Genomic DNA, 230,686 nt, shown 5'->3' with positions numbered 1-230,686 from the left:
AAGCGTGTGTACTGCGCGTTCCAGCCGGATATGTTTCTTGAACAGTTTGGCCGCTGCGCTGCCATTTAATCCAATCACTTGAATAGACGGATAAGCTGCCAGTAAGCCATTAATATCATTGGCAACCACGGTATGTGGCGTAATGGCACTATCCAGGCTCCCCGGGCGATGGGCAGAATGACAGACATCCCAGATCGCCAGCCCAGCCGCTTTTACCTGCTCGCAGCGATCGAAGTAAGGTGCCAGGGCTTCAATCCCAAATAACGCTTGCATCATCCGCCAGAAGCTATTTTGCGGATGCGCGTAATATTGCTGTTGCCGGATGGAGGCGATACCGGGTAATGAACCCAGGATCAGGATATCCGGTTCCCCTCCGGCAATGGGTGGGAAACCGAAGGCATGAGGCAGGGAGGGAAGGAGAAGGTCAGGCAAGGACTGAAAAGGGCCAGCATCTTTCATCATGCGGGCCCGCGGCTTTACCAATGATTAATTACAAGGCTGCTTTTTACAGACACCATAAATGGTCAGCGAGTGATCCTGCATGGTGAAACCGTATTTTTCCGCAGCACTCTTTTGCCTTTTTTCGATTTCTTCGTCATAAAACTCTTCAACGCGGCCACATTTGATACAGACAATATGGTCATGGTGGCTGCCCTGATTCAATTCAAATACGGCTTTGCCACTTTCAAAATGGTGACGTACCAGCAGGCCGGCCTGTTCAAATTGCGTCAGTACACGATAGACGGTGGCCAGACCTACATCTTCACCGTTATTGATCATGATTTTATATATCTCTTCAGCGGACAGGTGGCGTTGTTCACTGTTCTCGAACAATTCAAGAATTTTCAAACGTGGCAACGTTGCTTTCAAACCGGCATTTTTGAGGTCTTTAGGATCATGCATAGTGTTTTATCCATTGGCTAAGTAGTCCGGCGTATTTGATTGCAGAACTACGTGGTATATTAATGATTGTTCTCAATAATACCGATTATAAAGTGAATCCAATGCGTAATTCTATCTTTTTTGTGTTGGTTGTCGCATCTTTGGAGACGGGGTGTGGTGCCAAACTGCCATCTATGAAGCCTTTCAAGATGGAAGTGCAGCAAGGTAATGTGGTGACATCCAAAATGCTGTTGCAACTGCGTCCCGGCATGACGCGTTCCCAAGTGCGTTATATTATGGGGACTCCGCTGATCGTAGATAGTTTCCGGGATAATCGCTGGGATTATTTCTATGAGCTGCGCAAGCAAGGGATGCTGGTTGAAAAACGCAGGGTCATTCTGGACTTTGATAAGGATAGCCTGGTGTCTGTACGGGGGGATGTGATTCCGTCGGCAGAGAATCCGGACGTCAAAACGATTGCTGAAACTCCCCAGCAAAAAGCGGAAGCGTCGAAAGACGATAGCTGGACGGATAAGCTGAAATTCTGGAAGGACAACGAAGCGGCAGCTGCTAATAAGGCGGCTGATACTACTGCACAAGTTGCTGGCGCAACCGCAGCAGCGGCAGAGACGAAAAATGCTGGCGCAGAAAGTGCGCCGCCAGCTGCCGAACCTGCCAAAGCCACTGAAACAACTACAGTCGCTGAAACAACTAAAGCCGAACCAGCTGCCAATGTAGCAGATGATGATGAGGTGGTCCCTTATATCCCTGAAGGCGAGTATCAGGCTGCACCTACGCCAGAAGAAATGGCCAAGGGCAACCTGGATGCGGCTGCAAACCAGGCAACAGAGGCCACTGCGAACGCCGTGAATGAAAATACCCTGGCAGCCAGGGCCAGCGAAGCAGTGGAGCCTCCGCCAGTATTTGAGCAAGAAGCTGTGCCAGCGCCGGCTATTGTGGCCGAGCCTGAACCTGTATTGCCACCACCAGTCAAGGCGACGGCCTCATCAGCAGCGGCACCCAAGAGCGTGCTGGTGCCGGTCAAGCCAGCCGTAGCGGCAGCACCTGTTGTGGCTGCCGCCGCTGCGAAGACTACACAATCAGCATCTGCTGAGACTAAAGCGGCAGAAGCAAAAGCATCTGCAACAAAAGCGGACAGTGACAAACCGGCGACAAGTGCCTCTGCGGTTGAAGATGATGAGGTGATTCCTTATATCCCAGAAGGCGAATATGTGGCGCCTGTGATTCCGACTGAAGGAGAGATGGTTAAAGGTAATATGGCCGAGGCTAATACACCTGCCGTGGATGCGGAAGCGCATCAGGTCACCGAAAAAGGCGTTGCACCAAAAGTGGCGAACGAAGCAGCGGAACCAGCGCCCACATTTATTGCCGAGCAAATGCCGGAACCTGAACCCGAGCCTGAGTTACCACCACCTCCTTCTTCTGTAGTGAAGCCGGTAGTGAAAGAAGGTGCGGCACCTGTTGCACCTGCAACTGCGTTAACTGCTGAGGAAACAAAACCGACGCCAGTACAGCCCGCCCGCGCGGATCATTCCGCCTCTGCTACAGCAATTGCGACTGAAGCAAAAGCTTTGCAGCCGGCCCCTGCAGTGGAAGCCGAGATTAACAAGTCGGTTGCTGCATGGGCACAGGCCTGGAGAAGCAAGGATATCAATGCCTATTTTGCTGCGTATGCCCCGGACTTCGTACCAGACGGCTTGCCGAGTAAAGGCGTTTGGGAGGCGCAGCGTAAACAGCGCCTTTCTACCAAGCAGGGAGCCATTACCCTGGTATTGAATAATGTCCAGGTGCAACATGATGGCGGTGAGGCGGTGGTGCAGTTCGCGCAGAAATATGCTGCCAGAAACTATAAAGACGAATTGTTGAAAACGCTGGACATGCGTTATGAACCTGCGCAAAAACGCTGGCTGATTACGCGGGAGCGTACTGCGCCTTTGGGCTCTGCCGCTGTACCTGCAGTTGTGGCGTTACCCAAGAAAACCGCGGTAGCCGAAGCACAGGCCTCAGTAGAGCCTGCGGTAGATATTCCGGTCGCCACTGAACCCAGTGTTGAAGCGGCCCTTGAGTCATGGGCGCAAGCTTGGCGCAGTAAAAACGTCAAGGCTTATCTGGCCGCTTATTCGCCTGAGTTTGTGCCGGACGGTTTGCCAAGCAAGAGCGCCTGGGAGGCGCAGCGTAAAAAACGGCTATCCCCCCAGCAAGGCGATATCAAGCTGGAAATCAATGCAGTGAATGTTGAGCGTGATGGTGACCGTGCCGTGGCGACTTTTACGCAAAAATACACTGCCAGGGCGTACCGTGATGAGATGGTCAAGAAACTACAGCTTAAGCTGGATCCGAACCGTAAAGTCTGGTTGATTGTGCGCGAAACTGCGGCATCCGGTGCTGATTTACCTGTGCCCAAGCAGCAGGTGACAGCGCCTGAAGATAGCCAGGAGCACCTGGATGGGACACTGGAGCAAATCGGGTTCTAATCTCCTGTATCAATTGAAAAGAATGTATTGAGCGAGTTATGTTAAAAGTAGTGATTGCTGGTGTGTCTGGTCGCATGGGACACGCTTTGCTGGATGGTGTGTTTTCAGATAACGGTTTGCAACTGCATGCTGCCCTGGATAGGGCAGGTAGCCCGATGCTGGGTAGGGATGCCGGTGAACAGTTCGGTAAAGTGACAGGCGTGAAAATCACGTCAGATGTTGCCCCTGCATTGCAGGGGGCCGATGTGCTGGTGGATTTTACCCGGCCTGAAGCCAGTATGCAGTATCTGCAAGCCTGTCAGCAGGCTAATGTGAAGTTGGTGATTGGGACGACCGGTTTTAGTGAAGCGGAAAAGTCTGCCATTACTGCTGCTGCCCGGCATGTCGGAATCGTATTTGCGCCCAATATGAGTGTGGGCGTGACCTTGCTGATCAACCTGGTGGAGCAAGCGGCGCGCGTGCTGAATGAAGGCTACGATATCGAAGTGGTTGAAATGCATCACCGCCATAAAGTGGATGCGCCATCAGGTACTGCCTTGCGGCTGGGTGAAGCCGCAGCCAAAGGCATTGACAAGGCATTGAAGGATTGCGCCGTGTATGCGCGTGAAGGCGTCACTGGCGAACGCGAGGCCGGGACGATTGGCTTCGCAACCATGCGTGGTGGCGATGTGGTCGGCGATCATACCGTGGTACTGGCGGGTGTGGGTGAACGCGTAGAGTTGACGCATAAAGCCTCCAGTCGTGCCACCTTTGCCCAGGGCGCATTGCGTGCAGCCAAGTTTCTGGCAGATAAGCCGAGTGGTTTGTTCGATATGCGCGATGTGCTGGGGTTTGCAAAAAACTGATGATATAGACGGTATTTTGCCTGACGCTTGCCCTTGAGTGGGTAGCTGATTTGCGCTATAATGATTTAATTCTGAAACGGGAAGAGTCCAACAAGCTTTTCCCGTTTTGCACATCTATTCACCGCCGCTTGAAATCCGTTCGGGCCATGAGTGAACCCTCTTAAAGATGTGTTTCGTATCAAACTTAAGGAGCTAAAGGTGTCAAAAACAATTCCAGCGATTTTAGTATTAGCAGATGGAACTGTTTTTAAGGGCATTAGCATTGGCGCTTCCGGTCATACAGTCGGTGAGGTCGTGTTCAACACTTCCATGACCGGCTATCAGGAAATTCTTACTGATCCTTCCTATGCCGAACAAATCGTGACATTGACCTATCCGCACATTGGTAACTATGGTACCAATGCCGAAGATGTCGAGTCAGGCAAAGTCTATGCTGCGGGTCTGATTATTCGTGACTTGCCCTTATTGGAAAGCAATTTCCGCAGTGAACAGAATCTTTCCGATTATCTCAAAGCCAGTAATGTTGTCGCAATTGCCGATATTGATACGCGCAAGCTAACCCGTATCCTGCGCGAAAAAGGCGCCCAGGCCGGCTGTATCATGGCAGGTGAGTCTGTGGATGAAGCACAGGCGCTGACTTTGGCCAACGGCTTCCCGGGCCTGGCCGGCATGGATCTGGCAAAAGTGGTGAGCTGTACCCAGCCTTATGAGTTTACTGAGGCTGAGTGGCAGTTAGGCTCGGGCTTCAGTAAAACTACCGCGCCTCAATTCCATGTCGTGGCATTCGATTACGGTGTGAAACGCAATATTCTGCGCATGCTGGTTTCCCGTGGCTGTAAAGTGACTGTATTGCCAGCGCAGGCGACAGCAGAGCAGGCATTGGCCTATCATCCGGATGGTATTTTCCTATCCAACGGTCCAGGGGACCCGGAACCTTGTGATTATGCAATTGCAGCCATCAAAACTTTAGTTGACACTGGCATTCCAACCTTTGGTATTTGCCTGGGTCACCAGTTGCTGGCATTGGCTAGCGGTGCCAAAACCTTGAAGATGAAATTCGGCCATCATGGTGCCAACCACCCGGTGCAGGATGTCGACAGCAAGCGTGTCTATATCACCAGCCAGAATCACGGCTTTGCGGCAGATCCAACCACTTTGCCAGCAAATATCAAAGTGACGCATGTGTCACTGTTTGATGGCAGCCTGCAAGGTATTGCGCGTACTGACAAACCGGCCTTCAGCTTCCAGGGCCACCCGGAAGCCAGCCCAGGGCCGCAAGAAATGAGTGTGTTGTTCGACCGCTTTATCCAGTTAATGCAAGAAAGCAAATCATCGCAAGAAAGAAAGTCCAGCTAATGGCAAAGAGAACCGACATTAAAAGTATTCTGATTATCGGTGCAGGCCCGATTGTCATTGGTCAGGCCTGTGAGTTTGATTACTCCGGTGCGCAAGCATGTAAAGCCCTGCGCGAAGAAGGCTACCGCGTCATTCTGGTCAACTCCAATCCGGCCACTATCATGACTGACCCGGAAATGGCCGATGCGACTTACATCGAGCCAATTACCTGGCAGATGGTGGAGAAAATCATTGAGAAAGAGCGTCCGGATGCCTTGTTGCCTACCATGGGCGGCCAGACTGCGCTGAACTGTGCGCTGGACCTGGACAAGCACGGCGTATTGCAGAAATACAATGTAGAGTTGATCGGCGCGTCCAAAGACGCGATTGATAAAGCGGAAGACCGCCAGAAGTTCAAGGAAGCCATGACCAAGATCGGGCTGGGTTCTGCACGTTCCGCGATTGCGCATAGCCTGGAAGAGGCTTTGCAGGTGCAGGCCAATATCGGCTATCCGGCAATTATCCGTCCTTCATTTACCATGGGGGGTAGCGGTGGTGGTATCGCTTACAACCGCGAAGAGTTTATTGCCATCTGTGAGCGCGGCCTGGATGCTTCACCCACCAACGAGTTGCTGATTGAAGAATCATTGCTGGGCTGGAAAGAATACGAGATGGAAGTGGTCCGTGACAAGGCGGATAACTGTATCATCATCTGTTCCATCGAAAACCTGGACCCTATGGGCGTGCATACCGGTGACAGCATCACCGTGGCGCCAGCACAAACCCTGACTGACAAAGAATACCAGATCATGCGTAACGCCTCACTGGCGGTATTGCGTGAAATCGGTGTTGATACCGGTGGTTCCAACGTGCAATTCGCCATCAACCCTGACGACGGCCGCATGATTGTGATCGAGATGAACCCGCGTGTATCACGTTCATCTGCATTGGCCTCTAAAGCAACGGGCTTCCCGATTGCCAAAGTCGCAGCCAAACTAGCGGTAGGCTTTACGCTGGACGAATTGCGCAATGAAATCACCGGTGGCCAGACGCCTGCGTCGTTTGAGCCATCGATTGACTACGTGGTGACCAAAGTGCCACGTTTTGCCTTTGAAAAATTCCCGCAGGCTGACAGCCGCCTGACCACACAGATGAAATCTGTCGGTGAAGTGATGGCCATGGGCCGCAGCTTCCAGGAGTCTTTCCAGAAAGCCTTGCGTGGCCTGGAAGTGGGCGTAGACGGCCTGGATAGTGTGACTGATGATAAAGACCGTATCGTCAAGGAAATGGGTGAGCCAGGTCCTGAGCGTATCTGGTATGTAGCAGATGCTTTCCGCCTCGGCATGAGTGTCGATGAAATTTTCGACATTACCAAAATTGACCGCTGGTTCCTGGTGCAGATTGAGGAAATTATCAAGCTGGAACAATCCCTGGGTGGCAAGCATATCGCCGATTTGAGCAAGGAAACGGTTTTCAGGCTCAAGCGCAAAGGCTTCTCGGACCGCCGTTTGGCCAAATTGCTGGATACTGACCAGCATGCCGTGCGCGCTTTCCGTCAGGCTTTGGGTGTGCGCCCCGTGTACAAACGGGTAGATACCTGCGCGGCTGAATTTGCGACCAACACGGCTTATATGTACTCCACCTATGAGGAAGAGTGCGAGTCCAATCCGACTGACAAGAAAAAAATCATGGTATTGGGCGGTGGCCCTAACCGTATCGGCCAGGGCATTGAGTTTGACTATTGCTGCGTACATGCGGCATTCGCCATGCGCGAAGATGGTTATGAGACCATCATGGTCAACTGTAATCCGGAAACCGTGTCTACCGATTACGACACTTCTGACCGCCTGTACTTCGAACCAGTGACACTGGAAGATGTACTGGAAATCGTCAATATCGAAAAACCGGTCGGCGTGATCGTGCAATATGGTGGTCAAACGCCATTGAAACTGGCGCGCGACCTGGAAAAAGCTGGTGTGCCTATTATTGGTACCACGCCAGATGCGATTGACCGTGCCGAAGACCGTGAGCGCTTCCAGCAGATGCTGCACAGCCTGAACCTGAAGCAGCCACCAAACCGTACGGCGCGTGCACCTGAAGAAGCGATTCGCCTGGCAACGGAAATTGGCTATCCGTTGGTGGTGCGTCCTTCTTACGTCTTGGGCGGCCGCGCGATGGAAATCGTGCACGAGCAAAGCCAGTTGGAGCGCTATATGCGCGAAGCGGTGAAAGTGTCTAACGAATCACCGGTGTTGCTGGATCGTTTCCTCAATGATGCGATTGAAGTTGACGTTGATGCGTTGAGTGATGGCGAAGATGTATTGATTGGCGGCATTATGCAGCACGTGGAACAAGCCGGCGTACACTCGGGTGACTCTGCCTGCTCGCTGCCACCCTACAGCCTGAGCGACAGCCTGCAAGATGAGTTACGCAATCAGACCGTGCAAATGGCGAAAGCATTGGGTGTAAAAGGCCTGATGAACGTGCAGTTTGCCGTGCAGAATACCGGGCAGGGCGAAGTGGTGTATGTACTGGAAGTGAACCCGCGTGCCTCACGTACCGTGCCGTTTGTGTCCAAGGCCTGTGGTTTGCAATTAGCCAAGATTGCGGCACGTTGCATGGCTGGCCAATCGCTGCAGTCACAAGGTGTGACCAAAGAGGTTGTGCCGCCTTACTACTCCGTTAAAGAAGCCGTGTTCCCGTTCATCAAGTTCCCAGGGGTAGATACCATCCTGGGGCCTGAAATGAAATCGACGGGTGAAGTAATGGGTGTTGGCACAACCTTTGCGGAAGCGTTTGTAAAGTCTCAATTGGGTGCTTCAGTGAAAATGCCGACTGGCGGTAAAGCGTTTATCAGTGTACGTAACGAAGATCACCACAAAGTGATTGATATCGCCAAAGATCTGGTCAAGCTGGGCTTCACCCTGGTGGCCACCAAAGGCACGGCACGTGCATTGTCCGAGCAGGGCCTGGAAGTCACGCCGGTGAACAAGGTAGCCGAAGGCAGGCCGCATATTGTCGACATGATCAAGAACGACGAAATCAACCTGATCGTCAATGTCACGGAAGACAAAAAAGCCATTACCGATTCCTACGAAATCCGCCGCAGCGCATTGCAGAACAAGGTGACGTATTACACCACGCTGGCCGGCGCGCGCGCGGCTTGCATCGGTATGGCACAAAGCAAGGATATGGATGTCTATTCGGTGCAAGACTTGCACAAACGACTTGCTTAACTTAAACTAGGCTTACATTGATATTGAAATAAGCCACGCTCATCCGGGTGTGGTTTATTTTTTTTATACTTAACTTTTTCAGGGTTTATGTTATGGCAGTACATCAGATTCCTGTCACCGTACGTGGTGCAGAATTACTCAAGGAAGAATTACAACGTTTGCGTGCGGTTGACCGCCCTAATATCATCCAGGCGATTGCCGAAGCCCGTGCGCAAGGCGATTTGTCCGAGAACGCAGAGTATGAGTCAGCCAAAGAGCGCCAGAGCTTTATTGAGGGTCGTATTGCCGAACTGGAAGGCAAGTTGTCCAACCTGCAGATTATTGACCCAACCATGCTGAACGCGGATGGCCGCGTCGTGTTTGGCGCGACTGTACGCTTTGAAGACCTGGATTCGGGTGATGCCAAAACTTACCAGATCGTCGGTGAAGATGAAGCCGATATCAAAAATGGCAAGATTTCCGTCAGCTCACCGATTGCGCGTGGCCTGATTGGCAAATCTGAGGGTGAAGTTGCCGAAGTGCAATCACCGGGCGGCATCAAAGAGTATGAAATTATAGAAGTGCTTTATATTTAAAGAAGACTGACATGGCACGCAAAACAGGACTGACAGGATGGCTGACCCCGGTAGTGCTCACGTTGTGGGTGGGGGCATTATGGATGACAGCCATCACTGCCAGCGTGCTGTTCCAGACCATTGCCGATCGCCAACTGGCAGGGCTGGTTGCTGGCAAGCTGTTCACCATCGTCAGTTATATTGGTATGGCCAGTGGCTTATGGCTGTTGCTGCAACGACTGGCTGGAGAAGGTTTTTCCGCGCTGAAGCAAGGCTTGTTCTGGGTCATCTTCGTGATGTGGGTACTGGTGCTGGTGGGTGAGTTCGGTATTCAGCCTTTGCTGGCGCAACTCAAGGCCAGTGCCTTGCCGAATGATGTCATGCAAAGCGTGTTTGCCAGCCGCTTCAGGACCTGGCATGGTGTAGCCAGTATTGCGTATATGGTGGAATGCCTGCTGGGATTATGGCTGGTGATTAAATCCAGCTAGCCCCCATAAAAAACGCGCAAATGATTGCGCGTTTTTAGTCAATGCAGCGGTCTTGTCAAACGTTAGGAATGACGATTTTAGCCGATGCTTTAATGGTGTCACTGGCACGGTAAAATACCAATTGTTTACCGATATGATGGACAGGCGCCGCACTGACTTTTTCACTGATTTCATTCAGGATGGATTTGCGCAATTCACGGTCATCGCCTGCCACTTGCACCTTGATTAATTCATGCGCATTCAGGCTGATGTCGATCTCTTTCAACACAGCCTCGGTCAGACCATTATTACCAATCATGACGACCGGGTTAAGATTGTGGGCAAGTCCACGTAAATAAGCGATTTGTTTGCTGTTTAATTGCATGCGATTCCTTCAAATTATCCTTTATTTTAGCATGAAGCGAATATTCACTCTATGAAACCTTCCAAAACCAGCAAGGCCTGGATGCAAGAGCATTTGAATGACGAATACGTCAAGCGCGCGCAGAAAGAGGGCTATCGCGCGCGGGCCGCATACAAGCTGCTGGAAATCGATGAAAAAGACAAACTGATCAAGCCCGGCATGACAGTGGTCGATTTGGGTTCTACACCCGGCAGCTGGTCACAAGTCGCGGTGCAGCGTCTGAAAGGGCAGGGGCGTGTTATTGCGCTGGACATCCTGGAAATGCACCCGATTCCGGGTGTCGAATTTATCTGTGGCGACTTCCGCGAAGAGTCCGTGCTGCAACAATTAGAGAGTAGCCTGAATAACAAACTGGTGGATCTTGTGATCTCGGACATGGCGCCGAATATGAGTGGCCTGAAAGATGTAGACCAGGCAGGTGCCAGTTATTTGACTGAGTTGGCGCTGGATTTCTGCCAGCAATGGCTGAAACCGGGTGGGCATTTCCTGGTCAAAGTATTCATCGGTAGCGGGTTTGATGACATTGTCAAACAAATGCGCAGCCAGTTTGAAAAAGTGGTGACCCGTAAGCCTAAAGCCTCACGCGACCGTAGCAGTGAAGTATATTTGCTCGGCCTGCATCGAAAACCTTGAATTGCAACCATTTTTGACCTTTAGTTTCGCCGCACAAGCAAAAAAATTGGGTATACAATGCGTTATTAGGCTTGAAAGTTTTGGTTTTGCCTCCATTCTTACCATTAGGGACATTCCCGCCTTTCGTTTTTAAGTTAAGGAACCACCTTGAATAATCTATTGAAAAATATCGCGATTTGGGTAGCGATCGCCTTGTTGCTGATGACGGTATTTAATCAATTCAACGGCCCAGGCAGAAACAGCGGGCAAGTAGTTTATTCGCAATTTATGCAAGAGGTCAAAGATGGCCGAGTTGCCAAGGTGCAGATTGATGGCCGTTCCCTGCATGTAACGACCAACGAAGGCAAAAGCTATGACTCCTTCTCCCCATCCGATCCATGGCTGGTGTCCGACCTGCTGAAAAACAATGTGATTGTGGAAGCCAAACCGGAAGAGCATGAATCCATGCTGATGAGTATTTTCGTGTCCTGGTTCCCCATGATTCTGCTGATCGGGGTCTGGATTTTCTTTATGCGCCAGATGCAGGGTGGCGGCAAGGGCGGCGGCCCATTCTCGTTTGGCAAGAGCAAGGCGCGCCAATTGGACGAATCCAATAACAGCACCACATTTGCAGATGTCGCCGGTTGCGACGAAGCCAAGGAAGAAGTGGCCGAACTGGTCGAATTCCTGAAAGATCCGAGCAAGTTCCAGAAACTGGGTGGGCGTATTCCACGCGGGGTATTGATGGTAGGCCCTCCAGGGACAGGTAAGACCCTGCTGGCACGTGCGATTGCCGGTGAAGCCAAAGTACCGTTCTTCAGCATTTCCGGTTCTGATTTCGTTGAAATGTTTGTCGGTGTTGGTGCGGCACGTGTGCGTGACATGTTTGAAACCGCCAAGAAAAACTCACCTTGTATCGTATTTATTGACGAGATTGATGCAGTGGGCCGCCATCGTGGTGCAGGTACCGGCGGCGGTAATGATGAACGCGAACAGACCTTGAACCAGATGCTGGTGGAGATGGACGGCTTTGAAGCGAACTCCGGCGTGATTGTGATTGCTGCAACTAACCGTGCCGACGTCCTGGACAAAGCATTGCTGCGTCCAGGCCGCTTTGACCGCCAGGTCATGGTGGGCTTGCCTGATATCAAGGGTCGTGAGCAAATCCTGAATGTGCATATGCGCAAAGTGCCTATTGACCCGGATGTGAGAGCAGATATCCTGGCGCGTGGTACACCAGGTTTCAGTGGTGCAGATCTGGCCAACCTGGTCAATGAAGCAGCCTTGTTTGCAGCACGCCGTAACAAGCGCACGGTCGATATGCAGGACTTTGAAGATGCCAAAGACAAAATCTTCATGGGTCCTGAGCGTAAGTCCATGATCATGCGTGAGGAAGAGCGCCTGAATACGGCTTACCACGAGTCTGGCCATGCAGTGGTGGCCAAATTGTTACCTAAAGCAGACCCGGTACATAAGGTAACGATTATGCCGCGTGGCTGGGCGTTGGGCTTAACCTGGCAATTGCCTGAGCACGACCGCATCAGTAACTATAAAGACAAGATGCTGGAAGATATTTCCATCCTGTTCGGTGGCCGTATTGCCGAAGAGATTTTCATGCACCAAATGTCTACCGGCGCTTCGAATGACTTTGAGCGTGCGACCAAAATGGCGCGTGACATGGTGACCAAGTTTGGTATGTCTGATGCACTGGGTACCATGGTGTATGCCGGTAGTGAGCAGGATTCCTGGATGGGTAGTATGTCTTCCCGTACGGTCTCTGAAGCCACTCAGCAAAAAGTGGATGCAGAAATCCGCCGTATTCTGGATGAACAGTATGCGATTGCCCGCAAACTGCTGGAAGACAACCGTGACAAAGTGGAAGCCATGACCAAGGCATTGATGGAAATGGAAACCATTGATGCGGACCAGATCAATGACATCATGTCTGGCTTGCCGGTGCGTCCACCCAAGCAAAAAAATAACCCTCCTGTCACCACGGGTGGTAGTGGCGGCAGTGGTACTATTGTGAACCCCTCGCCACAACCGACCGCGAAAGGTGATGAGGCAAATCAGAGTTAAGTTTTTTGCCTGAGTGCTTGGTGGTAAAATATAAAGGCTGGCATTTGCCAGCCTTTGTTTTTCTGGAAACGCCATTTATGCAATTTCGCTGTGGACGCTTTACTCTCGATGTTGGCACCCCAAAAGTCATGGGCATTGTCAACGTCACGCCCGACTCCTTTTCCGATGGCGGAAAATATACACAGGCTGAGGTAGCAGTTGCTCACGCCTTACAGCTGATTGAAGAGGGTGCTGCCGTTCTGGATATCGGTGGCGAGTCCACACGCCCCAATGCCGCGCCCGTAACGGTCGAAGAGGAGCTGCGGCGCGTGATTCCGGTGATTGAGGCCCTGGTGGCACACAATATTGCAGTGCCGATTTCGATTGATACCTATAAGCCGGCCGTGATGCGTGCCGCCATTGCTGCCGGTGCCAGTATGGTGAATGATGTACGCGGACTACAGGAACCGGAGGCGCTGGACATTATTGCCGCCAGCGATGCTGGTGTCTGTATTATGCATATGCAAGGCACACCACAAACCATGCAGGATAATCCGCACTACGAGGATGTGGTGGCAGAGGTCAAAGACTTTCTGCGTATCCAGCGGGATGCGTGTCTACAAGCGGGTATCCAGCAGGATCGTATCATGCTGGATCCAGGGTTTGGTTTTGGTAAAACGCGCGCGCATAATATTGCGCTGGCCAAAGCCTTGCCACAATTACTCGACCTGGGCTGTCCGCTGCTGGTCGGGCTGTCCCGCAAGTCTGTCCTGGGGCAAATGACTGGCAATGATGTCGATGCGCGCCTTTATGCAAGTATCGCCGCCGCGGTTGTCAGTGGCATGCAAGGCGCACACTTGTTGCGCGTGCATGACGTGAAAGCAACTGTGGAAGCGCTGAAAGTCGTCGCTGCACTTAAATAAGCCCAGGGGCTTAATTGAATTAAACAGGCAATTGGAAGATTGAAATATCATCAAGCCGGTCACAGGCTGTTAGATAAGAAAGCATCACAATGAGTAAACAATATTTTGGGACAGATGGTATTCGCGGACGTGTCGGCGAGAGTGTGATTAATCCAGAGTTTGTCATGAAACTGGGCTATGCCGCCGGCCGAGTCCTTGCCAGCCATGAGCATCTGCCGCAAGGCAAGCGCCCCACGGTGCTGATTGGTAAAGATACGCGTATTTCCGGCTATATGCTTGAGGCTTCACTGGAGGCTGGCTTATCCGCTGCAGGTGTGGATGTGCTATTAACTGGCCCTATGCCGACCCCGGCGGTGGCTTATTTAACGCGTGCATTGCGTGCCCAGGCGGGGATTGTGATTTCGGCCTCCCATAATCCCTATTACGATAACGGCATCAAGTTTTTTTCCGCACAGGGAAGCAAGCTGCCGGACGAGCTGGAGTTTGCGATTGAGGCCGAACTGGGCAAGCCTATGCAGGTGATGGATTCTGCCAACCTGGGTAAAGCCAGGCGTGTGGATGATGCTGCCGGTCGCTATATCGAGTTCTGTAAAAGCACGTTTCCTGCCCGCCTGGATTTGCGTGGCCTGAAAATTGTGCTGGATTGCGCACATGGTGCGACTTACCATGTGGCACCGCCAGTTTTTCATGAGCTGGGGGCCGAGGTAATCGCCATCGGCAATCAACCGGATGGCCTCAATATCAATGAAAACGTAGGGTCTACCCATCCGCAGGCCCTGCAAAAAGCCGTGGTCGGGCATCAGGCCGATCTCGGCATTGCTTTTGATGGCGATGGTGACCGTGTCATGATGGTGGATGGGTCGGGCAATCTGCTGGATGGTGATCAGTTGCTGTATATCATCGCCATGGGTTTGTATGCCAAAGGTAAACTGAAAGGTGGTGTGGCTGGCACATTAATGACCAACCTGGCACTGGAACATGCATTGCAGAAACACCAGATTCCTTTTGGCCGTGCCAAAGTAGGTGACCGTTATGTGCTTGAATTGCTGCAAAGCAAGAACTGGAAACTGGGCGGTGAAAATTCCGGCCATATCCTGACCCTGGATAAGCATAGCAGCGGTGATGCCATCATTGCGGCCTTGCAAGTGCTGCACTCCTTGCGTGAGAGCGGTAAAACCCTGCAGCAGCTTGGCGAGAGCCTGGTGCTTTATCCGCAAGTATTGATTAATGTGACGACGCAGCAAAAACTGGATTTAAACCAGGTGGCTGTGCAGGAAGCAGTCAAGCAGGCAGAAACCATCCTCAATGGGCAGGGTCGTGTGTTATTGCGTGCATCGGGTACCGAGCCCAAGATTCGCGTCATGGTCGAAGGGCTGGACAAAGCGCTGGTGCAAGCACAGGCAGAGCAATTGGCAGCGGTAATTCGCCAGTTGGCCGCCTGATTTCCAGGAGAAGGCCATGGATACGTTTAGTCACGCACTGTGGGGATACGGCCTGTTTGGCTTCCGCAAATATCCAAAGTTTGCGGCACTGATGGGGGCCATGCCTGACCTGATTTCTTTCGGCGCATTATTTTTCATGCGCGTGATGGACGGCACTTACCAGTGGGGAAAACCAGCGCTGGCGACATTACCCGGCTGGATTTATCCTGCCTATACGGTGGGGCATAGCTTTGTGATTGCGTTTGCGGTCATCGGCCTGGTCGCCATCTGGCGTAAGGATATCGCGTTTGCGATGCTGGCCTGGCCGTTCCATATCATGCTGGATTTCCCTTTCCATAGCCTGCAATATTTTCCCACTCCCATGTTCTGGCCTGTGTCGGATTTCAAGGTGGATGGTATTCCGTGGTCGACCTGGTATATCTGGTTCCCTAATGTGGCTGGCATTATACTGTTACTGGCATACCGGCAACACCAGAAAAAACGCCTGACCACGCGCATTGACTATTAATTTTCCCTTTGCGTGATGAGTGCTTAACCCGGTAACCAGTAAGCGGTCAGTTTTGGAATGATCAGCGCGTCTTCTTCTATCTGTACGGTTTGCCCGGTACATAAATCAATCAGTGTACCTTCTGTTTTAAGCAACCCTTTTTGCCTGAAAACTGGTAATTCCACGCGTTGCGCATCCGCATCAAAATTGGCAACCACAATCACATTTGAGTTCATGCCAGTTTGTACATAGCGGCTGAATGCAAACAAATGCGGATTTTCAACGGCAATCAGGTCGCGATTATTGAGGTCGGCAAAGGCGGAAATTTCCTTGCGGATTGCGATCATCTGCCTGATCTGGCTGAACAAGCGTTGTTGAACTGTGCCTGGCTCGTTTCTCAGGGCTAACATATCCCAGTCCAGCGTTGGTCTGTGCACCCAGCGGTTATCGTGCATTTTGGAAGAGTCCTGCAGGTAGCCGTCATTGTTCAAGGTACCCACAGAGTCACCATAGTAAAGCAGCGGAATGCCGCCAAAGGACATGATCAGGTTGTGCAGTAACACAATCGTCAGGATGGCATTGTCGATGGCTGGTTGGTCATTGTTGGCCAGCGCTGTTTCCAGGCCGGCCAGAGATGCCAGCGCGCCGGAGATCCTGGCATCGCCGGTTTTCCGGTTGACGCCGAAAGCAAAGCCCCTGGCATTGGACTCCGGATACTGGCCTGTATAGTATTCAATCAGGAAGTGGCGGTGGGCGGCAGGTTCAAAGCCTGCTTCAATAATGGCTTTGTCGCTAAACCCCAGGCCAATATCGTCATGACAGCGTACATAGTTGAGCCAGGTGGCCCGGTCCAGTTTTTCCGGCAGGTCTTCCACGCCTTTGGTGAGCAGCAGGGTCCGTTTCGTCGCCACGGCATCCCAGAGCAAGGCCATGAACGTGGCGTTATAGGCGATTTCGCACTCTTTGGCGTTAATGGCATCCTCACCAAAGTACTTGATGATTTCAATCGGTGCGACAATCGCTTCTGCAATAAAAATCACGCCGGGTGCGGTGACCTGGCAACAGTCTTTCAATAATTGCAGAATCAGGTGCGCTTCGCGTTCGTTCTGGCAACTGCTGCCTATTTTTTTCCACAAAAATGCCACAGCGTCCAGGCGCAGGATATCCACGCCTTTATTGGCCCAGAACAAAATGATTTCCACCATTTCAATCAGCACCGACGGATTGGTGTAATTGAGATCCCACTGGTAATTGTTGAAGACCGTCATGACCCATTGATTGGTTTCCGGGTTGAAGGTGAAACTGCCCGGCGCATGCTCCGGAAACACTTCCGGCATTGAAGCTTCAAACATATCCGGCATGGTGCGGTCAGGATACATATAGTAATAGTCCTGGTATTGCTGCTCGCCCTGTTTGGCTTTCATGGCCCAGGCGTGCTCGTCTGAAGTGTGGTTTACCACCACGTCCAGTGTCAGCAGCATGTCACATTGCTGCATGGCAGTCACCAGTTGATCCAGGTCTTGCAGCGTACCGTAACGGGGGTCAATTTTGCGGAAATCGCGGACAGCATAGCCGCCATCATTTTGTTTCTCGGGGCAATCCAGGATGGGCAGGATATGTATCAGGTTAATACCCAACTCCTGCAGATAGGGCAGCTTTTCACGCATGTTTTGCAAGTTGCCGGCAAAGCCTTCGCAATAGAGCGCCATGCCGACCAGTTTCTGTTGCATGAACCAGTCGTGGTTTTTTTCGCGTTCCAGGTCTTTGCTTCTTAAATGTGGGGCACGTTGCGAAAAATACTGCGCCAGGGCAGACACAAGCTTCCCCATTTGCGCTTTAAAGTCGTCGCGATGGCCGTACAAATGCTGGAACAGGGAATGAATGGCGTAGAAATTAGCCCCCAGGCGGGTATAGAAATGCCGCCAGTCTTCCCCTTTGGGCTGCTTGAATTCCAGCAGAATATCATTCAACAGAGAGTGCGAGATTTGTTCGTACATTTAAGCTCTCCAGGTCATGCATGTGTCCAGAAATATGACTATCTTTCTGTCAGTAAAACCGCATCATGTTCTTTCTCGGCTGCAGGAGTCCCAAATTTGTAGTGCTGCATGCCTTCCAGAATGCCGTGCGCATAGCTGGCTTCGGCAAAATAAATCCGGGTAGATCCTTTCAGATGCGCAAGATCTTCGCTGTAATTGCCAACCACCACCGCCATAGTATCGCCCACCAGCATTTCAATATCATTGCCCGAGTCGCCTGAAACCAGGAAGTTGGTCAGTGGCAACCCCCACTTGTAAGACAAGTAGCGAATGGCATGACCTTTGGAGGCGCGTACCGGTAACAGGTCAAGAAATTCCCCATGCGAGTAAATCACTTGTGCGTGCAAACCCTGTTTGCGCAAATGCTGGGTGATGTGTTCCATGGAGGGTATTTTCCCGGTATCAACCAGGTAGGAAATCTTGAATTCGCGCTGGTTTTCTGCCGACTGTAACCGGAGGCCGGGTATTTTTTCCATCGCTTTCAATACATCATCGCGCCGCCACTGGTGGCGGATATGATTGGCCCAGCCAATATCCGGAATACGGCGTAAACCGTAATGAATTTCGGAGCCGACCGAGGTAATCAGTACATCGGGGATCGGGATATGGTTTTTGCGCAGAATATCCATGGTGCTTTCCAGAGGCCTGCCTGTGGCAATGCCAAAAATGGTATAGCCGGCATTCTCCCTTAGCCATGCCACCAGTGCTTCCTGGCCTGCACGATCCCCCAGCAAGGTATTATCGATATCGGTGATAAAAGCATGTTGCGCCAGTGGAATGTGAGATTTACCACTATGTAGCGTAATCTGTTGTTTGCGCAGGTTCTTGCGTTGCCTGCGTAGCAGATTGCGTATTTCTTTGACATATTTATTGACGTGGCCGGCCCAGGTGTAATGGCGCTTCACGTTGATCACGCCGCTTTTGGCCCATTTCCGCCAGCGGGGCCTGTCCGTCAATGCAGATAACAATGTGTCGCCAATGGCAGTACTATCCAGCGTATTCACCAGCAAGCCATGATGGCAGTTGGCCAGGATATCACGTGGTCCGCCGTCATCGGGGGCAATGACAGGCAAGCCACAGGCGCCGGCCTCCAGCAGTGTCAGTCCAAAAGGTTCGGTAAACGCGGCATTAATAAATATGCCGCGGCTTTTGGCTGCCATGCGGTAGAACTCGGGCACATCTTCCTGCGCATGATTCTTGGGGATAGCAACTTTTCCCCACAGGTCATAGGTGTCTATATCCAGCAGCAATTCAGTGAGTACCGCTGCCTGGGATTTATCCAGGGTGCGAATATCCTCCCGGCTACCTGCGACCAGCACCAGGTTAGCACGACGTTGCAATGCTTCATTATTGCCGTAGGCAGCGACCAGGCCTTTGAGGTTCTTGCGCAACTCTGGCCGGCATATGCATAAAATTATCGGTTTCTTCGAGTTTTCCAGGAAATGTCCCACACTTTGCTCGACCGTTGGGGAGACATGTTTTCGGTCTGGCGGTAAAAAGCGGGAAGTATCTGTCCCAGGTGGAATAATACGGAAACGCTTGGGATCAGGATGGGTATACATGCCGTATTGCAATTCGACTTCCTGGCGTGTGCTGGTCACGATCAGTGAAGCATGCTGGATCAGCGCCTCTTCTTCAGCGATGCGCCGCTCAAAATTAAACTGTTTTTCTATGGTTTGTGCTTTACGTCCGCTGGATAGCAGGCGTTCCTGTTTGGGCCTGCCCAGCGAGTGGCCAGTATGAATTTGCGGAATCCCCAGTAGCATGGAGAGCTGTCGCCCCACATAGCCTGCATCGGCATAATGCGAGTGAATCACATCGGGCAAACGGCCTTGGTGGCGCAAATAATGCAGGCAGCGATCCACGATCTGGTCCAGGTGCGGCCACAGGGCTTCTTTGCGCAAATAGCGCCTGGGGCCACAGGGAAAGCGGATAATACGGGCTTTTTCGCTTAGTATTTCTTCGGCTTGTGCATAGCCCTCGGAGACTTTGGGATCCTGAATTAAGCGGGTAAGTAAATCTACCTTGCCGATTTGCGGATGTTCCGCCAGGGCTTTGGCAAGGTCCAGGACATAAGTGCATTGCCCACCGGTATCTGCATCTGCCCCGAGTTCAAGTGCTTCACCCCTGATTAAGCCATGGACGCTGATAAGCAATACATATAACTGGTCATTTTTTTGTTGATATTGTTCACGCATACATTCCTTAATACTATTTATAAAAGCCGGAAGGCAACAGCACAGGCGCTAATTGCCAAAGCAAGTTTATGGCAGCTAGGAAAAGGGGGGAGCATGTTCTTTTGATGCATCCGACAACTGTTTCAAGGCTTTCAATGCGAAAGCGGAGTACCACTAACAGCAGAAAGTTGATAAATCTATTAAAGATGACACTTGCGTACAGTAGAAGTTTACTTTTGTTATGTAGGAATTAAGGCAATTAAACAGTATGCTCGTATTTGCAGCGCGGGCAGAAAATCAGGACAATCCAAAAGTGGCCAGACAGGAGTGACGACCAGAAAATGCTACAGCAGCACGATATAAAAGTAAGTTAAGACAATGCCTGATACCAGCCAGGATCGCATGCACCATGAGATGCTGACAGCATATGGATCAATTATTTTCCGACAGCCACAGCAATATTTGGTCGCTGGCCTTCGGGCGGCAGATCAAATAACCTTGAACTTCATCACAACCCAGCGTAAGAAGGGTATGCATGGCGTCTTTGTCCTCGATTCCTTCTGCTACCGTTGTTAAGCCCAGATTATGTCCCAGTTCGATAATTGAACGGATAATCATGAAATCCTTGTTATCCGTCAGCATGTTTTTGATAAATGACCTGTCGATTTTAATTTCATTTATCGGTAAGTCCTTAATGCTGGCAAGCGAGGTATATCCCGTCCCGAAATCATCGATGGAGAGCTTGATTCCTCGCTGACTTAAGGCATCCAGGGTTTTTTTCGCACGCACGGGATCCAGTACGATGGCAGTTTCGGTGATTTCCAGCATCAACAGTTCCGGTTTTGTCCCGCTGGCGCTGATTGCCTCGTTTATCATCTCTAGCAAGTTAGCATCATGCAGTGAGCGCGCGGAAAGGTTCACACTCACCCGAAGCGGGTCATCCTGCAACGCTGCCTGCTGTATAAAGGTTAAAGCTGACTCCATTACCCAGCGGGTGAGCGAGCCTATCAGGCCCGTTTGCTCGGCGGCCAAAATAAAATCGTTGGGTCCCAGTAATCCCAGTCGGGGATGCTGCCAGCGCACCAACGCTTCAAAGCCTACTACCCGCCCGGTTTTTAATGCCAGCTTAGGCTGGAAGTAGAGAACCAGCTGATTCTGGTCAATGGCCTGTCTAAGTTCCGCCATTAATCCCAGCTTTTCGGCACTGTGCAGATTATATTTAGGATCATAAAGTACGTAACCGCTCGCCAAATGCTTTGCTCGATACATGGCAATATCAGCTACCTGGAGCAAGGCATGAGAGTCTTCAGCATGATCGGGCATAATGCCCACACCAATACTGGCTTCTACCGAAATCGGTACGTCATCAATCATAAAAGGCGGTTCCAGCTGTGCTTGAATCTTTCCGATAACGGTTTGAATTTCATCAATATTGGCTAACCGTGGCAGTAAAATTCCAAATTCATCGCCACCAATGCGGGCAACGATATGAGGAGCCGGCAGTAAGCGCTGCAGTCTTGCGCCCACTTGTTTCAATAAGGCGTCACCACGCGCATGCCCAAGTGTATCGTTGACGTTCTTGAAACTGTCCAGATCCATCAGGAGCAGGGCGATAGAACGAGACTCGCTGTTGGCCTGTGCGATCTCAGCATCAGCAATTTCATAAAATCGTGCACGGTTAGGGAGCTCTGTCACTTGGTCCAGGTAAGCCAGCCGGTGAATGATCACGTCCGAATGCCGCTGTTCAGACCTGGTTTGTGCATCCCGAAGCTCGCGCTCAGTGGCGGGGATTAAGCGCTTTAAGCTGCCTTTTAAAATGTAATCATGAGCCCCCGCTTTCATTGCATGCACAGCACGATCTTCACCTATCGTGCCTGACACAATAATAAAGGGGATGTCATGGCCGGACTCACGCAAGATGGCCAATGCATCGAACGCACTGAATTTAGGCATACTAAAATCTGAAAAGACAATATCCCAGGCCTGTCGGTCCAGTTCGGCTTTCATGCCCTCGGCAGTTTCTATACGTCGATAGTGAGGCTCATATCCGCCACGCCTCAATTCATATAGCAACAGCTCGGTATCGTCCTCGGAATCTTCAACAATTAATGTGTTCAATATTTTCATATTGGGTCTCACTATGATGGTGGAAGCTCGTTCATGACCAGCCAGTACAAACCGAGCTGGCGAACCGCCTCCATGAATTGACCAAAGTCGACAGGTTTGCGGATATAGCTGTTGGCGCCTAACTGGTAGCCTGTAATAAGATCCTGCTCCTCAATGGACGAGGTGAGGATGACAACAGGTTGCATTTCGGTTTTTTCGTCAGCCCGAATCCGCTTTAACACTTCCAGCCCGCTCACTTTTGGTAATTTCAAATCCAACAATACCACTGCAGGCGTAGGATTTACAGAGGCCTCTGCGCCAAAAAAGTAATCAATCGCTTCTTGTCCATCCCGGGCAACTTTTACCTGGGCATTGATGTTATTGTTCTTCAGTGCCCGGAGTGTCAGCAGTTCGTCATCCGGGTTATCTTCAATTAGCAAAATGACTTTCTCGTCCATATACGTTCCTCATATCCCTTTAATCTGGTAAAGAAAAATAGAAAGCAGCACCCTGGCCAGGCACTCCCTCGCCGCGTACTTCCCCCCCATGTCGGTGGATAATCCTCTGAACTATGGCCAGGCCTACACCGGTTCCCGGGAATTCTGTCACTGCATGAAGCCGTTGAAAAGCACCAAATAGTTTCTCTGAGTAGGCCATGTCAAATCCGGCACCGTTGTCCTTCACGAAATACTCAATATCGCTTTCATGATGAACACTCTTTCCAACCTCAATGCGCGCCATGCTTTGTTTTGAGGTATATTTCCAGGCGTTTCCAAGCAGGTTATCCATCATTACCCGGATGAGCCTGGGGTCGCCTTTAATATAAAGCTCTGGCTGGATATGCCATTCCACTTTACGCTGGTCATCATTTCGTGCCAACTCCAGCAAAATGTCATTGGCCATAGTGCTGAGATCCAATAGTGTGTGCTGCATTTCTATTCGGGAAATACGGGCAAGCTCTAGCATATCGTCGATTAAAATGCCCATCCGCTGGGACGCCGCCCGGACACGGTCCAGATATCCTCTGCCTTGCTGGTCAAGTTGCCCGGCACAATCTTCCAGCAGGGCCTGACTGAATCCGTCTATAGCCCGGAGGGGCGCCCTTAAGTCATGGGAAACCGAATAGCTGAATGCTTCCAGCTCTTTATTCGCTACCTGTAACTCTGCCGTGCGTTTATGAATTTCACGTTCGGCAGTTTTTTGGGCTGTCACATCACGCGCTGCGGCAAAGACCCCCAAGACTTTTCCATGCTCGTCTTTATAAACGGAAGCGTTATACAAAACATCAACCATTACGCCATCCGTATGCCGGATGGTCAAAGGAAAATCGGTCACAGAGCCTTCATTGAATACCTGTCTATAGCTATCCCTGGCTTTGTCCGGTTCAGTAAAGTAGGTAGAAAAATCTGTTCCTATCAATTTTTCACGACTTACACCAGTGACCTGTGAGGTAGCCGAATTCACATCTGTAATAATTCCTTGCGGATTAATCGTAATAAAGGGGTCAAGGCTCGCTTCTATCAAACTGCGCGCATACACAGGATTCGCAATTGCATAATGAAGCCGTAAAGCAATGGGCAGTGTAATAAATAGCGAAATAATGATGGCCATAATAAAAACGCCGCCATACCGGACAATACGCTGGGTCAAGGGCTCAATACTTTCCTGGACATATACACTGCCCACTACATTACGATTCTGGATCACGGGAGCGGAGACAGAAAGCAAGCCGTTATGTATTTTTATACCTGTTGGAATGGCGTTAGGCGCGGGTGGTGAATTCGACTTGGAGTAACTTGCAAAAATAGCGCCTTCAGCCGCATACACCGCTGCGCTTAAAATTTGCGGATTTGTGGAAAGAGGCTTTAAATATTCCGTGGCTGCTTCATGATCATCAAACTCCAGAGGTGCAATCATCCCGGAGGCGAGAATTTCCGCCTGCGCAGACAACTCTTTTTGTTTTTGGGTTTGATAGGTGTAGTTGTCATATCCGACAATCACAACGAATGCCATCAAAAGAGCAATGAGGCACGTCAGGCCGATGATGATAGAAAGCTTGGTGCGAATACGGAGATCAGTCAATGCTCGCATAGTCACTCCCCTGCAGATGTACGCCGTTTGACATTGACAGCAAGACTAAGCAGCTTGGAACTGATTACCAGCCCTTTTTTTGCCGCTGCTTCATCATCAATGTTAAAGCGCACCCGGTTATCGGAAATAAAAAACTCAATCACACTTTGTGATGGATTATCACTGACGGTCAAGGCCTGATTGAATCGGGAGGTGTCGAATGCTTCTGGCGTTCGTTGGTTGTTGTCATTGCCAATATATAAAATCTGGCAGCTGTTTTCGGGTTCATGTTTATTAATCTGCCTGATGATGACAGGCCGCCCATAAACGGTTTCCCCGTTAACCACTTTTTCCAGTGTGGATTTAAACAGTTCATTGCTTTCTGCAATGCATATGGAGAATGGGTCTGAAGGAGAGTTGAATGCGACTGGAGGCCAGCTCACATATGCACTGAATTTATATAGAAATGCTGCTTTTATTTTATATTCTATGGATTCATCGGCGATTACCACCTGATTCACACTCATTAAGAAGAAAAAGAAAGTGGCAAATGAAATATTCTTGTTGAATACTTGCAGCCGTTTAATCATGCTCAGCAATTGCCTTAAAAGTGCCACTGGACTTTTCCGTAAAGGCTGCGTTCGATTTCAACCCGGCTCGGGTCTGGGAAACCATATTCAGGATGTCGATTATGGAGAAGGTTCTGCCCGGTAAGCGAGAGTTCCAGTTGCTTCATTGGGCGCCATCCGAGACGCAGGTTTAACTCAGAATAGCTTGGCACCCGGCCAGCAATGGCCCCGTTATTATTATGCAGGGCATCCACCCATCGGAAATACGCATCAAAATCAACATTACTGGATAAGTTCATGGAAGACCGAATCGAAACCTGATGGCGAGGGTCCGCCGTTTCATTCAGTGCATTATTGACATCTACCTCTCCAGATCTAACGCGGAGATGTTCTTCAAGCAAGTTATACCCCAGCTGTAACCGCCACCAGTTCAGCGCCTGATAGCTGGTACTTATTTCTATGCCATGAGTTTCGCCTTCCAGATTGTTGCGTATCATAAATGGGAATGGAAGGCCGAAAATATCAGGTGGGCTAGGACTCACACTGCGTATATCGGTATATTCATTATAGAAAAGGGAAATGGAGGTAGACAGTTTGGGATTGAGTCTGGCACGGTAACCCAGTTCATAAGCGACTACTTTCTCTGAGTTAAAATTGTCACTTCCACTTAAAATACTTTGTGGAAACGGGGCTGGAAGGTTTGTGGGGGTTACCAGATCTCGATCCAGTCGTGAAGGTATCCTGACTGCGCGTGAAATAGCCGCCCAAAGATTATGATCTGGTGCGACTTTCCATAATATCCTGGCACTTGGCTCAACTTCCCATCCTGTATAGCCAGTATGTTCGACTTTAGTGCCAACAGTGAAGGAGAGTTTAGGGTGGAGTTTGATTTCGTCCTGAACAAATGCGCTATAGCGCTGCTGGTCCAGGTGCTCCGGGTCAAGCGCCACAGTAGGGGCGCTATCTACCTTGTTGTGAGTATAGCGATAGCCCAGCCCCCATACGATTTTATTGCGGTCATTTAGTAAGAAACGGTGCTGGAAATCGATATCGTAGGTTTCCAGCGCATTTTTTAAAAAACCTGAGGGGATCACCAATGGCGGTGCTGCGGCAGCTCTTGGCAGTGAGAAATTGGTTTTGTCATAATACATCTGCAATTGCATGTTAGACGTATTGGAAATGGTATGGGCCCAGCGTCCCAGGATATTCATTCCATCTGCTTCACCCTGATTGGTAGTGATTGGATCATCCTGGTTTGTATTATAAAAATCACCTTGCAGGGTCACTTTGTCGTTGTGTGACACGTCTGCATCAATTCGAAATCCACCCTGGCCCATATTCCAGGCGTCTGAAGCATTTTTGCCATTGGATAATGCCTGGCTGGCCCGGTCAAAATATTTACCGTAAATGCGGTAACTAACGTTGGGTGCTAACATGCCTCCATAACGCATGGAGGTGGAATTTTTAAGTTTATTGCCCAGGCCAGTTTCAATATATGTCCCTTGCGTCTCTTTGCTGGACTTGGTAATGATATTGATCACTCCGTTGACAGCGTTTACTCCCCACAATGTACCTCCTGGGCCGCTCACGACTTCAATACGCTCGATATCTTCTAATAGATAATCCTGCCTGTCCCAGAAAACACCGGAAAACAACGGCGAATATACCGTTCTGCCATCAATCATGACCAGCATCTTATTCGCCAATTCAGTATTAAATCCGCGAGCACTGATGCCCCAGTCGTGAGAATTTTTTTGGGCTACTTGTAAATTGTCGGCTAATCTCAGCGCTTCTGGAATGCTGGTTGCGCCAGATCGGCGGATTTCTTCATTGGTAATGACTGTGATAGCAGCGGGAGCATCTAAAAGTCGTTCAGGTGCCCGGGATACGGAAGTGACCTCGATGTTACTCAAGTCTTCCAGTGACATCTCGGCAAACTCTTTGAGTGAGTATTCGTCTGCCATGGCTGTATTGATCGTGGATATTGCATACACGAGCTTTAGTAGCCACAGGAGCTTTAGCTGTCTTGTTTTTACAATACCCGATCGCTTCAAGATGACCCTCTCGCATACTTGTTGCATTCGCCGGTTGCTTTTCAGGGCAGGCTAACTACTTATAAAGTTTACCAGTCTTTATAAGAATTTATTCAATTTGATTATTTTTTAGTGGCTATCGATATCGAACCTGTTTCCAAATACGTTGCTGGGCAGCTATTCTCATGCCTTCTGCCAAGCATCCCTTAATGTTACCGTCCTGTTAAATACCGGTTTGCCAGAGACACTGTCTTTACGGTCAGCAACAAAATAGCCATGACGTTCAAACTGGTAGCTGTCGCCAGGGTTGGCTTGTTGTGCGCTTTGTTCCAGCTGCGCAGTGATGACTTTGACGGAGCCAGGATTAATGTCATCTAAAAAGTCTTTGTCACCGCTACCAGGATGCGGGTCTTTGAACAGGCGATCATAGAGCCGGATTTCAGCCGTGTAGGCATGCGCTGCGCTTACCCAGTGAATATTGCCTTTGACTTTCACGCTATCCGCGCCCGGAGTGCCGGATTTGGTATCTGGCAGATATTCGCAATGCACGGTAGTGACATTGCCAGCGGCGTCTTTTTCACAGCCGATGCATTTGACTACATAGCCGTAACGCAGGCGCACCATATTACCGGGGAATAGGCGGAAATAACCTTTGGAAGGTTCTTCCATAAAGTCTTCGCGCTCAATCCATAACTCTTTGGACAGTTTAACCACACGTTTACCCAATTCAGGTTTTTGCGGGTGGTTAGGTGCATAACAATCTTCGTCCTGACCTTCGGGGTAGTTATCGATCATCAGTTTGATCGGGTCGAGCACACCGATTTTACGTGGGGCGGATTCATTGAGCACATCACGCATGCAATCTTCAAGGATGCTGTACTCAATCCAGGAGTCGGCTTTGGAGACGCCGATACGGTCAGTAAACAGTTTAAAACCTTCTGGCGTATAGCCGCGACGCCGTGCGCCAGCCAGGGTTGGCAGGCGTGGGTCATCCCAGCCGCTGACATGTTTTTCTTCTACCAGCTGAATCAGCTTGCGTTTGGAAAGCACAACATAGGTCAGGTTCAGTCGCGCAAACTCATATTGGTAAGGCACAGGGTTGGATAATAAACCGGCTTCGACCAGGCGTGCCATTAACCAATCATAGAAGGGGCGTTGATCTTCGAATTCCAGGGTACAGATGGAATGGGTAATTTGTTCCAGCGCATCTTCAATCGGGTGGGCGAAAGTGTACATCGGATAAATGCACCAATCGTCCCCGGTATTATGGTGATGCGCACGGCGGATACGGTAAATGGCCGGATCGCGCATATTGATGTTGGGCGACGCCATATCGATTTTTGCGCGTAATACCATGCTGCCATCGGCGTGTTTGCCGTCACGCATCTCACGGAATACGCGCAGGTTTTCTTCCGCACTGCGGTTGCGGAACGGAGAATCTTTACCTGGCTCGGTCAGTGTGCCGCGGTTGATGCGCATATCCTCCGCACTTTGCTCGTCCACATACGCATGACCGTGCTGTATCAGCGCTTCGGCGGCCAGGTACATAAAGTCAAAATAGTTGGAGGCAAAGTAGAGGTTGCTTTCCGGTTTGCCGTCTGGCGTGGTGTTGTCCCAGCCAAAGCCCAGCCAGTGCACCATGTCGGAAATGCTGTCTACATATTCCTGGCTTTCCTTTTCCGGATTGGTGTCATCAAAACGCAAATGACAGACGCCATCATAATCGCGTGCCAGGCCAAAGTTCAGGAAAATGGATTTGGCGTGGCCGATATGCAAATAACCATTCGGTTCAGGTGGGAAACGGGTACGGATTTTGGCAAAGTCTACCTGTCCCGTGGACTGGTGTGCTGCGCCGCCGGGCGAGCCAGCCCAGTGTTTGCCGGCGTATTTGTTGTCAGCCAGGTCTTTTTCGATGATGGCACGAATAAAGTTGGAGGCGGCTGGGATCGGTTCTTTTTCTGTAGACATGACAAATCTTGAAGTTTCTGAAGTGTGGCTATTTTACACGCTTCATCACGTGGCCCAAAACGCTTAATGCAGCAGCCTGCAGGCGTTGATCAGGCGGCTAGGCAGATCTGGTGTGCTAAACTGCGTGCTGTTTTCACACTCTGTGTACATCCAAGAATGTGCATACCCTGACCTGATTCGATGAACAAACTGGCATTCCCGATACTGGCGGTGTTGGCTGATGGCAAGTTTCACTCCGGTGAAACGCTGGCACGGCAATTTGGCGTCACGCGCGCGACCGTTTATCACGCCATCCAGGCGGCTGAGGCATTGGGGATTACGGTTTTTTCCGTGCGCGGACGTGGTTACCGTTTGCCCCGGCCGGTTACCTTGCTAAATGCAGAGGCTGTTTGCCAGGCTTGTGGTGAGTATGCTTCCTGGTTTCATGTGCAAGTGCTGGCGCAGGTCGACTCTACCAACCGTTACCTGATGCAGGAAAGTGCGCGTGGTGTGGCACATGGCACCTGTGTGGCTGCGCAAATGCAGACCGCCGGACGTGGCAGGCGCGGGCGGACATGGCTATCGCAATTGGGTGGCAGCCTGACCTTTTCCATACTATGGCGTTTTCAATGTGGTGCTGCGGGTTTGTCAGGTCTAAGCCTGATTGTTGGTTTGGCGCTGGTGCGCGCATTGCATGAACTAGGCCTGACGGAAGTGCAGCTCAAATGGCCGAATGACCTGCTGGTCATGCATCAGGGGCAATGGCATAAGTTAGGTGGCATCCTGATTGAATTGCAGGGCGATATGGAAGGACCGAGTGCTGCCGTGATCGGCATAGGCATGAACCTGGAAGTCGAGCAGGTCATGCGCCAGCAGATTGAACAGCCGGTACTGGGTTTAAACCAGTTATTTGGCCAGGCCATGAATCCGAACGTATTACTGGGTAAATGCCTGGCTGCACTGGCATGGCATTTGAACCAGTTTACCGAATATGGCTTTGCATATTTCCAGGCTGACTGGACAGCACATCATGCTTTCCACCAGCAAGCCGTCAATCTATTACTGGCAAGCGGGCAGGTGATCCCGGGGCAAGTGGTGGGGATTGCCGAAGAGGGCAGTTTACTGGTTGAAACTGCGCAGGGTCAGCAGAGATTCAACGCTGGTGAAATCAGCGTGCGGAGTGTGGCATGAAGCTATTGATAGATGCAGGCAATACGCGCGCCAAATGGGCATGGTGCCCGCAGCAATCCTTTACTTCAACTACGCAGTTGCAGGTATCCACGCTGGAAAACAGGTTATGGATGCAGCAGGAAGGTCGTTCTTCCGAAGTGGGGGCATTGCATGCGGCTGTCTTGCAAGCGAACGAGATATGGGTGAGTAATGTTGCGGGGTTAGCCTGGCAGCAATTCCTGGAAGAACTGCAACCAGCTGCCAGCATCGTCAATATCAAAGCCAGCACCAATGCGTTGGGTTTGCAGAATGGCTACCTTGAGCCTTCACAGTTAGGCAGTGACCGCTGGTGCAGTTTGCTGGCCGTGTGGCAGCTATACCGTCAGAATGCATTAATCGTTACCGCTGGTACCGCCATGACCATAGATGCATTACAGGTTGAAACAGAGCAGGGAGCCACTTTTATTGGTGGCAGCATCCAGCCGGGATTACAACTGATGTGGCAGGGCTTGCAGCAAGGTGCAGCACAACTGGATTATGCCTATTTAACTCATGACTGGCCACCAGAGGGCTTTGCCCGTCACAGCCAGCAAGCCATGTGGATGGGTTGCGTGCAGGCCATGACCGCATCGGTTGCCACGCAATATGTACAATTGACAAACAGAAGCCAGCAGTCACCGTTGCTGGTATTAAGCGGCGGGGATGCCGAACTGCTACAGCGATATTTGCCGGGCACATTGTCAGCACCTGCCATTATTGTGGATAATCTGGTTTTAAAGGGGTTGGCCTGCCTGGCTGAAAGCGCATCATCATGAAACGATTATTCTGGATATTGCTGTTATTAAATGTGTTGGTGTTCGCCTATTTCGAACGTGATGCCTTATCACCTGCCATCAGCAGCCTGAAACCGGAAATCCATCCCGGGCAGGTCAAGTTATTAAGTGCTGCTACGCTGGAAACTTACCCAAAACGTAGTGCGCCGACGCAAGAGACTTCACTGACAGCCAGTCCTGCACCAGCTAGCGAGGCAACGGTTAACGATCAGTTGGCAAGTCCTGCAACGGACAATAAAGCCGTCGAAAAAAGAGAGGCTGCGAAACCGGCAGAAAGCCATAAAGCGGAGCCGGTTGCGTGTTATGAGTGGAGCAGCTTTACCATGGCGAGAGTCAATGAAGCCGTTAACCTGGCGCAACAGCTCAATATCAAGGTCCAAGTCAACCAGGTGGTAGTGGGGCAGCAGGAGAATGTGCGCTACTGGATTTACAAACCACCGCTGGCCTCCGCGGAAGCGGCACAAAGCAAGGCAGAGGAGTTGCGTAAGCTGGGGGTGGAAGACTTTTTTATCGTACAGGATGACCCGAAATGGCGGAATGCGATTTCCTTCGGCGTGTTCCGCGATGAAAAACTGGCTGATAAACTGATGGAAGACCTGAAAGCCAAAGGTGTTCGCTTGCTGATTAAATCTGCGCGCACGGGCAGCCAGGGGCAAGCCGTGGTCAAGTTGCAGAATGTGACGGCACAACAACTGGCCAGTTTGCAGAAATCGCGCGCGCAATTCCCGGATGCGGTGGTTAAGGAAACGCCTTGTCAGTGAAGATAGCCGCCATTGCGCCTCGACTGGCGTAATAAAAAGCCCGCGATTGCGGGCTTTTTATTAAAGATTAAGATCAAGCCGGCTGCCTAGCGCTTTTTAGGCGGCAGCATATCCGTGATCGTGCCTTCCTTGAGTTCTGCAGCAAAGCAGACAGTCTCTGACAGCGTAGGGTGCGCATGGATAGTCAGGCCCAGGTCATGCGCATCGGCACCCATTTCAATCGCCAGCACTGCTTCGGCCAGCAATTCACCAGCATTGATACCGACAATGCCTGCGCCAATGACGCGATGGGTTTCTTTATCGAAAATCAGTTTGGTCGCCCCTTCGGTACGTGCGATCGATAATGCACGGCCACTGGCAGCCCACGGGAAGCTGGCTTTTTCGATGTCTATGCCTTTGGTTTTGGCTTCTGTTTCAGTCAGGCCTACCCAGGCGATTTCAGGGTCGGTATAAGCCACGGATGGGATGACGCTGGCGACAAATTCAACTTTGTGGCCGGCAATGACTTCAGCTGCGACTTTGGCTTCGTGCGTGGCTTTATGTGCCAGCATGGGCTGGCCTACAATATCGCCAATGGCGAAAATATGCGGCACATTGGTACGCATCTGTTTATCGACTGCGATAAAGCCACGTTCATCCACGGCTACGCCTGCATTTTCGGCACCGATATTCTTGCCATTCGGGCGACGGCCGATAGAAACCAGTACACGGTCGTATTTCTGTGTTTCCTTGGGTGCGTTTGCGCCTTCAAAATCGACATAAATACCATCGGCTTTAGCTTCCAGGCTGGAAACCTTGGTCGAGACCATAATGCTTTCAAAGCGTTTTTCCATGCGCTTTTGCAATGGGCGGATCAGGTCGCGGTCGGCACCAGGAATCAGGCCATCCATAAATTCAACCACGCTGACTTTGGTGCCCAGTGCATCATATACAGTACCCATTTCCAGGCCGATAATGCCGCCGCCAATCACCAGCATGCGGCCAGGGATATCCGCCAGGGCTAATGCACCGGTAGAATCCATGATACGTTCATCGTCAGGTGCGCCAGGGAATTTGGTTGCTTGCGAACCGGCGGCAATAATGGCGTTATCAAAACCTACCAGGGTTATTTTGCCATCAGCCGCGGTCACGGCAATTTGATTGGGACTGGTGAATTGACCTGTGCCGGATACGACGGTGACACCGCGAGCCTTGGCCATTTGTGCCAGGCCACCGGTTAATTTGCCAACCACGTCGTTGGCTTTCCAGCTACGCAGTTTATCCAGGTCGATATCCGGTTTGCCAAAGCTCAGGCCGTGGTGTTCGGTTTCTTCTGCTTCAGTAATGACTTTAGCGGTATGCAATAACGCTTTGGAAGGAATACAACCCACATTCAGGCAGACGCCGCCCAGCGTCGGGTAACGCTCAACCAGGACGACTTTCAGGCCGAGATCTGCGGCACGGAACGCGGCGGTATAACCGCCAGGGCCGGAGCCCAGTACCATGACCTGGCAGGTGACATCATTATTGCCGGTGGCAACCGCAGGTTGAGGTGCTGATGCTTTAGGTTCAGTGGCTGCCGGAGTTGCCTGTGGCGCAGGCGTTTCTTTAGGTGCAGCTTCAGCAGGTTTTGCTTCTGTCGCCGCTGCTGCGGATTCCAGTACCAGAATCAGGCTGCCTTTGGCAACTTTATCGCCTACGGCGATCTTAAGCTCTTTGACAATGCCAGCATGGGAAGAAGGAATATCCATGGAGGCTTTGTCAGACTCCACTGTAATCAGTGAGTCTTCCTTGGCAATAGTGTCGCCCACCGCGACTAATACTTCAATCACATCGACGCTATCAAAATTGCCGATATCCGGCACGATTACTTCAACCATTTGACTCATGAAAACCTTATGTCCAAAAGAATTCTGCTATTTTAACATCAAAAAAATGATACGACTTTTGACGAGTTTGCCAGATTAATGCTTGGTGGTGGCTGGTGTTGTGCTTTTTGCCGGTGCGGCTGCCTGTACCGGTTTCAGGGTACAGGTTTCATGACCGTAGTTGCCGCCAGTGTCATCTGGTTCATAGTAGTCATTTTTGAATGACCACAGTTTGCCAACTTTACTGAACTGGCCTAAACCGGTGGAAAATTCGGCATATTTGGCATCAGACAGTTTGAAGGTCATGGCCAGTTGCCTGCCACGGGTAATGGCCTGCCCAGTATAGCTTTGCTTGTTTTCTGTCAGCGTGACCAAGTCATAGACGGCCACTTGTGCCGTACTGTTGCGGCGGTTTTTCCTCAGGTAAATGGTGACTTCGTAATCACCGACGGTAATATTGTTACCCTTGCAGAGATATTCGCCGCTGTAATCTGCGCTGGTCGCAGCCGGGGCTGCAGAGGCAGTGATTGAAAAAAAGGATAGCAAGGCAAGGGCTGTCAGGCAGGATTTTACGTTCATATGGCTTTTGAAATAGTGATTTTGGCGAGGGCTTGTATTTAAAGTCTGTCAACTGCACGATACTTTAAATAAATATCGTTTCATCATAATTGCAATTGCTTAAATTACCAAGTCTTTTGGCAATAATTACGCGGTAGGGCAGTGAACTGCGGGGCGCATGCCGCGTCTATTTATGAGAGAATACAGACTCTTTTAAAGACGCCTCCCCCAAATTCATTATGTTGCAGCGTTTGTTCTTCCGCATTCCACCTTTATTCTGGGTAAGTTTATTCCTGATCGGAAGCATCCTGTATGTCTGGCGGCTGCAACAGCCGCAACCGTTGATAGAGGTGGATACCGAGGCCGCGAAGTTACAGTGCGTGTCCTATTCACCTTATTACAAACCAGGCATGAGCCCATTGGTGAGCGATACTTTCGTGGATCCGCTGCAGATCGAGCAGGACTTGCAGGCGCTTTCAAAAGTCACCAGCTGTGTGCGTACCTATGCGCTCTCGCAAGGCATGGATTATGTGCCAAAAGCCGCACACAAACTGGGCATGAAGGTGCTGCTAGGCGTCTGGATCGGCTGGGTAGATGCCGACAATATGAAGCAACTGGAACTGGCTGTACAGCAGGCGAACCAGTATGCGGATACCGTGCGTGGCATTGTGGTGGGTAATGAAGTACTGTTGCGTGGTGAGCAGCCGGAAGCCAGGATGCATGAATACCTGCAATGGGTAAAAGCGCGCACCAAAGCGCCGGTGACCTATGCCGATGTATGGGAGTTCTGGCTGAAGCACCCGACATTGGAGCAGGAGGTGGATTTCGTCACTGTACATATCCTGCCTTACTGGGAAGACAAACCGGTGGCGGTGGAGCAGGCCGTCATGCATACCGCCTCTGTCATGGGGCATTTGGGCACCGTGTTTAAAAAACCATTGCTGATTGGTGAAACCGGCTGGCCTTCCCAGGGTCGCCAGCGTTTTTATGCGTCAGCAAGTGTGGTTAACCAGGCCAGGTATATGCGCGAATTCCTGCATGCGGCCAAGCAGACCGGCTGGCAATACAATATTATTGAAGCGTTTGATCAGCCATGGAAACGTGAGCTGGAAGGCACGGTCGGCGGTTTCTGGGGTGTTTTCGATACTGATTTACAGCCGAAATTCAGTTTGCAAGGCCCCGTAGCCGAGCGTGCGGATGGCTGGTTGCCTTATGGCATTGCATTGGTGCTGGCAGCCCTCGCGGCTGGCTGGGGGCAATACCGCAAACTTTCGTTGTGCCAGAAAAGCCTGTTGGCTGTCATCGCGGCCTGTGTCGGCTTGCATGCCTATTTACAGGCGGATTATGTACAACTGGCTGCGCGCAACACCGGTGAGTATGCGTTATTGGCAGGATTCGTGTTGCTGGGCTATGGCCTGGTAATCGCTCAGGTCCGCCAGTGGCTGGGACTGGCTGCCAACACATGCCTGGAACAAGGGATGCTGGGTTTATTTGCGCTGGGTTTGTTGTTGACCAGTGCCGGCCTGGCCGTCAATGGCCGTTATCTGGATTTCCCGTTAATTCTGGCATGGCTGCCTTTGCTGAGTATCCTGATTTCCCTGCTGACCAGGGCACCACAGCAAACAGCGCAATCTGCAAGTGAGCAAACAACCGGCTGGCTGATGATCGTCATGGTGCTGATGGCAGCCAATATGGCAGTGACGGTGGCCATGATGGAAACCGGTAATGTGACGGCATGGTGGTGGGCAGCCGTATGCGGATTGGCGTTATTTGTATTACCTGCCAAAAGCATGCAGCTGCGCCAGCAAGCCTGTGAATAATATGCATCATCAATGAAAGTGTGAGAAGTGATCCTGTCCTGGTTTAAAAGACTGATTCCCGGTTTGGTGTTTGCCATTCTGTTTTCTGCCCTGCATTTCGGCTTGTGGGCCCTGACCAACCGTGCCTTGCCACTTATCAACGTAAAGCCGACAGTGAACGGCTTTGCCTATACCGGCTATCGTGGTAACCAGAGCCCGCTGGAAGGTAAGCATCCAAGTACTGCCGAGCTGGCGGAGGACCTGGATTTGATGCATAAGCATACGCGTCATATCCGGATGTATTCCTCGCTGGACCTGAATGAGACGATTCCACTGGCGGCCAGGCGCAATATGAGTGTCATCGCCGGTGCCTGGATTGATACGGATGTGGCGAAAAACACGCGCGAAATCTCGGCATTGCTGGAAAAGCTGGCGAACTATAACAATATCGACCGCGTGATTGTGGGTAACGAATCGTTGTTGCGTAATGACTTGCCTGTGCAGTCCCTGATCGGTTACCTTGATTTTGTCAGGGAGCATAGCCGGGTGCCGGTGTCTACCGCTGAACCCTGGCACGTCTGGCTCAAACATCCGGAACTGGTCAAGCACGTGGATTATATTGCCGTACATTTGTTGCCATACCACGAAGGCGTACCAGTGGAAAAAGCCGTGCAATATACCATAGACCGCTACAACCAGTTGATGCAGGCATATCCGCGCAAGAAAATCGTCATTACCGAAGTGGGCTGGCCCAGCCGCGGGCCGACCATAGGCGCTTCGGTTGCCAGTGAAGTGAATCAGGCACGTTTTATCCGCGAGTTCCTGGCGCGTAATGCCATTGAGGACCTGGATTTTTACCTGATGGAAGCCTTTGACCAGCCATGGAAAGTGGCGCTGGAAGGGTGGGCGGGCGCTTACTGGGGCATGTATAACGCTGACCGTCACCAGAAATATTCCCTGCAAGGCGCGGTACCACCCAATACGCGCTGGATTGCCAAGGCCAGCTGGTCTACGGTGCTTGCATTTGTGCCACTGATGTTCATTGCCTGGCGCTTCAAGCACTGGGGTATCGGCGGTGTGCTGTCCATGGCCATCCTGTTCCAGGCCTGTATCACCACACTGACCATTGCGTGGAACCTGCCAGGCGATTATTACTACACCTTGCGCGATTTCGTCGTGCTGGTTGGCCTGATCCTCGGCATCGCCCTGACGTCCATGGTTCTGATGATTTATGCGGCCGAGTTCAGCGAAGTGATGTTCAAGCCGCAATGGCGCCGCCTGTTCAAGCGCGCCACACCTTTACCGGCCAATGAAGAGCTGTTCGTGTCCATCCATCTGGCCTGTTATAACGAACCGCCGGAAATGGTAATTGCCACCATTGATAGTTTGCGCAAGCTGGATTACACGCGTTATGAAGTCATTGTGGTGGATAACAACACCAAGGATGAAGCCAAATGGAAGCCGATTGAAACCTATATGGCGACCATGCCGGATCACTTCCATTTCTACCATTTGCCTTCCTGGCCAGGCTTTAAAGCCGGTGCGCTGAATTTTGCACTGGACAAGACCCATCCCGATGCCCAAGTGGTTGGTGTGGTGGATGCCGATTATGTCGTCACACCGGACTGGCTGTCCGATCTGGTGCCGCATTTCCTGGAGCCGCAAGTGGCCGTGGTACAGGCGCCACAGGCGCACCGCGAGTGGGAAAACCACTTCTTTCAACGTATGTGCAACTGGGAGTTTGAAGGCTTTTTCCGCATCGGCATGCATCACCGCCATGAGCGTAACGCGCTGATTCAGCACGGTACCATGACACTGATTCGCCGCGACTCCCTGCAAACACTGGGCGGCTGGTCTGAATGGTGTATTTGTGAAGATACCGAGCTCGGTCTGCGCCTGCTCGAAAATAATATGGAGCTGCGCTACATTGATGAAACCTTTGGCCGGGGCCTGACACCTGCCAACTTCAAGGCGCTCAAGTCACAGCGCAACCGCTGGGCCTTCGGTGCCATGCAGATTCTCAAGCATCATATGCCTAAACTGGTGGGAAAATCGACGCTGGACTTCAGTCAGCGTTACCACTTCCTGACCGGCTGGTTCGGCTGGTTTGGTGAAGCCCTGCAACTGATATTCACCATAGGTTCAATCTGCTGGACCATTGCCATGCTGGCTTTCCCCAAGCATTTCAGCCTGCCGGTGGTGGTGATGATTGTGCCTATCTTATGCTTCCTGGCGATCAAAGCAGTGCTGGGGCCGGTGCTTTACCGTAAAACCATGCATTGCAGCTGGATGGATATTTTTGGCGCTTCGCTGGCCAGCCTGGGCCTTTCTCACGCCATTGCCAGAGGCATTATTTCCGGCCTGACGCATAAGGCCGGTGTCTTCGTAGTGACCAACAAGACCAAAGCCAAACTCAGCAACTGGCAATTGGTTGCTCCCATCAAGGAAGAGTTGCTGATCCTGGTTTCCCTGTTGCTGTGCAGCGCTGCCATGCTGTATTCGCGCGGGTTCAGCAACCTGGATGCGCAGTTGTGGGTTTCCATGCTGGCGCTACAATCACTGCCTTACTGGAGCGCACTGGCTTGCCAGTGGATTTCGGAAAAGCATTAATTCTTTGATTATTCAATCTATTTAAAGGTTTTGGCAGGTTAAAAGCAACAACAAATCACAGTTTGTCAGAGGCCTCTTTTCAGGAATAGTGTGATGAATGAAAAACCTCTTGTCTATAAAGGGCGCGCAGCCGGCAGTAATCAGGCCAGCCGCTTTGACCCGCATACCCGGGAAGTGCTGGATGATGGCTGGGGCAGTCTGGATGATGAGGCTCCCCCTTTGCGGACTGAAGTCATGCTGGATGCGGCCAAATCTGTCATCAATTATATCCGGTCGCCTGATTTACCGTTTGACCGCACCCTGAACCCTTACCGGGGATGCGAACATGGTTGTATCTACTGTTATGCGCGTCCTACGCATGCTTATCTCGGTATGTCGCCCGGGCTGGATTTTGAATCCCGCTTGCTGATGAAAGCCGATGCGGTTGCGTTGCTGAAAAAAGAACTGGCGCACCCCAATTACAAATGTGCCCCCATTGCATTAGGCATGAATACTGATGGCTACCAGCCTATAGAACGTCAATACCAACTGACGCGCCAGATTATCCAGGTATTGAGTGAAGCCAATCATCCATTCAGCCTGGTGACCAAATCTTCATTGGTAGAACGTGACATTGACCTGATTGCGCCCATGGCCGCCAAAGGCCTGGCCAGTATTTACCTCAGTATCACCACGCTGGACAGGCAGATCGCACGTCGGCTGGAACCACGCGCTGCCGCGCCGGAACGACGCTTTGAAACGCTACGCAAGCTCAGTGCAGCCGGTATTCCCACCGGCGTCATGGTCGCCCCTGTGATCCCGGCATTGACCGATTGTGATATGGAGCAGATCCTGGCGCAGGCCTGCCAGGCAGGCGCCAGGAAAGCAGGCTATGTTTTCCTGCGCCTGCCGCATGAGTTAAACGGCCTGTTTGAAGACTGGCTACAACAGTACTTTCCGCTCAAAGCCAGCCATGTGATGAGCCTGATAAAACAAAGCCGTGGCGGCAAGGCTTACCAAAGTGATTTCGGTAGGCGCATGCGCGGCGAAGGCATTTTTGCGGACTTACTGGCGAATCGCTTTAAACGAAGTTGCCAGAAACTGGGTATGTCAGGAGAGCGGTTGGGTTTCCGTACCGATTTGTTTAAAGTACCGGAAGATTGGCAGCAGAAGCCAGCGCGTGCTCAGTTAACATTGTTTTAAAACGCAGGCATATCTGTTGTTCTGCTGCAGGGCTGCTAAAAAACAAAAGGCGCTAAGCGCCTTTTGTTTATACCCTGAATGTACCCAACGATTACAGCAATAAGCGTCTGACATCGCTCAACATCACACGCAGATGGCTGGTGAATCGCGCACCGTCGGCACCATCGATCACGCGGTGATCGTAGGAGAGTGACAGCGGCATAATCAGGCGTGGGTCAAAGCCATTGGTCTCTTTGTTATAGACTGGCTGCATCGCCGCACGTGAGACACCCAGAATCGCGACTTCAGGGCAGTTGATGATAGGTGTGAACATGGTGCCACCGATGCCGCCCAGGCTGGAAATGGTAAAGCAGCCGCCTTGCATTTCCTCGACCTTCAACTTGCGCTCGCGGGCCTTGGCAGAGAGGTCAGCCAGGTCACGCGCGATATCCATCACGTCTTTCTGGTTCACGTCACGTACCACAGGCACCACCAGGCCGTCCGGCGTATCGCAGGCAAAGCCGATATGGTAATACTGTTTCAGGATCAGGCTGTCGCCTTCCGGGGATAGTGAGGCATTGAAGTTGGGGTAGGTGCGCAGTGCGTTGACCACGGCTTTCATCAGGAAGGCCAGCAATGTCAGCTTCACGCCACGTTTTTCCGCCTCGGCCAGCATGGACTTGCGGAAATCTTCCAGGTCTGTAATGTCGGCTTCATCAAACTGGGTGACATGCGGCGCCGTGACCCAGTTACGGTGCAGGTTGGCACCAGACAATTTCTTGATACGAGACAGCGGCTTGGTTTCGATACCGCCAAACTGGCTGAAATCAATCACCGGCATCGGCAGGGTGCTTAAGCCGCTACCCACGCCCATATTTTCAGAGCGTGGTTTGGACAATTCGCCTTTGACATAAGCTTGTACGTCAGCTTGCAGGATACGGTTCTTGGGACCGCTGGCTTTCACCAGTGACAGGTTCACTCCCAGTTCACGCGCAAACTTGCGTACAGAAGGGCTGGCGTGCGCCAGCTTGCCGCTGCTACCAACGCTGCTGGCCGCGACCGGGTTAGGTGTGGCCTGTGGCTGGATGACTTGTGGCACTTCGGCAACAGGGCGTGTTGGCTCGGGAACGGCAACTTTTGCTTCATCAACAGTCACAGTGGCCACGACCGGTGTCGCTGTGGGTTGTGGGGCTACTTTTTCAGCCGGTGCTGCTTCGGCCGCGGTATCCAGGGTCAGGATCAGTGCACCCTGTTGGGTTTTGTCGCCGACTTTAATGTGGATTTCCTTGACCACACCAGCCAGCGAGGAGGGAATATCCATGGAGGCCTTATCAGACTCTACAGTAATCAGTGAATCCTCTTTGGCGACGGTGTCACCCACGCTGACCAGGACTTCGATGACGTCGACGCTGTCAAAGTTGCCGATATCCGGCACCAGTACTTCTTTGATAGACATATTGTGTATGTTCCTTATGTCGTGACTTAAATCGTCGCCGGGTTGGCGCGCTTAACGTCGATATTATATTTTTTGATTGCTTCGCTTGCTTTTGCTGCCGGCAATTTGCCTTCGTCCGCTAGCGCTTTCAATGCCGCCAGGACTACGTAGTAGCGGTCAACTTCAAAGAAGCTGCGCAGTGCTTCGCGTGAGTCGGAACGACCATAGCCATCTGTTCCCAGGGCGATAAACTTGTTAGGCACGAACGGACGGATCTGGTCAGCAAAGCTGCGCATATAGTCTGTAGATGCAATCACCGGGCCTTCGGCCTTTTTCAGGGACTCTTCCACGTAGCTCAGCTTCGGTTTGGCTTCCGGATGCAACAGATTGTGACGCTCGGCATCAATACCCTCGCGACGCAGTTCGGTAAAGCTGGTGACGCTCCATACATCGGCAGACACGCCCCAGTCTTTTTCCAGCAACTCGGCCGCCGCAATCACCTCGCGCAGGATCACGCCGGAGCCCATCAGTTGTACTTTAGGGCCTTTGACTTTGGATTTGCTGAAACTGTACATGCCTTTGAGGATGCCTTCAGCACTACCTTCTGGCATGGCCGGGTGGCTGTAGTTTTCGTTCATCAGGGTGATGTAGTAATACACATCTTCCTGGTTCTGCACCATGCGGCGCATGCCTTCCTGGATAATCACGGCCAGCTCGTAAGCAAAGGTCGGGTCATAAGATACACAGTTCGGAATCGTTGCGGACATCAGGTGGCTATGGCCATCTTCGTGCTGTAAACCTTCACCATTCAATGTGGTACGGCCAGCGGTGGCACCCAGCAGGAAACCACGTGCACGGCTGTCGCCAGCGGCCCAGGCAAAGTCACCAATACGCTGGAAACCGAACATCGAGTAATAGATGTAGAACGGAATCATCTGCGTGCCGGTCACGCTATAAGACGTCGCCGCCGCCAGCCAGCTGGCGAAGGAACCGGCTTCGTTAATGCCTTCTTCGAGGATCTGGCCGCTCTGGGATTCCTTGTAGAACATCACCTGGTCAGAATCTTGTGGCTCGTACAGCTGGCCTACGGATGAATAGATGCCCAATTGACGGAACATGCCTTCCATACCGAAGGTACGTGCTTCATCAGGCACGATAGGCACTACGTATTTGCCAACTTGCTTGTCACGTACCAGGGTAGACAGAATACGCACAAATGCCATGGTGGTGGAAATTTCACGCTCACCGGTGGCGCCCAGCATATTTTCAAATGCAGACAGTTCAGGCACGGTCAGCTCGTTACCTTTACGGCGGCGGCTAGGAACAAAGCCACCCAAAGCGGAACGGCGTTCCATCATATACTTGATTTCCGGGCTGTCTTCAGCCGGACGGTAGTAAGACAGGTTTTCTACCTGTTCATCAGTCAATGGCAGGTCAAAGCGGTCACGGAAAGCTTTCAGTGAATCCATGTCCATGCTTTTCTGCTGGTGAGTCGTGTTCTGGCCTTCACCCGCGTCACCCATGCCGTAACCCTTGACGGTTTTGGCCAGGATCACAGTCGGCTGGCCTTTGTGGGTCACCGCAGCGTGATAGGCAGAGAATACTTTATGTGGGTCATGACCGCCACGGTTCAGGCGCCAGATGTCGGCATCGGACATCGCTGCCACCATTTCACGCAACTCAGGATATTTGCCGAAGAAGTTTTCACGCGTGTACGCGCCACCTTTTTGCTTGAAGTTCTGGTATTCGCCATCCACGCATTCCTCCATGCGTTTACGCAGCAAACCGTCTTTATCCATGGCCAGCAATGGATCCCAGTAAGAACCCCAGATGACCTTGATCGCGTTCCAGCCCGCACCGCGGAAGTTGGATTCCAGTTCCTGGATAATCTTGCCGTTGCCACGTACCGGGCCATCCAGGCGCTGCAGATTACAGTTGATGACGAAAATCAGGTTATCCAGACCTTCACGGGCGGCCAGTGAAATCGCACCTTGAGATTCCGGCTCATCCATCTCGCCATCGCCACAGAAGACCCATACCTTGCGGTCAGCCGTATCGGCAATGCCACGGTTGTGCAGGTATTTGAGGAAACGTGCCTGGTAGATACCGGCCAAGGGGCCCAGGCCCATGGATACGGTCGGGAATTGCCAGAAATCAGGCATCAACCAGGGGTGTGGGTAGCTGGAGAGGCCATTGCCGCCGGTTTCCTGGCGGAAGTTGTCCATTTGTTCTTCCGAAATACGGCCTTCCAGGAAGGCACGTGCGTACACGCCTGGCGAGGAGTGGCCCTGGAAATAGATACAGTCGCCGCCAAAGCTTTCGTTGGCTGCGCGGAAAAAGTGGTTAAAGCCCACGTCATACAAAGTGGCTGCCGACTGGAAGCTGGCGATATGGCCACCAATGCCTGGTGATTTTTCATTCGCACGCAGTACCGTCATGATCGAGTTCCAGCGGATCAGCGCGCGGATGCGGCGTTCCATCTCCGGGTCGCCCGGCAGTTTGGCCTGCAGGTGTGTTGGAATGGTGTTCACATAAGCAGTGGTTGCTTTGTAAGGCAAGTGGCCACCGGAACGGCGGGCCTGGTCAATCATTGCTTCCAGCAGGAAGTGGGCACGTTCTGGCCCTTCATTCTCAATGACAGCACTGAGCGCTTCTAACCACTCCTGGGTTTCTTGTGCATCAGTTTCATTGAGGTGTGCTTGCGAATGCGTTGCCATGCGTGAGGATTCTCCGAGTTTTAAGTCGCTATGCGTATAATCTAGCGCAAAATGTGATGCCTAGAGTTGAGCAATTCTTAGAGTTGAGCAAATGTTAGATTACCAAGAAGGGATTCCGACATTGTGTACTATTGTTTTAATGGTATCACGTTGGGCATTCCCCCGTGTGGGGAAGGCCAACCTTTCAATCAGCCGTAAGTGTCTCTTTTTTGCTGGTTCTGGTCAAGTTTTGCATGAATTAACCCTGCCTAACTACAGGTATTTGCTACGTTTATTTGATATTTTATAGAAGAGTGTTTTCTGACTGTATGCCGATCAACTGGACCCATTATCCCGAGTTAAATACATCCTCCATGCTGGATTTCTCGCAGCATGTATTACTGGTATTTGTTGATGCCTTGCCCGCTGCCATACCATTCCAGTCCATCCTGGAAAACAGGCTGAAGCGCAGCCAGCGTACGTTGCAAGACATTGCGGGCAAACCGCTGACTTTAGAACTGGTAGAAGGCGCGCTGGTCAGCATCATACAGCTTAAAAATTCACAATCAGCATTTGAGCAGCAGGCCTTGCTCAGGCAGGCCGTCAAACCTTTGCTGGAGGAGCGACCCAGCCGGTTGGCTATTGCGGTTCACGGGCAGGGCAAGATTGACCAGATTGCCAGGCAGGCGGCTTATGTCACCGCGGTTAATGCCCAGCCATTGCCGGCGCTTAAACGGGACGTAAGACAAACTGCCCTGACAGAGATTGGTGTATTCGGAGTCGCCCGTTTGGCATGGGTGGCAGAAGTGGAGGCAGCGATTGCCGGCAATACCTTATGCCGTACGCTGACCTTGACGCCACCGAACCAGCAGACACCGTTGCTTTACCGTCAGCGGTTGCAGGCACTGGCCACAGAGCAGGGCTGGCAGCATACGGAATGGGATTTCAAGCAACTCAAGGCGATGGGTGCAGGCGCTTTTGCCGCAGTGGCGCAAGGCTCAGAGCCGCAGGATGCAGCCATTGTGAAGCTGTCTTATCGCCATCCGCAGGCACGGAAAACCATTGCACTGGTTGGTAAAGGCATTTGCTTTGACACTGGCGGCCATAACCTGAAGTCGGCCAAATATATGCAGGGCATGCATCAAGACATGAATGGCAGTGCGGTTGCCGTTGGTGTGTTACAAGCCGTCAGGGCACAACAATTACCTGTGAACGTTGATTGCTGGCTGGCCATTGCGCAAAACCATATCGGGCCGCTGGCATACAAACAGAATGATGTAGTGACGGCCCTGAACGGTATGACTATTGAGATTGTGCATACCGATGCCGAAGGGCGCATGGTGCTGGCAGATACCTTGACACTGGCCAGTCGTGAAAAGCCGGATGTGATACTGGATTATGCCACCCTTACAGGCAGCATGCAGACGGCACTAGGCACGCGCATGAGCGGCATTGTGGCAAATTCGCAGGCACTGACCGGGCAGATGATAGCGGCTGGCACGGCCAGTGGCGAGCGTGTGGTAGCTTTTCCTTATGCCGGAGATTACGACAGCGAACTGGATAGTGACATTGCCGATATCAAGCAATGCACCATGGAAAGTGATGCCGACCATATCATTGCGGCACGCTTTCTGGGCAAATTCATTGAAGGCGACATGCCATGGTGCCATGTGGATTTATCTGCTTATGCACATAAGGATGGTCTGGGTGCAGTCTCCAGCGAGGTCAATGGTTTTGGTGTGGTATTGACCTTGCGCTGGCTGCAGGATCTCCTGGCGGCGGAATAGTTTGCCAGTGGCTATTAGCCGCAGGCACCGCAGCGTGCCAGCCACTCCCGGCCTTTCAGCATCAGGTTCCAGTACAGCCAGGGCAGGAGATATTTCTTGAGCCACCAGGCTGAACGGCGCGGTTTGGTCGAATCCCAGGGGAAGGTTGGCACGATTTTGCCGCCATAGCCGAATTCTGCCAGGATGATTTTGCCTTTCTCTACCGTTAACGGGCAGGAACCATACCCATCGTAGCGTGACGGTAATGCCTGTCCGGCACGTTGCGCCAGCAGGTTCTCTGCGGCGATCACCACTTGTTTGCGCGCAGCCGCGGCTGTTTTTGCGTTAGGGGTACTGGTGCAATCGCCGACGCCGAAAATTTCCGGGTAGCGTACATGCTGCAAACTATGCTGGTCGACTTCTACCCAGCCGCCTGCATTGGCGAGCGGGCTCTGCTTTACCACTTCCAGTGCGGTTTGTGGCGGTACGACGTGCAGCAAGTCAAATGGCTTGCTGATGCGGGAAGTATTTCCCTCCGCGTCTTTGACTTCAAACCAGGCGGTCTTGCCGGGACCATCCACTTCAACCAGATTGCTATTCAGGTTGAGGTCTACCTGGTAACGGCGCATGTATTGCATCAGTGGTTCTACATATTCTTTCACGCCAAACAGGCTGGGCGTGGCCGTGTAAAACGAGGCCTTGATCTTGCCCAGCCGGCCTTTGCCCATCCATTCCGCGCAGGAAAGATACAGGGCTTTCTGCGGTGCGCCGGCGCATTTGATCGGCATGCCGGGCTGGGTAAACAGCGCCTCGCCCGATTGCAGTTGCTGCACCAGTTGCCAGGTGTATGGCGCCAGGTCAACCCTGTAGTTCGAGGTGACGCCGTTTTTCCCCAGCGTGTCGGTCAAGCCCTTGATGCCTGCCCAGTTCAGTTTCAGGCCGGTAGCAACCACCAGTTGCTGGTATTGAATCGCCCCCAGTTTGTCGGTCAGCACTTGTTTCTGGGCTGGCTGGAATTCAGTGGCACCAGCCTGTAGCCAGGTGACCCCTGCGGGAATGCAGTCTGCCATTGGCCGCATGGTTTTGTTGACATCAAATTCCCCGGCGCCTACCAGTGTCCAGGCGGGCTGGTAATAATGTTGGTCCGAAGGCTCGATAATGGCGATTTTCAGTGCGGGTGCACGTTTTTTCAGGCTGGCTGCAATGGCGCAACCGGCACTGCCACCACCTACAATGACAACTTCGAAAGATGAATTGCTCATAATGTCGGATTCCCTAAAAAGTGAGATCAATATTAACGTTCTGGCCAGTGGGGCAGATGTGAGCGCAGGTCTTCTTTCCCCTCACTTTGCGGCAGCTGGCGGACAACAGTCCGGTTTATTCATGCGTCAGACTGGACGGCCTGCTGGTAAACATTACTGGCGCGATTGCCAGTACGGCAAAAGCCGAGTATCGGGCCGGGATGCTGCGCCAGCAATGTGCGTATCTGTGCTATATGTGCCGGTTGAACCTGGTTAGGTGCCACCGGAATGTAGGCATAGGCCAGGCCGAGCGGCTGCGCCCTGGCTGCCAGTGCGGCGCTGGTAGGCTGCATGTCGCCACCTTCACCATCCGGGCGAAAATTAATCACCAGCCTGAATCCCTGACTGGCAATGGCCTCCAGGTCAGCTTCGTTCAGTTGGCCAGCGATACTGAAACGCTGGTCTATCGGTTTGATTTCCATGGTAGCTCCTAAGCACGTTTCAAATGGGCATTGACTGCTTTTTGGCAAAACTCCCGGTGTAAGACCTGAATCACGGCCAGTGCGGCTGGACTGCTGATGCTGTAAAACACATTTTTGCCTTCGCGGCGGGTGGTGACCAGTTGTGCTTCGCGTAAAACAGTTAATTGCTGTGACAGGCTTGGCTGCCGTAAATTCAGGCTGCTTTCCAGTTCGCTGACGGATTTCTCACCCTGGGAGAGTTGGCATAGCAGCATTAACCGGTCACTATTAGCCATCACCTTCATCAGGCTGCTGGCCTGATCGGCAGACGCTCTCAGTTGATCAAAAATATCCGCTGCAATATCAGGTGTTTGCATGTTGCCCCTATATTGATCATTTGTTTTTATATGTGATGAAGTCATTGTTTGAATCATAAACCAGCTAACACGGGACGAACATTCACGGGAACCCAATTAGGAATGAACCTGAAATGATCTGTGTGATAGAGGCTTGCGCTTCAAGTATGATAAAGTTTATCGCATAAAACTATGTCATGGTACGTTCTGTGGCAGCGTACAGGGATAAATGATAAAAAGGACCGGAGATGCAGTCACTTTCATGGATCAGCCTGTTTCCTGAACTGGAAGCGCTGGAGGAACCCGCTAAAAAGCTAGTCATGCAGTTTGCGCGCATTGTGGAAGCGCCGACAGGCACGATAGGTTACCAGGAAGGGGATCACTGTGGTGGTTACGTGTTGCGCCTGAAAGGCCGGTCACGCGTGTACAAAATGTCGGCCAGTGGCCGCGAAATTGTGCTGTATCGCGTCAGCGCCGGTGAAACCTGTGTCATTACCACGACCTGCCTGCTGGGCAATAGCCAGTATCCGGCCTCTACTATCGTGGAAGAAGAAATCCAGGATGTCATTATTCCCGATGCCATTTTCCAGAGGCTCATGATTGATTCGCCGGTATTCAGGCAGTATGTGATGCAGAACTATGGTGCCCTGATCAGCGACCTGATTGTGCTGCTGGATGAGGTTGCCTTCCAGACGCTGGATGCGCGGCTGGCAAAATGCCTGCTGGATATGGGAAGCAACACGATTCAACGTACGCATCAGCAGATCGCCGATGAACTGGGCACTGCCCGCGAAGTGGTCAGTCGCCAGCTAAAACGGCTGGAGCAGAAAGGCTGGCTGCATATGGGGCGCGGCATGATTGAAATTCAGCAGAGAGCTGAATTGCTTAAACTGGCAAACAGCGGCCAGTAACGGCGCAGCCTGTATCTGCGCAGATACAAAATTATGCGCAACCGGATACATCTGGCAGTCCTCCCACATGATTGAATGCACGTTATGGAAATGACTGCATCAGGCAGGATGTGTTGAGAGGAGAAACAAATGCGTAAACTGATAGGATTGAGTGTTGTACTGATGACGGCGAGCCAGATGGCGGCTGCCGATCAAATCATTGACCGGGCCAGGGTGCTGTCCGTGAGCCCGCAAGTACAGAGTATCAATCAGCCACGCCAGGAATGCCGGACCGACTATGTACGTGAAAGTGTTTATGAACCCGCACACTCCAATACCGGTGCGATTGTGGGTGGGGTAGCGGGTGGTTTGCTGGGGAGTACCATAGGCAAAGGCAGTGGCCGGATTGTCGCTGCGGCTGTTGGTGCTGGTCTGGGCGCTGTGGTTGGCGACCGGGTGGGCAATCAGAATACTTACGGTCGCGAGCGCATTGTGAACCGTCCGGTTCAGCAATGCGTGACGGTAGACCAGTGGCAAACTGTCACGACCGGTTATGTAGTGAACTACGAATACCAGGGGCGTCAGTACAGCACTGTGATGGACAGGAATCCAGGGGCCTTCATGGATGTGGCCGTGCAGGTGAATCCGCAACATTACGTGCTGGCGCAACCGATGCCCGCAGTTTACCGCCCGGTTGCCATGCAAGGGCGCGGGCCACAGCATTCACGTCGTTATTGGTAATTTACCGGCAGTTACCTGTAATCTTAATCATCTGGAAAACGCGATATCTGTGAAGATATCGCGTTTATGCTTTAAGCAGCACAATCACGGCACCGCTGCCGCCATCATTGGTTCGTGCCTGGGCATAGGCAATCACTTCATCTTTTTGCATCAGCCAGTTGCGCAACTTATGCTTGAGGACTGGTTCTTTGTTTCTGGAACCTAATCCTTTGCCGTGCACTATCCTGATGCAGCGTAAGCCACGCTTTTTGCAGTCAGCAATAAACTCGGAAACATATAAACGGGCTTCATCGCTGACCAGGCCATGCAAATCTATATGGGCTTGCACCACCCAATGGCCGCGGCGCAATTTACTGAGTACCAGCGGCGATTGGCCATCGCGCAGGTACAACAGCTCTTCACCACTCTCCAGTTCGTGTGCAGGAATATAGTGGTCGCTTAACGAATCGACGAGTGCCTGTTGCTCATCCCGTATCAGCTGACGCGGAATCGGTTTGGGTTTTTTCGGCGCATGCAGGATACGCTTGGCTTCGACCGGACGAGCGCCCTTGACTGCTTCATGGAACAGCTGAATATCGTCGTCATCCTCTGTGTTGGGCAAGTCGTTGGCCATGGCGATATTGTATTCACTCAAGACTATATTCTAAAAGAAAAAAGCGCACCCCGACTTTATTCATCCGGGCGCGCTTTTTCTTCAATCCAACCTTATTCCAGGTTGGTCAGGTAGCGCTCGGCATCCAGTGCGGCCATACAACCGGTACCAGCACTCGTCACTGCCTGGCGGTAAATATGGTCCTGCACGTCACCCGCCGCAAACACGCCGGGGATATTGGTCGCGGTAAAGTTACCCTGGCGACCGGTTTGCGTGATGATATAGCCGCCCTCCATATCGAGCTGGCCTTCAAAGATTTGTGTATTCGGCTGGTGGCCAATCGCAATAAACACGCCTTTGAGCGGAATATCCTTGGTATTGCCGGAATTCACGTCTTTCACGCGCATGCCTGTGACACCGGTGTTATCGCCCAATACTTCGTCCAGCGTATGGAAAGTTTCCAGTACCACTTTGCCTTCCTTGACACGCTCCATGAGTTTGTCGACCAGAATCGCTTCGGCCTTGAATTTATCCCGGCGGTGCACCAGCGTCACCTTGCTGGCGATATTGGCCAGATACAGGGTTTCTTCCACGGCGGTATTCCCGCCACCAATGACGGCGACCTCCTGGTTACGATAGAAAAAGCCGTCGCAAGTGGCACAGGCGGAGACGCCTTTACCCGCAAAGGCTTCTTCACTCGGCAGGCCCAGGTATTTGGCCGAAGCACCCGTAGCGATAATCAGGGCATCACAGGTATATTCCCCGTTATCACCCACCAAACGAATCGGTTTTTCTTTCAGGTGGGTGGTGTGGATATGGTCGAAAATCATTTCGGTATTGAAACGCTCGGCATGCTGCTGAAAGCGCGCCATCAATTCCGGCCCCATCACACCCATGGCATCGGCCGGCCAGTTATCCACTTCGGTGGTGGTCATCAACTGGCCACCTTGCGCCAGGCCGGTAATCAGCACCGGGTTCAGGTTGGCGCGTGCCGCATACACAGCTGCGGTGTAACCGGCAGGGCCGGAACCCAGGATCATTAAACGGGCATGCTTGGTAGCCATACTTTATCTTTCTTGGTGAATAAGTGATGTTCAATAAAATGGGGATGAACCTACCTGTTACAAGGTGTCATCCCCGGATTTGTTTTTAAATGACTGCGTTTAGAGAGGTACTGGTAACGCTTATTATTCCATCAGGTTTCTCAGCACCCATACGGTTTTTAGTTTCGGCATAACCTGAAGGTTAGCCTGTACTGAAAGACTGCCTGGAATTACTTCTCAAGCAGGCTACGCAGCATCCAGGCAGTCTTTTGGTTTCGGCCGCTTCGCTTAACATTGATTGTATCGATGTTAGCCTGCACCGAAAAACCGCATGCGTAGTTTATTTCTCCAATAAACTACGTAACATCCATGCGGTTTTTTCATGTAACTGCAAGCGTTGGGTCAGCAAGTCTGCTGTCGCTTCATCGTCCGCTTTTTCTGCTGCCGGGAACACGCTACGCGCAGTACGGCAAACGGCCTCATGGCCGGCCACCAGTTCGCGAATCATGTCATTGGCTTTGGGCACATCCACGGTTTCGTCAATTGAGGTCAGTTTGGAAAACTGGGCATACGTGCCCGGCGCATACACACCCAGCGAGCGGATACGTTCGGCAACCAGGTCTACCGCCAGTGCCAGCTCGGTATATTGTGTTTCAAACATCAGGTGCAAGGTGTTGAACATCGGACCGGTGACATTCCAGTGGAAGTAGTGGGTTTTCAGATACAAGGTATATGTATCCGCCAGCAGTTTTGATAAACCTTCTGCAATTTGATGACGATCTTCGTTATTGATACCAATATCCATGGCGGTCTCCTTATTGTGGGTAAAGCTATTTTAAAAGCTAGAATGCCTGTCTGCAATTTGATTTTGTTATAATCATTTAAGTTCATTTGCGTAAAGAAAGAGATAACGCATTGTTTTTTAATAAAAAAAGTATATCCAATGCCCGTTTGGAAAGAGAGTCTACCGAAAAGCAGTTAAAAGACGCCAAACTGGTACGCGAAGTCACGTGGATCGCACTGGCCGCGCTGGGTGTATTTCTGGCGGTTATCCTGGTGTCTTACTCGCATGAGGACCCGGGCTGGACCCATGCCATCGGTGAAAACGGTATTGTACATAATGCGGGCGGTGTGGTGGGGGCATGGATTGCCGATGTGCTGCTTTCCCTGTTTGGCTTTTCTTCCTGGTGGTTTGTCATCCTGGCCTTTTACTTTGTCTGGCTGATGTACCAGCGCCTGCATCTGGATGCTGCCGAAAAGCAGGACTGGTGGCTGAACGGCGTCGGTTTTGCATTGTTATTGCTGGCCTCTGCCGCGCTGGAATCCGGTCATCTGGTGAATTTTCCGGCAGATTTCCCTTTAAAACAGGGGGGCGTGATTGGCAGCGGTATTGACCACCTGTTGCGCAATATGTTCGGGTTTGCCGGCTCCACTATGCTGTTGCTGGTGTTGTTCGCCACGGCGTTCAGCCTGTTTACCGGCTGGTCGCTGATCAGTATGAGCGAGCAATTAGGGGAAGGGGTGATTCGCCTTTACCAGTGGAGTTTGCTGAAATACCAGGATTTTCAGGACCGCCAGGTCGGCCGCCAGGTATTACAGGCGCGTGAAGAATTTGTCGAAGCCGAGCGTAAACGCATTGAAGACCGCAAACCGGTAGAAATTACCGTGCCTGAAATTGTGATTGAGCCCAGCGAGCGCGTGGTCAAGGAAAAACAGGCGGTGCTGTTTGAAGTGATTACGCAGGAAGGGCTGCCGCCCTTGCATTTGCTGGACGCACCTAACCAGTCGGTTGAGCTGCAGTCAGCCGAAACACTGGATTTCACTTCGCGCCTGATTGAGCGCAAGCTGATGGACTTTGGCATTGAGGTCAAAGTGGTGACTGCGCAACCTGGCCCGGTGATTACGCGTTACGAGCTGGATCCCGCGCCTGGCGTCAAAGGCAGCCAGATCACCAACCTGGCCAAGGATTTGGCACGTGCCTTGTCCGTGATCAGCGTGCGCGTGGTGGAAACCATTCCCGGCAAAAGTTATATGGGTCTGGAGATTCCTAATCCCAAGCGCCAGATTGTGTCCTTGTCCGAAATCATGGGCAGCCAGGCGTATGCCGACCTGAATTCCCCACTGGCGATTGCCATGGGTAAAGATATTGCCGGTAAGCCTATTGTCGCTGACCTGGCCAAAATGCCGCATGTGCTGGTGGCAGGTACTACGGGTTCCGGTAAGTCTGTTGCGATTAACGCGCTGATTCTGAGCCTGCTGTACAAGTCTGAAGCCAGCCGGGTGCGTATGATCCTGATTGACCCGAAAATGCTGGAATTATCGGTGTATGAAGGCATTCCGCATTTGCTGGCGCCGGTGGTGACCGATATGCGCCAGGCAGCCAATGCCTTGAACTGGTGTGTGGCCGAAATGGAGCGCCGTTATAAGCTGATGTCCACCTTAGGCGTACGTAACCTGGCGGGCTACAACCAGAAGATCCAGGAGGCGAAAAAACAGGGTACACCGATTCCGCACCCATTCAGCCTGACCCCGGATGAACCGGAGCCACTGGATGAAATGCCATTGATTGTCGTCGTCATCGATGAACTGGCCGACCTGATGATGGTGGTGGGCAAGAAGGTGGAAGAGTTGATTGCACGACTGGCGCAAAAGGCGCGTGCGTCCGGTATCCACCTGGTCCTGGCGACACAACGCCCTTCTGTCGATGTGATTACCGGCCTGATCAAAGCCAACGTGCCCACACGCGTGGCATTTCAGGTTTCCAGCAAGATAGACTCCCGCACTATCCTGGACCAGATGGGTGCCGAAACCCTGCTCGGCCAAGGCGATATGTTGTATTTGCCGCCAGGTAGCGGCTATCCGCAACGTATCCACGGTGCATTCGTCAGCGATGGCGAAGTGCACAATGTGGTCAACTTCCTCAAAGCGCAAGGGGAACCGAATTATATTGAAGGCATTCTGACCAATGAGACCGAAGGAGGCGACCTTGATGGCATGTCAGGCGGTGAGGATGGCGGTGGTGAAAAAGACCCGCTGTATGATGAGGCGGTGGCGATTGTGCTGAAAACCCGTCGTGCATCCATCTCCTCGGTACAACGTCAATTACGGATTGGTTATAACAGGGCGGCAAGATTGATAGAAGATATGGAACGTGCAGGACTGGTCTCGGCCATGCAAAGCAATGGTAACCGTGAAGTGCTGGTCAAGGCCGGAGGTGAGCATGAGTAAGCGCTGGTTCATGCATGCGCTATGGTATGCAAGCCTGCTGGCTGTGTCATTGGCTCATGCCGATGGTGTGGACGATTTGAAGCATTTTTACCAAAGCACGCAATCCATGCGCGCGAATTTCAAGCAGACCGTGTTTGACCAGAAAGGCAGCAAGTTGCAGGAAGTGGATGGCACCATGCTGTTGCAGCGGCCCAACAAATTCCGCTGGGATTATCACAAGCCTTACGAGCAGCAGATTATCAGTGACGGGCGCCAGGTGTTTTTGTTTGATGTTGATTTGCAGCAAGTGAGCGTGCGGGCCGTTGACAAGGTGCTGGGCACCAGTCCGGCTGCTTTGCTGGCAGGCGGCTCGAATGTGGAAGAAAGCTTCCAGTTGTCGCGCCTGGGGGATTTTGACGGCATGCAGCGTGTACAGGCCAAGCCCAAACAGAAAGACAGCGGCTTCCAGGTGGTGGTGATTTCCTTCGATCATGGCAAGCTGGCCGAAATGCGCCTGGTGGATGCGTTCAGCCAGAGTACGCACATTGTGTTCTCCAATGTGGAAGTCAACCCGTCATTGCAGACATCCCAGTTCCTGTTCAAGATTCCCCAAGGAGTGGACGTCGTCGGTGAGTAAGCCGCTCACGACTGTTGCCGCTATGTCTTCATTGTTTGAGCCACAAACGCCGTCTTCCGTCCCGCTGGCGGAACAACTGCGCCCTAAAATACTGGATGAAGTCGTCGGCCAGACGCATCTGCTCGGGGAAGGAAAACCTTTGCGGCGTGCGTTTGAATCCGGCAAATTACCTTCCATGATTTTATGGGGGCCGCCCGGCGTTGGTAAAACGACGCTGGCGCGTCTGATTGCACACACCGCAGATGCCGAGTTTGTGCCATTGTCTGCGGTGTTGTCTGGCATTAAGGATATCCGCGAAGCCGTGGAACGGGCAGAGTTGACCCTGCAGCAAACCGGCCGCAATACCATTCTGTTTGTGGACGAAGTGCACCGTTTTAACAAAGGCCAGCAGGATGCTTTCCTGCCGTTTGTTGAAAGCGGCTTGATTACCTTTATTGGCGCCACTACGGAAAACCCTTCATTCGAAGTCAATAGCGCCTTGTTAAGCCGTGCGCAGGTATTCGTGCTCAATGCGCTGACTGAAGAGGAACTGGCGGAATTGCTGGAGCGCGCTCGGCTGAAAGTGGCTGCCAGCGTGCAACTCACCGACTCGGTCAAGGAGCAGGTATTAGCTTATGCCGATGGCGATGCCAGGCGTTTGCTCAATTTTGCCGAAGGCCTGTTTAACGGTGCTTTATCTGCCAGGATGAGTGAGATTGATGACGCCTTTTTGCAATCGACCATGGCCAGCAAGCTGCGCCGGTTTGATAAAGGAGGGGAAGCGTTTTACGATCAGATTTCCGCCCTGCATAAATCAGTGCGCGGCTCCAATCCGGATGCAGCTTTGTACTGGCTGACGCGCATGCTGGATGGTGGTGCGGATCCCTTGTACCTGGCGCGACGTATTATCCGCATGGCGTGGGAAGATATCGGCCTGGCCGACCCGCGTGCCATGCAGATTGCCAATGATGCTGCGTTGACGTTTGAACGCCTGGGCAGCCCGGAAGGCGAGCTGGCGCTGGCACAAGCCGTGATTTACCTGTCCGTGGCCGCCAAGAGCAATGCAGGTTATATGGCCTATAACCAGGCCAAAGCGTTTGTGGCGCAGGACAAGTCGCGGTCAGTGCCGCTGCACCTCAGGAATGCGCCGACCAAGCTGATGAAAGCGCTCGATTACGGGAAAGAATACCGCTATGCACATAATGAACCTGATGCGTATGCGGCAGGCGCGCAATACTTCCCTGATGATTTGGTGCCGCCACAGTTTTACCAGCCCACACCGCGTGGATTGGAAGGTAAAATAGGCGAAAAATTAAATCACCTGAAAGAATTGGATAGAAAAGCCAAAAGCAAATAAACCGCCGATGAACGCAGATACACGCCGATTTTTACTCAAGAGAATGCGGATCTTCATGTTTTTATCGGCGTGTATCTGCGTTTATCGGCGGACTTTAAGTAAGAAAGAATATATGCTGGATATACAACAACTTAGAAACGATTTGGACAATGTGGTCGCGCGCCTGAAAGCGCGTAAATTTGATTTCCCGGCTGATGAGTTCAAGGCACTGGAAGCACAACGTAAGACTGTTCAGACCAATACCGAAAACTTGCAGGCCAAACGTAATACTGCTTCCAAGCAGATTGGCATTGCCAAATCCAAAGGTGAGGATGCCAGTGCGATTCTGGCGGAAGTGGCTGGCTTGGGCGACGAGCTGAAAGCCGCAGAAGCGCAATTGAACGAGATTCAGGCCAATATGCAGGCGCTGATGCTGAATGTGCCGAACTTGCCGCATGACAGTGTGCCAGTGGGCCAGGATGAAGCACAAAACGTGGAAGTGCGTCGCTGGGGTACACCACGCAGTTTCGATTTTGAGGTGAAGGACCATGCCGATGTTGGTGCGCCACTGGGCCTGGATTTTGATACCGGGGCCAAGCTCTCAGGTGCGCGCTTTACCCTGATGAAAGGGCAGATCGCCAAGCTGCACCGCGCAATTGCCCAGTTCATGCTGGATACGCAAACCGACAAGCATGGTTACACCGAATGCTATACGCCGTATATGGTTAACCGCGAAACCCTTGTTGGTACAGGTCAATTGCCGAAGTTTGAAGAAGACTTGTTTGCCACGCCACATAATGACAGCAAGTTATACCTGATTCCCACTTCTGAAGTGACGCTGACCAACACGGTACGTGACGAAATTGTGGCACTGGACAGCTTGCCGATCAAATTGACTGCGCATACGCCTTGCTTCCGTTCCGAGGCCGGTTCTTATGGCCGAGATACCAAGGGCATGATCCGCCAGCACCAGTTCGATAAAGTGGAAATGGTGCAGATTGTGTATCCGGAAAACAGTTACCAGGCACTGGAAGAGATGGTTGGCCATGCCGAAGCTATCCTGCAGGCGCTGGAACTGCCTTACCGTGTGGTGTCGTTATGTACTGGTGATATGGGCTTTGGTGCGGCTAAAACCTATGACCTGGAAGTCTGGTTACCAGCGCAGGATACCTACCGTGAAATTTCTTCAGTGTCTAACTGCGAAGCCTTCCAAGCGCGTCGCTTGCAGGCACGTTTCCGTAACGCTAATGGCAAACCTGAGTTGCTGCATACCCTGAACGGTTCCGGCCTGGCCGTCGGGCGTACGCTGGTGGCGATTCTGGAAAACAACCAGAATGCGGATGGCAGCGTCAGCATTCCTAAAGCATTGCAGTCTTATATGGGTGGCAAGACGGTGATGACGGCTTAATCAAGCTGCGCGACTGTCGTTCCAGTCATGGACGTTGCCTGAGGTGCCCTGGCTAACAACCAGGGCATTTTTGTGTCTGCAATCTTGTAGGGGTCCAGGCCGGGATCATAGGCAGGGAAATATTTCTGCATGATCTGGTAATAACTGCGCACCAGCTCGGTGTAAATCACCGGTGCGCCGCAGCTACAGTAGCCATGTTTCACAGTGACATAGTGTGCCGGGTCGTTCAGCAGTTGGTAACCCCGTTTGACATCGGCCCAGCTATCGGGGTTTAGCCCCAGCCTCTGGGCAATGATGCGTGCATCTTCCAGATGGCCTACGCCGTTGTTGTAAGCGGCCAGTGCCATAAATGTGCGGTCAGGCTCGGGGATTCTTGCCGGGATACGGTCTTTCATCCACAACAGGAATTTAGCGCCGGCCATAATACTTTGTTTAGGATCCAGCCGGTTAGTGACATTCATCATGTTAGAGGTTTGTTCAGTCAGCATCATCAGGCCGCGCACATTAGTGGGAGAGGTGCTGTAATTATCCCAGTGTGATTCCTGGTAGCTGAGCGCCGCCAGCAGGCGCCAGTCAATGTCGGTGACTTCCTGTGCGCCTTTAAATAGCCGGATATATTGCGGTAGCAAGGTGCGAGATTTGCTCAGGAAAGTAGCCACATCCATCTGTTTCAATCGCTTGGTGTGACCATAGTAACGATCCAGCAGATTGCGCAGCGTGCCATCTTTTTCTATGGCTTTGAAAAAAGCCTGTACCTGTTTCAACCGGTGTTCACCGGAAAGTTTATTCAGCGCCCAGGCGATATTGTCTGACTGGCCTAGCATCAGGCCGGCATCCAGTTGCGGATACAGGTATTGCATGATGGCCAGCAGGTGGTTGTCTGCCACGGTGAAATCAATTTCGTCGCGCGCCACCGCTTCTATCAATTGCTCCGAGCTGAGCTTGTCGGTTTCCCGCCAGATCAGTTTCGGGTTTTGCGCCTGTAATTCACGCATTTTCTCTACAAAACTGGTGCTTCTGGGTAAGACAATCCTCTTGTCCAGCAACGCTTCCGCTTTGGTGGGGGCGCTATTCTGGTCGCGGTTATATACCACCATCGCCTGCACCTGGTGAAAGGCCGGGCCAAACAGCACTTGCCGTTTGCGCGCAGCCGTGATGCTGATATCTGCCGCCGCAATATCTGCCCCGCCTCGCAACAGGGTGGGAAATACTTTGTCGAAAGTATCCACCACAATGACTTCGAGTTTGTAAGGTGGGCCCAGAAAGGTCACGAACCGTTTGGCCAGGTCGTATTCCAGGCCAGCGTAATTATTCTGGCTATCAATAAAATAGGTGTCCGGGCTATTAATGGTGACAAAACGGATGGTGTAAGGATCCGGTTTTGCCTTGACCTGTGGCGACTGGCTGGGCGGCTCCGCCTCACTGCAGGCGACAAGGGTACCGCACAGGCAGGCCAGCAGCGCCCACTGCCATGCGACACACGCGGAAATCCCGGAAAGAAAACGCATCATGCAGGTGCGATGCGACTAGGCGCGGATATCGACCTTACCTTGATCGGCAATCAGGACGGTACTTGCCAGGTGGGGGAAAATGCCATGTTCAACCACGCCGGGAATATTGTTGAGCAGGGCATTCAATTGATGTCCATCCATGCCTGCGTCAAAACGCATATCCAGCACCAGGCTACCATAGCTGGTGATGCTCAGGCCATCCTTGGCAGCATTGGGACGCAAATCGCCGATACCCCCAATGGCTTCAATGCTGCGTTTGGCGGCTTGCCAGGCAAATGGTATGACCTCAATCGGAATCGCATAGTTTTCCCCAATACGGCTTACCAGTTTGCTTTTATCTGCGACCACAATAAACTGCCTGGCGGCCTTTGCCAGTAGCTTTTCCATGACCAGGTCGTAGCCGCGGCCTTTGAGCAGGGTGTTGTCGGCGGTGATTTCATCAGCGCCATCCACATACAGGTCGATCTGGCTGAGCTGGGATAAACTCAGCACTGTAAGCCCCACCGATTGCGCCTTGATCATGCTGATATTGGAGCTGGCGACGGTGGCCACGCGCAGTTTCTCCTGTTGCTGGCGTGCAGCCAGCGCCTCGATGAAATAATTGGCGGTAGAGCCTGTGCCCAACCCCACAATCATATCGTTTTTAACGTAGCTGGCGGCTTCTAGCGCGACGACTTGTTTATCATTCATTATGTCTGTTCTCCGTGCCGGGAAAGGGCGCCCCATTTGTGTCAATGCGTGGCAGGACGCTGTGATCGCTCCAGCGTCCCTGTCATGCAGCGAATACAGCCAGTGGGCGCTTGCAGTTATAATAACAAACTACTCGGCAGATTCGCCAAGAATTACTCGTTAAACCTGGGCAATAAGATTTAAATTTTTATGGCAGTTTCACTTCCCGTTATCGGGCATCCACAGCGTTTCTCTTTTCATAGTCAGGGGTTAGACAGCCAGGCATTGGCTGAATTGGCCATCGCGTTAAAAGCCACGCCGCATCCGCTGGTGATCCTGACCGCCAATGCGTTTGAAGCGCAGCGCCTGATGGAGGAGATTCCTTATTTTGGCAAAGGCATACAGGTACATCTGCTGCCGGACTGGGAAACCTTGCCGTATGATGTGTTCTCGCCGCATCCAGACCTGATTTCAGAGCGGCTGGCAACGCTGTACCAGTTAAGCCAGAACCAGAGTGATGTGGTGATCGTGCCGATTGCGACCGCCTTGCTGCGGTTGCCGCCGGTCGCTTACCTGGCTGCACATACGTTTATGCTGAAAAAAGGCCAGACGCTGGACGTGGAGGTGTTGCGCAACCAATGTGCACAGGCCGGTTACCACCATGTCAGCCAGGTCATGAGCCCGGGTGAGTTCAGCGTGCGTGGTGGCCTGGTCGATTTATATCCCATGGGCAGCACATTGCCATATCGCATTGATTTGTTTGATGACGAAATCGAGACCATACGAACCTTTGATATTGATACCCAGCGCAGTGTTTACCCGGTACCTGAAATCCGCATGCTGCCGGCGCGGGAATTTCCCATGGATGAAGCGGCGATTACGCGTTTCCGCAGTCAGTTCCGGGAGTATTTCGAAGGTGATCCGCAGCGTGCCAAAATTTACAAAGACGTGAGCAAAGGCACGCCAAGTGGCGGCGTGGAGTGGTATTTACCGCTGTTTTTTGAGCAAACGGCGACTTTGTTTGATTATCTTCCCCAGCAGACCGTGCTCTGCTTGCATGGTGACTTGGATAAGGCCGCACAAACCTTCTGGGCCGATGCCAGCAGCCGTTACCGCCTGATGGCCCATGATGCCGAAAAACCGATTTTACGGCCGGAAACCCTGCTGCAGAAGACTGACGAATTCTTCAGGCAGACACATGCTTTTGCGCTGGTGCATCACCAGTTGCAAACCACGACGAGCATGCCAACAGTGGATGTTGACCGTCGTGCCGACCAGCCTTTACATAAATTACAGGCGTTCATAAACCAGTTCAGCGGGCGCGTGCTGATCGCAGCAGAAAGCCTGGGCCGGCGCGAAACCATCGCGCAATTATTCAGCCAGCATGGCGTGACCTTTTCCCTGGCGGAAGACTGGGCCGGGTTTGCCGAAAGCCAGTTCCCGGTCATGCTGGGTGTGGCGCCGTTACATCAGGGCTTTGTGGATGGTGAGCGGGCTGTCATTACCGAGGCCGAGCTATATGCTGGCACCGTGCGCCAGCAGCGTCGCCGTAACCAGGAAAAAGCGCGCAATGCCGAAGGCATGCTCAAGGACTTGTCCGAATTACGCCTGGATGATCCGGTGGTGCATGAGCAGCATGGCGTAGGGCGTTACAAAGGCCTGGTCAATATCGATTTCGGCGAAGGTGAAACCGAGCTGTTGCTGATTGAATATTTCGGTGAAGACAAGTTATACGTACCGGTCTCGCAGCTATTCCTGATTTCACGTTATTCCGGTGGCCCGCCGGAAAGCGCGCCCTTGCACCGGCTGGGTAGCGGGCAGTGGGAAAAAGCCAAGAAAAAAGCACTCAAGCAGATTCGCGATACGGCAGCTGAGTTGCTTAATTTATATGCACAACGCGCTGCACGCCGTGGCCATGCGTTTACCCTGAGCCTGCATGACTATGAAGCTTTCTGTGAAGGCTTCCCGTTTGAGGAAACACCAGATCAGCTGGAAGCCATCGAAAACGTGATTAAAGACATGCAGTCTGGCAGGCCCATGGACAGGCTGGTATGTGGTGATGTCGGCTTCGGTAAAACCGAAGTTGCCTTGCGTGCCGCGTTTGTTGCTGTGATGGGTGGTCGCCAGGTGGCTGTGCTGGTGCCCACGACTTTGCTGGCCGAACAGCATTACCAGAACTTCGTGGATCGTTTTGCCGAATGGCCGATCAAGATTGCCGAGATTTCCCGTTTCCGTACCGCCAAAGAGCAGGCTGAGGCACTGAAAGGATTGGCAGATGGCAGCATTGATATCATCATCGGTACGCACAGGCTGATCCAGAAAGATGTGAAGTTCAAGAACCTAGGCCTGGCGATCCTGGATGAAGAACACCGTTTTGGTGTGCGCCAAAAGGAGCAGATGAAAGCGCTGCGAGCTGAAGTCGATGTACTGACACTGACGGCGACGCCGATCCCACGGACATTGAGCATGGCGATGGAAGGTTTGCGCGAATTTTCGGTCATTTCCACGCCACCGCAAAAACGCCTGGCGATTAAAACTTTCCATACCGAATATTCCGAAGGCATTATCCGCGAAGCGGTGATGCGTGAATTCAAGCGTGGCGGACAGGTGTATTTCCTGCATAACGAGGTTGATACCATCTATGTGATGAAGGAAAAGCTGGAGAAGTTTTTACCCGAAGCGCGGATTGTGATCGGTCACGGCCAGTTACGCGAACGCGAACTGGAACATGTGATGCGCGACTTTTACCAGCAGCGTGCCAACCTGTTACTGTGTACCACCATTGTTGAAACCGGCATTGACGTACCAACTGCCAACACCATGATTATCAACCGGGCGGATATGTTCGGCCTGGCGCAATTGCACCAGTTACGTGGCCGCGTTGGCCGCAGCCATCACCAGGCTTATGCCTACCTGTTGACTGATCCGCATCGCACGATTACGCCGCAAGCACAAAAACGGCTGGATGCCATCCAGCTGCTGGAAGACTTGGGGGCTGGTTTCCACCTGGCCATGCATGACCTGGAAATCCGTGGCGCAGGGGAGTTGTTAGGTGACAGCCAGAGTGGCGAGATGCAGGAGATAGGCTTTAACCTGTATTCCGACATGCTGAACCATGCTGTCAAACAACTCAAGGCCGGCAAGGAACCTGACCTGGATGCGCCATTAGGGGTCACCACCGAAATCAACCTGCATACGCCAGCCTTGCTGCCGAACAATTACTGTCCGGATGTACATGAGCGCCTGGTGCTCTACAAACGTCTCGCCAATTGCGAAGACGATGAAGCGCTGGATGTGATGCAGGAAGAGCTGATTGATCGTTTCGGCTTGCTGCCGGAGCCTGGCGAAGCCTTGATTGCCTGCCATCGCCTGCGTATTGCCGCCAAACCATTGGGCATTGTCAAGATTGATGCTTCAGATGCCGCGATTCAGCTACAATTCAATCCGAAAGCAGATATTGATCCTATGAAACTGATCAACTTGTTGCAGCGTGACAAGCGCTGCCGCATGAACGGGCCGGATAAATTACGTGTGACCGTGCAGTTAGGGAATCTCAATCACCGTGTAGAACTGGTGAAAACACTTTTGAAGGAATTCAGTTAATGCTAGAAAAAATCATGGCCGCCATCGTCACCTGGATTATCGGGGTGATCTCTACCATGGGCTACGGTGGTGTGGTGTTGTTAATGGCGATTGAATCTGCCTGTATTCCATTGCCTTCAGAAATCATCATGCCATTTGCCGGTTTTCTGGTGTCCAGGGGAGAACTGACGTTATGGGGGATCGCCCTGGCGGGGGCGATTGGCTGTGTGCTCGGGTCGATTCCGGCGTATTACCTCGGCATGTACGGCGGGCGTCCATTGGTGGAAAAATATGGCAAATATGTGCTCATCAGCAAAAAAGACCTGGATATGGCTGACCGCTGGTTTGCCAGTTACGGTGAAATTATTATTTTTATCGCCCGGTTGCTACCTGCCGTGCGTACCTTTATCGCCTTTCCGGCAGGAGTGGCGCGCATGAATATAACGCGCTTTATCGCTTATACGTTTGCTGGCTCACTGATCTGGTGCTGGGTGCTGGGTTATATCGGCATGAAAACCGGCGAGCATTGGGAAGACCTGAAAGTTTACTTCCATGAGTCACATTACGTGATCGCCGCACTAGGTGTGGTATTCCTGGCGTGGTATGTACGCCGGCACTTTAAAAACGAGCAATCTTAAGCGATTTGCCGCCGTTAAATGCGGATGAACGCCGATGATACAGGGGCGTTATCGGTGTGTACCGGCGGTTAACTGATCGTTTCATTTCCAACTCACTACCTGATCCATCGCGCGGCGCGTTTTTTCTCGTGGCGCATGTTTGCGGTAGCCAAAAGCGACCATATACGCCAGGCCATATTCCTGTAGATTAACGCCAAACTGTTCCGCCAGCAGGGCATCGGTTTCTTTCTGCTTGAACCCTTCAATCGGGCAGCTATCTATGCCGCGCATGGCAGCTACTGTCATCATATTGGCCAGCGGCAAATAACACTGTTTGGCCGCCCAGTCGAACAGTTTGCGTTCATCGGTCAGGTCAAAGTCAGATTGCTGGAACTGGGTATAAAAGCCCAAACGTGTTTCGGCTACCTCTTGTGGATGGTGCTGTACTTCACGCATGAATTTTGGCAAGTAAGGGCCATCCGGTTTCAGGAATGGTGATTTCATTGCCAGGCACAGTACAAAGTGGCTGGCGGTATCCAGCTTAAGCGGTGCGCCCCAGGCATGTTGTTTCAGGGTTTCACGTAGCGTTTTGTCCTGCACCACAATAAAGTGCCAGGGCTCGAAACCAAATGAGCTTGGTGACAGGCGGGCGGCTTCCAGTATGAGCTCAAATTCGTCCTGGGGGATTTTTTTACTGGCGTCAAATTCCTTGCAGGCATGACGGAACTGGAAAGCATCCAGGATTTGCTGTTTTGCTATCATCTTTGATCCTTTACTCAATGGTGACTATTTTACCAATACTCAAAAACAGAATGGCTATGTTTACTGGCAGGCCTTCCTGCCGGAATAACTGCGCATACGCTGCCAGTTGCGGTTTAAATGTGCCTGCCAATGCGCTCAAGGAGTCATGTTCGGTGACGGGCATGGATTTGTAATCCACGATCCAGCGCACGCCGTCTGCGACAAAGGTGCGGTCTATGATTTTTTTACCCTCCACCAGTTGTTCAATGGCCAGTTCTGACGCTGCCTGCGGATGCGGTTGTAACACCCACTGGCCATCGGCAGATTGCAGCGTGGTAGTCAGCAAACGTGCTACTTTTTTTGCGCCATCTGTCGCATCACTTTCCTGGTAACCACGCTGTTTGAGCCAGCGCTGCATAGCCACCAGATAATGTGAAAACTGGTTTTTGACAGCATCCTGCCAGGCGGTTAAACCTTGTCCGACCACCAGTTGCAGGTAAAGATGGGCCAGGGTGCCGATGTCTGCTTCCAGTATTGCGATTGTGGTGTCTGCAGTGTCTGGTGCATAGCCGGAAAGTATCGTCGTTCCTGTAGCGGCTTGCAGAATTTCTGGCGGTGCAGGTTGCCGCAAGCGAATAAGCTTGGGGACAAACTGACGGATGTCGGCTTCAGTCTGTGTTGTTGTGGCGCGTGCCACAATGTCGTGTTCCGGCGTAAACCGGGTATTCACCGCTGGCCACAGCAGATGCAAAAAGGTGTTTTTGCGCGGCTGTGGCTGACCGTCTTTATCTATTTTTGCGGCACCCAGCAGATGCAGTTGCCGTTCGGCGCGCGTGGCGGCGACATAGAGCACGCGGGCATCTTCATAAGCGGCGCGTGTTTTGTCCAGGTCGTTTAAATAATCATAGGTGGTGATGGTTGCTTGCTGGCGTTTGAGTGCGGTGGGTACAAACGGCGCGGCCACCAGTTCGGTGTGGCCATCTTCCATCGGCACTTCTTCCCAGATCACCAGCTTGGCATCATCCGGCGGATTGCTGCCATCTAGGCCGGGCAGGATCACGGTGTCAAACTCCAGCCCTTTGGATTTGTGGATGGTCATGAACTGCAAACTGGCATCTGCTTTGGCGTCAGGTGCGGCGTAGAGTTTTTGCACATCTTCTGCCAGCGCTTGCGGGTTAAACTGGCCGTGTTGTTCCAGCGCGGCGATACGGGCGAAAAAGGCCTGCACATCCTGCACATCGCTTTCATTCCATAAACAGTCGGCACCCCCCAGTCGCAGCCAGGTGTTATGCACCCAGCGGCTGACCGTGGTGCGGCCTCGCCACTGTAATGCGTTTTGCATGACGTCGCGCACATGGAGTGCACGCGCCTGGCCATCTGCACTTAAACGGGCAAGGATCTTTTCGTCGCCCAACAGGCTAAGCACACTGCGCTGGCCATCCTGGCCTATCAGTGCATGCATGTCAGCCAGTGTGAGCCCGCACCAGGGTGCACGTAGCAGTGCCAGCCAGTGCACGCGATCGGCGCGTTGATGCAGCGCATGTGTCAGCGTGAGTAAATCCTGCACAATCTGTCGGTTAGCCAGTTCTTCAATTTCCACCGCCTGGAAACTTAACTCGCTGTGATTTCTGCGCATTTCTGTCACCAGTGCATGCAAATGTTTGCGCGCACGCACCAGCACGGCAATGCTGGCGTCAGGTTTATCGGCACGTGTTTGCTGGATGATGCGGATAATCTGTTCAGCTTCCAGGTGGCGGATATCGGCCGGTTCTTCGTCTTCGCTATTCACTGGCGTGATCAAGGGATGCACAAATACGCCCGCACCCGTGGCCTCGGCCCGCGTGGCGACAAACGGCCGGTAGGCAATCGCGCCTTGCTGTGGCGCATCGCGCGCAGGCAGCATGCCGGCAAAAGTCTGGTTGATCCAGTCCACTACAGGCGGACAGGAGCGGTTGTTGCGCCATAGTTTGAGCGGTGTCAGCGCAATATCGGCGATGCCGTGCAACGCGGCATTGAGGAACAGGCCGACATTGGCCTTGCGGAAGCGGTAAATCGACTGCATGGGATCGCCGACGGCAAACAGCGTGCGGCCATCGCCCGGCTGCCAGCCGCGTGTCAGTGCCTTGAGCAGGTCGATCTGCATCGGGCTGGTATCCTGGAACTCATCGACCAGTAAATGCTGGATACGGTAATCCAGCCGCATGGCCAGTTCGGTGGCTTCATCACCTTCTTGCAGTGCCTGGAAGGCGCGTTGGGCGATTTCGACAAAGTCGACTTCATTTTGCGCCTGAAAGCACAGCCATAATTGTGCGGCAGCAATATTCAGTAGCTGGCTCAGTGCCTGAATCATGGCGTCGTCTTCGCCATTGGCATCCGGTAACAGGCGGATGCGCGCCAGGTTGCGCTCGCTGTCACTGTGCTGGGCGAGGCCAGCCAACATCTCAGTCAGCGCTTCTTTGTACGGCTTGGCCTCATCGGTGGCAGGCAGGCCCATGTTTTTATCCAGCCGTTTGCGCAAACCACCGCTGCTGGTCAGCAGCAATTCGGCCAGTGTACGCCAGCCTGGCAAATCTTCGATGCTGGCTGTCAACGGTGTCTGCCAATCCAGCAGGGCAGATAAAGCATGCTCAGGCGGCAACTGGCTGGCGGCATAGCGCGCAATCGGCATCAGTGCTTGTTGCAGGCGCGCGGGGATGGCTGTCAGTACTGCCTGTAATTCAGTTTCTATCAGATAAACCAGCGCATTTTTCGCCTGGTCATGCTCTTTGGCCTGGCTTAAATGCAGCCATTGCTCACGCTTGGCCAGCATGGACATGAGCAGGCTTTCCAGCCTGGTCTGGTCGTTATCCATATAACGCAGCACGCGGCACACCGGTTCGCCCAGGCTATCGTCATCCATGGTCTGCAATGTCAGGCCAGCCGCTTCACGGTAATAGGCCCAGGCATCTTCAGTGACCGCCGGTTGTGTGCCAAAACGGCTCAATAAAGGCATTTGCCGCGCCAGGTTGGCACACAGCGAGTCGATGGTGTAAATACGCAGGCGTGCCGGGCTTTCCAGCAAATGCCATTGCAACTCCGCCGAGCGTCGCAAGGCTTGCTGGCCTAACGCATAGGTGATTTGTTTGTGTGGTGCTTCCGGCGGCACACCAGTGGCTGCAAGCAGCAGGCTATCGAGGATACGCGCCCGCATTTCCGACGCGGCCTTATTGGTAAAGGTGATGGCGATAATTTCTTCGGGTGCCTGTACGGTTTGCAGCAGCTTGAGAAAACGCTGCGTCAGCAACTCGGTTTTACCGGCGCCCGCCGGGGCTTCGACAATAAAGGATGCCACGTCTAGTGCACGTTCACGGTTGGCGGCATCCAGCGCCAGTGCTTGCTGGAAGTCAACCTCTGTCATTTTCATGCGGCACCTCCTGCCTGAAGGTGCTCAAACTGTAACTGTCGCTCGGGCAGGCGCAACAAGGGCAGCACATCGCAATAGCCCAAGTCTTGTTCAGACTCAAATACCACAGCGGCTTCACCGGCTTTGAGCGCTTGCGCCGTGCGTGTGATCTGCGTGTGCCAGTGCGCGAGGACAGATGGCCAGTCGGGGAACTGCGCAGGGTCAAACAATTTATTTTTCTCGTGGTTAAAGGCTTTGATACCGGGCACGATATCGTCCTCGGCAGCGACGCCAGCGAAGCCGCCATCCGTCAGGCGCAGCTTGCCAAAGCAGACGGCGGCAATGTCGGCATCCTGTAGCAGGAAGGCCGCGTAAATCGGTAATTGTGGTTCGCTGATTTTGTCCGAAGCCCAGTTTTTAAAATCGGGCATGCTGCCTGTTTTGTAATCGATCACCACCAGACGGCCATCGTCCAGCGTGTCAACGCGGTCAATCACCAGTTTGACCTGTATGCCTTCAATCAGTGGTTTGAATACTTGTTCGACCGAAGTCACGGCAAATGCTTGCGGACGTTCGCGTTCGACCTCCCATAACCAGGTCAGTGCCAGTTTACTCAGGCGCTCGGCTTCCAGCTGGCAAAACACGGCAGAGAACGGTTGGGAAAATTCGCTATTAAAGGCAGCGATGACATCTGCGGCAATCTGGTCAAGTTGGATTTTCAGCGCTTCTGTACTGACGGTTTGCCAGTCCAGCCTGGCTTGCTGTGACCAGAACGCCGCCAGCACGCGGTGTATGAGGTCGCCGCGTTGCATGGCATCCAGGCCATTGTGTGGCGTTTCCAGTTTGCGTGTCTTGAGGCGGTACTGGTAAAACGCCCAGGCCGGGCAGAGCGCCTGCGCACGCAGCAAGCCGGTGCCACCACTGATATGTTCGCCTTCCTGTATGGGCGGTGCCTGGTGGTCATCCAGCCATTGCCAGTCCTGCTGGCTATTGCGTGCCAGGGTTTCGGCCAGCGTATTTGCCCCTGGTGTCGCGGTGGCTTCAGTAATGGCCTGGATAAGCGGGCTGAGACGCAACAGGCGATCGCCTTCTTTCTCCGCATGGGAAAAAATGACGGTGTGTGCCGAGCACAGCAGTCGCTGGTGGATCTGGCTGGCAAACGCAATCTGCACTTCGCTGCTGGCATTGGGCGTGCCGGCCTGGCGTTGCAGTTCGGCCGGAATCAGCGCATTGGTGCGCGAGAGCGGCGGCCAGATATGGTCATTCATGCCCATTACCCACAGGCCATCCAGTGGTTGCGCACTGGCTTCCAGCATGCCCATCAGCGTGATATTCGGCATGCGTACGGTCTGCGGCTGGAAAATCTGTGCCTGGCATAGCTGCGACAAGCGGTGCAGCGCTGACATCGCATCTATATTGCCAAGCCAGGCATCCAGTGCTGCCAATTGGCCAAGCACACGTTTAAACGATTGCTGGCACTGATATTCATGGCTGGACAGGCTGCGTTCACCGGGCCAGTGGGTGGCTTCAAGGAGTTGGTTAATGCTGACCACCCAGGCAGAAGGCAGTTGTTTGCGTGGGGTTTGTTTCGCCAGGGTAAGCAAGACATTTAAATCCGCATGCAGTGCCGGGCAAAGGATAGGGTGGAGATCCTGCTGTTTCTGCTCAACAAATCTGCTGAACGTTGCGTTTCTTACTTGCAATGGCAGTTGCTGGCGCATTTCGGCATCCAGCGCTGCGCGGGCGTCGGCTTCGGTACGGGCTTGTGACCAGTAGATGTCGCCGAGCAGGGCTGAAAGTTCAGGTTGGGTAAATGCCTGCTGCTGGAAAGCCAGCCTGAGCAGGCCGAGGGCAGTGGTGACTAGTGGCCAGCGGTTCAGGGGCAGGCCCAGTGAAAACTCATAGCAGCGCGGTATGTCTGCCTGTGCGGGATGTAGTGCTTCAGGGTGAAAGACGTCATCCAGCAGGTTGGCCAGTGTTTCTCGCAGGGTGTCCAGTTCCGGCACCACAATCGCCAGCCTGGCTGCCGGATTGACAGCGAGTTGCTGTTGCGCCCAGTACACGGCAGCGCGGCATTCGTCCATGGACTCGGCAAAGGCCATGCGTTTGACGTCTGTGGCAGTGATGCCATTTTCAAAGATCTCTACATTGACATCCCTTGTTTGCAGAGTGTCTATCAGCGCTTGCAAGTGCGGGTTGATACGGTCAAATCCGGCCAGCTGGAGATGGCCAGGTAATAGCAAATCATGCTGTTGCAATTGGGCCAGTTGCCAGGCCTGGTAGCGTACGCTTTCCAGGTAGCCGCTTTGCCTGCACAACTGCTGGAACTGCTGCCGCCATTGCATGAACTGGCGGGTTTCTTCGCTGGCGTTGTCCATGTCCAGGCTGATATTCCATTCGATCAGGTAGCGGTTGGCTTCGATGGCGGCGCTGGCCAGGCCGCTGGTATTAAACAGTTCGGTCGCTTCGTGGCGCTTGAGGCAATGCTGGATCGCCTGTTCCCAGAGCAGCGCCTCCTGTGTGGGCGAAAGCACCCCTAACGGCGCTTGCGTGGCGTCTATCTGTCCGCACAGGATGGCGTGTTCGGTGAGCTGGGTCAGCCAGTCCTGTAGCGGATAGACCGGGGTTGCCTGCCATTGTGACAATCCCTGCTGCTGGTAATCTTGTTGCAAGCGTTGGCGTATGCCTTGTGCCAGGCGCGGTGAGGCACACAAAATCACTTTTGATGAAGTGGATGGATCAGGTTGAACGTGACTGGTCATGCCATTGCGTTGCGATAAGAGTTAACCGGAGGGCTTATTTTATAAGATAATGCTGTCCATCATCGCTAAAACTTTGGGAGAGGGTAGATGTCGGCGTTCAAGCACTTTTTGAAGGGATGTTTGTTACTGATCGTGTTACCGGCCGGCTTGTTCATATTGTATACCTGGGGCAGCCTGAACTGGGTCTATTCTGATGGTGAAAGAATAGGTTACGTGCAAAAGCTGGCCCATAAGGGCTGGATATGCAAAACCTGGGAAGGGGAACTGGTGCTGGTGACGGTGCCGGGTACGCAGGCCGAGAAGTTTTACTTTACCGTACGCGATCATGCTGTGATCCAGAAGGTCAATCAACTGGCGGGGGAACGTGTACGCCTGTTATACAAAGAGCACAAGGGTGTGCCTTCCAGTTGCTTCGGCGAGACCAGCCATTATGTCTATGATGCGCAGAAAGTTGACGACGAGAAATAAAGCAGCTTGCCGCTGCAATGAGAAATGCTCCCGACCGGGAGCATTTTTTTTGTACTACCATGGGATGTGGATCAGGCAATCAGGCGTAAATGTTCCTGTCTGCCACGTTCCTGCATCTGTTCCCGGATTTTAAACTGGTTGACCGATGTGACCAGCGTGTCCACCTGTTCCAGCAGGCTTTCTGCCGCGGCGGCCGCTTCTTCTACCAGCGCCGCATTCTGCTGCGTGGTTTCATCTATCGAGGTCATGGATTCGTAAATCTGTTCCAGGCCGCTGCTTTGCTGGTTGGAAGCCTCGGAAATCGCCTGAATGCTCTGCGAGACCTGTTGTACTGCCCCCACGATTTCCTGCATGGTCTGGCCGGCCAGCGAGACCTGTTTGGCACTGGCACTGGTTTGCGTGACGGAGGCAGCAATCAGTTCCTTGATTTCCTTGGCCGAGGCAGCCGAGCGTTTGGCCAGGTTGCGGACTTCGCCGGCCACCACGGCAAAGCCGCGCCCCTCTTCACCGGCACGCGCGGCTTCTACCGCGGCATTCAGGGCCAGGATATTGGTCTGGAACGCAATACTGTCAATCACGCCGGTAATCTGTTCAATTTGTGCCGAGGTGGCATTAATCGCCTGCATGGTGGCCGTCAGGGCGCTGAATGCCTTGCCACCCTGCAGTGCCATCTGGTTGGCCTGGCTGGCCTGCTGGTTGGCTTGCTGGGCGTGTTCGGCAGTTTGCCGGATATGGCTGGTCAGGGTTTCCAGGTTGGCGGATGTTTCCTGCAAGGCATTGGCTTGCGTTTCGGTGCGGCGGGAAAGATCATTATTGCCTTTCTCGATTTCGGCAGCGGCGACATGAATGGTTTCGGCGGCTATCTTGACGGTCTGGATAGGGGCGATCATACGTTGCAGGATTTCCTGCGAACCTTGCAGGACCTCCCTGAAATCCCCTGTATGGGTAGTGACATCGACCAGGCTGTAAAGCTGGCCTTGCTGGGCTTCGCCAGCAATCTGGCGCGTGTCATCTACCAGGCGGTTGACCGCATCAATACAAGTATTCAGATTGTCGATCAATACTTCAAAATCGCCATGGTATTCATTCTGGATAGGGTTGGGAATATCACCGGCAGCAATCCGCTTGACGCAATCGGCAGCGACATGCAGCGGTGAAACCACGGCATCCAGTGTCTGGTTGATGCCCTGGATAATCTGGCGGAAATCACCGGCATGCGCGTCTATATTGACACGGGTATCCAGTTTGCCCTGTTGTGCATCGGACGCCAGATGGTGTACATCGGCAATCAACTGGTGAATGGCGGCAGCACAATGCTGCAGGCTGGTTTGCATCAGATTAAAGTCGCCGACGAAATGTTCTTCGATAAGGGTAGGAATATGGCCGGCAGCCATTTCGTCCAGGTAGCGCGCCGTCGTTTGCAATGGTTCGACCACCGCATCCAGGGTCTGGTTAAAACCGGCCACAATCTGCTTAAACTCTCCGTGGTGACGGGCAATATCTGCGCGGGTAGCAAGTTGCCCCAGTGCAGCCGCGTGGGACAGGGTATTCACGTCTTCCATCAACCGTTTAAAGTTCTGGCGGACCTGCTCTATGCTTTGATTAATATAGCTGCGCTGGCCCGGGAATGCTTCCAGTGGCCGGTTGAAATCGCCCTGACCAAAAGCGGTCACGACTTGCAGGGACTTGGCCTGCGCCACGATATGTTCTTCCACCATCTGGTTGATGCCTTCAGTCAGGTGCTGGTAAGCGCCATTAAACTGCTGGCTGTCGATACGGTAATCAATCAGGCCGGCACTATGCTGGGCAGACATCTCGTTGAGGGCTTGCACAATGCGCTGGATGGTCGATTGCATGCGGTGCATTTCATGCAGCAAACGGCCGGTTTCATCATGGCGGGCAGGCGGCGCATGCGGGAGGAATTCACCGTTGGCAATCTGGTGGGACATATTCAGCGCCTGGTTCAGCGGACGGGTAATCGAGCGTGTCATTTTCCAGGCAATCAGCATCGCGATGACCACTGCAATGGCCAGCGCTACTTTAATCTGCTTGTTAGCCCTGGCAATGGTGGATGAAAATTGCCCCGAGGCATCGGTGACGCCGGCAATATTCATGTCCATCAGCAGCCGCAGCGAGTGGCTGAGAGGCTTGTCTGCACCTTTCACCGAAGCGTCTATCTCGGTCGCACCCATGCCTTCGTTTTTCAGTTCTTCGCTGCGCGTAATAGCGGTGCGGTAGGAAGAAACGGCGAGGGCAATATTGCCTAAAATATCCTTTTCCTGCTGGTTGAGCTCCCCTGCCGCCTGGTAGGCTGCCATCGCCTGCTCAATATCATCCATGCTTTGCCGGAACTTGGTCGCTTCACGGCCGCCGCGCAGGATATAGTTCTTGAAATGGTGTACGCCATCCCCCAGCCCTTTGCTGGCGTTTTCAATATGTGTCCTTTTGACCAGGTTGATGTTCTCGAAATGCTGCCAGGTGTGATGAATATGGTTGAAGCCACGCCAGGCGATAGCAAAAATGAAAGCAGTGAATAGAATGAGCAAGGCATATCCCAAAAACAAGCGGGTACCGACATTCAGGTGAGCGATGGATTTTTTCATGAATTCCTCTGGATAATGCGTGATAAACCAATAGCCGTACGCCGTGATGATGTTGCATGTCACGCAACGTACAAGTTGCATTACGTATAAAAAGAAGGGCACTTGAGCGTTTTAAAAAAAACTTCATAAAAAGTTCATATACGGCGCCAGCGGGCTGCTCAGGGATGGCAGCGGTAGCAAGGCGTTGTATGATGCGGGGTGTACATTGAAAAGCGACGGAACCGGGCAGGTTGAGTATTGAATGGCTGAACAAAAAAATTACATTACGCCGGAAGGCTATGCCACGCTGGAAAAGGAATTCCAGCAGCTGGTGAAAAGCGAGCGGCCCGAACTGGTCAAGGTGATCAGCTGGGCCGCAGGCAATGGCGACCGCAGTGAAAATGGCGATTATATTTATGGCAAGAAACGTTTGCGGCAGATTGATTCACGCATCCGTTTCCTGACCAAGCGTATGGATGCGGCAGAGATTGTGTACAGCCGCACGCAGACCAATACCGAAAAAGTCTATTTTGGCGCCTGGGTGACGCTGTTTAACCTGGCGGATGATGGCGAAATGATCATCCGCATTGTCGGGCAGGATGAGCTGGATCCGGCGCAGGGCTATATTTCCTGGGTGTCGCCAATGGCAAAAGCATTGCTGGGTAAGAACCTGGGCGATACGATCCGTGTGGTGACGCCAGGCGCAGACACCGAATATGAAATTATCGATATCCGTTACGAATAAAACTTTAAAATACGCGCGCTGGCTTGAACTAATCCAGTTTTGGCTTTATCTTATGACCTGTATGCGAAAACGCCTTTGCCTGTTCCTGATTTGCTGGTTGCCATGCTTCGTCATGGCCGCCAACGTCATGTCCCTGCAAATGGCGCTCGCAGAGCAGGCATGGAGCAGTGTTGCCCAGCCGCACCAGGCCGAAATGCCTTGCCATCACATGGCAGGTGATCAGCAGGAGAAGCAACAGGCCGCTGACCACCATGCGCCCGCCAGCCATCATTGCACGGTATGCGGCTTTTGCATGGCCAGTACCGGTGTTGCCCATTTAGACACCTTTCCTCACGTTTCCATCATTGCACAGACGGCGGCGGCCCCGTTGTTTGAAGCCGCCCCTGTGCACTCGCAAACTTACCCACCTGCCATCAAACCGCCCATATTCAGCTAACACACAGGACAATTCCGTCCCCGGATTTGTTAAACAAGTTTGTTAGATAGTTTTTCCAGACTGAATATGGAGGCTTTATGTTCAAGCAACATCACGTTGCACCTTTTACTATCTTGGCACTGGGCAGTTTTCTTCTAAGCCAAACGGTGTTGCCGGTTCACGCGGCAGCATTGATGGGGTTTGAAGACAGTGCCATGCTGATGACCGAAATCGGCCGCTACAACCAGGAGTGGATGTTGAATTATTCGCCCACCCTGGGGCATGCCATCGGCGTGGAGCAGATGCGTATGTCAGGTAAGGGGGAGCGCGCAACAACCATTACCGGCATCCACTATACCGGCCTGATCAAGCGCTGGAATATGCCGGCTGCCCAGGCCAATCTCTGGTTTAACGGGAGCGCCGGTCAAGCCAGCGGTTTGTATGACGGCTTTGCCTATACACCCGGCCTGCAATTTGATATGGAGTCCACGCGGCTGTATTTTCTGGCCAAGGCCCGCATGATCCGTGCGCCAAACATGAACTATGACACGGCGGCAGTACAGGCCGGGTTTTCGTTTTATGAAACCGGCTTTGATGAAACGCAGCCATGGTTTGTGATTGAGGCCAAGACCATGCGTAACAATGACCCCGGATTGCAACTAACGCCGGCACTGCGCCTGATCAATAAAAACTATTTTCTTGAATTTGGTGTGACCAACCCCTGGCAGGGCGAAGGCTTTGCGCCGCGCCTGAATGCCATGTTTGTGTTTTAACCCATTTGATTTTTAAAGGATATTGCCATGAAAAAACTATTAGTGACTTTGATGTTATCTGCTATCACGCCTGCGGCTTTTGCCGTCACCACCATCAAGGCTGAAGTCAATGGCATGGTATGCGCGTTTTGTGCCAAAGGCATAGAGAAAAAACTCAATGCCTTGCCACAAAAACAGGCTGCCTTTGTTGACTTGAAAAGCCGGGTAGTGGCCTTCCAGTTAAAAGACGGCCAGGATGTTTCAAATGAGGCATTTAGCAAGGTGATTCAGGATGCCGGTTATTCAGTGGGCAAGCTGGAGCGTGTGAACCAGACGGCAGAGGCAATAAAGGCAGGCATTGCCAGCGCAGGGAAAGCAGGCGGCAAGTGATGGCGGCAGAAATCAACCATTTGCAAGCCAGTAAACGAGTGAATCTGCTGTCATTGTTCACCAGCGGTTCTACGCTGATTTGCTGCGCCTTGCCTGCAACGCTGGTGGCGATTGGTTCAGTCGCCACCTTGACCAGCCTGATTAGCCATTTTCCACAGCTGATCTGGATCAGCGAGCATAAGCCACTGGTGTTTGGCCTAGCAGCCATCATGCTGCTGCTGGCTGGGGCATTGCAATGGCGTGCACGTTTATTGCCTTGCCCGGCAGACGCCCAGCTGGCCGCACTATGTATGAAAACACGCAGACAAAGCGCGTGGATTTATGTGTTGTCAGTGATGTTGTTTCTGGTAGGCGCTTTCTTTGCGTTTGTTGCGCCATTATTCATTGACTAGTATTCGCTGATTAGCTTGCCCGCAAAAGCCAGCCTCTTTCAAGCAGGGATTGAAATGGGCAGGTCAACATAACAATAGCCGACGTAAAGTCGGCTATTGTTCATTGCAAAGCGCTATTAGTTCGCTGGTGCAGGTTCGGGTTCAGCGACAAAGATCTCTACGCGGCGGTTTTTTGCTCGGTTAGCTTCCGTATCGTTGGCGGCCACGGGTTCATGTGAGCCGCGGCCATCAATGGTGATGCGACTGATCGCCACGCCGCGATCTACCAGGTAACTACGTGTGCTGGCGGCACGGTTGACTGACAATGGGTCATTCACGGCATCAGAACCGCTGCTATCGGTATGGCCAATGATAGTGACGCGTGTAGCTGGGTTGCTTTGCAAACCTGTAGCGAATTTATCCAGGATGGCGCGGAAGTTGGGCTTGATATTGGCTTTGCCGCTATCAAATGAAATGTCGCTGGGGATCTCGAGTTTGAGCTGATTGTTCTCGGTTTTGGTGACGGCTACGCCTGTACCGGCAGTGGCCTGTTCCATTTCCTGTTTCTGCGCTTCCATTTTCTTGGACCAGACATTACCGGCAATGGCCCCTGCGCCAGCACCAATGGCTGCACCAATCGCAGCGCCTTTACCTCCGCCAGCCAGTGCGCCGACGACGCCACCCGCAGCCGCACCAATACCAGCACCTTTAGCTGTACCTTTCTGGGTTTCGCTCATGTTCGCGCAACCGGACAGGCCCAGTGATGCGATTAACAGAGAGGTGGTCATTATTTTATGCATATTATTCTCCTGGAAAGTGGGGATGACTCAGATTGGTCTTACATACTCAGACTAAGTTCAGTCATAAAGCGATGCGTATCAAATTTATTTGCAGGTACTCGGTCATATTCTACATAAAAGCAAACGCATTATAATTATTGCGAATAATAATGATTCGTATTTATAATATTAAGGCACACTATTTTTCCTGATGATGTATGCCGCACGAATGAAAGATTAAAAAGAGATGAATTCTATTACCAGAAAAAACAGTATTAGGTTAGCTGCCAGTGTTGGCTGGCGTGCCCTCGGCTACGGGTTAGGCGCGGCTGGTATTGTATTTTTCTTAGCTGAAGCCTGGCAGCTGATTGCTGGCCAGCCGACCTTGCGCATCGCCCTGGGTTCCGGTTCGATTGCTGCGCTGGCCACTGCGCTGGGCGTTGTGCCTATGCTGGTGACACGTGCGCCAGGCCGTCGCATACATGACACCTTGCTTGGTTTTGGCGCGGGCGTGATGTTGGCGGCGACCAGTTTCTCGCTGATTATTCCGTCACTACAGTCGGCCCAGGAGCAGGGGCATGGCTCTTGGGGTGCCTCCCTGATCACCGGTGCCGGCATATTGTTAGGCGCAGGCTGCTTGATGCTGTTGGAACGTAAGTTACCACACGAACATTTCTTTGGCGGTGCCGGGACTGAAAATCCACAACGTATCCGCAGATTATGGTTGTTCGTGTTTGCGATCGTGATGCATAACATCCCTGAAGGCCTGGCAATCGGCGTATCCGCAGCAGGGACTGATGCTGCACGTGCCACTGCCCTGGCGACCGGCATTGCCATCCAGGATGTGCCGGAGGGGCTGGTTGTGGCCCTTGCGCTTAGCAGTGTCGGGATGGGCAAATGGAAATCCGCATTCCTTGGCGCCGCTTCCGGCCTGGTGGAGCCGTTGGCTTCTGTACTAGGTGCTGCCGCATTGATGTATAGCCAGCCGTTATTGCCTTGGGGGCTCGCTTTTGCCGCGGGTGCAATGTTATTCGTTGTCAGTCATGAGGTCATCCCGGAGTCACATCGTCAAGGGCATGAGCAGTTCGCGACCACTGGTTTGCTGGTCGGCTTTGTGCTGATGATGATGCTTGATACTGCCCTGGCGTAAGTAATTCAACATGCAAAATAAACAAACAGATTTTTATGAAACCTGGAAAGCCCTGACGCATGAGGGAAACGCCTATTTCCATGCCAATGCCTACATTCAGGCGCTCGCCTGTTATGAGCATGCGCGCAGCATGCTGCTGCAGTATTTTGAAGAGTGGGGCACACCGGATGATGCCGTCGCGGCACTGGTAGTCAGCTACCTCAATCTGGCAGATACCCAGCAACGCCTTGGTCGCAGCCATGAAGCCGCCGATACGCTATGCATGGTGCACGAAAGATTGGTGCTGTCTATTCAGCATCCTGCCACCGAGCCTGCCCTGCGGGAAGCTGCATGCCGGCATCAACGCGAAACCTTTGCCGCACTGACACAATTTGCGCAGGCACAAAATCAGGATCCACGTGTGTGTCCCCTGGTGGAAGCCTGCCTGGCCCGAACGAACGTCAGCATGCAACTATCGCTCCCGATCAACGGGCCGACCTCTCGTGTGCATTAATTTTATCCATTTATCCTTAAGGAAATATCATGCCTCACAGCCTGCCCCCCTTGCCCTATGCCGTAAACGCGCTAGAGCCGTATATCGATACACAAACCATGGAAATCCACCATCAGCGCCACCACCAGGCTTACATCAATAACCTGAATACGGCCTTGACTGGCTCTGGCCTGGAAGAAGAGCCTGTTGAACAATTGTTGCGCCGATTCGATAGCTTGCCTGAGAAACTGCAAACTGCTGTGCGTAATCAGGGTGGCGGCCATGCCAATCACACCTTGTTCTGGAGTGTGATGACGCCAGCGTTCGATGGTCAGCCCAGTGCAGACCTGTTGAGTGCGATTGATAAGGACCTGGGTGGTTTGGATGCCTTTAAGACTGCATTTACGCAAGCGGCTATCAGCCGGTTTGGCAGTGGCTGGGCCTGGTTGAGCGTGAATCCTCAAGGCAAGCTGATTGTAGAAAGTAGTGGCAACCAGGATAGTCCACTGATGCATGGTAATACACCTGTCCTTGGCCTGGATGTATGGGAGCATGCCTACTACTTACGCTACCAGAACAAGCGTCCAGAATACATTGCAGCGTTTTATCACGTCATCAACTGGCCAGAAGTGGAACGTCGCTGGCGCGAAGCTATTAACGCCTAAGGGAGCCACTTAAATACCTATCTCTATAGCGGCTGGTACAAAAGTGCCATGCCAGCTGCATTGAAACCAAATATTTTTATGCGTGAGGCGTTCGCCCTGATGCAGCATCGTGCTTCTACAGCTGCCAAGGTATATACACTCACCTGGTAAAAACGGCTGAAATCACCTCTGAATTCGCTGATTAAAGCGATTAGCTGTCAGCCCGGATTCGCAGTTCAGGTACACTAGCCACAACATCTCTTCTGATCCTGTTCTTACCAGCACTATGTCGGCCATCGTCTCATCCGTTCCCCGTTGGGATATTTTCTGCAAAGTCGTTGATAACTTTGGTGATATCGGTGTCTGCTGGCGCCTGGCTCGCCAACTGGCAGAAGAGCATGGCCTCCATATTCGTTTGTGGGTAGATGACCTGGCGCTGGCTGAGCGTTTTGCCGGAGCAGGGCATGCGCATGTCGCCTTGCAACATTGGACGGATCACGCGGATTTTACCCAGGCGGCCGCAGTTGTGATAGAAACCTTTGGCTGTGGCTTGCCCGAGGCGTACCAGCAACAGATGATTCAGCAACAATCAACCTGGGTCAATGTGGATTACCTGTCGGCAGAAAATTGGGTAGAAGGTTTTCATGCACAAGCTTCTCCGCAAGCCAATGGCCTGGTACGGTATTTCTTTTACCCCGGCTTTACGGCAGCGACCGGCGGTTTGTTACGGGAGGCTAGTTTACCCGGCTTGCAGGCACAAGCCCGCTGGCAGGAGTTAGGGCTGGCGCCTGCACCAGGCAAGCTCACACTGTCCCTGTTCTGTTACGCGCATGCGCCGCTGGCGGCGCTTATTGGTAGCCTGCAAGTTTCCAGCCAGCCTGTGCGCTTGCTGGTGCCGCAAACCATCATCCCCATGCTGGCCCAGGTGCTTGATAGGCCTGACTTGCAGATTGGTGACCATTTCCAGCGCCAGCAATGCGAGTTTCTGGTGATACCGTTTTTATCGCAAACTGATTACGACCGCCTGCTTTACTTGTGCGACTTTAATTTTGTACGCGGTGAAGATAGCTGGATCCGTGCCTTGTGGGCAGGCAAGCCCATGATCTGGCTGCCTTACCAGCAAACAGAAGATACGCATCTGGTGAAGCTTAATGCATTTATGGATCATTACCTGGCACAGGCGGAAACATCGTTCAGCCATTCCATACGCCATGCCATGCTGGCCTGGGCACAGGGTGACTGGCAGGCCAGCCACTGGGAATCCTTGCTGGCCGTGTTGCCGCAGTTTGTGCAATATGCGCAGGCGTTCAGGTTACGCCAGTCGCAGCAAGCCGACCTGGCGACTAAGCTGGTGATTTTTATTGAGAAATGTAGCCCACATCGGGTATAATCACGCGCTTTCAAATCCCGCATACAAATTAAGGCTTATTATGAAAATCGCTCAAGAACTGCGCGTTGGCAACGTAGTGATGATTGGCAACGACCCTATGGTCGTCGTAAAGACCGAGTACAACAAGTCCGGCCGTAACGCGGCTGTGGTGAAAATGAAAATGAAAAACTTGTTGACCGAAGCGCCAAGTGAAAACGTTTACAACGCACAAGACAAGTTTGACGTGATTGTGCTGGAAAAGAAAGAAGTGACTTACTCCTACTTTGCTGATCCTACCTATGTATTCATGGATGCAGAATATAACCAGTATGATGTGGATGCCGAATTTATGGAAGATGCGCTGCCATACCTGGAAGACGGTATGCCATGTGAAGTGCGCTTCTACGAAGGCAAAGCAATTTCCATCGAGCTACCAACCACTGTGGTGCGTGAAATCACTTACACCGAGCCAGCAGTGAAAGGCGACACTTCCGGTAAAGTGATGAAGCCTGCGAAAATTGCTTCCGGTTTTGAAGTGCCAGTGCCACTGTTTGTGAACCAGGGCGACAAAATCGAGATCGACACACGTACCGGCGAATACCGTAACCGTGTGATGAAGTAATAGGCCCAGGGAAATTTATTCCCAGGGATATGCAGAAAACCCCGAACTGGTTCGGGGTTTTTTATTACCCGTGCATCGGCAATTTTGCACTATCAAACGCCACTGGTTGGCAAACGCAACCGGTTGAGCGTTGCGCCTGGTGAAATGCGCTAAGCATCCAACTGGCGGTCAATTTCTTTTTCGGCCGCCAGCCAGTGATCCATGTGCTGGTGATCAAAGCCATGTTTTTCGGCAATATAGTACGCCGCCACTTCTATCATTTGCACGCGTGAGGTGGGCGGTACACTGGCAGGGCTGGTTTTTTTACGGGAGGTGGTTTTGCCGCCTTCTGTTTTAGCGGTGGCAGCCTTCGCGGCAGCGGCCTGTTTTGCAGTGGGTTTCTTGCGACCGTTTTCAGTCGTTTTTTGGGTGGTTGCCATACAATCTCCTTGGTCTAGAGTTGAATAAAGCGGTCAGGCTTGTGGCCCGTGATCAATATATTAAGAGCGTCTTGTGCCCAAGGTCAAGCCGTTAAAATGTATGTGAATTTTCATGTGTTGGAGGATGCTTTACCGGGCAAGTTCGCAGATTTGCCAGGATAATTGCAGGTGGCGTTTCCCAAGTGTTTGCATATATGATGTTGCTACTTATCCATCCCTGAATAGCCATGTACAAAAAAGCACTGACTTCCCTGACCGTCCTGTTCTTCATGATGGGGTTCATCACCTGCCTGAATGACATCCTGGTGCCTTATCTCAAAGCCATTTTTGCGCTCAGTTATGGCCAGGCAGCGTTGATCCAGTTCTGTTTTTTTGCTGCTTATGGCCTGACATCCATTCCGTTCAGCAAACTGATCGAGCGGATCGGCTACCAGAAAGGCATGGTGACCGGGTTTGCGCTGGCGGCGCTGGGTTGCCTGCTGTTTTACCCGGCTGTGACCTTGCATACCTATGGCCTGTTCCTGGGTGCATTATTTGTGCTGGCTTCCGGTATCGTGTTACTGCAAGTTACCGCCAATCCCTGCGTGTCCATCATAGGCCCTAAGGAAACCGCTTCTTCACGCCTGACCATGGCGCAGGCATTTAACTCGCTGGGCACCTTTATTGCCCCCTTTTTCGGCGCCTATTTCATCCTTTCCACACTGGCAAGAACCACGCATGCAGAAGGTGTGGTCTATCCCTATTTTTTCATTGCGCTGGTGCTGGTGGTGATCGCGCTGGTGCTGTCCCGCATTCAGCTGGATGGCATGGAGAGTGGCCCGGTCGATAACACCGGCTGGCTGGAAGTGCTCAGGGAAAAAGGCCTGTTGCTGGGTGTGATCGGGATTTTTGCCTATGTGGGTGCTGAAGTGGCGATAGGCAGTTTCCTGGTGAATTATGTGATGGACATCAGCCATGCCACGGAAGCTGCTGCAGCGCTGCTGGTGGCTTTCTACTGGGGCGGTGCCATGGTGGGCCGCTTTATCGGTATTTTTACGCTGAAAGCATTTGCGCCAGCCAAGGTGCTGATGACCCACGCATTGCTTTCGGTGGTGCTGATTGTCGTCTCCATGAGCAGTACCGGTACGCTCGCGATAGCCAGCATGGTACTGGTCGGTTTCTGTAATTCGATTATGTTCCCGACCATTTTCACGCTGGGCATCAGGGGGTTGAAAGCCGGGCAGGAAAAGAAAGGCTCGGGCCTGCTGGCAACCGCTATCCTGGGCGGCGCCATCGTGCCATTGTTAACGGGCTTGCTGGCAGACCGGGTTGGCCTGCATCACGCGTTTATCCTGCCCGTGCTGTGCTATGGCTATATTGCTTGGTTTGGATTCAGAAGCAAGCGTTAGTCGATAGATTCCACTTCAGCTTACAGGGTAGAACCGCTTAGCCGGCAGACGTCCCACCTACGGTTAAACCATCAATCTTCAAGGTTGGTTGACCCACGCCGACCGGCACACTCTGGCCTTCCTTACCGCAGGTCCCCACGCCGCTGTCCAGCGCCATATCATTGCCTACCATGCTCACTTTGGTCAGCACGTCCGGACCGTTCCCAATCAATGTCGCCCCTTTGACCGGGTAGGTGATTTTGCCATCTTCTATCATATAGGCTTCAGCCGCACTGAACACGAATTTGCCGCTGGTGATATCGACCTGGCCACCACCGAAATTGGCTGCATATAGGCCTTTTTTAACCGACTTGATAATCTCCTGTGGATCTTTGTCGCCGTTAAGCATATAGGTATTGGTCATGCGTGGCATGGGGATATGGGCGTAGCTTTCGCGGCGGGCATTGCCGGTCAGGCCCATGCCCATTAAACGGGCATTCAGCGTATCCTGGATATAACCGCGCAGAATACCGTCTTCAATCAGAACGGTATTCTGGGGTGCGTTGCCTTCGTCATCCATGGTCAGGGAGCCGCGCCGGTCGGCAATGGTGCCGTCATCGACAATGGTGATGCCTTTGGCCGCCACTTGCTGCCCTATCATGCTGGAGAAGGCTGAACTGCCTTTACGGTTGAAATCACCTTCCAGGCCGTGGCCGATGGCTTCGTGCAGCAGGATGCCGGGCCAGCCATTCCCGAGGACCACGGTCATGCTGCCAGCCGGGGCAGGGCGCGCGTCAAGATTGACCAGTGCCTGGTGTACGGCTTTTTGGGCGTAATCCTGCAGGATGTCATCGGTAAAATAGCTGTAATCAAAACGACCACCACCGCCACTGCTGCCTTGTTCACGGCGGCCATTATGTTCGGCAATCACTTGCAGCGACAGCCGTACCAGCGGGCGGATATCACCTGCCATCACGCCATCACTACGCGCGACCAGCACGACTTCATACTCGGCCGCGATGGATGCCATCACCTGGGTGACGCGCGGGTCTTGCGCTTTGGCATAACGTTCCAGTTTTTCCAGCAGCCTGACCTTGGCATCGGCACTCAGGCTGGCAATCGGGTCATGCGGCATATACAGCGGCGTATGGCTGCGTGTCAGTATGCTGTGGCCGGTTTTTTCCTGGCCCAGGCTGGCAATCGCACGCGTAGCGAGAGAGGCTTGCTGCAATGCGTCCAGGTGGATATCGTCCGAATAGGCAAATGCAGTTTTTTCGCCACTGACGGCACGTACACCCACGCCCTGGTCGATGTTAAAACTGCCGGATTTCACCTGGCCTTCTTCCAGCCCCCACGATTCGCTACGGCTGTACTGGAAATACAAGTCGGCGTAGTCAATGTGGTGGGTCATCATGCCCGACAGGACTTTGCTTAATGCCTCCTGGTCCAGGCCGGCAGGGCGGAGGAGCAAATCATTGGCAGTGGTCAATAGTGGTTGCATAGCAGCTCAATTTGTTAAAACGTAATGGTTGGAATCAATTTCATGCAAAGAGTGCCGTGTCAGCCCTCCGCATTTTCATGAAATCACCTTAATGGTTTTGTGCTTCAGGGCCGGCAGGCTCTGGCGCAGGTTCTTGATATAGTTGCGGTTGATGTTGGCAATTACAATCCCCGAGCCACGTGGCAACCGGTCCAGCACCACGCCCCAGGGGTCTACAATCATGCTGTTGCCATGGGTTTCGCGGCCAGACAGGTGGTAGCCGCCCTGGGCCGAGGCGACCACGTAGCAGAGGTTTTCAATCGCGCGGGCACGCACCAGGGTTTCCCAGTGTGCTTTACCGGTGGTTTCGGTAAAGGCTGCCGGGACAACGATCATATCCACCTCACCCAGGGCGCGGTACAGTTCGGGAAAGCGCAAGTCGTAACAAATGGACAAACCGATACGGCCAAACGGCGTATCAATCGCGACTATCTGGTCTCCCGCTGCGATGGTATTTTCTTCATGGTAGTGTTCAGTGCCCATATCCAGGCCGAACAGGTGGATTTTGTCATAACGGGCGACTTGCTCGCCTTTATCGTTGTACACCAGGCAGCTGTTATGTATTTTGCCGGCCTGCGGGCTTTCCATGGGCACAGAGCCGGCAATGATCCATAGTTTGAACGCCTTGGCTGTTTTACTCAGGAACTGCTGAATCGGGCCGGCATTCGGTTTCTCGCGAATGGCGACTTTATCCTTGTCCTTGAGTCCCATGATGCAAAAATATTCAGGGAGTACCACCAGTTTGGCCCCGGCCTGTACCGCCATTTCAATCAGGCGATTGGCTTCCACCAGGTTGGCTGACACATTGGGGCTGGACGCCATCTGGATGGCGGCTACCTTGACGATATCCTCTTTGCTTGTTGATTTCAGTTTTTTTGTTTTACTGTCTGCCATGGCATGTTTCCCGCTGGTAAAAAGTTATGTTGATGTTAATGAATGGTTTTTTGTGGCTCAGCCGGTGCTGCTTTATCCAGTGCTGCTTCTTGTGGATTGTCCCAGGTGCCGGTAATCAGGTAGTCACTGGCGCTGATCTTGTTCAAGGGGTCTTTCAACAGCTTCTGGGCGACAAAAGCCGCCACACCGGCAATCGGTCCGGCCGCCAGGGCTGCCAGCGAAACAGAATCACTGACATGGGGCACCACCCTGACTTTCAGGCGCTGGGTTTCGGTTTTCAAATTGGTTTCTCCTTTGATGCTGGCTTCCGCAGCGGGGCCTGTCATAAAGAAATCATCACTGTGCAGGATGCCATCACGGATATTGGCGCTGGAGATGATTTTATCGAAAGCGAATCCCTGGCTGAACAAATCGCGGAAGTCCAGGGTGAGCCGGCGAGGCAGGCTTTGCAGGCTCAGCAGCCCCAACAGGCGGCCTACGCCTGGCTGTACTTTGAGAATCTGCCCTTTTTCCAGCTGCATAGTGAAACTGCCATCCAGCCGTTCGACTGCAAATTCGTGCGGGCTGCCCGGCCAGTCAATCTGGCCTGTCAGGTTGCCCGTACCGCCCCTGAGCATTTCGCCACTAGGCTGGAAGCGCTGCAGGGTTTTGCCCAGGTTGCTGGAAGCCAGCTTGAAGTTGAGTGTGGTCTGCGGGCTACGGACAGAGTTGCGCCAGGTTCCGTCAGCAGATAGCTGGCTATCAGGATTGCTGATATTCATTTTCTGAATGATCCAGTTCTCGCCACTGTTATAGGCCTTGAGATCCAGGCTGCCCAATTGCTTGTCGCCAAACTGGAAATCCTGTGCGGTCACTTCTACTTCAGGATAAGACATGCTCAGGCGGCGTATTTCACCAGATGGCGCTGGCGTATTATCTGGTTCTGCATTGCGGGGGATACGCAAATAATTGAGCCTGGCAACCAGCTTGCTGGGCTTGCCTGACAGCCAGTCCACGTCGCCGGCCATTTCCTGACTCTGGATGGACAGTTTCAAATGTTCCTGGCTAGGCATGACATTCAGTTTGATCTGGTGCAGGTTGCGGTCAAAAATATGTAAGGTGCCAGCATTGAGTTCGATATTCTTCAATGCCAGGCTGGTAGCAGCACCGTGACTGTCAGCATCTGCAGGAGCATTGAGGTAGGCCAGCCATTCATCCACATTCAGCGTCTGGAAGTCTGCCCGCAAATTGATACCGTCACCGGTAGGCGCACGGGGGGGAGTGTTGATGGAAATTTCACCGGCGCTGACGGGCGATATGGTGTCGCTGGCATTCCGTAGAAAGTTGCCATGCAGCCAATCGTTATAATGAATGGCGATTTTGTCAGGCTGGCCGTCTTCCTGGCGCAGGTGTATGTTCAGGGTGGCGGGTGTTTCCACGGCTTTTTTCAGGGGTTCAGGCAAGTCAATCGCCATCCCTATCAGTTGGGAGCGGATATCCAGCCGCAGTTTGCCTGAAGGCGGAATCAGGAGATTGCTTTTCCAGTCTGTGGTACCGCGCAAGGCTTTTGTCAGCAGGTTGTTATCCAGCTTCCTGAGGGCGGTATCCGTAATGCGGCCACTGCCCTGGATGACGACGGATTTATCGCTTCTGGAAGACAGGTTTAATGCTGCCGGGTTATCAAACAGGGCCAGCTGCACATTCTGGGCCTGGATGCCTTTTTCCGTGAATTTCAAATGCCCGTTGATATTGTTCATTTCCGGTAATGAAATCTGCGGATTGGCATTAATGTGCCCGTTCTTGATCGCATAATCGCCCTGGAACTGGCTGGCATCGACGTTTTCCAGTGGAATCTGCAGCGCCAGTTTCAACTCGGCATTGCCACTCGCCTTCAGGTAATCCGTAATACCCATGGTGACCTGGCGTACCGGGCTGGTATTCACAAACTTCACGCCTTGCTCAACACTGCCGGTTGCCGTGGCTTTCACATTCAGCATGGGCCAGTCAGCATCCAGTTGCGGAATGTCCACTTGTGCCTGTGTGACATGCTGGCCAACAGTGCTGCCGTTCTTGACCATGATATCCATGCGCTTGCCTTCAAACTTCAGCAGGGCGCTGATATTGTCAATCACCGGCCAGTCGGTGCCGTATTCGAGGCTGACGTTATCTGCCTGCGCCGTGACCCTGAAGATGCCGAGGGAAGCATCAGGCTGATGGGCAGCGTTCACGAATGGAAAGTCTTTCACATGCCCTTTGATGACCACCTCACCGTGCTTGACCTGGCCGGAAAGGATGGAGGTGTCCAGCCAGTGCAGCGTGGATTCACCCAGGATGATCGGGTAGTAAAAAGGGGCATGTTTAGCATCGCCGCGCTCAATCTGGCTTTGCAGCTGTATGGTATCGCCGCCTTCTGCACCCAGCTGGTATTCCAGGCTGGTACGGGCAGCCAGGTGCGGATTGGACAGTTGCAGGTTACGGGTGCTGATCAAGGTTTTTTGACCATTATTATCCCACTCAATGCTGCCCTGCAGGCGATCAATCGGCACCGGCCAACGCAAGATACCAGCTAACTCTATGCTGGCATTCTGCGTATCCAGTTCCAGGCTGCCGGCATTGGGCCGTACCGAAAGGTGGCCTGACCAGTTTTTCAGGCCTGGTAATTGCTCATAAGCTTGGGTATGAATGGCATTCAGGTTGGTTTCCAGCGCATAGTCCTGCCATTTGTCCTTGTGATAGAGCCAGCGCGCTTTAATCTGGCTGGCGATGCCTGCAGGCGCGATATGCTCCAGTGACTGTGCAATCTGTGAGTCCGCAGCCAGCCATTTGGCGAATAATTCCCCTTGCTCCAGCGTGAGTTTCTTCGCCGTCAGCAGTCCTTCGTGGCCTTGGGCATCCCATTGCAATTCCCCATTTGCTTCCTCAAGGGTCAGGCCAGGGTGGATATCGGCAGAAAAGTGTTTCAGGGACATCATGTAGCGTTGCTCTACACGCTGCCAGCGCAATTCGCCGCTGACTGCGTTCGCCAGGAAAGTGTCCGCAGCATGCAGCGGGCTGGCGGACACGGATTTCAGGTTAATCTGCGCAGCCAGTCGCTGGATTTGCATGGCTTCAAAATTGAGGGTTGCTGTCAGGTTGCCCTGGCCGGCATGGATCCTGGCCGGCAGGTCTACCCAGGGGTTCCAGGCAGACAAGTCCGTTTGGGGCAGGCGCAAGGACACTTCACCATGCCATTTCTCAGGGGTGGCCACATTGTCACCGACAACCACGGATTCCAGTGTGATGCGCTGTGTGGTGCCCGCAGAGACCAGGCTGTCGATATGGATACTGTGGCGGTCAAGCAGCCGTTGCCAGATGGGCGTATGGATTTCGATATTAAGGTCTTTCAGCAGCAGGGGCGGTGCTGCGCGTTGCTCATCCACCCACGTGACAGTGGCGTGCGAAACGCTGATGCGGCGTTGGGCCAGTAACCAGTTGGCAAAGGCCGGATTGCCCTGGCCGGACATGGAAATGCCTGCCAGAAAGATTTCACCGCTAGGTGTGCGGCGGATCACCAGGTTGGGCGAACCTATATTCAGGCTGACCAGGGTAGGGGACAGCAGAGCCACGCTGCTCCAGGACAGGCGTGTCCTCACCTTGGACAGTTCAAGTGCCGGGCGGTGCTGGGTATCAAAGACCGTGACGTTGCCCAGGGTGACTTGCGGGGCAAAACCACTCCAGCGGATCGCAATTTTCGCAATTGTCACCTCTTGTTGCATGGACTGGCTGAGTGCTTGTGCAATACGGTCTTTATAGTCATCGATATGCGGGAAGACATAAAACTGAATGACACCGATGATGGCCGCCAGGACCACAAGCATGACAATGAAAAGAGACAGTAACCAGCGTTTGATTTTTTGCAGCGGCATAGTGAGGCAAACGGCCTTGAGTGCAGGGGGTTGTTCAGTTACCTATTCTACTCGAAAACCGTGGCCCAGCCCCAGTGGATGGCATGATACGGGGCAGAATTATTCGGCTTGATGGGGGTGAATCGTTTAAAATGCCGAATTTGCACCATTCAGGTCCAGCGAAAGCCAAGATTAAGTGAAAGTGGTCGACAGTGATTCAGTTTAAGCAACTGACGTTTTCAAGGGCGGGTAAACCCCTGGTCGAAGCGGCCAGTTTCCAGTTGCATCCCGGTCATCGGGTGGGTCTGACAGGCGCCAACGGGGCAGGCAAGTCCAGCCTGTTTGCATTGCTGCGGGGTGAACTGGTCGCCGATGCCGGTGAATTACTGGTTCCTGCCTATTGGGTGATCGCGCATGTGGCGCAGGAAACGCCTGCACTGGCGCAATCTGCACTGGATTACACCCTGGACGGGGATGAGGAATTGCGGACATTACAAGCCTCTCTTGCCAGGGCGCAAGCAGGGGAAGCGCATGATCCCTTGCAGGTCTCCGAATGGCATCAACGCCTGGCCGATATCGATGGCTACAGTGCAGAAGCCAGGGCCAGCACGCTGCTGGCCGGGCTGGGTTTTTCGCAGGCGCAACTGACGCAACCGGTGAGTGACTTTTCCGGTGGCTGGCGCATGCGGCTAAATTTGGCGCGGGCCCTGATGTGCCGGTCGGATTTATTGCTGCTGGATGAACCGACCAACCACCTGGATATTGAAGCTGTCATCTGGCTGGAAGGCTGGCTGGGCGCTTATCGTGGCACCTTGTTACTGATTTCGCACGACAGAGAGTTCCTGGATAACACCGTCAACCATATTCTGCATATCGAACAGCACAAGCTGGATTTATATCGTGGCGGTTACAGCGATTTTGAGCGGCAGCGGGCTGAAAAACTGGTGTTGCAACAAGTCAGTTACCAAAAGCAGCAGCAACAGATGGCACATTTGCAGTCGTATATCGACCGCTTCAGGGCCAAGGCGACAAAGGCGAGGCAGGCACAAAGCCGGATCAAGGCGCTGGAACGCATGGAACGGATCAGCGCTGCGCACATTGACTCCCCATTCAGTTTCAGTTTCCGTGATGCCAGCCCTGCGCCGGATCCTTTGCTGGTATTGAACCAGGCCAGCCTGGGTTATGGCGATAAGGCACTGGTACGTTTGCCGCACCTGGCGATCCGTCCCGGCGAGCGTATCGGTTTGCTGGGCAAGAACGGCGCGGGCAAGTCCACACTGATTAAAGCCCTGGCGCAGTCGGAAACGCTGCTGGCCGGGGAACGTGTCGAAGGCAAGGATTTGCGCATAGGCTATTTCGCCCAGCACCAGCTGGAGCAACTGGTTGCCAGCGACTCACCGTTGCAGCACCTGCAACGCCTGGATGGCGGTGCACGTGAGCAGGAGTTGCTGGATTTCCTGGGCAGTTTTGATTTCCGCGGCGAAATGGCCAAAACACCGTGCGGTCCGTTCTCCGGTGGTGAAAAGTCCAGGCTGGCACTGGCATTGCTGATCTGGAAGCGGCCTAACCTGATTCTGCTGGATGAACCGACCAACCACCTGGATATCGAAATGCGACATGCCTTATCCCTGGCATTGCAAGCCTATGAAGGCGGCATGGTCATGGTGTCGCATGACCGTACCTTGCTCGCGACCTGTTGCGAGAAGTTTTTGCTGATTGCGGATGGCCGGGCAGAGGTGTTTGATGGCGACCTTGAAGATTACAAACAGTATCTGCTGAAACTTGCCTCGGCGCCGGTAATGCCTGCCCGCGAGCAAGCGGCTAAACAAAACAGCTATCATCAGCAAAAAGCGGAAAGACAAGCCAGGCTCGCGGAAAGGCGGCCATTGCTTAAAGCTTTGTCCAACCTGGAAGCGCAACTGGCTAAACTGGAAACTGAAAAACAGGTGCTGGAAAACCGGCTGGCCGAGAGCGAAATTTATAACCCGGAGCAAAAGACGGCATTGCAAACGGTATTAATGACGCAAACGACTAATCGCCAGCAACTGGAAACGATTGAAACGGAGTGGCTGGCACTGCAGGAACAACTGGAAGCCTTGCCCGAAATTGATTAGCATATTTTTAATATTCAAGGATACAAAATGGAAATAACGTACATCGAGCGCCTGAAACTGCTGCACCAGTTGTGCCAGGTAGAAACCACGCCAGTTGCAGAGCGCTCCGAAGAAGAGACTAAAGCTGGGCTTGCCAATGTAGATGTGGAAGCTGCTGCTTTTTATATCGCCAGTTTTATTACATTCCGGGCAATCCAGGCCGCGGGCCGTCACCCGGCAGAAGAGTTGCAGAACGATTTTGACATGCTGGGCGTGTATCAATGCTTTGGCCTGATGGTATATGCCTTCCTGTTTATGCCATTGACGCAAGAGGGTTATGAGCCGGATTATGGCCAGGCACAAGTCACCATAGGCAAAACCCTGTTTGATGGGATTGCGCCTGAAGTGCTGGCCGAAATTATCGAATCCGGCTTCCACAAGTTCAAGTTGATTGCCGAGGCAGATGCCGAACACTGGCTGGAATACCGCGAAAACCTGGATAAAGTCACCATCAGCTATATGATCGCGGCCACGGATGATGAAAGCCCGCATACCGCCGCCGAAGTGTTGCCGTTGTTCGGCCAGTTGTTGAGCCAATTGTGTGAAGCATTCAGTGCCATTTAAATGCGAGCGTTATGTGTGCAAATTATTTAAAACAAATTAACAATGCTGATACACTTTGCAAACTTGGGTAAAAATTATCGCTTAACGCTTGTTAACCAATTTATTTGTTAGATAAGATTCCAAGGCTAAACCATACAAAAGCCTTCTGTTAAGCAGACCGAGGATAAAATGAGCAAGCTGTTGTTAATTGACGACGATGTTGAATTGGCCAATATGCTGAAAGAATTTCTGACGCAGGAAGGCTTTGGTGTCACGACCGCGCATGACGGGGTCACCGGCGAGCAATATGTATTGGCCGGTAAGTTTGACCTGGTGGTCCTGGACGTGATGATGCCGGGCCAGGACGGGATGCAGACTTTGCGCAATATCCGCCAGCATTCCGATATCCCGGTACTGATGCTGACAGCCAAGGACGACAACGAAGGCCGTATAGAGGGCCTGGAGGGCGGTGCGGATGATTATGTGCAGAAGCCCTGCCTGCCCAGGGAACTGGTGGCCAGGATTCGTGCCATTTTGCGTCGGCAGAACAATGATGCGCCGCAAGGAAACGACATTGTGGTGGGGCAACTGATTGTTTCCAGCGAACGCAGGAAAGTGTTCTGGGGAGATCAGCCCATTGTATTTACCAGCACCGAGTTCAGCCTGGTTGAAATCCTGGCCAAGCATGCAGGCACCATCGTGAGTAAGGAAGACCTGTCTATCAAGGCGCTGGGCCGGCCCCTGGTCAAATATGACCGCAGTATTGATGTGCACCTGAGCAGTATCCGCCAGAAAATTTCAGAGGCGTCGGGTGGTGTCAATGTGATCCAGACCATTTACCGTGTCGGCTATCAGTTAGTCCGGGAATAATTCATTAGCGAGAACAATGACGCGCCTGTTCTGGAAGTTATTTGCGGCATTGTTTCTGGCGCTTGCCTTTATCGCGATTGCGGTAGGCAATATGGTGCAATGGCAGATGCAGCCGCCGCATCTGCTTGCTTCCCAGCCTGCCGCCAGCACCCAGGCATCTGTTTCTTCCACCCTTGAGGCGTATCCGTCAGTTGTCTCGCTCTCCCATGCATTGAAACATGTTCATCTACTGTCCAGCCTGCCGCCGTCAGTATTAGTCTTTTGCGTGATCGCCAGTGCGCTATTTGCTGCTGTGCTGGCCTGGTCTATTGCTTACCCGGTCAAATTATTGCTTGCTCACTTAAAAGCTGCCGCTGACGGTGACCTGCTGGCGGAAGTCAGCACGAAAATCAAGGCTAGCCATGATGAGTTCGCCGAGTTGGGCGAGGCTTTCGACTTGATGGCCTTGCGCCTGAATACCATGATGAAGAGCCAGTCCAATATGCTGCATCATGTATCACATGAATTACGTTCACCGCTGGCCCGTATCCAGATGGCAGTGGGCCTGGTGATGCAAAACCCGAAAAAAATGCAAAGTTCGCTGCAACGGGTCGAGCTGGAAGCCGTACGCATGGAAAAAATGATTGCCGAGCTACTGGAAATCTTCCGGCTGGAATCAGGCATGCAGAAGCTGCAAAAAACGGAAGTGGATCTGAAAGCCCTGCTGGCCGGTATAGTCAGCGATGTGCAATTTGAAAAACAGGAGGCACGTATCCAGCTTGATATGCCTGACGACGCAGTATATATTCGCGGCCAACTGGAATTGCTGCAGCGGGCCATTGAAAATGTGATCCGTAATGCGGTGAAGTATGGCCCGGTGCTTGGCATTGTAGCGGTTGAGTTGCAGCGCAGCCAGCGCACGCGGGAGGTGATTGTCGAAGTACGTGATCAGGGGAATGGCGTAGAACAGCAGGAACTGGAGCAGATTTTCCGGCCATTCATGCGGGGGCACAGTGCGTCACAAATTGACGGGCACGGCATAGGCCTGGCCATGACCAAGCATATCGTGGAAGCGCATGGCGGTTTTGTCAAAGCTGCCAACCTGTCGCCACTTGGCTTTATGGTGCGTATCCACTTGCCATTAGACCACAAGGCTTATGCAGGCTGAATGCCTACGTATTCAACGGCAACAATGTTAAAATAAGCGGTTTTACGATTACGCAGGCTGAAAGCCGGACAATTATGACAGCAGAACAATCTAATCCATCCTCCTCGGCAGCCACAGATGCGGCAATGGACGAAAATCATGTGATCGCCGAGCGTCGTGAAAAGCTGCGCCTGATGCGCGAGCAGGCCGCGGTGAACCAGGCGGCGGTGTTCCCTAATGATTTCAAGCCCGAGCACAAGGCAGCCGACTTGCAAACCACTTACGCGGAAACCGATAAGGAATCACTCGATCCGCAGGAAATCCCGGTGGTGGTCGCCGGTCGCATGATGCTCAAGCGCGTGATGGGGAAAGCCAGTTTTGCCACCATCCAGGATGCCAGCGGCCGCATCCAGCTGTATATTGCGCGCGATGAAATTGGCGAAGCCCTGTATGACAGCTTCAAGCACTGGGATATGGGCGACATCCTGGGCGCACGTGGCCGCCTGTTTAAAACCCGCACCGGTGAATTGTCTGTCCATGTGACTGAACTGCGTTTGCTGACCAAATCCCTGCGCCCGTTGCCGGAGAAGTTTCATGGCCTGCAAGACCAGGAAATCAAATATCGCCAGCGCTATGTGGACCTGATTACTTCTGAAGAAACCCGCGAGACGTTCCGCGCCCGCTCCAACGTGGTGACGGCGATCCGCCAGTTCATGAATAGCCATGAGTTCCTGGAAGTGGAAACGCCCATGCTGCACCCGATTCCGGGTGGCGCCTCAGCCAAACCGTTTATCACGCACCACAATGCGCTGGATATGCAGATGTTTATGCGTATTGCGCCTGAACTCTATTTAAAGCGCCTGATTGTCGGTGGTTTTGAGCGCGTGTTTGAAATCAACCGTAACTTCCGTAACGAAGGCCTGAGCGTACGCCACAATCCTGAATTCACCATGATGGAATTCTATGCGGCCTATACCGACTATCGATGGTTGATGGATTTCACCGAGCAATGTATCCGCGCGGCGGCCATTGCGGCAAAAGGCACAGCCGTTCTCAGCTATGCCGGCAAAGAGGTCGATTTAAGCAAACCGTTTGAGCGCCTCACTATTATCGGCGCCATCCGGAAATATGCGCCGCAGTACACGCTGGAGCAACTCAATGATGCAGATTTCCTGCGCAAAGAATTGCTCAAATTCGGCGTCAAGGCATTTGATCATGCCGGGTTGGGCGCATTGCAGCTATCGCTGTTTGAAGAAACCGCAGAAAGCCAGCTCTGGCAACCTACCTATATTATTGATTACCCGGTGGAAGTCTCCCCGCTGGCGCGTGCTTCGGATAAACAGCCAGAGATTACCGAGCGTTTCGAGCTGTTTATCACTGGCCGTGAAATGGCCAATGGTTTCAGTGAACTGAATGACGCCGAAGACCAGGCTGCACGTTTCCAGGCACAGGTTAAAGCCAAGGAAGCCGGTGACCAGGAAGCCATGTACTACGATGCTGACTTTATCCGTGCGCTGGAGTACGGCATGCCGCCAACCGGCGGTTGTGGTATCGGCATAGACCGCCTGGTAATGCTGATTACTGATAGCCCCAGTATCCGTGATGTGATCCTGTTCCCGCATATGCGAGCCGAACAATAGCGCATGATTTTCCTCATAAAAAACCACCTTCGGGTGGTTTTTTTACGTCTGCCATCTGGGTGGGCATTTCTTTGCCCGCGCTGCCAAAAAACATATTCCTGTCATCAATTTGTCATATTGATTGCTCAAAATACGACCCGCTCTACCAATAAATAGATTTTCAATTAGGGAAAAAATATGAACTCAAAATTGCGTCACATCGTACTCGCTACAATGGCAGGTAGCCTGTTCTCTGGCATGTCGTCTTATGCTGTTGCCGACTCAACGGTTGATCTGGTACAAGCGCTGATTTCCAAAGGCGTATTAACTGAAGAAGAAGGTGCGTTGTTGACGAAGGGGCGTACCAATGAAGTCGAAGCTGATAAAAAAGCAAGCAAAAACAAAGTTAAAGTAGCCAGCTTTATTGATAACGCAACCGTGTACGGTGATATGCGTGCCCGTTACGAGCGTCGTTCAGGTGAGGATACTGCTGATGTGGATGAAACACGTACTCGCGGGCGTTATAAGCTGGTATTGGGTGTGAAAACAGAGGCTAATGACTGGTATTCTGATATCGCCTTGTCCATGGGTGTGCGTGGTCGTTCAGACAACGCCACATTCGGTAGCGGCAATAACGGTGAAAACACCAAGGAAACAGTGTATGTCAAGCGTGCCATGTTAGGCTGGTCTGCCACAGACTGGCTGAAACTGGAAGCTGGCCGTATGGCAAACCCTTTATACACCACTGCCATGGTCTGGGATGCGGATTTGACGCTTGAAGGCCTGGTTGAAAAAGTAGATTTCAAGACCGGTAACATTAACTGGTTCGGTAATTTTGTCCAGTCGCAATATCGTGGTGATCGCCAGGACTTCAGTGATAACACTGCTGACCGTGCAACCAATAACATTCTGGCTTTCCAGGGTGGTGCAAAGTTTGATATCACCGACACTGTTTCTGCCAAAGCAGCGTTGACCTTCACCAAATACACGAACCGTCATACTTCAGGTGCCAGCACATTTACACCTGGTTTGGGTACTGCTTCTGGAGGGGGCGCAGTTGTAGGGGCAAATGCTTTTGCAACCAACGATCTGCGCACTATCGAAATCCCAGCCGAACTGGGGTTCAAACTGGCTAACAATATGAAGCTGAATGTCTTCGGTGATTATGTCACAAACCTGGATGGTGATGATCGCTTCGATGCGGCGGTGGCAAATGCAGGTGCGAATGCAGCTGCCCTGCGTGCCGCGGGCAATGATGACAAAGCCTGGATGTTGGGTGTAGGCCTGGGTATGCAACAGGGTAAAGCGCCGCAAAAAGGCGACTGGTCTGCCAGAATCTGGTACCAGGACGTAGGTGTGTATGCACTGGATCAAAATGCGGTTGATTCCGACTTTATGGACTCACGCGTCAACATGAAAGGTATCGTGTTCAAGGCTGAATACCTGTTCCGTGACAACGTATTCATCAACTTTGCCGCCGGGCATGCCAAACGCAAGAACAGCGACCTGGCTGCGATAGGTTCTAATTACGATGTTAACCTGAACCTGGATAAGTATGATCTGTACCAAATGGACGTGACTTACAAATTCTAGGTAAGCAAGTTCCAGCAAGAGTTACCAAAAGCAATAACGATCGCGGTTTCGCCGCACCTCAAAAGCCCGCTTATGCGGGCTTTTTATTTTGCTGTGCAGTCAGCGCAGGCAAATTGTATCCTGCCCTCGCGCAGGGCCTTTCTTTCCTCTCTTTATATAATTTATAGATATATAAAAATAATAAATAATTATTTTTTTAAATATTAATAGTCTGAAATAATGCCGTTCATTCACTGCAGCGAGGGGCATCATGTCTACAGTATTAAACAAACCGGAAGCGCAAGCTGATGACGCAGTATTGGCCGTGGTTGCCGCTGCCATTTCGGCGGTGCAACACGATACCGGTTACGGTTCCATTGAAATCACTATTCATGATGGACGGGTGACGCAGATAGAGCGGCGCGAAAAAGTCCGCTTCGATCAGCAGGTAAAAGCCAAAAAGTAATAGGGATTAAATTTATTCAACACTGACCAGGTTGCTGGAAGTGATACACACACGGGAGAATAATATGCAATTAAAAAAATTAAGTCTGGCGCTGGCAACCGCCGGTTTGTGGTGGTTTAGTACTGGCCTGGCAGGCGCTGAAGAGGTCACCGCAGCCGCCGGAACACAGGCAGAAGATGCAGAACAGCAGCAGAAAGTAAAAGCACGCCTGGAAGAAATCAAGGCAGAGGAAAAAGCGGCTGCCAAAGCGGCGAGTGGCTATTATGTTGCGAACCGCAGCTATGGCACGCAAAAGGAAACCGAGCCACCTAAATATGTGAAACAAGCCAATAAAACCTGGCTGAAGGATTATGATGCTTTCGCCGATGTGGACTGGCTGGATCTTGGGTTGGAGTATCGCGCCCGTTACGAAAACCGCCAGAATGACTTCCGACGCGCCCAGGAAAACATTGATGATCCTATCCTGCTGCGTACACGGGCGTATGTCGGGTTGAAGAATATCCTGGACCCGTTCCGTTTTGCGGTTGAAGTGCAGGACTCACGCCGTAACCACAGTGACTACAACGACAGCACTGACCGTCGTTTGTCCAATGACCCGAAAGATATTGATCATGCAGACTTTTTGCAGGCCTATCTGGAGTTGCATTACAAAGACAGTATCTTTGGTAAGGATGATCTGGGTAACAGCCGTCCGTTCTGGATACGCGGCGGCCGCCTGGCCTGGGAAGAGCTGGACCGCCGTCTGGTTGCCCGTAATGAATGGCGTAACACCACCAATACCTTCCAGGGGATTCGTGCCAATATCGGTCAGCAGAAAAATGACTGGCAACTGGAAGCATTTGCGGTACAACCGGTACAGCGTTTTGCCAACCAGCTGGACCAGGTGGATCACGCCCAGCATTTCTACGGCATTGTCGGCGACTGGCGCGGCTGGTCCGAGTACGTCACGCTGCAACCTTACTACTTCTACCTGAAGCAGGATGGCCGCAAAGTTGAGTATGACGGCAACGGTACTTCGTACAGCGACCGCAGTGTCTACACTGCATTAAGACAAGCACAGGCCCAGGTCGATAGAGAGATCCAGACAGGTGGCTTGCGTGTGTATGGCGTATTGCCGGGCACACAGTGGGACTACGATTTCAGCTATAACAAGCAATGGGGCAATGTACAGCGCTTTATCGGTGCGGTAGGAACCGGGCGTTATATCACTGTGGATCACGATGCCTATGCCTATAACGCAGAAGTGGGTTACACCTTCAAGAATCACTCATGGAAACCACGTTTCAGCGGCTCTTACGGCGTTGCCAGTGGCGATCACGTTCAGAGTGGTACAGATACCTCGGATAGCCAGGGTTTTGATCGCCTGTTCGGTTTTGGCCGTCCGTGGTCCAGTGACGACTATATCCAGATGAACAATATCCATGCTGCAAAAGTCCGCGCCGAGTTCGAACCCAAGGTACCCTTCCTGAATAACGTAAAAGTGGACACTGGTTTTAGCTGGTATCACCTGGATGATGCGACTGATCGCTGGAGTGCGGGTAACAACCTGACAGATGTGACAGGCGCTGCCGGCAGGGATCTGGGTAAGGAATTTGATCTGCGCGTTCGCTTCCCGATTAATAACTACGCTTCACTTAACCTGGGTTATGCCCATTTCTGGGGTGGCGATTTTGTCGAGACGACTGCAAGGAAAGTCGCAGGCCAGGCTGATCGCTCAGATACCTCCAATTTCTTTTACACCGAACTGACTTTGTTAGGTTTTTAACCGGGGAACAACATGAAATTTAATGCTATTTTATTCAACCTGATTGCCGCCGTGGCTTTTGCCGTGCCAGTGGCTGCATCAGCGGCAGATGTCAGTCTGCTGAATGTGTCTTACGACCCGACGCGCGAGTTATACCAGGATTACAACGAAGTCTTTGCCAAATACTGGAAAGCCAAAACCGGTGATAACGTGATCATCAAGCAGTCACATGGCGGTTCCGGCAAACAGGCGCGCGCCGTGATTGATGGCTTGCAGGCCGATGTGGTCACACTGGCCTTGTCCTACGATATCGACGAAGTAGGCAGCAAAGGTAAATTGTTCCCGGCAGACTGGCAAAAACGCTTGCCACATAACAGCTCGCCTTATACCTCGACCATTGTGTTCCTGGTGCGCAAAGGCAACCCGAAAAACATCAGGGACTGGGGCGACCTGGTTAAACCTGGTACTTCGGTGATCACGCCTAATCCGAAAACTTCTGGCGGTGCGCGCTGGAATTACCTGGCGGCGTATGCCTATGCGCTGAAGCAGAACAACAATGATGATGCCAAAGCCAAAGAGTACCTGAAAAAGCTGTTCAAGAATGTGCCTGTGCTGGACAGTGGTGCGCGTGGATCCACGACGACCTTTGTTGAGCGCGGTATCGGCGATGTGTTGCTGGCCTGGGAAAACGAAGCGTTTCTGGCATTGAAGGAACTGGGGCCGGACAAGTTTGATATTGTCGTGCCATCATTATCCATCCTGGCGGAACCGCCAGTGACCGTAGTGGACAAGAACGTGAAGCGCCACAACACACAGGCGGTGGCTGAAGCTTACCTGAAATACCTGTACAGCGAAGAAGGCCAGGAAATTGCAGCGAAAAACTACTACCGCCCAACCCTGGAATCTGTGGCCAAAAAGTATGAAAAGCAGTTCCCGAAAATCAACCTAATTACCATTGATGAGGTGTTCGGTGGCTGGCAGAAAGCCCAGAAAGTCCACTTCTCCGATGGTGGCGTATTTGACGAGATTTACCAGAAATAAATTGTGAACCCTGAAAAAAGGCATTTACCCGATGCCTTTTTTCTTTTTCTCTTACAGGAGAGTTTGTGATGTCAAAAGCATTGGTAATTGGTGGTGATCGTATCGAGGGCATTAAGCAGGCCTTGCATGCGCAGGGCATCGATAAAATTGATCACTGGACTGGCAGGAAACCGGGAGACGTCAAGCGTGACCTGCCTGCCAACGTGAATGTGATCGTCCTGGTCACTGGCTGGCTTAATCATTCCATGATGTACCGGGTCAAGCATGTGGCCCACAAACGTGGCCTCAAAGTGGTGTATACGCGTAACAGTTCGGATGGCATGCAGCGGGTATTGGAAGCGGCATAATCCATAATCCTGCCTATTGGGCGCGCCTGGCATGCACTTTTACATCTGTATAGTGGATTTGGTCTAAATTTACCCGCTTTTTTAGCCGATAAATACACAAGGTTGTACGGTTAAATGCTATAACTCGACCAGCTTTTATGTATCATGCATAAAACGATGCTGTGATTGAGTTTAAAGGGTTATCAATGAGTCAAGCCAGGGTTGGCGAGCAAGCTGCGCCACTCAACGAACATATCGCCCAGCGCCAGTTTATGCGCCATCGTCTTGTCCGCAAGGTACAGGATAATACGCATTACCTGGCGATGGCGGGCATGGTCTGCGGTTTGCTCGGCTTTCCGCATTATTTGCTGGATGTGGACAACACTGTCTGGCTGGCACAGTTGCTGACCTACCTGACCTTTATCCTGGTGAGTTATAACCTGTTACTGGAAAATGGCCATACCAACCTGGCCATGCTGACCATGTCGCTGGTCACAGTCAGTCTGTTTGTCGTGCAGCTCTCACCGTATGCCGCCGATTTTAATGATACTGCCCATCTGTTGCAGATCAGCAGTGGCCAGACGCATCATTTTTCACGCGTGCTGGAACATGCGGCCGGTGCGCTGCTGGCCTGCCTGATTGCGACTTCCTACCTGTTCCAGCGTTCGGGCTGGCTGGCAACCAGCCAGGCGATTCTATATGTGGCTGTGATGATCCCGCTGATTCCCCTGTTGGGTTTTTTCTGCGGCGTGGCGCAGCCTTACGGCATCATGTCGCCGCTGACTACGTTGAGTGGATTGTTATGTGCATTCAGCTTGCTGGCCAAACATGCGTCGCACCCACCCATGAGCTACTTGCTGATCATGGATGATAATGGCAAGCAGATACGCTTCAGCATCGTGTTCCTGAGTTTCTTTGCGATTTTGCTGGCCAGGGCCGGTGTCGAATTTGGCGATAACATGTTGCGCGCACTGCCTGTGGTTGTCGTTATCTCCATTCTGGCCATCATCTATACGATGACGGCCACTTATTACCGTAAAGGGCAAACCAGCGAGCAAGTGGTTTTGCCTGCGGCCGATATGGACTTTGCCAGCCAGGTTGAAACTGCACTGGAGCAGCACCAGTTTTTCCTGGTGTATCAGCCGCAGCTAGACTTTAATAGCGGGCGCCTGAAAGGGGTGGAAGCATTGATACGCTGGCGCCATCCGGAAAAAGGCATTATTTCGCCAGACAAATTTATCCGTGTCGCTGAATTAACCGGCCTGATTGTCCCGTTGGGAAAATGGGTGATGCGTACTGCCTGTGCCCAGGCAGCGCAATGGCGTGATGACCCTGTCCTTGGGCAGATGGAAGTGTCTGTCAACGTTTCTGCCTTGCAGCTTAAGTCAGGCACACTGGTGGAAGATATCCTGCATGTTCTGGAAGAAACCGGCCTGCCGCCACATCGCCTGGTGATTGAACTGACCGAGAGTGCGTTTGTGCAGGATGATGGCCACAATGCCAGCATGATGCACAGGCTCAAGGAAGCAGGTGTCAAACTGGCCATTGATGATTTTGGCACCGGTTATTCCTGCCTGTCTTACCTGCGTGATATACCCGGCGATTACCTGAAAGTGGACCGTTCATTTGTGATGGAACTGCCGGGGCATAACAAGGCCGGCGCTGTGATCCAGGCGATTGTCAGCCTGGGCAAAAGCCTGGATTACCGTATTATTGCGGAAGGCATCGAGAACGAAGCACAAGCCAGTTTCCTGAAACAGCTGGGCTGCGATATTGCGCAAGGATTCCTGTTCGCCAAACCGCTGGAAGCCGATGCCTTGCAGCGCTGGGTCGCTGAACAACAGCAACCACTATCCATTAAAAGCAGTGCTGCTTAATCACGCCGACCATCCAAAGCTCAGGCCTTTGATGGTCTCAAAACCCCCGTTATCTTCACTGTCCGGCTGTCTGGGATAATGTCTGTTTATGATGGGCGAATTGTGATCGCACCAGTTCAATATGCGTCCGCAGTTCGTAAGCATATTGGGAGAAAGTCACCGGCAGTTTGATATTGACGACTTTCGATTCGATCTCGTTCAGTTGCTCCAGGTACTGGCGCTCATCTTCCGCTGTTTTGATTTCCTTGAGCTGTGCGTCCAGGTAGCGCAGTTCGCCGTAGTAGCGGAACAATTTACGTTTGACCAGCCAGACATAAATCATAGGTACAATCTTGGTCAGTGGAATCAATAATGCCAGCAAGGGCAGGATCACGATCAGGGTTCGATTCACAAATGTGGCTGCCCAGAACGGCAGGTATTTATCAATAATCGGCAAGCCCGATTTGTAAAAGTTGACAGCCTGCGCACTGAGCGGGAAGTCGGTATCCTTGGCGGACGGGAACTCTCCCTTGCTGTTAAACAGGCTGGGGCCGGCATGTACTTGTGCCATCACCTTCATCATCAGGTAGACCAGGGCCGGGTGCATGCTATCCTTGACCACCAGTGTGGCCGTAGGCGCGACCAGATGCACGTCGTGGCTGGGAATATTGCGTGCCAGGTCCATGCCGCCTTGTGGCAGCACCAGGTGATGCATGAACGGGAATTGGCGCGAGAAAGCTTCTGCGGTATCCAGGCTCAGCAAGCGCAAGTGTTTATCGGTAATCATCTCGCGGATAAGGCCGGAATTGGCAACATCCACAAACAGCGCGACATCCAGTTTGCCTTGCCGTAACGCGTTGGCGGCTTCCTCACCCCCAATCGAGACCAGCCTGGCATTGCCGTCATTAACCCCGCTTTCTGTCAGCAGTTTCTTTGCCAGCATGTGCGTACCATTGCCGGCATAACCAATGCCTATGCGTTTGCCTTTCAGGGCTGATAGATGCACAGGCTCTGTTGTGCAGCGACAGAAAATCCATACCGGCTGGTAATACAGGCTGCCCAATGACAACAGGGAGCCCGCACCCTGGCTGCGCGCAACCCCATCCTGGATAAACGCAATATCCACATCTGATTCCGGATCTTTCAATAGTTTCAGGTTTTCCCGGTCACCGGAGGTCGGGCGTACTTCCAGTGTAATGCCTTCTTTTTGCAGGTAGACGCCGTATATGGCCGCATACGCATTGTAAATAACGTCTGTATTACCGGTGGCAATCACAATCTTGCGCGGTGGCGCCGGGTCTATGAATTTATAGGCAAAAAACAGGGCCACGCAAATAAGCAGCACCGAGGGCAGGGTGGCTTCCAGTATCTCCCTGGTGAATATGGCCGTAAATTTGTTATTGCGCGGGTTAAATTTCATGCGTTTTCTGTACCTGGTAATCAAAAGGGTAGCCATGCGGCGGCTAGGGGGATTTTACAGAGGCTGGGACAGAATGTCACAACTGGAAAAAGGCGGCAGCAGAAAAGGCGTGCAGTCATAGGCATGGCTGCACGCCACCCCCGCGTCAAGGTAGCAGGATAGGCAAAAGGTACTCAGGCACGAGTAGATGCGAGGCGTTGCAGGATGGCCAACATGCGGTCAATTTCTTCCGTGGTGTTATAAAACGCCAGGGAAGGGCGCACCGTTGTTTCCACGCCAAACCGGCGCAAAATCGGTTGTGCGCAATGATGGCCGGAACGTACTGCAATCCCTTCTTCATTGAGTGCCGCCCCTACTTCTTCGCTTTGATACCCTTTCAGTGCAAACGACAAAACGCTGGCCTTATGCCTGGCCGTCCCTATCAGGCGCAAGCCGGGGATCTGGCACATGGCTGCGGTGGCATATTCGAGCAGGGCGTGCTCATAAGCTGCGATGTTCTCAATGCCCAGGCGTTCCACATACTTCAGTGCGGCACCTAAACCGACGGCATCCGCAATATTGCCGGTACCGGCTTCAAACCTGGCTGGTGCCGGATGATAGACTGTTTTTTCAAACGTCACATCCTGGATCATATTACCGCCGCCTTGCCAGGCCGGCATATCCTGCAACAGATCTGCTTTGCCGTACAGCGCACCAATACCGGTGGGGCCGAATATTTTATGGCCGGAAAACACAAAGAAATCTGCATCCAGCGTTTGTACATCGGTACGCAGGTGCGAGACAGACTGTGCGCCGTCCAGCAATACCTTGGCGCCAACCCGGTGTGCCATGGCAATCATTTCCTGCGCCGGGGTCACCGTGCCTAAAGCATTCGAGACTTGCGTAAATGACACCAGCCTGGTTTTTGCCGTGAGTAGTTTCTGGTATTCCTCCAGCAAAATCTGGCCGCTGTCATCGACCGGAATCACTTTCAGCACCGCGCCCGTTTCCTGGCACAGTTGCTGCCAGGGCACGATATTGGCATGGTGCTCCAGGTGGGAGATCACGATTTCGTCACCGGCCCCCAGGTGTTTTTTGCCCCAGGTTTTAGCCACCAGGTTAATCGCTTCGGTCGTGCCACGCACAAAAATCACGTTATTTACCGAGGGCGCATTGATAAAGCGGCGTACGGTTTCACGCGCATCTTCATACGCATCGGTAGCGCGTGCGGCCAGTGCATGCGCGGCACGGTGAATATTGGAGTTTTCGTGCTGGTAGAAGTAGCTGATACGGTCTATTACTATTTGCGGTTTGTGCGTAGTCGCGGCGTTATCAAACCACACTAATTGGCGCCCGTTGACACGCTCGCTCAGGATAGGGAAATCTTTGCGTACGGCATGCACATCAAAAGCAGGGTGTGCTGAATCGGACAGGCTGCCGTTGAATGCAGGCTCGGCTTGCAAAAAGTAAAACGATTGTGTGCCGACTGCAGGCGACTTGTTGACCAGTTGCGTTGGTTCTGCTGAGGATGCAGGCTGCCTTGTACCCAGCCAGCGATCCAGCTCCTGCTGGTAAGGAATCTCTATGCCCAGGCCTGCAAATGCAGAGGGCGCCAGGTAAGCAGCATCCGGTTGCAATACATTCAGGTGTGCCGGATGGTTATGCAGCGGATCGCTACCCAAGGCTTCGATGCCTGGCGCATAAGTTAATTGCTGCGCCTGGACTTCTTGCGTGACTGGCTGTGCCTGCGTCTGGGCATAGCTCGGTGACGCGAGGCCACCTGTACCAATGCCTGCATGGCCCAGTTTGGTGGTCAGCGAGTCTGTAGCCGGTACAGATGGCTGCGGTGTATGGCTACTGGCCAGTGATTGTGCAAAGTCTGCCGCTGCAAACGGCGCGGTTGCCGGAAAACCTTCGGCATACAGGTCATTGATCAGTTGCGTCAGGGTGGCGGTGTCCAGCACGCCCGTATTTTCCAGTTCGCGACCTACGCCCAGTGCCGCCGTCATCTTGGGATGCTCGCCCGGCAATGAGGCCAGAATGGCCTCAGGTTCAAATGCCGTCAAATCGATAGGGTTACTTGTAGTCATAGTAATGGTCAACTCCGACATCTTCCAGTACGGCAATCGCATCTTCGGTCAGTACGGCCAGTGAGCAATACAGTGACACCAGGTAGGATGCAATCGCTTTATGGTTGATACCCATAAAACGTACGGACAGGCCCATGGTCTGTTGGCCAGGCAGGTTAGGTTGATACAGGCCAATCACGCCTTGCTTGCTTTCGCCTACGCGCAGCAGCAGGATTTTGGATTTGCCGTTGACGATAGGCAATTTATCACTTGGAATCAGCGGGATACCGCGCCAGGTGATAAATTGCGAACCAAACAGGGAAACCGTTGGGGGTGGCACGCCACGGCGGGTGCACTCACGGCCAAAGGCGGCGATAGCTTTGGGGTGCGCCAGGAAGAAAGCAGGCTCTTTCCAGACTTTACTCAGCAATTCATCCAGGTCATCCGGTGTCGGATAGCCGTTACGCGTTTTCACGGTTTGTGATTTGGCCACATTGTTGAGCAAACCGTATTCCTTGTTGTTGATCAGTTCGCTTTCCTGGCGCTCTTTCACCACTTCAATGGTCAGGCGCAACTGTTCCTTGATCTGGTTATGCGGGCTGCTGTACAGGTCAGACACCCGGGTATGGACATCGACCACGGTATTCACCGCATTCAGTACATATTCACGGCCCCATTCTTCGTAATCCACAAATGTCGCTGGCAGCTCTTTTTCGTCCTTGTTCGAGCAGTCCACCGCAATCGCATTCGGGTCCTTGGCTTTATTGACGCGGTAAATACCGGCTTCTACCGGGACCCAGTTCAATAAATGCACCAGCCAGCGCGGGCTGATGGTACTGAGCATGGGTACCGATTTGGTGGCATTGGCAAGCGTGCGGGCGGCGACGTCGCCTAATGCGGTTTGTGAGGGTTGTTCTGACATTTATTTCTCCTTATCTGGCATTGCTAAAGTTTCGTATAACTAAAAATCAAGCCGCAGCCGGAATCGGTTTGGCATCCGAATGCGCTTGTGTGACATGGCTATTGGCGGGCACGCTACGGGTGACCCAGACATTGCCACCAATGATGGAGTGTTGGCCTATGGTGATGCGGCCCAAAATGGTGGCCCCGGCGTAGACCACGACAAAGTCTTCCAGGATGGGGTGACGTTCGAATTTTTTCACCAGGTGGCCGTTGGCATCCTTGGGAAAGTTTTTTGCGCCTAAGGTGACAGCCTGATATAGCCGCACATGGCTGCCGATAATGGCGGTTTCGCCAATCACTACACCGGTGCCATGATCGATAAAGAAATGGTCGCCAATCTGTGCACCGGGATGGATATCAATACCGGTACGGGAATGGGCGATTTCAGTGACCAGGCGCGCGATAATGGTCAGGCCCAGGCCATGCAATACATGCGCAATGCGGTAATGGATCAGCGCCAGGATGCCGGGATAGCTGACCAGGATTTCATCAATACTGTCGGCTGCCGGGTCGCCCTGGTAGGCCGCTTGCAGGTCGGTATCCAGTTGCAGGCGGATAGGCGGTAATTGCTCGGCAAACTGGCCGGCCAGTGTGTGTGCCTGTGCATGAAATTGCTTGCCAGGCTCTGCCGGGGCTTTAAAGGCTAATTCCAGGCGGATCTGCTGTTGCAGCTCACGCAAGGCTTTATCCAGTGTGGTGCCGACATAAAAGTTAATGGCATGCGCCTGTATGTCCGGGTCCCCCAGGCGATTGGGGAACAACGCCGCTGCCAGCCATTCCACGCATTTCTCCAATGCCTTGCGTGCAGGCAGTTTGGGGGGCTGGGATAGCCGCTGCCGTTGCTGCAACGCACTTTCTCGGATACTGGCCAGTGTGTGTACGATGTGTTCAATCGCAATTTCTTCCATCGTTGATTCATCCTGTGAGTGAGGGGTTGTGCTGACGACAGGCGAAAAAAAAGCCAGTGGCACGGATCACGTGCCACTGGCTTCCAGCGGTCTGGTCAGCTTCTCAGATGCGCTCACTATAAAATAAACTTCTGCGGTTGAACAGCACCGGCCCTAGAATCGTTAATTATTTGCTTATGTATTTTTCTTCTTAACCCGCCTGGTTTCTGCAAGATGCCTGAAACGAAGGATTAATATATATTTAAGTTATAAATATATTATTTTTTATTATTTTTAAAAATATAAATACTGCCGTATAGTACGCAGCAATTTGATATCAGGGAGTGATTTATGCCATCTATTTTCCGCCATGCCCTATTGGCTGTCCTGTTTAGCAGTGCTTCATTACAGGCTGCCGAGTTGCTCAATGTTTCCTATGATGTGACCAGGGAATTCTATAAGGATTTTAATCCTGCCTTTGTGCAGTACTGGAAAGAAAAAAGCGGTGAAACCGTTACCATCAACCAGTCTCATGGTGGCTCGACCAAGCAGGCACGTGCCATTGTCGACGGCTTGCGGGCAGATGTGATTACCATGAATCGCAGTGCCGATATTGATATCCTGGCGCAAAAAGGCAAATTGATTCCGGCTGACTGGCAGGCGCGGTTGCCGAATAACAGCGTGCCCAGTGCCTCACCCACCGTATTCCTGGTACGTAAAGGTAATCCCAAGCATGTGAAAGACTGGGACGACCTGGTGCGTCCGGGCGTGAGTGCCGTGATCCCTAACCCCAAAACTTCCGGCAACGGTAAGTACAGTTACCTGGCGGCATGGGGCTATATTACGCAGAAAGGCGGCGATGCAACCAAAGCGCGCCAGTTTGTGACCGAACTGTTCAAGCATGTGCCAGTGCTGGATACCGGTGGCCGTGGCGCGACGACTACCTTTGCGCAGCGTGACATTGGCGATGTGCTGGTCACATTTGAAAATGAGGTTTACCTGCTGCAAAAGGAGCTGGGTGAGGATAAGTACGAAATCGTGTACCCATCCGTCACTATCCTGGCAGAAAACCCGGTGGCCCTGGTCGATAAAGTGGTGGATAAAAAAGGGACGCGTAAAGTGGCGCAGGCTTACCTGGAATTCCACTTTTCCCCGCAGGGCCAGGCGCTCGCCGCCAAGCATTACCTGCGCCCGCAAGTAAGCGAAATCGCGCAGCCCGCTTTCAAGAAGGTCAATACCTTTACGGTCAAACAGGCCTTTGGCAGCTGGAATGAGGTTGAAAATACGCACTTCAGTGATGGGGGCATTTTTGACCAGATTTACCAGAAATAAGCGGTGGGTGATAGATCCAAGAGCAGCAAAGTAACAAGTAAGGAGAGGGATGATGACCCAACGACAATCACATCAGGAAGCCGAACATGTAGTGCGCCTGCGCGCTGAGTTAAAGCAGGCACTTTCACTCGACCTGGAGGAATTAGGGCTGATTGAAGCCGATAGCGGAGAGTATGAAAGTACTTTTATCGGTGTGCACCTTAAAACGGCTTTCCAGCCCATTTATGACGCAAAACAGGGCGAGATTTACGGGTATGAGGCGCTGATCCGCCCATCGCTGTTTGGTACGCTGGGCAGCACGCCTGAGTTTGCATTTACCTATGCCGACCAATCCGGCAAGCTGGTGCAGTTTGACCGCGTATGCCGCTCGCAGCATGTGCTGAATTTTCGCGCCATTCACCAGGAAAACGGTTTGCTGTTCCTGAATGTGCATCCCAAACTGCTGCTGGAAGTCAGTGCACACGGCAAGGTGTTTGAACAGATCCTGCATCAGTATTCCGTACCTACACACAGGGTGGTGCTGGAAATCAATGAGTCACTGATAGACCAGGACAAGCACCTGGTTGCGGCGATTGAGAATTACCGCTCACTTGGCTACCGCATTGCGTTTGACCATGTAGGCAATCATCAAAGCAAGTTGTACCGCTTATGGCGTGCGCAACATGATTTCATCAAGTTTGATGTGTCCGTGATTCACCAGGCGGCACAGCAACCTTCGCTGGCAAAAGCGCTAGGTGGCTTGGTGCATGCGGTGCAGGACCTGGGCAGTACACCGGTAATTGTTGGCGTGGAAACGCAACAACAGCTGGATATTGCCATTGCTTCTGGTGCGGCTATTCTGCAGGGTAACTTTCTGGCCGCACCGGTGGTGGCCAAAGTCCTGAATGACCAGCAGCAGCGCCGCACATCCAAGGTCGCTTGATTTCAAGCGTTATATATAACCATCAGCTATAAATTAATGATTAATCATTCTTTTGTGATTGATAAAAATCCGGCTACATTAGCGCCTGTTTAATCCTGTCGCGATCAATATGACAACGAGAAAGAAACATTTATTACCCGGCTTCGGCCTGTCATTGGGCTATACCCTTGTGTATCTGAGCCTGATTGTATTGATTCCGCTGGCGGCAGTGTTTATACGTACCACCGAGTTGAGTTTTAATGAATTCTGGGCGGTGGTCACCACCCCACGTGTTTTGGCAACCTACCGGCTGACCTTTGGCGCATCATTGATTGCCGCGCTGATTAACCTGGTATTTGGCTTGCTGACGGCATGGGTGCTGGTGCGTTACCAGTTTTTCGGTAAAAAAATACTGGATGCACTGGTTGATTTTCCCTTTGCCTTGCCTACTGCAGTGGCCGGCATTTCGCTGACCGCGATTTATGCCCCGAATGGCTGGCTGGGGCATTGGCTGGAACCGCACGGGATTAAAGTCGCGTTTACCCCGCTGGGCGTGGTGGTGGCACTGACGTTTATCGGCTTGCCATTCGTGGTGCGTACCGTGCAACCGGTGCTGGAAGATTTCAGTGCCGAAGCAGAAGAGGCCGCAGCCAGCCTGGGCGCCAATCGCTGGCAGACGTTTTATAAAGTTATCCTGCCGGCGATATGGCCTGCATTGCTGACCGGGTTTTCGCTGGCGTTTGCACGTGCGGTGGGTGAATATGGCTCCGTGATTTTCATTGCCGGTAACATGCCCATGATTTCGGAAATCACGCCGCTGATGATTATCACCAAGCTGGAACAATATGACTATGCCGGCGCCACGGCGATTGCTGCGGTATTGCTGGTGATTTCCTTCATCCTGCTATTGTTGATTAACGTATTGCAGTGGTGGAGCAGTCACCGCCACGGCGCCAGGTAAGTTGGCTGCAATCCCGCTCACCCCATGTTTAATTGAATAGAAAATGATGCATAGCACGCAACTTCAACAATACCAGGGAAAAATCGCCTACAAGCGCGCGACTTCCGAATCGGCGTGGGTACGCTGGAGCCTCATTGGCCTGGCCCTTGCATTCCTGGGCATCTTTCTGCTGTTGCCACTGGCGGCGGTGTTTGCCGAGGCATTGCGCAAGGGTTGGGATGTCTATCTTGCCGCCATTACTGAATCCGATGCCTTATCGGCCATGAAACTGACCCTGATTGCCTCGCTGGTATCCGTGCCATTAAACCTGCTGTTTGGTGTCGCGGCGGCCTGGGCCATCACCAAGTTTGATTTCAGGGGCAAAAATTTCCTGATCACCCTGATTGACCTGCCATTTGCCGTGTCGCCGGTGATTGCCGGGTTGATTTTCGTACTGATTTTTGGCTTGCAGGGCTGGTTTGGTGAATGGCTGATCGATCATGACCTGAAAGTGGTGTTTGCTGTTCCCGGCATTATCCTGGCCACTATTTTCGTCACTTTCCCATTTGTGGCGCGCGAGCTGATTCCATTGATGCAGGCACAAGGCAAGGAGGAAGAGGAGGCCGCCCTGGTGCTGGGTGCTTCCGGCTGGAAAATACTGTGGCATGTGACCTTGCCGAATGTGAAATGGGGCCTGATTTATGGTGTGATTCTGACCAATGCCCGTGCCATGGGCGAATTCGGTGCAGTATCGGTCGTATCCGGCCATATCCGTGGCATGACCAATACCATGCCTTTGCATGTGGAGATTTTGTATAACGAATATAACTATGCAGCCGCGTTTGCAGTGGCTTCACTGCTGACCCTGCTGGCATTGGTCACGCTGGTGTTGAAAACTTATGTCGAATGGCAGGCAGCGCGTGATGCCGCCGCCCAGGAAAAGGAAGTGACGGTGTAATATGGGAATCACCATACAACAAATTAGCAAAGGCTTTGGCCAGTTCAGTGCCTTGCGTGACATCAACCTGAACGTGCCATCCGGCGAACTGGTGGCCTTGCTGGGACCCTCCGGTTGCGGTAAAACCACGCTGCTGCGCATCATTGCCGGCCTGGAATCGCCTGACAATGGCCAGGTGCTGTTTGATGGCGTGGATACCACGCATGCTGATGTGCGCGAGCGGCAGGTCGGTTTTGTGTTCCAGCATTATGCCTTGTTCAGGCATATGACCGTGTTTGAGAACGTGGCTTTTGGCCTGCGTGTCCGTCCGAGGGAAACGCGCCCTTCCAATGCCGAAATCAAGAAACGTGTACACGATTTATTGAAGCTGGTGCAGCTCGACTGGCTGGCGGACCGTTATCCGCCACAGCTTTCCGGTGGCCAGCGCCAGCGTATCGCCCTGGCACGTGCCCTGGCGGTTGAACCTAAAGTATTGCTGCTGGATGAGCCGTTCGGGGCGCTGGACGCCAAAGTGCGTAAAGACCTGCGCCGCTGGTTGCGCCGCCTGCATGACGAATTGCATGTGACCAGCGTGTTTGTGACACATGACCAGGAAGAGGCGCTGGAAGTCGCCGACACCATTGTGGTGATGAATCACGGGCAAGTGGAGCAGGTCGGTTCACCGCAAGCCGTGTACGACCAGCCGGCCACACCGTTTGTGTACGAGTTCCTCGGCAACGTGAATGCGTTTGAGACACCACAAGGCAAAGGGTTTGTGCGTCCTTACGAAATTGCCGTCAGCCGTGAACCTGGTTTGAACAGCATTGCCGGCGCTTTGACTTATGTACATTCAGTCGGCTCGCTGGTGCGCCTGGAAATAAAACGCACTGATAATGAACAATATGTGGATGTAGAACTGGGTCGTGAACAGTTTAACCAGTTGAATTTCCAGCAGGGCGAAACGGTATACCTGAAACCGACGCAATTACGCGTGTTTTAATCTGAAACAGTAATGATGATGAAGGTGTAGCGGAAAACGCTACACCTTTTACATTTTAAAAACGGGTTGAAAATACTCATGGAGCAACATTCTATGCATTATTTTTTGCCAGATGATTGCGGATCAGGGCATTGGCATGACCATGCCCAAAACCCTGTTCTGACTTAAGCAAATTAATCGGCGCTGGCAGCCTTGCTAAGTACCTGTGTCAGTCGATCAATATTTTGCTCATTTGCGGGGCCGGCTCTTTGTTTGACGGCCTGCGCAGTCTGGGCATCATCGAAAACCTGATTCCAGGTCAAATGTGTGCCATTGCTGACGGGCATGAGTTCAACCGTCAGCGTGAAGTGAGGCGGGCAAGCATGGTGAATCACTACCTTGGCCTCATTTACAAGTTCTTTAAAGATGCTTTCATTCAGGTAATCCTTGCCGTCAGGGCCATGCATCACAAACTTCCAGCGCCCCTCTGTTTTAAATTCAAAGATTTCAAATGTATTGGTAAAGCCTTCTGGTCCCCACCATGCAGCCAATAAACAAGCTGATGCAAAAGCACCATATATTTCTTTGGGTGTATAGGGCAGCGTTCGGGAAGTGCTAAGGGTTCTATCTTCGGTCATGACAGTAAATGCCCTGTTTCAGGGTTACTGGATCACGCCACAGGCAAACCGGGCACCGCCGCCGCCCAAAGTGGCCGGATGGTCGGAATGATTATCCCCGCCGACATGAACCATCAGTGCATGACCACTGATATCACTCAACTTCAGGCGTGGTGCCAGCACCGGTTGGTTAGCAGAACCATTGGCATTCACATAAAGCGCGGGCAGGTCCCCGAGATGGCCATCTCCCCAGGGAGCATCATGCTTATTACTATTTGCCGGGTCATAGTGGCCACCTGCAGCGCCGGCAGCCATCATTTTTCCATCTTTTTCTTTTGGTTCGCAGCTTGGATTCTGGTGGATATGGAAACCGTGAGTACCAGCAGGCAGGCCTTGAAGTGCAGGGGTAAATACCAGGCCATATTTGGACTCGGAAATTGTCACTTGTCCTACACTTGCCCCCAGCCCTTTTTCATCGACCACATGCAGGGGAACGACGATATCTGCGAATGCAGCACTTGATCCAAGTGCCAGGATGAACGCGATCATGTTTTTCATACTTTTTCCTCGATTGAGCTCGGTATTAAACAATTATTAATGACAAGGGGCATTTAAAAAATGCGCGCAAAACAGGAGCCAGGCATCTATTGAGATACCTGTCTGATAATGAGCGCCAGCGAAAAGTTCGTGATTAACATTTAAATTGCCTGCGACTTGAATAAGTATACTTGATAGAAGCGCCAAGGTTTAGTCGTGACAGGCCGAATGGGCGTTGGCGACCCAACTGCCAGATTTAGGGCATCCTCTCTCTTCAGTCCTTGCTGTAAAAATTAATGATGCGCGGAGTTCAACTGCAGGATTATCCCATCAGGTCAGGAATAATATGCCCGAGTTTGGCGGATTTAGTTTGCAGGTATTTCAGGTTTTCTGCAGTTGGTTGCGTGAGCAGGGGAACTTGCTGGTGCACGGTAATGCCCAGTGTTTCCAGCGCCGAACGCTTGGCCGAGTTATTGGTCAGCAGGCGCACGGTATTGATTTCAAAAAACGCCAGCATTTCTGCCGCCGCTTCGTAGCTACGGCCATCCACGGGTAAGCCAAGCGCTTCGTTGGCTTCCACCGTATCCAGCCCCTGGTCTTGCAAGGCATAGGCGCGCATTTTATTGCTCAATCCTATCCCGCGGCCCTCATGGTTTTTCAGGTATAACACCAGTCCATGTCCATGTTCCTGAATCAACTGCTGGGCATGGTGCAATTGTTCGCCACAGTCACAGCGAGTGGAGGCAAAGACGTCCCCGGTCAGGCATTCGGAATGTACGCGCACCAGCGGTTGTGGTGAACGCATGATGTCGCCGCAGGTCAGTGCAATATGTTCGACATTGGTACGGTTGTCATGAAAGACGTGCAGGTCGAAGTCGCCATACTGGGTAGGTAGCCTGGCGCTGGCATTGTGGGTGAGGAATTGCATTTTTTGAAGACATGGCTGAATTCTTGAATCCGTTATTGTAGCGTTTACCTGCATGTTCGTATGTATTTTTTGCTGTGACTGGCATGAACGAATCAAGCGCGCCGAACATAATTCAGCTTGGTTTAATTCAATCGCTGGTACACTTTGAACAGCGTAAATGGTGAACAGCAAACATTGAGGAATGATATGCGTAAAATATGGACATGGCCCCGGATGTTGATTGTGCTGTTGATTGCTTTAAGTATTGTGGCAGGGGTGCGCCTGCTGCCGCAGGCTGGCTCGGGAGAAAGCCCTGCCAGCGCCGGGCAACTGTCTGCCAAAGGGCAGATCCTGAGCCTGGAGAAAATCTCCCAACTGGCGAAATCACATAAACCGGGTGAAATCCTGGAAGTGGAGCTTGAGAAAAAGCATGGCCGCTATGTTTACGAAGTGGATATTCTCGATGCCAGTAGCCAGGTATGGGAGCTGAAACTGGATGCAAAAACAGGCCAGTTGCTGAAACTGGAGCTGGATGATTAATGCGCCTGCTGCTGGTGGAAGATGAGGTTGGGCTGGGTGCCGGTATACAGCAGGCGCTCAAGATTGCAGGCTATGCCTGCGACTGGGCGCAGGATGGTGCCGAAGCCAGTATACAGGGTGGACTGGAGCCGTATGACCTGGCAATTGTTGACCTGGGCCTGCCGGGCCTGCCCGGCCTGGACGTGCTGGCGGCATGGCGTGCAAAGGGGGTGGGCATGCCGGTGATTGTGCTGACCGCACGTAGCAGTTGGCAGGAAAAGGTAGAAGCATTCAATCTGGGCGCAGATGACTACGTCACCAAGCCGTTTCATATGCAGGAGCTGCTGGCGCGTATCAGTGCGGTGCATAAACGTACGGTCGGCCTGGTGAGTGGCGAGCTTGCCAGTGAAGGGTTGCGCCTGGATGAGCATACGCAAACGGTCTGGCTGGGCACGGCTTCGTTCGCATTGACCGGCACGGAGTTCCGGCTATTGCGTTATTTCATGCTGCATCCGGGGCGGATTTTCTCGAAAACCGAATTGACCGAGCATGTCTATGCCTATGACGCTGACAAAGACAGCAATGTGATTGAAGTGTACATAAACCGCTTGCGGCATAAAATCGGCGCAGACAGGATACAAACGCGGCGTGGGCAAGGCTATGTGTTTGGCGGTGCCGTGGAAAGGCCGGAGGTATGAAGTCGTTGCACCGGCAGCTTTCGCTGGGGCTGGGGTTAAGCCTGGTGGGTCTGCTGACCCTGCAATGGGCCGTAGTCACGTTTACCATAGACCATTTGATCCAGTCGCAGATGACCGAACGCATGCAGCAGGAAGCGGAGAGCTTGCTGGCAGGCATTCGCGTGGACATACATGGTCAGCCGGTGATAGAACCCCGTCTTGTTACCGCCAGTTACCAGCGTCCTTTTTCCGGCCGCTATTTTATGGTGATGACCGATGCCGCACACAAAACCCGGTCCCGCTCCTGGTGGGATGTGGATGTGCCAGTCATGCCGCTGGCGGTCGGAGAACAGCGGGTGTCCCATATCAATGGCCCTGAAAACCAGCCATTATTGTTACTGGGCCATGGCTATCGCAAGCAGCAGCGGCTGATCACCATTTATATCGCCGAAAGCCTGGTCGATTTGCAGCAAAGCCTGCGTGTGTTTCATGCCATCTACGGTGCATTGTCATTGCTCGGTTTACTGGCCTTGCTAGCGTTACAGCGCTGGATCGTGGTCAATACTTTAAATCCATTGCAGCAGATCAAGGAAAGCCTGGCACGCGTCGCTAGCGGCGAGTTGCAGCAGATCAATACCCAGGGACCAGCCGAAGTGATGCCGCTGGTCAATGAGTTTAACCGTATCCTCAAAAATGCCAGCCAGAAGACCCGGCGCTCACGCCTGGCAATTGGTAACCTGGCACATGCACTGAAAACCCGGTTGGCGCATTTGCAGTTGCTGTTTGACGATGCACAGACAGTACTGCCGCAGTTACGCAAAACCATGCAGGCCTGCGCTGAAGAGATCCACCAGGATGTTGAGCGCGAGCTGAAACGGGCGCGGCTGATGGGCGATGTTTATGCCAGCCAGCAGATCGACCTGGAAGTTGAAGTGCCCAAGCTGGTGGCGACACTGCAAAAAATTTACAGTGACAAGCAGGTGGCATTTGCCTGGCAGCATGATGCACAGGCCAGGCTGGCGATTGACCGGGAAGATATGCTGGAACTGCTCGGTAACGTGCTGGATAACGCGTTTAAGTGGTGCCGCCATCAGGTGCAACTGCATATTTCCATGCAGGGAGCCATCAAGATTATGGTGGAGGATGATGGACCAGGTAGCAGTGCGCCAGCGCTGGAGACATTATTGCAACGTGGCCTGCGCATGGATGAAACCAAGCCAGGCAGTGGCCTGGGCCTGGCCATTGTGCAGGATATTGTGCAGCATTATCACGGCAATATTGCGCTGGCCCGCTCGGAGCGGTTAGGCGGATTGCGGGTGAAAATCAGCCTGATGCCTGCCTGACGCAGGCAGCCGCATTAAAACCAGTCACGATGGACGCCGTTGACCTTGCCGGTCTTGGCATCAATGTAAACTTCCCATTCAGTGCCGCTGGCATCCAGGATCTCAACTTCATAATCCCAGCCCGAACGGAATTTGCGGCGCTCCAGTTCTATTTCTTTCACCATGCCGGGTTTTTCGGCCAGGGCTTTGTTTTGCGCCTCTTCCAGTGAAATCAGCCCAAATGCTTTTGCCATCTCTGCGATTTTTGCCGGATTATCTTCATCATCGTCTGCCATGGCAGGCTGGCTGAGTGTCAAGCCCAACAGCAGGCTGAGGATGAAAAGGCTGGTTGATGTGCGGATACTTTTATTCATCATGGTCTCCATTTCTAGTTGTGGAGTTTTCACGATACAGCGCACGCCTTAATTCAGGCTGAATTTTCCGCTATGGGGTTAAGGGGGATTGGTGTGCATGCCGGGAAGCTGCAAGGCCGGCTGGTGTATTTTCAACTGGTTGAACAGCCATCGCGTTTCCAGCAGGTTCCATACCCTGAGCATGGCCTCCATGTGGTCGAAGGGCTTGGTCAGGAAATCTTTGGCACCGAGCGCCAGTGCTTTACGGCGGGCGGCAATGGTCGCGTCTGCAGTCAGGACCAGGACTGGCAGGAAATCATGCCTGCCAATATGGTGTGACAATTGGTCCAGCACTGCGAAGCCATCCAGTACCGGCATCATCAAGTCCAGCAGGATCAGGTCTGGCTGGAAGGCATTTACCAGGTCCATGGTCTTGGTAGCATCCGTGGTGCTGATGACCTGTTCGAACCCTTCTTTAGTCAGCAGCTCTTCCAGCAGCCTCAAATTCGCTTCGGCATCATCAATGATCAGGATTTTTGAGGCACGCAATTGTTCGATATTCATGATGATGACTCTGGCAGCAGTTTCAAGAGGAATTGATTAAACATGGCGACATTCAATGGTTTGGTAAAGTAATGTGCGATACCAAACGTCCTGAGCCGTTGCAGGGTGTCGGGCACGGCATCTGCGCTCAGGATAATGACCGGGATATTTTTCAGCGGCGCCTGGCTGCGCTGCAGATACTCAAGCAGGGATTCACCGTCGCTGTCAGGCAGGTTCAAATCCAGCAACAGCAAGTCGGGCATCAGTTCATGTAGGCATGCCATGCCCGCCTGAACACTGGCAACCACATGCAACTGAAGATGGCGGTGCTTGCTGATAATCGCTTCTACCAGTGCCTGGTTGCTGGGGTTATCTTCCACATACAGGATATGGCGCTTGCGAAATATGGCAGAACTTGCCACTGCCTGCGTCTGCAGGTCACGGGCGGTATTGGCTGGTGATGCCTGTGGCGGGAGCGCTTCCTGGCTGGCTGGCAAACTGAACCAGAACAGGCTTTTATCTTCAGCCACGCCGATTTCCCCGCCCATCGCCTCTATCAGTTGCTTGCTGAGTACCAGCCCCAGGCCACTGCCTTCGGTCACCGTACGTTCAGCACCTAGGCGGTCAAAAGGCGTGAATAAGCGCGAACGGAGCATGACTGGAATCCCGGTACCCTGGTCGTGCACTTCCACGCGTACCTGGCTATCCCTGGCATAGGCGCTAAAGGTCACTTGCGTGTTCTCGGGTGCATATTTCAACGCATTGGCCAACAGGTTCAGCATGACCTGTAATAACCGCTGCCTGTCTGCCCTGACTTGCAAGTCAGGCTCAAAGCGTGTTTCTATGCGCATACGGCGTGTGTTTGCCAGTGGCTGGAGGTAATGTCGCACTTCTTCCAGCAAGGGGATAAGCGCCATGACTTCCATCGCCATGCGGATATCACCACTTTCGATACGGGAGATATCCAGCACTTCATTGATGAGTTTAAGCAGGTGCTGGCCGGCGTTGTGAATCAGAATGGCGCTGTCTTTTTGCCTGCCTTCTGGTAAATCATTTTCCAGAATCTGGGCAAAGCCTAGGATGGCGTTAAGCGGGGTGCGTAATTCGTGGCTGGTGCGTGACAGAAAATTACTCTTGGCCGTACTGGCTTCTTCTGCCTCGATTCTGGCCTGGTGTGCCTCTTGTGCACTTTGGGCCAGGAGCATGGAGGCGTGTTCCAGTTCCTGGCTCAGTTGGCCCAGCTCATCCTGGCTTATGCTGGGCAATGCCAGGGGTTCGTTTTTTACCAGGTGGATGGCACTGTCGCGTATGGTTCTGACGCGGCCTGCAATCGTATAAGTAAATACCCAAACGCCTATCAGTGAGCCAATGACACCAGCAATGACTGCCAGTAAGGTGATATGCAGGTTACGTTTACGTTCAGAAATCACTTCTTTCTTATCCTGCTCGACCACAATGGACTCGCGTAAACTCATCTGGGCCAGGTGATTGCGCAACCGGCCCATGGTGGCACCCTGGGCACTGAATTTACGGATCAGTGCTGCATCGGCCTCCGCCTCCGTATTGTTTGCCAGGACGGCCAGGTCAGCCAGGTTTTTCTGCAGCAAGGGACGGACCACCAGTAACAGTTTTTGCTGCGCACGATCATCCAGCCGCTGTTGCAGCGCTTCGAGCAATTGCGGCATGGCTTGCCTGGCGGTTTCATACTCAGCAAGAAACTGGCGGTTATCTGTCAGCAGGTAATCGCGCACGCTGGTCGATGCTTCCAGCAACTGGGTCTGCAAGGTCTGGATATCCTGCTGGATCTGCAATGCATTTTGTACCCGCTGCTCCAGCAAGGCCGCCTGCTGTTCGCTTTCAAAAATCAGGGCCAGCGAGCCAAGTAACACGGTGAGTGGCAGGATATTCAGGACTATCCCTTTGGTTGTCAAAGAGGCATCCTGCCACAACCGGTTTAACTCACTGAATAATCGGAACTTGCGGGAAATCATTTATAGCCCATCGCTCTTGAAACCGGCTTCCACTGCCTTGACCGCTGCCTGGGTGCGGTCATTCAGCGCCAGCTTGCTGAGAATCCGTTCAATGTGGATTTTGACCGTGCCGGGCGATATGCCCAGCTTGGTTGCCAGCAGTGCATTACTGGCACCGGAAGGCAGCAAGGCAAATACCTCGCGCTCACGCGGTGTCAGCTTTTGCATATAACTGGTATCGAGCATGGTACTTGCCTGGGCTGGCCTATGTAACGCAAAACCCAGCATACCGCAGAGACTGTACAGCGTCTGCAAACTGTTTGCGTTTAAAGGGTTGCCGGTGATGAGCGCCATCAGGCCAACCGCCTGCTGCTGGCAGGCAATGGGGAAGTGGTAGCACAGCAGGGTTGATTGATCATCGGCGGGGATTTGCAATGCCCATAAACCGGGAATGTATTGCTGATGCACTTTGAAGTGAATTGGTTCCTTTAACCATTGCGCCAATACGCCCAGCATGGGGATTCTGACACCGACCGGAAAGGCATTGCCGCGCTGGGCAAGTATTTTGAGCGCTCCTGCATGTTGCTGGCTGATCAGGCCATGTTGCGCCCCGAATTGCAGGCAGATTTCATCCAGCAGCCATTGTACTAGCGTGGCCGACCAGCCCGAAGTAAACAACTGGTGCCCGAATTTCTCAAACAGCCTGTCATGGCCTATCTGGGTTTGAGTCTGCTTCAACGTATGGCGCAGGGCGAGGGCAGTTCCGTCGGCTGGGGAATGAGGGTTAACTGGCATATGCCATTCAGTATATACCGAAATACCTATGGCGGGAGATGTGTTGTGAATGTAGCGCCGGCAAAATGCCACTTCGTTGTGATTGCCTGCAAGCATACTGGCAGGTCGGGCACAAACATGATGCCTGTTGCCGTCAGTGTCGCGTAAGGTTGTTACGACATAATGACGTCGGCCTTTGATAGGCTGTGTGACAGGTCAACCATAAAGGAGCGAGAATGAATCGGTTATTATTGGCGTTACTGGTGTCAGTGGTTTGGGTCGCCAATGCACAAGCGGATGAAACGCAGGCACAAGAAGTGGATGTACGTACTTTGCACCAGAAAAACTTCCTGGGGCAGCGCCCTTACGCCCAGGTGCCGGCAACCAGCCAGCAACAGCAGGCGAATACCGGCGAGATGGCCGCCACCTCAGCCAAGCCAGCGAAAGGTTACGACAAACACCAGCAACTGCGCTTGAACTTTCTTGGCAAGCGCCCTTACATGGCGGATACCCACACCGACTAAACCTCACAAAGCCCCACAGAAATGTGGGGCTTTGTTTATTGGCCGACTCAATTATCCATACAAATAATATAACGAAACATTATTTCACTTGTGAAGGAGAAACACATCATGTCCACTGTATCAACCAGGCGGGGATACCTCGACCTGTTTAAGTATGCCAACCGGGATCTGCCGGCCTCTATTGTTGTTTTCTTTGTTGCCCTCCCTTTATGCCTGGGCATCGCCCTGGCCTCCGGCGCACCATTATTTGCCGGTGTCATTTCCGGTATTGTCGGTGGCATTGTGGTTGGCCTGGCCAGTGGCTCGCAGCTAGGTGTGAGCGGCCCCGCAGCCGGCCTGGCGGTGATTGTACTGGCAGCCATCAGCCAACTGGGCTCTTACGAGATATTTCTGGCGGCTGTGGTGCTGGCGGGGATCTTCCAGTATTTGCTGGGGCAACTCAAGGCGGGGTTTATTGCCTATTTTGTGCCCGGTTCGGTCATTAAAGGGATGCTGACGGGGATAGGCCTGCTCATTATCCTGAAGCAGATCCCGCATGCGTTAGGCAATGATGCTGACTTTGAAGGGAGCGAGGCGTTTGAAGTATTCGAAGGGCACAATACCTTTCATGACCTTTTGCAATCCTGGGATTTACTGACGCCCGGCGCCGTGCTGATTGCAGCCGTTTCTTTCGGTATTCTGATATTATGGGATACAGTGCTGAGCAAAAAACATAAATTCTTCCAGCTACTGCAAGGGCCTATTGTGGTGGTGCTTGTCGGGATCCTGCTTAACCTGGCATTCATGCGCGGCTGGTTAAACTTTTCCCTTAGGGCTGACCAGGTGGTGCATTTGCCGGTGGCGAGCAGCCTGGCAGAATTTACCAGTTTCTTCACGTATCCCGATTTCAGCCAGATTGCGCAACCCCTGGTGATTAAAACAGCGCTGGTGATAGCGATTATTGCCAGCCTGGAAACCCTGTTGTGCGTGGAAGCCGCTGACAAGCTGGACCCCTTGAAACGTGTCACGCCAACGAACCGGGAGCTCAAGGCGCAGGGACTGGGAAATATGGTCTCCGGTTTGATTGGTGGTTTACCGGTGACACAGGTCATTGTACGTAGCAGTGCCAATGTGGCGTTCGGTGCGCAAACAAAATTATCGGCTGTGCTGCATGGCGTTTGGCTGTTGCTCAGTGTGGTCACGATTGCCAGTTTCCTCAACATGATTCCCCTGGCCAGCCTGGCGGCTATCCTGATCATGGTAGGGTACAAACTGGCAAAACCCGGCCTGTTCAGGCAAATGTATGCGCTTGGCTGGGAACAGTTTATTCCTTTCATGGTGACCATTATCGCTATTGTGCTGACAGACCTGTTGACCGGCATTGGCCTGGGCTTGGTCGTGGCGGTATTCTTTACGCTGCACCATAGTTACCGCAACTCGCATTACATCAAGCAAACCCATTCCCAGCAGGAAGGCCGGGAGGTCTATGAGCTGGTGCTGGCGGAAGAAGTGTCCTTCTTTAACAAGGCGAGCATTCTGGAAGTGCTAGAATCTATTCCTGCCAATAGCAAAGTCGTGATTGACTGCACCAATAGCAAGTCCATTGCTCACGATGTTGTGGAATTTATCCATGACTATCAGCAACACGCCAGATTGAAAAATATTGACGTAGAAACTATTGCGTTCAAACCTCCCAGGTATTTGCTGGGACATTAACCAAGCCACATGGCCTGTCATGTGAAAATAAAATCATTGATTAGAGGATATATATTATGTACAAACACCCCTTACTGGATCGAGATAAAATGACACCGCGCGAAGCGCTGGATATTCTGATCGAGGGTAACCGCCGTTTTGCCAGTGATCGCGAAGAAGATAAGGATTTCAGGTCGCTGATCCAGATTACCAAGGACAAGCAGCATCCGTTTGCTTCTACTTTAAGTTGCAGTGATTCGCGTGCACCGGTGGAGTTGTTATTTGACCAGGCGCTGGGCGATATTTTCAGTGTCAGGCTGGCGGGGAACATCGCTTCGGATAAAGGGATAGGTAGCCTGGAGTTTGGCTGCAAATACCTGCACAGCAAACTGATTGTCGTGATGGGGCATACGTCCTGTGGCGCGGTAAAAGCCGCTTGTGATGATTTCAAGGATGGCCATATCGGCGAAATCATCAATCTGATCAAACCCTCAATCCGCCATGAAAAAACAGTGACGGATCCTGCGCAGCGCAACTCTGGCAACCCGGATTTTGTGGGGAAAATCTGCGCATTGAACGTCAACTACCAGATCGAGACGATTATCCGTTGCAGCGATATCATTGATGATATGTTGCAGAGCAGGCAGATCGGGATAGTCGGTGCCATTTACGATGTCTCCACTGGCAAAGTCAACTTTATGGAGGATACGTTTATCGGCTAACGATAAGTGTTTCTGAACCAGCAATAAAAAAGCCGATGACAGAATCGGCTTTTTTTGCGGCTTCTGGTTACTTTTTTTACTACTGATGGCCTTCCTTGGCCAGGTTGATACTGTATTTGGGAATTTCAACCGTCACATCGGTTTCCTGCAGGATCGCCTGGCAGGAAAGGCGGGAGAGTGGCTGCAGCCCCCATGCCCGGTCCAGCATATCTTCCTCGTCTTCTTCAATCTCGTTCAGGCTGCGGAATCCTTCACGCACAATGACATGGCAGGTGGTACAGGCACACACGCCACCACAGGCGCTATCAATATCAATATCGTGCTGATGCAGTGCATCGCAAATGGATGTGCCGGTGGCTGCTTCAACCACGGCTCCTTCCGGGCAGAGTTCAGGGTGGGGAAGTACGGTGATTTTTGGCATATTACAGTTCCAGGGAATCCAGGTTCTTACCCGTCAGGGCTTTTTGTACGGAGGCATCCATGCGCTTGGCAGCAAACGCTTCAGTGGCGTGGTTAAGTGCCTCGGTACCTTGTTTCACGGCTTGGCTGTCCGTGCCCTGGCACAAGGCGAGCAGGGCATCGAGATGGGTTTGTATGGTTTCACGTTCTGTCGCTGTGAGCAGCTTGTCGCCATCCTCGGCCAATGCCGCTTGAATGGCTTCGGCCAAACGTTGTGCATCGACAATCGCTTCACGCAGCATGCGCGCCTGTTTGTCACTTTCGGCCGCGCCAAAGGAATCCTTGAGCATGGCCGTGATCTGGTCTTCATTCAGGCCATAAGAGGGTTTGACCGTGATGTTGGCTTCCACGCCACTGGTTTGCTCACGCGCACTGACCGATAGCAGGCCATCGGCATCGACCTGGAAGGTGACGCGGATACGTGCCGCACCAGCGGCCATGGGCGGAATACCACGCAGTTCAAAGCGGGCCAGCGAGCGGCAGTCGCTCACCAGTTCACGCTCGCCTTGTACCACATGGATCGCCATGGCGGTCTGGCCATCCTTATAGGTGGTGAAATCCTGGGCACGGGCAATCGGCAGCGTAGAATTACGCGGAATGACTTTTTCAACCAGCCCACCCATGGTTTCCAGCCCCAGCGATAGCGGTGTGACATCCAGCAGCAACAGTTCATCATCGCTGCGGTTGCCAGCCAGCACATTGGCCTGGATAGCGGCGCCCAGCGCGACTACTTTGTCCGGATCGAGGTTGGTCAGGGGTTCCTGTTTGAAAAACGCCTGTACCGCATGACGGATATGCGGCATGCGGGTAGCACCACCCACCAGCACCACACCGTGGATGTCTTCAACACTCAAACCGGCATCCCGCATGGCTTTGCGCGTGGGCGTCAGGGTTTTGCTGACCAGATGCTCGGTCAGTTGCACAAACTGGTTGACGGTCAGGGTTTCATCAATGAAAGCACCGTTGTTCAGTTTGCCCAGGATATTGGCTTCGTGATTGTCGGTCAGCCATTCCTTGGCCTGGCGTGATTTGGTCAGTAACAGGCGCGTATCTTCTTCATTCAATGGTTTGAAGTCTGCTGTTTTGCTGCGCACCTGATCCAGTAGCCAGCAATAAATGCGGTGATCAAAATCATCGCCTCCCAGGGCAGAATCCCCGTTGGTCGCCAGTACTTCAAATACGCCTTTGCTCAGGCGCAGGATAGACACATCAAAGGTACCGCCACCCAGGTCATAAATAACATACACGCCCTCGGCAGCATTATCCAGGCCATAAGCCACGGCAGCCGCCGTTGGCTCATTAAGCAGGCGCAAGACATTCAGGCCAGCCAGCCTGGCCGCATCTTTGGTCGCCTGGCGCTGGGCGTCATCAAAATAGGCGGGCACGGTCACCACGGCACCAGTGAGCTCACCACCCAGTGCTTTCTCGGCACGCAGTTTCAGGGTTTTTAAAATCTCGGCTGAAATCTCGACCGGGCTTTTTAACCCGGCACGGGTCTTGAGCTCCAGTATGCCTTGCGAAGAGTCGTTTTCAACAAAGTGATAGGGAATATGCGCACGGTCGGTAATGTCGTGCAGGGCGCGACCCATAAAACGCTTGACCGAGACAATGGTGTTTACCGGGTCCTGGCTTTGTGCAGCCTGGGCTTCATGACCAACCACTACCGTATCTGACAGGTAGCGTACCACGGAAGGCAGCAGGGCATGGCCATGCTCATCATGCAGTACGGTGCTCATGCCACTGCGTACGGTGGCGACCAGCGAATTGGTCGTGCCCAGGTCTATGCCGACCGCCAGCTTGTGCTGGTGCGGGGCGGGTGACATGCCGGGTTCTGAAATCTGTAATAACGCCATGAAAACCTAATCTTCCAACTGAGCGATCAATTGATTCACGTCTTCGCTCACTTTATCTATAAAGCGCAGTTTGCGCACAGTCAGTGCTGCTTCTGCAGGCGCACGGGTAATTTCAGCCGCCACTTGCTGCTGTAACTGCCTGGCTTGCTGGCGCATGTCCTGTAACAGGTTATCCAAAGCGGCAACATTCCTGGCAAATCTGGCATCGTCCATGGCTTCACGCCACTCCATTTGCGCCATGAGGAAATCAGCCGGCATGGCGGTATTGTTCTCCTCATCCGTGGCAATACCTGCCAGCTGCAGCAGGTAGCGTGCACGAGCGGTCGGCTGCTTCAGCGTCTGGTAAGCTTCGTTGGCTAACGTGGCTGTCCGCATGGAGTGCATCTTCTCGGCAGCAGAGGCATTCACAAATCTGTCCGGATGCACTTCTGCGAGCAGTTTGCGGTAGTTGGTATCCAGCACAGCCGTGTCGATAGTGAATTGCTGTGGCAGCTGGAATAACTCAAAGTAATTTTGCATGGTTAGACAGGCAATGAATGATGCAGAATTGAACCGGGAGAGGCCTGACTGTCAGTGGCGATGCCAAACAGGTGACTGCTGTGGGTGCAGCCGGCCTTACACTGTGAAAGACTCGCCGCAGCCACATTCACCCTTGACGTTCGGGTTGTTGAACTTGAACCCTTCGTTCAGGCCTTCCTTGGTGAAGTCCAGTTCAGTCCCGTCGATATAGACCAGGCTTTTCGGGTCGACGATGACTTTGATCCCGTGGCTTTCAAACGCCGTATCTTCCGGTTGCATGTCGTCCACAAACTCCAGCGTGTAGGCCATGCCGGAACAGCCGGTGGTTTTCACGCCCAGGCGCAGGCCTATGCCTTTGCCACGGTTTGCCAGGAATTTCTCTACACGTTGTGCGGCGGTTTCAGTCAGGGTAATCGCCATCTTATTTACCTTGCTTGGCTCTCAGGTCTGCAATAGCCGACTTAATGGCATCTTCCGCCAGCACGGAGCAGTGAATTTTCACTGGTGGCAATGCCAGTTCTTCCGCAATGGCAGAGTTCTTGATTTCCTGGGCCTGGTCCAGCGTTTTGCCTTTCAGCCATTCGGTGACCAGTGAGCTGGATGCAATCGCAGAACCGCAGCCATAGGTTTTGAATTTGGCATCTTCAATCACGCCGGCATCATTCACCTTGATCTGCAGTTTCATCACGTCACCACACGCGGGCGCACCCACCATGCCGGTGCCTACTGTCGGGTCGTTTTTGTCCAGGGAACCCACGTTACGCGGGTTCTCGTAGTGGTCTAGTACTTTATCTGAGTAAGCCATTTTGTTGCTCCTTGAAAATTAAAGTGCTTCACAATCTCTGCGTTGGTTCGGCACCGGAATGCACTGCACCTCACCACCTTGATTTTGTTTCGCTTTTTAATTTTGTAAATTAATCTTTCATCCTTCGTAAAAATCGTCGATTTGCTGTGCTGACAGTGCCGCCAGACAGTCAAAGATCAATTTTTAATGCTCTGCCCATTCTACCTTGGACAGATCAATCCCATCCTTGAACATTTCCCATAGCGGGGACAGTTCACGTAATTTGCCAATCTTGCTCTTCAATAACTCAATCGTGTAATCCACATCGGCTTCAGTTGTAAAGCGGCCGATACTGAAACGGATGGAGCTATGTGCCAGTTCATCCGAACGGCCCAGTGCGCGCAATACATAACTAGGTTCCAGGCTGGCAGAGGTACAGGCCGAACCGGAAGATACCGCAATATCCTTAATCGCCATAATCAATGATTCACCTTCGACAAAGTTGAAGCTGACGTTCAGGTTATGCGGTACGCGATGATCTAGGTCACCGTTGACATAGGTCTCTTCGATTTGCAGCAGGCCTTTCAGTAAACGGTCACGCAGGGCGCGGATACGTTCGTTTTCACTGGCCATTTCTTCACGTGCAATGCGGAAAGCTTCGCCCATGCCCACAATCTGGTGCGTTGCCAATGTGCCGGAACGCATGCCGCGCTCATGGCCACCACCGTGCATCTGCGCTTCGATACGGATACGCGGTTTACGGCGTACATACAAGGCACCTATGCCTTTAGGGCCATAGGTTTTATGTGCAGAGAAGCTCATCAGGTCAACCGGCAGTTTTTCCAGGTCGATTTCGACCTTGCCGGTGGCCTGTGCCGCATCCACATGGAAAATCACGTTGTTGGCACGGCACACATTGCCCAGCGCTTCGATGTCCTGAACCACGCCGATCTCATTATTCACCAGCATGATGGAGGCCAGCACGGTATCCGGGCGAATCGCCGCTTTGAATTTTTCAATATCAATCAGGCCATCTGCCTCGGGTTGTAAATAAGTCGCTTCATAACCTTCGCGTTCGAGTTCACGTACGGTATCCAGCACGGCTTTATGCTCGGTTGCCGAGGTAATGATATGCTTGCCCTTGCCGCTGGCATAAAAGTGGGCCGCGCCCTTGATGGCCAGGTTGTTGGACTCGGTCGCACCTGAGGTCCACACGATTTCGCGCGGGTCCGCATGCACCAGCCGGGCAACTTCCTCACGGGCATTTTCAACGGCCTGTTCGGCAGTCCAGCCATAGGGATGGCTGCGCGAAGCCGGGTTGCCAAAGTCTTCGGTCAGGTAAGGGATCATTTTTTGCGCGACACGCGGGTCTACCGGCGTCGTCGCAGAGTAATCCAGGTAAATCGGTTTTCTTTCAGACATGTTTCATGCTCTTTCAATAAAATCCTATGCCGCAACGGCACTTAATCCTTTCAAGCGTTTCACTTCCTGCTGCAACGCTTGCAAAAATCCCTGTATTTCCGCTTCGGTATTATGCTCACCGAGGCTCACGCGCACCGCACCACGTGCCACGTCGGCGTCCACACCCATTGCCAGTAATACGTGGCTAGGTTCGGTGCTATCGCTGGAACACGCTGAACCGCTTGCGACGGCATAACCCGCTTTATCCAGGGCGGTCACCAGTGTTTCCCCTTCAATATTGGGGATGGCAAAAAAACTGGTATTCGGCAGGCGCTGTGCCTGCTGGCCGAAGATCACGGCATTTAGCCTTTGCAGGCCGGTTTCCAGTTGCTCACGTAACTTAGCTTGGGTCTCGCTGCGTGTTTTCAATGACGCTGCTGCCAATTCACAGGCGTTGGCAAAACCCACAATAGCCGCGACATTTTCCGTACCACTGCGCAGGCCACGCTCCTGGCCACCGCCATGTAGCAATGGCGCAATATCCACACGTTTATCCAGGATCAATGCGCCCACGCCTACCGGGCCACCTATCTTGTGGCTGGAGACCGTCATGGCATTCACGCCAAGCGCGCCAAAATCCACCGGCAATTTACCGAAGGCCTGCACGGCATCCGTATGCAGCAGGGCATCCTGTGCTTTGGCCAGTTTAGCCAGCTCGGCAATCGGCTGGATGGCACCGGTTTCATTGTTGGCTAACATGACGGAAACCAGCCCGGTGCGGGTGCTTAGCTTTTGTGCAGCATCAGCCAGATCCAGCACACACTGGTCATCAACGCCAATGCTTTGCACTTTCCAGCCATGCCACGCCAGCGATTGCGCAGGGCGTGAGACACAAGGATGCTCGATCGCACTGACCAGTAACTGCGTCGGTGCCAAATTGGCAGCTATGCCCTTGATTGCAAAATTGTTTGCTTCCGTACCGCCAGAAGTGAAGACCACTTGTGAAGCTTGTACACCAACACATTCTGCGATTTGCTTTCTTGCTGTTTCCACTGCATCACGCACATTGCGACCGTACACATGGCGACTGGTCGCATTGCCGGCTGTCTGCGACAACCAGGGCAACATCGCCTGCAAAACCTGCGGTTTTAAAGCGGTGGTGCTGTTATGGTCGAAATAAACCGTATTCATGCGAGTCAACAATAACCTTAAGCTGCAACGGTGGCGTCGGAGCCGCATTTGCGTGGCGAGAAATGCACGGTGCCCGCACCTTTTTTCCTTTGCATTTCCACCATGTCGGCCAGGCTCACGCCGGACAGGTATTCAAGAATCTTGCCATTAAGGGAGGCCCACAATTCGTGGGTCATGCAGCGGCCTTCTTCATGACAGTTTTCGTTGCCCCCGCATTGGGTAGCATCAATTTGCTCATCCACGGCGGTGATAATGTCAGACACTGAAATTTCGTGGTGCGCCTTGGCAATCCGGTAACCACCGCCTGGGCCACGCACGCTGGAAACCAGGCCTTGCTTGCGCAGGCGGCTGAACAACTGTTCCAAGTAGGAGAGGGAGATGCTTTGACGCTCACTGATACCGGCCAGGGTGATTGGCTTGTCTGCCTCATAGAGGGCAATATCCAGCATGGCTGTGACGGCAAAACGTCCTTTAGTGGTTAATCGCATCTGCGTGACACCTTTTAAAACAGACTCAAATTATAAAATAACCTACTAATTTAGTCAATTATTTATAATGGAAGTTCTTGGGGTCGCAAATGGCTAAAAGACGCCTCCAGGATCGTATTGAGAATGGCTCTTATTCAGGCTTTCTGGCGAAAGCATCACCGACACCGGACTCGGTTTCGGCATCACTCAGTTTGGCCAGTTGCGCTTTCAGGTCGGCAATGTCCGCTTCCTGTTTGTGCGCATGATCCAGCAGGCCGTTAATGGCTTTAATCATAGGGTCATTTTCATCATTACCGACCGCATAGGCACTGAAGCCCATTTTTTGCGCGGCACTCTGGCGCTGTTTGGTTTTTTCTTCTTCCAGGATACGTGCTGGAATACCGACTGCAGTTGCGCCTTCCGGTACATCTTTCACCACCACGGCATTCGAGCCGATCTTGGCGTTTTTGCCTATGGTGATCGGGCCTAATACCTTCGCACCGGCTCCAATGACTACCCCGGTCTCCAGGGTAGGGTGGCGCTTGCCTTTGTTCCAGCTGGTGCCCCCCAATGTCACACCGTGGTACAGCGTACAGTCATCGCCGATAATCGCCGTTTCACCGATGACCACGCCCATGCCGTGATCGATAAACACGCGGTGGCCGATGACCGCACCCGGATGGATTTCAATGCCGGTAATCCAGCGGCCGAAATGCGACAGTAAGCGTCCTAGCCAGTACATGCGGTGCGTCCACAGCCAATGGCTGAAACGGTGCAGGATCAATGCATGGACGCCGGGATAGGTGGTCAGAATCTCGAAATGCGTGCGGGCCGCCGGGTCGCGGTCAAACACAATCGAAATATCTTCTTTGAGATGATCAAACATGCGCGCATTATGCCACAAGTTGCGATGGCCCCAGAAATTGGAGCCTGCGATTTACTGATTAATATTTGCTGTGTTTTTTCGGGTTTACGCTCAGTGTCAGAATCCCGCGCAGCAAATTCACCTCTTCTTTTTCCAGGTGGGTGCGGCCATACAGGCGGCGCAGGCGTTCAAACAGCTTCTTGGGTGCGCGCGGATTGATGTAGCCGATATGTTCCAGCACTTCGCGCATATGTTCATAAAAGCGTTCCAGGTCTTCTTGTGTAGCCAGCTCTACCGGTTTCTCTGGGTAGTGCAGTTCGCCGGTGGTGACTGCCATGCGTATTTCATAACACATGATCTGCACCGCCTGCGCCAGGTTCAGCGAGGTATATTCCGGGTTGGCCGGAATAGTGGCCAATAGATTGCACAGGTCCGCTTCGGCGTTGCTGAGGCCACTCATCTCGGTGCCAAATACCAAGGCAACCTGGCTATGGCTGGCAATAGTTTTGACCTCCTGTGCGGCTTCGCGCACGGTCATCACCTGTTGTGACAGCGAGCGCTCTTTGCCGCTGACGCCGATCACAAAATGGCAATCTGCCAGCGCTTCTTCCAGCGTTTGTGTCACGATCGCGTTGTCGAGCACATCGCCGGCATTGACTGCCAGTGATTTTGCTTCGCCATCGGGAAAGTGTTTGGGGCGTACCAGGTAAAGCCGGTTCAGCCCCATGGTTTTCATGGCCCGGGCGGTGGAACCGATATTGCCGGGATGGCTGGTTTGGCAAAGAACGACGCGGATATTGTTGAAGATGACTGTCATGAAGGTGGCTGGATGCGGGCACAAAACTGTCGCGTACGCGAGTATTTCATTTTGTGAACGCATGATAAAACGTTAAAATGCTATTTTATCAGTTGATCCCCGTAAACACAGCATGCATCCAACCCTAAATGTCGCCATTCGCGCCGCGCGTGAAGCAGGTAAAATCATCAATCGTGCCGCAATGGACATCGGCGCTTTAAAAATCGAGCAGAAAGACACCAACGACTTCGTCAGTGAAGTCGACCGTAATGCCGAGCAAGCGATTATCGACGTGCTCAAGGATGCTTACCCCAAACATGGTTTTTATGGTGAAGAAAGCGGAAAGTCCAACGCCGAAGCTGATAGCATCTGGATTATCGACCCGCTGGATGGCACCACCAACTTCCTGCATAACTTCCCGGCTTATTGCATCTCCATCGCGCTGCAAGAAAAAGGCGTACTGACGCAAGCCGTTATTTATGACCCGGTGCGTAATGACCTGTTTACCGCAACCAAGGGTAGCGGCGCGTTCCTGAATAATCGCCGTATCCGTGTCACCCAGCGTGCCAAATTGCAGGAGGCTTTGCTTTCCACAGGTTTCCCATTCAAGGATTTCAGTTACTTTGAAACCTATATCAGCATCTTCCGCGATATGGCGAAGAAAACTTCCGGCCTGCGCCGTCCCGGTTCTGCTGCGCTGGACCTGGCTTATGTGGCGGCTGGTTTTGCCGATGGCTTCTTTGAAATCAACCTTTCCCCGTGGGATATTGCGGCGGGTGCCTTGCTGGTGCAAGAGGCAGGCGGGATTGTAGGTGACTTTGAGGGTAACGAAAGCTGGTTGCGGACCGGTAATATTGTGGCAGCTAACCCGAAAGTATTCGGGCAGATGTTGCAGGTAATTGCACCGCATTTGACGGAGCGGATCAAGACACCGACACTGGGGATGTAATTTTTTCTCTTTGTTGTGAATGTGATGAACCCGGATAGAAATATCCGGGTTTGTTTTTTTGTGATGTATGGATTGGGGAAAGTATTCTTAAGTTTCTTGATTGTGGGTGAGGTTTCTTTTTGCCCTAGGACAATCCGATGAATACCGTTGGTATCAAAGGTTAGATTTACAAAGCGAAAAACTATTGCATATTGGTTAGGTAATCAAAAAAATAAAACTCTTTAATCATCCCTGCTCTGTGTGGAGAAAAAGAATCTCTCATCAAAAAACGCCACTTTTGTTGTAAGATGCACTGGCTATTTACTCCATAAAACCCTGATCAAAGTTTTTCTGCATGGCCTTCGAAAACCACACCCCCATGATGCGTCAATACCTGACGCTGAAAGCACAGTATCCCGATATGCTGTTGTTTTACCGCATGGGTGATTTTTACGAACTGTTTTTCGAGGATGCCGAAAAAGCGTCGCGTTTGCTGGGGATCACGCTGACGCGACGCGGTGCCAGTAACGGCGAACCGATCAAGATGGCGGGCCTACCTTATCATGCCGCCGAACAATACCTGGCCAAGCTGGCCAAAATGGGTGAGGCTGTTGCCATTTGCGAGCAGGTCGGTGATCCGGCGACTTCCAAAGGGCCGGTGGCGCGTGAGGTTACGCGTATCCTCACGCCAGGGACTTTGACTGATGCCGCTTTACTCGATGAAACGCGTGACAATACTTTGCTGTGTGTCGCCAAGGGTGATGGTGTGCTGGGGCTGGCACGGCTGAATCTGGCTTCTGGTGACTTTGTGTTGAGTGAAATTGCTCCGGGCTATTTATCGCAGGAGCTGGAGCGTATTCATCCGGCGGAACTGGTGACGGCAGAGGACCATACGGCTGACGCATTGCAGCAGGCGCGTTGTGCCAGAAAACGGTTGGCACCGTGGCAGTTTGACCTGGAGTCGGCACAGCGCAGCCTGAGCCAGCAATTCAATACGCATGATCTGGCAGGATTTGGCTGTGGCGAAATGCCTGCGGCGGTGATGGCCGCGGGCGCATTGCTGGATTACGTCAAGCATACCCAGCGCACGGCGCTGCCGCATATTGCCGGTTTGCGCGTGGAGCAGACCAGTCATTACCTGCAACTGGATGCAGCCACCCGGCGTAACCTGGAAATTGATACCACGATTCGTGGTGAAGCGACCCCAACCTTATATTCCTTGCTGAATTCCACGCAGACTGCGATGGGTGCACGTTTGCTGCGCCACTGGCTGCATCATCCATTACGCAACCAGCAGGTGATCCAGCAACGTCACCTGGCAGTGGCCCAATTGCTGGAGCAATCATTAGATAGTGCCTTGCAGCAGGCTTTGCATCCCATAGGCGATATTGAACGCATGACCGCACGCGTGGCGCTCAAAAGTGCACGCCCCCGTGATTTGTCCGGATTGCGGGACAGTTTGCTGCAATTACCATCCTTAATGCAGGCGTTGCCTGATGTGCAGTCTGCACTGTTGCAAAGTTTGCTCGCCGAACTGCAAGTGCCGGCAGGTGCCTTGCAATTATTGACGCAGGCGATCCAGCAGGAACCTGCTGCCATCTTGCGTGAAGGGGGCGTGATTGCCCAGGGCTATGATGCCGAGCTGGATGAGTTGCGCGCCTTGCAAACTGATCATGGCGATTTCCTGTTGCAGTTTGAAGCTGCCGAAAAAGCCCGTACCGGCATTGCCAATCTCAAGGTGGAATACAACAGTGTACATGGTTTCTATATTGAAATCAGCCGTTTGCAGGCCGATAGCGCACCTGCAGAATATCGTCGCCGCCAGACCCTGAAAAATGTGGAGCGCTTTATTACGCCGGAACTCAAGGCATTTGAGGATAAGGTACTGAGTGCCAATGAACGCGCCCTGGCGCGTGAAAAGATGCTGTATGAGCAGGTGCTGGAAGCATTGCTGCCTCACATTACCGCCTTGCAACGTATTGCCATCGCTGTCGCGACACTGGATGTGCTGGCCTGTTTTGCTGAACGTGCACGGGCATTAAATTATGTGCAGCCCGAATTCCGTGCGGATATCGGCCTGGAAATCCAGCATGGTCGTCACCCGGTGGTGGAAAGCATTGCCCAGCCCTATGTTGCCAATGATGTGACACTGAATCCCTACCGCCAGTTGCTGTTAATTACCGGCCCTAATATGGGTGGTAAATCGACCTTTATGCGACAGACGGCGCTGATTGTGTTACTCGCTTACTGCGGCAGTTTTGTGCCGGCACAATCCGCGGTGATTGGCGAAATTGACCGTATCTTTACCCGCATTGGGGCTTCGGATGACCTGGCCGGTGGCCGGTCCACCTTTATGGTGGAAATGACGGAAACCGCCAATATCCTGAATAATGCCAGTGCGAGCAGCCTGGTTTTGCTGGATGAGATTGGGCGTGGCACCAGTACCTTTGACGGATTAAGCCTGGCGTGGGCAGTCGCCAGGCAATTACTGGAAAAAAACAAGGCACTGACGCTGTTTGCCACGCACTACTTTGAGCTGACACGCATTGTGGATGAAGCCAAACATGCAGCCAATGTGCACCTGGATGCGGTGGAGCATGGGCAAGGGATTGTGTTCCTGCACAAGGTAGAGGAAGGCGCCGCGACCATGAGTTATGGTATACAGGTGGCGCAACTGGCGGGTATTCCCAAATCTGTGGTACAACTGGCCAAGCGGAAATTACAGCAACTGGAAAATCAAACGGTGACCGCAACACCACAGAATGACCTGGTTGCCGCGAGCGCTGTACCAGAGGAGCCGCCATTACATCCGGTGGTCGCAACGTTGGAAAGCATCCAGCCGGATGACTTGACCCCGAAACAGGCACTGGAATTACTGTACGCTTTAAAGAAACAATTGTGAGGATGAAAACCATGAAAAAACCAGCCATTACCCAAGAAGCTATCCATGAAGTGATCGCCAACCGCTGGAGCGGCCGTGCTTATGATGCCAGTCAATCCGTCAGCAAGGAGCAAGTCATCAGCCTGCTGGAGGCTGCACGCTGGGCACCTTCCTGTTTTGGGGATGAGCCATGGCGGTATGTGGTCTGTAACAAGGGCGACAATATGCAGGCCTGGCAGACGGCGTTTGATTGCCTGGTGCCTGGCAACCAGGCTTGGGTGGTGAATGCACCGGTGCTGTTATTGATCTGTGCTGACACCCTGTTCCGGCATAACGACAAGCCTAACAGATGGGCAGCCTATGATACTGGTGCGTCGACGGAGAATCTTTGCCTGCAGGCAACCGCACTGGGTTTGATGGCGCACCAGATGGGCGGCTTTGATGCAGATAAGGCAAGACAGGCCTTCAAGGTGCCCGAGCGTTTCCAGATCATGGCGATGGTGACGGTTGGCTACCAGGCGCCGATTGAAAGTGTCACGGGGGAAGCGAAAGAGCGTGAGCTGGCAGCACGTAGCCGCAAACCCTTAGGCGAACTGTTTTTTAATGGTGCCTGGGATAACCGGATCGTCTAGTCTTTAATGACGTGCGTGATGAGTATTGACTAATTGCCCCGTGTGATTTCATTGGGTTATGCCGGTCAGCCTATCTGCCGTGGCAGGTTGACCCAGTCCTGTACGCTGGGGCGTTGCCATTGTAAATAGGCGTAGTGGACCAGGTGTTCAGGCACCGGGTCTTCGGCCAGTACCAAACGATTCAGCATCAGGGCCAGATCCGTATCTGCGATGCTCCATTCATCAAACAAATGCTGTTGTCCGGGTTGCAATAACTGCGTAGCGGCATGAAACAGTTTATTCGCTGCGGTCTGTGCTTTGGCAGAAAGAGGCGCCGGGGAACGCTTGAGGAACACTACTTCTGTCGGGCGTTCTTCACGGATATGCTGCAGGTCACTTCTCAGCCAGGCCTGCAACTCCCTGGCTTTGGCCCTGGCAGAAATATTAGCGGGATACAGGCTATGTCCGCGTTCGCGATAACGCTCATCAATATATTCGGCAATCGCCGATGATTCAGACAGATTGAAATTGTGGGCATTATCTACCAGGGCAGGCACGCGCTGTGTATTGGAAATGGCAGCATAGGCTGCGGAGGCCTGCTCGGCTTTCTGCAGGTTGAGCAGGCGCAACTCAAAAGCCAGCCCTTTCTCACGTAGCGCTACATAAGCTGACATGGCGTAGGGGGAAAGGTAGTTGGCATCGACGTAAAGGATCATCATTCGCTCCTTCTTTATTGTCCTCTTGTGAATGAGAAGGTACAACCACGCTATGCGTGTGGCAAAGTGAGACAACTTGTATGCCTGACGATTTCAGCGGTGCTTTATCATACAACAGAAGAGCGGTATCACAAGCCCAGGAACAACATAGCCGTGGAAAAACGCTTGCCTGCTGTTGACACTGGCTAATCTTGGCCAGTTGTTTGCCATGAGGTATCTTATCCTCTGTTACAATAGCGTTACAAAAAATTCATTTACTGGAACAGGAAATATCATGGCCGTTGTAACGCTTACCAAAGCGAATTTTAAAGAAACCGTTGAAAGCAACGATTTCGTGATTGTGGATTTCTGGGCACCCTGGTGTGACCCATGCGTGGCATTTACGCCTACCTTTGAGGCGGCAGCTGTCAAAAATCCGGATATTGTGTTCGGCATGGTCAATACCGAAACTGATCCTGAAATTTCAGATTATTTTGATGTGAAGCAGATTCCAGGCTTGCTGGTGATTCGCGAACGCGCGGGCATTCATGCGCAAGTAGGCGAGATCGGCGCACCAGCCCTGGATGAAATCATCAAGTGGGCACGCGAGTTTGATATGACACAAGTCCGCGAACATTATGCGGCAGAAGACGCCAAGAAGAGTAATTAAGAAAAATAAATAGCACTTAGGTGCGATGAAAAAGCCATGCACCGCATGGCTTTTTTATTTTCACGGAATGGGTAGTCTGGCCCGTGCAATCACATTGCGCAGGACGAAACTGGTATGCACGCCAGTGACGCCAGCAATTTTAGTGATTTTATGCAGCAATAAATGCTGGTAATCATCCATATCCCTGATCACCACTTTCAATAAGTAGTCTGATTGCTGGCCGGTAATCAGCAGGCATTCCAGCACTTCCGGAATGGTGACAATACTGGTTTCAAAATTGGCAAATCGCTCGGGCGTATGCTGGTCCATGGAAATCCCGATCAAGGCCATCAGGGTTAGCCCCAGTTTTTTGGCATCCACCAATGCCTGATAACCGGTAATCAGGCCTGCCTGTTCCAGCGCCTTGACGCGGCGTAAACAGGGTGCGGGCGAGAGCCCGATTTGTTCCGCCAGCGCCTGATTACTGATATGGCCGTCAGTTTGCAGGATGTCCAGAATGGCCTTGTCAAAACGGTCAAGTTTCATGGTTTTTTAATAATTAATTTAATAATGAAATAATATTACAACTTATTATATTAATTTGAAATTTAATTTCTTATTAATTGCATATAAAACAAAATTCGCAATAATATTTTTTATAAAATCTCTATCATGTCTTCTATCGAATCATTCTTTCAGGAGCACGAGATGCACGCACAACCTTCACAAAAATACCGCCCATTTCCGCCAGTCAATCTTGCTGATCGCCAATGGCCGGATGCGGTTATCAGTCAGCCACCGGTTTGGATGAGTACTGATCTGCGCGATGGTAACCAATCGCTGTTTGAGCCTATGGATGCCGGGAAAAAAATGCGCATGTTCAAGATGCTGTGCCAGATCGGCTTTAAAGAGATTGAAGTGGCGTTTCCTGCTGCTTCGCAAACGGATTTCAATTTTGTGCGTACGTTGATCGAGGGAAATCATATTCCTGCCGATGTCACGATTGAAGTACTCACCCAGGCACGCGAGCCCCTGATCCGCCGTACCATGGCATCAGTGCGTGGTGCGCGGCGGGTGATTGTGCATATTTACAATGCGATCTCGCCGACTTTCCGCGACGTGGTATTCAATATGAGCAAGGATGAGGTCAAGGCGATGGCAGTGGAATCTGTCAAACTGGTCAAAGCCATGGCGGCTGAGATGCCGGAGACAGAGGTCATCATGCAATACAGCCCGGAAACCTTTACCGCAACCGAGCTTGAGTTTGCCAAAGAGGTGTGCGATGCCGTGACTGAAGCCTGGGATGCGACACCGGCGCGCAAGGTCATTATCAATTGCCCGGCGACGGTGGAAGTCGCTACGCCGAATATCTATGCCGACCAGATTGAGTGGATGCACCGTAATCTTGCACGCCGCGACAGTGTGATTCTCAGCCTGCATCCGCATAATGACCGGGGCACTGCGGTAGCTGCAGCTGAATTCGGCGTGATGGCCGGTGCCGATCGCGTCGAAGGTTGCCTGTTCGGCCATGGCGAGCGTACCGGAAATGTTGACCTGGTGACCGTAGCGCTCAATATGTATACCCAGGGCATGCATCCCGGGCTGGATTTCTCTGACATGAATGCGGTGGGCCGTACGGTGGAAGAATGCACGCAGATTGATATCCATCCGCGCCATCCCTATGCCGGCGACCTGGTGTTTACGGCATTTTCCGGCTCACATCAGGATGCGATTAAAAAAGGGTTTGCGGTACAGCAGGAAGATGCACACTGGAATGTGCCTTATCTTCCTATCGACCCCAAGGATCTTGGCCGCAATTACGATTCGATTATTCGCGTGAATAGCCAGTCCGGTAAAGGGGGCGTAGCCTACCTGATGGAAAGTCAGTACGGTGTGGTGATGCCGCGTCGCCTGCAAGTGGAGTTTTCGGGGGTGGTGCAACAATATACGGATGCACATGGCAGTGAAGTCACGGCAGCAGATATCTGGCAACTGTTCAACCGCACCTATATTGAATCGGCTTCACCGCTGCGTTTTCATGACTATCAACTGCAATCGCAGGAAGATGGTCAGGCTATCCGCATCTCGGTGGATATCAATGGCGTACCCGCTGTCCTGGGCGGGCAGGGTAATGGGCCGGTAGACGCAGCGATTCAGGCACTGCAAGGCATGGGCATCTATGCCCAGGTACGCAGCTTTGAAGAGCGCTCAGTGGGTGCCAGCACTTCCGCCGGTGAGGCGACAGCCTGTGCTTTTGTTGAGGTGGTATGCCAGGACAAGGTGTGTTATGGCGTTGGCATGCATGCCAATATCGTGACCGCTTCGATCCAGGCGATTATCAGCGGCGTTAACCGTTGTGGCGTGGCCCCTGCGGTGATGGCGAAATCTGCCTAGTGTGGGTTTGCCGGCGTTGAGCATGAGGCTGTAACAAACCGCCAGGCTTATACAAAAGAACGGTTGAGTGCGCCGCATGGCTGCCCACCCGGCCCGGTGGGGGCCGCTAGCTATTGCCGGAGGTTTCTGTGGCTGTGGTATTCGGCAAGTAGCCAACCGGATCCACCGGTTTGCCTTTTTGCCGGATTTCGAAATGCAGTGCTGGCGGTTTGCCGTCGCTGGCTGCCGGCAATACTGCCAGCTTGTCGCCCTGGTTAACAAACGTGCCTTCCTTGACCAGGGAATTGCCCTGGTGGGCATACACGGAGAGCAGGTTGTTGTTGTGCTTGACGATAATCAGTTTGCCATAGCCACGCACATCCATGCCGCTGTAAATGACCTTGCCTGCACCAGCCGCGGTAACCGTCTGCCCGGCTGTGCCCGCAATATTCAATCCTTTATTGGTTTGCGGGTCAAAGCCGGTACTGATTTTCCCCGCAAGCGGCCATTGCCACTGGATATCCGTGTCGGCTACGTTCTCGATATTCTGCGGACCATTATTGGCTGGTTTCGCGCTGTCTGTTGCCACAGAGGTGGCCGGGCTGGTGGTCGCTGTGCCGGCGGCGTCTTCCGATGCTCCCAGGCCGGGGCGACTGATGGCCGAAGTCACGACTTCGGCATCATCTGACGCATTGCTGGTGTCATTCGGTTTATTGCCGTTGCTGCTATTCGCAGATTTGCTACTGATATTCAATACCTGGCCGACATAAATGCCATAGGGTGCCTGCAGTTGATTGAGCTCTGCCAGTTTCTGGACAGGAATACCAAACTTCCTGCTGATGTTGTACAGCGTATCGCCTTTCTGCACCAGGTACTGGTTGGCACCTACAGTGACTGGCGTGGCAGGCTTGCTTTCAGGCGCTGGCGTGCGGCTGGTGACCGGCGCGCGCGGCATGGGAGAATTCAATGCGCAGGCTGCAAGTGTGCCAGCTGTAACCAGCAAAGTGAACATTGAGCGTAATCTCATGATAATGCGGTACCTCCCAATAATGGAACAAACTTGACCGGTTCCAGTGCTGTTTTCTGTATGCCTTGTGCGGTGCGCTCTATCAGGTGCAAGACCTGTTCCGATGTGCCTACCGGAATCACCATGCGGCCACCGACTGCCAGTTGCTCCACCAGTTCCTGTGGCACATGGCTGGAAGCGGCCGTCACCATAATGGCATCAAACGGGCCATAACCTTTCAGGCCCAGGCTACCATCGGCATGATCCAGTTTCACATTGGTACACTTCAGGGTGCGCAAGTGGTTCCTGGCTTTCATTACCAGGGGGCGGATGCGCTCCAGTGAAAAAACCTCATTGCTGACGCGTGACAGCACAGCGGTCTGGTAACCGCAGCCGGTGCCGATTTCCAGTACTTTATCCAACTGTTTGCCGTTACGCAGGAGCTGGGTCATCTTTGCCACGATATAAGGCTGGGAAATGGTTTGGCCATAACCAATCGGCAAGGAAACATCTTCATAGGCACGGATCGACAGCGCTTCATCGACAAAAATATGGCGTGGAATCTCGGCCATGACGTTGATCACGACCTCGTCCTGAATACCCTGTTCCCGCAGGCGTGCCAGCATGCGATCCCGCGTACGCGTGGAAGTCATGCCTATACCGGCGGTTTTGCTGGAAGTTCTTGGAATGGCCATAATACTTAATTCTGGACTTGCAGCCATTGCTGCATGGCCGGGATCTGGGAATGCTTGGTCAAATCTACCTGGATCGGGGAAATGGAAACAAAACCATGCGCAACGGCATGAAAATCCGTGCCTTCCCCACCATCATTCGGTTGGCCGGCTGCGCCTACCCAGTACACGGTTTCGCCACGCGGGGTTTGCAACCGGATCACCGGTTCGGCTTTATGGCGTTTACCCAGGCGGGTAATTTTACGGCCTCTGATCTGTTCCAGCGGCATGTCCGGCACATTCACGTTTAATAACGTAGGCTCGGTAATTTCACTGCGGTTAAATTGCTGTACCAGGTCCACCATGACCCTGGCTGCCGTTTCAAAATGCGCAGGCTGGTGCTGCGACATGGAAACGGCAAACGAGGGAATGCCCAGCAGGTAGCCTTCGGTGGCAGCGGCCACTGTGCCTGAATACAGCGTGTCATCGCCCATATTGGCACCGTCATTGATGCCGCTGATCACCATATCCGGCATGTCCTGCATCAGGCCGGTCAGGGCGATATGCACGCAATCGGTAGGTGTGCCGTTGACATAATAAAAACCATTCGCTGCCTGTTTGACACTCAGCGGCCTGTCCAGTGTGAGGGAGTTGCTGGCACCACTGCGATTGCGCTCGGGCGCCACGACCGTGATATCGGCAATTTTGCCCAGATGTTGGGCCAGGAGATTGAGGCCAGGTGCCAGGTAACCGTCGTCGTTGGATAACAGAATTTTCATGCCCGATATTATATAAGGTTTACCTGGCCTGGTCGCACACACGCACGAAAGAATTTATTGCAGGCCAGCTGGCAGACGCTTTGCAAAACGCTTCAGGCACCCTGATATTTAAACCTTCTGATATTTGGGGCCGCTGAATCTGGCATAAGCAATCACGCTGGCAAAAAAAATCACACTCAGGAAAATCTCTGTGGCGGCCAGCAGGCGGGCCATGCCTGGCTCAGACCACATCCTGACTACGCCTTCGGTGAAGTAGAACAGGATCAGCATGCCGGACCACTGGTAGGTGTAGCGGTTACCACGCAAAATACCAAACAGCGGCAGCAGCAAGGGCAGGGTTTTTAAAAATAGTAAAGTGCCACCGCTTCTCAATGGCGCCCAGAAGATTTCCCAGCCCAGGCACAGCACTATCAGGCCGAACAGGCTGATACTGGCCGCCAGCCGGCTGCCGGGTAGTATACGCGCAGTCATGATTTAGACGCCTGCGACAAGGCGACCAGGGCTTTGCGTGCATCCATGGCATTCAATACCGGTTGCTCAAATTGGAAGCGTAACTGGCCCTGTGTTTCTTCGCCCTGGTGGTAGGTGATATCAAAGCCGTCTGCATCCAGGCCGGTCATTTCTGCGTGGTCTGCAGCGAGGCCATGCACATGCCGGCAATACTGCAACAGGCTGTCCTTATGGTCCTGGTTCATGTGTGCCACTATGCCGCTTTCCTGTGAGGCCAGCATGCTGTCAGCGAGGCCGGTATTCAGGGCATTGCCTTCAAACCAGCCCATGCGGCCAAAACCGGCGATATAACGTACCTGTTCAATGCGGATGCGGTAGAAATGGAAATCATGCATATCAAAATAGCTGGCTGCCTGCGGCAGGTAGCGCAGGTAACGCGCACGTAAATCCTCGTCCTGCTTGTCACAAGGCAGGGCTTCCCCCATCAGGGTCAGCCGCGCATTGGCTTGCAGGTCATCCTCACCGGAAAATACCAGCAAGGATACTTTTGGGTTATCGAGGATATTTTTGGTGTGTTCGGCAATGGTGCTGATCAGGATCACCGGTTCCGCCTGCTGGTTGCAGACAAACGGGGCGACTGACCCGAATGGATAACCGGGGTATTTCATTGAATGCGTGGACAGTACGGCATGACGGGTGGAAAACAGAAACTGGCGGGCTTCACGGGCGAGGGCGGCAGACATACTTGGGCTTCCTGAAAACGGTTATTGCAATTTGAGTGCAGTTTCGGCCAGGCGTTTCCCTAACGTCATGCACAATTTCTTCTCATCTTCCGAAATCGGCCGGTCATCCATGGCCCCGCCAATATGGCTGGCGCCATAAGGCGTACCGCCGGTGGTCGTGGTGCCCAGTTGCGGCTCTGAATAAGGCAGACCTACCATCAGCATGCCATGATGCATAAGCGGAATCATCATCGTCAGCAGGGTCATTTCATTGCCACCATGCATGGATCCGGAAGAGGTGAACACGGCTGCCGGTTTACCTATCAATGCCCCTTTTAACCACAAGCCTGACGTGCCATCGAGAAAGTATTTCATCGGTGCGGCCATATTGCCAAAACGGGTAGGACTCCCTAATGCCAGGCCGGCGCACTCTTCCAGGTCCTGCAGCGTGGCATACGGCGCGCCAGATGCCGGGATGTCCGGTTCAGTCGTTTCACAATTGGCTGACACTTTAGGCACGGTGCGTATTCTGGCTTTGGCACCCGTAACGCCTTCGATACCGCGTGCCATCAATTGCGCCATCTCCTTGACGGCACCGCCCTGGGAGTAATAGAGAATCAGGAGTTCGGTCATTTTTTGCGTTTATCTTTAATGCGTTGTTTCTGAGCATCTACTTCAAACAGGCCAATGGCTTTAATGAGCTCACTGAACTTTGAATAGCCATAATTGCGGGAGTCGAAAGCCGGGAAGTTTTTGACCATTTGCTTTTTTACTTCACCCAGATGGGCAAAGCCATCTTCATCAGAAATGGCCATGATGGCAGAGCGGGCGTTGCTTACCAGCCTGGCATCGGAAGCCAGTTCCTTGGAGGTCTTCTTGACGCCAGGCGTAGGCACTTTGCCCGGTGCGGCAGGTATTAACTGTGGTTCTGTTGCATGTATGCCTGCTTCAACAGATTGATCCTCCGGCTCTTCCGCTTGCTGAGAAAGGATTTCGACATAAATAAATTTGTTACAGGCTTTAATCAGCGAGTTTGGTGTTTTGGCTTCGCCAAACCCGTAAACTAATTTGCCCGCTTCCCGCAACCGGATCGCCAGCCTGGTAAAGTCGCTGTCGCTGGAAATAATGCAAAACCCTTCCAGTGGTGCCGTGTAGAGCAAATCCATGGCATCAATAATCAATGCACTGTCGGTCGCGTTTTTGCCTCTGGTATTGGCGTATTGTTGTATGGGCTGGATGGCGTGCTGCGGTAAATGCTCTTTCCAGCGGTTCAGCCTGTGATCTGTCCAGTCTCCATAGATGCGCCTGACACTGGCATCGCCATATTGGGAGATTTCTTCAAACAGGGCCTCCATTTTTTCAATAATGCTGAAAGTATTATCAGCATCAATGAGCACAGCCAGCCTGGGGTTTGTTTTGTCGCTATTCATTATTTTCCTGGATTAATCAAAACTGAAACCATAAAACACATCCAGCGCATTATCTGAGCCGGTCCTGGTTTCCACTGAAATACGGTTGGTGAGCTGGTAGGTGAGTTTACCAACATTTAGCAGGCCGACAATGCTTTTTTCATAGCCGACCACCAGCTTGCTATTGATGCGTTTACCCACGCTGACAGCATAATTGGTCGGCCCGGAGCCACGCACATCTATGCTGTCCAGGCCTATGGTCTGGGCGATTCTGGTTTGCAGCGACACCGAGTCGCCCTGTGACAGCAAGGCACCTGCTGCGACCGAAAGCAGGGCCATGTCGCTGCTGCCCACGGCGGACATTGGCTGCCCCAGCACCAGTAGCGACACCTTGTTTTCATTGGTGGTTTCCGGGGTGGACACCAATTTGAGCTGGGGTGTTTGCAGGCTGCCATTGATCTGGATACCGACCTTGGTGCTTTCCACCTGCCGCGTGGCCAGGATATCCAGGCCGATATTCGGGATCTTGCCGCTGAAAATCAGGCGGCCGGTTTCTATATTGAGTGATTGGCCATAGGCGAGGTAAGTGCCGGTCAACTCCAGGGTGCCAGTGGCCATTAACTCGTCCAGCGAACCGTTCAGGCGCATTTTCCCGCTTAGCGCGCCATTCAGGCCCTGGCCACGCAGCATAAACTGTTTGGATTCTGTAAAAGGCAAGCCCGGCTTATCCCCAAAATCCAGGCCAAAATCCTGGAAGATGATGGTAGATGGCTTGGCGGGTGGGGCGATGTCGACCGTGTCTACGACAACATCTTCATCCAGTTTCGGTTTATCGGCCTTGGGCAGTTCAAACAAGCCTTTATGGATGTTAAGGCTGCCGCTGATCCGGGTGTTTTCATGATTCATGTGTAATTGGGTTTTACCGCTCAGTTGTACCCAGCGGTCTACCCGGGAAAGCGCCTGCAATTTGTCCAGTTGCGTGGAGAGTTCCAGTTGCCAGTTGCCCTGCCTCAACCCCAGGGCACCGGTGGCGTTCAACTCCCCGGTTTTACCGGCAAAATGGATCTGGTCGAAAGTCACCTGGTCGCCTGCCAGCGTGGCTTTTAACTGGCCCTGTTCCAGCCATACGCCTTGTGACGGGATTTGCAGTGCCAGGGATTGTCCGTGCATGCTGCCTTGCAGTTGCGGGTGGCCGATGTGTCCGCTGGCTTGTGCCTGTACTGTGAAACTGCCGGCGGGCTGCATCTCAGGCAGCAGGCGGGAAAGCCATGCCAGCTGATGGATCTGCGCGTCCAGTTGCGCCGAGAGCGGGGCCGTGTTTTCGATCACGAATCCGCTCAGTGTGGGCTGCACCACCGTGCTGCCGGAAAATGTCAGGTTGATGGCATTGGGCGACTGGATACGGCTATCCAGCGATACCTGGTTATTCTGCGCTTTCAGCTGTGCGGATAACATTTGCAAGTCCAGGCCCTGCCATTTGGCATTGGCCGTGTCATATACCTGCCAGTCGCCTTTGCTGCGCTGCAATTGCAGGAAGCCGTTCAGTTGCCGATCCAGCTGCAGATCCCATTGGGCGGACAATTGCAGGTGGTTTGCCGGTAAGGGTGCAGATTGTTCCGGTACCAGCCAGGCCAATAATGCCTGCACCGGAAAATCCGTCAGGGTGCCGCGCGTATGAAACTGTACTTTTTCTTCTGCCTGGCCGGTCACAGCATTCGCTGCCCGGGCCGGCCGGTAATGCAACTGTTCCAGCTGCATGTTCCCCGCCAGGACATTGAGTACCATATGTTGCAGCTCAAAGCCTTGTTGCGTATTCCAGCGCATGGTGGCCGGTTGTGCCAGCCGGAATATTTTGCCGTCGCTGTCCTGCAATTGCGTCAGTTGTGCCTGCCAGTGATCATCTTGCCAGCTGCCATTGAGGACCAGGCTGAGATTGCGGTGCAACAGCGGGTCGGAATCTTTCACCTGTAGCGTCAACTGGTGTTGTGCCAATGAGCCATCCAGGTAGAGGTCGGCGTCTATGGGCGGGCTGTCACTGTTACGCGCATTGCTTTGCGACAGGCCGCGCAGCCTGATTTGATTGTGCAAGGATGCCTGTTGGCGGTTAGATGCCTGCCCTTCGACTTCAAACCCGGCCAGGTGCAGCCCTTGTGGTAATTGCAGGCGCTGGCCCGATAAGCGGTACGCGGTTTGGAAACCATCGGCCAGTGACTGTATCGTGCCTTCGCCACTGACCTGGCCGGCAAAGCCCGGCATGAATTGCGCCAGGTTGGGGAGCCTGGCCTGCCAGGCCAGTTGGGGGCCGGATGCTGGCGATGTGCCCGAGGCCGTTGGTGTATTGACTGTGCGTATCGTCAGGCTGTTTTGATCCAGTTGTGCCAGCAGGTCCAAGGCGGCCAGTTGATAGCCTTGCAGCGTGGCGCTGCCGCGTACAACCAGCGGCTGTTGTTGCAGGCGGCTGTCTCCGGCATCCACGGCGACTTGCAGCGTGCCATTGTCAGTCAGGCTGCCATCCGCCGTCACGGTTAAATCCATATGGCCTGCCAGTTGCGGATGTATATGCCTGGCCTGCCATTGCTGCAGGTGGAACAGGAAATGGCTGTTTCTCGCCTCATCCAGGCCGATGGAAGCCTTGAGTTGTACGATATCTTGCTTTTGGCCTGTATATTCGCCTGCCGGGATAATGGCAAATGGCCTGGCTTCCGGCTGGTAATGGTGGTTGGCGGTGATCTCCAGCCTGGTCAGGTCACCCTGTAATTCGGTGCGCAGATGATAGGGCAGTTCACCTTGGGTCTGTTGCATATCCAGCCAGCCATGTACGGGGAAGGGTGCCGTATTCTGCATCTGGAACTGGCTGCTGAGCTCGCCCCACGGGCTGTGCGCCTGCATGATGCGGAATTGCATGGCCTGGTTATCCGCATCCAGGTCAAGGTGGATATTTTCAATCTGGTAGGTATTTTTCCCCTGAATAATCGTTAAACGTTCAATCTGCCCCGATAGCAGGTGGAAAGGCAATGGGATATTGATGCGTTTGGGCAGCGGGGCGCGGCCTGAGCTTGTTTGCGCAGGGGCTGGCTGGCTGGGTTCGGCATCCGCTTTGAACTGCAATGTCACTTGCCTGGCCTTGAAGCTGGAAACGGTCAGTTCACCGCGTGGCGTAATACCCAGCCGCATATTGGAGTCTATGCCATCTACTTTCAGCGTGGCATTGCCGAGGTCGGTTTCAAACGTTTTCAGGCTGGTGACAAGCAGCACATTGGCGGCCCAGACCATTTGCGGCGTAATAACCAGTGACAGGCATAGCAGGCCGGTCAGGCAGGCCCTGAATATCTGGTGAAGACGGCTGAACAGGCGCATCAGAAATTCACCCCCAGGTTAAAATGTAAGCGGTATTCCCTGGTCGCTTCACCATAAGCAATATCGACCCCAACCGGGCCGATCGGGCTGCGCCAGCGCACACCCAGGCCGTAACCGAGTGCCGGGTCGTAATCTTTCCAGCTGTTGGCGGCATTACCAAAATCCACAAACATGGCGGCCCCCCAGGAGTGGGTCAGCCATTGCACCAGTTCGCTGCTGCCGGTCAGCAGCACCCGTCCGCCGACAACCGCGCCATCTCCATTATCCACGCCGAGTGACTGGAAGGCGTAGCCACGTACCGACTGGTCGCCACCGGCGCGGAACAGGTAAGTGGCAGGTACACTGCGTGCACCAGTCACCGTACCGACTTCAATCCTGCCCAGCCATTGCGTGGAGCTGGTCAGCGGATAAAACCCCTGCAACCTGGCCTGCGATTGCAGGAAGCGGCCATCAGACAAGTGCTCAAACGGAGCGAGCTGGAATTGCGTGTTCAGTATCCAGCCTTTGGTCGGCGCCAGTGCGTTATCCAGGTGCCGCATGCTTAAGCCATAGGCGAGTGTGGTCGCTTTGTTGAACTGCGATTGCTCGCCATCCACCGACAGGAATTCATACAGCAGGTTGGCACCTATATATTGTTCCAGCGTCGCGGCATTCCCCCAGTAGCGACGTACCCCGTTCTGGAAGGCCGTGGTGACCTGGCCTTCGAGATCGGTACGCGTGACGCTGTTCTGTATGCTGTCGCGATAGCCTTTTTCATCGGTCAGGAAGGTAATATTGGAAGTGGCCGCCTGCAGGCGCTGTTCCAGGCGAATAGCGCTGTCCCATAACAGGCCATGGTCAAACAGGTTGCGGTCCGTGTAATTGAAGACGATACGCGCGCCAGTATTGGTGCTGGCACCCACGCCTATACGCATGCTTTTCTGCTCCGTCTCGCTGACGGTCACATCCACATCCGCGCTGCGGTCAGCGTTGGGTGTTTTGGTGTTGGCGACCACATCGACCTGGTTGAATTTGCCGCTGCTCATCAGGCTGTTCTGCAATACCAGTAACTCTGACTGGCGGTAGGGTTCGCCCGTTTTAAGCGTGTTCAACGGGCGGATCAGGGCTTCCTGGTAGTGCTTCAGGCCGTGGATACGGACCTGGCCAAAACGGATGGCCGGGCCCGAGTCTACCGCAATGTTAATCAGGACGGCCTGCGTTTGCGGATTGACCAGCGCTTGCGAACGGGTGATTCTGGCGTTGGGGAATTCAGCCTGCAGGAATACTGCCAGTAGATCACGCTTGGCCGCACTCCAGGCAGGTTGGGTAAACACGCTGTCGACGGGTAATGCCCAGTGTTTCTGCGCCTTTTCCAGGAGGTCACGATGTGCGGCTTGTTGAATCTCGCCCGTCAGGGTTAATGTGACTTTGTTTATTTTGGTCCGTGGTGGCAGGGTCAGGTGAAAATCTGCCGTGTCTGGCGCTGGCCGGGTGATGGCTGTGTTGGTTTTGAAATAGCCCTCGGTGGCCAGCAGGTCACTGATTTCCTGTGGGGTTTTCTGCATCAGCCGCTGCCACTCACCCTCGTTCAGGCGCGGATTCTGCATGGCTTCGTGGATGGACAGGTATTTTTCCAGCAGGGCGCGCAGGGCTGGCCGGTTTTCAGCGGGCGCATCACCATTGAGGAAAAAACGTGTCTGGTAATGATCGCCTTGCCTGACCTGGAACCATTCGCTGTCTTGCGCATGTGTTCCGGGGGTGTAGCACAGGAGGATGCAGAGCAGGGCGGCAAGGAACAAGCGATCTGCCATCAGGCATTTCATCCATGCCTGGCCAGGAAAGGACATCGCACGGGTGGCGAATGTCCTTAACAAGCGTTGGTTACCGCTGCAAGCGGCACAGTCTTTGATCAAATCAAATATGTTTTACCAATTGGCTGGCTTTGCCAGTGTAAGTTGCGGGGGTAAGTGCCAGCAGGGCTTCTTTGGCTTCTGCCGGAATTTGCAAAGTGGCAATAAACGCATGCAGAGACTGCTGGTTGATGCCGCCCTTGCCGCGGGTGAGTTCTTTCAACTGTTCGTACGGGTTTTCAATGCCATAACGGCGCATCACGGTCTGGATAGGTTCGGCCAGGACTTCCCAGCTATTATCCAGGTCTTCGTTCAAACGTTGCGGATTCACTTCCAGTTTATTCAGGCCACGCAGGCAGGCGTCGTAACCAAGCAGGGTATAGCCCAGCGCCACGCCCATATTACGCAATACCGTGGAGTCGGTCAGGTCACGCTGCCAGCGGGAGACAGGCAGTTTTTCTGCCAGGTGGCGCAGGATGGCATTGGCCAGGCCCAGGTTGCCTTCGGAGTTTTCGAAGTCAATCGGGTTGACCTTGTGCGGCATGGTAGAGGAACCGATTTCACCGGCTTTCACCTTCTGCTTGAAGTAACCCACCGAGATGTAGCCCCAGATATCCCTGTTCAGGTCAATCAGGATGGTATTGATACGTGCCAGTGTGTCATAAAGTTCAGCCATATAGTCATGCGGCTCGATCTGGATGGTCATCGGGTTATAGCTCAGGCCCAGCGACTCGACGAAGCGTTCGGCAAAGCTCTCCCAGTCAAACCCGGGATAGGCAGACAAGTGGGCATTGAAGTTACCCACGGCACCGTTAATTTTGCCCAGGATTTCATTGGCTTGCAGTTGCTTCAGCTGGCGCTGCAGGCGGTAGACCACATTGGCCAGCTCTTTGCCCATGGTGGTCGGGCTGGCAGTCTGGCCATGTGTGCGTGACAGCATGGGTTGGTCAGCCAGGGCATGTGCCAGCTCGGTCAGGCGGGCAATGACCCTTTGCAGTTCGGGCAGCATGACCGCATCGCGCGCGGATTTCAGCATCAGCGCGTGCGACAGGTTATTAATATCTTCCGAAGTACAGGCAAAATGGATGAATTCGCTGGCTTTCTTGATTTCGGGATTACCGTCAAATTTTTCCTTGAGCCAGTATTCCAGGGCTTTCACATCATGATTGGTACGTGCTTCAATGGCTTTGACCTGCACCGCATCGGTCTCACTAAACACCTCGATGGCTACATCCAGCTCATGGATGGTTTCTGCGCTGAACGGGGCGATTTCAGCCAGTTCAGGCGCTGCACTTAGGGCTTTCAGCCAGGCGACTTCTACCAGCGCACGGTGTTTGATCAGGGCATATTCGCTGAAGAATGGGCGCAATGGGTCAAGTTTGGCCTGGTAACGGCCATCCAGGGGGGAAAGTGCATTGAGGGTGGTCAGAGACATCATGAATATAAAGCGGTTGATTCGAAAGCCGACATTTTACCCAATCCATCCCTACTTGTCTTTGTTGAATTCCTAGTGGTGAATTCCGTTGCCAGGTGGGCTAGATATTGCTTGCTGTCAGGCGTTAGTCTTTTTAAGATGACTGAATTTGCCGGAGAAACCCGTTTTGTTTATCAATTTATGCTGGATAAGCGCATGACATAATCGCGCACTGGAACCTAATTTCACATGAGACGCTACGTTTCTTCTTCTCTGACCCGAATTGCAGCCAGCTTGTGCCTGGCGCTGTGTGTGCTATGGACGCACACCCTGGCCGACGATTATGTGCTGGCCATGCTGGAAAAAGTGAGGCAGCGCTATGGCGAAGAGGCTTACCAGAATGTGATGCGCCTGAACGAGTTGTATAGCCAGTTGAGCGGTACCAGTGAAATGACCAAGATCGGCATGATCAATGACTTCGTCAACCAGCATGTCATGTTTGTCGATGATATCAATATATGGGGAAAGGAAGATTACTGGGCGACTCCACTGGAGACGTTCGGTAAAGGGGCAGGTGACTGCGAAGACTTCAGTATTGCCAAATATACCTTGCTCAAGAAACTCGGTATCTTGCAAGATAAGTTACGCATGACCTATGTCCGCGCCCGCATGTCCAGTGGCACCCTGCGTGCGCACATGGTGGTGGCCTACTATGCCACACCGAACAGCGATCCGCTGATCCTGGATAACCTGAATTTCCAGATATTGCCGGCTTCCAGGCGCAGCGACCTGTTTCCTGTCTTCAGCTTTAATGAACAAGGCCTGTTTGTGGCCAATAACCCCAACCAGCGTGCCGGATCACCCAATAACATTTCAAAATGGCGGGATGTGTTGACGCGGATGCGACAGGATGGGCTGGAATAAATGAAAACCTGGGATAAGACCTTAGGTTATATATGGTTAATAGGGTGCGTTAATGCTAGGCTTATGCCGGAGCCTGCAATAACGCCGGGTTGCAAGTGATTTACCCAAGAAAAAAGAGGGCTTGGACATGTCATTAATAAAACAAATACGCATTGCGATTTCTGTCATCATCCTGATGGTGGCAGCTGGTTGCCTGTTCCTGGGCGTGTATGATGACCATCGTTTCATGGCCGAGCAGATGCAGAAAAAAAATAATGACAACGCCAACGGCCTGGCTATCACGCTTTCCAATATCCAGAAAGACAATGTCACGGTTGAACTGATTGTCAGTGCCCAGTTTGATATGGGTAATTACCGCCGCATCGCGATCGTCTCGCCTGAAAACAAAACCATGATAGAGCGGGTTAACCGCAATCCGCATTCGGTGGCGCCAAAATGGTTCCAGTCCCTTTTCTCCATCAGCATTCACCCCGGTGTGGCCAATATCCAGTCCGGCTGGCAGCAATATGGTACCTTGATCCTGGAAAGCGAACCGTCGCTGGCCTATGACCAGCTATGGGAAACCTCGCGCCATGCCGTGCTGTGGACACTGATTGTGGCCTTGATGAGCTATGTGGTTTCCGGTGTCTGGCTGAAACGCATCCTGAAACCGCTAGAGGATGTGATCGGTCAGGCAGAGGCCCTGGGTGAACGCAAATACATCACGATTAAGGAGCCAAAAACCGAAGAGTTCCGCAAGCTGGTGCGCACCATGAACATCTTGTCCGATCGCGTGAAATCCATGGTGACGGCAGAGTCCGAGCGCCTCAATGTCCTGAACCTGCAAATCAACTATGATGAAGTCACCGGCCTGATGAATCAGGCGCATTTCAGCAATACGGTAGCAGTCGCGCTGAAAGATGACAGCTTCGTAGAAGGCATGCTGATACTGGTGCAGTTGCGCAACCTGTCCGAAATCGACAAGCAGTTGGGATATAGTGTGACCAATCAGTTAATCAAGAAAGTCGGTGATGCCATCAGGCAGCAGGCGGAACATTATGCCGATGTAGTATCTGGCAGGATGTCAGGTGGCATGTTTGGCATTTTCAGTCGCCAGCCGCTGAATGATTTTGCTGTCGCAGCAGAATTCAAGTTGGTGCTGGAAAAACTGAATGCAGCGCAACAGCTGATGCAATTCCAATTTGTGGTTGCGCATACCAAAACCAAAAAAGGCGATGATTTTGCCGATATTCACCGCGTAATGCAGTTTATCCTGGATCTGTCCAGTGACCAGGCTGTGGTGCCCATGCGTGTCATGAACGCCAACAGCATTCTCACTTCCAGGAAAAACTACCTTGGCCAGTGGAAGGAGCAGTTTCTGCAGGCTATTGAACACAAGAATATCAAGTTGGCGCGCTATCCGGTGATGCAGAGAGAACAGCAACTCTTACATTATGAATGTCCGTTGCGCCTGCATATTGATGAAGGTGACCAGTGGCTGGCGGCCGGGGCCTTTATCGACTGGGCCAGTCAGCTCGATATGATCAAGACACTGGATGGCCTGGCGCTGGATTGTGCCGTGGATATGTTGCATAAGAGCGATGATAGCCTGAGTGTCAATGTGTCGGCGGCAGCCATGCGCAGTGATGAGTACCGGGCCAAGATACAAAATTTGATGCAGACCATCCAGCAACCGGCGAGATTAAGTTTTGAAGTTTCGGAAGAGGCAGCATTCAGTGACTTTTTGCAGTTCAGGGAATTTGTATACCTGGTGAAATCGCTGGGATGCATGGTCGGCATGGAACATGTGGCAACGCGAATGGCACAACTGGGCGACTTGCATGAACTGGGGCTGGATTTTGTCAAGTTTGATGCTTCGCTGATTCGGGATATTCATCTGCGTCCGCAGCAGCAATCACTGTTACGCGGCTTGTGCATGATGGTACGTACCATGGGCATTATGCCGATTGCAGAAGGCGTGCGGGACCAGAAGGAGCTGGACAGTTTGAACGCGGTGGGTATAGAAGCCGTGACCGGGCCATTTGTGCAGGAAAATCTGCAATTCGGTACACTCTAAGGCTGCCAATCCCTGTAATTCGCCGGGTTTATGCCATATACTCGGCGTTTTGACCGGTATTGCAATTGAGTACAATACTCATCTACCTCTGAAGTATTTGAGCCGTTGATAAGGATAATAACAAGCCAAAGCCATGGAAACGACGCAATATTTTAACCCCACTGACAAAGACACTTTACTTGAGTGCCTGCTTTACCTCTGCCGGCATCACCGGTTGGCGACCACCCGTGATGCCCTCACTGCCGGCCTGCCGCTCGAAGACGGCAAGCTGAATCCCGAACTGTTCAAGCGTTCGGCTGAACGTTTGCGCTTCGACGTCACGGTACAGCAAAACGCCATTCCTGCCCTGATTCAGTCACAGGGTGATGTGATCTTGCTATTGAACAATCACCGCGCCTGCCAGTTGCTGAAAGTGGATGACAGCCTGCATTTTGCACAAGTGATTTTCCCGGACATTTCACCGGAACCTGTCACCATCAGCCTGGCTGACCTCGTGGCGGAATATACCGGTTATGCGTTGGTGGCCAAACAGAACTTCATCTTCGATGCACGGACACCGGAAGTGGGGCGCGTTAAAGTCCGGCACTGGTTCTGGGGCACCCTGGCCGAAAACAAGGGCATCTACCGTGATGTGATGGTAGCTGCCTTCCTGATCAATATATTTGCCCTGGCCATGCCACTGTTCACCATGAACGTGTATGACCGCGTGGTGCCGAACAAGGCGGTGGAAACCTTGTGGGTGCTTGGCATTGGCGTGGCGCTAATTGTATGCGGTGACTTGCTGTTGCGCTCCATGCGTGCTTATTTCCTCGATTGGGCCAGCGCGCGTATTGATGTCAAACTTAGTTCCAAGATCATGGAAAAGGTACTCGGCACCCGCTACGAAGCCAAACCGACTTCCGTGGGGTCGTTCGCCTCCAACCTGCGCTCATTCGAAAGCGTGCGCGATTTTATTACTTCCGCCACGGTGGTGACGCTGATTGATTTACCTTTTGGTATTATTTTCCTGATAGTGATCGCCTGGATTAACCCGGTCATGGTATTGCCTGCCTTTGTCGGGGGGGCCATCGTGCTGGTTTACTCCTTAAGCGTGCAGACCAAAATGCACGACTTATCCGAAACCATGTACCGCGCCAGTGCCCAGCGTAACGCTACACTGATTGAAAGCCTGGTCGGGCTGGAAACCGTCAAATCCATGGGTATCGAAGGGCAGATGCAGGGCAAGTGGGAGAAAAGCGCCTTGTTCCTGTCCGAAGTCGGCAGCAAGCTGAAATTATTGTCTTCTTCGATCACCAACGGCTCTTATGCCCTGCAGCAGATTATCAGCGTTTCCATCATTATTCTGGGCGTATACCTGATCTCGAATGGTGACCTGACCATGGGTGGATTGATTGCATGTTCGCAATTGACCAGCCGTGCGCTGGCGCCGATTTCGCAAGTCGCCAACCTGTTTACGCAATATCATTCTGCTGCAACCTCGCTGAAATCGCTGGAAGCGATTATGGAAAAACCGGTGGAACGCAGCAAGGAGGCCGGTTTCCTGTCCAGGCCAGCATTCCGGGGCGAGATCGAGTTTAAAAACGTATCGTTCAAATACCCGGGTTCGGATGAACTGGCCTTGAACCGTGTTTCTTTCAGGATCCTGCCTGGCGAGCATGTAGGCCTGATTGGCCGCATGGGTTCAGGTAAGACCACTATTAACAAACTGATTCTGGGCCTCTACCAGCCAACGGAAGGTGCCATCCTGATTGATGGCATAGACGCGCGCCAGATTGACCCGGCCGAGCTGCGCCGCAGCATCGGCTATGTGCAACAGGACAACCACCTGTTTTATGGCACCTTGCGGGACAATATTACCTTGCGCCATTCGCATGCCGATGACCAGTCGGTGCTGCATGCGGCACAGGTGGGCGGCATCGCCGATTTCGTGAATACGCATCCCAAAGGTTTCGACCTGGAAGTAGGGGAGCGTGGCGAGACCTTGTCCGGCGGGCAGCGCCAGGGCGTGGGCATTGCACGTGCTTTCGTTACCCATCCGCAAATCGTATTGCTGGATGAGCCTACCAGTGCCATGGACCATTCGGGTGAAGAGACGGTCAAGCGCAATATTGCAACTGCCACCGCAGACAAGACGTTGCTCGTGATCAGCCACCGCAACGCCATGCTGGAACTCGCTGAGCGCTTGATTGTGATTGATGCCGGGCAGATTGTGGCCGATGGTAATAAAGAAGACGTGACTGCCGCGTTACGCTCGGGCAAAGTGGGTAAGGCAAGGTAAGCATCATGACAAAAAAAATATTTGATACCTATGGCGGTGTGACCAGAAACGACAGTATCTGGGTGCGCCTGGGCAAACCGGTGCATGCCCTGGTCGACAGGATTGTTAAAACAGAGACAGCAGAAAACCGTTCCTGGCCGGAGCAGGCGCATGACGTGATGGTAGAAGATCACATGCTGCATGCCAAACTCATCATGTACGCTATCCTGCTGATCCTGGTGGCGCTGCTGGTATGGGCCAACCTGGCTGAAGTGGATGAAGTGACGCGTGGCGAAGGCCGCGTGATTCCTTCCCGCCAGATACAGGTGGTGCAATCACTGGATGGCGGTATCGTGACCGATATCATGGTGCATCTGGGTGATACCGTGAAACGCGGCCAGCCGTTGATCAAGATCGATGAAACCCGGGCGATTTCCTCGTTAAAGGAAAACGAAAGCCAGTATCTATCACTGCGGGCCAAAGAGGCGCGTTTAAAGGCGCTGGCCAACGGCGTAAGCTTCAATCCGCCTGCCGAGGTGCAGCAGAAAGCACCGGATATGTACTACCAGGAATTGCAGTTGTTCAACGCGGCACGCGATGAATTGAATTCACAGGTGAATATCGCCAGGGATCAACTGTCACAGCGTGAGCGTGAACTGTCTGAAGCAGAGTTCAAAAAAGACGTTGCCATTAAAACATACGATTCTTCCAGTAAAGAACTGGCGGCTAACCGGCCTTTGCTCAATAGCGGTGCGGTGTCGGAAATCGAGATCCTGCGACTGGAACGCGACGCCAACCGGGCCAAAGGAGATATTGACCAGACTTCTGCCCAGATTGGCCGCCTGCAGGCTGCGATTTCAGAAGCACGACGCAAGGTGGCTGAAGCTCAGCAATCCTTCCTGAGTAAGGTGAGGACGGATTTAAACGAAACCACAGCCAAAATTAACAGTTTGACCCAGTCCAGCCTGGCGCTGTCTGACAAGGTGAAACAGTCCACGCTGCTGTCGCCTGTGAACGGTAAAGTGAGCAAACTTTACTACAATACCGTCGGCGGCGTCATCCAGCCCGGCAAGGAAGTGATGGAAGTGGTGCCTTCGGATGATACGCTGGTGATTGAAACCAAGGTACAGACCAAGGATATTGCCTTTATCCGGCCCCAGCAGCCTGCCGTCGTCAAATTGACCGCCTATGACTACAGTATTTATGGCAGCATGGACGGCCTGGTGGAAGATATTGCTGCCGATTCCACCATAGACGATAAAGGAAATGCGTTTTATGTCGTTAAGGTAAGAACAATAAAGAATAATCTTGGCAAAAACTTGCCGATTATTCCTGGTATGGTGGCACAGGTGGACATCCTGACCGGTAAAAAAACAGTGATGTCCTATTTACTGAAGCCTGTGCTGAAGGCTAAATCGTATGCATTAACCGAGCGTTGATCATGATGAAACATATTTTTATTACGTCATTAAAGCAACCTGTAGAAGCCTGGCTGAAAGCATTTCCCAAACTGGTCACCAGTACAGAGGTCGCATCTGCAGATCTGGCCGGGGCAACCGTAGTGTGGGTGCATGCACAACTTGAAAGTGGTCAGCAATGGCGTAGCCAGGTGCAACGCGTGTTGTCCTTGATTCCTTCTGCCAAAGTGATCGTGCTGTCTAATAACCCCGAACAGCCTGAAGCCATGCAGGCGCTGGAGCTGGGCGTGGTAGGTTATCTGCACGCCTATGCGCATCACCAGGTGCTGAAAGAGGTTTATAGCGTGGTGTCGCATGGTGGTGTCTGGCTGGGGCGCGACCTGCTCAAACACCTGATTACCATGACCACACGTGGCACACACCAGGCCAGTCTCCAGGATGACATCCTGGAAGGATTGACCAAACGTGAACGTGAAGTTGCGCTGGAAGCGGCCAAAGGTGACAGCAATAAGGAAATTGCTCGTAGCCTGTCCATTTCAGAACGTACCGTCAAGGCGCACCTGACCTCGGTATTCGATACGCTAAAAGTGCGGGATCGCCTGCACCTGGCACTGGTATTGCAAGGGCAATCCTCGCAGGGGCATTTCGGCCAAGAGGATACGCTTCAGTCTTTCAATAAACCGCACCTGAACTCCTGACGTAAAAAACACTCTTAATTTTCTGGAAAAAAACAGTGAGTACAGCGTTTTTGTAAGGTTTTTTGGTGTAAAAAAACATTTTTTGACATTTTTCCCTAAAAATGGAGATTAATTCCCATTTAATAGGGCTGGCTAGGTTGTGCCTTGACAATACTGTGGTTATACTGGTTCCCGGATGAATCATTAATAACTTGTATAAGAGTCTGCACATGAAAATAAAAAAAATCGCTTCGGCGCTGTTAGTAATGGGGATGTTTTCTCACTCGCCTGTGTCACTGGCAGCCAGCCCTGAGACACTGGAGAAAATGGTTGAGAAGGCCGTGTCTGAGAACCCGGAGGTTCAGGCACGCTTTCATGCGTTCAAAGGCGCGGAGTTCGATGAGTCTGCTGCCAAGGGCCGGTATCTGCCGAATGTCACGGTAGACCAGACCTTCCGTAACCAGGAGCGTCTTAGCCCGAACATCAACAACACCCAAACCCCCAATCAGCAGTCTACCTTAACATTGCGACAAATGATTTTTGATGGCCTGGCAACGCCATCAGAAGTAGCCCGCCTGGATCATGTGGCTAAATCCCGTTTCTACGAATTGCAAGGGCAAATGCAAGGCATCGCCCTGGATACTGCAACTGCCTATTTCGACCTGTTGCGCTATCGCCGCCTGGTGACTTATGCGCAAGACAACTTTGTCGTGCACAAGCAAATCCATGAAAAAATCAAATCCCGTGTCGAGGCCGGTGTAGGCAAGAAAGTTGACCTTGAGCAGGCGACAGGTCGTCTGGCCCTGGCAGAAGCCAACCTGCTGACCGAAACCAGCAATCTGTTTGACGTGACTGCCCGCTTCCAGCGCCTGGTAGGTGAGTTGCCACCTGACAATGTGGTGGAAGTGCAGATGACTGGCGACGGCCTGGCTGGCAGTGCGGATAAAGTGCTGGATGATGCTTACAAGCAAAACCCTAACATCCTGGCAGCGATTGAAAATATCATTGCTACCGAAAACTCCGTTTCTGGCAGAAAAGCGCCATTCATGCCTCGCCTGGATCTGACCGGGCGCAAAATCATTGATGTGAATGATGCTTCCAGAAACAGCACCCTGGCTGCAGATACACTGGAAGTGACAGCCAGCTGGAACCTGTTCAATGGCTTTACCGACAAATCCAACCTGGATTCTGCGGCCCAAGACCTGAACCGTTCACATGACCTGCGGGATAAAGCGTGTATTGATACACGTCAGTTAGTGGCCATTGCCTACAACGATATCAGGCAGTTGAGCGAGCAGGTTGCTTACCGCAAACAGCACCAGGACTCCATTGAGAATGCACGCCTGGCTTATCGCAAGCAATATGATATCGGTCAGCGTACCTTGCTGGACTTGTTGGATACCGAGAACGAATATTTCCAGTCCCGCCGCAATTATACCAGTGCGGAAATGGACCTGAGTACTGCTTACGCCAGAGTCTACGCCGGTCAAGGGTTGCTGTTGCGCAAACTGGGCGTCACACGTACTGATGTGGGTGAATATCCACGTGAAGAATACATGGATCGCGAGACTATTTGTAAAGCCGTTGTGCCTGACCAGCTGGTACCGGACAAGGCAGCTTTGCTGGCAAATGCCAAGCCATGGGAAGGCGAAGCCTTCAAGCCAAAAGCGCCAGAAAAAGCGACCATGAAATTTACGCCACGTATCCTGTTCCAGGCAGACAGTGCGATTATCCTGCCAGAGTCTTATGCTGACCTGGATATCGTGTATGACGTGGTTAAAGAGTGGGGCAACGATAGAATTGAAATCGCTGGCCATACCGATAAACGTAAAACCTCAAAAGAGAAGTACAATCAGGTGCTCTCCGAGAAGCGCGCTAAAGCAGTGGCAGATTACCTGACCAAAAAAGGCCTGGATGCCAACCGGTTTGTGGTTAAAGGCTACGGCTTCTCCCAGCCAATTGCTGAAAACGATCCTATCAATGGTAACGACGCCAACCGTCGCGTTGAGGTGATCCGCTATCAGCAAACAGCTGAATAATTAAAATTGCTTGCCCTGCTTTATTGCAGGGCTGTCAAATCAGAGCGGAGCTGGAAACAGCTTCGCTTTTTTGTTGTGCTTCTTAGTGGCTTCCCCTGTCATTACGGGGTTTCATCTACTGCCTACTGCCGTTCAGCCCGCAGCACAGATATTGTACTTCGGTACAATAGATTTTAAGTTTGCATTCGCGTTTAATACGACACTATCAAGATTCTCTCAATCAAAACTCAACCTTTAAGTGGGGATATAAAAATGGCTACAGTGATCGGTACCGTGACTAAAGTTCAAGGGATGGCAATTGTGGTGGATGCCAATGGCAACCGCCATATGCTGCAAGTGGGCGAAGCATTGCACGCCGGTGATAAAGTGATCACCGCAGGCGGCGCCAGCGTCGATGTGAAACTTGCCAATGGCGAAACTGTGAATTTTGCCGAAGCGCAAACTGTGAAGATTACAGATAACCTGGCCCAGGTCGATGTGTCCGATGTGACTGAGAATGCAGTCAACCAGGCTGTATTTGATGCAGTATTGGTCGCCCTGAATGAAGGCCGTGATATTACTGAAGTTCTTGATAGCCCTGCTGCAGGTGAGGCAGGCAGTGACGGTGATGCCAGTTTTGTGAACCTAGATCGTATCTCCGAGAGCGTTGGCCCGGCAACCCCCTATGATGGCGGTAGTGCATTTGGTGAGCCTACCATCGAAACCGCTCGGCAAAACTATATGTATTTCCCTAACTCGCCAACCATCACCAATGTTGTTCCAGGCCATCCTGGCCCAGGTGGAGACACCGTGGTTGAGGGTGATACCCTGGTTTATACCGTGACCTTGAGTGCAGCACCTCAAGCAGCAACCACTTATTCATTCAATCTGGGTGGCGGTACTGCAACGGCTGGTGATGATTACGGTACACCAACTTTCAGCAATGGCGTAACTTATAACCCTGCGAATGGAACAATCACTGTCCCACCTGGTGTAACCAGCTTTACCGTGACTGTGCCAACCATTGATGACACTGTCGTTGATGATCATTACGACGAGACCCTGCCATTGGAAATTGGTGGTGTGACAGGCACCGGCCATATTCTGGATAACGACAAACCTACTGTAGTCACAGTAGACCCTGGCACACCAGGCGTTGGTGGTGACACCGTGGTTGAAGGCGGTACCCTGCATTACACAGTGACCCTGAGTGCTGCGACCAATACAGATACTGTTTACAATTTTGAGCTTGGCAAAGCGGGCGATACAGCGACACCTGGTGCTGGCCCTGACTTTGACTATGATCCGGCAAAAGTCACCTTCAGCAATGGCGTAACTTACAACGCAGCAAACCACACAATCACCGTGCCGGCAGGTGTTACCAGCTTTACAGTGAATGTCCCGACCACTGACGATACTATCGTTGATGCCCACTATGACGAAACTGTGTCCTTGACTATTGGTAGCGTGGATGGCAACGGTAATGTTGTTTCTGATACAGGCACAGGTCATATCCTGGATAATGACAAGCCTACTGTAGTCACAGTAGAACCAGGTCAACCTGGTGTTGGCGATGATGCTGTAGTTGAAGGTAATAACCTGGTTTACACCGTGACACTGAGTGCACAAACCAATACGGCTACTACCTACAACTTCACTCTGGGTGGCGGTACCGCGACAGAAGGTCTGGATTACACAGTGCCACCAACCTTTACCAATGGTGTGACTTACGATGCAGCCACAGGCACGATCACTGTGCCAGCGAATGTCACCAGCTTCACCGTGACAGTACCAACCAAGGATGACAACATTATTGAGCCTGATGAGACTGTGCCGTTGACGATCAGTAATACTGACAACACTCATAGTGTGACTGGTACCGGCATCATTGAGGATAATGATCGCGGCATTACCCTAGATGCAGGCAGCAAAACAGCTGTCTCTGAAGAAGGCTTGGCAAACGGTATTAAAGACAATACCGGTAGCCCAGATACCACTGACTCAGCCCAGGCAACGGGCGGCTTTACCTTGAACGGTAGCAACGATGGCGCTGTCTGGAGCTTGCAGGCCCCGAGTGCTGCCCTGACTTCTGGTGGCCAGCCCGTGACCTGGAGTGTATCTCCTGACGGTCATACATTGACAGGCTCTGCCGGCGGTAACACCGTGCTGACTGTCACGATCAACGATCAAGGCAAGTACAGCATTGATTTGAAAGCACCGCTGGACCACCCTGATGCCAGTAAAGAAGATACTGTAGCAGCCAATGTTGGTGTCAGTGTGACCGTGAATGGCGTTACACAAACAACCACTTTGCCAGTGAGCGTCGAAGATGATGCACCAGTGGCTCAGGGTGGCCCAGTGGCAGTAAACAACGTAGATACCAACAATGTCGCCCCAGATGTTTCATTAACCAACAGCCATAATTTGTTAGGCCTGGTGGGTGCTTCTGCCTTGAACCTGATTGACCTGAGCACGCATTCTGCCTTTGGTGCAACAGACGCCAACAACAACATCAGCAAGGTTGAATTGAGCTACACGGGGTTGATTTCCCTGGGGGGCTTGCTGGGCCCACGTGAATTCAGCGTTTCCCAGGCATTAGCTGCCGAGTTGGGCCTCAAGGTGGACATCACTTACGACCCCGGTTTTCTGGGATTGATCGTACCATCCTCTCACTTAGTCATTACATCATTGGATGGTGGCCCGATCGATAACCTGGCTATCAACGAGTTATTGGCAACCGTCCGCCTGGATGGTGGTGCAATCAGTGTTGACGTATTAAATGCGGTAACCATTACGGCTACCGATACCCAGGGTGCTTCAGACAGCAAAACACTGGGTACGCTGGCAGACGCAAATGTGTTGAGCAATGCTACGACCAATCCAAATCTCAAAGAAGGCGATGGTGGCAACAATACACTGACAGGCACTACTGGCGATGACCAGCTGTATGGCCATGGCGGTAACGACACACTCAATGGCGGCGACGGCAATGACTTGTTGCGCGGTGGTGCCGGAAATGACACCCTCAATGGCGGTGCTGGTAATGACATCTTGATCGGTGGGACTGGTAACGATACCTTGACTGGTGGCGCTGGCAACGATGTGTTCCGTTGGGAGAAGGGCGACCAGGGCACAGCGGGTACTCCAGCTGTAGATACCGTAAAAGACTTTACCCTGGGTACAGACGTGATTGACCTGCGGTCCCTGCTGCAGGGTGAGAACCTGGCTAATCTGTCCAGCTATGTACGTGTGACTGTCGAGAATGGCAACACTGTCTTGCATATCAGCAGCACAGGCGGCTTTACCGGTGGCTATAGTGCTGGTGCTGAAGACCAGACCATCGTGCTGGAAGGTGTAAACCTGCAAACCACTTACGGTACAACAGACAGCACACAAATTGTGAGCGACCTGGTGCACAGCGGCAATTTGGTCATTGACCCGGCAGTTGCCACTGCTTCTGGTAGCTTCGGTGCCTTTGGTGCAGATGGCGGTCATGTACAGAACATTATTGTGGGTGGCGTGACTTACACTTACAACGCAACAACCAATGCGGTCACTACCAGTGGCACTTCTCCAGCAGTGACTGGTTATGGTTACGATGCAAATAGCCACGAATTGACAGTGACCACCGCCAAAGGCGAAACCATTACCGTCAATATGCAAAACGGGGAATACCTCTACAATGGTAGCCGTCCATTGGTGACTGGTGAAAGCACCAGCCTGGGCTTCACCTTGATTGATAATGATGGTGATACCTCTTCCTCCAGCCTGCAATTTAATGGTAGCGGTCAGCCAACCATTACCACTGTAGCGCCTGGTGTCGGTCATGACATCGTGGTTGAAGGCAATGATCTGGTTTACAACGTGACTTTAAGTTCAGCCACTGGCGCGCCAGCTACCTACAGCTTTAATCTGGGTGGTGGTACTGCTTCTTCAGCTGACTATGATTCAACAAAAATTACTTTCAGCAACGGTGTGACTTACAACGCAGCAAACCACACAATCACCGTACCAGCTGGCGTGAGCGGTTTCACCGTGACTGTTCCAACAGTGGACGACACGATTGTTGAATCTCTGTATGAAACATTGCCATTGGAAATTGGTGGTGCAGTTGGTACAGGTATTATCCAGGACAACGACAAGCCGAACGTGATCACTGTAGAGCCAGGCCAGCCTGGTGTAGGTGATGATGCCGTGGTTGAAGGTAACAACCTGGTGTACACAGTGACCCTGAGTGCACAAACCAATACAGCAACGACTTATAACTTCACATTGGGTGGTGGTACAGCGACACAGGGTGATGACTACACCGTACCCCCTACCTTTAGCAACGGTGTGACTTACAATGCTGCGAACGGTACGATCACTGTACCAGCTGGCGTGACCAGCTTCACCGTGACAGTACCGACAGTCGATGACACTGTGGTTGAAGCCTTGAACGAGACAGTACCACTGACCCTGAGCAACCCGGATGGCAGCCATGTTGTGACCGGTACAGGTATCATCATTGATAATGACAAACCAAACGTGATCACCGTAGAACCAGGCCATCCTGGTGCGGGTGATGATGCCGTGGTTGAAGGTGTATCTCTGGTGTACACAGTGACACTGAGTGCCGAAACCAACGTACCAACAACTTACAACTTCACATTGGGTGGCGGTACGGCCACGGCTGGTTCTGACTACACAGTGCCACCGACCTTCAATAATGGTGTGACTTACAATGCTGCAAACGGCACGATCACCGTACCAGCTGGCGTGACCAGCTTTACAGTGACAGTACCGACAGTGGATGACCAAATTATTGAGTCAAGTGAGACCGTGCCACTGACGATCAGCAATCCGGATGGTACTCACAGTGTCACTGGCACAGGTACTATTCTGGACAACGACAGCACAACGACCACAATCACCGTTAATGGGACGCCTACGACTACAGACGACAGTGTGGTTGAAGGTAACACCCTGACCTTTGAAGTGAGCCTGGGCAAAGTTGCTGACCATGACATGACTCACACTTTCTCACTAGGTGGCAGCGTGACACCTGGCTTGGATTACGATCCATCCAAAGTTACCTTCAGCAATGGCGTTACCTATGATTCAGCTACTGGAAAAATCACTGTTCCTGCTGGCGTAAAAGACTTCGTGGTGACAGTGCCAACAATCGATGACGTTCTGATCGAGAATCCAGAGACCTTGACCCTGACAGTAGACGGTGTGACAGGAACTGGTACTGTGCTGGACAACGACAGCACCACGACCACAATTACCGTCAACGGTACGCCTTCGACCACTGATGACAGTGTTGTTGAAGGTAACACATTGACCTTTGAAGTGAGCCTGGGCAAGGCAGCCGATCATGTGATGACGCATACTTTCACTATTGGTGGTAGTGCGACTTCAGGCCTGGATTATGCCGCATTGACCAGTGCAAACTTCAGCAATGGTGTGACTTACAACTCAGCTAACAACACAATCACCGTGCCAGCTGGCGTAAAAGACTTCGTGGTGACAGTGCCAACGATTGATGATGTTCTGATTGAGAACCCAGAGACATTAACCCTGACAGTCGATGGTGTAACAGGGACAGGTACTATTCTGGACAACGACAGCACCACGACTACGATCACCGTCAACGGTACACCTACGACTACAGATGATCATGTTGTTGAAGGTAATACGCTGACCTTTGAAGTGAGTCTGGGTAAAGCCGCTGATCATGCGATGACGCACACCTTCTCACTGGGTGGCAGCGTGACGCCTGGTTTGGATTACGATCCATCAAAAGTAACCTTTAGCAATGGTGTGACTTACAACTCAGCTAACAACACAATCACTGTGCCAGCTGGCGTGAAAGATTTCGTGGTCACGGTGCCAACGATTGATGACGTTCTGATTGAGAATACAGAGACATTAACTCTGACAGTAGATGGTGTGACTGGAACAGGGTACGTTGATGACAATGACAGCACAACGACTACGATCACCGTCAACGGTACGCCTACGACGACAGATGACAGCGTTGTTGAAGGTAAGACACTGACTTTTGAAGTGGGCCTGGGCAAAGCCGCTGACCATGCGATGACTCATACCTTCACAATCGGTGGTACTGCGACTTCCGGCCTCGACTATGCCGCACTGACCAGTGCCAACTTCAGCAATGGCGTGACTTACAATGCTGTGAATGGCACGATCACTGTGCCAGCGGGTGTAAAAGACTTCGTGGTCACCGTACCAACCATTGATGATGTTCTGATCGAAAATCCAGAGACCTTGACCTTGACCGTAGATGGTGTGACAGGGACTGGTACTATCCTGGACAACGACAGCACCACGACTACGATCACTGTGAACGGTACTCCTTCGACTACTGATGACAGTGTAGTTGAAGGCAATACGCTGACCTTTGAAGTAGGCCTGGGCAAAGCCGCTGATCATGCAATGACTCATACGTTTACTATCGGTGGTACTGCAACCTCCGGTTTGGATTATGCCGCACTGACCAGTGCCAACTTCAGTAATGGCGTGACTTACAACGCTGCGAATGGCACGATCACTGTGCCAGCGGGTGTAAAAGACTTCGTGGTCACCGTACCAACCATTGATGATGTTCTGATCGAAAATCCAGAGACCTTGACCCTGACAGTAGATGGTGTGACAGGGACTGGCACTATTCTGGACAACGACCGCGGTATCACTCTGGATGCAGGCAGCAAAATGGCTGTTTCTGAAGAAGGTTTGGCAAATGGCATTAAAGATAATGCCGGTAGCACAGATACTACGGATTCAGCCCAGGCAACCGGTGGCTTTACCTTGAATGGTAGCAATGATGGTGCGAAATGGAGCCTGCAGGCACCAAGCGATAGCCTGACTTCCGGTGGCAAGCCTGTGACCTGGAGTTTGTCTAGCGATGGTCATACGTTAACTGGCTCTGCTGGCGGTAGCACTGTCCTGACAGTGACAATCAATGATCAAGGTAAATACAACATTAACCTGATTGCTCCTTTGGATCATCCTAACGGTAATACCGAAGATACCGTGGCGGCTAATGTGGGTGTCAGCGTGACTGTCAATGGCATTACGCAAACCACTACCTTGCCAGTGAGCATCGAAGATGATTCGCCAGTAGCAAAAGATCAGACTATTGTCGCAACCAATTCGACCAATACCAATCTGTTGATCACACTGGATATTTCTACCAGTATGGATACCAGAGATGGTGTAAATGGCGCGACCCGTCTGGCAAGTGCGATTCAGTCAATTAAAAATCTGCTTGCTAAATATGATGATATGGGTGATGTTAAAGTTGCCTTGGTTGTGTTCTCTGATGCTGCTAATACCAAGCAGTTGGGCAGTGGTTGGGTAACTGTCGCAGAAGCTGAGGCTTTGTTGAATGGCATCTCTACCAAAGGTAGCACCAACTATGATGCGGCGCTAAATAAGGCGATGAGCGCTTTTGACAGTACCGGTAAACTAGATAATGCACAAAATGTGTCTTATCTGTTCACGGATGGCGAGCCTAACCTTGGTTTGGGCGGGTCGGGCACCTTGAGTGGAAGCGAAACTTCATCACAAAGTGATAGAGGTATCGATACTGCTGAAGAGAAAATATGGACTGATTTCCTGAATCAACATGACATCAACTCTTATGCCATCGGGATGGGGTCAAGTACATCGACTACCAATTTGAATCCGATTGCTTATAACGGTCAAACAAGTACCAATACTAATGGTATTGTGGTGACTTCATATAGTCAGCTGGATAACGCGTTAAGCCAAACAATCAGCAGCCCGGTGAATGGCAGCCTGGTTGAGGGAGGCGGTTTTGGTGCAGATGGTGGATACGTGAAGTCGATTACTGTTGGCAGCGTAACTTATACGTTTAATGCCTCCAACGGTAGCATTACGCCAAGCCAGAGTGGTAGTACATATTCGTATGACTCAAGCAGCCATAAACTGTCTGTGACAACCGACAAAGGTGTCTTGATTGTGGATATGGATGATGGTGCGTTTACCTTCACGCCCAAAGACACCAATGTGACTGGCTCAGCCCAATTTGGTTACACATTGAGTGATCGTGATGGTGACGTCGGCTCTGCAACATTGACGGTGACCATGGCTAAATCTACTGCACTTCCGGCTGTAGCACCTGATGTGGGTAATGCCTTGAACGCATCCGGTTTGGTGACTATTCCTGGCTTGTTGAATGTTGATCTGCTGAACTTTGCCAGCCGTCAGGCATTTACGGCAAGTGATGTAAACAACAACATCCAAACGGTTACCATTGATTACGCTGCGTTGGTGGGTGTTGCGTTAGGTGCAAACTTCCTCAACTACTCATCAGCTGTAGCTAGTGAGTTGGGCTTAAAGGTAACTTATGATCAAGGTAGTTTCTTAGGCTTGGGCGCTCATGGCCAGATGGTGATTACGGCTCTTGATGGTGGCACATTGGATAACCTGAAACTGAACGAGTTCCTGTCTACGGTTAAAACCAATGCGGCAGTCGGCGTTGGCGTGCTGGATCATTTCACGATTACAGCGACCGATAGTACCAATCTGCATGACAGCGCCAGTTCAACCAACCTGGTTAATATCGATTTGTTGAGCAGCAATAACAACACAACCATTATTAGTGGTACTGATGGTAATGATACTAAGACTGGCACAACTGGTGACGATATTATCTACGGCTATGCAGGTAACGATACGCTGAATGGTGGAGATGGTAACGATATCCTGCGTGGTGGTGCTGGCAACGATACGTTGAATGGCGGTAACGGTAATGACATCCTGATCGGTGGTAAAGGTGACGATACCTTAACAGGTGGTGCGGGCGTGGATGTCTTCAAGTGGGATAGAGGTGATGATGGTATAGCAGGCACACCTGCTAGAGATACGATCACTGACTTTAACACCGGGACTATCAGCAATGGTGGTGATGTTTTGGATGTGCGTGATTTGTTGCAAGGTGAAAACAGTAGCAATCTCACTAACTATATTCACTTTGAGAAATCTGTGAGCGGTGGCGTCACTAGCACCGTTATCAACATCAGCTCTAATGGTGGCTATGCTGGGGATGCACATAATGTGGGTGGTGCTTTCAACAGCGGTCATACTACCCAGCAGATTGTGTTGACAGGCGTTGATTTGACCAGTGGTCAAACCACAGATGCTCAGATCATCGCTAATCTGATGGCTCAGCAAAAACTCGTCACAGATTAATAGTGTATTGATGTTCAAAAGGCGGCCTGCGGGTCGCCTTTTTTTATGCTTGTCTGTGTACATCCACCCATGGGTAGGTGTACACAGCAGAAGGTGCTTCAATAATGGAGAGCTTTTCTGTTGATTAATTTTGATAATGCACGATTTGAGTGATGCTTGCGCATCCTCCGCTGCAACAAAAAACGTTTGATATTTTCGGGCTAGTTATGAGGCTTCTATGCTTTTAATCATCTTATTCTTAATAAATACATAAAAATATATTTATTATTTATTAATTTCTATTTATTCAATAATATGTATAAATTAAAAATGTATTAATAAATACATAAATATGATTTAATAATGACTATTATTATAAGTAACTCATTATTATGGATAATTTAATTAAATCGACAGAAGAAGTGGAGAAGGCGCTGGGTGAGCAGTTCCGGCAGATGAGAATCCAGGCCGGGTTGGACCAGAAAGAATTGGCAGGCAAGGCTAATATCAGCCTGGGCGCTGTCATGAACCTGGAGAACGGACGCGGCTCCTCATTGAAGTCTGTGGTGAAGGTGGTCAGGGCTTTGGGGCGTGAAGACTGGTTACACTTGCTGGCGCCGCAAGTGGCGGTGAGCCCTATGCGTCTCTTGAGGGCTCAACGGGAAGAAGCGCCCAGGCGTAATGTTTTTCGGCCAAGAAATGCTAAAGGTTGAATATGTATAAACCCGTCAATGTCATTGAGGTGAAGTTATGGGGAGATACGATTGGTGCCGTGGCATTAGACCCCGGATCTGGATATTATGCATTTGAGTATGAGGCTAAATGGCGTCAGAAAAGGATTGAGATTGCGCCATTGCATATGCCGCTGAATGATAGAGCTAATATCTATATTTTCCCCCACCTTCCCGAACTGACCTTTAAAAGATTGCCGGCGATGCTGGCTGATGCCTTGCCGGATGATTTTGGTAACGCTTTAATTGATGCCTACCTGGCAAAGCAGGGTGTTGCAAAAGAGGCTATTACGTCTCTTGACCGTTTGGCTTATATGGCAAACCGCAGCATGGGGGCATTGGAGTTTAAACCGGCACGGTCACCTAAAAACAATAAAGCAGCTTCCGCAGTTGAGATTTCTCAATTGGTGGAAGGCTCGAGAAACGCATTGGCAGGCAAGTTTGAGGGAGACGAGGAAACCGAAGCCGCAATTCTGAACATTATCCAGGTGGGCACTTCTGCAGGGGGCGCGCGGGCGAAAGCCGTGATCGCGTGGAATCGGGAAACCGGGGCAATCAGGTCGGGGCAGTTACCCGTAGCAGGCGGGTTTGAGCACTGGTTGTTAAAACTGGATGGCGTTGGCAAGGATAATGAGCTTGGCACGGGCTCGGATTATGGCCGAATTGAATATGCGTATTATCTTATGGCACGGGCAGCTGGTATTTATATGTCAGAAAGTGCTCTGCTGGAGGAGAACGGGCGGGCGCATTTTATGACAAAGCGCTTCGATCGTGATGGCAATATCAAACATCACATTCAGACCTTGTGCGCGATGAATCACCTGGATTACAAGCAAAGAGCAACACACGACTATAGCCAGTATTTTCTGACGATGTTGAGTTTGGGTATGCGCAACCATTTAAGCGAGGCTTTTAGAAGAATGGTTTTTAATGTGCTGGCAGCAAATTGCGACGACCATACCAAGAATTTTTCATTTTTATTGAAGCAGCATGGGCAGTGGGAACTGGCGCCCGCTTATGATGTGACGCATGCCTATAATCCTGCAGGGGCGTGGACATTCCAGCACTTGATGTCTGTCAATGGTAAGTTTAAAGACATAAATAAACGTGACCTGATGGCTGTTGCCGACAGGTTTCAGGTGCCTGATGCACGTGCCATCATTGACCAAGTGCAGGCTGCCCTATTGAAATGGAAAGAATTTGCGGATGAGGCTGGCTTAAAAGAGTCTGTTTATCTGGCGGTCAGGAAAGATTTTCCTGACATTTAAAGCCATCAAAGTACTGTGATATATCCAGTCGCCGTAACAAGCGGGTCAATGGCATAAAAAATGGGCACCTGATGGTAGCCGGTGGGTGCAGGTTGATCTTTCTTTTGAGAGGTCAGGTTTTCTGTATCACGATATTAGGAAATTTGGCACTGTGGTCCAGGCTGGCAATGGCAATCTTGCTGGCGGCTTTACGTGCGATTTCCTTGTAGGTTCTGGAGATGGGGCTGTCTGGTGATGCAACCACGGTTGGCTGTCCGCCATCGGCCTGCATGCGGATATTGATATCCAGCGGCAGGCTGCCCAGTAAATCCACGTTGTAGTCATGGGCCATCACTGCACCGCCGCCCGCACCGAAAATATGTTCTTCGTGACCACAGTTGGAGCAGATGTGCGTGCTCATGTTTTCGACAATGCCGAGGATAGGGATGCCGACTTTCTCAAACATTTTCAGGCCTTTGCGTGCATCGAGCAGGGCGATGTCTTGCGGGGTGGTGACAATAATCGCACCCGTCACCGGAATTTTCTGCGCCAGGGTGAGCTGGATATCGCCGGTGCCGGGTGGCAGGTCTATCACCAGGTAATCCAGATCCTGCCAGCGCGTATCGCGTAATAATTGCTCCAGTGCACCGGTGACCATGGGGCCACGCCAGACCATGGGTGTGTCGGTATCGACCAGGAAACCGATGCTCATGGCCTGGATGCCGTGCGCACGCATGGGTTCTATGCTTTTGCCATCGGCACTATCCGGTCGGCCGGAAATGCCCAGCATCTGCGGCTGGCTGGGGCCATAGATATCGGCATCGAGCAGGCCGACATTGGCACCTTCGGCGGCCAATGCCAATGCCAGGTTGACTGAGGTGGTGGATTTGCCTACGCCGCCTTTGCCGGAAGCAACGGCAATCACGTTTTTCACATTGGGCAGCAAGTTGACGCCGCGCTGCACGCTGTGTGCGACGATGCGGCAACCGGCGTTGACCGTAATATTGCCTATGCCATCTATGCTTCTGAGTGCATCTGCCACCTTCTGGCGGATCACATCCAGCTGCGTTTGTGCCGGATAACCCAGCACGACCTCCAGGCTGACATCATTGCCTGTGATCTGGATGTTCTTGATGGATTTGCCACTGATAAAGTCTTTACCAGTGTTGGGGTCTATGCAAAGTTTTAAGGTGCTTTGAATGAGTAATTCAGTGATGGCCATGCCTGGGTTCCTGCGGTAATGCCTGACTAATCAGATCGGGTATTTTACCGCATCGCCATGCGTTCGTCATGCGGCATATTACATGAAGTGCTAGACCGTTTGCCTGCCGGATTTGGGGTAGTGCTGGTAAAAGGTGTCGAAACAGTGTGACCAGGTCCACTGACTGCGGGCTTTCTGGCGGATGGCCTGTTTGTCCAGCACCTGGCAGTGTAGGATCGCTTCTTTTAGGTCGTGGTGCAATGCGCCGGAAAATCCGGGTTCGACCACATCCCTGGGGCCAGTGACATCAAAGGCGGCCACCGGCAAACCGTTACACATGGCTTCTATCATGACGATGCCAAAGGTGTCGGTGCGCGAAGGGAAGGCGAACACATCATGGCTGGCGTAGAGTTCGGCCAGTGCCTGGCCATACTGGTAGCCGGCAAAGTGGACGCGCGGATATTTCTGCTTCAATTCATTTAAATAAGGGCCGTTACCTACGAGGGTGATGTCAAATGTATCCTGGTAGGTGCATAGCGCATCCAGGTTTTTCTCTTTGCTGACGCGACCAACATTCAGTACGCGCAATTTGTGCGCGGGCGCAGTTTCTACGACTGGGCTGATTAGCTGCTCGGATACACCGCGCGACCAGATCACCAGGTTGCGGAAGTCCTGGTTCAGCAGTGTCTGGCGCATGCTCTCTGTGGTCACAAAGGTGGATAGTGCGCCGTGATGAAACCAGCGTAAATAAGCATAAGTCCAGCGTGCCGGGATATGCCACATCAGTGCCAGGTATTCAGGAAAGCGTGTGTGGTAAGAGGTGGTATAGGGTTTGTGATGCAGTTTGCACCAGCTGCGCGCGACCAGGCCCATCAGGCCTTCGGTCGCAATATGCAGTTGCGACGGTTGCATGCGGTTAAGGGTGCGCCACAGGCGGCAGGGTTGCAGGTTGAGCTGGATCTCCGGGTAAAACGGTAGTGGCATCCAGCGATATAAACTGGGATGCAGCACCTGGAAGCGGATGTTACGTGATTTCGCGATACGGCGCAGGTTTTTATATGTGGTCGAAACGCCATTGGTTTGCTGGAAGGTGTCAGTCACAATCAACATCGGTCACTACGCTCCAAACGGAAGGGTTGCGCTATCTTGCCAAGCCTGCATGACGGGTTTATGAATGTTTTAATCTACTACGTTCATGGTTCATGCATAAAAAGCGTATGTTCAGCTTGCTGTAAGCTTGGGCGGATGTACGTAAGTTACGCGTAAGGGTGGGTTGATAAGGTAAGCACATCGACGACAGTGCCAGCTCACAAAGTCTCGGTTCTAACTTATCTGGAGAACACACATGAACAAATTAGTTGCATTGACTTTTTTAGCGCTTAGCTTTACCAACCACGCCAGCGCAGACACCTTGCTGCAAACCGCTGAGCAGGATGGTAGCTTTAAAACCTTTTTAAAGGCTGTAAAAGTTGCTGGCCTGGAAAGCACATTGAATGGTGCTGGCCCCATGACTGTGTTTGCACCCGACGATGCTGCTTTTGCAAAGCTGCCTAAAGCCAGGTTGAAAGCGCTGATGGCTAACGGTGATGAACTCAAGAAAATACTTTCCTATCATGTCTACCCCGGCAAAATTACTCAGGCGGATGTGGCTGCCGGTAAGGTGAAATCGTTAGAAGGTGCTGATTTGCAATTGTCGGTGAGTGAGGGCGTGAAGGTGAATAATGTGAAAGTGGTTGGTGATGAAATCAATGCTGATAATGGTGTGATTCATACCGTGAGTGCGGTCCTGATTCCTAAAGGCTAATTCGCCCTTCAGGGCAGTAAGGCTGCGCCTGGGTTGCGTGGCCTGATTGCCTGCTTAGTTTTCAGGAGAGCAGATTACTAAACTGCTTTGTGTTATTACGCGTTGTTATCCGGTCTAGTCTGCAGGTGTGTTTTTAAAATGCTTTGCAATGGTTGTATATAAAGATTCGCTGAAATTGCAACGGGTTTGCTAAAATAACGCTTTTTATTCCGGTCCTGTTTTCATGACACGCAAAATTCTGGTGACTTCCGCCTTGCCTTATGCCAACGGCAGTATTCATTTGGGGCATCTGGTGGAATATATCCAAACCGATATCTGGGTGCGCTTTCAAAAAATGCAGGGACATACCGTGCATTACGTGTGTGCGGATGATACGCACGGCACCCCTATCATGTTGCGTGCGGAAAAAGAAGGCATCACACCGGAAGCGCTGATTGAAAAGGTGCATGCTGAACATAGCCAGGACTTTGCCGAGTTCCTGGTGCAGTTTGATAACTACTATTCCACCAATTCGGAAGAAAATCGCCAGCTATCCGGCAATATTTACCGTGCGCTCAAGGCTAATGGCAAAATTGCCAGCAAGACCATTGAACAGTATTTTGATCCGGTCAAAAACATGTTCCTGCCGGACCGCTTTATCAAGGGCGAATGTCCGAAATGCCACGCCAAAGACCAGTATGGTGATAACTGTGAAGTCTGCGGTGCGACCTATAGCCCGACCGATTTGATTAATCCTTATTCTGCGGTATCCGGTGCGACGCCCGTACGCAAGGAAACTGAGCACTACTTCTTTAAACTCAGTGAATGCGTGGATTTTCTGCGCGACTGGACGCGCTCCGGTACTTTACAGGCCGAAGCCGCCAACAAAATGAACGAATGGCTGGGTGAAGCGGGTGAGAATAAATTGTCTGACTGGGATATTTCGCGTGACGCGCCATATTTCGGGTTTGAAATCCCCGACGCGCCAGGCAAATACTTCTACGTCTGGCTGGATGCGCCGATTGGCTATATGGCCAGTTTCAAGAACTTGTGTTCCAAGGCTGGCCTGGACTTTGACGAATACTGGAAAAAGGATTCTTCCACCGAGTTGTACCATTTTATCGGCAAGGATATCCTGTATTTCCATGCTTTATTCTGGCCGGCAACGCTGGCGTATTCCGGCCACCGCACACCGACACAAGTGTTTGCGCATGGCTTCCTGACCGTCAATGGCGAGAAGATGTCCAAGTCACGCGGCACCTTTATCACGGCACGCAGTTACCTGGACCATGTCAAGAATCCGGAATACCTGCGCTATTACTATGCTGCCAAACTGAATGGCAGCATGGAAGATATCGACCTGAACCTGGAAGATTTTGTTGCGCGCGTGAACAGCGACCTAGTGGGTAAATATATCAATATCGCCAGTCGTACTGCTGGCTTTATCGCCAAAAAGTTTGATAACAAACTGATTCCTGCACAACATGCCGTGATCGACGAGATGCGCACGGCAGCGCCCGCCATTGCCGAAGCATTTGTGGCGCGTGACTTTGCACGTGCCTTGCGTGACATTATGAAACTGACCGATGCGGCCAATGCCTATGTGGCGGAAGCGGCGCCTTGGGTCGTGGCAAAAGATGACAGTAAAGCTGCCGAGTTGCATACGATTTGCAGCAATGCGCTGGAAATGTTCCGTTTGCTGACCATTTACCTGAAACCGGTATTACCGAATATTGCGTCAGCCGTAGAAGCGTTCCTGAACGTGCAGCCCCTGCAATGGGCTGATGTGGCGCAAGGGCTGGGTGCACAAGCAATCCAGCCGTATAGCCATATGATTATCCGCCTGGAAGGCAAGCAGATCGAAGCGATGGTTGAAGCCAATAAGGAAAGCCTGCAGGCCACAGCACCAGCCAGCACCGAAGCCAAGGCTGAAGCAAAAGCTGAAAGTAAAGTCGGTGCCCAGGCAGAAGGAGAGGGCGACTATATTTCGATTGATGACTTTGCCAAGGTGGACCTGCGCATTGCCAGGATTGCCAGTGCCGAGCATGTGGAAGGTGCAGAAAAGCTGTTGAAACTGCTACTGGATATTGGTGAAGAAAAGCCACGCCAGATATTTGCCGGCATCAAGTCCGCCTATGATCCGGCCACGCTGGTTGGCCGTTTAACCGTGATGGTGGCGAACCTTGCCCCGCGCAAGATGAAATTTGGCATGAGTGAAGGCATGGTGCTGGCCGCGAGTGATGAACGCGGTGGCCCCTATATATTGTCACCTGACAGTGGCGCGCAGCCCGGAATGCGCGTAAAATAATATATTGTCATAAATATACTTCTGGGCTGTCCTGTGTCCGAGGGATGTCTGATGGCATTAAATATTTCTATGCTGTTTTTGCGCTAAATCAAAGAATTGATAGCCGTTTCCCGCTTTAATATTAGCCTGGAAAAGCAGCTAAGGTCTTGATTTATATTATATCTAATCATATAATATAAAATTGTATAATGTTTCACGAATGGTCCGTATTGCAATGGCAGAACCCCGCGCAGTGAGCAGTGCAAATCCCTGGCTGGGTTTAGATATCCAGTCTGAATGGGAGCGTTTTAGCCAGCGTGAAACAACGACTTCCTCGGTATGGACATCACATGTCTGGGTCGATAGCATGCATTGTGCTGCGTGTAGCGGACGCATTGAACAATCCCTTAAACAGCATGCCGGCGTCCTTGCCGTGTATGCCAGTGCTGCTTCCAAACGCGTTCGTATCGTTTGGGATGCGCAAAAAACTTCCCCCTCGAAATGGTTCGCTAATCTGAACGAGATTGGTTATCCGGCCCTGCCTGTCACCGAATACAATGCCATCACCGACAGAACCGTGCAGCAGCGCAAGATGCTGTGGCGATTGGTGGTTGCGGTATTCTGCATGATGCAAGTCATGATGTATGCCTATCCGACCTACCTGACTGGCAGCAATGACATGACGGCAGATATGGTGCAACTCCTGAAATGGGCTTCCTGGGTGCTGACTTTACCGGTGATGCTGTTTTCAGCAACCCCTTTCCTGTCTCAAGCCTGGTCCAGTCTCAAACAGCGTCAGTTGGGCATGGATGTGCCGGTCGCACTGGGCATTATGGTCGCCTTTATTATGAGCGCATTGGCGACTTTTGCGCCTGGTGGCTGGTGGGGTGACACGGTTTACTATGATTCGCTCACCATGTTTGTCAGCTTTTTACTGATCGGGCGCTGGCTGGATGTGAAATTGCGTAACCGCACGGCAGGGGCGCTGGAAAACATGATGCGCCGCTTGCCGCATGCAGTGCTCAAGAAAAACGATGCAGGCGAATGGGTGCAGATTGCGGCCAGCAATATCAACGTCGGCGATATCCTGTTTGTACGGCCGGGTGAAGTGTTTGCCGCTGATGGTAAAGTAGTTAACGGCAATACCAGTGCTGATGAATCCATGCTGACCGGTGAATCGGATCCAGTCATGAAAGCGGCGGGTACTAAGGTGATTGCCGGTTCCGGTAATTTGACTTCGGCGATTGAAATGCAGGTAGAGCAGGTGGGCGAGGGCACACAATACCATGCCCTGGTCAACCTGATGGCGTCTGCCTCGACAGAAAAACCGGGCATTGCCTTGCTGGCCGACAAGGTCGCGCAACCATTCCTGTGGGGGGTGCTGCTGGCGGCGATTGTGGCCGTACTGTACTGGTGGAGTACAGATCCGGCTAAAGCGGTGATGTCTGCGGTGGCTGTTCTCGTGGTGACTTGCCCGTGCGCGCTGTCGCTGGCCACGCCGGCAGCCATGCTCGCCAGTGCCGGGACCTTTGCCAAAGGTGGGGTACTCATCCGCCGCTTGCAGGCCATCCAGGCCATCAGTGAAGTCGATACCATTGTGTTTGATAAAACCGGCACCCTGACCGAGAACCTGCAGCAGGTGGAGTTGGCGGAAGCGCATCCGGACTGGGGAAGTACCCTGTTACTGGATATGCTGGCAACCATCACGCGTGACTCCCTGCACCCCGTTGCCAAGGCTTTGCATGGGTTTGCCTTGCAGCAGGATGGCAGTGACCAGTTGCCCATGCAGCACTGGCAGGAGGTAGTCGGTGGCGGCACGTCTGCCACGTTTACCACCCAGTCAGGCGATGCGATAGAGGTAAAAATCGGTAATGCCCGGTTCTGCGGCATTACCAACGAACCCGAGACTGAAGCCTTGCGCCAGGTGTATTTAACCACCGGGGCAACCATGCTGGCACGCCTGACTTTGTCAGAGCAAGTGAAGCCGCATGCCAAAGCAGCCATTTCGCAATTAATTTCACAAGGGCTTGATATTCAACTGTTATCTGGTGATAGAATAGCGCCGGTAAAAAATCTGGCCGCACAATTGGGCATTGCCAATGCGTCAGGTTTACAAAAAGCAGAAGATAAGCTGCAGCACGTTAAGTTGCTGCAACAACAGGGGCGGAAAGTTTTAATGGTCGGTGATGGTTTGAATGACGGCCCTGTCATTGCAGCAGCGCATACTTCTATTGCAATGGGTACCGGCGTCCCTTTGACGCAGGCACAGGCCGATATGGTGGTATTGGGCAATGATATCGGAGTGCTGGTTTCGCTCATTTCGCACTGTAAGAAAACCATCCTAATCGTAAAACAGAATTTGTTATGGGCAGCGCTGTATAACGCTGCCGGTGTGCCTTTGGCGATCATGGGCCTGCTGCCTGCCTGGTTGGCGGGTCTAGGCATGGCGACCAGCTCGTTGCTGGTGTTGCTGAATGCGTTACGCCTCACTCACTGGGATCAGTTGGACTGGCAGAAAGGTCAGGCATAGCATGGAAATAGCATTTTTATTGATACCGATGGCAGTGATACTGGTATTCGCGATTTTGGGTGGCCTCTGGTGGGCCATCCAAACAGGGCAGTTTGAGGATCTGGAAGAGGAAGGTTCTCGGATTCTTGAGCAGGATTGATATGTGTCAAATGATCGCCACTTAACGTGTGCGATATTGGCAAATATCTGAAAAGTAGTTTTTTCATGTTGGGTGTTAGTTTTATTGATTGGGAGAAATCCATGCAAGATGCAACCGTGAAGGCTGCGACCTACAATGATAAAGTGGTCCGCCAATTCGCAATCATGGCAGTAGTTTGGGGTGTCTTCGGTACACTGATGGGCGTCATTATTGCGTCCCAGCTGGTGTGGCCGGAACTGAACCTGGGCTTGCCATTTACTTCTTTTGGCCGTTTGAGACCACTGCATACCAATGCGGTGATTTTTGCATTTGGCGGTACTGCGTTAATTGGTACCTCCTACTATGTAGTCCAACGAACCTGTCAGGCGCGCTTGTTTAGCGACAGACTGGCCAGTTTTACATTCTGGGGCTGGCAAGCTGTGCTTATCGCTGCTGCCATCTCTTTGCCTCTGGGTTACACTCAAAGTAAAGAGTACGGCGAGCTTGAATGGCCAATTGATATCCTGATGGCAATTGTATGGATTGCTTATGCCACCGTATTCTTTGGTACCATTTTTGTCCGCAAGGTCAAACATATTTATGTGGCGAACTGGTTTTATGGCGCCTTTATCCTGGCGGTGGCTTTATTGCACATTGTTGAGAGTGCTGCGATCCCTGCCGGCTGGTTCAAGTCTTACTCTGCTTACGCCGGTGTACAGGATGCGATGGTACAGTGGTGGTATGGTCATAATGCGGTAGGGTTTCTGCTGACTGCGGGCTTCCTGGGCATGATGTATTACTTTGTGCCTAAACAGGCCGAGCGTCCGGTGTACTCTTATAGCCTGTCTATCGTGCACTTCTGGGCGTTGATTTTTACCTACATGTGGGTGGGCCCTCACCATCTGCATTACACTGCATTGCCTGACTGGACACAGTCTTTGGGTATGGTGTTATCCCTGATCCTGTTTGCGCCAAGCTGGGGCGGTATGATCAACGGTATCATGACCTTGTCCGGCGCCTGGCATAAACTGCGCACAGACCCTATCCTGCGCTTCCTGATCGTTTCCCTGTCTTTCTACGGTATGAGTACCTTTGAAGGCCCGATGATGGCGATCAAGACTGTCAACGCTTTGTCTCACTACACTGACTGGACCGTGGGTCACGTGCACTCTGGTGCCCTGGGTTGGGTAGGTTTCATCACCATCGGTTCCCTGTATTTCATGATTCCACGCCTGTTCGGCCAGAAACAGATGTACAGCGTGAAAGCGATTGAAGTGCACTTCTGGATGGCCACTATTGGCGTTGTACTGTATATCGCTTCATTGTGGATTTCCGGCGTGATGGAAGGCCTGATGTGGCGTGCCATGAATGCTGACGGTACGCTGGCTTATACCTTCGTTGAGAGCGTGAAAGCCAAATTCCCGTACTACTTTACTCGTGCATTGGGTGGTTTCCTGTACATGAGCGGCATGTTCCTCATGTTGTGGAACACATATAAAACAGCAAGCAGCGGTAAACCAGCAACGGTAGAAATACCTGCTGTTGTTGCGCACTCTTAAGGAATTCAGTATGGCAACTCATGAACATAATAGTGGCAATTTTCACGAAAAGATTGAAACAAGTCCCTTCTTGTTGATCGTGCTGACATTCATCACGATCTCCTTTGGGGCCCTGGTTGAAATCGTGCCTCTCTTTTTCCAGAAATCCACCACAGAGCCTGTGCGTGGCCTGGAACCTTACACTGCATTGCAGTTGGCTGGCCGGGATATTTATCAGCGTGAGGGCTGCTACAACTGTCACTCACAGATGATTCGTCCTTTCCATGCCGAAACATTACGTTATGGCCATTACTCTGTGGCGGGCGAGTTTGTTTACGATCACCCGTTCCAGTGGGGGAGCAAGCGTACAGGTCCTGACCTGCATCGTGTTGGTGGCAAATACAGTGATGACTGGCATCGCGTTCACTTGAACAACCCGCGTGATGTGGTACCGGAATCCATCATGCCGGCCTATCCATGGTTGAACGAAAACCTGGTGGATGACGCTACTATCGGTGACCATATGACCGCCCTGCGTAGGGTAGGTGTGCCATACACCGATGAGCAGATCAAGACAGCGGGTGCCGATATCAAGGGTAAAACCGAAATGGATGCACTGGTCGCTTACCTGCAGGTGCTGGGTATTCACGTTAAATAAGGGGGTGCGCCATGGATACGATCACTATATTACGCATATTTTTTACGGTACTGACGTTTGTACTGTTTGTAATTATCCTGGTTTGGGCATGGCGCAATCGCAACTCCGTGCAATTCAAGGACGCGCAACATCTGCCGTTCGATCAAGATTAAATAGTTGTGCGGAAATGTTAAGGAAAACATCATGAATGATTTTGTAAGTGGATTTTGGCCGATCTGGATTTCGACCATTACTCTGGCTGGGATTGCATTCTGTCTTGGCTTGCTGGTTTTTGCCAGTCGCATCAAGGTGCCTTTGGATAGTGACAACACCAATGGTCACGAATGGGATGGCATTAAGGAAATGAATAATCCATTGCCAATGTGGTGGGTAGGTTTGTTTATCATCACCATTATTTTTGCCTTGGGCTACCTGTACCTGTTCCCTGGCCTGGGTGAGTACCAAGGTAAATTTGGCTGGACACAGGTGAAGCAATATGAAGCTGAAGTGGCAAAAAACAATGCAAAAATTGCGCCACTGTATGCCAAATATGCGGCCATGCCGGTAGAAGAAGTGGCCAAGATTCCTGAAGCGCGTGATATTGGTAAACGTATTTTCCTGAACAACTGTGCGGCATGTCACGGTTCAGATGCCAAGGGTAGCCGCGGCTTCCCTAACCTGACTGACAATGACTGGTTGCATGGTGGCAGCCCTGAGAAGATCAAGGAAACCATTACCAATGGCCGTATCGGCATGATGCCGCCAATGGCCGCTGCAGTGGGTAGCGAAGAAGATGTGAAAAACGTCGCCAACTATGTACTTAGCCTGTCCGGCAGTATCCATGACTCTGGCCGTGCCAATGCCGGTAAAGACAAGTTCGCGGTGTGTGCTGCCTGCCATGGCCCTGAAGGTAAAGGTAACCAGATGATTGGTGCGCCTAACCTGTCCGACAATATCTGGTTGCATGGCCAGGGTGAAGCCGCGATTATCAAGCGTATTCACGAAGGCAAAACCAACCAGATGCCTGCCTGGCAAGAGAAATTCAGCCCTGAGCAGATTCATTTATTAACAGCTTATGTATGGGGACTTTCTAACAAGTAGTTTATGCAAAAGGCTATGAGCGAAACCAAACGAAGCGCCGCTGTGACTGAAACCACCATCCCTGAACGGGAGGTGGTTTTGTCACTTTATAAATCCGACGACAAGATTTATGCCCGGGGCGTATCCGGTTTATACAACCGCTGGCGCTGGGTCATGGTGTGGGCAACCCAGCTGTTCTTCTATGGCGTGCCATGGTTACAGTGGAGTGGCAGGCAGGCGATGCTATTTGACCTGGATGCCAAACGCTTTTATATCTTCGGCCTGATTTTTCACCCGCAGGACCTGATTTACCTGTCCTTCCTGCTGATCGTATCCGCGTTATCTCTTTTCCTGTTCACGGCCATTGCCGGGCGCTTGTGGTGTGGTTATACCTGTCCGCAAACGGTGTATACCGAAATCTTCATGTGGATGGAACAGAAAATCGAAGGCGACCGTATCGCACGCATGCGACTGGATGACAGCAAGTGGAACCTCAACAAGATTACGCGTAAATCCCTGAAGCAATTTGCCTGGATTACCTTTGGCTTGTGGACAGGCGTAACGTTTGTCGGTTATTTCACGCCCATACGTGAACTGGTGCCCAGCATTGTCGAGATGCAACTCGGCGGCTGGGAAGCTTTCTGGATCTGCTTCTACGGCTTTGCAACGTATGGCAATGCCGGGTACATGCGCGAACAGGTTTGCAAGTATATGTGCCCGTATGCACGTTTCCAGAGCGCTATGTTTGATGGCGATACCATGACCGTGACTTATGATGAGGCGCGCGGCGAGCCACGCGGCTCACGTTCCAAAAAGGCCGGCGAAAATGCCAACGGGCTAGGCAGCTGTATCGATTGCAGTATTTGCGTGCAGGTATGCCCGACCGGGATCGATATCCGTAACGGTTTGCAGCATGAATGCATAGGCTGCGGGGCTTGTATTGATGCCTGTGATGATGTGATGGATAAAATGGGCTATGCCAAGGGACTGATTAAATATACCACCCAGAACGGCCTTGATAACCGCTGGAACCGTCAGCAGATGCTGCGCCGCCTGCTCAGGCCGCGGGTACTGATTTACGGCGCTATCCTGACTATCCTGACGACAGGTATGGCGGTGAGCCTGTATTTCAAACCCGAGTTCAGGCTGGATGTGTTACGTGACCGTGCAGTGATGGCTCGCTATACCAATGACGGTAAAGTGGAGAATGTCTATAATCTCAAGCTGGAAAATGATACCGAATCCGAGCGCGACTTTGACCTGAAGGTCACCGGTTTGCCGGACATCGCCCTGCATTTTTCCGATGAGGATGCGCAGGGCTTCAAAGGGTTGAAGCCGTTTGAGAAACGCAATGTCGTGGTTGAATTGCAGCTACCTGACGGTGCCGTCAGCGCAGGCTCACACAAGGTGTATTTTGAAGTGACGGATCTGTACTCCAAGGAAACATTGAAGGAAAAAGCCGTCTTTATTATTCCCAGTAATTAATGCCGCAGCGCAAGGCGGTTGAGCGCCTTGGCTGCATAAAGGAGCATCATTGAGTAATTTGAGCAATTGGTTTCAGAAACAGAACCCGTATGTCTGGCTGATTATCGGTGGTCCATCTATCGTGATTGTGGCCTCTTTTATCACGCTGTATCTCGCCATCACTAATCCTGACCCGGCCATTGATGATTACTACCGCAAAGGGATGGAAATCAATAAAACCCTGGATGCGGAGGCACAGCAGAGTGCCGGGCACAATAGTAATGCAATGACGCCTGCCGTCGAGGCACGCAATCACGTGCAAACCAGCATGAAACCTGCGGATAACTAACGTCGTTTTATCAGTTAAATACGCACACATGAAACCCTTGTGTGCGTATTTGTTCCGCATAGTCTTTTAATATTGCCTCTGGCGTGACTTGTATCATGCCTGTCGTATCTTGCTGGCTGGGCCTGCTGATGCTGTATAGCAGAATCCCTTTAATCTGTTGTTGCAAAGGGTGTAGCGCCTGTAAATAGCCTGGCAATGAGGGCGTTGTCACGGTTTGCTGGCGGATACGCCGGCACAGTATCGCGGTTTGCACCCAGGTCTGGCATAAGCTGCAACAGGTTTTCAGGCGTTGCAGGTGCAGAGAGAGTGGCAGGCGGCTATCATTGATGGCCAGCATTTCTTCATCGCTGCCTGCATCCAGCTTGAACCAGACTTCACCTCCCAGCATGTGCAACTGCCGGATGGCGTGCTGGACATGCGCGTGCTGGCACTGGCTGCCGTTAGTGATCAGGCGTACATGTCGCGGCTTGTCCTCCGGCGCGCGATGGCACAGGAGGTCATGTACTGCCAGCATGGCTTCGGCAAACTGCGGCGAGGTGGTGGGCTCGCCATCACCGGCGAACGCAATGTCTTGTACCAGCGCTTGTATGCTGCCTTTGCCATGTGCGGTAATTTCCCGGTGCAGCCAGTCCAGGCAACCCTGCAACTCATGCTGCAGCGCGCTGATGGTAATGACAGGAGAAGGCCCGCGTTGCAGGCCAGGCACCTGACAGTAAATGCAATGCCAGTTGCAACAATGGTTGGGATGCAGGTTGATGCCTATGGAGATGCCTTGTGCCCGGCGAGACCAGACCGGATAAACATACCGCCACTGGCGCGTACCCGCATGCGCCGCCAGGCCATCGAACAATGTTCTGGCCTGCATGGTTAAGTCAGGCATGATCAGCAGGTACTGGCGTTGAAAATGGCTTTCAGTTTGTCATGGTCCAGAATGCGGATGTTTTTCTGTTTGACTTCAATAATGCCATCCTCACTGAATTTGGAGAATGTCCGGCTGACGGTTTCCAGTTTCATGCCGAGATAGCTGCCAATTTCCTCACGCGTCATGCGTAAAATCAGCTCGCTTTTGGAATAGCCCCTGGCGTGCAGGCGTTGCAACAGGTTGAGCAGGAAGGCTGCCAGGCGCTCTTCGGCACGCATATTGGCCAGCAGCATCATGACACCGTTCTCACGCACGATTTCGCGGCTCATGATTTTGTGCACATGCCGTTGCAGTACCGGAATCTGGCGGGAAAGGTCTTCCACATGATTGAACGGCATCACGCAGACTTCCGCATCTTCCAGCGCAATCGCATTGCAGTTGTGCTTATCGCTGACAATGCCATCCAGGCCCATGATTTCACCGGCCATCTGGAAGCCGGTCACTTGTTCGCGGCCATCTTCAGACACGACGCAGGTTTTGAAGAAGCCGGTACGAATCGCATACAGCGTGGTGAACGCATCACCACTGCTGTACAAATGCCCGCCCTGTTTCACCTTCCTGCGGGTAGCCACCATGCCATCCAGCTGCTGCATTTCGTCAGTATTCAGGCCGACCGGCAGGCAAAGTTCGCGTAAATTGCAATTGGAACAGGCGACTTTGAAGCTGGGTTCGATTTGTTTTTGTTCGATAGGCTTGGGTTCGGTCTGCATGGCGGCAATCCTGGGCTCTTGTTGCACATGCGGCAGATTATACGCTTCCCGGGCGTCTGCGAGTTCATTGAGCATGATGGTATGGTCTCTTCCCTTTATAGATGTCTGGTCATTATGCAATCCCAGCTCTGGGATTCACTTGATGTACATCAAGTAGCCGGCGATTGCTTTGTGGCAAAGTGTGCCCCAGTAAGTGAAAGCACTGAATTTCTTATCCGTACCGAACAGGAAAAAGTTTGCCAGAGACCATGAACCAACCGTTGAAGATCACGCAGGCACATATCGAACGCTATGATGTTTCCGGTCCGCGTTACACCTCTTACCCGACGGCGGACCGTTTTGTGGAAGCATTTGATGCAGCCACCTATTGCAAAGCCGTCGCGCAGCGCAATATCAATGGCTGGGCCCAGCCCTTGTCCATTTATGTGCATATCCCGTTCTGTGCCTCACTGTGTTTTTATTGTGCCTGCAACAAAATTGTCACCAAGCGTTACGAGCAAAGCGCGATTTACCTGGATTACCTGCAACGCGAACTGGATTTGCATCTGCAGCAGCTGGGTGTACAACAAACTGTCAACCAGCTGCATCTGGGCGGGGGTACCCCGACATTTTTCAATGACGAAGAATTGTCCCGCCTGGTGCAAATGCTGAAAAGCGCTTTTGTGTTCAGTGAAGAAGGCGAATACGCGATTGAAATCGACCCGCGGACAGTGAACTACCAGCGCCTGCAGCATTTGCGCGACCTGGGCTTTAACCGCCTGAGTTTTGGCGTGCAGGATTTTAATGCGGACGTGCAGCAGGCAGTGCATCGCGTGCAGTCTTATGAGCAGGTGGAAGCCCTGATGCAGGAAGCGCGTGCCATGGGCTATCAATCCATGAATGCCGACCTGATTTATGGCTTGCCGAAACAAACGCCCGCTACTTTCCGTGAAACGATTGCACAGATCGTTACCTTGCGCCCTGATCGCATTGCCCTGTACGGTTACGCACATTTGCCTTCGCGCTTCAAGCCGCAGCGCCGCATCTTGCAGGAAGACCTGCCTAACGCAGTAGATAAGATCCAGATGCTGTCTGAAGCAATCCAGCAATTGATGCAGGCCGGCTATGTGTATATCGGTATGGATCACTTTGCCTTGCCAGGCGATGCCCTGGCGATTGCCAAACAGCAGGGCAGGTTACACCGCAACTTCCAGGGTTACAGCACCATGGCAGACCAGGATATCCTTGCGCTGGGTGTATCCGCCATTGGCAAGATGGGCGCCAGCTACAGCCAGAATGCCAAAACACTGGAAGAATATTATGATTTTCTCGACCAGGGTCAGCTACCGATTGTCCGTGGCCTGGCCCTGAGCCGTGATGACCTGATACGCCGCGCCGTGATCATGGCCATTATGTGTCATGGTGAGCTTAGTTATGAATCGATTGATTTGTCGTATATGACAAACTTCAGGGAGTACTTTAAACCTGAACTGCAGCAACTTGTGGATAAACAGAAGCAGGGCCTGGTTATCCTGGAGAATGATGGTCTCAAAGTGACCGACATGGGGTGGTTTTTTGTACGCGCCATCGCCATGGTATTTGACCGCTATTTGCAGCACGATAGCAATCGTGCAAGGTTTTCCAAAATCCTTTAAACTCTCGGCATGTTAGCCAGTTTACTCCTGACCGCCTTCGTCATGGGGCTGGCAGGCGGGCCTCACTGCATAGCCATGTGTGGTGCAGCTTGCGGCGCCATGCAAACTTCTTCCCATATCCAATCTATCCCGATTCGAATTATTCACACTGTTCCGTGGAGTTTTTACCTGGGGCGCATGCTGGGCTATGGCATGCTGGGTGCCTTGGCAGCACAGAGCTTGCGTGGCCTGGCTTGGTTGTCTGATCAAAGCCATGTATTCCAGCCTTTATGGACTTTTTCGCATACGCTGATCTTTGCCTGGGGGTGTTTATTGCTGCTCACCGGCAGACAGCCACAATGGGCAGTGCAACGCGCGCAACAGGTCTGGGCGTGGATTAAACAGCGTACCCAGCATGCCAAGCTGGGCTTCCTGTTCACTGGCATGGTATGGGCCTTGTTGCCATGCGGGTTATTGTATTCTGCTGTGATGCTGGCCTCCCTGCAGTCGCAATGGTTGCAAGGCGCGCTGGTGATGATGGCATTCGCCACCGGTTCTGCCACTATTCTCGCCATGGCGCCAATCGTGTGGCGCTCCGGCCAGCAAAAATTGCCTGCCTGGATGCGTGAATCCACCGGTATGCGTATCAGCGGTGCCATGCTGGTGAGCCTGAGTCTGGTCGCATTGTGGATGGATGTCATGCACCACGACAAATTGTGGTGCCAGGTACTGTAACTCCTCAAATTCTGCGTATTTTTATATCCCGTTAAGCCATATCAGTTGTCTGAAGATGGCAGACCTGGTGTTAATATTGTTAATTTAAGTTAATAATATGGAGGTCTTATGCGCGGATTACACGGTTTCATCTATTTTCTGCTGTTATGGTTTGAGCCTGTTGCGCCAGCTTACGCCCAAGTACCGGATATCCTGCTGGCACATATCTACCATGAAGGCATTGATGTCCGGGAGTACCTGGTCAGTGAAAAACTGGATGGCGTACGTGCTATCTGGGATGGTAAACAGTTGATTAGTCGTCAGGGCAACCCGATTCATGCACCGGGCTGGTTTACCAGAGGCTTTCCTACCCAATCGCTGGATGGTGAGTTATGGATTGGCCGTGGCCAGTTTGAACTGCTTTCCGGTACCGTGCGCCAATCCACACCTAGTGAAAACGACTGGCGAAAAGTGGCCTATTATGTATTTGAACTATCGAATGCTGAAGGTACATTTTCCGAGCGGGCACGGCAGATTGAACGTATCGTTGGCAACATACATAGCCCTTACCTCAAAGCCATCAAGCAGTTTCATGTCAGTGATGAAGCATCACTTAAGCGCACATTAGACAGTATCGTTGCCCGGCACGGGGAAGGGCTGATGCTGCACCGTGCCGATGCGCCTTATGTCACCGGCCGCAATCACGTGTTGCTTAAGCTCAAACCACAGCTGGATGCAGAAGCCAGGGTGATTGCGCATGTCCCCGGTAAGGGAAAATACCTGGGGAAAGTGGGGGCGTTGCTGGTGGAAACACCGCAAGGGTTGCAGTTCAGACTGGGTACCGGCTTCAGCGATGCAGAACGCGCACAGCCGCCAGCGATAGGCAGTATAGTGACTTACACGTATCGTGATTTAACCAAGAATGGCAAGCCGAAATTTGCCAGTTTTTTGCGGGTACGGCCACCGGAGTGACGAGTATTTGAAAAGATTGAAGCTTTTTTGTTAGTGGGGAGGTGTGAGTGTTGTGGTACTGGATGTAGCGATTTGTTTCGCCTTTAGGCGAAACAGCATGTTGCTTCTAAACACACTCACTCACCAGGATTACTAATCGTCTCAAAAGTAACAAAAATCCGCCCATCAGAAACAAGCAAACTTAAGCTGCTTGTAAGCCTCCATGCTGCATGACATTTCCCATGCCATGTTAAAATCCTTTCCCTATGACTGCCGTTTCTCCCGCCCAACTTATCAGCCAACTCGAAAAACAACTTCCCCAGTGTATGCTGGCTGACCGTTTCCCTTTGAAACGGCGTTTACACCAGCTTAGGGATGCGTTGAAACAGAATAAACCGGTCGATAAACCGCTGGTGGATATTGCGCATAAAGTACAGGCTTCACAGCAACGTTTACAGACAAGGCTGGCTGCATTACCCAAGCCGGATTACCCGCCGGAATTACCGGTCAGCGGCAAAAAAGACGAGATTGCAGCGGCCATTGCCAAGCATCAGGTCGTGATTGTGTGTGGTGAAACCGGCTCCGGTAAAACCACGCAATTACCTAAAATCTGCCTGGAGCTTGGGCGAGGTGTCACTGGTCTGATTGGCCATACGCAACCGCGACGTATCGCGGCACGCTCAGTGGCCAGCCGTATTGCGCAGGAACTGAAAAGCCCGCTCGGTGAAGTGGTTGGCTACAAAGTGCGCTTTAACGATAAATTATCCGAGCGCAGTTACGTCAAGCTGATGACCGATGGTATTTTGCTGGCGGAGACGCAGAGCGATAAATTTCTCAACGGCTATGACACCATCATTATCGATGAGGCGCACGAGCGTAGCCTGAATATCGACTTCCTGCTGGGCTACCTGAAACAGCTACTTCCCCGGCGGCCAGATTTAAAAATCATCGTCACATCGGCAACGATTGATGCCGACCGTTTTGCCAATCATTTTGACGGTGCGCCTGTCATTGAAGTATCTGGCCGCACTTATCCGGTTGAAATCCGTTACCGCCCGCTGGGTAATAAAACCACCATGGTGGCAGTGGAAGTGCCGATTGATGACGGGCTGGATGATATAGACCGGTTTGCGCAGGACCTGATGGGCATCAAGCGCAAGCCGCCGCGTACGGAAACGCGCTGGCTGGAGGAGGATGACGAAGAAGAGGTGATGGAGGATGCCATCCTCGATACGGCTGAAGACCTGTTACGGCAAGGCGATGGCGATATCCTGGTGTTCCTGCCCGGTGAGCGTGAAATCCGCGATACGGCGGATCACTTGCGTAAAAACCAGGGGCGTTCACTCAAACTGAAATCGGCTGAGATCCTGCCACTGTTTGCGCGCTTGAGCATCGAGGACCAGCAACGTATTTTCAAGCCCGGCGGCCAACGCCGCATTGTGCTGGCGACCAATGTGGCGGAAACGTCATTGACGGTGCCGGGTATTAAATACGTCATTGATGCCGGCCTGGCACGTGTCAACCGCTATAGCCCGCGTGCCAAGGTGGAACAGTTACAGATTGAGAAAATCTCACAGGCGGCGGCCAAGCAGCGGGCAGGGCGTTGTGGTCGCGTTTCCAGTGGCGTCTGTGTACGTTTGTATTCCGAAGAGGATTTTAAGCAGCGCCCGGCATTTACCGACCCTGAGATCCTGCGCAGCTCGCTTGCCAGTGTGATTCTGCGTATGGCGGATTTACGCCTGGGTGATGTGGCTGAGTTCCCTTTTATTGAAGCGCCTTCCTCGCGCCTGATCAGTGACGGTTACCAGTTGCTGCAAGAACTGGGTGCGGTGACTGAGCGACGCGAAATTACCGAACTGGGCCGGCAGATGGCGCGCCTGCCATTGGACCCGCGCGTGGCGCGCATGATTATTGCTGCCAGAAAAGAAGGTTGCCTGCGTGAGATCCTGATGATTGCCAGTGTGCTCAGCATCCAGGACCCGCGTGAACGGCCCATGGATAAACGCGAGGCGGCGGATCAGGCACACGCCAAATTCAAGGCGGATGATTCAGACTTTATGAGTTATCTCAAGTTGTGGGATTGGTACGCGCAGGCGCTGAAGGACAAAAAATCCAATCGCGAGTTGCTGAATCAGTGTCACCAGAATTTCCTGTCCTTTTTGCGCCTGAAAGAGTGGCGGGAGCTACATGCGCAATTGCTGGAGATGGTAGGCGAAATGGACTTCAAGCCCAGCGACAAGGAGGCCAGCTATGAACAGATTCATCGCGCTTTGCTCTCCGGCTTGCTTGGCAATATTGGCTTCAAGGATGGCGATGGCGAGACTTATGCCGGTGCGCGCGGTATCCGCTTTACCATTGCACCAGGCTCGGCATTGAAGAAAAGCCGTCCTAAATGGGTGATGGCGGCAGAGCTGGTGGATACCACCAAACTGTATGCGCGCGTAGTGGCTAAAATCGACCCGGACTGGATAGAACCGATTGCTAACGAAGGTGGCAGCCGCGACCTGACGCAGAGTCATTACAGTGACCCGCGCTGGGATAGAAAGCAATCACAAGTCGTGGCTTGGGAGCGTGTCAGCCTGTATGGGCTGACCATCGTGCCCAAGCGCCGGGTGCATTATGGACCGGTGAATCCTGATGAGACACGCGAGATTTTTGTCCGTGAAGCACTGGCAACTATGGAGTTAGATACGCGCGCGCCATTTCTCGAAGCCAATCGCCGCCTGATCGCAGAAGTGGAGGCGCTGGAACACAAGGCGCGCCGCCAGGATGTACTGGTGGATGAGCATCAGCTGTTTGCTTTTTATGACAGGGTGGTGCCGCCAATCAGTGAGCAATACCGCGTATTCAACGGTATTTCGTTTGAAAAATGGCGGCAGGACGCGGAAAAAACCAATCCCGGAATCCTGTATCTGACCCGTGACTCGTTGATGCGCCATGGTGCCAATGCGATTACCGAAGTGCAGTTTCCCGAGCAGATGACCATAGATGGGGAAACCGTGCCACTCAAATACCGTTTTGAACCGGGGCATGTGCTGGACGGTGTCACGGCAACCATTCCACTGGCATTGCTGAATCAGCTGGATGCGACGGCGGCCGAGTGGCTGGTGCCGGGCATGATCCGCGACAAGCTGACGGCCCTGATTAAAGCTTTGCCCAAGACCTTGCGCCGGGTGTGCGTGCCGGTGCCGGAATTTGTGACCGGTTTCCTGGAGGCAAAGGCCATTTCCGAGCCATTGCTGCCAGCCCTGGCGGCCTATGTGCAACAGAAAACGACGCTCAAACTGAAAGCGGAAGAGTTTGATATGGCTGGCCTGGAGGCGCACCATTTGATGAATTTCCGCGTCGTCGATGAAAAAGGCCGTGAACTTGGCATGGGCCGCGACTGGAACGCGCTGAAAAAACAGCTCGGTTCAGCCGCACAACTGACCTTCAGGAGCGGTTCGCCGGATATTGAGAAAACCGGCCTCAAGCAATGGGATTTTGGAGACTTGCCGGAAACGCTCACATTCAGCAAGGATGGCCGCCAGTTAACCGGTTATCCGGCGCTGGAAGACAATACCGACACTGTGGCGGTCAAATTGTTTGATACAGCTGAAGCTGCCGCAACAGCGCACCGTAAAGGCGTGTGCCGCCTGATGCGCTTTGAGCTCAAGGAACAAATGAAACAACTGGAGAAAGGACTGCCAGGATTTAACCAGTACGCGTTGCTGCTGCGCAACGTCATGAACCCTGACCAGTTACGTGAGGATATGTTGCAAGCGATTGCCGACCGCGCTTTTATTGCCGAAGATGATTTACCACGCACCAACGCCGAATTCATGCAACTGAAAGCACGGGCACGCACGCGGTTGCCAGCTGTGACGGAGGCATTGACCCGGCAGGCGCAACTGGTGGCGACTGAATATCAGGTGCTGACTGCGCAATTGCAGAAAATGACGCCGGTCACGCAGAAAATCCGGCGCGAATGTGAACAACAGCTCAATGCGCTGGTCTATCACGGTTTCTTCAGCAGGACGCCATGGGAGCAGTTACCACATTTGCCCCGTTACCTGAAAGCCATCCGCATGCGGATTGATAAATACCCGACCAGCATGGAACGTGACAGCCGCCACGCGCAGGCCATTGTGCAACTGGAACAGCGCAGGCAGCAGAAAATAGAGCAGTTGCGCAAGGCCAGCCTGCCTGTAACAGGCCAGTTACAAGACTTTGCGTGGCAGTTGCAGGAGTTACGTGTATCATTATTCGCGCAGGAATTAAGGACGCCTTATCCTGTCTCCATCAAACGTCTGGAAAAACTCTGGCAAGAAATGCAATAGTCATGTGCGATGTCCGCTAATTCGTGATTAACCCCGTTCATGCAAACACCTTCTCCATTTGAACCCTTTAGCACGCCTAACTGGCTGAGACCCAGACAGAAGGACAGGGTGTTGCGCATTCCGGCGCGGCTCATGTGGGGCTTTTTAATCTCCCTGATTTTCCATGCTATTTTATTCTGGGGATTTTTGCTGGATTTGCTCAAACCAATGAAGGAGCCGTCACAGGCCCCCATCAGTGTGGTGCTGGATCTGGGTGTGCCGGTCAAGAGCTTGCCCAAACCGGTGGAGCCACCTCCAGAAGTGCCACCAGTACCTGAGCCTAAGCCGCAGCCAAAACCAAGGCCACAGCCGAAACAGGAATACCAGCTGCCGAAAAAGATTATTCAGTCACAGAATCCTAACAGTGCATTCAAGCTGCCTGAACCAAAACAGCAACCAAGGTCTGAGCCGACGCCACAACAGCCACCGCCACCGGTGGAGGATTTTTCCAGCATGATCAAACGCAAGCAAACGGATCGTAACGCTGAGGAAATGGCCGCCAAGCAGATTAATGATGCAGCCGCTGCGGCAGAGCGTGGGCCCTCTGAAGATGAGCGCCGCACCAAGAACATCATGAACAATCTCAAGTTTGGTACCAATGGCTTGTTCCAGATCAAGCGCATGGACCCGTTTAATGCCAGTTTCAGCTTTAAAGGCTGGGTCAATGACTATACGTCTGCCAATACCCAGTATTACGAAGTGGAAGCCAAGAGCGGAGAAGATATCCGCCTGGTGATGATACGCCGCATGATTGCGATTATCCGTGAGCACTACGACGGTGATTTTGACTGGATTTCCAACCGCCTGGGCCGCACAGTGACCTTATCCGCGCGACCGGCAGATAGTGCTGGCCTGGAAGATTTCCTGATGAAAGAGTTTTTCGGCCCTAATTACAGGAGCCAGGATATTTACGGACGCTGATCAGGGCGTTTGCCTGCCGCCTGGCATGACTTAGCCTCTCTCTATCATCGCGGTGTGTAATGCCCGGATCACGCGATCGATATCATCACTGTTTTCACTGGTGAGTGCCTGATGCTCGCCGTCGGCGGCCTGGATGATGACAGCATAATGTGTTTTGGCTGAAAACCACGCCGCGATGCCCATGGCAACGGAAAAACCGCCCACGAACATAAATGCGCCCTGGAAAATAAACAGGAAGGCGCCGGCCAGCATACAGAAGGTGGCAAAGCCGCGCGCGGGTTCCAGCATGCCATGCCTGACTGCAAGAATGTCTTGCAGAAGGTAGCTGTGTTCGTTTGCGACGAATTGCGTATTGCTGACCTTGACGCCTTCAAGGCTGAAGAAAACCTTTTCCTCCATCCCATATTCCTTGTTTTTATTTATGATGAGATAACGTTGTCGCAAGCCGTGTGTTGAACACTGCTTGCAATGGGTTAACAGATGCTCACATTGTGAGGCGGGTGGATTCTATAGATTATTTCAAGGGATGGATAGAGGGTGGATGCGGTTTATTGTCACCCGAGGGGAAGCTATCCAGATGTGCTCATAATCAGCCATACAAAAAATAAACACCCTTTCAATGCTGTACACGCGTAGCAGCATGAAAGGGCGTTCCATGCGATTAGAATAAATGTGTGAACAACCAGTACAAGGTGCCGGATAACACCATCGCCATCGGCAAGGTCAGTACCCAGGCCATCATCAGGTTACGGATGGTGGACATTTGCAGGCCGGACTTGTTGGCTGCCATGGTTCCAGCCACACCGGATGACAATACATGGGTCGTTGACACTGGCAGGCCATACATATCTGCCGCGCCAATCATGCCCATGGCGACCAGTTCGGCAGAAGCACCCTGGCCGTAAGTCAGGTGTGTTTTACCGATTTTCTCGCCCACGGTAACTACAATACGCTTCCAGCCCACCATCGTGCCCAGGCCGAGTGCAATCGCCACTGCCACTTTTACCCATAACGGAATGAACTTGGTCGCGCCATCAATTTCCTTTTTGAATGCGGCCACATTGGCTTTGGTATCGCTGTCAAACGTGATGCTGCTGTCTTTTTCCAGCAGGCGGATGGCCTCAGAAGCCAGGTACATATCGTTACGTACGTTGCCCACCTGTTCGGCAGGGACTTCGGCAAATGTCCCGTGGGATTTGACCTGTTCACCGATACTGCCGGTCATGGTGGCCAGTGCCGGCACCAGCTCAGGCGTGACGGTTTTGGTGCGTACATATTCGGTGAGTTTCTGGCGGGCGGCGTCAGCGCTGGCAGGCGGTACAATCGTCGTACTATGGGCCAGTGATTGCTGGGTAACGTTGGCCACAGCGACAAACTGTGTCATCTGGTCAACCGGCATGGCACGGTTCAGGGCGTAGGCCATAGGCACGGTACCCACCAGGATCAGCATGATCAGGCCCATGCCTTTCTGGCCATCGTTGGAGCCGTGGGCAAACGATACACCGGTACAGGTCAGGATCAGCAAGGCACGGATCCACAATGGTGGAGGCTTATTGCCTTTGGGCTCGTGATAAAGCTCTTTGCTTTTGACAAAGGCCTTCAGCGCCAGCAATAACAGCGCCGCACAAAAGAAACCAATGAGCGGGGAGAGCAGCAGGGAGTAACCGATTTTAGTGGCTTGTGCCCAATCGACACCGCTGGTGCCATCACGGCCATGCATCAGGGCATTGGCAACACCGACACCGATAATGGAGCCGATTAAGGTGTGGGACGAGGAAGCAGGCAAACCCAGCAACCAGGTCCCCAGATTCCACAGAATAGCGGCAATCAGCAAAGCAAATACCATGGCGAAGCCGGCACCGGAGCCCACTTGCAGAATCAGCTCCACCGGCAGCAGGGAAATAATACCGAATGCCACGGCACCACTGGAGACCAGTACGCCGAGGAAATTGAATAAGCCCGACCAGATCACCGCAAAGTTGGCTGGCAATGAGTGGGTGTAAATCACGGTCGCCACTGCGTTTGCCGTATCATGAAACCCGTTCACGAATTCGAAGCCGAGCGCAATCACCAGGGCCAGGCCCAGTAAAATAAATGGCAGCCAGGTGGTCGCTTTGGCACCGGTGTCCGTCACGTCATGCATCAGGCTGAAGCCGGTATACATGAAACCGATCAGTAACAAGCCAATAAAGATGGCCATGGTCATGAGGCCAGGCTTATTGTCGAGATTGGGCCTGGCAGTGGATGCGCTATGCAATAGCGGCGAGTGACTAGCAGTGGAGGTATCCATAAATGGTCGCCTGATGGTTAATGAGATACCAGAGTATTATTTTTTAATATGACAAATTGATGACAGAGAGAGCAGTCAAGGAGAAGGAGGCATGAAACAGTCATCAAACTGTCATGTTGGAAAACTAGTATTTTTACTTCGTTAACTTTAGATATCAGCAGCGGAATCCCCATGACAACTGAAAAGTCTGCCGACATCCTCTCTATGGATGAGCGGTTTAATAGTGAAATGATGGATAGTTTTGACGAAGAGCTGGAAATGGAACTGGATGACGAGCGCATGGACCAGATCCTGGCCGAATTTGCCGATGCTTCAGAAGTGTATGGCTTGCAGACAGGCAATGCCAAATCATCACTGTCCAACCGCCACACCTATTTTAAAGAGCTGTTCCGCTTGCAGGGTGAACTGGTCAAACTGCAAGACTGGGTGGTGCACAATAAGTTAAAAGTGGTGGTGCTGTTTGAAGGGCGTGATGCCGCAGGTAAAGGCGGCGTGATTAAACGTATTACGCAACGCCTGAATCCGCGTGTCTGCCGGGTGGCTGCCTTGCCTGCGCCCAGTGAGCGTGAGCGGACGCAATGGTATTTCCAGCGTTATATTTCGCATCTGCCTGCCGGCGGCGAAATCGTGCTGTTTGACCGCAGCTGGTATAACCGTGCCGGCGTGGAAAAAGTCATGGGCTTTTGTAACGATGACGAATACGAAGAGTTTTTCCGCTCCGTGCCTGAGTTTGAAAAGATGCTGGTCCGCTCCGGCATTATTCTGGTCAAGTACTGGTTCTCCATCACCGATGATGAGCAGCACTTACGCTTTATGACGCGTATCCATGACCCGCTCAAACAGTGGAAACTCAGCCCGATGGACCTGGAATCACGACGCCGTTGGGAGCAATACACCAAAGCCAAGGAAGTCATGCTGGAACGTACGCATATTCCCGAAGCGCCGTGGTGGGTCATCGAAGCCGTAGACAAAAAGAAAGCGCGTCTCAACTGCATTAATCACTTGTTAAGCCAGATTGACTATGGTGTTGTAGAACACGCGCCAGTGGTATTGCCCCAGCGGGTCTATAACGATGACTATATCCGCGGCCCGGTGCCTCAAGAGATGTTTGTGCCTGCCAGGTATTAATGTTGGCAAAGGAAAAGGCCGGTGTTACCGGCCTTTTTATTCAGCCGACGGATATTGTTTGTCGCGTGTATGTCTGAGCCAGTGCTGTCTGAAATGCGGCTTCTCAGCCTGCTGTGTTCCGGTTAACATAAGGCATCCATCTCAGGAGAGCATCATGAAAACAAGTGGCCTGATTGTTGTTGATCTGCAAAACGAATATCTACCTACCGGTAAACTGCCGCTCACCGGCATTGAGGCTGCGGTTGCCAATGCTGCCAGGGTGATTGCCTATACCCGGCATAAAGGCATGCCGGTTTTTCATATCCGGCACGAATTTGCCCATGATGAGGCACCGGTGTTTATTCCCGGTAGCGATGGAGTAAAAATTCAGGCGAGTGTAGCACCGGTGGCCGGAGAGCCGGTGATTGTCAAAAACCATATCAACGCATTCCGCAAGACCGACCTGAAACAGCAACTGGATGCGCATGAGGTAGAAGAAGTGGTCGTAGTAGGCGCCATGAGCCATATGTGTATTGATGCTGTTGTCCGCGCGGCGGCAGATATGGGGTATGCCGTGACCGTATTACACGATGCCTGTGCTACGCTGGACCTTGAATTCAATGGCGTGACTGTGCCTGCGGCACAAGCACATGCTGCTGCCATGGCCGCATTCGCCTTTGCTTATGGTTCGGTGATTTCGACGGATAAATACCTCAGTTAAGAGTCTCCGGCCCAGCCGAACTGGATACACAAGCAAAAGGCCGGAGAACCCGGCCTTTTTTATATTGGTATCATGTCATTAATGGTCTTCGCCGTGACCGGCAATTCTATCCATCCAGGCGAATAATACGCCGGTGACGATAAAGGTCAGGTGTATACCCACCAGCCAGGCCATTTGTTCGGTACTGAAACTGGCGGTGCCAGAACTTTGGTGCACAAAGGCTTTCAGCAGATCAATGGCAGAAATCGCGACAATGGAGCCGATCAGTTTCAGTTTCAGGCCGGAGTAGTCCACTTTTCCCATCCATTCGGGACGGTCTTCGCTATCTGCCGTATCAATGCGCGATACAAAGTTTTCATAACCACTGAAGATCACCATAATCAGCAGGTTGCCGACCAGGGTAATGTCCACCAGTGCCAGCAGCGATAACACGGTTTCCTGTTCGGTCAGCGTCGCCAGGTGCGCAGCGATATGTATAAATTCCTGCACAAATTTGACCAGCAGGATCACCAGGCCGCCCACCAGGCCGAGATACATCGGTGCCATCAGCCAGCGGCTTTTGAAAATCCAGCCTTCTAATAATCTTTCCAAATAACGTGCCATATTTACTCCATTTCTAATACATCGGTGACTACTTCATTATCCAATAAGTGATTTTTCGGGGTAAAGTGCAAGGCGCTCGAACACAGAAACCGGACAACTCACGCAGTGTTGCGACGAAGGCTAACTCGCGCAGCGATGTTAAACGTAGTGGCCGAAGTCAATGTTCAAGTCATACATGAGAATTTCCTGAGTTCGGAAATTGGTTCGCGCAACGCCGCAATTTACCCGTTAAATCACTTACTGTTAAAACTGGGTGAGCATATCACGCACGGCTTGTTCGTCGATACCTTTGCCGATAATTACAATCCGGCTAATTGGCTCGTCCTCATCCCAGCCTTCCAGTAAGGTCGGTGGATAAGGTGTAAAGTGCACGGCATGGATCGCCAGTGGCGCAGGCGCGTCTTCTACGTGCAGAATGCCTTTCAGACGCAATAACTGTTCGCCGTGTTTCTGGCACAGTTTGAGAATCACGCTTTTAAAATCAGACCACACCATAGGCTTGGGCAGGTAAACGGTAAACGTCGTCACATCGTCATGCGCAGGCGCTTGCGGAATCGTGCCTTTTTTACCCATGCTGAAGCCGCTGGCAGGCGCGCGCAACCAGCGCTGCGGGTTGGCTTGTTTATTGGCAAAATCAAACAGGCCGACATCGACAATATCCATCGGGTCGATTTCACCATGTGACACAAACTGCTGTGTGGCATTCGGGTTAATCGCGCTGAGTTTTTCCTGCAAAGCGCTGATCTGCTCAGGCGTTGCTGTGTCAGCCTTGGTAATCAGCAATACATCTGCTACCGCCGCCTGTTTCAACGCTTCCTTTTGTGATGCGATCTGCTGCAAGCCGTAAGCCGCATCAACCGTCACCACTACGGCGTCTAATCTGTAAACCGATTCAATCACCGGTTCATTCATCAGGTTGGCCAGAATCGGGCCAGGGTCCGCCATGCCCGTGGTTTCAATCACCAGGCGGTTGAATTGTGGTACGGCCTCCAGGCTGCGTTTGAAAAACAAATCGCGCATGGTATCGGCCAGCTCGTTTTTGAGTGAACAGCACAAACAGCCAGAACTCAACAACACCGTGTTATCGGCAATATGCTCGCTCTCGATGGTTTGCGAAATCTGGCTATTGGCAAAAATTTGGTCCAAACCTGCTTCGCCGAGCTCATTAATGATCACGGCGGTGTCTTTCATCGCGGGGTTATGCAGAAGCTTGTTGAGTAGGGTGGTTTTGCCGCTGCCCAAAAAGCCTGTAAGCAGCGTGACGGGGATACGTTTATCCATATTAATTCTTTAACGACTGTAATCAGGAGGAGAGGGAAATTATTAATTGCCTATATGACATGGATTTAGCAAGTACAGCATCTGGCACTTGGGTTCTTCCAGCAAGTTTACTTTCCAAAATGGTCGCAGTTCTAGCCTCATCATGCGCAGTACTCACCAGTTTAAAATCTGTAGATACATTTTTTGCAGCATCTAGTAATTTTGATAAATAAACTCCACCATTCGAGGTGTCATAAGATACTTGTCCAATGGAACAAGAATAAAGGCTAGCAAGCTGTTCATCTGCTTGCATAATTCTACTATCAAATTTTTGCCTATAAGTATTTACAGACTCCGCGAATCTAACGGTCATTGAGTCCATTGCTGCTTTAACCGTTGATTCTGGAATAATTGATCTACAACAGTCATAAATATTTAATTGTCTTTTAGATATATTAGCCAATTCATTCTCTTGGATAGTCTCACCGTTACCGTTTATTTCCAAAACGGTTCTTCGTTGATAACCACCATGCCCGCTAAAAAGTACAATGGTGTAGTCATTCGATTGTCTTTTTAATTCATCTACTTTACGTAACAGACTTACTTTGGACTCATTTGCTAATATTTGTATTTCCGAATCAAACCAGGCACCTCCAAGATTGCTTTTTAAGAACGCAGAAAATTTTGTAATATCAACCTTGACCCCTTCAAGCCCATTAGTGTTGGCTATCAATAAAGCCTTTCTTTTCATTATTTAGCTCCTTTTAAGTAACCTTCAATTAAATCAACAAATTCCTTATCATAAGTATCAACATTCTCAAAAGCCTCTGTAGGATCACGCCAGTACTTGCAATGAATTCTAGCCCACTGCTTTATAGCTATGTGTTGTTCAACTTTATTTGAGTCATACTTGTAAAAAGCACAAATCCTAGACATGAAGTTAAAAACAAGGGTGCAATAAACCTCATACCTTAAAGCCTTCTCGTCATTTTGATCGTAACGACTTGACCAGGCATTGGTAAAACTTTTGCATTCAAGATAAGGATATTGGATAGCAATTTTAAGTATCCCGTCTAATTGATCATCAATTGCTTTTTTTGAGTTCCTACTAGCAATCAACAAAGCTACAGCTGCCGAAGTTATTGCTGAAACTATAGTTGCTATTGCTGCTGTTGTAATTGTGACGTCCATAACCATTATTCTTCTCCCTATTTTATTGCTTTTGTTTATCTCTTTAAGTCTACAATTATTGGCAGATTCGACTTAATAGCTTTTCCAGTCACCACTGCATGATATTGTTTGAGCCTTGGCAAAGTCTTTACAAGCTCTTTACCGATATGATTTCCTACAAAAGTAAAGCTTGTATCATCAAACGCTTTAAAACAAATAACTGTATTACATTGGGTTAGTATAGTTTTTGAAACGTTTGCTGTTCTCTGAGTAATGATCATAAATCCAACCCCATACTTTCTACCTTGCAGAGCGATTTGGCTTATTGTGTTAACCAAACTTTGAGATGTCTTGTCTGAACTGCCAGCAAAATTCCATTCTGGTATTACTGTATGTGCCTCTTCAATAGCTACACAGATTCTCACAGGATTACCAGCAAGTAGTCGCTCCTTGGCAACTTCAAAAACAACCTTGAAAAAATATTTAGTGTAATCAAGAATGCCTGTAGTGTTACTAACATCCGGTAATTCAAATACTTTTATAGTGGATGTCTGATCATCCAAAAATGCATCAATTTCAGTTTTGATTAGAGTTTTAATGTTTTCTTGTCGTGATGCTATTTGCGGTTTATCTTGCTGATTAGCAAATTTATCTAATTCGTTATTTATCCAATCAATGTGAGTAGCAATTTGAGTTGCCGTTGCCGCATTAATAATTGGTAAAGGTGCTGGATTTAATGTTGTTACAAACTCGTTATTGAAATCAATACAAATTACTTTAGTGTCTGTTTGAAGCTGATTAATAATCTCTCGGGCCAAAAATGATTTTCCTGAGCCTGTTACACCAATTAATGCCATATGATGACTAACCGCATCATGCAAGTTGATAACCGATGGTAGGTTGGTGCCAGGAATAACACCTAATTGATATTCAGGATAAGCATATTGATTAATTGCGAAATTTTGCTCTGCTAAAAATATTGGAGTATTAATATTTGGCACCCAGCCATATTTAATAAAGCTTAATTGGTTTGCTTGCCACTCACCCAATTGAATAGCTTCTCCACAAGTGAAACCACTTTCATTCTTAGACTCTAAATTTTCAATTGCTGTTATACCTTCGACTACTTGGTAAAATATGCTTTTACTTCCAACAGCAACTACTAATAGCTGCCCCTCTTCCAAATTTTCATTTTGCTTTGAATATTCAAACCGTATATTTTCTATATTTGAGCCTTCAACAACCACTCCCACAAACTTATCAATATTTAAATCAGCATGTGGATTATGCTGGGTACTGACTTTGTAAATAATATTGGGATTTAGGTCAGCATTTTGTTGAATGTCATTTTTAAGCTTTAAGACTTTTATCCACTTTTCATTATTAAGAAAATAGGTATCAAAAATAAACCCAATAGAAACAGTATGATCATCTTGAGTTGAATATTGAAACTCAACAATATCGAATTTATTAACGTTAGTTTTATCTCTAAAGACTTTTGCTAAAAGCACCTGCTTTGATTGGATGCTGAACACTTCGCCTATTGCGTTCGTGGACAATTTCTTGCCTGTTAAACTGAATGTATTAGTAAGCGACTTAGGGTTTATCAGCAAAATGCCACACCAGAAAAAGAATAAAGTTATTGTGTAGTCATTCTGAATTGAATAGTAACTAAGCAAAGATGCAATGAATACTAAGGAATATAAAACCTTTCCCTGGCCAAAGAGCACAACTGAATTTTTCAAAAAAACAGAGAGACGATTTTGCACATGATTTTCGCTCTTCGTTTCGTCATTTATTACTAGGGATATTAGTGCAGCTACTAATAGCGTGATAACCACTCCAAATGAAATCCACCAAATCTTAGTATCCGCAAATATATCTTTAATTGGAATAAGTGTGAGTGCTAAGGGGATTGTGTTCGTGATTACATTTTTTGGGGAAGAGTAATATGGATCAATGAATAGTATTGAAAATACCATCATAAACAACCCTGAGTAGAACCAGAGGTTCTTTGTATCTGGGCTAGGTAATAAAGACTGCGTAAAGTAATAGTTCAAAAACATTAATATCGCAAAAAACAACCCAAAGACTACAAATCTATTTTTTAGCATCAGAGTATTCCTTTTAGTGTATTTTTCTCGTAAGTTCGGAACAATGAGTAATGTTTCTATTTTTCTAATTGATAGTAAGTTTAACTAAACTATTTTAATTAATTTTTGCTATTTAGGTTTAAACGTATTAACTCTAAATTGCTATTTACGAAGCGATGTGTTCATAGAGAATATATGACCCAATCGCAATCAGCACTAAACCACCAACTATTTCTGAACGCTTTCCAAACATTAACCCTAATACCCGCCCAAGCATCACACCAATCGTCACCATGGTAAATGTGGCAAAGCCTATGGCTGCGGCGGTGATGAATATATTCACATCCATAAATGCCAGGCTAACGCCAACGGCCATGGCATCTATGCTGGTGGCGATTGCGGTGAGAGCGAGGATATAGAAGGAATGCTTGGTGGGTTTTTCTTCTTCGGGTTCTGCCGGTTGAAAGCCTTCGTAAATCATATGCAGGGCAAGGGCGAGCAGGAGGGTGAAGGCGATCCAGTGATCCCAATCGGTAATGTATTTTGCGGCGAAGGTTTTGATAGTGAATGTGGCGATGGCCCAGCCGATTAAAGGCGTGATGGCTTCGATAACGCCAAAGATTAATCCGGTGCGTAGTGCTTCTGATAGCTTGGGATTTTTGAGTGCTGCGCCTTTGCTGATAGCTGCGGCAAAGGCGTCGGTGGACATGGCTAGCGCGATAAGCGCAATGGAGGTGCTGGTAAGGGTCATTGAGTTATGTTTTCTAGTCGGGACGAAATTAATAGATAGCAGCACGCCCGACTTTTGTCGCACTGATATCCATTAGTCTCGCCAACCGAAAACGGCCGCCTGCACCACGACTTGCGTCGATTATGTTGATACAGGCGCTTTGCTTGGTATGCAAAGCTGGCTACTCCCCAAAGGAGGCGGCATTATAACTGATTTTTTAATGGCTTGAGGGGAAGCGTTTTCTAATTTTATGGAGGAAACATTGAGAGAAAATCCTCACGATGGTCGCAGTAGGGAATCAGTGTGAAGATGATTTGGATAATGCCTGAAGGATTAAAATTCTTAGTAATATTTCACCTGCCGCAAGCTATGGCTTCATGCAGAGGTTTACTCCTTAATGGGTATCAGTAGTAGTCCACAATAGCGGTATCCAATCTCGATTAGAAATACTTTCAAGTTTCTCCGTGCTGAATTTAAGCTACGAAATTCTGACGCCGCATTCAGTCATGTTCGGATAACTTCAACTCGTGATAGTCCTTAATCTGGCACCACACATTGCTTCAGTACTTCAAAACCAACTTCAGGGGATTCGGTGCAATGTGACGATGACCTGAAATTGAAGGAGATTGTATTATGGCTTCAAGTCAAAACAGTATGCGTGGTGGTACCAGTGAACAGCATGCGAAAGCAGGCAGCCAAAGCCACAAAAACCAGGGCAGCAACCAAAGTGCTTCCCATACTCGCGGGGGTACCAGCGAGCAGCATGCCAAAGCTGGCAGTCAGAGTCACAAAAACGGTTAGTTGATGACAATGACAAACCCGGCGAGTTATCTCGTCGGGTTTATTGCTGCATGGGTATTCGAGTGATGTTTCTTGACCAGGTAAATCGTGCCATCAATGTGCAGCCGAAGGTTTATGCGTGACGCTCTTACGTTTTGCAGCCACCTTGCCGGCAGGTGATGCTGCACTGGTTTTAGGTGATTTGTACCTGTTGACCATGGCCGCATCAATGGCGTGAATGACTTGCTGGATATAGGCGCTGTCTTCGCTGGTGATGACTTGTTTCTCTCCCGCCCCGGTAGTCATGACCACTGCATATTTAAGCTTTGCGGTCAGCCCTGACACAATGGCAAAAATACTTAAAATACCGCCGACGGCAAACAGGGTGCCTTCTTCCAGTAATAATATCAGGCCTACGGTCAGGCACAGGAAAGATAACCATCGTTTGGGCTCAATTTCCCTGAAACTCACTGAAGTAATGGTCGCCACAGGATAGGTCTGACCTTTTACCACCACGCTATCCCTGGTCACCCTGACGCCGACCTGATCAAAGAATATTTTTTCATCCATCACCTGACTCCTCTAAACATTTAAAAGATTACGTGGCGAAGAATGAATAAGGCACCGCCCAATAGGGCATCACGCCTGTTACGCGCTACGTAAAACGCATGTTACCGAAAGCATATTGCAATTTCATGCACATAGAAAAGCTGAAAGCAACTTCAGGCCACGATAAAGATTGAGGGGCCTCACACGGTTACAAAGAGGAAGAGTTTCAAACCGGATTACAAAATAGCAAAATTCACTATACGCTGGTTTGCAAAAGACAGTCATTTATTTACATACGTAAACAGCTGCTTGTGGTGCTTAGGAGGGAGACAGGTTTTCCTGGGTTTTTTGCGGATGCAGTACCTGCATCATTTCTTTGCGGTTTTTGCGCGTACGCTTGTCTATATACATGCGTTTGTCAGCGATACGCAGTAACTCTGCGGTGTCTTTTGCTTCATGCGTAAATACCACGCCTATGCTGGCACCTACGCCGGTAAAGCCTTCTTTTTCCAACTGCAGGTGGGTGTATTCCAACTGGTGCTGGCACCATTCGACATTGTCCTCATGGCACAGAATGGCAAATTCGTCCCCGCCCAGACGATAGAGCTGGCCATGATGCAGCAGCTTACCGGCCAGGGTCCGGCTGAACAGTTTGAGTAAATGGTCCCCGGTTTCATGGCCGAAATGGTCGTTGATGTATTTCAGGTTATCCATATCCAGGAAAATCAGGCTGTGATGGGGCGGCAGCTGTAGCAGCTTGTTTTCCAGCGCATGCCGGTTGGGAATGCCGGTCAGCCTGTCGGTCAGGGCAAGGGAGCGGGTATTCTGCAACTCAATCAGCATCACTTCTTTTTCATGATACAAACGGCTGGTCTTGTGTGCCATGAGCAGGGACAGCAGGATGGTTTCAATGCTGACAGCCAGCAAACCGACTTGTTCTGTCGTAAGAGGATACAGCCACAATTGTTCAGTATGGATGGCAACCCAGCCAAACAGGAGGCATACCGTGATGGCCAGCAGGTACAAGCACGCAATCTGCTGTTTCTTCCAGCCAAGGCGAACACCGCATATCAGGCCGAAACAGAGAGAAATGGCGACGCCGTACCGTGACATTTCCAGCATCCAGCTGGGGAAAATCATGCCCAGTACCAGTGCTGCGAGCAGGATGCCACCGGTAAAGAGCGAGAGCTGGTAAAGGTTGGGTCTGCCAGCTTGTGTAATGCCAAGCAAGTGGCAGATAAAACTGATATAGGCCAGGTTGGCAATCAGCAAGGGCGCGCCGGTCAGGTAAAACCAGTACTGGTCAAAAAACTGGTTGAAGACACCAAGCGCGGTAGCATGGAAAATCAGGTTGCCCAGAATAAACAGGGCATACATGCGTTCGGCCATATGGCCTTTGACCATACCGATAGCTGCAAAGTAGATAAACAGCCCGAGCAATACCCCCAGCATCAGTACGCCAATGGCAGTGCTGAAGTGGGTGCGTTTCTGGTAGCGCTTCAGGTCAGTCACATATACTTCGGGATGTGCCAGGTAATAGGGGGATTGCAGCCAGGTGATCAGCCTATAGGTGCCTGGTTGCAGGCTGACAACACGCCCATGACGGAGCATAAAAGGATTATGCTCCGGGCTGTTGAGCCCGCCTTTGATCACAATACGGTTGTCATGACTGTCTACCAGCTCGTGCTGGAAGCGGGCAATGGTGGATGTGTTCTTGAAGTCAATCACATACTGATTGGCATGGGTGATATTGAGCACGCTCTGGCAGACGAATTTACCACCCTGCAAGGGAATGCTGGCAATGGCTGTGCCCTGGCTGTTGATACAAGTCGCGCCCAGCAACATTGGTGCTGCCGTCGATAGCAATGGCAGCAGGTAAAACCACAGGGTCAGGAGTAGCCGGAGCGGATAGTGCTTAAATCCCATTTTTCAGTCAATGCGGCAAATTAACGAAGCAGTGTACCGAAAAGTTCCCGGCAGATGGCTTGCCAACTCAATTAAGAAAGGCAAAGAATTACTAACGAAAGTCTGGTGGATGCATTGAAAACCCCGCTGTGAAAGCGGGGTCGGGTGAGAAAGTAATTATTTATTGGCAGTGCTGTCTTTAATGGCTTCGACCGTCTCTTCTGCGTGGGCTTCAGCCGCAGCGGCGGCTTCTTTCGCGGCTTTCACTGCATCTTCAGCCGTGCTTTTGGCTTCACTTACCGCTTGCTCGGTCTGTGTTTGTGCGGCTGCCTGATCCGCGGAAGACTCCTTGTCACCGCAGCCTGCCAGCAAAGTGGCGCTGAAAGCGGTGATCAGTAACAGGCGTAACAGTTTGCTCATAGCGGTTCCTTTATTATTCGTCATGTGGAAGAAGGCGATTACGCCGGAATGCGTAATACCTGACCCGGATAGATCTTGTCAGGATGATTCAGCATGGGCCGGTTGGCTTCAAAGATTTTCATGTAACTGTTGGCATTGCCATACATGTCCTTGGCAATCTTGGATAAGGTATCGCCTTTCACCACGGTATAGAACCTGGCTTCCGGCTCTTGGCTGGGCACATACAGCTGGTCTTGCACACCCTCCACGCCGGCGACATTGCCGCAGCACAGCAGGATTTTTTCCTTGATTTCCTGTGTGTCTACGTTGCCTTGTACGATGACGGTACCGCTGGCGCCATCAAACTTGACGTCGTAGCCTGCGGTTGGCAAGTTGTTTTTGGCGATGTAGTCCTGGATGGCTTTGGCCGCCGCTGCATTGGCCGCTTCTACATTGACCGGAGTAGGGGCTTTGCTGGCAGCTTCCTGTGCCGCTTTGGTTTCCCCGCTTCCAAACAGTTTCTCGCCTGCTTCTTTGATAAAAGAAAATAAACTCATTGCAATGCCTCCTGATTTGTTATTGTGAAGGAGCCTTTATCATAGCAAATACCCATGGGTGCTACTAGCGCCAGGCAGTGATGAGAATATGATTCAGGGCGATGACTGTAACTGGCTGGCGATCTGTTCGCTGAGTAAATCCAGGTTGGTACCCAGGGCGCGCACCAGCGCCGGGTACCCGTTTTCACTGAGCGGGGTGCTGAACTTGAAAGCGTGCTGCTGCAATGTTCGCTGCTGGGGGGAAACCAGCCGCCACTGGCCGCTTAACACGGCATAGCCTTGCATTTGCCCGTGGAACTGGTCTATGGTGAGGGACAGGGAAGGCGAGGTAGCAGCACCGGGCAATGGGTCAGTCACCGAGAGGTTAGGCAAGCGACTGCCCAGGCGGGCACGCAGTCCGCGACGTAATTCCTGTGATAGCGTATCCACCCAGAGATGGTCGCGTGCCGGGTGCAAGGTGACATCATCGGTCTGTACCACGATACGGTCTGTGTCCAGGTAATCCGCCAGTTGAATCCGGTTGAGCACCAGCGTTTGTGTTTGCGCCGGTGCCCTCGCCGCTACTGTTTGCTGCACAGCCGCTTCCGGCAGCGCATAACGTTGGGTATTGACGGGCGGGTTGGATTTGAAACATGCGCCCAGGCTGAATGCCAGCAACAGCAGAAGGCCGGATCGAAAACATTTCTTTGGGGTCATCATTAGCATTCCTTACGGTTTGGCTGGCGCCAGCGGCTCGGGATCATTACCGGGCTTGCGGTCAAACAGGATGGCGTTGGGCTGTTCATTTAAGGTGCGCACCAATGGCTGGATGTCACGCAGCGCTTTGTCCAGGCGCTGCAAGGTGCCGGTGAGTTCCTGATAGGCGGGGGATTCCGGTGACAGTCCATCGAGCGTTTTACGCAGCGCCTGCATGGTCTGGTTAAGGTTGGCCGGCATCTGTTGCAAGTCAGGCTGGCTGAGTAACTGGTTGACCTGGCGGCTCAGTGTACGGATTTCCTGCATGGTTTGCTCGGATTGCTGCAGGTTTTTATCCAGCCCGGAAAGCACCGGTTCTACATTCAGGCGATTCAGTTTATCCAGCAGGTCTGTCAGTTTCTGCTCGATTTGGGCCAGGCCGGTGGCGCTGGTCGGCAATACCGGTATGCCTTCAAAACGTTGTCGACGATAGGTCGTATGCGCTTTCTGTTCCATATTCAGGTCGACGAAGACCGAGCCGGTGAGCAGGTTGCCCGACTTCAACGTGGCGTGTAACCCGCGCTGCAGCATACGATCAATCCTGGCTTTCCATTCCTCCAGGTCGGCCTGGCCATTCTCGGCCAGGCGGCCTGGCTCCAGGTGAATCAGTACGGGAATCGCATAACGGAAGTCTTTTTTGCGTTCCGGTGAGTTGAATTTCCACGGTACGCTGATGACTGTCCCTATACGCAGCCCCCTGAATTCTACCGGCGCGCCTTTGGATAAGCCGCGCACCGTATCATTGACCAGTAATACATATTCCAGGTGCTGGTTATAAGTTTGCTGGCGGGCGGCCTCTTCATTGGTATACAGTTCAAACGTGGTTTCGGAGGCGACCGGTTTGCCCATAGGCAGGTCATCGGCATGACCAAAGCTGACGCCACCGGCAATCAGTGACTCCACGGTCGGAATATTAGCTTTGAAGCCATCGGCGTCCAGCCTGACATCAATGCCGACGGCAGTCCAGAAGCGGGAGTTTTCGGTAACCAGCACATCATAAGGATGTTCAATAAATACCTCATGTTGCATCTGGCGCTGTTTTGGATCAAACACTGCACTGACTACACGCCCGACCCGCATGCCCTGGTAGGTGACCGGGTCGCCGACCCGCAGCGCATTGCCGACTTTCCCAATCAGGTTGACATGAACGCCCTGGGCGCCATTTGGCGAGATAGGCGGCTGGTCCAGTACGGTGAACTGGTCGGTTTCTTCGATACTTTTACCTGGCTGCAACTGGATATAGGCACCGGAAATCACCGTGTTCAGGCCGCTGATGCCCTCCAGGCCAATACGCGGTTTCACGACCCATAGCTGGGTATCCTTGACCAGCATGGGCTGGGCTTTCGGCGTAATACGGGCAATGACCTGGATATGCGTGAGGTCTTTGGACAAGGTGACTTGTTCGACCAGGCCGATATCCACGCTATGCACCTTGATTTTGGTTTTGCCGGCTTCAATACCCTCAGCATTGGTCATGGACAAGGTGATTTGCTTGCCTGCCTTGGTGTAATTGTCATAGACCAGCCATACACCGATCAGCAAGGCGACGATAGGGACAATCCATATCGGCGACAGCCTGGTTTGTTTGCCGACTTTGGCCAGCAAATGATGATTGTTTGAGTCAGTCATGTGTGTTTCCTTGGGTATCCCAGAGCAGGCGCGGGTCAAGCGCCATCGCAGCCAGCATGGTGGTAATCACGACTGCACAGAAAGCGAGTGCGGCCGGGCCGGGTAGTACCGACATCAGGTTGCCGGATTGTATCAATGCCACCATGATGGCAACGACAAAAACATCGACCATGGACCAGCGGCCAATCAACTCGGTCAGGTGGTAAAGCCTGGTTTTCTGCTGTGCATTTAATGGCCCCGGATGTTTGACCAGCCAGGAAAGCAGGATCAATATCAGCATTTTAATAATCGGTACCAGTACGCTGGCCACAAAAATAACCACGGCAATTGGCTCGGAGCCATGCTGCCATAACTCCAGCATGCCGCCAATAATGGTGGAAGCGTGAGTCTGGCCCAGCGAGGTCGTAATCATCATCGGATAGGCGTTGGCAGGAATATATAGAATCACCGCCGTGAAAAGCAGTGCCCAGGTAAACTCCAGGCTGTTGGGTTTGCGCATATGCAGTTTACTGCCACAACGTTTGCAAACAGCGGCCGCACCGGCAATCGTTGGGAGTGTATTGACCAATCCGCACGTCGTACAACCGGTGACATGCTGTGCAGCGGCGCTGATGCCACAACGAATACGGGTATCGGCAGCTGGCTCGCCGGCCAGCCGCAGCCACAGCCAGTCGATATCCACCGAGCGGGTAGTCATCAGTAACAGGGCCGCAAACACGCAATAGGCCCAGAATGAGACACCGAGTTGTACTTCACCGATTTCGGTCAGCTTTACCAGGCTCACCAGCGCGGCGATGATAAACACATCGGCCATCATCCAGGGGTGCAGGTGCGAGAACAGGCGGGCGATGACATCACTGTAGGCGCGTGGGACGGTGCGCAGGACATTGGCCTGCATGATCATCACTCCTATCAGGTATAAGGCAGGCAGGATAATGGCAGTGCAACTGACGATAAGCGCCACCATGGGTTGCTGGACATCGACCAGGGTCACAGCAGTTTGCGGCAGTTCAATTTGCGTATCTAGCCCATTGGTATCCATACTGATAAACGGGAAAGCGATGGCAATCAGTAAACTGAGCAATGCACTGGTCGCCAGGGCAATGCTGCGCTGGACCGGGTGCAAGTGCCGCCTTGCCAGCACGTGCCCACACTGCGGGCAGCTGGCATGCTCGCCCGGCCGCAGCACGGGAATGGCGCTGACCATGTCGCAGGCACTGCAGGCACGCAAACGCCGCCATTTTATTTTTTGCCGGGTAGTCGTCATACGGCTGGATGGATCTGTTAAGAGGTCATTTAACTGTTAATCGCATGGTAAACGGATTGGATTTGAACAGGCAAGTAAAACGCATCGTGCAAGTAATATGCATCGTATAAGATACATTAGGTGCGGCTAACTGCTGAATCCAACCGTATTCATGATTAATTTGATCAGCAGGCTGACGACGGCCAGGCTGGTTATGCTTGCGGCCCATATCAGTACCAGCCAGCCCAGCTTTTTCCCAAAACTACTCTTTTCGTTGGTGGCTGTCATTTAATGATAAGCCTCATCGGGGTTCACTTTGCCGCGGAAAACATAATAGGCCCACCCGGTATAAATCAGGATGACCGGAATGATGACCAGGGCGCCTATCAGGGCGAATATCTGGCTTTGTTGCGGGGCGGCGGCGGCCTGGATGGAAATGTCGGGCGGGATGATATTGGGCCAGATACTGATACCCAGGCCCATATAACCCAGCAATATCAGGCAGAGCGTATAAATAAAAGGCGTGGTTTCCGATTTTGCCTGTAGCGACTTCTGTAGCCGGTAAAAAACAATGGCTACCAGTAACGGCACCGGTGATAACCATAGGAAATTGGGCATGCTGAACCAGCGTTCGGCAATGCGGCTATCCATCAATGGTGTCCAGATACTGATCACGATAATAATGGTGAACAGGCACACTGAAATGCGCTGTGAAAGCTTGTAGCAACAAGACTGCAACTCACCGTCTGTTTTCATGATCAGCCAGGTGCAGCCCAATAGGGCATAGGTCACCAGCAAGCCTAGGCCGGTAAAAACGGAGAATGGCGAAATCCAGTCCAGCGGACCGCCTGCATATACCTGATTGACCACTTTGATTCCCTGCAAATAAGCACCCAAGGTCATGCCCTGGAAGAATGTCGCTGCGATGGAACCGCATAAAAAGGCCTTATCCCAGAAATGGCGTTCCGTATCATGTGCCCTGAACCTGAACTCAAAGGCCACACCCCTGAAAATCAGGGCCATCAGCATAAACAGCAAGGGCAGCGAGAGGGCGCTCAGAATCACGGAATAGGCGAGCGGAAAAGCGGCCAGTAACCCGGCGCCCCCCAGGACCAGCCAGGTTTCGTTGCCGTCCCAGATCGGGGCGACAGTATTCATCATCAGGTCCCGGTCGCCTTTCTCTTTAAAAAATGCATAGAGGATACCTATGCCTAAATCAAAGCCATCCATGATGATATACATCATGATGCCAAACAGAATAATGACTGCCCAGACCAGAGATAAGTCCATTTAGTGATCCTTTGGTGCGTTTTTGCCCGTTGATGTGGATGTTGTGGGCGGTGATGGCTGGGGATCCGGATGAAATTCAGGGGCAACCATAAACTCATCCAGCTCGGTGCGGTTGATGGAGATCGCGTCGCCTTGCAGCGCTTCACCGGTTTTCGGCCCACCATTGACCAGTCGCAAGACATATACGGTACCCATGCCGAATAGCGCGAAATAAATCACGACAAACAAGGCCAGTGTCAGTCCGACTTCGCCGGCGGTATGCGGTGTCACGGCATCGACAGTACGGAGTAAACCATACACTACCCAGGGCTGGCGGCCGATCTCTGTGGTAAACCAGCCTGCCAGGATGGCAATCAGGCCGGCCGGCCCCATGAGGATGCAGAATTTCTGGAAAGTGCTGTTCTGGTACAGGGTGCCTTTCCAGCGCAACCAGGCTGATGTCACTGCCAGTAGAATCATCAGCATGCCCAGCCCGACCATCACGCGGAAACTCCAGAAAATAATGGTGGCATTGGGTCGGTCCCGGGCCGGGAAGTCTTTCAGGGCAGGAATTTGCTCTGTAAGGGAATGACGCAGGATCAGGCTGCCTAGCACAGGAATTTCCACGGCAAAGAGGTTTTTCTCCTGTGCCATGTCCGGCCAGGCAAGTAGCACCAGTGGCGTGGCTTCCTCTCCCTTGTTTTCCCAATGGGCTTCTATCGCGGCGATCTTGGCCGGCTGGTGCTTGAGCGTATTCAAGCCATGCATATCACCGATCACCACTTGCAGCGGGGCGAGCAGCAGGATCAGCCATAAGCCCATAGAGAGCATTTTTCGTACGGCAGGATTATTCTTACCATGCAGTAATTGCCAGCCACCGGCTGCCACGACGAACAAGGCCGTAGCGAGATAGGCAGCAATCACCATGTGTATCAGCCGATAAGGGAAGGAAGGGTTGAAAATGATCTTGAACCAGTCCAGCGGAATGACCTTACCGTCGACCAGTTCAAATCCCTGCGGGGTCTGCATCCAGCTGTTGGAGGCCAGTATCCACGTAGCGGAAACCAGCGTACCCAGCGCAACCATCACGGTTGAGGTGAAGTGCAGCTCTGGGCCGACCTTGTTCCAGCCAAACAGCATCACGCCCAGGAAGCCAGCTTCAAGAAAGAAAGCCGTTAGCACCTCATAGGCCAGTAAAGGGCCGGTCACGCTGCCGGCCACACTGGAAAAACCGGCCCAGTTGGTGCCGAACTGATAGGCCATGACCAGGCCGGAAACCACGCCCATCCCAAAACACAAGGAAAAGATTTTGACCCAGAAATGGTAAAGATCCAGATAGACGGTATTTCTGCTTTTGAGCCAGCTGGCTTCCAGTACAGCCAGGTAGCTGGCCAGGCCGATGGTAATTGCCGGGAAAATAATATGAAAAGAAATCGTGAATCCAAACTGGAATCTGGCCAACGTCAATGCTAAATCAGACATTCTTATCCTTTGAAGAGCGTAAACCGGCGAGGACACACTGCCACTTTGGATGGCCCCTTGAGTATCATATTAGAAATAGGGGAGATATTGCAAAGTTGGTCGCAAATCTGCTACGACTGTCTCGGGTTTATTACATTGAGTTCATTTGGTAAAGATAGTTGCATGCGCGGAGGTTTTCAGGCGATTATTTGATTTGACCCTGGCTGCAGGAAAGCAAAAAGCCTTGCAAAAATGCAAGGCTTTTTTTATTTGGCTCCTCAACCTGGGCTCGAACCAGGGACCTACGGATTAACAGTCCGGCGCTCTACCGACTGAGCTATTGAGGAATCGGTAGTTCGTGTGAAGGCGCTATATTACTGAGACCTCGCCCCTTGGTCAACCACTTTTTGCGAATTTCTTTATATTTCTTGAGAGGCACTTTAAATCGTTGTTTCTGGTCTGGACTGTGTGGAAAAGTCAAGGGATTTGCATGGGGGAACCGTGCTCAATTTACCCGAATGGGTCAATTCTTTCCCCCGGAAAGATCATTTATAATGAACGCCTACAGGAGAAGAGTATGCGTACAGTTTTAGGAAAAGTGACAGGCCTGACCGGTATGGCAGAAATTGTGGATGCACATGGCCAGCATGTATTGCTCAAGGCTGGCGACAGTTTGCATGATGGTGACCAGTTGGTGATCGCCACCGGCTCCCGGCTTGCCATACAGACCCCTGATGGCGAGATGATGCAGTTTGCCGAGCAACAAACCATCCGGCTGTCAGACGTGTTACTTGCTTCTTCCGGCATGATGGATATGAGTGAGCAGGCCGTCAATCCGGCTGTTGTTCAGCATGTGCTGGCGACATTGCAACTGGATGATGTTGTGGAGTTGTCACCACCGCTGGCTTCCATACTGCAAGAGGATCCGGCCGCATTTGTTTCCATTATGCATCCTTCAGTGTCGGAGTCTTTGTGGTCGGGAAACGGCCAGGAAGAGGCGTTGAATATCCATGATGTGCTGGTATCTTCAGATAGCCAGACCATTTTGCCATCACAGGGCATGTCTGTCGGGGAAGTTGCAGACCTGCTGACACAAACATCTGCGTCAGTGGATATTGGCTTGCCACAGAGCCCGTTAAAAGACTTCCTGAATGAATAGTTTAAATTCGGTTGAAAATAAAAAAGCGCCTGGTGGCGCTTTTTTATTGGGCGGTGATTTTTAAGCCAGCGCTTTTTCGATACGGTCTAATGCTTCGCGCAGGTTTTCCATGCTGGTGGCAAACGAAATACGGAAATAACCTTCAGCACCAAAGGCAGAACCAGGCACAACGGCGACATTATGTTCTTCCAGTAAATATTCAGCGAATGCCATGTCCGTGGTTTCCCTGATTTTGCCGGTTTTATGCAAATTGGCAATCGCCTGGCGCGCATCCGGGAAAGCATAGAATGCGCCACCCGCCATCAGGCAACTCAAGCCAGGCATGGCATTGAAGCGGTTGACCACATATTCGTGGCGCTCACGGAACGCGGTCACCATCGGTTTGATACAGTCCTGCGAGCCACTCAGGGCCGCTTCTGCTGCATATTGGGAGATGGATGTCGGGTTGCTGGTGGACTGGCTTTGCAGGATTTCCATCGCCTTGATGATATAGGCCGGGCCAGCCGCATAACCAATACGCCAGCCGGTCATGGAGTAGGCTTTGGACACGCCGTTCAACACAATGCAGCGATCTTTCAGGCCGGGTGTTGCATTCAGGATGTTGTGGAAAGGCTGGCCACTCAGGTTGACGTGCTCATACATGTCGTCAGTGGCGATCAGTACATGCGGATGTTTGAGCAATACTTCGCCCAGCGCTTTCAATTCTTGCAGGGAGTAGACCGCGCCGGTCGGGTTGGAAGGGGAGTTAAACATGACCAGTTTGGTTTTCGGGGTAATGGCCGCTTCCAGTTGCGCTGGCAGTAATTTAAAGCCCTGTTCAATGCCACATTCCAATACTACTGGCTTGGCTTCTGCCACCAGCGCGATATCGGCATAGCTGACCCAGTAAGGCGCGGGGATAATCACTTCATCCCCCGCGTTTAATACCGCCAGGCACAAGTTAAAAATGGTTTGCTTGCCACCTACACCGACAATTACTTCATTTACTGCATAGTCAAAACCATTCTCGTTTTTGAATTTGTTGACGATGGCCTTTTTCAGCGCCGGGATGCCGCTGACCGGTGTGTATTTGGTGTAACCCGCATCGATCGCGGCTTTCGCTGCATCTTTAATATGCTGTGGCGTATCAAAATCTGGTTCCCCCGCCGCCAGGCCAATAATAGGGCGACCTTCGGCTTTATATCTGGCTGCTTTGGCAGTAATCGCTAAAGTAGGGGATTCTTTGATGGATAAAACACGCGCAGATAGCACGCTGGCGGCAGGTTTGCTCAAGATGGCTTCCTTGTTGATCGTAGTGACACAAACAGGCCAGAACGAAAGGCCTGCAAAAAATGAAAACAAAATATTTTACGCAAAAACCAGTTGGCGTGGAAGCCGGTGCGCAGGGTTTTTAATCCCTGTTTAAATCATTGTTTCCGGTAGCCTTTTTATCCTGGGGAGAATGAGGGGAAGTCGATGCCGGCAACGGTTCAGTTTGGCGGTGACAGTTTATGTTGCGAGACGTGGTGCAGGGCCTGCCATGCTGCCTTGTATTGTACTGTTGGCATGCATGCAGATGATGAGACACCGGCCGGTCACGTAAATTGTAAATCCCGCGCCTGAGGTAATGAAAACAGTTTAGAATAAACCCCTCGACTATTCCCAGATTGTTGTTGTGATCGTCACTTTTCCAGGTAGCAAATATGAGTTACACCAGCCGTTTCCGCCCGCTGGTGACCAGCCTCAGGCCATTGAGAAACTGACCCGAGGCATTGAGGGTGGCCTGAAATTCCAGACTTTGCTGGGTGTCACCGGTTCCGGTAAAACCTATACCATGGCCAACGTGATTGCGCGTACCGGCAAACCGGCCATTGTGATGGCGCCTAACAAAACCCTGGCTGCGCAGTTGTATAGCGAGTTCCGTGAGTTTTTCCCCAATAATGCGGTGGAGTATTTCGTCAGTTACTACGATTACTATCAGCCGGAAGCCTATGTGCCTTCGCGCGACCTGTTTATCGAAAAAGATTCCAGCATTAACGACCATATCGAACAGATGCGGCTGTCTGCGACCAAGGCGTTGCTGGAACGCGAAGATGCGGTGATTGTGGCGACAGTCTCTGCCATTTACGGTATTGGTGATCCTGGCGAGTATCACGGCATGGTGCTGCATATCCATCTGGGCAAGAAAATCTCGCAGAAGGATATTGTGGCGCATCTGATCAGTATGCAATATGACCGCAATGACTTTGATTTTGGCCGGGGCTGCTTCCGTGTGCGTGGAGATATTATTGATGTGTTTCCGTCTGAAAACAGTGAAACAGCGGTACGTATCAGCCTGTTTGATGATGAAATCGATAGTATCCAGCTATTTGACCCGCTGACCGGGCAGATTTTCAACAAAATCCATAACTTCCGCATTTTCCCTTCCAGCCATTATGTGACGGCGCGTGAAGCGACCGTGCGCGCCATGGAAACGATTAAAGTGGAACTGCGCGACCGTGTCAGTTTCTTCCTGAGTGAAAACAAGCTGGTGGAAGCGCAACGTATTGAACAGCGCACGCGGTTCGACCTGGAAATGCTGAATGAAATCGGTTTCTGCAAAGGCATTGAAAACTACAGCCGGCATTTGACTGGGCGTAATCCCGGCGATCCACCGCCGACACTGATTGATTATCTGCCTCAACAGGCATTGATGATTATTGATGAAAGCCATGTCACCGTGCCGCAAATTGGTGGCATGTACCTGGGTGACCGTTCACGTAAAGCCAACTTGGTGGATTATGGCTGGCGCCTGCCTTCAGCCATGGATAACCGGCCGCTCAAGTTTGAAGAATTTGAACGCATTATGCGCCAGTGCGTGTTTGTGTCTGCTACGCCGGCGGATTATGAAAAGAACCACCAGCAACAGGTTGTGGAAATGATTGCGCGACCGACCGGGCTGGTGGACCCGGAAATCATTGTCAAGCCGGCCGATACGCAGGTGGATGATCTGCTGGGCGAAATCAGGCAGCGGGTAGCGGTTGGTGAGCGCGTATTGACGACGACACTGACCAAGCGCATGGCAGAGGACTTGACCGACTACCTGACCGAACATGGTGTCAAGGTACGCTACCTGCACAGTGATATTGAAACTGTGGAACGCGTGGAAATTATCCGCGATCTGCGCCTGGGTGAGTTTGATGTGCTGGTGGGCATTAACCTGCTGCGTGAAGGGCTGGATATTCCGGAGGTCTCGCTGGTGGCGGTACTGGATGCCGACAAGGAGGGCTTCCTGCGTTCAGAACGCTCACTGATTCAAACCGCAGGCCGCGCAGCCCGTAACCTGAACGGTAAAGTGATTTTTTACGCCAACAAGATCACCCGCAGCATGAAACTGGCCATGGATGAGGCCGAACGCCGGCGCACTATCCAGCAGGCATTCAATGCCGAGCATGGCATTACGCCCAAAGGCGTCACCAAGCGGATCAAGGACATTATTGATGGCGTTTATGACAAAGATGAAGCACAACGCGAGCGCAAAGCGGCCCAGGAGCAGGCCAGCTACGAAAGCATGAGCGAGAAAGCGCTGACCAAAGAGCTGAAACGTGTAGAAAAAGCCATGCATGATGCGGCTAAAAACCTGGAGTTTGAAAAGGCGGCACAATACCGTGACCAGCTGAAAAAGCTCAAGCTGCAGGCGTTTGGCGCTGAGGTAGATGATTTGAAATGATGAATAGCTATTGAATCACTGGAGGATGGCTGACAAGGATGATGATTTTGCTAAAATTCAATGAAGATTGAAATTTATTTTACAGGCCTGCTGTCAGACAACCGTTAATGATTTGATAACTACAATTGATTTAGGATATGCCCATGAAAAAAATTACAAAAGCAGTATTTCCGGTGGCCGGCTTAGGTACTCGCTTCCTGCCCGCCACCAAAGCCAGTCCCAAGGAAATGTTGCCTGTCGTTGATAAACCACTGATCCAATATGCGGTAGAGGAAGCCGTTGCGGCAGGGATAACAGAGCTGATTTTCATTACCGGCCGTAACAAGCGCTCCATTGAGGATCATTTTGACAAGGCTTACGAGCTGGAGTCCGAACTGGAAGCGGCCAATAAACAGAAACTGCTGAATGTCGTGCACAGTATTTTGCCCAAGGAAGTCAGTTGTATCTTTATCCGCCAGTCCCAGGCACTCGGCCTCGGTCATGCTGTGTTATGCGCCAAGCCAGTGGTCGGCGATGAACCTTTTGCCGTATTGCTCGCGGATGACTTGCTGTGCGGGGATGTTTCCATTACCAGGCAAATGGTGAATGTTTACGAGAAGCATCAATGTTCGATTCTGGGTATTGAAACCGTTGCCCCTGAAGAAACCAGCAGTTATGGCGTGGTGGATGCCGTGCCGGAATCCGATGATTTGCTGGAAGTGAAAGGCATGGTGGAAAAACCAAAGCCGGAAGAAGCACCTTCCAACCTGGCTGTGGTGGGGCGTTATGTATTAACCCCACGTATCTTTGACTGCCTTGAGCACGTTCAACCTGGTAAGGGCGGGGAGATCCAGCTGACGGATGGTATTTCAGCCCTGATGAAATATGAAAAGGTAAAAGCCTACCGCTACAAAGGCAAGCGCTATGATTGCGGCAGCAAGCTGGGCTTTATGCAGGCCAACGTCGAACTGGGTTTGCAACATCCTGAAATTGCTGCCAGCTTTAAAGATTACCTGAAAACACTGAAACTCTAAGAGCAATCATGACCGATCCGCATGCCCAATCTCCTGATCACTGGTTATCGCAGTCTGATATTGTTTTTTCAGTGGCTGAAGTGGAGCAGGCGCTGGACCGTATGGCGAGCGTGCTGCAGGAGAAGCTGTCAGGTCAGCCAGTGATATTACTATGCGTGATGCGTGGTGGCGTTTACCTGGCCGGGCAATTGATGCACAGGTTACAACTGCCGGCCCGGCTTGATTACCTGCAGGCAAACCGTTATCACGGTATAACAGGTAGCGGAATTGTCTGGACTAAATTACCGGAGCTGGATTTGACAGGCCAGACCGTGGTTGTGCTGGACGATATCCTGGATGAAGGTATCACCCTGGCTGAAGTGGTGCATCATTGCCAGCAGGCTGGAGCCAGAGAGGTGGTAACTGCCGTATTGACTGAAAAAGACAATGGCCTGGAAAAGCCTCTGCAGGCGGATGTCATCGGCTTAATTGTCCCGAATCGCTATGTGTTCGGTTGTGGTATGGATGTCTACGGCTGGTGGCGTAATTTGCCGGAAATCAGGGCGTTACGGGAAGCATAATCTGTATTGCGGCACCGTTTTAAATTCTACCTCAGTGTATTGCTCGTTTCTCTCCGGGTGTGATCAGCGAACGGCTAAACAAACGCTGGAAAGCAGTTCGTAAGCTAGTTAGCCTGAATTTCTATACAGATAGGCCTATGTCACATGCAGACAGAGCGATTCCGGCCCTGTCTTTTGGCTTCGTAGCAAGCCTTGTCGGCACGGGATAAGAGGCTTTGAGTGCTGTCGCCGGCCTGAATGGCGGTGATTCCGATAGATACGGTATATCGGAATTCCGGTGCCTGCAGTATGGGGCAGGCGTCAAGAAGCGTGTGCCGGATACGATCCAGTAATTGCCCGGCATTATCTACTTCAATATCAGGCAGCAGAAAAAGAAACTCCTCGCCGCCAATCCGGCCGAAATCATCACCCCGACGTACTGAATGGCCAACCTTACGGGCAAAATCCACCAGCACTGCATCACCACCTGCATGGCCATAGGCATCGTTAATGGATTTGAAGTGATCAATATCCAGTATGGCAACGCAACCCTGAATCCTGTTCGAGACCATGTTGTCCAGGCGTTGCATCATATAACGGCGGTTGGCAATGCCGGTCAGTTCATCGGTTTGCGAGGCCCTGAGAGCCACGTCACGATCGCTGCGCAGCTCGCGGCCTTCCGTCGCCAGTGAAGTGATTTCGACGCCGATATACAACATCCATCCATGCGCATCAACGGTTTCGGTCACCCATATCCAGCGACCATCATGCAGGCTGGTTTCAAAACCACGGAAGGGAAGTTTGCCCCGCCGCGATAGCGCCGATGACAGCCATTTCTCGAAATCGCCGTTGCAGGAGGTGATATGTGTCCCGGTACTGGTTTGCCAACCCCGGCGCATCAGCTCTACCCAGGTCGGATAGTCTTCTTCAGCCAGATGCAGCGCTGCGCGGAAAGCCGGATTGGCGTAATGTAGCCGGTCAGTTTCATCGAAAATGGCGATGGCGTTGCGTGTTTCGTGGATAAGGCTGGGCAGGTTGGGAAGTGTTAATGGCAATTGATCTCACCTCAATAAAAACTGCGATAAGTCGGGAGTATCTATGTGGATGGAGCGATTCAGCATGCCGTTTGCAGCGATGCTTGCCTGTTATTGTAAAGGGAAGAGCTTCTGCTGGCAGTCAATGACTGAGAAATATTTGTAATCTGGCGGAGAAGGGGGGATTCGAACCCCCGATACGCTTTCACGTATGCCTGATTTCGAGTCAGGTACATTCAACCAGCTCTGCCACTTCTCCTGTTTGATTTGCACATAACGGCAATGATCTGGCGACGATTGCCTGGCAAGGGCGCTAGTCTACACTGTGCCGGTAAGGGACATCAATATAAAATTGATGCAGGTATGGTTAGCTGATCGGCAATTCGATATGAATGACCAGGCCGGAGGCCGGTGCAGGTTTGTTGCTCAAGGTCATACGGCCGCCATGCTTTTCCACAATCATGCGCGCAATGGACAAGCCCAAACCGGTGCCACCAGTTTGGCGTGAACGTGAATCTTCCACCCGGCGGAAGGGTTCCAGCACGGTTTCCAGTTCCTGTTCGGGAATGCCAGGACCGTCATCAGAAATCGTGCACAAAATATGTGTCTCTCTGGTTTCCAGCACGAGTGCCGGCGATTGTGCGTAATGAATGGCATTGCCCAGCAGGTTATTGAGACAGCGTGTGAGCAGATGGGCCGACCCCATGATGGTGATGGGGGTAGCAGGCAGGGTTTTGCGAATGGAGTGGCCTGCATCTTCAAAATCATCACATACGGCGGTTGCCAGCGCGGTCAGGTCTACCCGGTTTTTATCGATATGCTCACTGCACAGGCGTGCAAAATCCAGGCCTTCCCGTACCATTTCCTGGGTGGCGGTCAGGTCTTTGATCAGGTCCTGCTTGAGGTCAGTGTCTTTGACTTTTTCCAGACGCAGTCGCAAGCGGGTGAGAGGTGTCTGCAGGTCATGTGCAATCGCACCTAGGATAAAGCCACGCTCCTGCATATGGTTGACAATGCTGCGCTGCATTTCATTAAACGCTTTGGCGGCATGGCGTACTTCGGTGGAGCCTTCATTTTCAGGTAAAGGCGGGTGCTCAATATTGTGGGCTAGCTGCAACGCCGCATTGGCCAGTTTACGCAAGGGCTGGGTGGCCACGGAGGCAACGACCCAGATGATGGTAATGAGCCCCAGCAGAACCAGGAAAATCGTCAACGGACCGCGTTCGGCAGGTGGGTGCGCGGCGGGCGAGCGGTGTCCGCCGTAACGCAGCTGGATCAGGACGGGAGTGCTGTCCTGCAGATGCGTATAGACCATCAGGCAATAGCTCCGGTTGCGGGACTGCGGTGGCCCCAGATTGGATGGTACGGGCGGAGGGCCGTTGCGTTGTGCGCAATTGCCGGCGCGCGTAATGCTGACCAGGTCGGCAATCTCCGGAACCAATAATTCATTCAGGTTGGCTAATTCCAGCGGCAATGGCAGTGATTGTGTATTTGGAGGGGGCGTGACGTTTAGCGTCATGGAACTGCCCATGCGCTTGAAGACATCCTGAATTTCTGAACGCTTCTCGGGAACCGTGACTTCAAGGATACGAATGATGCTTTCCACGCGGTCAAAGGCAAACTGGTCCCGCAGCTGGGATTCATTTTCACGTGAGTCACGCTGTCCCAGTATATTGACGACCATGGCTGTCAGTACAATGCCGATGGCGGTGATAAGGAAAATCCGGACTGACATGGCCCCCAGCAATTTTTTCAACATGGTCAGTTTCCTTTATTTGAGGTAGCGCACATCGGCCGTGAGCAGGTAACCCTCATTGCGCAGCGTTTTGATGATGGCCGGGGTTTTGCTGTCGACTTCGATTTTTTGCCTGAGCCTGCTGATCTGCAAGTCTATGGAGCGGTCAAAGGGGCCAGCTTCGCGGCCATGCATTTCTTCCATGAGCTGGTCCCGGCTAAGGGCACGGTTGGCATGCAACAGCATAAAACGCAAGAACTTGAATTCTGCGTTCGAAAGCGGGATGCTGAGATTGCTCTTATCGATCAGCGTGCGGTTCTGGATATCCAGTGTCCAGTCATTAAAAGCGATATAGCGCAAGATATCACTGTTCAACTCTTCCTGCGGATGCTTGCCTGCGGCGTCTGCCGACATGCGACTGCGCCTGACGACACTGCGGATACGGGAAAGCAATTCCAGTGGCTCAAAAGGTTTGGCCACATAGTCATCTGCACCGGTTTCCAGCCCCATAATCGTATCCAGTGAGCTGGTACGGGCGGTCAGCATGATGATGGGGAGGCGGTGATATTGGGGAGACTCGCGTAATTCCCGGCACAGCTCAATGCCATTACGTTGCGGCATATTAATATCCAGGATCACCACGTCAGGCAGTTTTTGCTGCAGCGCCTGCCACATCTGGGCATGATTGGCGGCTTGCTGGGTACTGAGTTGATTATCGTGCAAAAAATCGCAAAGCAGGTCGCGAATGGCATCGTCATCGTCTACCACCAGTACATGGGTGTCGTGGTTGGTCTCGGTCATTCCTGTGGGTCTCAACGGGTAGCTAAAGGTAATATTTGAGCATAAAAACCGGCCATGGTGGCCGGTTTTATCGCTTACACCCGGGTCGGGTTATTTACGGTGTGGTTTGCCATGATCGCGATGAGGGAAGGCATTTTCATCAAATACTTTTTTCTGGGCATCATTCAGTTGCGCATAGAAAGTACGGATCGCTTTGTCGCGCTGTGCTGTATGGGCATCGCGCGATTTGTCCCAGGCTTCCAGTTTGTCCAGGCGCTCCGGGGTTGTAAGCTTGGCGAAGGCCTGGCGATCAGGATGCTCTGTTTTTACCTCAGGCTTGATTTGATCCTGGTAGGTTTTCCAGGCGTTTTCCTGTGCGGCGGTCAGCTGCAATACGGTGTGTAATCTTTCCTGGTGTTTCTGGAAAAACTCCTGTCTGTGTTCTTGCCAGTTGGCTTTGCTGAAATGCCCTTTGCCGCAACCATGACCCTGATCTGCAAAGGCAGCTCCGGACATTAAAATCAAAGCGCCTGCGATTGCCAGTTTTCTCAGTTTCATCATGTATCCTTTCAATCAACATTGCGAAATTGCAATGTTGACATTAAAACACCCGAATGTATCGGGTGTTTGTCAGGCTGGGTTGGCTGTGTAACGGAATGTATCGGTTTATTCGATACCCTGGCTGGAGAGATAATCCTCATAGTTGCCGGTAAAGTCAACGATGCCATCTGCTTTGATTTCAATAATACGCGTGGCAATGGAACTGACGAACTCACGGTCATGACTGACGAAGAACAGGGTACCTTTGTATTTATCCAGCGCGGTATTCAGCGCTTCAATGGATTCCATATCCATGTGGTTGGTGGGTTCGTCCATGAGCAATACATTGGTTTTTGCCAGCATCAGCTTGCCATACAGCATGCGGCCTTTTTCACCGCCAGACAATACTTTAACGGATTTTTTGGTCGCTTCAGTCGGGAATAGCAAACGTCCCAGCATGCTGCGTACCGTGTTGTCGTCATCGCCTTGCTGGCGTTGCTTGGTCATCCATTCAAACAAGTCTTCGCCTTCTTCAAACTCGTACTCGTGATCCTGGGCAAAATAGCCCAGCTTGGCTTTTTCCGCCCATTTGGCTTCGCCGTGATTGGGCTGTAAATCGCCTGCCAGTGCACGAAGGAATGTGGTTTTACCAATACCGTTTTCACCGATGATGGCGACTTTCTCGCCAGCTTCGAAGATCATTTCCACATTGTTAAACAAAGGCTTGTCAAAACCATGACTCAGTTTTTTGAGCTCTACGGCATTGCGGTGCAATTTTTCTTTATCGTCAAATTCAAAGCGGATAAATGGATATTGACGGCTGGAAGGCTTGAATTCTTCCACCTTGATTTTATCGATTTGCTTGGCGCGGCTGGTAGCCTGCTTGGCTTTGGACGCGTTGGCCGAGAAGCGGCGTACAAAGTCCTGCAAATCAGCAATCTGTTGCTTGGCCTTGGCATTATCCTTGGCTTGCTGATTACGGGCCGCAATACTGGCTTCCATGTAATCATCGTAGTTGCCAGGGTAGGAGGTGATTTTGCCGTAGTCCATATCACAGGTATGCGTGCACACCTGGTTCAGGAAGTGACGGTCATGCGAAATAATCACCATGGTGCAGTCACGATTATTGACCACATCTTCCAGCCAGCGGATGGTGTTAATGTCCAGGTTGTTGGTCGGCTCATCGAGCAGCAATACGTCCGGGTTGGCAAACAAGGCCTGCACCAGCAAAACACGTAATTTCCAGCCTGGTGCGACCGCACTCATTAAACCGTTGTGCTGCTCAATCGGAATCCCTACCCCTAGCAGCAATTCACCGGCGCGTGCTTCAGCGGTATAGCCGTCATATTCGGCAAATACACCCTCAAGCTCGGCTGCACGCATATAGTCATCTTCGGTCGCTTCAAGGTTGGCGTAAATGGCGTCGCGCTCCTGCATGGCTTTCCACATTTGTTCGTGGCCCATCATGACCACGTCCAGTACACGCTGGTCTTCGTAGGCAAACTGGTCCTGTTTCAGGAAAGCCATACGTTCATTCGGATCCAGGCTGACATTGCCACTGGTAGGTTCCAGTACGCCAGCAAGAATTTTCATGAAGGTGGATTTACCACAACCGTTGGCACCAATCAGGCCGTAACGGTTACCGTCGCCAAATTTGACGGAGACATTTTCAAACAGCGGCTTGGAGCCAAACTGCATGGTGATATTGTTTGCAACTAACATGCAAGAACTCTCAATAAGTAATTAACAGAAATGCGCGCTTTCAAGCAGGCGCCATATTATTCAAAACGGTTATAAATCACGACTTCATCCATAGGTAACTGCCCGCTGCGCGGTTTAGCCCCTTCCAGTGCCTTGCCCACGACCACAAACATGACCGGCGTATGATCTGCCGGCAAATTAATCAGCTTGGCCACAGCATCAAAGTCAAAGCCATCCATGGGGCAGGTGTCATACCCCATTTCCTTGGCGGCCAGCATCAGTGTCATCGCAGCCATACCGCCCGAACGCATGCCTTCATCGCGTTCGGCCTGGGCGTGGTCGGTGTAATAGTCATGAATGGCATTGACCAGATAGGTACTGACTTGCTGCGGCGCATGTATCCAGTAGCGGGCAGGGTCTTTCGCCCAGGCTTTGAGGTCTGCCGTCAGCACAATCAGTAATGAGGCATCAGTGACCTGGGCCTGGTTCCAGCTCACTGCCCGGATTTGGTGGCGCAATACCGGATCTGTCACCACCACAAAACGCCAGTGCTGGATATTAAACGCGGTGGGCGCCAGCATGGCTAATGACAGTAATTGCTGAATTTCAGCTTCCGTCATGCGATGGTTGGGATCGTAGGCTTTAATGGAACGACGTTCCTGTATGGCTTGTGATACGTTCATTTGGTTTTTAATAATCGATCTTTAAAATATCTAACTGCAACGGGCCGGCTGGGCGTTGCCACGTGGTGCTGTCACCAGCCTTGCGTCCTAGCAATGCCTTGGCGACCGGGGAAACATAACTGACTTTCTGTTGTGCGATATCTGCTTCGTCTTCGCCTACAATCCGGAACACATGCTGTTCACCCGCTTCGTCTTCCACTGTCACGGCAGCCCCAAACAGGGCGGTATGGCGTGGCTGTTGCGCAGGATCTACCAATTGTGCAGATTCCAGCCTGGCGACAAAGTAACGCAGGTCACGCTCAATTTCTGCCAGCTTCTGCTGGGCGTTCGGGTCTTCTTTACGTTTTGCATGCGTTGCACGCGCATGCTCAAGCGTTTTTACGGTGAATTGTAACTGTTGCAGGCCTTGCGGCGTCACGTAGTTGACATGCGGACTAAGCGGGCGCTCTGGTAAATCGGTTCCCGCCAGTTCAAGGTCATCTTCTTTTACAAATCCACGGCTCATGTTGTTAATTGATGCCTGCTAGAAATAATTCAAGCCCAGCGCAGCTTTCACTTCATCCATGGTTTTTGCCGCCACTTCACGGGCCTGTTCAGTACCTTCACGTAATAACTGCAAAATATAACCTTTGTCGTTGGCCAATTCGGCACGACGGGTGCGGATTGGTTCCAGCATTTCCTGCAACACGGCTTCCAGGCGTTTTTTCACAATGCTATCTGCTAGGCCACCGCGGGTATAGTGCGCTTTCAGTTCGGCAACGGCGGCTTTATCGGTATCAAATGCATCCAGGTAGGTAAAGGCAATATTGCCTTCCACATGGCCTGGATCCTCAATTTTCAGGTGCAACGGGTCGGTATAGACCCGCTTTACGGCCTTGGTTACTTCATCGGCGGTTGCACCCAGGTTAATGACATTGCCCAGCGATTTACTCATTTTTGCTTTACCATCAATGCCGGGCAAGCGGCCAATTTCCGGGACCAGGGCCTTGGTTTCGACCAGGATTTCTTCCTTGGTGCCTGGTTTTTTGTACTGGCGGTTAAAGCGGCGCACGATTTCGTTGGTTTGCTCAATCATCGGGATCTGGTCTTCACCCACGGGGACCAGCGTGGCCTTGAATGCGGTAATATCCGCTGCCTGGCTGACAGGGTAGGTGAGGAAGCCGGCCGGAATGTCACGTTCGAAATCGCGCAGGCGGATTTCTTCCTTCACAGTTGGGTTTCTTTCCAGGCGCGCGACGGTGACCAGGTTCAGGTAATAAAACGCCAGTTCAGTCAACTCAGGTACCTGAGACTGGATGAATAT

The 230,686-nt window shown here is 52.1% G+C and carries 193 protein-coding genes, 2 tRNA genes and 1 riboswitch (2 of these 196 running past the window's edge); of the genes, 96 read left to right on the top strand and 99 right to left on the bottom strand.

Going from position 1 to position 230,686, the window contains the following annotated elements; translation table 11 throughout:
• Both BLP53_RS05865 and fur read right to left on the bottom strand, forming a co-directional pair.
• Positions 1–462: the 5' portion of a DNA-deoxyinosine glycosylase gene (locus BLP53_RS05865; protein WP_245652656.1), read on the bottom strand. 99 nt of this gene lie to the left of the window's left edge; only the first 462 of its 561 coding nucleotides appear in the window; the start codon lies at positions 460–462; its stop codon lies off the left edge, out of view.
• Positions 463–486: 24 nt separating this feature from the next.
• The gene (fur, locus tag BLP53_RS05860; RefSeq protein ID WP_091471218.1) at positions 487–903 is read right to left on the bottom strand and encodes a ferric iron uptake transcriptional regulator; all 417 of its coding nucleotides are present in this window, start codon (positions 901–903) and stop codon (positions 487–489) included.
• 173 nt (positions 904–1,076) lie between these two features.
• Between fur and BLP53_RS05855 the strand changes: the two genes are divergently transcribed.
• The 6 genes from BLP53_RS05855 to BLP53_RS05830 all read left to right on the top strand — a co-directional run bounded on the left by BLP53_RS05855 (position 1,077) and on the right by BLP53_RS05830 (position 9,835).
• The gene (locus BLP53_RS05855; RefSeq protein ID WP_245652654.1) at positions 1,077–3,377 is read left to right on the top strand and encodes a L,D-transpeptidase Cds6 family protein; all 2,301 of its coding nucleotides are present in this window, start codon (positions 1,077–1,079) and stop codon (positions 3,375–3,377) included.
• Between the two features lie 38 nt (positions 3,378–3,415).
• Positions 3,416–4,222: a 4-hydroxy-tetrahydrodipicolinate reductase gene (dapB, locus tag BLP53_RS05850; RefSeq protein ID WP_091471216.1), complete on the top strand. Its 807-nt coding sequence runs from the start codon at positions 3,416–3,418 to the stop codon at positions 4,220–4,222.
• 198 nt (positions 4,223–4,420) lie between these two features.
• Entirely contained in the window at positions 4,421–5,578 is a 1,158-nt protein-coding gene (gene carA / locus BLP53_RS05845) for a glutamine-hydrolyzing carbamoyl-phosphate synthase small subunit (protein WP_091471215.1), read from the top strand.
• Entirely contained in the window at positions 5,578–8,793 is a 3,216-nt protein-coding gene (gene carB, locus BLP53_RS05840; RefSeq protein WP_091471214.1) for a carbamoyl-phosphate synthase large subunit, read from the top strand. Before carA ends, carB begins: the two co-directional genes overlap by 1 nt.
• A gap of 92 nt (positions 8,794–8,885) precedes the next feature.
• Complete coding sequence (gene greA / locus BLP53_RS05835) at positions 8,886–9,368, top strand: transcription elongation factor GreA (RefSeq protein WP_091471213.1); 483 nt, start codon at positions 8,886–8,888, stop codon at positions 9,366–9,368.
• Between the two features lie 11 nt (positions 9,369–9,379).
• Positions 9,380–9,835 carry a DUF4149 domain-containing protein gene (locus tag BLP53_RS05830; protein WP_091471212.1) on the top strand — a complete coding sequence of 152 codons (456 nt, stop codon included), beginning with the start codon at positions 9,380–9,382 and terminating at the stop codon, positions 9,833–9,835.
• 55 nt (positions 9,836–9,890) lie between these two features.
• Here the strand turns inward: BLP53_RS05830 and yhbY are convergent, their stop codons facing one another.
• Complete coding sequence (yhbY, locus tag BLP53_RS05825; protein ID WP_091471211.1) at positions 9,891–10,199, bottom strand: ribosome assembly RNA-binding protein YhbY; 309 nt, start codon at positions 10,197–10,199, stop codon at positions 9,891–9,893.
• A gap of 51 nt (positions 10,200–10,250) precedes the next feature.
• On the opposite strand from yhbY, the gene rlmE reads away from it, so the two are divergent.
• The 5 genes from rlmE to BLP53_RS05800 all read left to right on the top strand — a co-directional run bounded on the left by rlmE (position 10,251) and on the right by BLP53_RS05800 (position 15,781).
• Positions 10,251–10,871: a 23S rRNA (uridine(2552)-2'-O)-methyltransferase RlmE gene (rlmE, locus tag BLP53_RS05820; protein ID WP_091471210.1), complete on the top strand. Its 621-nt coding sequence runs from the start codon at positions 10,251–10,253 to the stop codon at positions 10,869–10,871.
• A gap of 147 nt (positions 10,872–11,018) precedes the next feature.
• Positions 11,019–12,929, top strand: coding sequence for an ATP-dependent zinc metalloprotease FtsH (gene ftsH / locus BLP53_RS05815; RefSeq protein WP_091471209.1), 1,911 nt, complete (start codon positions 11,019–11,021; stop codon positions 12,927–12,929).
• A gap of 77 nt (positions 12,930–13,006) precedes the next feature.
• Positions 13,007–13,831, top strand: coding sequence for a dihydropteroate synthase (folP, locus tag BLP53_RS05810; protein ID WP_091471402.1), 825 nt, complete (start codon positions 13,007–13,009; stop codon positions 13,829–13,831).
• 89 nt (positions 13,832–13,920) lie between these two features.
• Positions 13,921–15,273, top strand: coding sequence for a phosphoglucosamine mutase (gene glmM, locus BLP53_RS05805; protein WP_091471208.1), 1,353 nt, complete (start codon positions 13,921–13,923; stop codon positions 15,271–15,273).
• 16 nt (positions 15,274–15,289) lie between these two features.
• Positions 15,290–15,781 (top strand): hypothetical protein, encoded by a 492-nt coding sequence (locus BLP53_RS05800; protein ID WP_091471207.1) that lies wholly within the window; start codon positions 15,290–15,292, stop codon positions 15,779–15,781.
• A 23-nt stretch (positions 15,782–15,804) separates the two neighbouring features.
• Here the strand turns inward: BLP53_RS05800 and BLP53_RS05795 are convergent, their stop codons facing one another.
• The 8 genes from BLP53_RS05795 to BLP53_RS05760 all read right to left on the bottom strand — a co-directional run bounded on the left by BLP53_RS05795 (position 15,805) and on the right by BLP53_RS05760 (position 28,719).
• A complete protein-coding gene (locus BLP53_RS05795; RefSeq protein WP_091471206.1) occupies positions 15,805–17,757 on the bottom strand; it encodes an alpha-amylase family protein in 1,953 nt (650 codons plus the stop codon).
• Positions 17,758–17,795: 38 nt separating this feature from the next.
• Positions 17,796–19,994 (bottom strand): HAD-IIB family hydrolase, encoded by a 2,199-nt coding sequence (locus BLP53_RS05790; RefSeq protein ID WP_091471205.1) that lies wholly within the window; start codon positions 19,992–19,994, stop codon positions 17,796–17,798.
• Positions 19,995–20,405: 411 nt separating this feature from the next.
• Entirely contained in the window at positions 20,406–22,100 is a 1,695-nt protein-coding gene (locus BLP53_RS05785; RefSeq protein WP_091471204.1) for a two-component system response regulator, read from the bottom strand.
• An 11-nt stretch (positions 22,101–22,111) separates the two neighbouring features.
• Complete coding sequence (locus BLP53_RS05780) at positions 22,112–22,537, bottom strand: response regulator (protein ID WP_091471203.1); 426 nt, start codon at positions 22,535–22,537, stop codon at positions 22,112–22,114.
• A gap of 19 nt (positions 22,538–22,556) precedes the next feature.
• A complete protein-coding gene (locus BLP53_RS05775) occupies positions 22,557–24,170 on the bottom strand; it encodes a sensor histidine kinase (protein WP_091471202.1) in 1,614 nt (537 codons plus the stop codon).
• 2 nt (positions 24,171–24,172) lie between these two features.
• Positions 24,173–24,739 (bottom strand): TOL_0243 family YfiR-like periplasmic protein, encoded by a 567-nt coding sequence (locus tag BLP53_RS05770; protein WP_091471201.1) that lies wholly within the window; start codon positions 24,737–24,739, stop codon positions 24,173–24,175.
• 14 nt (positions 24,740–24,753) lie between these two features.
• Positions 24,754–26,682, bottom strand: coding sequence for a TOL_0244 family TonB-dependent receptor (locus BLP53_RS05765; RefSeq protein ID WP_218119022.1), 1,929 nt, complete (start codon positions 26,680–26,682; stop codon positions 24,754–24,756).
• Between the two features lie 252 nt (positions 26,683–26,934).
• A complete protein-coding gene (locus tag BLP53_RS05760) occupies positions 26,935–28,719 on the bottom strand; it encodes a glutamine--tRNA ligase/YqeY domain fusion protein (RefSeq protein ID WP_091471199.1) in 1,785 nt (594 codons plus the stop codon).
• Positions 28,720–28,899: 180 nt separating this feature from the next.
• Between BLP53_RS05760 and BLP53_RS05755 the strand changes: the two genes are divergently transcribed.
• From BLP53_RS05755 to BLP53_RS05745, 3 genes are read left to right on the top strand one after another with little or no spacing between them, the layout of a single operon-like run.
• Positions 28,900–29,889 carry a biotin--[acetyl-CoA-carboxylase] ligase gene (locus tag BLP53_RS05755; RefSeq protein ID WP_091471198.1) on the top strand — a complete coding sequence of 330 codons (990 nt, stop codon included), beginning with the start codon at positions 28,900–28,902 and terminating at the stop codon, positions 29,887–29,889.
• A complete protein-coding gene (locus BLP53_RS05750) occupies positions 29,886–30,683 on the top strand; it encodes a type III pantothenate kinase (protein WP_091471197.1) in 798 nt (265 codons plus the stop codon). Before BLP53_RS05755 ends, BLP53_RS05750 begins: the two co-directional genes overlap by 4 nt.
• Complete coding sequence (locus BLP53_RS05745) at positions 30,680–31,462, top strand: SPOR domain-containing protein (protein WP_091471196.1); 783 nt, start codon at positions 30,680–30,682, stop codon at positions 31,460–31,462. The genes BLP53_RS05750 and BLP53_RS05745 overlap by 4 nt, the downstream gene beginning before the upstream one ends.
• A gap of 86 nt (positions 31,463–31,548) precedes the next feature.
• On the opposite strand, the gene lpdA is transcribed toward BLP53_RS05745, so the two are convergent.
• The gene (gene lpdA, locus BLP53_RS05740) at positions 31,549–33,330 is read right to left on the bottom strand and encodes a dihydrolipoyl dehydrogenase (RefSeq protein ID WP_091471195.1); all 1,782 of its coding nucleotides are present in this window, start codon (positions 33,328–33,330) and stop codon (positions 31,549–31,551) included.
• Positions 33,331–33,405: 75 nt separating this feature from the next.
• A complete protein-coding gene (locus BLP53_RS05735; RefSeq protein WP_091471194.1) occupies positions 33,406–33,888 on the bottom strand; it encodes a hypothetical protein in 483 nt (160 codons plus the stop codon).
• A gap of 218 nt (positions 33,889–34,106) precedes the next feature.
• Here BLP53_RS05735 and BLP53_RS05730 point away from each other — a divergent pair, with 218 nt between their 5' ends.
• The 3 genes from BLP53_RS05730 to BLP53_RS05720 all read left to right on the top strand — a co-directional run bounded on the left by BLP53_RS05730 (position 34,107) and on the right by BLP53_RS05720 (position 39,458).
• Positions 34,107–35,687 carry a glycoside hydrolase family 17 protein gene (locus BLP53_RS05730; protein ID WP_091471193.1) on the top strand — a complete coding sequence of 527 codons (1,581 nt, stop codon included), beginning with the start codon at positions 34,107–34,109 and terminating at the stop codon, positions 35,685–35,687.
• Between the two features lie 27 nt (positions 35,688–35,714).
• Positions 35,715–38,276 (top strand): glycosyltransferase, encoded by a 2,562-nt coding sequence (locus BLP53_RS05725; protein WP_091471192.1) that lies wholly within the window; start codon positions 35,715–35,717, stop codon positions 38,274–38,276.
• 93 nt (positions 38,277–38,369) lie between these two features.
• A complete protein-coding gene (locus BLP53_RS05720; RefSeq protein WP_091471191.1) occupies positions 38,370–39,458 on the top strand; it encodes a PA0069 family radical SAM protein in 1,089 nt (362 codons plus the stop codon).
• A 91-nt stretch (positions 39,459–39,549) separates the two neighbouring features.
• Here BLP53_RS05720 and aceF read toward each other — a convergent pair whose 3' ends face one another.
• Positions 39,550–40,893 carry a dihydrolipoyllysine-residue acetyltransferase gene (gene aceF / locus BLP53_RS05715; RefSeq protein ID WP_091471190.1) on the bottom strand — a complete coding sequence of 448 codons (1,344 nt, stop codon included), beginning with the start codon at positions 40,891–40,893 and terminating at the stop codon, positions 39,550–39,552.
• A gap of 26 nt (positions 40,894–40,919) precedes the next feature.
• Positions 40,920–43,589 (bottom strand): pyruvate dehydrogenase (acetyl-transferring), homodimeric type, encoded by a 2,670-nt coding sequence (aceE, locus tag BLP53_RS05710; protein WP_091471189.1) that lies wholly within the window; start codon positions 43,587–43,589, stop codon positions 40,920–40,922.
• Positions 43,590–43,897: 308 nt separating this feature from the next.
• On the opposite strand from aceE, the gene BLP53_RS05705 reads away from it, so the two are divergent.
• Entirely contained in the window at positions 43,898–45,355 is a 1,458-nt protein-coding gene (locus tag BLP53_RS05705; protein WP_091471188.1) for a M17 family metallopeptidase, read from the top strand.
• Positions 45,356–45,369: 14 nt separating this feature from the next.
• Here the strand turns inward: BLP53_RS05705 and BLP53_RS05700 are convergent, their stop codons facing one another.
• The 3 genes from BLP53_RS05700 to BLP53_RS05690 form a co-directional block, all read right to left on the bottom strand.
• Complete coding sequence (locus BLP53_RS05700; protein WP_091471187.1) at positions 45,370–46,596, bottom strand: NAD(P)/FAD-dependent oxidoreductase; 1,227 nt, start codon at positions 46,594–46,596, stop codon at positions 45,370–45,372.
• Between the two features lie 119 nt (positions 46,597–46,715).
• Positions 46,716–47,057 carry a protein tyrosine phosphatase family protein gene (locus BLP53_RS05695; RefSeq protein ID WP_091471186.1) on the bottom strand — a complete coding sequence of 114 codons (342 nt, stop codon included), beginning with the start codon at positions 47,055–47,057 and terminating at the stop codon, positions 46,716–46,718.
• Between the two features lie 8 nt (positions 47,058–47,065).
• The gene (locus BLP53_RS05690; protein ID WP_091471185.1) at positions 47,066–47,413 is read right to left on the bottom strand and encodes an ArsR/SmtB family transcription factor; all 348 of its coding nucleotides are present in this window, start codon (positions 47,411–47,413) and stop codon (positions 47,066–47,068) included.
• A 227-nt stretch (positions 47,414–47,640) separates the two neighbouring features.
• Here BLP53_RS05690 and BLP53_RS05685 point away from each other — a divergent pair, with 227 nt between their 5' ends.
• Positions 47,641–48,303, top strand: coding sequence for a Crp/Fnr family transcriptional regulator (locus BLP53_RS05685; protein WP_091471184.1), 663 nt, complete (start codon positions 47,641–47,643; stop codon positions 48,301–48,303).
• 129 nt (positions 48,304–48,432) lie between these two features.
• Entirely contained in the window at positions 48,433–49,023 is a 591-nt protein-coding gene (locus tag BLP53_RS05680; RefSeq protein WP_091471183.1) for a glycine zipper 2TM domain-containing protein, read from the top strand.
• Positions 49,024–49,087: 64 nt separating this feature from the next.
• Here BLP53_RS05680 and BLP53_RS05675 read toward each other — a convergent pair whose 3' ends face one another.
• The 3 genes from BLP53_RS05675 to BLP53_RS05665 form a co-directional block, all read right to left on the bottom strand.
• Positions 49,088–49,636 carry a Smr/MutS family protein gene (locus BLP53_RS05675; RefSeq protein ID WP_091471182.1) on the bottom strand — a complete coding sequence of 183 codons (549 nt, stop codon included), beginning with the start codon at positions 49,634–49,636 and terminating at the stop codon, positions 49,088–49,090.
• 92 nt (positions 49,637–49,728) lie between these two features.
• Positions 49,729–50,679: a thioredoxin-disulfide reductase gene (trxB, locus tag BLP53_RS05670; RefSeq protein ID WP_091471181.1), complete on the bottom strand. Its 951-nt coding sequence runs from the start codon at positions 50,677–50,679 to the stop codon at positions 49,729–49,731.
• A gap of 319 nt (positions 50,680–50,998) precedes the next feature.
• Positions 50,999–51,463, bottom strand: a complete 465-nt coding sequence (locus tag BLP53_RS05665) for a Dps family protein (RefSeq protein WP_091471180.1) — start codon at positions 51,461–51,463, stop codon at positions 50,999–51,001.
• A gap of 110 nt (positions 51,464–51,573) precedes the next feature.
• On the opposite strand from BLP53_RS05665, the gene BLP53_RS05660 reads away from it, so the two are divergent.
• From BLP53_RS05660 to serS, 4 genes are all read left to right on the top strand, one after another.
• On the top strand, positions 51,574–53,886 hold the full coding sequence (locus tag BLP53_RS05660) for a DNA translocase FtsK (RefSeq protein WP_091471179.1): 2,313 nt from the start codon (positions 51,574–51,576) through the stop codon (positions 53,884–53,886).
• Complete coding sequence (gene lolA, locus BLP53_RS05655; RefSeq protein WP_091471178.1) at positions 53,879–54,502, top strand: outer membrane lipoprotein periplasmic chaperone LolA; 624 nt, start codon at positions 53,879–53,881, stop codon at positions 54,500–54,502. Before BLP53_RS05660 ends, lolA begins: the two co-directional genes overlap by 8 nt.
• Before the next feature lie 22 nt (positions 54,503–54,524).
• Positions 54,525–55,838 carry a replication-associated recombination protein A gene (locus BLP53_RS05650; protein ID WP_091471177.1) on the top strand — a complete coding sequence of 438 codons (1,314 nt, stop codon included), beginning with the start codon at positions 54,525–54,527 and terminating at the stop codon, positions 55,836–55,838.
• Positions 55,839–55,950: 112 nt separating this feature from the next.
• Complete coding sequence (serS, locus tag BLP53_RS05645) at positions 55,951–57,225, top strand: serine--tRNA ligase (RefSeq protein WP_091471176.1); 1,275 nt, start codon at positions 55,951–55,953, stop codon at positions 57,223–57,225.
• Here the strand turns inward: serS and mltF are convergent.
• Both mltF and rpiA read right to left on the bottom strand, forming a co-directional pair.
• Complete coding sequence (gene mltF, locus BLP53_RS05640) at positions 57,222–58,733, bottom strand: membrane-bound lytic murein transglycosylase MltF (RefSeq protein WP_091471175.1); 1,512 nt, start codon at positions 58,731–58,733, stop codon at positions 57,222–57,224. The genes serS and mltF overlap by 4 nt on opposite strands.
• 18 nt (positions 58,734–58,751) lie before the next feature.
• Positions 58,752–59,426 (bottom strand): ribose-5-phosphate isomerase RpiA, encoded by a 675-nt coding sequence (rpiA, locus tag BLP53_RS05635; protein ID WP_091471174.1) that lies wholly within the window; start codon positions 59,424–59,426, stop codon positions 58,752–58,754.
• A gap of 189 nt (positions 59,427–59,615) precedes the next feature.
• Between rpiA and mfd the strand changes: the two genes are divergently transcribed.
• Together mfd and BLP53_RS05625 are read left to right on the top strand one after the other, a co-directional pair.
• A complete protein-coding gene (gene mfd, locus BLP53_RS05630) occupies positions 59,616–63,008 on the top strand; it encodes a transcription-repair coupling factor (protein WP_091471173.1) in 3,393 nt (1,130 codons plus the stop codon).
• Positions 63,008–63,625, top strand: a complete 618-nt coding sequence (locus tag BLP53_RS05625) for a DedA family protein (RefSeq protein WP_091471172.1) — start codon at positions 63,008–63,010, stop codon at positions 63,623–63,625. The genes mfd and BLP53_RS05625 overlap by 1 nt, the downstream gene beginning before the upstream one ends.
• Before the next feature lie 81 nt (positions 63,626–63,706).
• Here BLP53_RS05625 and BLP53_RS05620 read toward each other — a convergent pair whose 3' ends face one another.
• From BLP53_RS05620 to BLP53_RS05610, 3 genes are read right to left on the bottom strand one after another with little or no spacing between them, the layout of a single operon-like run.
• A complete protein-coding gene (locus BLP53_RS05620) occupies positions 63,707–64,366 on the bottom strand; it encodes an NAD(P)H-dependent oxidoreductase (RefSeq protein WP_091471171.1) in 660 nt (219 codons plus the stop codon).
• A 10-nt stretch (positions 64,367–64,376) separates the two neighbouring features.
• Entirely contained in the window at positions 64,377–67,748 is a 3,372-nt protein-coding gene (locus BLP53_RS05615) for a UvrD-helicase domain-containing protein (protein ID WP_091471170.1), read from the bottom strand.
• Positions 67,745–70,489, bottom strand: coding sequence for a PD-(D/E)XK nuclease family protein (locus tag BLP53_RS05610; RefSeq protein WP_091471169.1), 2,745 nt, complete (start codon positions 70,487–70,489; stop codon positions 67,745–67,747). Before BLP53_RS05610 ends, BLP53_RS05615 begins: the two co-directional genes overlap by 4 nt.
• An 87-nt stretch (positions 70,490–70,576) precedes the next feature.
• On the opposite strand from BLP53_RS05610, the gene BLP53_RS05605 reads away from it, so the two are divergent.
• Positions 70,577–70,957 carry a hypothetical protein gene (locus BLP53_RS05605; protein ID WP_091471168.1) on the top strand — a complete coding sequence of 127 codons (381 nt, stop codon included), beginning with the start codon at positions 70,577–70,579 and terminating at the stop codon, positions 70,955–70,957.
• Positions 70,958–71,028: 71 nt separating this feature from the next.
• Here the strand turns inward: BLP53_RS05605 and BLP53_RS05600 are convergent, their stop codons facing one another.
• The gene (locus tag BLP53_RS05600; RefSeq protein WP_091471401.1) at positions 71,029–73,560 is read right to left on the bottom strand and encodes a methyl-accepting chemotaxis protein; all 2,532 of its coding nucleotides are present in this window, start codon (positions 73,558–73,560) and stop codon (positions 71,029–71,031) included.
• A gap of 241 nt (positions 73,561–73,801) precedes the next feature.
• Here BLP53_RS05600 and greB point away from each other — a divergent pair, with 241 nt between their 5' ends.
• The 5 genes from greB to BLP53_RS05575 all read left to right on the top strand — a co-directional run bounded on the left by greB (position 73,802) and on the right by BLP53_RS05575 (position 76,233).
• Positions 73,802–74,284, top strand: a complete 483-nt coding sequence (greB, locus tag BLP53_RS05595; protein ID WP_091471167.1) for a transcription elongation factor GreB — start codon at positions 73,802–73,804, stop codon at positions 74,282–74,284.
• A 61-nt stretch (positions 74,285–74,345) separates the two neighbouring features.
• Positions 74,346–74,720 carry a DUF2946 family protein gene (locus BLP53_RS13645; protein WP_176755220.1) on the top strand — a complete coding sequence of 125 codons (375 nt, stop codon included), beginning with the start codon at positions 74,346–74,348 and terminating at the stop codon, positions 74,718–74,720.
• Between the two features lie 77 nt (positions 74,721–74,797).
• The gene (locus tag BLP53_RS05585; RefSeq protein WP_091471166.1) at positions 74,798–75,472 is read left to right on the top strand and encodes a hypothetical protein; all 675 of its coding nucleotides are present in this window, start codon (positions 74,798–74,800) and stop codon (positions 75,470–75,472) included.
• Between the two features lie 27 nt (positions 75,473–75,499).
• Positions 75,500–75,841 carry a heavy-metal-associated domain-containing protein gene (locus BLP53_RS05580; RefSeq protein WP_091471165.1) on the top strand — a complete coding sequence of 114 codons (342 nt, stop codon included), beginning with the start codon at positions 75,500–75,502 and terminating at the stop codon, positions 75,839–75,841.
• Positions 75,841–76,233, top strand: a complete 393-nt coding sequence (locus BLP53_RS05575) for a hypothetical protein (RefSeq protein WP_091471164.1) — start codon at positions 75,841–75,843, stop codon at positions 76,231–76,233. The genes BLP53_RS05580 and BLP53_RS05575 overlap by 1 nt, the downstream gene beginning before the upstream one ends.
• A 116-nt stretch (positions 76,234–76,349) precedes the next feature.
• Here the strand turns inward: BLP53_RS05575 and BLP53_RS05570 are convergent, their stop codons facing one another.
• Positions 76,350–77,012 (bottom strand): YiaD family glycine zipper/OmpA-like lipoprotein, encoded by a 663-nt coding sequence (locus tag BLP53_RS05570; RefSeq protein ID WP_091471163.1) that lies wholly within the window; start codon positions 77,010–77,012, stop codon positions 76,350–76,352.
• Between the two features lie 226 nt (positions 77,013–77,238).
• Between BLP53_RS05570 and BLP53_RS05565 the strand changes: the two genes are divergently transcribed.
• The 5 genes from BLP53_RS05565 to efp all read left to right on the top strand — a co-directional run bounded on the left by BLP53_RS05565 (position 77,239) and on the right by efp (position 81,248).
• Positions 77,239–78,141 carry a ZIP family metal transporter gene (locus BLP53_RS05565; protein WP_091471162.1) on the top strand — a complete coding sequence of 301 codons (903 nt, stop codon included), beginning with the start codon at positions 77,239–77,241 and terminating at the stop codon, positions 78,139–78,141.
• A gap of 10 nt (positions 78,142–78,151) precedes the next feature.
• A complete protein-coding gene (locus BLP53_RS05560) occupies positions 78,152–78,634 on the top strand; it encodes a tetratricopeptide repeat protein (protein WP_091471161.1) in 483 nt (160 codons plus the stop codon).
• Positions 78,635–78,663: 29 nt separating this feature from the next.
• Entirely contained in the window at positions 78,664–79,278 is a 615-nt protein-coding gene (locus BLP53_RS05555; RefSeq protein WP_091471160.1) for a superoxide dismutase, read from the top strand.
• Between the two features lie 265 nt (positions 79,279–79,543).
• The gene (earP, locus tag BLP53_RS05550; RefSeq protein ID WP_091471159.1) at positions 79,544–80,647 is read left to right on the top strand and encodes an elongation factor P maturation arginine rhamnosyltransferase EarP; all 1,104 of its coding nucleotides are present in this window, start codon (positions 79,544–79,546) and stop codon (positions 80,645–80,647) included.
• Positions 80,648–80,687: 40 nt separating this feature from the next.
• Complete coding sequence (gene efp, locus BLP53_RS05545) at positions 80,688–81,248, top strand: elongation factor P (RefSeq protein WP_091471158.1); 561 nt, start codon at positions 80,688–80,690, stop codon at positions 81,246–81,248.
• 149 nt (positions 81,249–81,397) lie between these two features.
• Here efp and BLP53_RS05540 read toward each other — a convergent pair whose 3' ends face one another.
• On the bottom strand, positions 81,398–81,667 hold the full coding sequence (locus tag BLP53_RS05540; protein ID WP_091471157.1) for a DUF2934 domain-containing protein: 270 nt from the start codon (positions 81,665–81,667) through the stop codon (positions 81,398–81,400).
• Between the two features lie 227 nt (positions 81,668–81,894).
• On the opposite strand from BLP53_RS05540, the gene BLP53_RS05535 reads away from it, so the two are divergent.
• On the top strand, positions 81,895–83,055 hold the full coding sequence (locus BLP53_RS05535) for a sugar MFS transporter (RefSeq protein ID WP_091471156.1): 1,161 nt from the start codon (positions 81,895–81,897) through the stop codon (positions 83,053–83,055).
• Between the two features lie 37 nt (positions 83,056–83,092).
• Here the strand turns inward: BLP53_RS05535 and tldD are convergent, their stop codons facing one another.
• The 3 genes from tldD to BLP53_RS05520 form a co-directional block, all read right to left on the bottom strand.
• Entirely contained in the window at positions 83,093–84,535 is a 1,443-nt protein-coding gene (tldD, locus tag BLP53_RS05530) for a metalloprotease TldD (protein WP_091471155.1), read from the bottom strand.
• Between the two features lie 75 nt (positions 84,536–84,610).
• Positions 84,611–85,468 carry a carbon-nitrogen hydrolase family protein gene (locus tag BLP53_RS05525; RefSeq protein ID WP_091471154.1) on the bottom strand — a complete coding sequence of 286 codons (858 nt, stop codon included), beginning with the start codon at positions 85,466–85,468 and terminating at the stop codon, positions 84,611–84,613.
• A gap of 35 nt (positions 85,469–85,503) precedes the next feature.
• A complete protein-coding gene (locus tag BLP53_RS05520) occupies positions 85,504–89,352 on the bottom strand; it encodes a YhdP family protein (RefSeq protein ID WP_091471153.1) in 3,849 nt (1,282 codons plus the stop codon).
• 191 nt (positions 89,353–89,543) lie between these two features.
• On the opposite strand from BLP53_RS05520, the gene BLP53_RS05515 reads away from it, so the two are divergent.
• From BLP53_RS05515 to BLP53_RS05465, 11 genes are all read left to right on the top strand, one after another.
• Positions 89,544–91,445, top strand: a complete 1,902-nt coding sequence (locus tag BLP53_RS05515; protein ID WP_091471152.1) for an ATP-binding cassette domain-containing protein — start codon at positions 89,544–89,546, stop codon at positions 91,443–91,445.
• A 27-nt stretch (positions 91,446–91,472) separates the two neighbouring features.
• The gene (locus BLP53_RS05510; protein ID WP_091471151.1) at positions 91,473–92,048 is read left to right on the top strand and encodes a hypothetical protein; all 576 of its coding nucleotides are present in this window, start codon (positions 91,473–91,475) and stop codon (positions 92,046–92,048) included.
• 168 nt (positions 92,049–92,216) lie between these two features.
• The gene (locus BLP53_RS05505) at positions 92,217–92,897 is read left to right on the top strand and encodes a response regulator transcription factor (protein WP_091471150.1); all 681 of its coding nucleotides are present in this window, start codon (positions 92,217–92,219) and stop codon (positions 92,895–92,897) included.
• Between the two features lie 16 nt (positions 92,898–92,913).
• Entirely contained in the window at positions 92,914–94,044 is a 1,131-nt protein-coding gene (locus BLP53_RS05500) for a sensor histidine kinase (protein ID WP_091471149.1), read from the top strand.
• 74 nt (positions 94,045–94,118) lie between these two features.
• Positions 94,119–95,663, top strand: a complete 1,545-nt coding sequence (lysS, locus tag BLP53_RS05495) for a lysine--tRNA ligase (protein WP_091471148.1) — start codon at positions 94,119–94,121, stop codon at positions 95,661–95,663.
• Positions 95,664–95,840: 177 nt separating this feature from the next.
• Positions 95,841–97,235 (top strand): putative porin, encoded by a 1,395-nt coding sequence (locus tag BLP53_RS05490; protein WP_091471147.1) that lies wholly within the window; start codon positions 95,841–95,843, stop codon positions 97,233–97,235.
• Positions 97,236–97,485: 250 nt separating this feature from the next.
• The gene (locus BLP53_RS05485) at positions 97,486–97,680 is read left to right on the top strand and encodes a YezD family protein (RefSeq protein WP_091471146.1); all 195 of its coding nucleotides are present in this window, start codon (positions 97,486–97,488) and stop codon (positions 97,678–97,680) included.
• A gap of 64 nt (positions 97,681–97,744) precedes the next feature.
• Complete coding sequence (locus BLP53_RS05480) at positions 97,745–99,445, top strand: alginate export family protein (RefSeq protein ID WP_091471145.1); 1,701 nt, start codon at positions 97,745–97,747, stop codon at positions 99,443–99,445.
• Positions 99,446–99,457: 12 nt separating this feature from the next.
• Positions 99,458–100,465, top strand: coding sequence for a sulfate ABC transporter substrate-binding protein (locus BLP53_RS05475; protein ID WP_091471144.1), 1,008 nt, complete (start codon positions 99,458–99,460; stop codon positions 100,463–100,465).
• A gap of 68 nt (positions 100,466–100,533) precedes the next feature.
• Entirely contained in the window at positions 100,534–100,812 is a 279-nt protein-coding gene (locus tag BLP53_RS05470; protein ID WP_091471143.1) for a DUF2325 domain-containing protein, read from the top strand.
• 185 nt (positions 100,813–100,997) lie between these two features.
• Entirely contained in the window at positions 100,998–102,668 is a 1,671-nt protein-coding gene (locus tag BLP53_RS05465) for a putative bifunctional diguanylate cyclase/phosphodiesterase (RefSeq protein WP_091471142.1), read from the top strand.
• A gap of 55 nt (positions 102,669–102,723) precedes the next feature.
• Here BLP53_RS05465 and BLP53_RS05460 read toward each other — a convergent pair whose 3' ends face one another.
• The 4 genes from BLP53_RS05460 to epsC all read right to left on the bottom strand — a co-directional run bounded on the left by BLP53_RS05460 (position 102,724) and on the right by epsC (position 107,986).
• The gene (locus BLP53_RS05460) at positions 102,724–104,067 is read right to left on the bottom strand and encodes a TAXI family TRAP transporter solute-binding subunit (RefSeq protein WP_091471141.1); all 1,344 of its coding nucleotides are present in this window, start codon (positions 104,065–104,067) and stop codon (positions 102,724–102,726) included.
• A 173-nt stretch (positions 104,068–104,240) separates the two neighbouring features.
• Positions 104,241–106,136: a family 2A encapsulin nanocompartment cargo protein cysteine desulfurase gene (locus BLP53_RS05455; protein WP_091471140.1), complete on the bottom strand. Its 1,896-nt coding sequence runs from the start codon at positions 106,134–106,136 to the stop codon at positions 104,241–104,243.
• Entirely contained in the window at positions 106,123–107,037 is a 915-nt protein-coding gene (locus BLP53_RS05450; RefSeq protein WP_091471139.1) for a family 2A encapsulin nanocompartment shell protein, read from the bottom strand. The genes BLP53_RS05455 and BLP53_RS05450 overlap by 14 nt, the downstream gene beginning before the upstream one ends.
• Positions 107,038–107,083: 46 nt before the next feature.
• The gene (gene epsC, locus BLP53_RS05445; protein ID WP_091471138.1) at positions 107,084–107,986 is read right to left on the bottom strand and encodes a serine O-acetyltransferase EpsC; all 903 of its coding nucleotides are present in this window, start codon (positions 107,984–107,986) and stop codon (positions 107,084–107,086) included.
• Between the two features lie 330 nt (positions 107,987–108,316).
• Here epsC and BLP53_RS05440 point away from each other — a divergent pair, with 330 nt between their 5' ends.
• The 5 genes from BLP53_RS05440 (at position 108,317) to BLP53_RS05420 (ending at position 113,075) form a co-directional block, all read left to right on the top strand.
• A complete protein-coding gene (locus tag BLP53_RS05440) occupies positions 108,317–109,297 on the top strand; it encodes a sulfate ABC transporter substrate-binding protein (RefSeq protein ID WP_091471137.1) in 981 nt (326 codons plus the stop codon).
• 52 nt (positions 109,298–109,349) lie between these two features.
• A complete protein-coding gene (locus BLP53_RS05435; RefSeq protein WP_091471136.1) occupies positions 109,350–110,219 on the top strand; it encodes an EAL domain-containing protein in 870 nt (289 codons plus the stop codon).
• 109 nt (positions 110,220–110,328) lie between these two features.
• Positions 110,329–111,159: a sulfate ABC transporter permease subunit CysT gene (cysT, locus tag BLP53_RS05430; RefSeq protein WP_091471135.1), complete on the top strand. Its 831-nt coding sequence runs from the start codon at positions 110,329–110,331 to the stop codon at positions 111,157–111,159.
• 46 nt (positions 111,160–111,205) lie between these two features.
• Positions 111,206–112,096 (top strand): sulfate ABC transporter permease subunit CysW, encoded by an 891-nt coding sequence (cysW, locus tag BLP53_RS05425; RefSeq protein ID WP_091471400.1) that lies wholly within the window; start codon positions 111,206–111,208, stop codon positions 112,094–112,096.
• A gap of 1 nt (position 112,097) precedes the next feature.
• Positions 112,098–113,075 (top strand): sulfate/molybdate ABC transporter ATP-binding protein, encoded by a 978-nt coding sequence (locus BLP53_RS05420; protein ID WP_091471134.1) that lies wholly within the window; start codon positions 112,098–112,100, stop codon positions 113,073–113,075.
• Positions 113,076–113,166: 91 nt separating this feature from the next.
• On the opposite strand, the gene BLP53_RS13920 is transcribed toward BLP53_RS05420, so the two are convergent.
• The 4 genes from BLP53_RS13920 to ribA form a co-directional block, all read right to left on the bottom strand.
• Positions 113,167–113,247, bottom strand: a complete 81-nt coding sequence (locus BLP53_RS13920) for a hypothetical protein (RefSeq protein WP_425412899.1) — start codon at positions 113,245–113,247, stop codon at positions 113,167–113,169.
• Between the two features lies 1 nt (position 113,248).
• Complete coding sequence (locus tag BLP53_RS05415; protein ID WP_091471133.1) at positions 113,249–113,692, bottom strand: SRPBCC domain-containing protein; 444 nt, start codon at positions 113,690–113,692, stop codon at positions 113,249–113,251.
• A 24-nt stretch (positions 113,693–113,716) separates the two neighbouring features.
• The gene (gene sodC / locus BLP53_RS05410; protein ID WP_091471132.1) at positions 113,717–114,229 is read right to left on the bottom strand and encodes a superoxide dismutase family protein; all 513 of its coding nucleotides are present in this window, start codon (positions 114,227–114,229) and stop codon (positions 113,717–113,719) included.
• A 301-nt stretch (positions 114,230–114,530) separates the two neighbouring features.
• Positions 114,531–115,136, bottom strand: a complete 606-nt coding sequence (ribA, locus tag BLP53_RS05405; RefSeq protein WP_091471131.1) for a GTP cyclohydrolase II — start codon at positions 115,134–115,136, stop codon at positions 114,531–114,533.
• Positions 115,137–115,322: 186 nt separating this feature from the next.
• Here ribA and BLP53_RS05400 point away from each other — a divergent pair, with 186 nt between their 5' ends.
• The 3 genes from BLP53_RS05400 to BLP53_RS05390 are packed head-to-tail and all read left to right on the top strand — an operon-like array spanning position 115,323 to position 117,654.
• Positions 115,323–115,655, top strand: a complete 333-nt coding sequence (locus BLP53_RS05400) for a PepSY domain-containing protein (RefSeq protein ID WP_425412896.1) — start codon at positions 115,323–115,325, stop codon at positions 115,653–115,655.
• Positions 115,655–116,332, top strand: a complete 678-nt coding sequence (locus BLP53_RS05395) for a response regulator transcription factor (RefSeq protein WP_091471129.1) — start codon at positions 115,655–115,657, stop codon at positions 116,330–116,332. The genes BLP53_RS05400 and BLP53_RS05395 overlap by 1 nt, the downstream gene beginning before the upstream one ends.
• Entirely contained in the window at positions 116,329–117,654 is a 1,326-nt protein-coding gene (locus BLP53_RS05390) for a sensor histidine kinase (RefSeq protein ID WP_091471128.1), read from the top strand. Before BLP53_RS05395 ends, BLP53_RS05390 begins: the two co-directional genes overlap by 4 nt.
• 14 nt (positions 117,655–117,668) lie before the next feature.
• Here the strand turns inward: BLP53_RS05390 and BLP53_RS05385 are convergent, their stop codons facing one another.
• The 4 genes from BLP53_RS05385 to BLP53_RS05370 form a co-directional block, all read right to left on the bottom strand.
• The gene (locus BLP53_RS05385; protein ID WP_425412895.1) at positions 117,669–118,010 is read right to left on the bottom strand and encodes a PepSY domain-containing protein; all 342 of its coding nucleotides are present in this window, start codon (positions 118,008–118,010) and stop codon (positions 117,669–117,671) included.
• Between the two features lie 75 nt (positions 118,011–118,085).
• On the bottom strand, positions 118,086–118,550 hold the full coding sequence (locus BLP53_RS05380) for a response regulator (protein WP_091471127.1): 465 nt from the start codon (positions 118,548–118,550) through the stop codon (positions 118,086–118,088).
• Complete coding sequence (locus tag BLP53_RS05375; protein WP_091471126.1) at positions 118,547–120,520, bottom strand: hybrid sensor histidine kinase/response regulator; 1,974 nt, start codon at positions 120,518–120,520, stop codon at positions 118,547–118,549. The genes BLP53_RS05380 and BLP53_RS05375 overlap by 4 nt, the downstream gene beginning before the upstream one ends.
• Entirely contained in the window at positions 120,521–121,294 is a 774-nt protein-coding gene (locus BLP53_RS05370) for a helix-turn-helix domain-containing protein (protein ID WP_091471398.1), read from the bottom strand.
• Positions 121,295–121,509: 215 nt separating this feature from the next.
• Here BLP53_RS05370 and BLP53_RS05365 point away from each other — a divergent pair, with 215 nt between their 5' ends.
• The 3 genes from BLP53_RS05365 to BLP53_RS05355 all read left to right on the top strand — a co-directional run bounded on the left by BLP53_RS05365 (position 121,510) and on the right by BLP53_RS05355 (position 124,193).
• Positions 121,510–121,797: a hypothetical protein gene (locus tag BLP53_RS05365; protein ID WP_091471125.1), complete on the top strand. Its 288-nt coding sequence runs from the start codon at positions 121,510–121,512 to the stop codon at positions 121,795–121,797.
• A 108-nt stretch (positions 121,798–121,905) separates the two neighbouring features.
• Positions 121,906–123,492, top strand: a complete 1,587-nt coding sequence (locus BLP53_RS05360; RefSeq protein ID WP_091471124.1) for a SulP family inorganic anion transporter — start codon at positions 121,906–121,908, stop codon at positions 123,490–123,492.
• A 56-nt stretch (positions 123,493–123,548) separates the two neighbouring features.
• Positions 123,549–124,193 carry a carbonic anhydrase gene (locus BLP53_RS05355; RefSeq protein WP_091471123.1) on the top strand — a complete coding sequence of 215 codons (645 nt, stop codon included), beginning with the start codon at positions 123,549–123,551 and terminating at the stop codon, positions 124,191–124,193.
• A 79-nt stretch (positions 124,194–124,272) separates the two neighbouring features.
• Here BLP53_RS05355 and fdx read toward each other — a convergent pair whose 3' ends face one another.
• The 10 genes from fdx to BLP53_RS05305 all read right to left on the bottom strand — a co-directional run bounded on the left by fdx (position 124,273) and on the right by BLP53_RS05305 (position 132,549).
• A complete protein-coding gene (gene fdx / locus BLP53_RS05350) occupies positions 124,273–124,614 on the bottom strand; it encodes an ISC system 2Fe-2S type ferredoxin (protein WP_091471122.1) in 342 nt (113 codons plus the stop codon).
• Position 124,615: 1 nt separating this feature from the next.
• Entirely contained in the window at positions 124,616–126,505 is a 1,890-nt protein-coding gene (gene hscA / locus BLP53_RS05345) for a Fe-S protein assembly chaperone HscA (protein WP_091471121.1), read from the bottom strand.
• 6 nt (positions 126,506–126,511) lie between these two features.
• A complete protein-coding gene (gene hscB, locus BLP53_RS05340) occupies positions 126,512–127,024 on the bottom strand; it encodes a Fe-S protein assembly co-chaperone HscB (protein ID WP_091471120.1) in 513 nt (170 codons plus the stop codon).
• 96 nt (positions 127,025–127,120) lie between these two features.
• Entirely contained in the window at positions 127,121–127,444 is a 324-nt protein-coding gene (gene iscA, locus BLP53_RS05335; RefSeq protein ID WP_091471119.1) for an iron-sulfur cluster assembly protein IscA, read from the bottom strand.
• 1 nt (position 127,445) lies between these two features.
• Positions 127,446–127,829, bottom strand: coding sequence for a Fe-S cluster assembly scaffold IscU (gene iscU / locus BLP53_RS05330; protein ID WP_091471118.1), 384 nt, complete (start codon positions 127,827–127,829; stop codon positions 127,446–127,448).
• Positions 127,830–128,012: 183 nt separating this feature from the next.
• A complete protein-coding gene (locus BLP53_RS05325) occupies positions 128,013–129,230 on the bottom strand; it encodes an IscS subfamily cysteine desulfurase (RefSeq protein WP_091471117.1) in 1,218 nt (405 codons plus the stop codon).
• A 24-nt stretch (positions 129,231–129,254) separates the two neighbouring features.
• Positions 129,255–130,400, bottom strand: a complete 1,146-nt coding sequence (locus tag BLP53_RS05320; protein WP_091471116.1) for a cysteine desulfurase family protein — start codon at positions 130,398–130,400, stop codon at positions 129,255–129,257.
• A 17-nt stretch (positions 130,401–130,417) separates the two neighbouring features.
• Complete coding sequence (locus tag BLP53_RS05315; RefSeq protein ID WP_091471115.1) at positions 130,418–130,888, bottom strand: Rrf2 family transcriptional regulator; 471 nt, start codon at positions 130,886–130,888, stop codon at positions 130,418–130,420.
• A gap of 130 nt (positions 130,889–131,018) precedes the next feature.
• Positions 131,019–131,753, bottom strand: a complete 735-nt coding sequence (gene cysE / locus BLP53_RS05310) for a serine O-acetyltransferase (RefSeq protein ID WP_091471114.1) — start codon at positions 131,751–131,753, stop codon at positions 131,019–131,021.
• A 58-nt stretch (positions 131,754–131,811) separates the two neighbouring features.
• Complete coding sequence (locus tag BLP53_RS05305) at positions 131,812–132,549, bottom strand: RNA methyltransferase (RefSeq protein WP_091471113.1); 738 nt, start codon at positions 132,547–132,549, stop codon at positions 131,812–131,814.
• A 112-nt stretch (positions 132,550–132,661) separates the two neighbouring features.
• On the opposite strand from BLP53_RS05305, the gene BLP53_RS05300 reads away from it, so the two are divergent.
• The 3 genes from BLP53_RS05300 (at position 132,662) to BLP53_RS05290 (ending at position 136,969) form a co-directional block, all read left to right on the top strand.
• Positions 132,662–133,477 (top strand): inositol monophosphatase family protein, encoded by an 816-nt coding sequence (locus tag BLP53_RS05300; RefSeq protein ID WP_091471112.1) that lies wholly within the window; start codon positions 132,662–132,664, stop codon positions 133,475–133,477.
• Positions 133,478–133,811: 334 nt separating this feature from the next.
• Positions 133,812–136,358: a DNA mismatch repair protein MutS gene (mutS, locus tag BLP53_RS05295; RefSeq protein WP_091471111.1), complete on the top strand. Its 2,547-nt coding sequence runs from the start codon at positions 133,812–133,814 to the stop codon at positions 136,356–136,358.
• Positions 136,359–136,369: 11 nt separating this feature from the next.
• On the top strand, positions 136,370–136,969 hold the full coding sequence (locus BLP53_RS05290) for a nitroreductase family protein (protein ID WP_091471397.1): 600 nt from the start codon (positions 136,370–136,372) through the stop codon (positions 136,967–136,969).
• Between the two features lie 65 nt (positions 136,970–137,034).
• Here BLP53_RS05290 and yfcF read toward each other — a convergent pair whose 3' ends face one another.
• Positions 137,035–137,667 carry a glutathione transferase gene (gene yfcF / locus BLP53_RS05285; protein WP_218119021.1) on the bottom strand — a complete coding sequence of 211 codons (633 nt, stop codon included), beginning with the start codon at positions 137,665–137,667 and terminating at the stop codon, positions 137,035–137,037.
• 271 nt (positions 137,668–137,938) lie between these two features.
• On the opposite strand from yfcF, the gene BLP53_RS05280 reads away from it, so the two are divergent.
• Positions 137,939–138,313: a thioredoxin family protein gene (locus BLP53_RS05280; protein ID WP_091471108.1), complete on the top strand. Its 375-nt coding sequence runs from the start codon at positions 137,939–137,941 to the stop codon at positions 138,311–138,313.
• Positions 138,314–138,373: 60 nt separating this feature from the next.
• On the opposite strand, the gene BLP53_RS05275 is transcribed toward BLP53_RS05280, so the two are convergent.
• Positions 138,374–138,838, bottom strand: coding sequence for an Lrp/AsnC family transcriptional regulator (locus BLP53_RS05275; protein ID WP_091471105.1), 465 nt, complete (start codon positions 138,836–138,838; stop codon positions 138,374–138,376).
• Positions 138,839–139,000: 162 nt separating this feature from the next.
• Here BLP53_RS05275 and leuA point away from each other — a divergent pair, with 162 nt between their 5' ends.
• Positions 139,001–140,686: a 2-isopropylmalate synthase gene (leuA, locus tag BLP53_RS05270; protein ID WP_091471102.1), complete on the top strand. Its 1,686-nt coding sequence runs from the start codon at positions 139,001–139,003 to the stop codon at positions 140,684–140,686.
• A 106-nt stretch (positions 140,687–140,792) separates the two neighbouring features.
• Here the strand turns inward: leuA and BLP53_RS05265 are convergent, their stop codons facing one another.
• The 10 genes from BLP53_RS05265 to purB all read right to left on the bottom strand — a co-directional run bounded on the left by BLP53_RS05265 (position 140,793) and on the right by purB (position 152,323).
• Positions 140,793–141,692, bottom strand: a complete 900-nt coding sequence (locus tag BLP53_RS05265; protein ID WP_091471099.1) for a peptidoglycan DD-metalloendopeptidase family protein — start codon at positions 141,690–141,692, stop codon at positions 140,793–140,795.
• Positions 141,689–142,366, bottom strand: coding sequence for a protein-L-isoaspartate(D-aspartate) O-methyltransferase (locus BLP53_RS05260; protein ID WP_176755219.1), 678 nt, complete (start codon positions 142,364–142,366; stop codon positions 141,689–141,691). The genes BLP53_RS05265 and BLP53_RS05260 overlap by 4 nt, the downstream gene beginning before the upstream one ends.
• Positions 142,367–142,371: 5 nt before the next feature.
• Positions 142,372–143,121, bottom strand: coding sequence for a 5'/3'-nucleotidase SurE (gene surE, locus BLP53_RS05255; protein ID WP_091471096.1), 750 nt, complete (start codon positions 143,119–143,121; stop codon positions 142,372–142,374).
• A gap of 108 nt (positions 143,122–143,229) precedes the next feature.
• The gene (locus BLP53_RS05250) at positions 143,230–143,592 is read right to left on the bottom strand and encodes a DUF2069 domain-containing protein (protein WP_091471094.1); all 363 of its coding nucleotides are present in this window, start codon (positions 143,590–143,592) and stop codon (positions 143,230–143,232) included.
• Positions 143,589–144,314, bottom strand: coding sequence for a HugZ family pyridoxamine 5'-phosphate oxidase (locus BLP53_RS05245; RefSeq protein ID WP_091471092.1), 726 nt, complete (start codon positions 144,312–144,314; stop codon positions 143,589–143,591). Before BLP53_RS05245 ends, BLP53_RS05250 begins: the two co-directional genes overlap by 4 nt.
• Positions 144,315–144,335: 21 nt before the next feature.
• Positions 144,336–144,926: an NAD(P)H:quinone oxidoreductase gene (wrbA, locus tag BLP53_RS05240; RefSeq protein WP_091471090.1), complete on the bottom strand. Its 591-nt coding sequence runs from the start codon at positions 144,924–144,926 to the stop codon at positions 144,336–144,338.
• Positions 144,923–145,723 (bottom strand): NYN domain-containing protein, encoded by an 801-nt coding sequence (locus tag BLP53_RS05235; RefSeq protein ID WP_091471087.1) that lies wholly within the window; start codon positions 145,721–145,723, stop codon positions 144,923–144,925. The genes wrbA and BLP53_RS05235 overlap by 4 nt, the downstream gene beginning before the upstream one ends.
• Before the next feature lie 12 nt (positions 145,724–145,735).
• On the bottom strand, positions 145,736–149,059 hold the full coding sequence (locus BLP53_RS05230) for a translocation/assembly module TamB domain-containing protein (RefSeq protein WP_091471084.1): 3,324 nt from the start codon (positions 149,057–149,059) through the stop codon (positions 145,736–145,738).
• A complete protein-coding gene (locus BLP53_RS05225; protein WP_245652647.1) occupies positions 149,059–150,912 on the bottom strand; it encodes an autotransporter assembly complex protein TamA in 1,854 nt (617 codons plus the stop codon). Before BLP53_RS05225 ends, BLP53_RS05230 begins: the two co-directional genes overlap by 1 nt.
• A 40-nt stretch (positions 150,913–150,952) precedes the next feature.
• Positions 150,953–152,323 carry an adenylosuccinate lyase gene (purB, locus tag BLP53_RS05220; RefSeq protein ID WP_176755228.1) on the bottom strand — a complete coding sequence of 457 codons (1,371 nt, stop codon included), beginning with the start codon at positions 152,321–152,323 and terminating at the stop codon, positions 150,953–150,955.
• A gap of 228 nt (positions 152,324–152,551) precedes the next feature.
• Between purB and BLP53_RS05215 the strand changes: the two genes are divergently transcribed.
• From BLP53_RS05215 to BLP53_RS05175, 9 genes are all read left to right on the top strand, one after another.
• Entirely contained in the window at positions 152,552–153,226 is a 675-nt protein-coding gene (locus BLP53_RS05215) for a transglutaminase-like cysteine peptidase (RefSeq protein ID WP_091471079.1), read from the top strand.
• A gap of 127 nt (positions 153,227–153,353) precedes the next feature.
• On the top strand, positions 153,354–155,282 hold the full coding sequence (locus tag BLP53_RS05210) for a bifunctional diguanylate cyclase/phosphodiesterase (protein ID WP_091471076.1): 1,929 nt from the start codon (positions 153,354–153,356) through the stop codon (positions 155,280–155,282).
• A gap of 133 nt (positions 155,283–155,415) precedes the next feature.
• The gene (locus BLP53_RS05205) at positions 155,416–157,560 is read left to right on the top strand and encodes a type I secretion system permease/ATPase (protein ID WP_091471073.1); all 2,145 of its coding nucleotides are present in this window, start codon (positions 155,416–155,418) and stop codon (positions 157,558–157,560) included.
• A gap of 5 nt (positions 157,561–157,565) precedes the next feature.
• The gene (locus tag BLP53_RS05200) at positions 157,566–158,978 is read left to right on the top strand and encodes an HlyD family type I secretion periplasmic adaptor subunit (protein WP_091471070.1); all 1,413 of its coding nucleotides are present in this window, start codon (positions 157,566–157,568) and stop codon (positions 158,976–158,978) included.
• A 2-nt stretch (positions 158,979–158,980) separates the two neighbouring features.
• Positions 158,981–159,655 (top strand): LuxR family transcriptional regulator, encoded by a 675-nt coding sequence (locus BLP53_RS05195; protein WP_245652645.1) that lies wholly within the window; start codon positions 158,981–158,983, stop codon positions 159,653–159,655.
• A gap of 209 nt (positions 159,656–159,864) precedes the next feature.
• Positions 159,865–161,673, top strand: coding sequence for a TolC family outer membrane protein (locus BLP53_RS05190; RefSeq protein ID WP_091471067.1), 1,809 nt, complete (start codon positions 159,865–159,867; stop codon positions 161,671–161,673).
• A 252-nt stretch (positions 161,674–161,925) separates the two neighbouring features.
• Complete coding sequence (locus tag BLP53_RS13865) at positions 161,926–170,874, top strand: retention module-containing protein (protein ID WP_091471064.1); 8,949 nt, start codon at positions 161,926–161,928, stop codon at positions 170,872–170,874.
• Positions 170,875–171,245: 371 nt separating this feature from the next.
• Positions 171,246–171,566: a helix-turn-helix domain-containing protein gene (locus BLP53_RS05180; RefSeq protein WP_091471061.1), complete on the top strand. Its 321-nt coding sequence runs from the start codon at positions 171,246–171,248 to the stop codon at positions 171,564–171,566.
• A gap of 2 nt (positions 171,567–171,568) precedes the next feature.
• Positions 171,569–172,852 carry a type II toxin-antitoxin system HipA family toxin gene (locus BLP53_RS05175; RefSeq protein ID WP_091471058.1) on the top strand — a complete coding sequence of 428 codons (1,284 nt, stop codon included), beginning with the start codon at positions 171,569–171,571 and terminating at the stop codon, positions 172,850–172,852.
• Positions 172,853–172,964: 112 nt separating this feature from the next.
• On the opposite strand, the gene apbC is transcribed toward BLP53_RS05175, so the two are convergent.
• Together apbC and BLP53_RS05165 are read right to left on the bottom strand one after the other, a co-directional pair.
• A complete protein-coding gene (apbC, locus tag BLP53_RS05170; RefSeq protein ID WP_091471055.1) occupies positions 172,965–174,053 on the bottom strand; it encodes an iron-sulfur cluster carrier protein ApbC in 1,089 nt (362 codons plus the stop codon).
• Between the two features lie 90 nt (positions 174,054–174,143).
• Positions 174,144–175,142: a glycosyltransferase family 4 protein gene (locus BLP53_RS05165; RefSeq protein WP_091471053.1), complete on the bottom strand. Its 999-nt coding sequence runs from the start codon at positions 175,140–175,142 to the stop codon at positions 174,144–174,146.
• Between the two features lie 235 nt (positions 175,143–175,377).
• Between BLP53_RS05165 and BLP53_RS05160 the strand changes: the two genes are divergently transcribed.
• The 10 genes from BLP53_RS05160 to BLP53_RS05115 all read left to right on the top strand — a co-directional run bounded on the left by BLP53_RS05160 (position 175,378) and on the right by BLP53_RS05115 (position 185,818).
• Positions 175,378–175,836, top strand: a complete 459-nt coding sequence (locus tag BLP53_RS05160) for a fasciclin domain-containing protein (RefSeq protein ID WP_091471050.1) — start codon at positions 175,378–175,380, stop codon at positions 175,834–175,836.
• Between the two features lie 223 nt (positions 175,837–176,059).
• A complete protein-coding gene (gene metG, locus BLP53_RS05155; protein WP_091471047.1) occupies positions 176,060–178,123 on the top strand; it encodes a methionine--tRNA ligase in 2,064 nt (687 codons plus the stop codon).
• A gap of 214 nt (positions 178,124–178,337) precedes the next feature.
• Entirely contained in the window at positions 178,338–180,632 is a 2,295-nt protein-coding gene (locus BLP53_RS05150; protein WP_091471393.1) for a heavy metal translocating P-type ATPase, read from the top strand.
• 1 nt (position 180,633) lies between these two features.
• Complete coding sequence (gene ccoS, locus BLP53_RS05145; RefSeq protein ID WP_091471043.1) at positions 180,634–180,771, top strand: cbb3-type cytochrome oxidase assembly protein CcoS; 138 nt, start codon at positions 180,634–180,636, stop codon at positions 180,769–180,771.
• Positions 180,772–180,872: 101 nt separating this feature from the next.
• The gene (gene ccoN, locus BLP53_RS05140) at positions 180,873–182,309 is read left to right on the top strand and encodes a cytochrome-c oxidase, cbb3-type subunit I (protein WP_091471392.1); all 1,437 of its coding nucleotides are present in this window, start codon (positions 180,873–180,875) and stop codon (positions 182,307–182,309) included.
• A 10-nt stretch (positions 182,310–182,319) separates the two neighbouring features.
• On the top strand, positions 182,320–182,946 hold the full coding sequence (ccoO, locus tag BLP53_RS05135; protein WP_091471041.1) for a cytochrome-c oxidase, cbb3-type subunit II: 627 nt from the start codon (positions 182,320–182,322) through the stop codon (positions 182,944–182,946).
• Positions 182,947–182,957: 11 nt separating this feature from the next.
• Positions 182,958–183,098 carry a cbb3-type cytochrome oxidase subunit 3 gene (locus BLP53_RS05130; RefSeq protein WP_091471038.1) on the top strand — a complete coding sequence of 47 codons (141 nt, stop codon included), beginning with the start codon at positions 182,958–182,960 and terminating at the stop codon, positions 183,096–183,098.
• 31 nt (positions 183,099–183,129) lie between these two features.
• Positions 183,130–184,026 carry a cytochrome-c oxidase, cbb3-type subunit III gene (gene ccoP / locus BLP53_RS05125; RefSeq protein ID WP_091471035.1) on the top strand — a complete coding sequence of 299 codons (897 nt, stop codon included), beginning with the start codon at positions 183,130–183,132 and terminating at the stop codon, positions 184,024–184,026.
• A 15-nt stretch (positions 184,027–184,041) separates the two neighbouring features.
• Positions 184,042–185,490: a cytochrome c oxidase accessory protein CcoG gene (gene ccoG, locus BLP53_RS05120; RefSeq protein ID WP_091471032.1), complete on the top strand. Its 1,449-nt coding sequence runs from the start codon at positions 184,042–184,044 to the stop codon at positions 185,488–185,490.
• A gap of 58 nt (positions 185,491–185,548) precedes the next feature.
• A complete protein-coding gene (locus BLP53_RS05115; RefSeq protein WP_245652644.1) occupies positions 185,549–185,818 on the top strand; it encodes a FixH family protein in 270 nt (89 codons plus the stop codon).
• Between the two features lie 10 nt (positions 185,819–185,828).
• On the opposite strand, the gene BLP53_RS05110 is transcribed toward BLP53_RS05115, so the two are convergent.
• Complete coding sequence (locus tag BLP53_RS05110; protein WP_245652643.1) at positions 185,829–186,698, bottom strand: radical SAM protein; 870 nt, start codon at positions 186,696–186,698, stop codon at positions 185,829–185,831.
• A 2-nt stretch (positions 186,699–186,700) separates the two neighbouring features.
• A complete protein-coding gene (fnr, locus tag BLP53_RS05105; RefSeq protein ID WP_218119027.1) occupies positions 186,701–187,450 on the bottom strand; it encodes a fumarate/nitrate reduction transcriptional regulator Fnr in 750 nt (249 codons plus the stop codon).
• A 248-nt stretch (positions 187,451–187,698) separates the two neighbouring features.
• On the opposite strand from fnr, the gene hemN reads away from it, so the two are divergent.
• The 5 genes from hemN (at position 187,699) to BLP53_RS05080 (ending at position 196,007) form a co-directional block, all read left to right on the top strand.
• The gene (hemN, locus tag BLP53_RS05100; protein WP_091471028.1) at positions 187,699–189,084 is read left to right on the top strand and encodes an oxygen-independent coproporphyrinogen III oxidase; all 1,386 of its coding nucleotides are present in this window, start codon (positions 187,699–187,701) and stop codon (positions 189,082–189,084) included.
• A gap of 9 nt (positions 189,085–189,093) precedes the next feature.
• A complete protein-coding gene (locus tag BLP53_RS05095; protein WP_091471025.1) occupies positions 189,094–189,798 on the top strand; it encodes a sulfite exporter TauE/SafE family protein in 705 nt (234 codons plus the stop codon).
• A gap of 108 nt (positions 189,799–189,906) precedes the next feature.
• Positions 189,907–190,749, top strand: a complete 843-nt coding sequence (locus BLP53_RS05090) for a DNA ligase (protein WP_091471023.1) — start codon at positions 189,907–189,909, stop codon at positions 190,747–190,749.
• A 305-nt stretch (positions 190,750–191,054) separates the two neighbouring features.
• Complete coding sequence (gene hrpA, locus BLP53_RS05085) at positions 191,055–195,047, top strand: ATP-dependent RNA helicase HrpA (RefSeq protein WP_091471021.1); 3,993 nt, start codon at positions 191,055–191,057, stop codon at positions 195,045–195,047.
• Positions 195,048–195,179: 132 nt separating this feature from the next.
• Positions 195,180–196,007 (top strand): hypothetical protein, encoded by an 828-nt coding sequence (locus BLP53_RS05080; RefSeq protein ID WP_245652642.1) that lies wholly within the window; start codon positions 195,180–195,182, stop codon positions 196,005–196,007.
• 30 nt (positions 196,008–196,037) lie between these two features.
• On the opposite strand, the gene BLP53_RS05075 is transcribed toward BLP53_RS05080, so the two are convergent.
• Positions 196,038–196,406 (bottom strand): DUF6232 family protein, encoded by a 369-nt coding sequence (locus BLP53_RS05075; RefSeq protein ID WP_091471016.1) that lies wholly within the window; start codon positions 196,404–196,406, stop codon positions 196,038–196,040.
• A gap of 262 nt (positions 196,407–196,668) precedes the next feature.
• Positions 196,669–198,297 carry an inorganic phosphate transporter gene (locus BLP53_RS05070; protein WP_091471014.1) on the bottom strand — a complete coding sequence of 543 codons (1,629 nt, stop codon included), beginning with the start codon at positions 198,295–198,297 and terminating at the stop codon, positions 196,669–196,671.
• Between the two features lie 171 nt (positions 198,298–198,468).
• Between BLP53_RS05070 and ppk2 the strand changes: the two genes are divergently transcribed.
• Together ppk2 and BLP53_RS05060 are read left to right on the top strand one after the other, a co-directional pair.
• On the top strand, positions 198,469–199,425 hold the full coding sequence (gene ppk2, locus BLP53_RS05065; RefSeq protein ID WP_091471011.1) for a polyphosphate kinase 2: 957 nt from the start codon (positions 198,469–198,471) through the stop codon (positions 199,423–199,425).
• 154 nt (positions 199,426–199,579) lie between these two features.
• A complete protein-coding gene (locus tag BLP53_RS05060) occupies positions 199,580–200,125 on the top strand; it encodes a cysteine hydrolase family protein (protein WP_091471008.1) in 546 nt (181 codons plus the stop codon).
• Positions 200,126–200,203: 78 nt separating this feature from the next.
• On the opposite strand, the gene BLP53_RS05055 is transcribed toward BLP53_RS05060, so the two are convergent.
• The 6 genes from BLP53_RS05055 to mntP all read right to left on the bottom strand — a co-directional run bounded on the left by BLP53_RS05055 (position 200,204) and on the right by mntP (position 206,002).
• The gene (locus BLP53_RS05055) at positions 200,204–200,728 is read right to left on the bottom strand and encodes a TIGR00645 family protein (RefSeq protein ID WP_091471005.1); all 525 of its coding nucleotides are present in this window, start codon (positions 200,726–200,728) and stop codon (positions 200,204–200,206) included.
• Between the two features lie 243 nt (positions 200,729–200,971).
• Positions 200,972–202,009, bottom strand: a complete 1,038-nt coding sequence (locus BLP53_RS05050) for a CobW family GTP-binding protein (protein WP_091471003.1) — start codon at positions 202,007–202,009, stop codon at positions 200,972–200,974.
• A gap of 22 nt (positions 202,010–202,031) precedes the next feature.
• Complete coding sequence (locus BLP53_RS05045; protein WP_091471001.1) at positions 202,032–202,739, bottom strand: caspase family protein; 708 nt, start codon at positions 202,737–202,739, stop codon at positions 202,032–202,034.
• Positions 202,739–203,185, bottom strand: coding sequence for a hypothetical protein (locus tag BLP53_RS05040; protein WP_091470998.1), 447 nt, complete (start codon positions 203,183–203,185; stop codon positions 202,739–202,741). The genes BLP53_RS05045 and BLP53_RS05040 overlap by 1 nt, the downstream gene beginning before the upstream one ends.
• A gap of 29 nt (positions 203,186–203,214) precedes the next feature.
• Positions 203,215–205,272: an ATP-binding protein gene (locus BLP53_RS05035; protein WP_091470996.1), complete on the bottom strand. Its 2,058-nt coding sequence runs from the start codon at positions 205,270–205,272 to the stop codon at positions 203,215–203,217.
• A 145-nt stretch (positions 205,273–205,417) separates the two neighbouring features.
• Positions 205,418–206,002, bottom strand: coding sequence for a manganese efflux pump MntP (gene mntP, locus BLP53_RS05030; RefSeq protein ID WP_091470994.1), 585 nt, complete (start codon positions 206,000–206,002; stop codon positions 205,418–205,420).
• A gap of 12 nt (positions 206,003–206,014) precedes the next feature.
• Positions 206,015–206,179, bottom strand: a riboswitch (yybP-ykoY riboswitch).
• 435 nt (positions 206,180–206,614) lie between these two features.
• Here mntP and BLP53_RS13625 point away from each other — a divergent pair.
• A complete protein-coding gene (locus BLP53_RS13625) occupies positions 206,615–206,782 on the top strand; it encodes a hypothetical protein (protein WP_176755218.1) in 168 nt (55 codons plus the stop codon).
• Between the two features lie 93 nt (positions 206,783–206,875).
• Here the strand turns inward: BLP53_RS13625 and BLP53_RS05025 are convergent, their stop codons facing one another.
• The 11 genes from BLP53_RS05025 to BLP53_RS04975 form a co-directional block, all read right to left on the bottom strand.
• Complete coding sequence (locus tag BLP53_RS05025) at positions 206,876–207,331, bottom strand: DUF6232 family protein (protein WP_091470992.1); 456 nt, start codon at positions 207,329–207,331, stop codon at positions 206,876–206,878.
• 297 nt (positions 207,332–207,628) lie between these two features.
• Positions 207,629–209,236, bottom strand: coding sequence for a GGDEF domain-containing protein (locus tag BLP53_RS05020; RefSeq protein ID WP_091470990.1), 1,608 nt, complete (start codon positions 209,234–209,236; stop codon positions 207,629–207,631).
• Between the two features lie 156 nt (positions 209,237–209,392).
• Positions 209,393–209,635, bottom strand: a complete 243-nt coding sequence (locus BLP53_RS05015; RefSeq protein WP_091470988.1) for a hypothetical protein — start codon at positions 209,633–209,635, stop codon at positions 209,393–209,395.
• Positions 209,636–209,673: 38 nt separating this feature from the next.
• Positions 209,674–210,171 (bottom strand): peptidoglycan-binding protein LysM, encoded by a 498-nt coding sequence (gene lysM, locus BLP53_RS05010; RefSeq protein WP_091470987.1) that lies wholly within the window; start codon positions 210,169–210,171, stop codon positions 209,674–209,676.
• A 93-nt stretch (positions 210,172–210,264) separates the two neighbouring features.
• On the bottom strand, positions 210,265–210,870 hold the full coding sequence (locus tag BLP53_RS05005; RefSeq protein ID WP_091470985.1) for a PqiC family protein: 606 nt from the start codon (positions 210,868–210,870) through the stop codon (positions 210,265–210,267).
• Between the two features lie 9 nt (positions 210,871–210,879).
• Positions 210,880–212,535 carry an intermembrane transport protein PqiB gene (pqiB, locus tag BLP53_RS05000; RefSeq protein WP_091470983.1) on the bottom strand — a complete coding sequence of 552 codons (1,656 nt, stop codon included), beginning with the start codon at positions 212,533–212,535 and terminating at the stop codon, positions 210,880–210,882.
• Complete coding sequence (locus tag BLP53_RS04995) at positions 212,528–213,766, bottom strand: paraquat-inducible protein A (protein ID WP_245652640.1); 1,239 nt, start codon at positions 213,764–213,766, stop codon at positions 212,528–212,530. The genes pqiB and BLP53_RS04995 overlap by 8 nt, the downstream gene beginning before the upstream one ends.
• A gap of 162 nt (positions 213,767–213,928) precedes the next feature.
• Positions 213,929–214,069 (bottom strand): DUF2474 domain-containing protein, encoded by a 141-nt coding sequence (locus BLP53_RS04990; RefSeq protein ID WP_091470980.1) that lies wholly within the window; start codon positions 214,067–214,069, stop codon positions 213,929–213,931.
• Complete coding sequence (gene cydB / locus BLP53_RS04985) at positions 214,070–215,071, bottom strand: cytochrome d ubiquinol oxidase subunit II (protein WP_091470978.1); 1,002 nt, start codon at positions 215,069–215,071, stop codon at positions 214,070–214,072.
• Entirely contained in the window at positions 215,072–216,532 is a 1,461-nt protein-coding gene (locus BLP53_RS04980; RefSeq protein WP_091470976.1) for a cytochrome ubiquinol oxidase subunit I, read from the bottom strand. It lies immediately after the preceding gene.
• Positions 216,533–216,782: 250 nt separating this feature from the next.
• Positions 216,783–216,858, bottom strand: a tRNA-Asn gene (locus BLP53_RS04975).
• A 230-nt stretch (positions 216,859–217,088) separates the two neighbouring features.
• Between BLP53_RS04975 and BLP53_RS04970 the strand changes: the two genes are divergently transcribed.
• Positions 217,089–217,670 carry a FecR family protein gene (locus tag BLP53_RS04970; protein WP_091470975.1) on the top strand — a complete coding sequence of 194 codons (582 nt, stop codon included), beginning with the start codon at positions 217,089–217,091 and terminating at the stop codon, positions 217,668–217,670.
• Between the two features lie 60 nt (positions 217,671–217,730).
• Here the strand turns inward: BLP53_RS04970 and BLP53_RS04965 are convergent, their stop codons facing one another.
• Entirely contained in the window at positions 217,731–218,942 is a 1,212-nt protein-coding gene (locus BLP53_RS04965) for a pyridoxal phosphate-dependent aminotransferase (RefSeq protein ID WP_091470973.1), read from the bottom strand.
• Between the two features lie 382 nt (positions 218,943–219,324).
• On the opposite strand from BLP53_RS04965, the gene uvrB reads away from it, so the two are divergent.
• The 3 genes from uvrB (at position 219,325) to BLP53_RS04950 (ending at position 222,931) form a co-directional block, all read left to right on the top strand.
• Positions 219,325–221,358, top strand: coding sequence for an excinuclease ABC subunit UvrB (gene uvrB, locus BLP53_RS04960; RefSeq protein WP_091470971.1), 2,034 nt, complete (start codon positions 219,325–219,327; stop codon positions 221,356–221,358).
• A 143-nt stretch (positions 221,359–221,501) separates the two neighbouring features.
• Positions 221,502–222,371, top strand: a complete 870-nt coding sequence (gene galU, locus BLP53_RS04955; protein ID WP_091470970.1) for a UTP--glucose-1-phosphate uridylyltransferase GalU — start codon at positions 221,502–221,504, stop codon at positions 222,369–222,371.
• Between the two features lie 8 nt (positions 222,372–222,379).
• Entirely contained in the window at positions 222,380–222,931 is a 552-nt protein-coding gene (locus tag BLP53_RS04950; protein ID WP_091470968.1) for a hypoxanthine-guanine phosphoribosyltransferase, read from the top strand.
• 140 nt (positions 222,932–223,071) lie between these two features.
• Here BLP53_RS04950 and BLP53_RS04945 read toward each other — a convergent pair whose 3' ends face one another.
• From BLP53_RS04945 to trpS, 9 genes are all read right to left on the bottom strand, one after another.
• Complete coding sequence (locus BLP53_RS04945) at positions 223,072–223,965, bottom strand: GGDEF domain-containing protein (protein WP_091470966.1); 894 nt, start codon at positions 223,963–223,965, stop codon at positions 223,072–223,074.
• Between the two features lie 147 nt (positions 223,966–224,112).
• A tRNA-Ser gene (locus BLP53_RS04940) sits at positions 224,113–224,203 on the bottom strand.
• A gap of 108 nt (positions 224,204–224,311) precedes the next feature.
• Positions 224,312–225,703: an ATP-binding protein gene (locus tag BLP53_RS04935; RefSeq protein WP_091470965.1), complete on the bottom strand. Its 1,392-nt coding sequence runs from the start codon at positions 225,701–225,703 to the stop codon at positions 224,312–224,314.
• A 12-nt stretch (positions 225,704–225,715) separates the two neighbouring features.
• Positions 225,716–226,480 (bottom strand): response regulator, encoded by a 765-nt coding sequence (locus BLP53_RS04930; protein ID WP_176755217.1) that lies wholly within the window; start codon positions 226,478–226,480, stop codon positions 225,716–225,718.
• A gap of 90 nt (positions 226,481–226,570) precedes the next feature.
• The gene (locus BLP53_RS04925) at positions 226,571–227,020 is read right to left on the bottom strand and encodes a Spy/CpxP family protein refolding chaperone (protein ID WP_245652638.1); all 450 of its coding nucleotides are present in this window, start codon (positions 227,018–227,020) and stop codon (positions 226,571–226,573) included.
• Between the two features lie 105 nt (positions 227,021–227,125).
• A complete protein-coding gene (locus tag BLP53_RS04920) occupies positions 227,126–228,721 on the bottom strand; it encodes an ABC-F family ATPase (RefSeq protein ID WP_091470960.1) in 1,596 nt (531 codons plus the stop codon).
• Positions 228,722–228,777: 56 nt separating this feature from the next.
• Positions 228,778–229,383: a nitroreductase family protein gene (locus BLP53_RS04915; protein ID WP_091470957.1), complete on the bottom strand. Its 606-nt coding sequence runs from the start codon at positions 229,381–229,383 to the stop codon at positions 228,778–228,780.
• Between the two features lie 7 nt (positions 229,384–229,390).
• Complete coding sequence (locus tag BLP53_RS04910; protein ID WP_091470955.1) at positions 229,391–229,888, bottom strand: GreA/GreB family elongation factor; 498 nt, start codon at positions 229,886–229,888, stop codon at positions 229,391–229,393.
• Positions 229,889–229,906: 18 nt separating this feature from the next.
• Positions 229,907–230,686, bottom strand: partial view of a tryptophan--tRNA ligase gene (gene trpS, locus BLP53_RS04905; protein ID WP_091470952.1) — the 3' portion only. Its footprint extends 240 nt past the window's final position; the window shows 780 of its 1,020 coding nt (coding positions 241–1,020); the start codon falls outside the window, past its right edge; the stop codon is at positions 229,907–229,909.

It is taken from the genome of Methylophilus rhizosphaerae (assembly GCF_900100975.1).
Lineage (GTDB): Bacteria > Pseudomonadota > Gammaproteobacteria > Burkholderiales > Methylophilaceae > Methylophilus > Methylophilus rhizosphaerae.
Note: the sequence above shows the minus strand (reverse complement) of the source record. Positions and strands in the feature narration are given on the sequence as shown.

What these genes read in the sequence shown, in the direction of transcription:
- BLP53_RS05050 (WP_091471003.1), bottom strand. Translation starts at nt 202,009, where the DNA reads ATGGATAAACGTATCCCCGTCACGCTGCTTACAGGCTTTTTGGGCAGC.
- lolA (WP_091471178.1), top strand. Translation starts at nt 53,879, where the DNA reads ATGAGTAAGCGCTGGTTCATGCATGCGCTATGGTATGCAAGCCTGCTG.
- BLP53_RS05420 (WP_091471134.1), top strand. Translation starts at nt 112,098, where the DNA reads ATGGGAATCACCATACAACAAATTAGCAAAGGCTTTGGCCAGTTCAGT.
- yfcF (WP_218119021.1), bottom strand. Translation starts at nt 137,667, where the DNA reads ATGATGATCCTTTACGTCGATGCCAACTACCTTTCCCCCTACGCCATG.
- BLP53_RS04915 (WP_091470957.1), bottom strand. Translation starts at nt 229,383, where the DNA reads ATGAACGTATCACAAGCCATACAGGAACGTCGTTCCATTAAAGCCTAC.
- serS (WP_091471176.1), top strand. Translation starts at nt 55,951, where the DNA reads ATGCTGGATATACAACAACTTAGAAACGATTTGGACAATGTGGTCGCG.
- rpiA (WP_091471174.1), bottom strand. Translation starts at nt 59,426, where the DNA reads ATGAATGATAAACAAGTCGTCGCGCTAGAAGCCGCCAGCTACGTTAAA.
- BLP53_RS05705 (WP_091471188.1), top strand. Translation starts at nt 43,898, where the DNA reads ATGCCGATCAACTGGACCCATTATCCCGAGTTAAATACATCCTCCATG.
- BLP53_RS05245 (WP_091471092.1), bottom strand. Translation starts at nt 144,314, where the DNA reads ATGTCTGCCGCCCTCGCCCGTGAAGCCCGCCAGTTTCTGTTTTCCACC.
- BLP53_RS05275 (WP_091471105.1), bottom strand. Translation starts at nt 138,838, where the DNA reads ATGAAACTTGACCGTTTTGACAAGGCCATTCTGGACATCCTGCAAACT.
- BLP53_RS05475 (WP_091471144.1), top strand. Translation starts at nt 99,458, where the DNA reads ATGAAATTTAATGCTATTTTATTCAACCTGATTGCCGCCGTGGCTTTT.
- BLP53_RS05585 (WP_091471166.1), top strand. Translation starts at nt 74,798, where the DNA reads ATGTTCAAGCAACATCACGTTGCACCTTTTACTATCTTGGCACTGGGC.
- BLP53_RS05165 (WP_091471053.1), bottom strand. Translation starts at nt 175,142, where the DNA reads ATGTTGATTGTGACTGACACCTTCCAGCAAACCAATGGCGTTTCGACC.
- BLP53_RS05400 (WP_425412896.1), top strand. Translation starts at nt 115,323, where the DNA reads ATGCGTAAAATATGGACATGGCCCCGGATGTTGATTGTGCTGTTGATT.
- fur (WP_091471218.1), bottom strand. Translation starts at nt 903, where the DNA reads ATGCATGATCCTAAAGACCTCAAAAATGCCGGTTTGAAAGCAACGTTG.
- purB (WP_176755228.1), bottom strand. Translation starts at nt 152,323, where the DNA reads ATGTCTCTGACCACCCTCAATGCACTTTCCCCCCTGGATGGCCGTTAC.
- leuA (WP_091471102.1), top strand. Translation starts at nt 139,001, where the DNA reads ATGCACGCACAACCTTCACAAAAATACCGCCCATTTCCGCCAGTCAAT.
- BLP53_RS05090 (WP_091471023.1), top strand. Translation starts at nt 189,907, where the DNA reads ATGCGCGGATTACACGGTTTCATCTATTTTCTGCTGTTATGGTTTGAG.
- BLP53_RS04935 (WP_091470965.1), bottom strand. Translation starts at nt 225,703, where the DNA reads ATGTTGAAAAAATTGCTGGGGGCCATGTCAGTCCGGATTTTCCTTATC.
- BLP53_RS05665 (WP_091471180.1), bottom strand. Translation starts at nt 51,463, where the DNA reads ATGGATATTGGTATCAATAACGAAGATCGTCATCAAATTGCAGAAGGT.
- BLP53_RS05025 (WP_091470992.1), bottom strand. Translation starts at nt 207,331, where the DNA reads ATGGATGAAAAAATATTCTTTGATCAGGTCGGCGTCAGGGTGACCAGG.
- BLP53_RS05540 (WP_091471157.1), bottom strand. Translation starts at nt 81,667, where the DNA reads ATGGCAACCACCCAAAAAACGACTGAAAACGGTCGCAAGAAACCCACT.
- BLP53_RS05700 (WP_091471187.1), bottom strand. Translation starts at nt 46,596, where the DNA reads ATGAGCAATTCATCTTTCGAAGTTGTCATTGTAGGTGGTGGCAGTGCC.
- BLP53_RS05600 (WP_091471401.1), bottom strand. Translation starts at nt 73,560, where the DNA reads ATGAAAAAATCCATCGCTCACCTGAATGTCGGTACCCGCTTGTTTTTG.
- BLP53_RS05375 (WP_091471126.1), bottom strand. Translation starts at nt 120,520, where the DNA reads ATGATTTCCCGCAAGTTCCGATTATTCAGTGAGTTAAACCGGTTGTGG.
- BLP53_RS05505 (WP_091471150.1), top strand. Translation starts at nt 92,217, where the DNA reads ATGAGCAAGCTGTTGTTAATTGACGACGATGTTGAATTGGCCAATATG.
- yhbY (WP_091471211.1), bottom strand. Translation starts at nt 10,199, where the DNA reads ATGCAATTAAACAGCAAACAAATCGCTTATTTACGTGGACTTGCCCAC.
- BLP53_RS05020 (WP_091470990.1), bottom strand. Translation starts at nt 209,236, where the DNA reads ATGGGATTTAAGCACTATCCGCTCCGGCTACTCCTGACCCTGTGGTTT.
- BLP53_RS05175 (WP_091471058.1), top strand. Translation starts at nt 171,569, where the DNA reads ATGTATAAACCCGTCAATGTCATTGAGGTGAAGTTATGGGGAGATACG.
- BLP53_RS05250 (WP_091471094.1), bottom strand. Translation starts at nt 143,592, where the DNA reads ATGACTGCGCGTATACTACCCGGCAGCCGGCTGGCGGCCAGTATCAGC.
- mntP (WP_091470994.1), bottom strand. Translation starts at nt 206,002, where the DNA reads ATGACCCTTACCAGCACCTCCATTGCGCTTATCGCGCTAGCCATGTCC.
- BLP53_RS05215 (WP_091471079.1), top strand. Translation starts at nt 152,552, where the DNA reads ATGAGACGCTACGTTTCTTCTTCTCTGACCCGAATTGCAGCCAGCTTG.
- BLP53_RS05720 (WP_091471191.1), top strand. Translation starts at nt 38,370, where the DNA reads ATGAATGAAAAACCTCTTGTCTATAAAGGGCGCGCAGCCGGCAGTAAT.
- surE (WP_091471096.1), bottom strand. Translation starts at nt 143,121, where the DNA reads ATGAAAATTCTGTTATCCAACGACGACGGTTACCTGGCACCTGGCCTC.
- mutS (WP_091471111.1), top strand. Translation starts at nt 133,812, where the DNA reads ATGGCCTTCGAAAACCACACCCCCATGATGCGTCAATACCTGACGCTG.
- hemN (WP_091471028.1), top strand. Translation starts at nt 187,699, where the DNA reads ATGAACCAACCGTTGAAGATCACGCAGGCACATATCGAACGCTATGAT.
- BLP53_RS05395 (WP_091471129.1), top strand. Translation starts at nt 115,655, where the DNA reads ATGCGCCTGCTGCTGGTGGAAGATGAGGTTGGGCTGGGTGCCGGTATA.
- BLP53_RS05130 (WP_091471038.1), top strand. Translation starts at nt 182,958, where the DNA reads ATGGATACGATCACTATATTACGCATATTTTTTACGGTACTGACGTTT.
- BLP53_RS05180 (WP_091471061.1), top strand. Translation starts at nt 171,246, where the DNA reads ATGGATAATTTAATTAAATCGACAGAAGAAGTGGAGAAGGCGCTGGGT.
- apbC (WP_091471055.1), bottom strand. Translation starts at nt 174,053, where the DNA reads ATGGCCATCACTGAATTACTCATTCAAAGCACCTTAAAACTTTGCATA.
- BLP53_RS05095 (WP_091471025.1), top strand. Translation starts at nt 189,094, where the DNA reads ATGTTAGCCAGTTTACTCCTGACCGCCTTCGTCATGGGGCTGGCAGGC.
- BLP53_RS05370 (WP_091471398.1), bottom strand. Translation starts at nt 121,294, where the DNA reads ATGCCAGTTAACCCTCATTCCCCAGCCGACGGAACTGCCCTCGCCCTG.
- BLP53_RS05210 (WP_091471076.1), top strand. Translation starts at nt 153,354, where the DNA reads ATGTCATTAATAAAACAAATACGCATTGCGATTTCTGTCATCATCCTG.
- BLP53_RS05650 (WP_091471177.1), top strand. Translation starts at nt 54,525, where the DNA reads ATGTCTTCATTGTTTGAGCCACAAACGCCGTCTTCCGTCCCGCTGGCG.
- BLP53_RS05440 (WP_091471137.1), top strand. Translation starts at nt 108,317, where the DNA reads ATGCCATCTATTTTCCGCCATGCCCTATTGGCTGTCCTGTTTAGCAGT.
- BLP53_RS05775 (WP_091471202.1), bottom strand. Translation starts at nt 24,170, where the DNA reads ATGCGAGCATTGACTGATCTCCGTATTCGCACCAAGCTTTCTATCATC.
- BLP53_RS05235 (WP_091471087.1), bottom strand. Translation starts at nt 145,723, where the DNA reads ATGAATAGCGACAAAACAAACCCCAGGCTGGCTGTGCTCATTGATGCT.
- BLP53_RS04980 (WP_091470976.1), bottom strand. Translation starts at nt 216,532, where the DNA reads ATGTCTGATTTAGCATTGACGTTGGCCAGATTCCAGTTTGGATTCACG.
- BLP53_RS05320 (WP_091471116.1), bottom strand. Translation starts at nt 130,400, where the DNA reads ATGAATACGGTTTATTTCGACCATAACAGCACCACCGCTTTAAAACCG.
- greB (WP_091471167.1), top strand. Translation starts at nt 73,802, where the DNA reads ATGGCTGAACAAAAAAATTACATTACGCCGGAAGGCTATGCCACGCTG.
- BLP53_RS05755 (WP_091471198.1), top strand. Translation starts at nt 28,900, where the DNA reads ATGAACAAACTGGCATTCCCGATACTGGCGGTGTTGGCTGATGGCAAG.
- BLP53_RS04970 (WP_091470975.1), top strand. Translation starts at nt 217,089, where the DNA reads ATGCGTACAGTTTTAGGAAAAGTGACAGGCCTGACCGGTATGGCAGAA.
- BLP53_RS05040 (WP_091470998.1), bottom strand. Translation starts at nt 203,185, where the DNA reads ATGGTTATGGACGTCACAATTACAACAGCAGCAATAGCAACTATAGTT.
- BLP53_RS05230 (WP_091471084.1), bottom strand. Translation starts at nt 149,059, where the DNA reads ATGCGCCTGTTCAGCCGTCTTCACCAGATATTCAGGGCCTGCCTGACC.
- ribA (WP_091471131.1), bottom strand. Translation starts at nt 115,136, where the DNA reads ATGCAATTCCTCACCCACAATGCCAGCGCCAGGCTACCTACCCAGTAT.
- BLP53_RS05695 (WP_091471186.1), bottom strand. Translation starts at nt 47,057, where the DNA reads ATGGAAATCAAACCGATAGACCAGCGTTTCAGTATCGCTGGCCAACTG.
- lpdA (WP_091471195.1), bottom strand. Translation starts at nt 33,330, where the DNA reads ATGAGTCAAATGGTTGAAGTAATCGTGCCGGATATCGGCAATTTTGAT.
- ccoP (WP_091471035.1), top strand. Translation starts at nt 183,130, where the DNA reads ATGAATGATTTTGTAAGTGGATTTTGGCCGATCTGGATTTCGACCATT.
- BLP53_RS05070 (WP_091471014.1), bottom strand. Translation starts at nt 198,297, where the DNA reads ATGGATACCTCCACTGCTAGTCACTCGCCGCTATTGCATAGCGCATCC.
- BLP53_RS05465 (WP_091471142.1), top strand. Translation starts at nt 100,998, where the DNA reads ATGAGTCAAGCCAGGGTTGGCGAGCAAGCTGCGCCACTCAACGAACAT.
- greA (WP_091471213.1), top strand. Translation starts at nt 8,886, where the DNA reads ATGGCAGTACATCAGATTCCTGTCACCGTACGTGGTGCAGAATTACTC.
- mfd (WP_091471173.1), top strand. Translation starts at nt 59,616, where the DNA reads ATGGCAGTTTCACTTCCCGTTATCGGGCATCCACAGCGTTTCTCTTTT.
- hscA (WP_091471121.1), bottom strand. Translation starts at nt 126,505, where the DNA reads ATGGCGTTATTACAGATTTCAGAACCCGGCATGTCACCCGCCCCGCAC.
- BLP53_RS05055 (WP_091471005.1), bottom strand. Translation starts at nt 200,728, where the DNA reads ATGGCACGTTATTTGGAAAGATTATTAGAAGGCTGGATTTTCAAAAGC.
- lysM (WP_091470987.1), bottom strand. Translation starts at nt 210,171, where the DNA reads ATGAGTTTATTTTCTTTTATCAAAGAAGCAGGCGAGAAACTGTTTGGA.
- BLP53_RS13625 (WP_176755218.1), top strand. Translation starts at nt 206,615, where the DNA reads ATGGCTTCAAGTCAAAACAGTATGCGTGGTGGTACCAGTGAACAGCAT.
- BLP53_RS05485 (WP_091471146.1), top strand. Translation starts at nt 97,486, where the DNA reads ATGTCTACAGTATTAAACAAACCGGAAGCGCAAGCTGATGACGCAGTA.
- BLP53_RS05490 (WP_091471147.1), top strand. Translation starts at nt 95,841, where the DNA reads ATGAACTCAAAATTGCGTCACATCGTACTCGCTACAATGGCAGGTAGC.
- fnr (WP_218119027.1), bottom strand. Translation starts at nt 187,450, where the DNA reads ATGCAGACCGAACCCAAGCCTATCGAACAAAAACAAATCGAACCCAGC.
- BLP53_RS05390 (WP_091471128.1), top strand. Translation starts at nt 116,329, where the DNA reads ATGAAGTCGTTGCACCGGCAGCTTTCGCTGGGGCTGGGGTTAAGCCTG.
- BLP53_RS05195 (WP_245652645.1), top strand. Translation starts at nt 158,981, where the DNA reads ATGATGAAACATATTTTTATTACGTCATTAAAGCAACCTGTAGAAGCC.
- hscB (WP_091471120.1), bottom strand. Translation starts at nt 127,024, where the DNA reads ATGCAAAATTACTTTGAGTTATTCCAGCTGCCACAGCAATTCACTATC.
- ccoO (WP_091471041.1), top strand. Translation starts at nt 182,320, where the DNA reads ATGGCAACTCATGAACATAATAGTGGCAATTTTCACGAAAAGATTGAA.
- BLP53_RS05460 (WP_091471141.1), bottom strand. Translation starts at nt 104,067, where the DNA reads ATGAAATTTAACCCGCGCAATAACAAATTTACGGCCATATTCACCAGG.
- BLP53_RS05015 (WP_091470988.1), bottom strand. Translation starts at nt 209,635, where the DNA reads ATGAGCAAACTGTTACGCCTGTTACTGATCACCGCTTTCAGCGCCACT.
- BLP53_RS05690 (WP_091471185.1), bottom strand. Translation starts at nt 47,413, where the DNA reads ATGCAAACACCTGATATTGCAGCGGATATTTTTGATCAACTGAGAGCG.
- ppk2 (WP_091471011.1), top strand. Translation starts at nt 198,469, where the DNA reads ATGACAACTGAAAAGTCTGCCGACATCCTCTCTATGGATGAGCGGTTT.
- cysE (WP_091471114.1), bottom strand. Translation starts at nt 131,753, where the DNA reads ATGTTTGATCATCTCAAAGAAGATATTTCGATTGTGTTTGACCGCGAC.
- BLP53_RS04930 (WP_176755217.1), bottom strand. Translation starts at nt 226,480, where the DNA reads ATGACCGAGACCAACCACGACACCCATGTACTGGTGGTAGACGATGAC.
- BLP53_RS05520 (WP_091471153.1), bottom strand. Translation starts at nt 89,352, where the DNA reads ATGCCGCTGCAAAAAATCAAACGCTGGTTACTGTCTCTTTTCATTGTC.
- BLP53_RS05555 (WP_091471160.1), top strand. Translation starts at nt 78,664, where the DNA reads ATGCCTCACAGCCTGCCCCCCTTGCCCTATGCCGTAAACGCGCTAGAG.
- wrbA (WP_091471090.1), bottom strand. Translation starts at nt 144,926, where the DNA reads ATGACCGAACTCCTGATTCTCTATTACTCCCAGGGCGGTGCCGTCAAG.
- BLP53_RS05565 (WP_091471162.1), top strand. Translation starts at nt 77,239, where the DNA reads ATGAATTCTATTACCAGAAAAAACAGTATTAGGTTAGCTGCCAGTGTT.
- BLP53_RS05790 (WP_091471205.1), bottom strand. Translation starts at nt 19,994, where the DNA reads ATGCGTGAACAATATCAACAAAAAAATGACCAGTTATATGTATTGCTT.
- ccoN (WP_091471392.1), top strand. Translation starts at nt 180,873, where the DNA reads ATGCAAGATGCAACCGTGAAGGCTGCGACCTACAATGATAAAGTGGTC.
- galU (WP_091470970.1), top strand. Translation starts at nt 221,502, where the DNA reads ATGAAAAAAATTACAAAAGCAGTATTTCCGGTGGCCGGCTTAGGTACT.
- BLP53_RS05325 (WP_091471117.1), bottom strand. Translation starts at nt 129,230, where the DNA reads ATGTCTGAAAGAAAACCGATTTACCTGGATTACTCTGCGACGACGCCG.
- BLP53_RS05800 (WP_091471207.1), top strand. Translation starts at nt 15,290, where the DNA reads ATGGATACGTTTAGTCACGCACTGTGGGGATACGGCCTGTTTGGCTTC.
- BLP53_RS05605 (WP_091471168.1), top strand. Translation starts at nt 70,577, where the DNA reads ATGTCGGCGTTCAAGCACTTTTTGAAGGGATGTTTGTTACTGATCGTG.
- BLP53_RS05620 (WP_091471171.1), bottom strand. Translation starts at nt 64,366, where the DNA reads ATGATAGCAAAACAGCAAATCCTGGATGCTTTCCAGTTCCGTCATGCC.
- ccoG (WP_091471032.1), top strand. Translation starts at nt 184,042, where the DNA reads ATGAGCGAAACCAAACGAAGCGCCGCTGTGACTGAAACCACCATCCCT.
- BLP53_RS05205 (WP_091471073.1), top strand. Translation starts at nt 155,416, where the DNA reads ATGGAAACGACGCAATATTTTAACCCCACTGACAAAGACACTTTACTT.
- BLP53_RS05830 (WP_091471212.1), top strand. Translation starts at nt 9,380, where the DNA reads ATGGCACGCAAAACAGGACTGACAGGATGGCTGACCCCGGTAGTGCTC.
- BLP53_RS05415 (WP_091471133.1), bottom strand. Translation starts at nt 113,692, where the DNA reads ATGACCGAAGATAGAACCCTTAGCACTTCCCGAACGCTGCCCTATACA.
- efp (WP_091471158.1), top strand. Translation starts at nt 80,688, where the DNA reads ATGAAAATCGCTCAAGAACTGCGCGTTGGCAACGTAGTGATGATTGGC.
- BLP53_RS05365 (WP_091471125.1), top strand. Translation starts at nt 121,510, where the DNA reads ATGAATCGGTTATTATTGGCGTTACTGGTGTCAGTGGTTTGGGTCGCC.
- BLP53_RS05035 (WP_091470996.1), bottom strand. Translation starts at nt 205,272, where the DNA reads ATGCTAAAAAATAGATTTGTAGTCTTTGGGTTGTTTTTTGCGATATTA.
- BLP53_RS05685 (WP_091471184.1), top strand. Translation starts at nt 47,641, where the DNA reads ATGCAGTCACTTTCATGGATCAGCCTGTTTCCTGAACTGGAAGCGCTG.
- BLP53_RS05305 (WP_091471113.1), bottom strand. Translation starts at nt 132,549, where the DNA reads ATGACAGTCATCTTCAACAATATCCGCGTCGTTCTTTGCCAAACCAGC.
- BLP53_RS05190 (WP_091471067.1), top strand. Translation starts at nt 159,865, where the DNA reads ATGAAAATAAAAAAAATCGCTTCGGCGCTGTTAGTAATGGGGATGTTT.
- BLP53_RS05625 (WP_091471172.1), top strand. Translation starts at nt 63,008, where the DNA reads ATGCTAGAAAAAATCATGGCCGCCATCGTCACCTGGATTATCGGGGTG.
- BLP53_RS05745 (WP_091471196.1), top strand. Translation starts at nt 30,680, where the DNA reads ATGAAACGATTATTCTGGATATTGCTGTTATTAAATGTGTTGGTGTTC.
- BLP53_RS13645 (WP_176755220.1), top strand. Translation starts at nt 74,346, where the DNA reads ATGCGAAAACGCCTTTGCCTGTTCCTGATTTGCTGGTTGCCATGCTTC.
- BLP53_RS05500 (WP_091471149.1), top strand. Translation starts at nt 92,914, where the DNA reads ATGACGCGCCTGTTCTGGAAGTTATTTGCGGCATTGTTTCTGGCGCTT.
- BLP53_RS05580 (WP_091471165.1), top strand. Translation starts at nt 75,500, where the DNA reads ATGAAAAAACTATTAGTGACTTTGATGTTATCTGCTATCACGCCTGCG.
- BLP53_RS05730 (WP_091471193.1), top strand. Translation starts at nt 34,107, where the DNA reads ATGTTGCAGCGTTTGTTCTTCCGCATTCCACCTTTATTCTGGGTAAGT.
- BLP53_RS05780 (WP_091471203.1), bottom strand. Translation starts at nt 22,537, where the DNA reads ATGGACGAGAAAGTCATTTTGCTAATTGAAGATAACCCGGATGACGAA.
- BLP53_RS05005 (WP_091470985.1), bottom strand. Translation starts at nt 210,870, where the DNA reads ATGATGACCCCAAAGAAATGTTTTCGATCCGGCCTTCTGCTGTTGCTG.
- BLP53_RS05765 (WP_218119022.1), bottom strand. Translation starts at nt 26,682, where the DNA reads ATGGCAGACGAATACTCACTCAAAGAGTTTGCCGAGATGTCACTGGAA.
- BLP53_RS05060 (WP_091471008.1), top strand. Translation starts at nt 199,580, where the DNA reads ATGAAAACAAGTGGCCTGATTGTTGTTGATCTGCAAAACGAATATCTA.
- BLP53_RS05615 (WP_091471170.1), bottom strand. Translation starts at nt 67,748, where the DNA reads ATGAAAATGACAGAGGTTGACTTCCAGCAAGCACTGGCGCTGGATGCC.
- cydB (WP_091470978.1), bottom strand. Translation starts at nt 215,071, where the DNA reads ATGGACTTATCTCTGGTCTGGGCAGTCATTATTCTGTTTGGCATCATG.
- BLP53_RS05355 (WP_091471123.1), top strand. Translation starts at nt 123,549, where the DNA reads ATGTACAAACACCCCTTACTGGATCGAGATAAAATGACACCGCGCGAA.
- BLP53_RS13865 (WP_091471064.1), top strand. Translation starts at nt 161,926, where the DNA reads ATGGCTACAGTGATCGGTACCGTGACTAAAGTTCAAGGGATGGCAATT.
- rlmE (WP_091471210.1), top strand. Translation starts at nt 10,251, where the DNA reads ATGAAACCTTCCAAAACCAGCAAGGCCTGGATGCAAGAGCATTTGAAT.
- BLP53_RS05560 (WP_091471161.1), top strand. Translation starts at nt 78,152, where the DNA reads ATGCAAAATAAACAAACAGATTTTTATGAAACCTGGAAAGCCCTGACG.
- epsC (WP_091471138.1), bottom strand. Translation starts at nt 107,986, where the DNA reads ATGGAAGAAATTGCGATTGAACACATCGTACACACACTGGCCAGTATC.
- BLP53_RS05785 (WP_091471204.1), bottom strand. Translation starts at nt 22,100, where the DNA reads ATGAAAATATTGAACACATTAATTGTTGAAGATTCCGAGGACGATACC.
- trxB (WP_091471181.1), bottom strand. Translation starts at nt 50,679, where the DNA reads ATGGCTACCAAGCATGCCCGTTTAATGATCCTGGGTTCCGGCCCTGCC.
- glmM (WP_091471208.1), top strand. Translation starts at nt 13,921, where the DNA reads ATGAGTAAACAATATTTTGGGACAGATGGTATTCGCGGACGTGTCGGC.
- BLP53_RS05450 (WP_091471139.1), bottom strand. Translation starts at nt 107,037, where the DNA reads ATGTCAGAACAACCCTCACAAACCGCATTAGGCGACGTCGCCGCCCGC.
- ccoS (WP_091471043.1), top strand. Translation starts at nt 180,634, where the DNA reads ATGGAAATAGCATTTTTATTGATACCGATGGCAGTGATACTGGTATTC.
- BLP53_RS05110 (WP_245652643.1), bottom strand. Translation starts at nt 186,698, where the DNA reads ATGCCTGACTTAACCATGCAGGCCAGAACATTGTTCGATGGCCTGGCG.
- BLP53_RS05525 (WP_091471154.1), bottom strand. Translation starts at nt 85,468, where the DNA reads ATGGCAGACAGTAAAACAAAAAAACTGAAATCAACAAGCAAAGAGGAT.
- BLP53_RS04950 (WP_091470968.1), top strand. Translation starts at nt 222,380, where the DNA reads ATGACCGATCCGCATGCCCAATCTCCTGATCACTGGTTATCGCAGTCT.
- BLP53_RS05300 (WP_091471112.1), top strand. Translation starts at nt 132,662, where the DNA reads ATGCATCCAACCCTAAATGTCGCCATTCGCGCCGCGCGTGAAGCAGGT.
- BLP53_RS05315 (WP_091471115.1), bottom strand. Translation starts at nt 130,888, where the DNA reads ATGCGATTAACCACTAAAGGACGTTTTGCCGTCACAGCCATGCTGGAT.
- BLP53_RS05455 (WP_091471140.1), bottom strand. Translation starts at nt 106,136, where the DNA reads ATGACTACAAGTAACCCTATCGATTTGACGGCATTTGAACCTGAGGCC.
- pqiB (WP_091470983.1), bottom strand. Translation starts at nt 212,535, where the DNA reads ATGACTGACTCAAACAATCATCATTTGCTGGCCAAAGTCGGCAAACAA.
- metG (WP_091471047.1), top strand. Translation starts at nt 176,060, where the DNA reads ATGACACGCAAAATTCTGGTGACTTCCGCCTTGCCTTATGCCAACGGC.
- mltF (WP_091471175.1), bottom strand. Translation starts at nt 58,733, where the DNA reads ATGCGTTTTCTTTCCGGGATTTCCGCGTGTGTCGCATGGCAGTGGGCG.
- BLP53_RS05535 (WP_091471156.1), top strand. Translation starts at nt 81,895, where the DNA reads ATGTACAAAAAAGCACTGACTTCCCTGACCGTCCTGTTCTTCATGATG.
- BLP53_RS05200 (WP_091471070.1), top strand. Translation starts at nt 157,566, where the DNA reads ATGACAAAAAAAATATTTGATACCTATGGCGGTGTGACCAGAAACGAC.
- BLP53_RS05610 (WP_091471169.1), bottom strand. Translation starts at nt 70,489, where the DNA reads ATGACCAGTCACGTTCAACCTGATCCATCCACTTCATCAAAAGTGATT.
- BLP53_RS04990 (WP_091470980.1), bottom strand. Translation starts at nt 214,069, where the DNA reads ATGACAGCCACCAACGAAAAGAGTAGTTTTGGGAAAAAGCTGGGCTGG.
- BLP53_RS05380 (WP_091471127.1), bottom strand. Translation starts at nt 118,550, where the DNA reads ATGAATATCGAACAATTGCGTGCCTCAAAAATCCTGATCATTGATGAT.
- iscU (WP_091471118.1), bottom strand. Translation starts at nt 127,829, where the DNA reads ATGGCTTACTCAGATAAAGTACTAGACCACTACGAGAACCCGCGTAAC.
- hrpA (WP_091471021.1), top strand. Translation starts at nt 191,055, where the DNA reads ATGCTGGCTGACCGTTTCCCTTTGAAACGGCGTTTACACCAGCTTAGG.
- BLP53_RS04920 (WP_091470960.1), bottom strand. Translation starts at nt 228,721, where the DNA reads ATGTTAGTTGCAAACAATATCACCATGCAGTTTGGCTCCAAGCCGCTG.
- BLP53_RS05265 (WP_091471099.1), bottom strand. Translation starts at nt 141,692, where the DNA reads ATGAGATTACGCTCAATGTTCACTTTGCTGGTTACAGCTGGCACACTT.
- folP (WP_091471402.1), top strand. Translation starts at nt 13,007, where the DNA reads ATGCAATTTCGCTGTGGACGCTTTACTCTCGATGTTGGCACCCCAAAA.
- BLP53_RS05770 (WP_091471201.1), bottom strand. Translation starts at nt 24,739, where the DNA reads ATGATTAAACGGCTGCAAGTATTCAACAAGAATATTTCATTTGCCACT.
- BLP53_RS05360 (WP_091471124.1), top strand. Translation starts at nt 121,906, where the DNA reads ATGTCCACTGTATCAACCAGGCGGGGATACCTCGACCTGTTTAAGTAT.
- BLP53_RS05795 (WP_091471206.1), bottom strand. Translation starts at nt 17,757, where the DNA reads ATGTACGAACAAATCTCGCACTCTCTGTTGAATGATATTCTGCTGGAA.
- BLP53_RS05150 (WP_091471393.1), top strand. Translation starts at nt 178,338, where the DNA reads ATGGCAGAACCCCGCGCAGTGAGCAGTGCAAATCCCTGGCTGGGTTTA.
- BLP53_RS05045 (WP_091471001.1), bottom strand. Translation starts at nt 202,739, where the DNA reads ATGAAAAGAAAGGCTTTATTGATAGCCAACACTAATGGGCTTGAAGGG.
- BLP53_RS05280 (WP_091471108.1), top strand. Translation starts at nt 137,939, where the DNA reads ATGGCCGTTGTAACGCTTACCAAAGCGAATTTTAAAGAAACCGTTGAA.
- BLP53_RS05290 (WP_091471397.1), top strand. Translation starts at nt 136,370, where the DNA reads ATGAAAAAACCAGCCATTACCCAAGAAGCTATCCATGAAGTGATCGCC.
- BLP53_RS05160 (WP_091471050.1), top strand. Translation starts at nt 175,378, where the DNA reads ATGAACAAATTAGTTGCATTGACTTTTTTAGCGCTTAGCTTTACCAAC.
- BLP53_RS05075 (WP_091471016.1), bottom strand. Translation starts at nt 196,406, where the DNA reads ATGGAGGAAAAGGTTTTCTTCAGCCTTGAAGGCGTCAAGGTCAGCAAT.
- aceE (WP_091471189.1), bottom strand. Translation starts at nt 43,589, where the DNA reads ATGGCAACGCATTCGCAAGCACACCTCAATGAAACTGATGCACAAGAA.
- cysW (WP_091471400.1), top strand. Translation starts at nt 111,206, where the DNA reads ATGCATAGCACGCAACTTCAACAATACCAGGGAAAAATCGCCTACAAG.
- cysT (WP_091471135.1), top strand. Translation starts at nt 110,329, where the DNA reads ATGACAACGAGAAAGAAACATTTATTACCCGGCTTCGGCCTGTCATTG.
- BLP53_RS05510 (WP_091471151.1), top strand. Translation starts at nt 91,473, where the DNA reads ATGGAAATAACGTACATCGAGCGCCTGAAACTGCTGCACCAGTTGTGC.
- dapB (WP_091471216.1), top strand. Translation starts at nt 3,416, where the DNA reads ATGTTAAAAGTAGTGATTGCTGGTGTGTCTGGTCGCATGGGACACGCT.
- BLP53_RS05855 (WP_245652654.1), top strand. Translation starts at nt 1,077, where the DNA reads ATGAAGCCTTTCAAGATGGAAGTGCAGCAAGGTAATGTGGTGACATCC.
- BLP53_RS05735 (WP_091471194.1), bottom strand. Translation starts at nt 33,888, where the DNA reads ATGAACGTAAAATCCTGCCTGACAGCCCTTGCCTTGCTATCCTTTTTT.
- tldD (WP_091471155.1), bottom strand. Translation starts at nt 84,535, where the DNA reads ATGCAACCACTATTGACCACTGCCAATGATTTGCTCCTCCGCCCTGCC.
- BLP53_RS05080 (WP_245652642.1), top strand. Translation starts at nt 195,180, where the DNA reads ATGTGGGGCTTTTTAATCTCCCTGATTTTCCATGCTATTTTATTCTGG.
- BLP53_RS05675 (WP_091471182.1), bottom strand. Translation starts at nt 49,636, where the DNA reads ATGGCCAACGACTTGCCCAACACAGAGGATGACGACGATATTCAGCTG.
- BLP53_RS05575 (WP_091471164.1), top strand. Translation starts at nt 75,841, where the DNA reads ATGGCGGCAGAAATCAACCATTTGCAAGCCAGTAAACGAGTGAATCTG.
- aceF (WP_091471190.1), bottom strand. Translation starts at nt 40,893, where the DNA reads ATGTCTATCAAAGAAGTACTGGTGCCGGATATCGGCAACTTTGACAGC.
- BLP53_RS04925 (WP_245652638.1), bottom strand. Translation starts at nt 227,020, where the DNA reads ATGATGAAACTGAGAAAACTGGCAATCGCAGGCGCTTTGATTTTAATG.
- earP (WP_091471159.1), top strand. Translation starts at nt 79,544, where the DNA reads ATGTCGGCCATCGTCTCATCCGTTCCCCGTTGGGATATTTTCTGCAAA.
- sodC (WP_091471132.1), bottom strand. Translation starts at nt 114,229, where the DNA reads ATGAAAAACATGATCGCGTTCATCCTGGCACTTGGATCAAGTGCTGCA.
- carB (WP_091471214.1), top strand. Translation starts at nt 5,578, where the DNA reads ATGGCAAAGAGAACCGACATTAAAAGTATTCTGATTATCGGTGCAGGC.
- BLP53_RS05435 (WP_091471136.1), top strand. Translation starts at nt 109,350, where the DNA reads ATGACCCAACGACAATCACATCAGGAAGCCGAACATGTAGTGCGCCTG.
- BLP53_RS05570 (WP_091471163.1), bottom strand. Translation starts at nt 77,012, where the DNA reads ATGCATAAAATAATGACCACCTCTCTGTTAATCGCATCACTGGGCCTG.
- BLP53_RS04910 (WP_091470955.1), bottom strand. Translation starts at nt 229,888, where the DNA reads ATGAGCCGTGGATTTGTAAAAGAAGATGACCTTGAACTGGCGGGAACC.
- BLP53_RS05480 (WP_091471145.1), top strand. Translation starts at nt 97,745, where the DNA reads ATGCAATTAAAAAAATTAAGTCTGGCGCTGGCAACCGCCGGTTTGTGG.
- iscA (WP_091471119.1), bottom strand. Translation starts at nt 127,444, where the DNA reads ATGGCGATTACCCTGACTGAAACCGCCGCACAACGTGTAGAGAAATTC.
- BLP53_RS05680 (WP_091471183.1), top strand. Translation starts at nt 48,433, where the DNA reads ATGCGTAAACTGATAGGATTGAGTGTTGTACTGATGACGGCGAGCCAG.
- BLP53_RS05385 (WP_425412895.1), bottom strand. Translation starts at nt 118,010, where the DNA reads ATGATGAATAAAAGTATCCGCACATCAACCAGCCTTTTCATCCTCAGC.
- BLP53_RS05260 (WP_176755219.1), bottom strand. Translation starts at nt 142,366, where the DNA reads ATGGCCATTCCAAGAACTTCCAGCAAAACCGCCGGTATAGGCATGACT.
- BLP53_RS05750 (WP_091471197.1), top strand. Translation starts at nt 29,886, where the DNA reads ATGAAGCTATTGATAGATGCAGGCAATACGCGCGCCAAATGGGCATGG.
- lysS (WP_091471148.1), top strand. Translation starts at nt 94,119, where the DNA reads ATGACAGCAGAACAATCTAATCCATCCTCCTCGGCAGCCACAGATGCG.
- BLP53_RS05760 (WP_091471199.1), bottom strand. Translation starts at nt 28,719, where the DNA reads ATGTCTACAGAAAAAGAACCGATCCCAGCCGCCTCCAACTTTATTCGT.
- fdx (WP_091471122.1), bottom strand. Translation starts at nt 124,614, where the DNA reads ATGCCAAAAATCACCGTACTTCCCCACCCTGAACTCTGCCCGGAAGGA.
- BLP53_RS05470 (WP_091471143.1), top strand. Translation starts at nt 100,534, where the DNA reads ATGTCAAAAGCATTGGTAATTGGTGGTGATCGTATCGAGGGCATTAAG.